Origin of the sequence: Curtobacterium sp. ODYSSEY 48 V2 (assembly GCF_023712625.1) — a bacterium.
GTDB lineage: Bacteria > Actinomycetota > Actinomycetes > Actinomycetales > Microbacteriaceae > Curtobacterium.
This window is the reverse complement of the sequence record NZ_JAMAXX010000002.1, coordinates 229343-454591: the sequence shown is the minus strand read 5'-3', so window position 1 is coordinate 454591 and position 225249 is coordinate 229343. Positions and strand designations below refer to the sequence as shown.

The following is a 225249-nucleotide window of genomic DNA, read 5'->3' as shown; positions in this document are numbered from 1 at the left end:
AAGAACACGAGCGCCGGCCGGTCGGTGTCGCCGACCTCGGGGAGTTCGTTGAACAGGTCGGCGAGCAGCCACATCAGGAACGTCGAGAACACCTCGGGCCGGTCCTGCACGCCCGGCACCTCGAGCAGGCTCACGATCCCGCGGCCGTCCGGGGCGGTGCGCAGGAACGCACGGGTGTCGATCTCGGGTGCTCCGAAGAAGCGGTCCGCACCCTGGTCGGCGAAGGTCACCAGCTCGCGCAGGATCACACCGGCGGTCTGCTTCGACAACCCGCCGAGCTCCGCGAGCTCCACCTTGCCCTGGTCGCTCACCAGGTAGGTCAGCACGGCGCGCAGGTCCGACAGGTCGACGAGCGGCAGTCCGGCGCGTTCGGCGTGGTGGAACACCAACCCGAGCGAGGACTCCTGCGTCGCGTTGAGGCCGAGCACCTTGGCCAGCAGGAGCGGGCCGAACCCGGAGACGGTCGCCCGGATCGGCACACCGGTGCCCTGCCCGCCGAGGGAGTAGAACTCCACCGCACTCGCGACGCCGCGCCAGTCCTGACCGATCGCCTCGGTGCGGGCGAGGAGCTTCTCGTCCGGCTGCCCGGCCACGGCGAGTCCGGACAGGTCGCCCTTGACGTCGGCCGCGAACACCGGGACGCCGTTCGCGGCGACCTGCTCCGCGAGCAACTGGAGCGTGCGGGTCTTGCCCGTGCCGGTGGCACCGGCCACGAGGCCGTGCCGGTTGAGCATGCCGAGCGGGATCCGGACCTGGACGTCGGGCAGCGGGCGGCCGTTGACGAGGGCACCGAGCTCCAGGGCGGTGCCCTCGACGGCGTACCCGGTGCGGATCGCGTCGACGGCCTCCGGCCCGAGGGGGCCGGACTGCGGTGCGCTCGGCGGTGTGGTCGACGCGATCGTCGCCTCCGGCGTGGTGGTCGCGTCGAGCGGCGCGCGGCCCGGAGGCTCGGTGGCTGTCCCCGGTGTCGTCCCGCCTGCGGCCGTGCTCGCGTCGGGCGCCCCGGTCGCCTCCGGTGCCGCGCTCGCGTCGGCCGCCCGGCTGAGCGCCGCCGCGAGCTCCTCGGCCCGCCGAGCCGCCTCGTCCGCAAGCCGACGTGCCTCCTCGGCCGCCGCCTGCGCCGCTGCTGCCGCTGCCCGTGCCTGCTCCACCGCGTCGGTCATGTCCGCAGCATACGGACGCGTCGACCCTCCGGTCCGCTCGTGGGCCGACGTCCGGCTGTGCGACGCGTCAGTGCGAGAGCGCCGGCACCGTCCGCGGCCGGACGACCACCCAGAGGACGATGACGGCGACCGCCGCCGTGCAGGCCATCACGCTCGCCATGGGCGTTGCCGCGGTGATGCCGAGCCACCCGACGATCGGCGAGACGAGCCCGGCGACCCCGAAGTTCAGTGCGCCGAGGAGCGACGCGGCGGTGCCGGCCTCCTTCCCGTGCGCGGCGAGACCGATCACCTGGACGAGCGGGAACGTGAACCCGCAGGCCGCGATGAAGAACCACAGCGGCACGAGGACCCCGACCAGACCCGCACCGAGCTGGTCGAGCACGACGATCGCGACGGCGGACACGAACAGCGTCGCCGTCGAGCAGGCGAGGATCCACTGCGGGCCGACCCGCTGCGCCAGGCGCGAGGACACCTGCACGCCGACGACGACGCCGATCGAGTTCACGGCGAAGAGCAGGCCGTACTGCTGCGCGTCGAGGCCGTAGACCGTCTGGAACAGGAACGGCGACGCCGACAGGTACGAGAAGAGCCCGCTGAAGACCATCGCCCCGATGAGCGCGACGCCGACGAAGATCCGGTCGGAGAGCAGGGCCTTGTATCGCTGCCCGATCGTCGAGTGGCCGGCCTCCTTCCGCCGAGCCGGCGGCAGGGTCTCGACGATGAGCAGGGACGACGCGATGACGACGGCCGCGCCGTAGCACGCGAGGAACACGAAGACGCCGCGCCAGCTGACGAACTGCAGCATCTGCGAGCCGATCAGCGGCGCGAGGATCGGTGCGAGGCCGTTCACCATCGCCAGGCGCGAGAGCATCCGGACGAGGGGCTTGCCGCCGAACAGGTCGCGCACGGTGGCCATCGCGACGACACCGCCGGCCGCGGCCCCCATGCCCTGCAGGACGCGGAAGAGCGCGAGCACCTCGACGTTCGGCGCGAGCGCTGCGCCGACCGACGCCGCGACGTGCACCGAGGTGGCGATGATGAGCGGCAGACGCCGGCCGACCTTGTCGCTCCAGGGCCCGACGAGCAGCTGCCCGACCGCGAACCCGAGCGTGGTCGCGGTGAGCGTGAGCTGCACCGCACCCTCGCTGATGCCGAACTCGCGCTCGAGCGACGGGAACGCCGGCAGGTACAGGTCGATGGTGAACGGCCCGAGCGCGGTGAGCGCGCCGAGCACGAAGACGTAGACGAGGCGCTGCCGCCGGGTGAGCGAGTCACCGGGGTGCAGCACGACGCGGAGCGAGCCGGTGGTGGCGGGCGCGGTCACGAGCGGTCCTTCACAGGGGGTCGGGTGCAGGAGAGACGGGATCGGGGCGGTCGCCGTCGACGTGGTGGACGTCAGGGCCGACCGAGCAGGACCGGGGCGGGTCGACTCGAATCGATTCGGCCCCGGAACCATCCTACGGGCTGCGTGAGCGCTCTCGCGACGCCCCGACCGCAACGCGCCCGTCACACTGCGCTCCTCATCCAGTCCGCGCGGTCGCCGTGCGGTAACGTCGGACTGCTCGACAGCCGCCTCGTGCGGACGGAACGAAGAGGGGGTGGTGTCGTGGTCGACGCCCGGATCGTGCACACCACGGCAGCACTGCGCGAGGCGGTCCTCCGACTCGCAGCCGACCGCCCGGTCTCCGCCATCACGGTCGCCGACGTCACGCGCGCAGCCGGCATCAACCGCGCCACGTTCTACTCGCACGCCGTCTCCCCCGGATCGCTCCTGGCCGACGTGCTGACGCCCGAGCTCGACCGCATCCGCGAGGAGGACGTCGAGGCCCGCCGGGCCGCCTCTGCCCGCGGGGCCGGCGAGGACGAGCTCGCCGCCATCACGCGCCGGGGCATCGACGCCGTCGTCGAGCACGTCGTGGCCCACCGCGACATCTACGCCCGCGGGTTGCCGGACACCGAGGACGCCTCCCTCCACCGCCTGCTCGTCCAGCACTTCACGGTGTCGAGCGCGCAGCACATCCGCGAGCTCGACCCCGCGTCACGCCCGCCCCTGCTCGACGACGTCGCAGCCGGGTTCGTGGCGCAGGGCTTCGTCGGCGCGATCGAGGCGTGGCTGGCCGGACCCCGACGCTCCCGGAGGTCCCTGGTCGAGACGATCACCCTGTCGTTCCCGGCCTGGTGGCACTGAGCCGAGCCGGCACGCGGCCCCGATCCAGGCCCCGGCCCCGCGCCCGGTCGCACTGATCGCGACGGTTCGCCGGCCCGGGTCCCGACGTCAGTCCCCGGCGCCGCTGCGCCCGCGGCGGTCCCCCGTGTCCGGCTGCTCGCCGCGCTGCAGCGACCGGACGACCTCGACCGCCGCCCGGGCGGTCGTCCCGGCATCCGCTGCCGCCGGCACGCGGTGGTCGGCGGAGACACCGTCACCGCCGGTCCCGCTCGCCGGGACCGACGCGCCGACCGACACCACGACCACACCGGCGTCGTGCGCCGTCTGCACCGCCTCCGCGAGCGCGTCGGCGTCCACGGCGTGCACGAGCAGCGCCTTCGCTCCACCGCGGACGAGCGCGTCGACGGCACGGGCCTGCTCGGCCGCGGCACCGGAGGACGGCACCACCCGGACGTCCGGCGAGAACCCGGCACGGTCGAGCCCGCGCTCGAGGTCCGCGGCGAGCGTGTCGTCCCCGGGCGCGAGCACCGCGCCGACCACGGCGTCGTCGGCGAACCCGCCGTCGGAGCTGGTGAGGTCGGTGCTGCGGACCGGGGTCGGCGCAGCGGTCGTCGGCCCCTGGCACCCGGTCAGGGCGAGGGACGCCGCCACGAGGACGGCGACGACGACGGTGCGCACCCGGTGACCTCCGCTCGATCCGGTGCCCCACGCTACCGCGGGGCGGGTCACTCGGCGCCGGGGGTGGGCGGTGCGGGCACGGGACCGAGGCGCCGGACCGCGACGATCCCGACGAGTGCGATCGCGGTCATCGCGACGAAGACGAGCGGGAACGACCAGTCGCCGTCGGCTCCCCCGCTGCCGACGAAGAGCAGGCCCGTGACGGCGAGGCCGACCACGCTGCCCGAGGCGTCGGCGATCGTCAGGGCCGAGCTCGCGAACCCGTCGTCGCCCTCGCCCGAGAAGCGGAGCGTCAGCATCGACAGCCGCGGGTACATCGCGCCCATGCCCGCGCCGCCGACGAACCACCCGGCCACGAGCAGCCACCACGGCAACCCCCACACCGCGACGGCGAGCGCGACGAGCAGGCTGACGAGGACGAGCGTGAGTCCGGCGCCGAAGGTCCGCGCCGCGGTGAGCCGCTGCTCCCCGAGCCGACCGTGCAGCCAGCTCGCCCCGGCCCAGCTCAGGGCGGCCACGGTGAGCGCGAGCCCCGCCGCCGAGGCGCTGAGGCCGTGCCGTGCCTGCAGCAGGAAGGGCACGTAGGCCTCGCTGCCGAAGAACGCCGCCGCGACCAGGCCGCGCAACAGCACCACGGACGGCAGGCCCGCGACCGCCCGGAAGGTCCCGGCCGGCAGGAGGGGCCGCAGCGCCGCCCAGGCGCCGACGACGCCGATGACGACGGCCACGACCCGTGCCCACGGACCGAGGTCCGGCGCGACGTTGAGCAGCAGGATCGCGAGCGCCGCCGCGACCGACCACGCGATGCGCCCCGCCTGCCACGGGGGTCGGCGCTCGACCGGCGGCGCGTGCAGGCGTGCCAGCGTCGGGACGAGGAGGGCGAACGCGACGACCGCGATGACGAGGGCGCCGGCGAAGACCCAGTGCCACCCCCACACCTCCGTCACGACCCCGGCGAGCGCCGGGCCGACGAGTGCCGGGACGACCCAGGCCGCGGCGAACCCGGCGAAGACCGGACCGTGCAGCTCGGCGGGGAAGATGCGGGCGACGAGCACGTAGAGCACGACGTCGATCGCACCGGCTCCGAAGCCCTCGACCAGGCGACCGGCCAGGAAGACCTCCATCGTCGGCGCGGTCATCACGACGGCCGTCCCGACGGCGAAGAAGAGCGCCGACACCCAGGCGACGACGCGGCCGCCCGAGCGGTCCGTCCAGGTCCCCGCGAGCACCATCCCGGGCACGCCGGCGGCGAGCGGGGCCGCGAACGCGAGCGCGTAGAGCGTCTGCCCGTCGAGGTCGCGGCTGATCTCCGGCATCACCGTCGTCATCGCGAGGTTCTGGAACGCGGCCACCCCGACGATGGCGACCATCCCCAGGGTCGCGAGCGCGTAGCGCCCGCTGAGGATCCCCGACCTCGTCGCCACACTGCTCACCGGGCCAGCCTAGGGGCGCGCACCGACGATCCGTCACGTCTGCGTCAGCAGGCCGCGGTCACCCGGCCGCGGTCACCGGGACAGTGCCTGCAGCACGTCCGCGACCAGGTCGCCCTGGTCCTCGATGCCGACCGACAGGCGGACGACGTTCTCCGGGACGGCGAGCTCGGTGCCCTTGACCGACGCGTGCGTCATCTCGCTCGGGTACCCGATGAGCGACTCGACGCCGCCCAGGGACTCCGCGAGCGTGAAGACCTCGGTGGACTCGACGAAGCGCTTCGCCGCCTCGGGTCCGCCGGACAGGGCGACCGAGAGCATGCCGCCGAAGCCGCGCATCTGCTTCGCGGCGACCTCGTGTCCGGGGTGGTCGGCGAGACCGGGGTAGTACACCCGCTCGACGCCGGGCGCCGAGACGAGCGCCTCCGCCACGGCCTGCGCGTTCGACGAGTGCCGCTCCATCCGGACCGGCAGCGTCTTGATCCCCCGGGTCGTCAGGAAGGCGTCGAACGGCGACGCGATCGCGCCCGCGCCGAACTGCAGGAAACCGACCTGGTCCGCGAACTCGCGGTCCCGCAGGACGACCGCGCCGCCGACGACGTCGGAGTGCCCGCCGAGGTACTTCGTGGTCGAGTACGACACGGCGTCGGCGCCGAGCGACAGCGGCTGCTGCAGGTACGGCGACGCGAACGTGTTGTCGACGACGACCAGGGCGCCTGCGGCGTGACCGACCTCGGAGAGGAGCGCGATGTCCGCGATCTTCATGAGCGGGTTCGTCGGGGTCTCCACCCACAGCACCGTCTTCGCCGGGGCGCCCTCGAGCGCTGCACGGACCCGGTCGACGTCGCTCATGTCGACGACCACGAGCTCCACGCCCCACGGCACGTGCAGGCGGTTCACCAGACGGTGCGTCCCGCCGTACACGTCGTTGCCCATCACGACGCGGGCGCCGGGCTCGAGGTACGCGCGGAGCAGGGCGTCCTCGGCCGCCAGGCCCGATGCGAACGAGTACGCCGCGACGCCGCCGTCGAGGTCGGCGAGCAGGGTCTGCAGCGCGTCGCGCGTGGGGTTGCCGCCTCGGGAGTACTCGTAGCCGTTCCGCATGTTCCCGACGCCGTCCTGCACGTAGGTGCTCGTGACGTGGATGGGCGGGATGACGGCACCGGTCGTGGCGTCGGGGTCCTGGCCGGCGTGGACGGCGCGGGTGGCGAACTCGGTCATGCGCTGGGGTTCCTCGTGGGGTCGGGGTGGGGTCGGTGCGGGCGAGCGCTCGCTGTCGGTGCGGGCGGGCGCTCGGTGTCGGTGCGGGCGGGCGCTCGGTGTCGGTGCGGGCGGGCGCTCGGTGTGGGCGAGCGCCCGGTGTCACTCGGAGAGCGACGTGAGCAGGTCGTGCCGGGTCAGGACGGTGACGGGCTTGCCGTCGTCGACGACGAGCAGCGCGTCGACCGTCTCGAGCGCCCGGCGGGCTGCGGACAGCGATTCACCGATGCCGATGAGGGGCAGTGGGTCACCGACGAAGCCGCTCACGGCGTCGGTCATCGCGGCGGTGCCCGTGAAGACCTGCTCGAGCAGGTCCTTCTCGGCGACCGCACCGACGACCTCGCCGATCACGACGGGCGGTTCGGCGCTCAGCACGGGCATCTGCGAGACGCCGTACGTGGACATGATCTCCACCACGTCGCGCACGGTGTCGGACGGGTGTGCGTGCACGAGGTCGGGCAGTCGGCCGTCCTTGCCGGCGACGACGGAGCCGACCGTGCGGGCGTCGTCGGTCTCGGCGAAGCCGTAGGAGCGCATCCACCGGTCGTTGAAGATCTTGCCGAGGTAGCCACGGCCGCCGTCGGGCAGCAGCACCACGACCACGTCGTCCTCGGTCAGGTCGCGTGCGGCCCGCAGCGCCGCGACGACGGCCATGCCGCTCGACCCGCCGACGAGCAGCCCTTCCTCGCGCGCCAGCCGTCGGGTCATCGCGAAGGACTCGGCGTCGGTGACGGCGAGGATCTCGTCGGGGACGCCGGCGTCGTACGCGCCGGGCCAGAAGTCCTCGCCGACGCCCTCGACCAGGTACGGCCGACCGGTGCCGCCCGAGTAGACGGAGCCCTCGGGGTCGGCGCCGACGATCCGGACGCGTCCGTCGGAGGCCTCCTTCAGGAAGCGGCCGGTGCCCGAGATGGTGCCACCGGTGCCGACGCCGGCGACGAAGTGCGTGAGCCGACCGTCGGTGTCGCGCCAGATCTCCGGACCGGTCGTCTCGTAGTGGCTCCGGGGACCGTTCGGGTTCGCGTACTGGTTCGGCTTGTAGGCGCCGGGGATCTCTCGCACCAGGCGGTCGGACACCGAGTAGTAGGACTCGGGGTGCTCCGGCGGGACCGCCGTCGGCGTCACGACGATCTCGGCGCCGTAGGCCGTGAGCACGTTGCGCTTGTCCTCGCCGACCTTGTCCGGCAGCACGAAGACACAGCGGTACCCGCGCTGCTGGGCGACGAGCGCGAGGCCGACACCGGTGTTGCCGGAGGTCGGCTCGACGATGGTGCCGCCGGGTCCCAGCTCGCCGGACGCCTCGGCCGCGTCGATGATCCGCGTGGCGATGCGGTCCTTCGACGAGCCGCCCGGGTTGAGGTACTCCACCTTCACCAGGACGGTCGCCCGGATCCCCTCGGTGACACGGTTCAGTCGGACGAGCGGGGTGTCACCGACCAGGTCGACGACGGAGTTCGCGTAACGCACGCGGCCGAGTCTAGGTGGCCGGCTCGGCCGTCGGCTGGGTTGCGACGAACGATGTCGACGTCTGGTCCTGCTGGTGGAACAGCGAGGCGTAGACACCGCCGCGCGCGAGCAGTTCGTCGTGGTCGCCCCGCTCGACGATCCGCCCGTGGTCGAGCACGAAGATGACGTCGGCCTCGCGGATCGTGGACAACCGGTGCGCGATGGCGATGGTGGTGCGCCCGGCTGCCGCGGTGTCGAGCGCGGTCTGCACGACGTGCTCGGAGATCGAGTCGAGCGCGCTCGTGGCCTCGTCGAGCACCAGGACGGGTGGGTCCTTCAGCAGCACGCGGGCGATGGCGATGCGCTGCTTCTCGCCGCCGGACAGTCGGTAGCCCCGCTCCCCCACGACGGTGTCGTACCCGTCCGGGAACGAGGCGATGGTCTCGTGGATGTTCGCCGCGCGTGCGGCGCGCTCGAGCTCCTCGTCGGTCGCGTCCGGCTTCGCGTACCGCAGGTTGTCGCCGATGGAGGCGTGGAACAGGTACGTCTCCTGGCTCACGATGCCGACGTGGCGCATCAGGTCCTCGTGCTCCAGGTCGCGCACGTCGGCTCCGGCGAAGCGCACGGTGCCCGAGGACGCCTCGTACAGGCGCGGCACCAGGTACGAGATGGTCGTCTTCCCCGCACCCGACGGCCCGACGAACGCGGCGAACTGCCCGGGCTCGAGCTCGAACGAGACCCCGCGGAGCGTCGGCTTGTCCGGTTCGCCGTCCGGGTAGGTGAAGGAGACGTCCTCGAACGCGACGTGCCCCACGCGCGACGCGTCGACACGCTGCGCGTCGGGGGCGTCGGTGATCGCCGGGCGCAGGTCGAAGTACTCGAAGATCCGCGCGAACAGCGCGCCGGACGTCTGCAGGTCGAGCACGACGCGGAGCAGTCCGACGGTCGGGAAGAGCAGGCGCGACTGCACCGTGGTGAACGCGACGATCGTGCCGGCCGTGATCGGGACGTCGCCGACGATCAGGAGGGCCGCGACCACGTAGATGACCGCGGGGATGATCGACAGGAAGACCTGGACGATGGCGAAGAACCACTGCCCGGACATCTGCTGCCGGACCTGCAGCTGGATCTGGTTGCGGTTCTCGTCCCCGTAGCGCCGGGTCTCGCTGCGCTGCTGGGTGAAGCTCTTGGCGAGCAGGATGCCGGAGACGCTCAGGGCCTCCTGGGTGATCGCGGTCATGTCCGACAGCGACTCCTGCGTCTGCGCGGCGATCCGGGCGCGGACCTGGCCGACCCGGCGCTGGGCGATGACGAGCAGCGGCAGGAGCACGACCGCCACCAGGGTCATCTGCCAGCTGAGCAGCAGCATCGCCACGACCGCCGCGATGACCGTGACGGTGTTGCCGAGCACCGACGAGATCGTGTTGTTGAGCACGCTCGCGACGCCGCCGACGTCGTTCTGCAGGCGCGACTGGATCACGCCCGTCTTCGTCCTCGTGAAGAACGCGAGCTCCATCCGCTGCAGGTGCGCGAACAACCGCATGCGCATGGCGCCCATGACCTCGTTGCCCACCGTCGCCGTCAGGTACGTCTGCCAGATCCCGACGCCGGCGCTCGCGATCCAGAGCGCGATCATCGCGCCGACGAGCTCGAGGAGCACGGGCAGGTCCGGGCGACCCGAGGGCGGGAAGAGCCCCCGGTCGAACGCCTGCTGGGTGAGGAGCGGCGGGATCACCGAGAGTGCCGCACCGACGAGCACGAGCACGACGGTCACCACGATCGCGCGGCGGTGCGGCACGAACAGCCCCGCGATGCGCCGGAGCAGGTGCGGGATCCGTGGCGCCTCGGCGTTGGCGGCCCGCTGCGCGGCGGCGTCGCCGCTCGAGATCCGCCCGCCACCGCGGGGCCCACCCCCGCGCATCCCGTGGCCCATGCTCATGGCACCAACGTATCCCCGGCGGCGGACACGGGCGGCGGGCTCCGCCGTGGGCGTATTTGACCCCGTTCAGGGGCCGTGCGACCATCGTCCGTCCCCTTCCCCGCGCCGATCACGAGGTCCCATGACGTCCGCGCCCTCCCGCCCCACGTCCCTCCGTCACCAGCTCGCTCGCCGGAAGCCGATCGAGCAGCTGCAGGCCGAGGCCGCGGCGGGCGTCGACGGCGAGCCGCTCCGCCGCTCGCTCGGCGTCTGGCACCTGACGATGATCAGCGTCGGGGCGACGCTCGGCACCGGCATCCTCGTCGTGCTCGGGACGGCCGTGCCGCTCGCCGGTCCGGCCGTCTGGATCTCGTTCGTGCTCGCGGGCGTGGCCGCACTGCTCTCCGCGCTGTCGTACGCCGAGATGGCCGGCGCCGTGCCGACCTCGGGGTCGAGCTACTCGTACACCTACGCCACGATGGGCGAGGGCATCGCCTGGGTCTGCGGCTGGTGCCTCGTGCTCGAGTACGCGGTCTCGGTCGCCGCGGTCGCGGTCGGCGCCAGCGAGTACGTCGACGAGACCCTGCGCGTCTTCGGGCTGCACCTGCCGGCCGCGATCGCCGCTCCCCCCGGCGACGGTGGTGTGGTGAACCTGCCGGCGGCGGTGCTCGTCCTCCTCGCGATGGCCGTGCTGCTGCCCGGTGCCCGCGAGAGCGCCTGGGTGAACACGCTCATGGTCGTGGTGAAGATCGCCCTGCTCGTGTTCTTCGTGGTCGTCGCGTTCACGGCCTTCTCGTCCCAGAACTTCGCGCCCCTCGCGCCGATGGGGGCCGCCGGTGTGACCGCCGCCGCGTCGCGGTTGTTCTTCTCCTACATCGGCTTCGACGCCGCATCGACCGCCGGCGAGGAGGCGAAGGACCCCCGCCGCGACCTGCCCCGCGCGATCATCGGGTCCATCGTGATCGTCACGACGCTGTACATCCTGGTCGCGATCGCCGCGATCGGTGCCCGCCCGTGGACGTCGTTCTCGTCCGACGAGGCCTCGCTCGTCCGCATCGTGGTCGACGTCACCGGGCAGCCGGTCGTCGCGCTCGTCTTCTCGATCGGTGCGGTGATCGCCATCGCGAGCGTGGTGCTCACGGTGCTCTACGGCCAGACCCGCATCCTGCTGACCATGGCGCGCGACGGCATGGTACCGCCGGTGTTCGGTCGGGTCTCGCCCCGGACGGGCACCCCCGTGCCGAACACGCTCATCGTGGGTGTGGTCGTCGCCGTCGGCGCAGCGCTCGTCCCCCTCGGCGAGCTGGCCGACGCGACGAGCATCGGCACCCTGGTGGCCTTCGCCCTCGTCAACGTCTCCGTGATCGTGCTCCGACGCACCCGCCCGGAGCTCGAGCGGTCGTACCGGGTCCCGCTGTTCCCGGTCGTCCCGGTCCTCGGCACGCTCTGCTGCGTGCTCCTCGCGGTCTTCCTCGGCGCCGGCACCTGGATCGCGTTCGGCCTGTGGATGCTCGCCGGCGCGGTGCTCTACCTGGCCTACGGCCGCAGCCGCAGCACCCTGCGCTGACGCGCCCGCGCCCGGCCGCGCCGCGCCGCGCCTGCGACCGCGCCCGCGCCCCGAGACTCGGCCCCGCGGACACTTTCGCACCCGATCACCCACGAACGTGTCCGCAGGAGCGAGTCTCCCGCTCCATCCACACGTCCCCACGAACACAGCAGGACCCACAGATCGCCTCCCGAGCCGCTTGTTCCGCAGTGGGAGCCCGACAGTGGAGGTGTGCGACACCACCGAGAACGACCCACCCTGCTGCGCGCCGACGGTGACGACTCACGCGCGCGGACCCTCCGCCGGCAGCACCGCGCTGGCCTCCTCGTCCGGCTCCGCGCCGGCACGTACCTGCCTCGCACGTCCTGGGTCGAGCTCGATGAAGCCGACCGGCACCTCGTCCGCATCTGGGCGGTCGCGCCGGCCGTACCCACCGGAGCTGCGTTCTCGCACGTGTCCGCCGCACTCGTGCACGGCTGGCCCCTGGTCGGCCCGGCACCCGAGCGCGTCCACGTGACGGTACCGGGGGCCGAGCGCACCCTCCACCGCGCCGGCCTCGTCCTGCACGCGTCCGGTGGCACGCGGGTGCGCCTGGCCCCGGCTCGCCTCGACGGCGTCCCGGTCACGGACCTGGTGACCACGGCATCGACGGTCGCGACCTCGCTGCCCGTGCACGTGGCTGCCGTGGCGATCGACGGGGCGGTGCGCGCCGGTACGCTGAGGCCGTCCGAGCTCGCCACGGCGCTCCCGCCCGGCCCTGCGCGTGGATCTCGACGAGCGCAGACCGTGCTGCGGGCGCTCGACGCTCGGCACGAGACCGCCGGTGAGTCCTACACGGCCGTCCGGCTGGTCGAGAGCGGCATCGACCGGGTGGTACCGCAGCACGAGTTCCGCCACGACCACGTCGTCGACCGCGTCGACTTCTGGCTCCCGGACAGCGGGACGGTCATCGAGTTCGACGGGAAGGTCAAGTACACCGACCCGACGATGCTCGCGGGCCGAGACCCGGGTGAGGTCGCCTGGGCGGAGAAGCGCCGGGAGGACCGACTCCGGCAGCGGAGCGAGGTGCGGACCGTCATCCGCGTGACGTGGTGGCACCTGGAACGACTGGATCGTTTCCAGGGCCTCCTCCGGGCGCACGGGCTGGTGCTGTGAGACGAGACTCAGCCCCGCGGACAACTTCGCGGCAGGTGAACCACGAATGCGTCCGCGAGGCCGAGTCTCGCGAAGCGGACCGCCCGCCGGACCGCCCGCCCGACCGCCGGCAGCGCGCCCCGCGCACGACGAAGGCCGCCGCCCCGAGGGGCAGCGGCCTTCGCGAAGAGCAGTACGCAGTACTTACGCGAGCTCGATCGTGGCGCCGGCGGCCTCGAGGGCCTCCTTCGCCTTGTCGGCCGTCTCCTTGTTGACACCCTCGAGGATCTTGGCGTCGGCGGTCTCGACGAGCGCCTTGGCCTCGCCCAGGCCGAGCGACGTGAGGCCACGGACCTCCTTGATGACCTGGATCTTCTTGTCACCGGCCGACTTGAGCACGACGTCGAACTCGGTCTTCTCCTCGACCTCCTCGGCGGGGGCAGCAGCGCCACCGGCCGCGGCGACCGCGACGGGGGCAGCAGCGGTGACCTCGAAGACCTCCTCGAACTTCTTCACGAAGTCCGAGAGCTCGATGAGCGTGAGCTCCTTGAAGGCCTCGATGAGCTCGTCCTGCGAAAGCTTCGCCATGATTTTCTCCTACTACTAGCTAGTACGTGTGGTTGATGAACGCGTGCCTGGTCAGGCCGCGGACTCCTGCTTCTCGCGAAGGGCGTCCACGGTGCGGACGGCCTGCGAGAGGGGTGCCTGGAACAGGTACGCAGCACCGAACAGCGAGGCCTTGAAGGCGCCGGCGAGCTTGCCGAGCAGCACTTCGCGGGACTCGAGGTCAGCGAGCTTGTCCACCTCGGTCGCGGTGAGCGGGTTACCGTCGAAGTAACCGCCCTTGACCACGAGCTGAGGGTTCGCCTTGGCGAATGCACGCAGCGACTTCGCGACGGCGACGGTGTCACCGTGGACGAAGGCGAGAGCGGACGGACCGGCGAGCTCGTCGTCGAACGAGGTGATGCCGGAGTTGTTCGCCGCGATCTTGGTCAGCGTGTTCTTCACCACGGCGTACGTGGCGTGCTCACGGATCGAGTTGCGGAGCTCCTTGAGCTGCGCCACCGTGAGACCGCGGTACTCGGTGAGCAGAACGGCGTTCGAGCTCTGGAATGCTTCCGTGAGCTCGGCGACCGCAGCTTCCTTGTTCGCCATGGTTCTCCTTGGGGTTCTTGCCGGCTAGCCCCTGGTCACCACACGAAAAAAGCTCCGGCGCAGAGGCTCGGAGCTGCTCCCCCGCGAACGGGAGGAGTGGATCTGAACACCTGCGCTGGCTGCCCCACGAGTGAGGACCTTCGGTCTGTGCGCGAGCGCACAGACGACCGGCGGTCTTTGGCTTCGACGAAGGTACCACAGGATCCGACGGTGACCAAGCGCCGGACGGGAGGCGCGGGGCGGCGCCGCCACGTTCCTCCAGACCGTCAGGCGGTCGGCGTCACCGTGCCGGACGCGACCGCCGGCCGCGTGGCCGGCAGGTGCACCGTGAACACCGTGTCGCCGGGTCGGCTCGTGACCGCCACGCTGCCGCCGTGCGCCTGCACGACCGCGTCGACGATGGCCAGGCCGAGGCCCGTCGACCCGGCGCTCCGCGACCGTGAGCTGTCGGCCCGGGCGAACCGTTCGAAGAGCTTCGGCAGGAACTCCGGGTCGATGCCCTGCCCGTCGTCGCGCACGGTCAGGTCGACGCCGTCGGCGCCGGGTGCGATACCGACCGTGATGCGGGTGCCCTCCGGGGTGTGCGTCCGGGCGTTCGTGACGAGGTTCACGACCACCTGGTGGAGTCGGGCGGCGTCACCGGGCACGACCACGGGTTCGTCCGGCACGTCCACCGCGATGACGTGGTCCGGCGACGCGGCGTGGGCGTCGTTGACCGCGTCGAGCACCAGACCGGTCAGGTCGACGTCGGCGAACTGGACCTCGCGGCCCTCGTCGAGGCGGGCGAGCAGGAGCAGGTCCTCGACCATGCTCGTCATGCGCTCCGACTCCGACTCGATCCGGCTCATGGCGTACACGACGTCCGGCGGCAGGTCCGCGCCCATCCGTCGGGTCAGCTCGGCGTACCCGCGGACCGACGCGAGCGGGGTGCGGAGCTCGTGCGAGGCGTCGGCGACGAACTGCCGGACCTTCTGCTCCGAGCGCTCCCGGGCCTGCATGGCGCCCGCGATGTGTCCGAGCATGCGGTTGAAGGCGGTCCCGACCCGGCCGACCTCCGTCCGTGGGTCGGTGTCGGGGACGCGGACGCCGTCGAGTGCATCGCTCCGTTCGAGCGGCATCCGGGCGACGGACGACGCGGTCTCGGCCACGCGCTCGAGCGGGCGGAGGGAGCGGCGCACCACGACCGCGGCGACCCCGGTCGCTGCGAGCAAGGCGAGGGCGGTGACCACGAGCACCACGCCGAAGAGCTTCCAGACGCTCTCGTACACGGGCGCCATCGGCAGGCCGACGACGAGGACCGCGGACCCGAGCGACACCGCGGTGACCCGGTAGCGGCCGAGGTCGGTGCCCAGGTCGACGGTCTGGGCCGAGCCGTCGACGGTGACGTCCCCGAGCGGCCGCACGGCGGAGGACGCCAGCCGGTCGACGTCGCCGGCGTTGTCGAGCACGCTGCCGACGACGGCGTTGCCGTTCAGGAAGTAGGCCGTCAACGTGCCGGCCGACTGCCCGCTCGGTCGACCGATCTCGAGCCCGGGGCCGCCCGGTCCCTGCTGCTCGACCGACCGCTGGGCGCGCGTCGTCGCGAACGAGAGCTGCTCGTCGATCGCCGCACGCTGGATCGAGAACAGCGCGATGATGCTGCCCGCCCCGATCACCGTGCTGAGCGCGACGACGATGGCGACGATGCTCAGGACGAGCCGTCGTCGGAGCGTCACGAGGTCGGCTTGATGACGTACCCGACGCCGCGCACCGTGTGGATCATCGGGGTCTCGCCGGCGTCGATCTTCTTGCGCAGGTAGGAGATGTAGATCTCCACGACGGAGCTCTTGCCGCCGAAGTCGTACGACCACACCCGGTCCAGGATCTGCGCCTTGGAGAGCACCCGCCGGGGGTTGCGCATGAGGAAGCGGAGCAGCTCGAACTCGGTCGCCGTGAGCTCGATGGACCGACCGGCGCGGGACACCTCGTACGACTCCTCGTCGAGCACCAGGTCGCCGACGACGATGCGGGAGTCACCGGCCTCCGACACCGAGATCTGCGAGCGACGGATGAGCCCACGGAGGCGCGCCACGACCTCCTCGAGGGAGAACGGCTTGGTCACGTAGTCGTCGCCGCCGGCGGTCAACCCGGTGACCCGGTCCTCCACGGAGTCCTTCGCGGTGAGGAACAGCACCGGGGTGTCGTCGTTGTTCTGCCGGAGCCGACCGAGCACCTGCAACCCGTCGAGGTCGGGCATCATCACGTCGAGCACCATCGCGTCGGGCTGCCACTCACGGGCGGTGGCGAGGGCCTGCTGACCGCCGTTCGCGCTCCTGACGTCCCAGCCCTCGTAGCGCAGCGCCATCGACAGCAGGTCGGTGAGGCTGGCCTCGTCGTCCACGACGAGGACGCGCAACGGCGTGCCGTCGGCGCGGGTGAGGCGGGGGGCTGCTGCGGGCTGGGAGATCGTCACGTCATCGAGGATCGGTGTGGTTCCTATGAGCCGTCTGTGGCCCAGCCCTCCTCGTCCTGTGGATCGTCCCACCGGTCCCGAGGCTCGTCGACGCTTCCCGAGCAGCCGCCCGGGCGGTCGCCCGTAGCGTCGGCACCATGCTGCGATCCCCGGCCTGGCCCCCGTCCGTGACGGACGTCGACACCGCGGACGTCGAGGCGGCGGCCGGGAGGACCGGCTCGTCCCCGCAGGACCGGCTCGCCTTCGCACGGTGGGTGGCCGACACCGCTCCGCCCCTGTCCGCAGGATCCGCCGGCGGCGCGTTCGCGGCCCTCGCCGCGGTCGCCGCCGCCGACGTCGCGCTCGCCCGCACCGTCGAACCGCACCTCGACGCGCTCGGCATCCTCGCCCAGGCCGGTTCGGCCGCCCCGGAGGGCTCGACCTGGGGCGTCTTCGCGGCCGAGGCGCCGGGGACGACGCTCACCGCGACCCCTGACCCCGCCGCCGGTCCCGACGCCGTCCGACTCGACGGGACGAAGCCCTGGTGCTCGCTCGCGTCGACGCTCTCGCACGCGCTCGTCACCGCGCACGTCGGTGACGACCGGCAGCTGTTCGCGGTCGACCTGCGACAGGACGGTGTCACGGCGCACGACGAGGCCTGGGTCGCGCGCGGGATGCCCGACGTCCCGAGCGGCCCGGTCGACTGCACCGGCGTCCGGGCGACCGCGGTCGGCGCACCCGGCTGGTACCTCACCCGCCCGGGCTTCGCCTGGGGCGGCATCGGCGTCGCGGCCTGCTGGTGGGGCGGAGCCGTCGGGCTCGCCCGGCTGCTGCGGTCCGCGGCGGCGGCCCGACCCGACGCCGAACTGCTCCGGGCAGCGCTCGGCGCGACAGTCCTCGACCTCGCCGATGCCGAGGACGCCCTGGCGACCGCCGCCGCCCGGATCGACGCGGCCGGGTCGGACGACGACACCGACTGGTCGCTCGTGGCGCAGGTCACGCGGTCGCGGGTCCGTCGCGCGGTCGACGCCGTGTCGCAGCGCGTCGTCGCGACGCTCGGCCCCGCCCCGCTGACGAGTGACCCCGCGGTCGCCGCACGGGTCGCCGACCTCGGGCTCTACGTGCTGCAGGACCACGGGGAGCGCGACCTCGCCCGGGTCGGACGCATCGTCACCGAACGCGGCGGTGTCGCGTGGTGAGCTTCGACCACCGCGAACCCGGGACCGATCCCGCGGCGTGGACGGCGTTCCTCCGCTCGGTGCCCGCGGTGCCGGTCGACCTGCACGGTGTCGGCTCGGTGGTCGTCGTCGCGCCGCACCCCGACGACGAGACCCTCGGCGCCGGTGGCCTGATCGCGACGGCCGCGGACGCCGGCATCCCCGTCCACGTGCTGCTCGTCACCCGCGGCGAGCGCTCGCACCCGGACTCCCCCACGGTGACACCCGCCGAGCTCGCGCCCCGTCGCGCCGCCGAGTTCCGGGCCGCGCTGCGCGTGCTGCACCCGACGGCCGGCGCGACCGAGCTCGACGTGCCCGACGGCGCGGTGCGGGAACACGTCGACGTGCTGCGCGCCGCACTCGAGCACCGTCTCGCCGGGGCGCCGCGTCCGACGCTCGTCGTCGCGCCCTGGCGCGGGGACGGACACCGCGACCACCGGATCGCCGGCGAGGTCGCGGAGCAGGTGGTCGACGCGACGCCGGGCACCGACCTGCTCGCGTACCCGGTGTGGGCCTGGCACTGGGACGACCCGGCTGCTCCGACCGCACCCTGGGACCGGGCCCGCACGCTCACCCTCGACGCGGACGTCCGTGACCGGAAGGCCCGGGCGCTGGCCGCCTACCCGTCGCAGACGCTGCCGTTGTCGGCAGCACCCGGGGACGAGGCGATCGTCGACGACCGTCACGCGGCGCACCACCTGCGGGTCGAGGAGTGGCTGTTCGCGCCGGTGCGGTCGCGCTCCGGGGACTCCTTCGACGCGCACTACGCGCGGAAGCCCGAGGGGTGGGACTTCGACGGCTCCTGGTACGAGCAACGGAAGCGCGCCGTCACCCTGGCCGCACTCCCCCGCCCCCGCTTCCGGTCGGCGCTCGAGCTCGGCTGCGCGACCGGCGTGCTCACCGCGGCCCTCACCGAGCGCGCGGACGCGGTCCTCGGCACGGACGTCGCTGCCGCCGCGATCGAGCGGGCGGAGCGACGGGCACCGGGCGCCCGGTTCGAGACCGCCGCGTTCCCCGCCGAGTGGCCGGACGGCCGGTGGGACCTGGTGGTGCTCTCGGAGGTCGGCTACTACCTGTCGCCGGACGACCTCGACCGCACCGTCGACCGGGTGCTCGAGACGCTCGACGACGACGGCGTGCTCGTCGCCTGCCACTGGCGCCACCCGGACGACGACGCGGTGACCGACGGCGACACGGTGGACGCGCGGCTGGCCGCCCGCTGGCCGCGGCCCGCACTCGTCCGGCACGTCGAGGAGGACTTCGTGCTCAGTGTGCTGCCGGGACCCGCCGTCGCCTCGGTCGCCCGGGCCGAGGGGCTCGTCCGGTGAGCGCCACCCGCATCGACGTCGTCGTCCCGGTGCACGACGAGGAGACCTCCGTCCGCGCCGCCCTCGACGCACTGGCGACCGCCGTCACGTCACTCCACGACGCGCACCCGTCGACCCGGGCCGCCGTGACGCTCGTCCTCGACGGCTGCACGGACGGTACGGCCGGCATCGTCGGGACGGCGCGGCAGGCGGACCCCGTGTGGCGGACGGGTCGCCTGTACGTCAGGACCTCGTCGCGCGTCGGCGTGGGTCGCGCGCGGGCACTCGGCACCGCGCACGCGAGGACCCTCGCCCGGGCGACCCCGCCCGGCCGGCACTGGTTCGCGCACACCGACGCCGACTCGCGCGTCCACCCGGACTGGCTCGTGCAGCAGGTGGACGCCCTGCTCGCCGGAGCGCACCTGCTCGTCGGCGCGGTCGTCCCCGACCCGGACGACCTCGACCCCGCGGTGCTCGACCGCTGGCGGGCGGCACACCCGCCCGGGGCGACCCTCGGGCACGTGCACGGCGCGAACCTCGGCGTGCGGGCGGACGCCGACACCGCGTTGGGCGGCTTCGACCCCGTGCCCGAGCACGAGGACGTCCGACTGGTGGACCGGGCACGGGCACTCGGGCTCGACGTCCGGGCGACGACCGAGCTCCCGGTGGTCACGAGCGGACGCTTCGCCGGCCGGACCCCCGGTGGGTACGCGGAGCACCTCCGTCGCACCTACGGCGACGCCGGCTGACCCGCCCCTCCGGCCCCCGCCCGCCCCTTCCGCGGAACGCAACGTCGGCGGCTGCCCGCACGGCGACACCGCTGCGAGCAGTCGCCGACGTTGCGTCGTGCGGTGCGGGTCTGCGCGGACACTCCCGCGGAGCGGCCCGACGCGCTCAGGTGACGGGGTAGTCGCAGTACGCGAACCAGCGCGAGTCGGGCGACCACGGCGGCACGTTGACGGTCCCCTGGCCGCCGTCGAGCGCGACGAGGGTCTCGGGCACGACGGCGATCCGCGCGCCCCGGGCCAGGACCCCGGGCAGCAGCCGCAGCTCGACCCGGTGGTCGGCGGGGTGCCCCTGCACGCCGGGGCCGTACGACAGGTAGAGCATGTGCGCGCCGTCCGGGGACAGGTGCGGGAACCAGTTCACGCGGTCGTCGGCGGTGATCTGCACGGGACCGCCCACACCGGGGTCGTCCGCAGCGCCGTCGCCCGCAGCGCCGTCGGACTCGAGCCGGAGCGACGCGAGCTGCGCGGTGCCCGGTGTGAAGCGCTCGGTGTTGAACAGGACGGTGGCGCCGTCCGGCGTGATCGCGCACCCGTCGTCCGGGTGGGGGTCCCGCGTGAGGAAGGTCGTGTCGCCGGACGCTGCGTCGACGAGGGCGACGTCGGTCGTCCAGACCCCCTCCGGCGTGCGCTCCCCCACGATCGCCGCGAGGGTCGAACCGTCGGGCGCGATGCCGTGCAGGTAGTACTTCCGGACCACCGGCAGCACCGCGGCGGTGTCGGTGATGCGGACCGCCGACCCGCCCTCGGGCAACGGGACCCGGTACAGCTCGCCGTCGCGGGCGCTCACCACCACGGAGTCGCCGCCGGGGTCGAGCACGTGGTCGTTGTTGATCTCGTCGACGCCCGGCATCGGCACGCGGACGAGAGCGGTCTCGTCGAGCACCGTGTCGCTGCCCGTCGCCGGCGGGGTCAGGAGCCAGAGGTCCCCGTCCCCGTTCAGCACGAGCGTGCCGTCGTCGCGCACGTTCGGCGCCTCGGCGAGCACCCGGTCCGACGAGAACACGAGCCTCGACGTCCGGGTCTCGACGTCGTACACGTGCACCCGGCTGCTCTGCCCCGGCAGCAGCTGCCGTCCTCGCGTCCCCGTCATCTGTCCATCCTGTCGCATCGGACCACGCACCGACGAGACTCGGCCCGGCGGACAGTTCCACGGGCGAAGTCCCGCGAAACTGTCCGCCGAGCCGAGTCTCGGGTAGGCCGGCCGGGCCCGCCAGCCGAGCCCGGCCGGGCCGGCCGGGAGCGCCTACTTCACCGCACCCGCGGTCAGACCGGCCACGAACTGGCGCTGCACGATGAGGAACGCCACCACGACCGGGATCGAGACGACGAGCGACGCCGCCATGATCTGGTTCCAGTACACGTTCGTCTGCGTGGAGTACTGCTGCAGACCGTTCGCGAGCAGCTGCCCGTCGCCGTTCGTCATCACCGAGGCGAAGAGGACCTCGCCCCACGCGGTCATGAACGAGTAGATGCCGACCGCGACGAGACCGGGTCGCGCCGAGGGCAGGATGACCCGGAACAGCGCGCCCATCGGGCCGGAGCCGTCGACCATCGCGGCCTCGTCGAGCTCCCGCGGGATCGTCTCGAAGTACCCGGACAGCATCCAGATCGAGAACGGCAGCGTGAACGTCAGGTAGGTGATGATCAGGCCGAGCCACGACCCGACGAGCTGGATGCCGAGCGCGTTGCCGAGGTTCGTGAAGATGAGGAACAGCGGCAGCAGGAACAGCACGCCCGGGAACATCTGGGTGGAGAGCACCGCGGTGGTGAAGGTGCTCTTGCCCTTGAAGTTCCAGCGCGAGACACCGTACGCGGCGAACGTGGCGATGATCAGCGAGAACAGCGTCGCGATCGTGCAGACCACGAGCGAGTTCACGAAGTACTTCGCCAGCGGCACCGTCGACCACATGTCGATGAACGGCTGGAGGGTGATGTTGGTCGGGATCCACGTGAAGTTGTCCTGCACGTCGCCGAGCGGCTTCATCGCCGTGGTGATCATCACGTAGAGCGGGACGACCGTGAACAACGTCAACAGGACGATCGTGACGACCTTGAAGGACTTGGCGCCCATTGTTTCACGCACGGACGGACCTCCGGTTGGTCACGGCCAGGTAGATGCCCGTGACGATGAGCAGGAAGATGAGGAGCAGCACGCTCATCGCGGCGCCGGAACCGAAGTTCCAGGTGATGAACGACGCGTTGTAGATGTGGAAGCTGAGCAGGTCGGCGGCCGGCGGCTGCGCGGTCGAGCCGAACAGCACGTAGGGCGTGTTGAAGTCGTTGAACGTCCAGAGGAACATCACGAGCACGAGCGTCACGTTGACCGGGCGGACCATCGGCAGCGTGATGGAGCGCCACTGGCGGAAGGGCTTCGCACCGTCCACCGACGCGGCCTCGTACACGTCGTTCGGCACCGACTGCAGGCCCGCCATGAGCATGAGGAACGCGAACGGCCAGGTCTTCCAGATCGCGACGACGACGACCGAGACGAACGCGTTCGAGCCGATCAGCCAGAACGGTCCCTGCCCACCGAAGAGTCCGAGCTGGTCGACGAGGACGTGGTTCACGGCACCCGAGTCCCGCTGGAACATGAACTTCCAGGTGATGATGCCGGCGTACATCGGCAGCGCGTACGGCACGAGGAAGAGCGTGCGGAAGAGCCCGCGGCCCTTGAAGGGCTTCTGCAGCGCGACCGCCGCAGCCATGCCGAAGGTCCACGCCAGCGCGACGACGATGACCGTGTAGCCGCAGGTGATGAGGAACGAGTTGAGGACGCCCTTGCCGATGGCCTGGTCGAAGTCGATGGCGACCGAGTAGTTCCGCAGTCCGGCGAAGGGCGCGGCTCCCCAGTTCGCGATGAAGTACTTGGTGAGCTGGACGAACGAGATCCAGATGCCGGTGAGCATCGGCACGATGTGGATGAGCAGCTCGAAGAGGACCGCCGGCGCGACGAGCGCGTACGGCAGCCAGTGGCGCTTCGGCTTCCGACCCGGCTGCGGCCCCGACAGGGTCGGTGCCTTCGTGTGGGTCAGGTCGATGCGCTCGGAGTCGGGCAGGACCGAGGTGGTCATGGGTGGGGGCCTTCCGGCAGGAGGGGGATCGGTGCTTCGCGCGGGTCCGTGGCAGCGGACGGGAGGCGCGGCGTGCGTGAGCCGATGCGCTCACCCCCGGCACGGGGCCGGGTGTGGAGGGGCGAGGCCCGGGGCGCGTCCTGCGGACGCACCCCGGGCCTCCCGGCCGACTAGCCGACCGACTGCGAGACCTGGTCCTGCGCGGTCTGCAGGGCCGTCTTGATGTCGCTGTCGGACACCGTGCCGCCTGTGGCGATCTTGGCGAACATGTCGTTCATCGCCTTGCCGACCGTCGACTCGAACTGGTCCTCGGCGGGCACCAGCGGGAGCGGCTTCGCCTTGTTGTTGTAGATGTCGAGGAACGTCTTCGTCTGCTCGTCGGAGACCGAGTCGGCAGCCGAGGCGAGCACCGGCAGGGCCGAGTACGGCTTGTCGAGCGTCGTCTGGGTGTCCTCGCTCGTCATGTACTTGACGAACTTCAGCGCACCGTCCTTGTTCTTCGTGTTCTTGAAGACCGACAGGTTGATGCCGGCGGGGAAGGAGGCGATGTCCTTCGCACCCTCGGGTGCCGGGAAGGGCACCACGCCGAAGTCGTCGGCGGACATGCCGTTCGACGTGATCGTGGCGTTGGCGTTGTTCTGCGTCAGCATCATCGCGGCCTTCTTGTTCGCGAAGTCCGACACCGCCTGCGTGCCGTTGTCGTACTGCGCGTTCGAGGTGTTGACCGCCTTGTCGGACTGCATCAGGTCGAGGTAGCGCTTGATGCCGTCGACGTTCGCCTTCTGGGTGAAGGTCGGGTTGCCGTCCTCGTCGAACCACTCGCCGCCGTTCTGCGCCGAGTTGATGAAGGCGAAGTGCGCGTTCTCGGTGTACGAGCCACCGGCGATGGTGAAGCCGTACTTGCCGTCGGTGGTGAGCTTCTTCGCGTCGGCGGTCAGCTCCTCCCACGTGGTGGGTGCCTCGAGGCCGGCGTCCTTGAACATCTGCTTGTTGTAGTACAGGCCGTAGGCGAGGCCGTAGAGCGGGACGCTCGTGACGGTCTTGCCCGGAGCACCACCGGTGGACAGCGCGACCTTGCCGAACTTGTCGGCACCGCCGATCGCCTCCATCTCCGAGTCACCGAACTCCTGGAAGGCGCCGGTGGCCTGGAGCGACGTCGCCCAGGTGTTGCCGATGTTGACCACGTCCGGGCCCTGGCCCGAGGTGACGGCGGTGGTGATCTTCGTCTGCAGGTCGTTCCAGCCGATGACCTGGAGGTCCACCTTGATCCCGGTCTCCTTGGTGAACTTCTCGAGGACGGGGGTGAGCACCTCCTTGTCGTTCTGCAGGGACGTGCCCTGGTTGGACGCCCAGTACGTGAGCGTCTTCGAGTCGCCGGAGGAACCGGACGACCCGGAGGAGCAGGCCGCCAGGCCGGTCACGGTGAGTGCCGCGGCCGCGGTGATGGCCAGTGCGCGGATGGCAGTGCGCATGACTCTCTACTTTCTCGTCGTTGAGATGGTGCGAAGGGGTGTACGTGTCGGGTGCTGCTGTGTGCGTGCCGGTCGACGTCGCCGTCACCGGCGTGCGGGGTCGTCCCGATGCCCTGCCCGGGTGTGCCGTCGTCCGCGGACGGACGCCGGCGCGTCCGGTCAGGACAGGGTCGACTCCGCGGGGTCCCAGCCCTCGGGGAGGGTCGGGGAGGGTGCGACGGTGCTCTCCACGAGCACCGTCTCACCACGTTCTGCCGCCTCGGCGATGGAGACCATCACGTCGAGGACGTGGAAGGCGAGGTCGCCGGGGACCCGGTTCTCCTCACCCGCACGGAGGGAGCGGGCCAGGTCGACCACGCCCGTCCCCCGCGAGTAGGTGGACCCGACGGCGGGGATCGTCTCGGGCTCGTCGGCGCCGAGCACGTACAGCTCGGTGTCGCCGTCGAAGTCGTTCGGGTCCGGGAACACGACGGTCCCCGTCTCCCCCGCGATCTCGACGAAGCCGGTGCGGCCACGGTCGGACTCGAACGAGAACACGCTCTGCGCGCTCCCGCCGTCCTCGAACTGGATCAGCGCCGAGTGGTTCGTCGGCACGTCGACGGGGAACTCCGTCCCGGCCTTCGGACCCGAGCCGATCGTGCGGGTGGCACGGGACTTCGAGGCGGTGGCGGTGACCTTCGCGACGGGTCCGAACGCCTGCACCAGGGTGGTGATGTAGTACGGGCCGATGTCGAACAGCGGGCCGGCGCCGTCCGCGAACAGGAACTCGGGGCTCGGGTGCCACGACTCCGGGCCGGGGCTCTGGAAGAGCGTCAGACCGTTCAGCGGCGTGCCGATCCGACCGTCGCGGATCGTCCGGAGGGCGGTCTGCAGTCCGGCGCCGAGGAACGTGTCCGGCGCGACGCTGACGGTCCTGCCGGCAGCGCGCGCCGCGTCCCGGAGCTCGGCCGCGCTGGAACGGTCGAGCGCGTAGGGCTTCTCGCCCCAGACGTGCTTGCCCGCGGCGAGGGCGCGGAGGGCGACCTCGACGTGCGCGGCCGGGATGGTCAGGTTCACGACGATCTCGACGTCGTCGTCGGCGAGGAGCTCCTCCACCGATCCCGATCCGGCGACGCCCCACTTCTCGGCCTGGGCGGCGGCACGTGCCTCGTCGATGTCGGCGATGAACCGGACCTCGACGTCGGGGAAGACCGTGAGGTTCGACAGGTACTGGTCGGAGATGACCCCGGCCCCGATGACGCCGACCCCGACCGGGCCGGTGCGGCGCGCGGCGTCGTCGGACTGCTGCGCGCCCGCCGCGGTCGTCGTGTCGGTCATGCGCGGACCCCCTGCAGGAACGTGTACGAGTCGGCGACGGCCTGGAACACGTCGCCCTCGTGGCCGTCGAGCTCGACGACGTGCTGGGCGTCCGGCGCCGCGGCGACGATGTCGCGGATCGGCATGACGCCGTTGCCCACCGCGACCTGCTTCTCGTCGTCGTGCGAGCCGTCGCCGTCCTTGACGTGCAGGAACTGCACCTTGTCGCCGTACTTGCCGAGGATCGCGACCGGGTCGTCGCCACCGACCGTCACCCAGTAGGTGTCGAGCTCGAGGACGACGTCGTCGGACAGCGCGTCGGCGAAGACCTCGTAGGCGCTCACGCCGTCGATGCGGTTCGAGAACTCGAACGCGTGGTTGTGGTAGCCGAGCACGAGTCCGTGGTCGGCGGCGCGGGGAGCCAGTGCGCTGAGTTCGCGGGCGACGGCCTCGACGTCCTCGCGGGTCGTCCAGCGGGCCTCGTCGATGTGCGGGTCGATGAGCGTCCCCAGCCCGACGGTGACGCTGGCGTGGAGGATGCGCTCGAGGTCCTGCTCCCCGGCGTCCAGCAGACGGGCGTGGCCGCTCGGTGCCTGCAGGCCAGCGGCCGCCAGGGCGTCGCGCAGTTCCTCGGCGCGGTCGACGAAGTCGAAGGCCTCGACGTTCGTGTAACCGATGGACGCGATGCGCTGGAGCGTGCCCGGCAGGTCCGCCGAGAGGGCGTCCCGCACCGTGTAGAGCTGGACCGACAGGGGTTGTGTCACCAGGGGTTCTCCTCGTCGAGATGGTGGATCGTCAGTGATCGAGCGTCACACTATGGCCGCTTCTGTCGGCGGTCAAGCAGAAGTTGCGAAGTCCTCGACAGTCTTCGTTGCGTGGCGCGTTCGATGTGTGCTTCACTCCCGACATGATCGACTTCACCCGGACGGCAGCGTCGCCGCCGGTCGGAGCGAGCGAACTCTTCCAGATCCTCCGCGACGGTGTGCCGCGGACCCGGGCGGAGCTCGCCGCCCTGACGGGACTCGCACGCTCGACGATCGCCGTGCGCCTGGACGCCCTCGTCGAGGTGGGGCTCGTGGGCCCCGTGGAGACCGCCGCGTCGACCGGCGGCCGTCCCCCCGCCCAGGTCGCCCTCGTCCCGCGCGCACGCCTCGTCGTGGCCGCCGACCTCGGTGCCTCGCACGGGCGGGTCGCCGTGACCGACCTCGTCGGGGCCCCGCTGGCGACGCGAGAGGCCGCGATCGACATCGCCGCCGGCCCGGTCCCCACCCTCACGTGGCTGGTCGAGACCGTCGACGAACTGCTCGACGAGGTCGGTCGGCGGCGCGACGACGTCGTCGCGATCGGCATCGGCGTCCCCGGCCCGGTCGAGTTCTCCACCGGGCGCCCGGCGAACCCGCCGATCATGCCGGGCTGGGACGGCTTCGACGTCCCCGGCTGGTTGCGCGGCCACGTCGCCGCGCACGTGCTGGTCGACAACGACGTGAACATCGCCGCGCTCGGCGAACGGGCGTACGGCTGGCCGGACCTGGACCACCTGTTGTTCGTGAAGGTCGCGACCGGCATCGGCTCGGGCATCGTCTCCGACGGGCAGCTCCGCCGGGGCGCGCAGGGCACCGCGGGCGACATCGGTCACGTGCGCGTGTCCCGCGCGGGCGACGTGCCGTGCCACTGCGGCAACACCGGCTGCCTCGAGGCCGTCGCCTCCGGCCCGGCCATCGCCCGCGCCCTGCGGGCGAAGGGCCACGACGTGCACACCAGCGGCGACGTCATCGACCTGGTGAACCGGTCGGAACTCGACGCGATCGGGGCCGTCCGACAGGCCGGCCGGGACATCGGCGAGGTCCTCGCGACCTGTGTCTCGCTCGTCAACCCGTCCGTGATCACGCTCGGCGGCTCCATCACCCGTGCCGGGGAGCACCTGCTCGCCGGTGTCCGCGAGGTCGTCTACGCCCGCTCGATGCCCCTCGCCACCGAGCACCTCGTGATCGCGCAGTCCCGTGCGGGCTCCGTCGCCGCACTGCAGGGCGCAGCCGTGCTCGCCCTCGACTACGCGCTCTCCCCCGCCGGCGTCGACGAGCTCGTCGCCCCCGCCGAGGGCCGTCAGCTCGTCTCCTGAGGGCGGACCGCCGCGCGCGTCGGTTCGCGCCGTGTCGGCCCGCGGGGTGACAATCGTCCGGTGACGATCGTGCAGCCCACCCTGTGGGGCGACCTGGACCCCGGTCTGGAGGCCCTCCCCGCCTCCGCCGCGCCGGCCACGTCCGCCGTGCGGTCGGCTGCACGCGACGCTGCTCCCGTCGGTCGTCCTGCCGCGGGCCCGCGGTCCACGCCCGGTGGCCACGACGCGTTCACCGCGCTCCGCGGGCACACCGAGCGGATCGTCGCGCACTCGTCCGACCGGGTGGCGTGGCTCCGCGCCCGCGCGATGGGCATCACCGCGACCGACGTCGCACGGCTCGCGTCGCTGCGCGCGGTCGAGACCGTCGTCGCCGAGAAGCGGTACGGCTCCCGGTTCTCGGGCAACGCCTGGACCGAGCACGGCAAGGACCGTGAGCCCGTGATCGCCGCCTGGGTCGCGGCCACGCACGGCATCGAGCCGTCGGCCCACCTCTTCCACGCGAGCACGAACCGCGCGCACCTGGCGACCCCCGACGGCGTCGGCCACGACGCGTCGGACCGACTCGTGCTCGCCGAGATCAAGACCACGGGCAAGGGCTGGCGGAGCATCCCCCGGCACTACCTGCGCCAGGTCTGGTGGCAGCAGTACGTCCTGGGGGCCGACCGCACCCTGTTCGTGTGGGAGCGCCACGACGACTTCGTGCCCGTCGCCGACGAACCCGAGTGCCGGTGGGTCGACCGCGACGACGACCAGATCCGCGGGCTCGTCCAGCTCGCGGACCTCGTGCTCGACAAGCTCCGGACGTTCCGGGTCTAGACCCGCAGCAGACGCAGCCGGCTCATCCCCACCACGAGGATCCCCATGAGCCCGATGAACACCGCGACGCCGAGGCAGTACAGCGCCACGACGCCGTAGCCCTGCGCAGGGTCCAGGAACGGGTACGGGACCCACCCGTCGGTCGCGCCGCGGACGAGCACCACGACGAGCCAGACCGCCGGGTAGACCAGGAACCACCAGACGTGCCGGAGGAGCAGCCGCGCCCGGTCGGAGAACACCAGCCAGTCGAGCACGGCGTACAGCGGGATCACCTTGTGCAGCACGTCGTTCGACCACGGCACCGTGTTCGACACCGAGGCCCCGACGAGCAGCGTGTTGTAGACGACGCCCGTCGTGGCGATGTACACCGTCGCCGCACCCCGGAACCCGGTGAGCAGCAGGTTGCTGCGCTGCCGTCGCGCTGCTGCCACGAGGGTCAGCGCGAAAGCCACCGCGACGATGAGGTTCGACTGGATCGTGAAGTAGCCGAAGAAGTTCCAGAACAGGTAGTCCGGCGTCCGGGAGGTCACGAGCCACTGCGCGACGACCGCGGCGACGACCGCGATCACGGCGACGAGCCGGAGGGAGTTCACGAGGGTCCGCACGAGGCCACGGTATCCGGTCGGACCCCCGGGAACGCAGGAGGACCCGCACCGATCGGTGCGGGTCCTCCTGAGCTGATCAGTCGATCAGATGGCGTTGACGTCGAGCGGGATGCCCGGTCCGAACGTCGTCGAGACGGCGCCCTTCATGATGTAGCGGCCCTTCGACGCGGACGGCTTGAGGCGGACGATCTCCTCGAGCGCGGCCGAGATGTTCTCGTCGAGCTGCTCCGGCGTGAACGAGGCCTTGCCGACGACGAAGTGCACGTTGGCGTGCTTGTCGACGCGGAACTCGATCTTGCCGCCCTTGATGTCGTTGACGGCCTGCGCCACGTTCGGGGTCACGGTGCCGGTCTTCGGGTTGGGCATGAGGCCACGCGGGCCGAGCACCTTGCCGAGACGACCGACCTTGCCCATGAGCTCCGGCGTCGCGACGGCGGAGTCGAACGCGGTGTAGCCCTCGGCCACCTTCGCGATGAGCTCGTCGCCACCGACCTCGTCGGCACCGGCGGCGATGGCGGCCTCGGCCGCAGCGCCCACGGCGAAGACGATGACGCGGGCGGTCTTGCCCGTGCCGTGCGGCAGGATGACCGTGCCGCGGACCATCTGGTCGGCCTTGCGCGGGTCGACGCCGAGCTTCAGCGCGACCTCGACCGTGGAGTCGGTCTTCGCCGAGCCGGTCTCCTTCGCGAGGGCGACTGCCTCGGTCGGGGTGTAGAACTTGTCGGCCTCGATCTTCGCGGCCGCGGCCTGGTAGGCCTTGGACTTCTTCGCCATGGTGTTCTCCTCAGGAGCTACGTGGTTGACGAGCCGGCGAGGCTCTCCCACGGAAAGGGGTCGGGGTGTGTGGGGCGCTGAGGCTTACGCCTCGACCGTGATGCCCATCGAACGAGCGGTGCCGGCGATGATCTTCGCGGCCTGCTCGATGTCGTTGGCGTTCAGGTCGGCCTGCTTGGTCTCGGCGATCTGACGGACCTGGTCCATCGAGATCTTCGCGACCTTGACCGTGTGCGGGGTCGAGGACCCCTTCTGCACACCCGCGGCCTTCTTGATCAGCTCTGCGGCCGGCGGGGTCTTGAGGACGAACGTGAACGAACGGTCCTCGTAGACGGTGATCTCGACCGGCACGACGTTCCCGCGCTGCGACTCGGTCGCGGCGTTGTACGCCTTGCAGAACTCCATGATGTTCACGCCGTGCTGACCGAGCGCAGGACCGATCGGCGGGGCCGGGTTGGCGGCGCCCGCGTTGATCTGCAGCTTGATGAGGCCCGTGACCTTCTTCTTCGGTGCCATGTTGTGCTTCCTCCTGGAATCGAACGCACGGGGATCCGTGCACTCTCCCGCTGGCCCGGCGGATCCGGACCGCGGTGAAGCCCCGCATGCCACAGCACGCGGGGCCAAACCTCAGTAGCGTACTACAGCTTGGTGACCTGGTCGAAGCTGAGCTCGACCGGGGTCTCGCGCTCGAACAGCGAGACGAGGACGGTGAGCTTGCCGCTCTCCGGCTTGATCTCGGAGATCGAACCCGGCAGGCCCGCGAACGAGCCTTCCTTGATGGTGATCGTCTCGCCGATCTCGAAGTCGACCTCGGCCTGCGGCTGCGCCTGTGCGGCACCGCCGGACTTCGCGCCGCCCTTGGTCGGTGCGGCCTCGGCGACCTGCACGAGCGACTTCAGCATGCCGAACGCCTCGTCGAAGCGGAGCGGCGTCGGGTTGTGGGCGTTGCCGACGAAGCCGGTGACACCGGGGGTGTGGCGGACGACCGACCACGAGTCCTCGTTGAGGTCCATGCGGACGAGCACGTACGAGGGGATCCGGACGCGGGTGACCAGCTTGCGCTGCCCGTTCTTGATCTCGACGACGTCCTCCATCGGGACCTCGACCTGGTAGATCGAGTCCTCCATCGACATCGAGATCATGCGGTTCTCGATGTTCGACTTCACGCGGCGCTCGAAGCCCGCGTAGGAGTGGATGACGTACCACTTGCCCGGCTTCATCCGCAGTTCGGCCTTGAAGGCGTCGTACGGGTCGACCTCGGCGGGCTCGTCGTCGACCTCGTCGGCGTCGAGGGCCTCGTCCGCGGCGAGCGTCTCGTTCGCCTCGGCTGCGGAGGCGTCCTCGAGCTCGGTCTCCTCCTCGTCCTCGACCGCCTCGACGGCGGCCTCGGCCTCGTCGGCGGAGTCGATGTCGAGCGCGTCGTCGACGACGGCGTCCGCCTCGGGGTCGCGGGACTCGGCCAGCGCCGTGAGCGCCTCGTCGATGGAGGTGTCCACCGTGCCGTCGTCCGGCTCGTCGCTCGTCCCGAGGGACTCGGCGTCCTCGTCCTCGACGGAGATCGCACGCTCCTCGGCGGACTCGACCGAACGGCCCTCGGCGGTCTCGACGTCGCCTTCCTGGTTCTCCTCGACCTCGGAGGACTGCTCGGCAGCCGTGGCGAGGTCGATGTCGTCGCGGGAGTAGTCAGACACTGCGGTTCTTTCCGTTCGGTGGTGCGGATCGGGTGAGTGGCCGGAGCGGTTCGCGTCCGTCGCCGTCTCGGGCGACCGTACTCCTGTCGGGGTCCGGCCAGGTGAACGGACGCAGCAGGCCAGCCGTCAGGCCGGTCGGCGACGGGTCAGGCCGTGGGACCGTTGCCGAAGACGTAACCGACGCCGAGACCGAAGACGAAGTCGAGGATCGACACCAGGATCATCATCACGACGACGAAGACGAGCACGACGCCGGTGTAGCTGAAGAGCTCCTTGCGGGTCGGCGTGACGACCTTGCGGAGTTCGCCGATGACCTGGCGGATGAAGAGGACGACGGCAGCGATCGGGCCACCACGCTGAGCACGGTCGGCCTTGGCCTTCGCGACGACGTCGTCCGCCGTCGTCTCCATGTCCTTGCTCGCCACCTTCACACCTTCCAGACTTGCAGGGCGGACAGGACTCGAACCTGCAACCTGCGGTTTTGGAGACCGCTGCTCTACCAATTGAGCCACCGCCCTGTAGGGGTCGGAACCCCCTGGGGCACGTCCCGTCACCGTTCCGTGCGCCGGTGGTCGAGTGTACGGGAGTCCGTCACACGCTGTCCACTCGGCCGCTCCCTCCGGCGTGCCGCGCCGGTAGGCTGGCGGCCGTGAGCACCGCAGCCCCCGGCCCCGAGTCCACCGCCCCCGAGACCGCGACGGACTCCGTCGCCGCGACCTCCGACCGTCCGCGCATCGCGTCGCGCATCGCCGCGATCGCCGAGTCCGCGACGCTCAAGGTCGATGCGAAGGCCAAGGCGCTCAAGGCCGCCGGTCGTCCGGTGATCTCGTTCGCGGCGGGCGAGCCGGACTTCGCGACGCCGCAGCACGTGGTCGACGCCGCCGTCCTGGCCGTCCAGGACCCCGCGAACCACCGCTACACGCCGGCGACGGGCCTGCCCGAGCTCAAGCGGGCGATCGCCGAGAAGACCGCTCGCGAGTCCGGCGTCACCGTCGACCCGTCGCAGGTCATCGTCACCAACGGCGGGAAGCAGGCCGTCTACCAGGCGTTCCAGACCATCGTGGACGAGGGCGACGAGGTCCTGCTGCCCGCTCCCTACTGGACCACCTACCCCGAGGCGATCCGCCTGGCCGGCGGCGTCCCGGTCGAGGTCTTCGCGGGCAGCGACCAGGACTACCTCGTCACGGTCGAGCAGCTCGAGGCAGCGCGCACGCCGAGGACCAAGGCGCTGCTGTTCTGCTCGCCGTCGAACCCCACCGGCTCGGTGTACTCGGCCGAGCAGACGAAGGCCATCGGCGAGTGGGCGCTCGAGCACGGCATCTGGGTGGTCAGCGACGAGATCTACCAGGACCTGGTCTACGACGACGTCGCCTTCACGGGCATCCTCGACGCGGTGCCGGCCCTCGCCGACACCACGATCCTCGTCAACGGCGTCGCGAAGACGTACGCCATGACCGGGTGGCGCGTCGGGTGGTCCATCGGCCCGGCCGACGCCGTGAAGGCCGCGTCCAACCTGCAGTCGCACCTGTCGTCGAACGTGGCGAACGTGTCGCAGCGTGCCGCGATCGCAGCCCTCACCGGCCCGCAGGAGCCCGTCGCGGCGATGCGCGAGGCGTTCGACCGCCGCCGTCGCGCCATCGTCGAGGGGCTCAACGCGATCCCGGGCTTCGTCACCCCGACCCCGAAGGGCGCCTTCTACGTCTACCCCGACGTCACGGCGCTCCTCGGCCGCGAGTGGGCGGGGTCGACCCCGACGACCACGCTCGAGCTCGCGGACCTGATCCTCGAGCACGCCGAGGTCGCGGTCGTCCCGGGCGAGGCCTTCGGTCCCTCCGGCTACATCCGGATGTCCTACGCGCTCGGCGACGACGACATCGCCGAGGGCGTCCGGCGGCTGGCGGCGTTCTTCTCCGCGTAGCCCCCTCCGCAGCACGCAACGTGGGCGGTTCCGCGCAGCGCTTGACCGCTGCGCGGAGCCGCCCACGTTGCGTCTCGCGAGACTGCGACGGCCGGGAGGCGCGGCGACCGTCCGGTGGTCAGCTCGCGCCGAGCAGGTCCCCCACCACGACCGGCTCCGGGACCAGCGAGACGCCGAAGCGGTTCAGGACGGTCACCTGGACGTACCGCGCGAGCTCGGCGACCTGGGCTGCGGTGGCACCCCCACGGTTGGTCAGCGCCAGGGTGTGCTTCGACGAGATCGCGGCGTGCGACCCGGGGACCGTGTACCCGCGGTGCACCCCCGCGTGCTCGATGAGCCACGCGGCGCTGAGCTTCACGTCGTCGCCGGCCGGCCAACGAGGGGCCTCCGGCGGCAGCGTCTCGGCGAACCCGGCCGACACGATCGGGTTCGTGAAGAACGAGCCGGCGCTCCACGTGTCCGGGTCGGCGTCGTCGAGCACCATCCCCTTGGACGACCGCAGGCGCAGCACCGTCGTCCGGATGGTCATCGGGTCCACCGGGGTGCCGAGCTCGACGCCGAGCGAGCCGGCCAGCTGGGCGTAGCGGACGGGCACGCCCTCGACCACGGTGGCGCCGAGCCGGAACTCGACCGTCAGCACCACGCCTCGTCGCCCGTGCTTGAGCGTCGAGGTGCGGTAGCCGAGCGCCAGCTCGGCCGCGTCCACCCACGCGCGTTCCCCCGTCGACGCGTCGAGGAACTCGATGCGGGAGAGCACGTCGGAGAGCTCGACCCCGTAGGCGCCGATGTTCTGCACGGGGGCGGCACCGACCGTGCCCGGGATGCCGCTGAGGGCCTCCAGGCCGGTCCAACCGTTCTCGACGGTCGTCGCGACGAACCGGTCCCACGGTTCACCGGCCGCGACGCGGACGGTGACGCCGTCCTCGTCGGGCTCGGCGTCGACACCGCGCGTCCGGACGAGCACGACGGTGCCGGCGAAGCCGTCGTCGGCGACGAGCAGGTTGCTGCCGCCACCGACGACGAGCCACTCGTCGTCCTGCCACGCGGTGTGCGCGTGCGCGACGAGCTCGTCGGTCGTGTCCGCGACCAGGAGCGTCGCCGCAGGACCTCCGACGCGGAACGTGGTGAGGTCGGCCAGTCGCGTCGACACGGTCAGCGGAACACCACCGTGACCTGCGCCTTGCCGAGCACGGTCTGCCCGGCGGCGGTCACGGTGAGGTCGATGCGCTGCGGACGCCCCTGGTCGTCGACGGTGCCGACCTTCGCGACGACGCCGACGGTCGCGCCCTGCTCGGGGTCGACGACGACGGGGCGGGTGAAGCGGACGCCGTAGCGCTGGACCCAGCCGCGGTCGCCGAGCCACTCGGCGACGGGCTGGACGGCGAGCCCCATCGTCAGCATGCCGTGCGCGAGCACGCCGGGGAGCCCGACGGAGGCGGCGACGTCGTCGCGGTAGTGGATCGGGTTGAAGTCGCCCGAGGCACCGGCGTAGCGGACGAGCGCGTCGCGGGTGAGGTGGACCTCGCGCTCGGCGACGACGGTTCCGACCTCGAGCGCGGTGGCGGGTGCGGTGGTCATGCGTCGTCTCCTCGGACCACGAGGGTGGAGGTCGCGGTGACGACGTGCTCCCCCGAGGCGTCCTGCATCGTGCTCTCGGCGGTCACCATGGCGTTGCCGCCGAGGGTCTTCACGCTGGTGACGGTGAGCGTGGCGGTCAGCTCGTCGCCCGCGACGATCGGCCGGTCGTAGGTGAAGGACTGCTCACCGTGCACGACACGGGAGAAGTCGATGCCGGCGTCCGGCTCGGCCAGGAGCTGGGCGAGCGTCGCCTCCTGCACGACGACGGCGAAGGTCGGCGGGGCGACCACGTCGGTGTAGCCGGCGGCGCGGGCGGCGTCGGGCTCGTGGTGGATCGGGTTCGTCGCGAACACGGCACGCGAGAACTCGCGCACCTTCTCACGACCGACCAGGTAGGGCTGGGCCGGCGGGAACGTCCTGCCGACGAGCTCGGGGTTCACTGACACGCGTGGGAGTCTACCGAGCACGCTCGACACACGCCCTCTCCCTGAGCATGCATCGGCTATGCTCGCCGCACGGTGTCCGGGGGGACGCCGGGTACGACTCCGGGGACGGGGAGGGACTCATGGAGCACACGACGCAGTACGCGGTCCACACGGGCGACCGGTGCACCGCCATGGAGGTCGCCGGCGCGGCACTCCGACAGACCGGGCACCGGGTCGAGTCGACCGGGGGCACGATCACCGCGACGATCGGCAACCGGCTGCTGACGATCCTGCTCGGCGCCCTCGTGCACCCGGCGCGGGAGTTCCGGCGGTACGAGCTCTCGACGACCGTCACGGGGACGTCGACCACGATCACGCTCCGGCACGCCCAGCACGCCACGGCGGTGTCCGGGGGCGGCATCGGCGCGGGGCGTCGGCGGAGCGCCCGGCAGCAGGTGGAGGCGACGCTCGAACGGGCCCTCCGGGCGGCGGGTGTGCTGACCACTCCCCCGCGTTGAGGCGCGACCGCGGAGCGTCACAGCGCGGCAGGGGCGGGCACACCCGGCGAGAACGGGCGCGCCTGATGAGGACAGTCGTACCTGGCGAGAACAGTCGTACCTGGCGAGAACGGGCGTACCTGGTCTGCCAGGAACCCTCGGCATGCTCGATCCCACTCGGTACAGCGCCCGCGATGGGAAGGATCGGGCGGAACGACGGGCCTCGGATCAGACCGATGACGCCCCGAGCCGACGTGCCTCGAGACCGACGCAGCCCGGGAACGACGCGCCCCGGGAACGACGAAAGCCCGGCGATCTGGCCGCCGGGCCTGTGGTAGCGAGGACGGGACTTGAACCCGTGACCCCACGATTATGAGTCGTGTGCTCTAACCAACTGAGCTACCCCGCCGGAGATCCGGAGCGACAACAGCTCCGGGTCGGAGCCCCGAGTCAGGATTGAACTGACGACCCCTTCCTTACCATGGAAGTGCTCTACCACTGAGCTATCGGGGCGAGTGCCGCTCGGCGGCACCAGACGAGCGTAGCAGACGTGCGACGGTGGTCGGGAACCGGACGTGTCGCCCGGGCGTGCCGCCGCTCCTCCGCTAGTTCGCGTTGGCGCGGAGCCAGGTCAGCGGGTCCACCGGGACGCCACCGACGTGGATCTCCAGGTGCAGGTGCGGACCGGTCGAGTTGCCGGTCGACCCGACCTCGCCGAGTTCGTCGCCGACGGCGACCTCCTGCCCGGTGACGACCTTGAACGTGCCGTCCTTCATGTGGCCGTACACGCTGACGAACTGCTTGCCGTCGACGTCGTGCTGCACCCACACGTCGTTGCCGAAGCCGCCGTCGTGCGCCTGCACCTTGATGACCGTGCCCGCGGCGACGGAGCGGATCGGGGTCCCCTCGCCCGGGGCGAAGTCGACGCCCATGTGGTTCGTCGAGCAGAACGAGCAGCCCTCGACCTGACGACCGCCGAAGCCCGACGTGATCGGCACCCCGGTCAGGAACGGCCACTGGATCGAGCCGTTCGGGTCGTTCGAGAAGGACGACGCGTCGACGTTCTTGTACTGCGTGGCGGACGTCACCGAGTACTGGTCGCGGGTGGTCTCGGCCTCCACGGCACCGTTGCCCACGCTGAGGGACTGTGCTCCGCCGGTGGCGCGAGCCGCGGTGGTGTCCGCCGGCGGCACCCAGAGCGCCTGCGCCGGCAGCGACGTCGACACGACCAGCCCGGCGGCGAACAGCAGTGCGCCGACGGCGGTGACCCGCGAGGCGTTCCGGCGGAAGGCGTCACCGCGCGTGCTGCCCGTGGACACCGACGACGCCGAGGCGCTGCTGATGTGTCGGGTCGCACGGTCGACGCGGACGGCCGCGGCGGTGCGCCGTGCACGGCCGCGGCCGGCCTCCGGAGCCTTGCCGCCGGACGTCGGGGCGGTCGCGGGACGTCGCGCTCCCGACGGACGGACCGCATCGACGACCGGGGTCGGGGCGCGCGAGGCGTCCGCCGCCGGCGCGACGTCGGGCGAGACCGGCGCGGGCGGCGTGACCGCTCCGGCGGACGGTGCCGGCCGGACCGGTGAGGCCGGCGCGAGGTCGATCGGTGAGACCGGGGCTGCGGGCGTCGTCGGGGCGACGAGCTCGTCGAACGACGGCACGTCGACCGGGGACTGCGGAGCCGCTGCGGAGCGCGGGGTGCTGGTCGCAGCCGCTCGACGCTCGGCCTCGATGCGTGCGCGTCGCGTCAGGTGCACGACCGGCTCGGTCTCGGTGCGGGTGGGCGTCTGCGCAGTCGTGGAGGCGTGGGGCATGTGTTCGAGGCTGATCCTGATCGGGGCACGGGGCGCTCGTGTGTAACGAGCAGATAACGGGACTGGAGCACGCTAGCAGGGGCCGTCGCGCACCGCCAGTCGTCTGCACGACCGTGCACCGTCCGCGAGCGGTGCCCCACCGGACCCTGCCGGCGCCCGGCGAGTGCGCCTCCGGGCCGTCAGTCGGCGAGCACCTCGGACTCGAGCCGACGGACCAGGGACTCCAGCTGGTCGGCGACGGCGGGGGCCGCGAACAGGAAGGAGCGCGTGCCGCCGGCCTCCCAGATCCGGACGCTCGCTCCGGCCTCGGCGGCGACGAGCGACCCCGCCGCCATGTCCCACGGGTTGATGCCGCGCTCGTAGTACGCGTCGACGGTGCCGGCCCCGACCGCGCAGCAGTCGAGCGACGCCGCTCCCGCGCGACGGACGTCCCGCACCTCGCCGATCAGGCCGGCCAGCACCGCGACCTGCTCACGCCGACGGTCGGCGGTGTAGCCGAAGCCCGTCGCGACGAGCGTCTCCGCGAGGGACGACGGGGTCGACACGCGGAGCGGGACGCCGTCGCGTGTCGCGCCCTCGCCGGACACCGCCCGGAACACGGTGCCGGTCGCCGGCGCCACGACGATCCCCGCGAGCGCCTCCCACTGCGTCGGGTCCGCGCTCCCCCGCACGACGCCGATGCTCACCCCGTACTGCTCACTGCCGTAGAGGTAGTTGACCGTGCCGTCGATCGGGTCGACCACCCAGGTGATCCCCGTGGACCCGGCACCGGAGCCGGACTCCTCGCCGTGGAAGGCGTCGTCGGGACGCGCCTCGGCGATCCGCGTGCGGACGAGGTCCTCGACCTCCCGGTCGGCAGCCGTGACGACGTCGACGATGCTCGACTTCCGGTCGGCGACCTCGACCCCCTCCGCTCGTCGGCGGGCCGCGAGCGCTGCTGCCTCACGGGCGATCGACTCGGCGAGGTCGGCGAACTGGGCGGGAGCGAGGCTGTCGGGCATGGCACCAGCCTGCCGGATCACGCCCCGGAAGGACGCCAGGCCGGGAACGGCAACAGCCCCGTCCGGATCGGACGGGGCTGTTCGCTGTGGCAAGTGAGGGATTCGAACCCCCGAAGGCTACGCCGGCTGATTTACAGTCAGATCCCTTTGGCCGCTTGGGTAACTTGCCGTGTGCGCACCCGACCGGTGTGGTCACCAACCGAAGGCGCGCTGAAGAGCATACCGGACGTCGGAGGGTGCTCGTGACCACCGAACCGGGATCCCGTCGCGCCGTTAGGCTGTCCCGCATGGCAGACAGTTCCTTCGACGTGGTCAGCAAGGTCGACAAGATGGAGGCGGAGAACGCCCTCAACCAGGCCGCCAAGGAGATCGAGCAGCGGTACGACTTCAAGGGCGCCGACGCCTCGATCGCGTTCAGCGGCGAGGACGTCCTCATCAAGGCGAACTCCGAGGAGCGCGCCAAGGCCGTCCTCGACGTGCTGCAGACCAAGGCGATCAAGCGGAACATCTCGTTGAAGAGCCTGGACGCCGGAGACCCCTACCCCTCGGGCAAGGAGTACCGCATCGAGGTGAAGTTCAAGAACGGCATCGAGCAGGACGTCGCCAAGAAGATCGGCGCGTTCCTCCGCGCGAACGCCCCGAAGAGCGTCAAGAGCCAGATCCAGGGCGACGAGCTCCGCGTCTCCTCCAAGAGCCGCGACGACCTGCAGAACACGATCCAGCTCCTCAAGGGTGAAGAGTTCGACGTGCCGCTGCAGTTCATCAACTTCCGCTAGCGCCGCGCCCGTGGAGCACTGGCTCGGCGTCGCGGTCACCGTCCTCCTGGTCCTGCTGGACCTGGCGATCCGCGTCTTCTCGATCATCTACGTCCCCTACAACCGGAAGCCGCAGACCGCGACGGCCTGGTTGCTCGCGATCTTCCTGATCCCCTACATCGGGTTCATCGTCTTCATGGTCATCGGGTCGACGAAGCTGCCGAAGGCACGGCGCGAGAAGCAGACCGAGATCAACGCGTACATCCTCGAGCAGACCGAGGGCATCGAGCGTGTGCGCCGCGACCACCCGTGGCCGCTGTGGCTCGAGTCCGTGACGAAGCTGAACCGCGAGCTGGGCGCCATGCCCCTGGTCGGCGGCAACTCCGCCGAGCTCTACCCCGACTCGTACGAGTCGGTGCAGGAGATGACGCGGGCGATCGACCAGTCCCGGCGCTTCGTGCACGTCGAGTTCTACATCGCGACGATCGACGACACCACCCGGCCGTACTTCGAGGCGCTGGCCCGTGCCCAGGCACGCGGTGTCACCGTGCGGTTCCTGCTCGACCACTGGGCGAGCCGCGGGTACCCGGGCTACAAGGACACGCTCGCGTTCCTCGACCGGGCGAACATCGAGTGGCACCTCATGCTGCCGCTGCAGCCGCTGCAGGGGAAGTTCCAGCGGCCCGACCTGCGCAACCACCGGAAGATCATGGTCATCGACGGCTCGGTGGCCTTCACGGGCTCGCAGAACCTCATCGACCCGTCGTACGACCTGCAGTCGCACATCGAGAAGGGCATGGTCTACAAGGACCTGTTCGCCCGGTTCGAGGGTCCCGTCGTCGCGGGACTCAACGCCCTGTTCGTGACGGACTGGTACAGCGAGACCGACGAGCTCCTGCTCCGCGAGAGCGACCCCGTCCAGCGCGCCGACCGCGGCGACGCGCTCGACTGCCAGGTCGTACCGTCCGGGCCCGGCTTCGACGGTGAGAACAACCTGCGCCTGTTCAACGCGCTGCTGTACTCCGCACAGGAGAAGGTGTCCATCACCTCGCCCTACTTCGTCCCCGACGACTCGATGCTCTACGCGATCACCACGACCGCCCAGCGCGGGGTCGAGGTCGAGCTCTTCGTCGGCGAGATGGGTGACCACGCGATGACGTGGCACGCACAGCGCTCCTACTACGAGGAGCTCCTGCGCGCCGGTGTCCGGATCTGGCTCTACCGGGCGCCGACGATCCTGCACGCGAAGCACTTCACCATCGACGACGACGTCTCCGTCATCGGGTCGAGCAACATGGACATGCGGTCGTTCAGCCTCAACCTCGAGGTCTCGGTGATGGTGCGCGGCAGCCGGTTCGTCGATGCGCTCCGCGATGTGCAGGCCGCGTACAAGGACGCGTCGTTCGAGCTCACCCTGGACGCGTGGCTCGAGCGCCCGCGCCGGTCCCAGGTCCTCGACAACGTCGCGCGGCTCACCGCCGCCCTGCAGTAGGGACCCACGGCCGGGAGGATCGGCGACCGCCCGCCTCCCCGGTCAGGGCGCTGCCGGCACCAGACGGGTGAGGCGAGCGACCACGCGCTCGAGCGGTCCACTCCCGAGGAACGTGCGCCACAGCATCGCGAACAGCACCGAGCCGATCGCGAACCCCGCCCACACCGTGCCCGACTCCGGGTACTCCGGCAGCAGCGCGATCACGACGAGGTGCCCGGCGTAGACCGTCAGCGGCATCGACCCCACCGCGGCGAGCGGGAACGCGATCCGCGAGACCGTCCGGCCGCGGCCATCGAACACCAGGGTGCACAGGGCGAGCACCGCCACCGCGACCCCGGCGGTCCCGACGACGTCGACGACCGACGACGAGTGGTCGCGCGGGGACAGCAGCAGCTGCGCGAGCGCCACGGCTCCCCCGCTGCCGTCCGGCGCCCACGGGACCCCGGGGAACGCCTCGACCCCGGCGTCGACCGGGACCGGCGCCAGGACGTTGCCGACCACGTAGGCCGCGACGGCGACCAGCAGCCCGGACGCGAGGAGCGCGACGTGCGCACGCCGCGCCTCCGGTCCGACCCTGGCGACCGCGAGACCGACCAGGACGTACGCCAGGAAGGTGACCACCGGGTAGACCAGCCCGAGTTGCACCTCCCACATGCCGGCGCCGGCGTAGAACGGTGCCGACGCGAGCGCGACCACGGGCGACAGCAGCGCGCACACCGCCGCGGCGACGAGCAACCAGCCCGGTCGCCACCGGAGCGCCGGCAGCACCAGCAGGAAGAGCGCGCCGTACGTGGGCAGGATGACGTAGACGGGTGTGCCGAGCGCCATCAGCAGGAGCCCGACCGCGACCACCGCCACGGCCCGGATCGCCAGCCGTGCCCGGATCCGCCCGATGGCCGGTGGTCCTGGCGGATCCGTCCGTCCGCTCGTCAGACCGATCGAGACGCCCGCGAGCACCGCGAACAGGGTGGAGGGCCGTCCGTGCGCCACGGCGGACCACGTGCCGGGGTCACCCCAGTCCACGGCCTCGGCGATGCCGCCGACGTGGGCCGCCATCATGCCGAGGAGCGCGAGCGCCCGCGCCACGTCGACGCCCTGCAGACGACCGGGCGCGACGAGCACGCCCCGCATCGCGGCGGGCGGTGCGGGGCGTGACGCGGTCATCGTGCTGCGGTCAGCTCGTGGGCGAGGGCGTGCGTCGGAGCGAGACGTCGACCATCTCGTCGCGCGGGACGACCTTGATGCGCTCGCGACCCTCCGCGGCGCCCAGGGCCTGCTCGTGCTCGTCGAGGGCGTGCCAGCCGTCGAGGTCGGTGTAGTCCACGCCGCGCTCGCGGAGCAGTGCCGGGACCGCCTCGGGCGACGGGTCGGCCGGCGTCCACCACGAGGCCTGGTCGTTGACGATGTGCTGGACGGTCTCCATCGCGTCGGACTTGGTGTGCCCGATCAGGCCGACCGGGCCTCGCTTGATCCACCCGGTCGCGTAGACGCCCGGGAGCGGCGAGCCGTCCTCGTCGAGCACCTGGCCCTCGCGGTTCGGGATGACGCCGGTCTTCTCGTCGAAGGGCACACCGGGCAGCGGGGAGCCGAAGTAGCCCACCGCTCGGTACACGGCCTGCACGGGGAGCTCGCGGACCTCGCCGGTGCCCTCGACGCCGCCCTCGCCGTTCGGCCGGGTGCGCTCGTACCGCAGTGCCGTGACGTGGCCGTCCTCGCCGACGATCTCGACGGGCTTCGCCCAGAAGTGCAGGTGGAGCCGGCGACTGGCCTGCCCGACCTCACGCGTGCGCCACTGCTCCAGGACACGGTTCATCACCATGACCTGCTTGTTGGTCTGGATCGCGGTGAGCGATGCCTCGTCGTGGTCGAAGTCCTCGTCGTACACGACCATGTCGACGTCGCGGAGCTCACCGAGCTCGCGGAGCTCCAGCGGCGTGAACTTCACCTGCGCCGGACCGCGTCGTCCGAACACGTGCACGTCGGTGACCGGGCTCGCCTGCAGCCCCTCGTACACGTTCGCCGGGATCTCGGTGGGCAGCAGGTCGTCGGCGTGCTTCGCGAGGATGCGGGACACGTCGAGCGCGACGTTGCCGTTGCCGATCACCGCGACGCTCGACGCCGTGAGCGGCCACGTGCGCGGCACGTCCGGGTGCCCGTCGAACCAGCTGACGAAGTCCGCGGCACCGTGGGAGCCGTCGAGGTCGACCCCGGGGACGTCGAGCTCGGCGTCCTTGATCGCGCCGGTCGAGAACAGCACGGCGTTGTAGTGCTGCTTGAGGTCGTCGAGGGTGATGTCCTCCCCGAAGCGCACGTTGCCGAAGAGTCGGACGACTCCGCGGTCGAGGACGTCCCGCAGGGCGTTGACGATGCCCTTGATGCGCGGGTGGTCCGGTGCGACGCCGTAGCGGACCAGGCCGTAGGGCGCGGGGAGCTGCTCGAAGAGGTCGATCGACACGTCGGTGCCGTGCGCCTCGCGCAGCAGGATGTCCGCGGCGTAGATGCCGGCGGGACCGGCGCCGACGATGGCGATTCGCAGGGTGGGCACTGATGTCTCCAGTTCGTTCGGGCGGGTGCTCCCGATGGGCCTCGGTGGGCCCTCGTGTCAGCGGCTGCGTTCGACGACGGACTCGGCGAAGCGGGTCAGCGCGCGCTTCACGGTGCCGTCGGGCAGCGGTTCCAGGGCCTCGACCGCCTCCTCCGCCCAACGGACGGCGACGGCGCGGGTGACGGTGGTGGCTTCGTGCTCGCGCAGCGCGGCGACGGCCGACCGGTACGGCGCGGAGTCCACGGCGTCGTCGGGGGCGTCCTTCACGTCGTGCTCGATCCGGGCGAGCAGGTCGGCCGCGCCGTCGTCGGCGGCGGCCAGGCGACGCAGCTGCAGCAGCGGCAGGGTGTCCACGCCGGCGCGCAGGTCGTTGCCGGCGATCTTGCCGGTGCGGTCCTTCGCCGGGGCGAGGTCGATGACGTCGTCGACGAGCTGGAAGGCGACGCCGACCTTCTCGCCGAAGGTCCCGACGGCGTGCAGGTAGGCGCGGTCGGCTCCGGAGAACATCACGCCGGCGCGGGCCGCCGTGGCGATCAGCGAGCCCGTCTTGTCGCTGAGCACCTGGATGTAGTGCTCGACCGGGTCGTCCCCGGGCTGCGGGCCCGTCGTCTCGTGCAGCTGCCCCATGCAGAGGCGCTGGAAGGTCTCCGCCTGCATCCGGATGCCCTCGGTCCCGAGGTCGGCGGTGATCAGGCTGGCACGTGCGAAGAGCAGGTCGCCGGTCAGGATCGCGACGTTGTTGCCGTAGGTCACGTGCGCCGCCGGGACCCCCCGGCGGACCGGGGCCTCGTCCATGACGTCGTCGTGGTACAGCGACGCCAGGTGGGTGGTCTCGATGCTCACCGCGGCCTTGACCACCGCGTCGGTCACCCCGTTGCCCAGCTGCGCGATGAGCAGCGTCAGCGTCGGCCGGATGCGCTTGCCGCCCGCCGAGAGCAGGTAGCGGCTCGTGGTGTCCGCCAGGGTGTCGGTCGAGCGCATGGCCTCCTCGAGGCCCTGCTCGACGAGCTCGAGCCCGTCGTCGACCGCGCTGATGAAGCGGCGCTCGGACGGGGTCGCGAACAACCGCTCGCCGATGCCCAGCGAGGCGCGGAGGCTCGGTGCGCGGCGTGCGACCGGGACGCTCGGGTTCAAGTGCTGCTCCGTGTTCGGGGTCGGGTGACCGGTCAGGCGTCGCCGGGTTCGACGCTCGGCTGCTCGCCGGTGTGCTGGTGCTCGCGACGGGCCTTCGCCCGGCGGGCGACGGACTCGCGGACCGTGCCCGCGACGGGCTTGCGGCCGCGGTGCAGCGCCACGATGCCCGCGGTCAGGTTGCGGTGGGCGACCATCGTGAAGCCGACGCCGCGCAGCCACTGGCTGAGGACCTGCTGGTCGGGCCACGCCTCGATCGACTCGGCCAGGTAGCGGTAGGCCGCCGGGTTGCTGCTCGACAGCCGCGCGATGCCCGGGAGCACGCGCTTGAGGTACGCGCCGTAGCCGAAGCGCAGGAGCGCCACGGGCGGCGTGGAGAACTCGCAGATGACCAGTCGGCCCCCGGGCTTGAGCACCCGGAGCATCTCGGTGATCGCCTGCATCGGGTCGTTGACGTTGCGCAGGCCGAAGGAGATCGTCACCGCGTCGAACGAGTCGTCGTCGAACGGCAGGTGCTCCGCGTCACCCTCGACGAACGTGATCTCCGGGTGCCGCTCGCGCCCGACCGCGATCATGCCCGCCGACAGGTCGAGCGCCGTGACGTCGGCGCCCTTCTTCGCGAACGCCGCTGCGCTCGTGCCCGTCCCGGCCGCGATGTCGAGCACCCGCTCGCCCGGCTGGGGGTCGACCGCACGGACCGTCGCGACGCGCCACAGCGGGGCGTTGCCCGCCGAGAGGATGTCGTTCGTGAGGTCGTACTTCGCGGCGACGTCGTCGAACATGGCCGCCACCTCGTCCGGCCGCTTGCTCAGGTCCGCTCTGCTCACCGCACCATCCTAGAGGTCGCGGCCCCGGGCTGCCCGGACGCCCGGCCGGGGTCCGGCGGGTCGCTGCGCGCGTACGATCGGTCCGTGACCCGAACCACCACGGCGGCCCCCTCGCTCACGGTCTCGACCCGGATACTCGACGACCCGGGGGACGTCCTGCGCCACACCCTGCGGGACGCGCCGCTGGCGTTCGTCCGGAGCGGTGACGGCATCGTCGGGATCGGCGAAGCGCTCCGGTTCACGTTCTCCGGAGCCGACCGCATGCGGCAGGCGTCGGCGGTGTGGCGTGACCTGGTGCAGGGCGCCACGGTGGACGACCCCGTGCAGCTGCGCGGCACCGGGCTGGTCGCGTTCGGGTCCTTCGCGTTCGCCGACGACTCCGCCGAGCAGAGCGTGCTCGTCGTGCCGCGCGTGGTGATCGGCAAGCGCCGCGGCAAGGCCTGGCTCACCGCCGTCGACACGACACCGGACCCGCAGCCCCTCGCGTTCTCGCGGACCTCGGTGCCGGTGCCGGCCGTCGGCGGGCACGTCTCGGTCGCCTTCGGCCCCGGCCGGGTCGACGAGGACGCCTACGCCGCGTCCGTCGCGGACGCCGTCCGTCGGATCACCGCAGGCGAGGCCGAGAAGGTCGTCCTGGCGCGCGACCTGGTCGGCACGCTGCCCGCCGGTGCCGACCGACGGGCGGTCCTGCTCGACCTGGCGGCGGCCTACCCGCAGTGCGTCACCTTCGCCGTCGACGGACTCGTCGGAGCGACCCCGGAGACCCTCGCCCGGACCGACGGTGAGGAGCTGTCGGCGCGGGTGCTCGCCGGGAGCGCCGCGCGCGGCGACGACCCGGTGTCCGACCGGGCCGCGGCCGAGGCCCTGGCGTCGAGCGCGAAGGACGTCGAGGAGCACGGCTTCGCGATCACCAGCCTGCTGCAGGCGCTCCGGACCGTCGCCACCGACGTCCGCGCGGACCCCGAGCCGTTCCGGCTCCAGCTGCCGAACCTGTGGCACCTGGCCACCGACGTCCGCGCGACCCTGCCGGTCGGCACCACCTCGCTCGACGTCGCCGACGCCCTGCACCCGACCGCGGCCGTGGCGGGCACCCCCACCGACGTCGCCGTCCGACTGGTCGCCGAGCTCGAGGGCGTCGACCGCGGTCGCTACGCGGGGCCGGTCGGCTGGCTCGGCGCGAACGGCGACGGCGAGTGGATGCTCGCGCTGCGCAGCGCCCGGATCGACGACGACGGGACCGTGCGCGCGTGGGCCGGCGCGGGGATCGTCGCGGGGTCGGACCCGGCGCGCGAGGTCGCCGAGACCGCCCTGAAGTTCCGTCCGATCCGCGACGCGCTCGCCTGACCCCCGACTCCTGAGCCCTGGCCTTCGGTCCCTGGCCCCCGTGGTCAGTCGGTCAGCGGCACCTCGACCACCAGGCGCTGGGCCGGATCGGTGAGTGCACCCTCGAGGTCGCCCCACGTCCCGGCCCGTCGGTAGGACCAGCCGAGACCGGTCACGACACGCTCGACGTCGACGTGCTGCGGCGTCGTCATCATGCGGCGCATGTCCTGCTCCGGGGTGGTCGCGGCGACCTCCAGCCCGCGGAAGATCGCACCGCCACCGTCGTTGCCGACGACGACCTGGACGCGGTGCGTCGGCTCCTCGGTCCCGGTGACGAACGCCCCGAGGTCGTGCAGGAAGGTCAGGTCGCCGACGAGCACCCGCGTGGTGCCGACGGAGTCGGGCGTCCGTTCGAGCGCGGCCGCGATGCCGAGTGCGGTCGAGACCGTCCCGTCGATGCCGGCGAGACCGCGGTTGGCGTGCACCCGGACCTTCTTGCCCGGGACGTGCGCGTCGGCGACACGGATGAGCTGCGAGGCACCGAGGACGAGCCGGTCGTGCGGCCAGGTGGCGCCCCAGACGGCGTCGACCAGCATGGTGCGGTCGACGGGCCTGCGACGCAGGGCGACCTCGTCGCGCAGGTACCGGTTGCGCTCGGCGCGGTCCCCCGAGCGCTTCGCGTCGAGGTCCGGACCGGCGTCACCGTCCCCGAGGAGCGCGCGACTGGTCGTCACCCACCGCCCGACCCACGCGCGGTGTCCCGGGGTCGTGCGGCCCGTCACGCGCACGTCGGACACGAAGGTGGTCGCGGCGTCCGGCCGGGAGGCACGGGCCGGGTCGAACGGGTCGGCCCCGGGCCCGCGGACCACGATCGTCTCGACGTCGGCCCGCTGCAGCAGGGCCGGGACCTCGCGACTGAGCGTCGGGTGTCCGAGGACGACCGCGCGACGGACCGCTCCGCCGAGCTCGGGGTCGCGCAGCAGCTCGCGGTAGGCGACGACCAGGTTGCGCCCGAACCGCGCGCCGCTCGACACCTCGGCCAGCAGCGGCGCACCGAGCTCCCAGGCGATCCGTTCGGCGTCCTCGCCGGCGTCGTGTCCGGCGATGACGACCGTCGCGGGTTCGTCGTCCGGCGCGAGTTCGACGACCGGCAGTCCGGCGTGCACCCGACGACGGGCGTGGTCGGTGTCGACCTCGTCGTGCGGCACGGCGGCGACGTCCTCGGCACGCAGACCGGCGGAGAGCGGTTCGCGGAACGCGACGTTCAGCTGGACGGGACCGGGCTGCCCGGTGTGCCCGGCGGCGACGGCGACGGCCTCCCGGGCGAGCGTCCGGACGGCGTCCGCGTCGACGACGCCGTCCGCGGTGGGCGCCTGCACGTCGCGCACGAAGGACACGGCAGGGCCGAACATCCCCGGCTGGACCGTGGTCTGGTTGCTGCCGATGCCCCGCAGCTCGTCCGGCCGGTCGGCGGAGAGGACGACCATCGGGACGCCGGAGTGGTGCGCCTCGAGCACGGCCGGGTGCAGGTTGGCGACGGCGGTGCCCGAGGTCGTGACGACCGCGGCCGGACGGCCGGACTCGACGGCGAGCCCGAGGGCGAAGAACCCGGCGGTCCGCTCGTCGAGCCGGACGTGCACCGTCGTGCCGCCCGCGCGCTCGAGCGCGACCGCCGCGAGGGCGAGCGCCTGCGACCGGGAGCCCGGGCTGACGACGACGTCGGTCACCCCGGCACGGGCGAGTTCCCGCAGGAGTGCCAGGGCGAAGTCGGTGGCAGCGCTGCCGGACCCCGCGGACCCGTCAGCGATCGGCGGGGCGGTCGTCGTCTCGTTCGTCGCGGTCGCGTCGTTCATCGCGGAACTGGTCCTCGAGGTCTCGGAGGGTTTCGTCGTCCTGGTCCGTTCCGGTGCGGAGTGTCCCGGGGCCGCGCGGGCCGCCGAGGAAGTCGGGGTCGTCTTCGGGTCCACGGTACCTGGGCGTCGGCCCCGGGGTGGCGGGCGCCCGGCCGAGCACGAACCACAGCAGGCCACCGAGCACCGGGAGGACGAGCACGAGGAGGATCCACCACCCGCGCCGCAGGGAGCGGATGCGCTGCCGCGGCATGGTCGCGCAGTCGATGACCGCGTAGACCGTGAAGGCCACGGCGGCGACGGCGATGATCAACCACAGACGGACCATGCGACGACTCTAGGCAGCGCGCCTGGGACCGGGCTGCCCGTCAGCCGGTGCACGAACGACGCCACGTAGGATCATCGGGTGAAAGCGTGGCTCGTCTACACCCTTGCCCGACTCGGCATCTTCGCCGCGGCGCTGGCGGTCCTGTTCGTCATCGGCCTGCGGTGGTACTGGGCGGCGATCGGCGCCGCGCTGATCGGCCTGCTCGTGTCGTACATCGCGCTGCCCGGGCTCCGCGGTCGGGTGACCTCGGACATCGCCGCTCGCCGGGGTCGACCGGAGCGGGACGCCGACTCGGACTTCGAGGACGACTTCGTCGACGCCGCCGACACCGACGCGGCCGACACCGGTGCGCCCGCCGCCGACCGAGCGGTCTCGGACGCCGACCGGCACCGCGCGCGTCGCGAGCACGACGAGGACTAGTCCCGGTCCTCGTCGTTCGGGCGGGCGTTCGAGCGACCGAGGTCGAGCGGCGGCTCGACCTCGGTCCCCGCGTCCGACGCTGCTACGGCAGGAGGACCAGGGTCAGGCCGAGCACCACGCCGTAGGCGAGCGACGCGAACGACGACAGCTGCAGCGCCGTGATGAGCTCGCGGGGCTTGCGGGACGAGACGCCGATCGCGAGCGCGGGGAGCGCGAGCAGGAGCGAGAAGTACGCGAAGCCGGTGCGGAAGTACAGCAGCACGAACCAGAGCAGCACCACGTACGGCAGCATCAGGAACAGGCCGAACAGGACCCGTGCGACGGGGCGGCCGACGACGACGGCGAGCGTGCGCTTGCCGGCCTGTCGGTCCTCGTCCACGTCGCGGATGTTGTTGACCATGAGCACGGCGCAGGCGAAGAACCCGGCGGCGACCGCAGCCGCCCAGCCGCTCGTGGTGACCGCCTGGATCTGCACGTACTGGGTGCCGAGCACGGCGACCAACCCGAAGAACACGAAGACGAAGACCTCGCCGAGGGCGTTGTAGCCGTAGGGCTTCTTCCCGCCCGTGTAGTACCAGGCCGCGACGATCGCCGCCGCCCCGACGAGGAGCAGCCACCACGTGCCGGTGAGCAGCACGATCACCAGTCCGGCGACCGCCGCCAGTCCGAAGAACGTGAGCGCGACCGTGAGCACGGTGCGCGGCTTCGCCAGCCCCGCACCCGTGAGCCGGGCCGGGCCGACGCGGAACTCGTCGGTGCCCCGGACGCCGTCCGAGTAGTCGTTGCTGTAGTTCACGCCGATCTGCAGGAACAGCGCGACCGCGAGCGCGAGCAGGGCGACCGTCAGGTGGTGGTCGCGGCCGAGGTACGAACCGAAGTCGCCCGGTTCACCGGAGTCGACGAACGCGACGCCGGTGCCGAGCACGACCGGCACGACACCGAGCGTGAGGGTCCGGAGCCGGGCGCCGCCGATCCAGTCGCTCGCGGTCGCCCGCTGCTTCGTGCGCTGCGGTGCCGCGGCCTTCGCCGGGTTGCCGCTGCGGCCCTTGACCGGGGTCCTGTTCTTCGTACGTGCCACGGCCGACCATCGTATCCGTGACCGCTAGGGGGTCGGTGCGCCCCCGCGGTCCGCGAGTGCCCGGACGGCCCGGCGGTCGGGCTTGCCGGACGCGAGCATCGGCACCGCGTCGACGACCAGGACCTCCGCGGGACGGGCCGCACGGCCCAGGGTCTCCGCGACGTGGGCACGGACCTCGTCGAGGTCGAGCGGACGTTCCGTGACGACGACGGGCACCTCGCCCCACTCCCCGGACGCGCGCCGCGTGACGACCGCGGCGTCCTGGCCCGCGAGCTCGCGCACGCGCCGTTCCACCGCCCCGAGCGGGACCTTCTCGCCACCGGACACGATGACGTCGTCGAGCCGCCCGAGCACCCGCAGCCGTCCGTCGTCGTCGGCGGTCGCAGCGTCGCCGGTCCGGTACCAGCGGTGGCCGTCGCGCTCGGCGAAGGTCCGGGCCGTGCGCTCGGGGTCGTCGAGGTACCCCTCGGCGAGCATCGGGCCGGCCAGTTCGAGGGCGCCGTCGACGAGTTCCGCGCGGACCGTCCCGAACGGCGTGCCGTCGTACACGCAGCCACCGCTCGTCTCGCTCGCGCCGTACGTCGTGACGACCCGGACACCGGCGTCGAGGGCACGCTGCCGGAGCGGTGCGGGCGTGGCCTGGCCCCCGACGAGCACGGCGGCGAAGCGGGTCGCGGCGGCGGTGGCGCGGGGGTCGTCGAGCACGCGGGCGAGCTGCACCGGGACGAGCGAGGTGTAGCGCCGCGGCGCCGCGGGACCGACGTCGAGCCGGTCCACCGCGTCGGCGAACGCCCGGCCGTCGAAGTGTCCCGGCGGGACGACGACGGGCGTCGTGCCCGCCGTGACCGATCGGGTCAGCACGTTGAGCCCGGCGATGTAGTGCGTCGGCAGCGCGAGCAGCCACCGGCCGGGCCCGCCGAGCGTCGCGTCGGCGGACGCGGCGCCCGCGAGCAGCGCCTCCGACGACAGTGCCACGCGCTTGCCGGTCCCGGTGGAACCGCTCGTCTCGACCACCAGGGCGACCCGGCGGGCGACGTGCGACGGCGGGCGCGTGGGCAGCGCCGGGCCGTCCTCGGCGACGGGGAGCAGCGCGGGTCCGCCGGCGAGGGCAGCCTCCAGGCCGCGCAGCACCGCCGACGGGTCGGACGCGCCGACGGCGACCAGCGCGCGGTTCACCGGTGGGCCCGCGGGGTCAGTAGTGCCACGGGAAGGACGTCCACTCCGGCGGGCGCTTCTCGAGGAAGGCATCGCGGCCCTCGACCGCCTCGTCGGAGGCGTAGGCGAGGCGCGTCGCCTCGCCCGCGAAGACCTGCTGGCCGACCATGCCGTCGTCCACGGCGTTGAACGCGTACTTGAGCATGCGGATGGCGGTCGGGGACTTGCCGAGGATCGTCTCGCCCCACCGGATCGCCTCGCGTTCGAGGTCCTCGTGCCGTACCACCCTGTTCACCGCGCCCATCTCGTACGCGCGCTGCGCCGAGTACTCCTCCGCGAGGAAGAAGACCTCGCGCGCGAGCTTCTGGCCGATCTGGCGGGCGTAGTAGGCGCTGCCGTACCCGCCGTCGAAGGACCCCACGTCGGCGTCGGTCTGCTTGAACCGGCCGTGCTCCGCGCTCGCGATCGTCAGGTCCGCGACGGCGTGCAGCGAGTGCCCGCCGCCGGCGGCCCACCCGGGCACGACGGCGATGACGACCTTCGGCATCATGCGGATGAGGCGCTGGACCTCGAGGATGTGGAGCCGCCCCATCGACGCCTGGGCGGCAGCGGGGTCGACGCCCTCCGGCGGGGCGCCCTCGTCGCCGACGTACTGGTAGCCGCTGCGGCCGCGGATGCGCTGGTCACCGCCGGAGCAGAAGGCCCAGCCCCCGTCCTTCGGGCTCGGGCCGTTGCCCGTGAGCAGGACGACACCGACGCGGGGGTCCTGTCGCGCGTCGTCGAGGGCGCGGTACAGCTCGTCGACGGTGCGGGGGCGGAAGGCGTTGCGGACCTCGGGCCGGTCGAACGCGACGCGGACGATGCCCTGCGAGACGTGCTTGTGGTACGTGATGTCGGTGAAGTGCTCAGCGACCGGAGCGGCGGTCCAGACGTCGGGGTCGAACAGGTCGGAGACGGGAGCAGCCATGTGCCCACCGTATCGCCGGCGGCCGGCGCCGGCCCGCGCCCGAGGCGGGCCGTGGAGCCGTCCCGTCCCGCGCTAGGTGCCCGAGAGGGCCTCGGGCACGAGGACGACGAGCAGCACGATGAGGATGACCGGGTTCGCGAAGAAGGCGAGCACGACCCCGATCGCGCCGTACCAACGGCCGAACGACCCGACCGCGGCGATGAAACCGAGCACCGCAGCGATGAGGGTGAGGAAGACCACCACGAAGCAGATGCCGAACGCGAAGGTGGTGTCGCCGCCCATGAAGACCGCGAACGCACTCGCGTCGACCGCGGCGGAGACGACGGCGAGCCCGAGGGCGATCTTGCCGACGATCGGGTTCCGACGCCGCCGGGCGGACCGTTCGAGGGCCCGGGCGTCGACGGTGTTCCGCTGCATCAGCCGCTCGAAGTCGCCGGTGTCACCGGACCGGCTCCCGGCGCTCGCTGTCGGCCGTGTCGTCCCGGGGGCGGCGGCGCGCTGCGGCGCCGCCGGTCGCGCGGCACCGGAGCGCTGCACTGCCGAGCGCTGGGCTGCGGCACGCTGGGCCGCCGCGCGCTGGGCCGCGGTCGGCTGCGCGGCCGCACGCTGCGCTGCTGCACGCTGCGCGGCTGCGCGCTGCTGCGGATCCGACGCCACCGGCCCTCCCTCTCTCGGTCCCCTCACGGACGCGCCACGGTGGTCCGTGGCGACGCCGGCGCTGGGCCGACCGGTGCATGCTAGTGCCCGGCCCTGGCGGTCGGCTCCGAGGAACCGGCGGGAGCGCTGGACGCGCGACCACCCCCTGCGGCCCACCGCGTCCGGGCACCGCACCTGCCCGTGCGCGAGGATGGGGTGTGCTCCCCGACCTCGCCGACCTGACCGCCGACGCCCACGTCGTCGCACTCCCGATGCGCGTCCGCTTCCGCGGCATCACCGTCCGCGAGGCCCTGGTGCTCCGCGGACCCACCGGGTGGACCGAGTTCTCGCCCTTCGTCGAGTACGACGACCGGGAGGCGACCGCGTGGCTCCGGAGCACGATCGACTTCGGGTGGACCGAGCACGACCCCGCCGCCGACGCCGTGCCCGTCAACGCCACGGTGCCCGCCGTCGGACCGGACGCGGTCGCCGACCTCCTGGCCCGCTACCCCGGCTGCACGACCGCGAAGGTCAAGGTCGCCGAGCCCGGCACGAGCACCGACGACGACGTCGCCCGCGTCGCCGAGGTCCGTCGGGTGATGGGGCCGGGAGCGGCCGTCCGGGTGGACGCCAACGGGCTCTGGTCCGTCGACCAGGCCGTCGAGGCCCTCGAACGACTCGCGCCGTACGGACTCCAGTACGCCGAACAGCCGTGCCGGTCGGTGCCGGAACTCGCCGAGCTCCGACGCCGGATCGCGGGACTCGACGTGCCCGTGGCCGCGGACGAGAGCGTGCGCCGGGCCTCGGACCCGCTCGCCGTCGCCCGTGCGGGGGCGGCGGACGTGCTCGTCGTGAAGGCCCAGCCCCTCGGCGGGGTCACCGCGGCACGGGCGATCGTGGCCGAGGCGGGGCTGCCGTGCGTCGTGTCGAGTGCGCTCGACACGTCCGTGGGGCTCGGGACCGGGGCGTTCCTCGCGGCGGCGGCGATGAGCCCCGGCTACGCCGCCGGGCTCGGGACGGCGGCCATGTTCGAGACGGACGTCACCGACACGCCACTGCTGCCGGTCGACGGTCGGGTGCCGGTCCGCCGTGCGGAGGTGTCGCGGGAGCTGCTGGAGCGGAACGCGGCATCGCCGGAGCGGACGGCGTGGTGGCTCGCGCGGCTGGAGCGCGTCCACGCCCTGCTCGCCGCCGCGTAGACCGGGCTGCCGCGGGCGACGACGAGGGAGCAACCGACCGAACGGTGTCCGGGCGGCGACGAGCGCGCAGGACGTGCCGCTCACGTCCGCCGGACGGGCGAGACTCGTCGGCCTCGACCGCCGAGCGTGACAGATCGTGCCCGCTCTCGCGAGGCAGGAACGCCCGGACACGACGGACGGGAGGCGCGGTGCCCGATGGCACCGCGCCTCCCGTCCGTCCCGGGGTCGCCGCCGCAGCGACGCCCGGTCGGCCTCACAGGCCGGAGTAGCTGTGCAGGCCCTTGAAGAAGACGTTGACGACCGAGAAGTTGAACATCACCGCGGCGAACCCGATGAGCGCCAGCCACGACGACCGCGCACCGCGCCACCCGCGGGTCGCACGCGCGTGGATGTACCCGGCGTAGACCACCCAGATGATGAAGGTCCAGACCTCCTTGGTGTCCCACCCCCAGTACCGGCCCCAGGCGCGCTCGGCCCAGACCGCACCCGCGATGAGCGTGAAGGTCCACAGCACGAAGCCGACGAGCAGCACGCGGTAGGTCAGGACCTCGAGCCGTTCGGCGTCGGGGAGCGTCTCCATGAAGCGGAGCTGCTTCGACGCGGGACGACCCTGGCGGTACGTCTGCACGAGCTGCGCCACGGCGAGCCCGGCGCCGAGGGCGAAGAAGCCCGTCCCGGCGATCGCGACGAAGACGTGGATGACCAACCAGTACGACTGCAGCGCGGGCTGGAGCGGCACGACGGGCACCCAGTAGTTCACGGTCGCGATGCCGAGCAGGATGATCGTCAGACCGGTGATGAACACACCGAGGAACTTCAGGTTCTGCCAGAGCTGCACGAGCAGGAAGATCAGCGTGATGAGCGCCGTGCCCGTGAGCGAGAACTCGAACATGTTGCCCCACGGGACACGGTCGGCCGCGATGCCGCGCAGGACCGTGGCACCGACGTGCAGCACGAGCGCGAGGATCGTCATCGCCATGCCGACCCGCTCGAACTTCGTCCCGCCGCCGCCGGGGCGACCCCGGTCGGCCTCGACCTTCTCGAGCACGACCGTCCCGCCCTGCACCGTCGCGACGGTGCGCGCGGCGGGCGCTGCCGGCGCAGCAGCCGAGGCGGACGCCACCTGACCCGATCGCTTCGCCATGTCGAGCGCGAACGAGATGAACGCGATGACGTAGACCGCCATCGCGGAGTACGTCAGGACGACCGAGTAGGTCGCGAGGTTGGTCGTCATGTCCGGGTTCACGCAGGGATCCTAACTCCGAGGTCCGACAGGTGCCTCTTGGCGATGTCGTCGACGGCGCGCTCGAGGTTGGGGTCCTCGCCGCGCGCCAGACCGGCGTACTCGAGGTCGTACTCGCCGTGCTCGGCTCCCCGGCGCGGGACCGCCTTCACCCACACGCGGCGGCGGGGCACGAACAGCGAGGTGAGCAGGCCGAGCACCGCGAGCACCGCGAACCCGGCGACGAACGCCTGCGAGGGGTCGTGGTGCACGTCGAGCGAGACGTAGCGCTTCACGCCGTCGAAGGTGATCGAGCCGGTACCGTCCGGCAGGGTCTTCGTCTGACCGGGCTTCAGCTCGATGCTCGGGGTCGTCGACTGCCGCCCGGCGATCTGCTCGAGACCGCTGGTGTCGAGCGAGTACACGCTCTGCGGGACGCCGCTGTCGAGACCGAGGTCGCCGCGGTACACCTGCAGGGTCAGGAGCGGGTTCTGCGCGTCCGGGTAGGCACTGGCGAACGCGCCGGTCGACAGCTTCGACGCCGTCGGGTAGAAGAACCCGACGAGCCCGAGCTGCGACGGCGAGGCGTCGGGCACCTTGATGACGCCGGTGGACGTGTAGTTCGCGTCCTCGGGCAGGAACGGCACGACGTCCTGGAACGCCACGTTCCCCTTACCGTCGCGGATCGTGACCTGCATCGCGTAGCCGTTGCCGAGCAGGTAGACGTTCGTGCCACCGACCGACAGCGGGTCGTTCACGCCGATGCGACCGGTCTTCGGCTCCTGGCCCTTCTCGCGGCTCGTCACCGTCGCCGAGTAGTCCAGTGCCTGGCCGAGGGCGTCGAGGTTCTTCTCCTCGTACGTCGTGGTGAACTTGTCGAGCGTCAGGTTGTAGCCCTGCAGGTCGGTCTGCCGGAACCAGCGGCCGGGGTTGAACGAGTCGTAGGAGCCGAGGACGTTCGAGAACGTCTGCCCCTCGACCAGGAGCCGCTGCCCGGTGTAGCTGAAGCCACCGCCGAGGCCGACCGCCACGAGCACGCCGACGAGCGCCGCGTGGAAGACGAGGTTGCCGGTCTCGCGCAGGTACCCGCGCTCCGCGCTCACGGAGTCGCCGAACCGCTCGACCCGGTAGCCGGACCGCTTGAGCAGTGCCGCCGCGCGGGTCACGGCGTCGTCGACGGACGGGAGGCTCGTGGTCGCGTCCGCCTCGACCGGGACGGACCGGTAGCCGGCGAGTCGGCCGAGACGCACCGGCGTCCTCGGCGGTCGCGTCCGGAGCGCCTGCCAGTGGTGCTTCGTGCGCGGGACGATGCATCCGATGAGCGAGACGAACAGCAGCAGGTAGATCGCCGAGAACCACACCGAGGTGTAGGTGTCGAAGACCTGCAGTGTGTCGAGCACGGGGAAGAGCTGCGGGTGGTCCGCCTTGTACTGCACGACGCCGTTCGGGTCGGCGGTGCGCTGCGGCACGAGGGATCCCGGGATCGCCGCGAGCGCCAGGAGCATGAGCAGGAAGAGCGCCGTGCGCATGCTCGTCAGCTGCCGCCAGAAGAAGCGGACGTAGCCGACGAACCCGAGCTTCGGCTGCGTCGGGCCGTCGTCCGCTCCGGGGGCCGGTGCGGCACTGTCGACGTGGTCGGACGGCCGCATCGGGTCGGCGCCCGCGGACACGTCGTCCGCGGACCCCGGTCCGCTACCCGACCGCTCGGGGGTGGTGTCGCGCTCAGACCGCGGGGACAAAGCTCTGGATCACCGCCCCGAGGCTCGACATGACGGCCGACCAGATGCCGGTGACCATGAGCAGACCGATGACGATCAGGATCGCTCCTCCGATGATGTTGACGGTGCGCATGTGACGCTTCACGATGCGGATCGCGCCGGTCGCCCACCCGGCGCCGAGCGCGACGAGGACGAACGGGATGCCGAGCCCGAGGCAGTACGCGACGCCGAGCCACATGCCCTGCCACGCGCTGCCGGACTGCACGCTGAGCAGGTTGATCGCTGCGAGCGTCGGCCCGAGGCACGGGGTCCAGCCGAGGCCGAACACGATGCCGAGCAGCGGTGCCCCGACCAGGCCCGTCGCGGGGGTCCACGACGGCTTGATCGTGCGCTGCAGGAAGGTGAAGCGACCGATGAACACCAGGCCCATCGCGATCACGACGACACCGAGGACCTGCGTGATGAGGTCACGCCACCGGACGAGCCAGAACCCGAGCGCACCGAAGACCGTCGTGTAGGCGACGAACACCGCGGTGAACCCGAGCACGAAGAGCACGACGCCGAGCACGACCCGACCGCGGCGCTGCCCACCCTCGGCGATCCCGCCGACGTACCCGAGGTAGCCCGGTACGAGCGGGAGCACGCACGGGGAGAGGAACGACACGAGCCCGGCCAGTGCTGCCACGGGCAACGCGACCAGCATCTGGCCGCTCAGGATCGCGTCCGCGAAGGGGTTGCCGGGCACGGGTCAGGACGCCTTGCCGTCGAGCTCGTCGCTGACCAGGGTCTGCAGGATGCTCTTGCCGTCGATCGCGCCGAGGACGCGGGCGGCGACGCGGCCCTGCTTGTCGAGGACGATCGTGGCGGGCACGGCGTTCGGAGCGATCTGCCCGGACAGCGCGAGCTGCACGGTGCCGTCGCGGGCGTCGAGGACGGTCGGGTAGTCGACGCCGAAGGTGCGCTCGAACGCCGCCGCCGTGCCCTCCTCGTCACGCACGTTGACGCCCACGAAGACCACGTCGTCGTCGGCGTACTGGTCGTGCACCTGGTTGAGGTACTTCGCCTCGGCCCGGCACGGCGGGCAGCCGGCGTACCAGAAGTTGAGCACGACGACCTTGCCGCGGAGCTCCTCCGCCGACACGGTGTCGCCGTCGGTGTCCTTCGTCGTGAAGTCGACCGGGGCGCTCCGCTCGTCCGTCGCGACCTCGGTCACCGCACCGGTGCCGGAGATGTAGTTCTGGGTGGTGCCGCTGCCGTACTGGCGGGACAGGTCGTCGTTCGACGACGAGCACCCGGCGAGCGCCAGGGCTGCGATCACCGCCGAGGCCGCGACGGCGGCGATCCGGCTGCGTGCGGACATCAGACTGCTCCTTCGTCGACCGCGGACGCACGCAGGGACTGCGCGGGGTCCGCGTACCCGACCTCGGTGAAGCGACCGGACGAGGTGGCGGGCACACGCTCGAGGGTCGTGATGCTGGACAGGTCGCACCGACGCTTGCGCGGGTCGTGCCAGAGCGGCTCCCCCGCGAGCTTGCGGTGCACGGTCCAGATGGGGAGCTGGTGGCTGACGAGGACGACGTCGCCGCCGTCGACGCTCTCCCAGGCGGAGGCGACCGCGGCGAGCATGCGGTTCGCGATGGACTCGTAGGCCTCGCCCCAGCTCGGCCGGAACGGGTTCGCGATCCAGGGCCACTCCGCAGGGCGTCCGATGGAGCGCTTCGTGAAGCCGGGGCGCCGGCCCTCGTAGCGGTTCGTGGGCTCGATCAGGCGCTCGTCGAGCGAGACCTCGAGCCCGTAGGCGGCGGCCCAGGGCGCCGCGGACTCCTGCGTGCGCTGCAACGGCGACGCGACGATCCGTCGGACGTCGACCCCGGCGTCGTGCCAGGCGGTCGCCGACGCACCGGCCATCCGGGCGCCGAGTTCGCTGAGCCCGAAGCCGGGCAACCGGCCGTAGAGCACGCGCCCCGGGTTGTGGACCTCGCCGTGCCGGACGAGGTGGATCCGTGTCGCGGGCATGGGTTCCAGTCTAGGTCGCTCCACCGTCATCACCCGCCCCACAGCGGATTCACCGGATGTGCGACCGTTCAGCCCCTGCGACCGTTCGGCTCCGCCCGGTCGCTGCCGTCAGCCCAGCCGTCCGGTCAGTCGGCCGTGCAGTGCCACCGACCCGGTGTTCAGGTTCACGACCTCGACGGTCGAGCCGTGCCGCGCGTACCGCTGCTCCACGCCGTCGAGTGCCGCGACGGTGCTGGCGTCGAACACGTGCGCGCCCGACATGTCCACGATCACCCGCTCCGGGTCCTCGGCGTAGGAGAACCGCGTCACCAGGTCGTTGGACGACGCGAAGAACAGGGCACCGTGCACGCGGTACCGCACGGTGCGCTCGTCGACCGGCTCGCGCACCACGGACACGACGTGCGCCGCGCGACGGGCGAAGACGAGGGCCGCGACGACCACGCCCACCAGCACACCCGTCGCGAGGTTCTGGGTGACGACGACCACCACGACGGTCACGACCATGACCGCCGTCTCGCCGAGCGGCATCCGCCCGAGCGTGCGGGGCCGGACGCTGTGCCAGTCGAAGGTCGCGACGCAGACCATGAGCATCACGGCCGTCAGGGCCGCCATCGGGATCTGCGCGACGAGGTCGTGCAGCACGATGGTCAGGACGAGCACCGCCGCGCCCGCCGTGAAGGTCGACACCCGGGTCCGGGCGCCGGCGGTCTTCACGTTGATCACGGTCTGGCCGATCATCGCGCAGCCACCCGTGCCGCCGAAGAACGCCGAGGCGATGTTGGCGATGCCCTGGCCCCACGACTCGCGCCAGCCGCTGGACCGGGTCTCGGTCAGGGAGTCGACGAGCTGCGCGGTCAGGAGCGTCTCGATGAGGCCGACGATCGCGACCCCGAACGCGTACGGCGCGATGATCTGCAGGGTCTCGAGCGACAGCGGGACCGTGATGCCGCCGAACCCGGGCAGCGCGGTCGGCAGGGAGCCCTCGTCGCCGACCGTCGGCACCGCGACCCCGAACACGATCGTGATCGCCGTGACCACGACGACCGCGATCAACGGCGCGGGGACGGCCTTGGTCAGGAAGGGGAACGCGACGATGATGCCGATGCCGAGCGCCGTCAGCGGCCAGACCACGAACGGGACGTCGTCGCCGAGGAGGTTGGGCAACTGCGCCGTGAAGATCAGGATCGCCAGCGCGTTGACGAAGGCCACGTTGACGCTGCGCGGGATGAAGCGCATCAGTCGGGCCACCCCGAGGAAGCCGAGCACCAGCTGGACCACACCGCCGAGCACCACCGCGGGGACGAGGTAGGCGACGCCGTGGTCGCGCACGAGCGGAGCGATCACGAGCGCGACCGATCCGGCGGCGGCCGAGATCATCGCGGGTCGCCCGCCGACGATCGAGATGACCACCGCGATGACGACGCTCGAGAAGAGGCCGACGGCCGGGTCGACCCCGGCGACGACCGAGAAGGAGATGGCTTCGGGGATGAGGGCGAGCGCCGTGACCACGCCGGCCAGGACCTCACGGGTGAGGAGCCGGGGCGACCGGAGCGCGGTGAGGACGGTGGGTGCCGCGGGGGCGAGCGGTGCGAGGGACATCGCCAGCGACCATACCCTGACGTGAGGGGAGGGTTGCGCCGGGCAGACGTGCACTCCGAGCGATCTCGCGCGGCGGTCTGCCACCATGGCTCCCGTGCACGCGATCGACTCCCCCGCCCCGACGCCGGGCGACACCATGCACATCGGTGAGCTCGCCGAGCGCGCCGGGATGTCCCTGCGGACGATCCGGCACTACGACGAGGTCGGGCTGCTCGTGCCGAGCGGACGGACCACCGGAGGGTTCCGGGTCTACACGGCGCAGGACCTCGAGCGACTGCTCGTCATCCGTCGGATGAAGCCGCTCGGGTTCTCGCTGGACGAGATGGCGGAGCTCCTGCGCGTCGTCGACGCCCTCGCCGACGCCGGACCCGAGGACCAGCCGGCACTCGCCGCCCGCCTCGACGCGTCGCTCGAGGACGCCCGCGCCCGGCACGCGAAGCTCGTCGAACGGGCCGGCATGGCCGAGGAGTTCATCGGCACGCTCAGCACGCTGCGCGCCACGCTCCCCTGAGCCCCGGACGACACCCGGCAAGCCGGAGACACCGCTCGGTCACCGGTCGACCTGCAGCTCACCGGACTCGATGAGCCGCGCCCGCTCCCGTTGTGCCGCCCGGAGTTCATCGCGCCACCGGAGCAGGTCGTCGTGGACCCGGATGATCCGTCGTGCCTCCCAGGGTCGGAAGCGGTACTGCCGTCGGATCAACTGCCGCCACTCGTCACGATCGCGTTCGATGAGCGCGACCACCGGGTCTTCCACTGCCATCTGCGTTCCCTTCCGTGATGAGGTCGAGCACGATCTTGCCGATCGCGGCGTCATCGGCGCGAAGGATCTGCATTCTGGACATCGCCCGAGCGCTGAACCGACCGACCTCGGCCCGTCCGACGTCGCCGTCGCACACCTGGTCGACCGTCCACACGAACCGCGCCCAGGCCCGGTCGCGTTCCTCGCGCCCGACGTCCCGCCGCCACCGCACCAGCGCCCAGACGCCTCCCACGGCCGCGCCGACCAACGTCAGCACCGACCCGACCGCAGCCGCGACCACCGCCGCCACCGCGACGGGCGGCCAGGCCGCGAGCCCCGCTCCCGTTGCCGTCATCCGGGATCCCCTCTCGACTCGCGACCCGACCACACGGACGACGCTACGGACGTGCCGGGGCCGAACCACGCCTCCCGGCCGACGCTGTGGAGAGAACGGACCGGGACCCCACCTGTGGAGGAGGCCGTAGACTCGACGACCGTGATCGAACGCACCCGCATCGCCGACCTCGCCGCCCTCCCCGACGGCCCCGTTGCCGTCGCCGGCTGGGTGGAGACCGTCCGCGACCAGAAGAAGGTCCAGTTCGTCGTCCTCCGCGACGAGACCGGCGCCGCGCAGCTGGTGAACCCCGCCACGCGCGAGGCCGAGGACGGCGACGACGACGCCCAGGCCCGGCTCACCGTCACGAACGAGATCTCCGGGCTCGCGCACGGCACCTTCGTGCACGTCCGCGGCACCCTGAAGCACGACGAGCGCGTGAAGCTCGGCGGGCTCGAGGTCAAGGTCGGCTCGCTCGAGGTGGTCAGCGCCGCGAAGCCGGAGACGCCCATCGCGGACGACTCCTCGCTCGACAAGCGTCTCGACTGGCGCTTCCTCGACCTGCGCAACCGCAAGCAGAACCTGATCTTCCGCATCCAGACGACGCTGGAGCACGCGTTCCGCACGTACTGGGTCGAGCGTGACTACATCGAGATCCACACCCCGAAGCTGATGGCGTCGGCGTCCGAGTCGCGCGCCGAGCTCTTCCAGCTCGAGTACTTCGAGACCACCGCCTACCTGGCGCAGTCCCCGCAGAACTTCAAGCAGATGGCGCAGCCCGCCGGCTTCGGCGCGGTGTTCGAGATCGCGGACGCGTTCCGCGCGGACCCGTCCTTCACGAGCCGTCACGCCACCGAGTTCACGAGCGTCGACGCCGAGATCTCGTGGGTCGAGTCGCACGCCGACGTCATGGCGATGCACGAGGAGCTCCTCGTCGCCGGCTTCACCGCCGTCAAGGACAAGTACGGCAAGGAGATCGAGGAGGTCTTCGGCTTCGAGTTCGTCGTCCCGACCGCTCCGTTCCCCCGCGTCACCCTGGCCGAGGCCCGGAAGATCGTCGCCGACAGCGGACACGACGTCGTGCGGGCGGACGGCGACCTGGACCCCGAGGGCGAGCGTCGCGTCAGCGCCTGGGCGAAGGAGACGCACGGCTCGGAGTTCGTGTTCGTCACGGACTACGACGCCTCGATCCGCCCGTACTACCACATGCGTCACGCCGACGACCCGACGCTCACGAACAGCTACGACCTGCTGTTCAACGGCGCCGAGATCTCCACGGGTGCCCAGCGTGAGCACCGCGTCGACGTGCTCGAGGCGCAGGCCGTCGAGAAGGGCCTCGACCCCGAGGAGCTCGGCTGGTACCTCGACTTCTTCCGCTACGGCGTCCCGCCGCACGGCGGCTTCGGCATGGGCCTCGCCCGCGTGCTCATGCTCGCCCTGCACGAGCCGTCCATCCGCGAGGTCACCTACCTGTTCCGCGGACCGACGCGCCTGACCCCGTAGTCACCACCGACGACGACGGCCACCCTCCGACAGGAGGGTGGCCGTCGTCACGTGCGGGCCGGGAGGCGCGGGTCAGCTCTCCCAGTCGATGGCCGCCCGCCCCGTGACGAGCTCGCGGATCTCCGCTGCCGCCGCCTGGTGGTCAGGGTGGAACTGGTACTCGTCGAGACCGGCCAGGTCGTCGAACGTCGCCACGACGGCCAGGTCCTGGTTCTTCCCCGGGTAGGCCACGTTGTCGACGACCTCGAGCGACCGTATCGAGCCGATCGTGCCGACGAGCCCGGTCAGGAGCTCGCGGACGTGCTCGATCGTCGCGGTGCGGTCGAGGTCCTCGCGGACGGTCCAGGAGACGACGTGGTGGATCATGCGCTGGCCTCGGCCTTCTCTGCCTTCTCGAGGGCACCGTGCAGCCGGTCGGCGTCCACGTGCCAGTTGCTGTGGACCCGGCCGTCGACGAGGACGACCGGGATGTCCTCGGCGTACTCCTCGCGCAGCGCGTCGTCGTCGAGGATCGACCGCTCCTCGAGGGTGACACCGGGGTGGGCGGCCACGACCTGCTCCACGACCGGACGGGCGTCGTCGCAGAGGTGGCAGCCGGGCTTCGTCAGGAACGTCACGGCGGGCATGTCCCCCACGATAACGCGCCCGGGAACACGAAAGCCCCGGCGGACCGGGGCTTCGGGTGCAAGTACTGGACTTACTTCTTGTTGCGACGCTGGTGACGCGTCTTGCGAAGGAGCTTGCGGTGCTTCTTCTTCGCCATGCGCTTGCGACGCTTCTTGATGACAGAACCCATAGTGGACCTCGCTCGGAACGATGCAGATGTGTGGACACCGGGCCCGAAGAGACCGCGGAAAATCAACCCGGCCGAGTCTAGCGGAGCGCAGCGGTCCTGTCGAACGGGCGCGCGCCGGGCCGACCTCAGCCGACGTCGGCGATGCCGCCGCGCAGGAGTTCGGCGACCGCCGACTCCGGGACGCGGAAGGACCGGCCGAACCGGATCGCGGGGAGCTCCCCCGCGTGCACCATGCGGTACACCGTCATCTTCGAGACGCGCATCATCTCGGCCACCTCAGCGACGGTGAGGAAGCGCACGTCGTCGAAACTGCCGGTCATGGTCCGCCTTCGGGTTCCCGCGGATCGCGCGGGGTCGGTGTGACCAGTGTGGTCAAGGGCGAGTGTAGGGGCGCGTGGGACCACGTGTCCAGGAGACTCCGAGCGGACGCTCGACCGTGCTGCGCGAGGGGTCTCCCACCGGTCGGTCAGTCGTCCTCACCGCGGCGCGTGAAGCGCTTCCGGCTGCGATCGACGACACGCTCCCAGCCCTGCTGCGCACCCGAGAACGCGGCGGTCGCGCGGTGCGAGGCCTCCGCCATGACGCGTCCCAGCTCGGTGCCGACCTCGACGGTGGACCGAGCTGCGGTGCCGGTCCGGCGGAACGAGACCGGCTGCCCGTCGAGGGTCCACGAGGTCGTCGCCGGGGTACCGTCCGCGTCGACCGCTCCCGTGAAGGGGACGACCCACTCCTCGAGCCGGACGAGCGGCTCCGGGTCGAGCCGGTAGAAGCGGTGCTGGCCCTCCTCGCGGCTGGACACGAGACCGTGGTCGCGCAGCACGCGGAGGTGCTTCGACACGGTCGGCTGGCTGACGCCGATCTTCTCGACGAGCTGCCCGACGCTGAGTTCGCCGCCGGTGGCGTCCGAGCCGTACGCCGTCAGCAGCGCCCCGAGCAGCTCGCGCCGGGTCGGGTCCGCCACGACGGTGAAGATGTCGGCCATGCGGCAAGGCTAGCCGGACCCGTACGCATGTACCATGACCGCTGACCTGCCCACGGCTCCGGAGGCACAGGATGCTCGACCGCACCGAGCCGCTCAACCGGCACACGCCGACGAGCGGGGTGAGACGGCGTCTCGACGGTGCCCTCGGCGTCCTCCGGTCGTCGCCGTCGCGGCTCGCGATCCTGGTGTTCGTCGCGCTGATCCTCATCTTCACGACCCTGTTCATGACGCCCTGGGCGGCTGCGGACCGGACCCCGACGCACTTCGCGGACGCGCTGTTCACGGCGGCGTCGGTCGTCTGCGTGACCGGGCTGGCGACGGTCGACATGGCCACGCACTGGTCGGTCTTCGGCAAGGTGCTCATCGTCGTCGGGACCCAGATCGGCGCCGTCGGCGTCCTCACCTTCGCCTCGATCCTCGGCCTGGTCGTGACACGGCGGCTGGGGCTCCGTGCCAAGCTCATCGCCGCCGGCGACTCGAACCCGCTCCGCACGCACTCCGGCGCCGTCCCCGAGGGGCAGGCCGTGCGGCTCGGGGAGGTCGGCACGCTCCTGCTCACCGTGGCGGTGAGCACCCTGACGATCGAGATCGCGATCGGCGTGCTCCTGCTGCCGTCCACGCTCGCCGCCGGCTACCCGTTCTGGACCGCCGTCGGGGACGCCTTCTACTACTCGGCGATGGCCTTCACGAACACGGGCTTCTCGCCGAACGCCGAGGGGCTCACCCCCTTCGCGAACGACTACTGGTTCCTGTCGCTCCTCATGGTCGCGGTCGTGGCGGGCTCGATCGGGTTCCCGGTGATCCGGGCCGTCACCAAGCAGTTCCGCACCCCGCGGCGGTGGCCCATCCACGTGAAGCTCACGCTGGCCACCAGCGCGGTGCTGCTCGTCCTCGGCGCGGTCGTCTACACGGCGCTCGAGGCCTCGAACCCCCGCACGCTCGGGGACGCCGGCGCCGGACACACCGCGTTCCAGGCGCTGTTCTTCTCGACGATGACGCGGTCCGGCGGCTTCGCCACGATCGACGTCGAGCAGATGCACGGCGCCAGCCTGCTCGTCACCGACATGCTCATGTTCATCGGTGGCGGTTCGGCGTCGACCGCCGGCGGCATCAAGGTGACGACGCTGGCGGTGCTCTTCCTGGCCGCGGTCGCCGAGGCCCGCGGGCGCCAGGGCATGGAGGCGTTCGGGCGCCGCATCCCCGGTGACGTCCTGCGCGTCGCCGTCGCGGTCGTGCTCTGGGGGGCGACGATCGTCGCCGTCATGACCGTGGTCCTGCTGCAGATCACCGGCGACTCGCTCGACCGCGTGCTCTTCGAGGTCATCTCCGCCTTCGCGACCTGCGGCCTGAGCTCCGGCATCTCCGCCGAGCTCCCGGAGGCGGGCAAGTACGTCCTCGCCGCCACGATGTTCCTGGGCCGGGTCGGTACAGTGACCATCGCCGCCGCGCTGGCCGCAAGCCAGAGCCGGCAGTTGTTCCGCCGCCCCGAGGAGAGGCCGATCGTTGGCTGACCGCCGTCCCCGCGCCGACCGTCGCGCACCCCACCCCGTCACCGGGGCCGTCAGCCACGACGCCCCCGTGCTCGTCCTCGGCCTCGGCCGCTTCGGCGCCGCCACCGCCGGTCAGCTCGAGCGCCAGCACCGCGAGGTCCTGGTCGTCGACACCGACGCCGGCCTCGTCCAGAAGTGGTCGGACCGCGTCACCCACGCCGTGCAGGCGGACGCGACGGACATCGACGCCCTGCGGCAGATCGGCGCGCAGGACTTCGCGATCGCGGTCGTGGCCGTCGGTTCGCACCTCGAGTCGAGCGTGCTCATCACCTCGAACCTCGTCGACCTCGGCATCCCGCAGATCTGGGCGAAGGCCGTCAGCCGCTCGCACGGCACGATCCTGTCCCGCATCGGGGCGAACCACGTCGTGTACCCGGAGCGCGAGGCCGGCGAACGGACCGCGCACCTGGTGTCCGGTCGGATGCTCGACTTCATCGAGTTCGACGACGACTTCGCGGTCGTCAAGATGTTCCCGCCGCGCGCCGTGCGCGGCAAGGACCTCGCCACGACCGTCATCCGGACCCGGCACGGCCTCACCGTGCTCGGCATCAAGTCGCCGGGCAGGGCGTTCGTGCCGGCAACCCCGGACAGCGTCATCGGCGAGGACGACGTCATCATCGTCTCGGGGACCGAGACCGACCTGGAGCGCTTCGCCGCGCTCGAGTAGCGACCCGACGTCGGACGGGAGGCCCGTGGCGGACACGGCCACGGGCCTCCCGTCCGTCCCGTGGTCACGCCGGACGGACCGACCGGCGCCCGCGGTCAGGACGCGGCGATCTCCTCGGCCCGGGCGATCGCGGCGCGCGACGCGCGGGTGAAGGTGCCGGCGAGGTCGGCCTCCTGCAGGACGGCGACCGCGCGCTCGGTGGTGCCCTTCGGACTGGTGACGGCGCGGCGCAGGTCGGCGGGCTCCCGCCCGGACGCGGCGAGGAGTTCGACGGCTCCCCGCACGGTCCCCTGCACCATCGTCGCGGCCTGCTCCGGGGTGAACCCGAGCGCCTCGGCGGCCTGCTGCCACTGCTCGACGAGCAGGAACACGTACGCGGGCCCCGATCCGGAGACGGCGGACAGGGCGTCGAGCTGCGACTCCGGCACCTCGATGACCTGTCCGGACGCGGCGAACACGCTCGAGGCGATCCCGACCGCGTCGTCGTCGGCCGTGGACCCGGCGCTGATACCGGTGACACCGTGGCCGACGCCGATCGGGGTGTTCGGCAGCGCCCGGACCACACGGACGCCCGCCGGGACACGCGCCTCCATCGAGGCGAGCGTGGTGCCGACCGCGACGCTCACGACCACCGCACCGGGGTGGAGCGACGCGGCGACCTCGTCGAGGACCTCGCCGATCATGTGGGGCTTGACCCCGAGGACGACGAGCCCGGCCCCGCGGACGGCCTGCCGGTTCGCGTCCGGGTCGGTCTCCGTCGCCGACGCCTCGAGCCCACGCTCGCGCCATGCCGCCGCCGACGCTCCGGACCGGGTGGTGAGCGTCACGGTCGCGGGGTCGAGGCCGGCGGCGAGCAGTCCCTCGAGGACGCTGCCGGACATGGAGCCGACGCCGAGCATGGCGGTGCGGGGCAGTTCGATCGTCATGGTCCCGACCCTACCCAGCGCCCACGCCTAGGATCGGTCCGTCAGGGGGCCGCCTGCGGAGCGGGCCCGGTGCACGGCAGGGAGAAGGGACACCCGTGAGCGCTTCGGGAGGCACGAGGGCGATCGTCGCCGCACTCGCCGCGAACGTCGGCATCGCGATCGTGAAGTTCGTCGCGGCCGCGATCAGCGGGTCCGCCGCGATGCTCGCCGAGGGCGTGCACTCCCTCGCCGACTCCGCGAACCAGCTCCTGCTCCTGCTCGGCGGCCGCCGTGCCCGCCGCGCAGCCGACCAGGAGCACCCGTTCGGCCACGGCCGCGAACGGTACGTGTACGCGTTCGTCGTCTCGATCATCCTGTTCACCATCGGCGGCGTGTTCTCGTTGTACGAGGGCATCGAGAAGCTCGCCGACCCGCACCCGATCACGAACTGGTGGCTCCCCGTCGCCGTGCTCGTCGTCGCGATCGGCCTCGAGGGCTTCTCGCTCCGCACCGCCCTGCGCGAGGCCCGTCCGCACAAGGGCTCGCAGTCGTGGGTGCAGTTCGTGCGTCGGGCGAAGGCCCCGGAGCTCCCCGTGGTCATGCTGGAGGACACCGCGGCGCTGACCGGTCTCGTGTTCGCACTGCTCGGCGTCGGGCTCACCGTGCTCACCGGCAACGGGGTGTTCGACGCGATCGGCACGATCCTCATCGCCCTGCTCCTCATCGCGGTCGCCGTCGTGCTCGGCATCGAGACGAAGAGCCTGCTCGTCGGCGAGGGCGCGAGCGTCGCCGACGTGGAGCGCATCAGGGCCGCCGTGCTCGACGGTCCCGAGGTCGAGTCGATCGTGCACCTCAAGACGCTGTACCTCGGGCCGGACGAGCTCATGGTCGGCATGAAGGTCGCGGTCGACGGGGACCGCCGGCTCGGGGACGTGGCCGCGGGCATCGACACCGTCGAGCAGCGCATCCGCGCCGCGGTGCCGGTCGCCCGCGTGATCTACGTCGAGCCGGACGTCCTCCGGACCGGACCGCGGCCGCCCACCGAAGCGATCGTCATCCGCGCCGCCGACTGAGCGCAGGCCCGTCGAGCCAGGCCTGTCCGGACAGAGCCGTCCGGGCAGGGCCGTCAGGGCAGAGCCGTCAGCGGCGATCGCGGAAGAACGCGTCGAGCAGGTCGGCACAGGCCTGCTCACGCACGCCCGCGACGACCTCGGCACGGTGCGGCAGACGCCGGTCCCGCGCGATGTCGTAGACGCTGCCGCTCGCCCCGGCCTTCGGGTCCCAGGCCCCGAACACGATCCGCGGCACCCGTGCGGCGAGTGCGGCTCCCGCGCACATCGGGCACGGCTCGAGCGTGACGACCAGGGTGTGCTCGGCGAGGTGCCAGTCCCCCGTCGCCTCGGCCGCCGCCCGCAGCGCGAGCACCTCGGCGTGGGCGGTCGGGTCCTGCCGGGCCTCGCGTTCGTTCCGGCCGACCGCGACGACCTCGCCCGCAGCGTCGAGGACGACGGCACCGACCGGCACGTCCCCGGTCGACAGGCAGGCACGCGCCTCGTCGAGCGCTCGGTCCATCGCCGCGGTGAACGGTCGTCCGGCTGGGTGCTCCACGCGTCGATCCTGCCCCATCGGCACGGTACGCTCGACACCATGCGAGTCCACGTCGCCGACCACCCGCTCATCACCCACAAGCTCTCGGTGCTCCGCGACCGGACCACACCCTCCCCGACCTTCCGTGCGTTGACGGAGGAGCTCGTGACGCTGCTCGCCTACGAGGCCACGCGCAGCGTCCGGGTCACCGCCACGCCGATCGACACCCCCGTCGCGCACACGATGGGTGTCGCGATCGCGAAGCCCCGTCCGCTCGTCGTGCCGATCCTGCGCGCCGGGCTCGGCATGCTCGAGGGCATGGTCAAGCTCGTCCCCACCGCCGAGGTCGGCTTCCTCGGCATGGCCCGCAACGAGGACACGCTCGAGCCGCAGACCTACGCGGAGCGCCTGCCCGACGACCTGTCCGGTCGGCAGTGCTTCGTGCTCGACCCGATGCTCGCGACCGGTGGCACGCTGGCCGCCGCCATCGACTTCCTCTTCGACCGCGGCGCGGAGGAGGTCACGTGCGTCTGCATCCTCGGCGCACCCGAGGGCCTTGCCGCCGTCGAGCAGGCCGTCGGTGACCGCAACGTGAGCATCGTCCTCGGCGCCCTCGACGAGAAGCTCGACGAGAACGGCTACATCGTCCCGGGTCTCGGCGACGCGGGCGACCGCCTGTACGGCCTGGCCGAGTAGCACCCGCTCCCCCGACGCCCCCGTCGACCCGGCTCCGGCCGTGTCGACGGGGGCGTCTCGCGTCTTCGGCGCTCGCGCGGGACGGTGTCGTCGTCGCGAGACGCCGCCGACTCGACGAGACACCGCCGCTTCCGGGTGCGTCTCGCGCGAAGGGCGGCGTCTCGCGCGAGAAGCGGCGTCTCGCGCGCAGACCGCGTGACGCGCACCGCGCCCCGCCCACGCGACGGCGGACGGGAGGCCCGTGGCGGGCCGGCAGCGCGCCTCCCGTCCGGCAGCGGGGTCCGCCCGACCACCGGCTGTCCGCTCTCGTCACCGTCCGTGCGGACGGTTGACAGCGCCTTGGTATACCGCGGATACTCGTCCCATGACTGCAACCGTGTCCTCCCGAGTCCTCTCCGAGGCCCTGGGGAACGCCGGCACCATGATGCCGGCGTCGGCGGTCATGCGTTGTCGAATGTGTGCCTGATCGGTACCCGTTCCAGCCGGATCCCCCGCGACACCACCCCGGTCGCGCGCGTGTGATCCCCGGGTGACAGCACCTCGACGACGCCCCCACACCGCGTCCCGTCGGAGCGCAGACCACCCGTACCTCCCGGGAGGCCCCGGTCCACCGCAGGACCGCTGGGCGACACGGCGATCAGCCGTACCCGGACCGACGCACTCGACACCGCACGGTGCACCGCACCGCAGCCCCGCCCGGAGAACCGCCATGTCGCTCACGATCCCCCAGCCCCGCACCACCCTCCGTCCCGCCACCACGGTGCCGACCGACCTCGGCACGGTCACGCCGATCCGTCCGCGTCGCACGCCCGTCGCCCCGCCGGTACCGAGCGGGATCCCGACCAGCCCGGTCGTCGCTCCGCAGCGGAACCGGGCGCTCCCCGAGGGCACCGAGGCGCGTGGCTTCGCGCTCTACGTCGGCATCGACGAGGCCGCGGCCGCTGCCGCCGGGACGAGCCTCGCGGCCGTGGTCGAGCAGCTCAAGGCCCTCACCGCCCAGCTCGTCCCGTCGTCGGAGACCTACGCCGCCGTCGCCGTCGCCGCCGAGGGGTCCGGGGGCCGCGACGTGGACGTGGTCCGTCTCGCGCTGCAGGACCGCTCCGCCGTGGCCGCCCGCAAGCAGGCCGAGAAGCCCGAGCCCGAGGAGACCGGAGTCGTCATCGACATCTCCCGGAAGCGCGTGACGCTCGACGGCGAAGCCGCTCCCCTGACCTACAAGGAGTTCGAGCTCCTGCAGTTCCTCGTGCTGCGCGAGGGCCAGACCGTCGACCGTGCCGCGATCATCGAGGGCCTGTGGTCCGACGACGAGGACGAGACCCCGAACGAGCGCACCATCGACGTGCACGTGCGTCGGCTGCGCTCGAAGCTCGGTGCGTTCGAGGAGATCGTGCGGACCGTGCGCGGCGTCGGCTACCGCTTCGACCGGCACGCCGACGTCGCGGTGCGCTACGCCTCGACGCCGTCGCCCGACCTCTTCTGATCTGCTCCGACGACGTTCGGCGAACTCGCAGCGAACGGAGCCCGGACACGCTGGCGCGCCGTTACCTCGCCGTTATACAGTCGGAGTCGCAGGCAGTGTTTGCTGTGGCACCGCCTGCGGAATGTGATTGCAGGACACTCTTGGTGCAAGGGAGAGGGCCGGTCGCTCAGAAGGCGACCGGCCCTCGTCACGTCCCGGCCCTCGTCACGTCCCGGCCCGGGCCGCTGTCCCCCGCGACCCGACCGGTGTCACACGCCCCTCGGTAGTGTGGACCGACCGTACGACCGGAGGGACGACGACCGTGGACGACGTACGCCGCAGCGACAAGGCGACCGCCGTCGCGGCCTGGGAAGCCCTGTTCCGGGCACAGGTGACCGTGATGCGCGCACTCAACACCGACTTCCCGGGCGGTGAGATCTCCTTCAACGAGTACGACGTCTGCTTCAACCTGTCGACGCAGCCCGGACGACGCTGCCGGATGCGCGACCTGACCGGTCACCTGCTCCTGACACAGCCGAGCGTGAGCCGCCTCGTCGACCGCCTCGCCTCGCGCGGCATCGTCGAGAAGCAACCCGACCCGTCGGACGCGCGCGGCGTGATCGTCGCCCTCACGGCACACGGCTTCGACGTCTACCGCTCGGTGGCGGTGCAGCACGCGCAGACCATCGCCGACCAGGTCGGAGCCGGACTCGACGACGACGAACTCCGCACCCTCACGGAGCTGTGCACGAAGCTGCGCACCGCAGCCGGCGGTACCGGCCCCCGTCCCCGTCCGGCCGAGGCGGTGTCCGCGTGAGCGGCGCGGTCGTCTGGCTGCGCGAGGACCTGCGGCTCGGCGACAACCCGGCGCTCCGTGCCGCGATCGACCACGGCGGCCCGGTCACCGTCGTGGTCGTGCTCGACGAGGAGTCCGCGGGCATCCGTCCCGTCGGCGCCGCGAGCCGCTGGTGGCTCCACCACTCCCTCGCCGCCCTCGACGCCGAACTGCGGTCCCGGCACTCGCGGCTCGTCCTGCGCCGTGGCAGTGCCGCGCGGGTGGTCCCCGAGGTGGTCGCGCAGGCCGGGGCGGACGCCGTCTACTGGAACCGTCGGTACGGCAGGGTCGAGCGCGATCTCGATGCGGGGATCAAGAGCGCCCTGACGGACGACGGCACGGAGGCCCACAGCTTCGCGGCGAACCTGCTCTGGGAGCCGTGGACGGTGCTCACCGGTCAGGGCGAGCCGTTCAAGGTGTTCACCCCGTTCTGGCGAGCGGCACAGGCCATGCCCGAACCGCGGCACCCGCTGCCGAAGCCGCGCGACCTGCCCGCTCCCGCGGACGTGGACTCCGACGACCTCGACGACTGGGCCCTGCTGCCGACGGAGCCGGACTGGGCCGGCGGCCTCCGCGACGCGTGGGAGCCCGGCGAGGCGGGGGCGCACCGCAAGCTCGAGCAGTTCGTGCACGACGCGCTCGAGGACTACGACCAGCGTGACGAGCCCGCGATGGCGGCGACCAGCGACCTGTCGCCGCACCTGCGCTGGGGCGAGGTCAGCCCGTACCAGGTGTGGCACCGCCTGCACGGCGAGCTCGAGCCCGAGCAGCGCCGCCAGGCCCCGGCGTTCCTCCGCCAGCTCGCGTGGCGGGAGTTCAACTGGAACGAGTACTTCCACTGCGACGACATCGCGACCGTGAACGTCCGCCGCGAGTTCGACGCGTTCCCGTGGCGTGACGTCGACGACGACGAGCTCGACCGCTGGCGGCACGGGCGGACGGGCTTCGACCTCGTCGACGCCGGCATGCGGGAGCTCTGGCACTCGGGGGCGATGCACAACCGCGTCCGGCTGGCCGCGGCGAGCTTCCTCGTGAAGAACCTGCTCGTCGACTGGCGCATCGGCGAGCAGTGGTTCTGGGACACCCTGGTCGACGCCGACCCGGCGAACAACGCGGGCAACTGGCAGTGGGTCGCGGGCTCGGGCTTCGACGCCGCGCCGTACTTCCGCGTGTTCAACCCCGACCGGCAGATGGAACGCTTCGACCCGCACAAGGAGTACGTGCGGCGCTGGGTCCCCGCGGACGAGGAACGCCCCGAGCCGATGGTGGACCTCAAGGCCTCCCGGCAACGTGCACTGGACGCCTACGACCAGATGCGTCGCGCATGACGGTCCCGCGCGACGTGCTCGCCGAGGTCGACGCCCTGTTCGCCGCGCGGGTCGCCGACCGGGTCGCGCCGAGCAGCGTCTGGGGCGTGTTCGACCGGGAGGGCCTGGTCGCGTCCGGAGGACACGGTGACCGAGGCGACGGGAGCGCGCCCGACGCCGACACCGTCTACCGGATCGCGTCGTGCACCAAGAGCGTGACCGCGGCGACGCTGCTCACCCTGGTCGCCGAGGGGTCCGTCGCCCTCGACGACCCGATCACCACCGCCGTACCCGCGTTCGCCGAGGTCGCCCTCCCGTCGCCGGACGCCCCGGTGCCGACGCTCCGGATGCTCCTGACGATGTCCGGCGGACTGCCGACCGACGACCCGTGGGCGGACCGGCAGGAGTCGATCGACGACGACGCCCTCGATGCCGTCCTCCGGGCAGGGCTGCTGTTCGACTCCGTCCCGGGCACCCGCTTCGCGTACTCGAACACCGGTTACGCCCTGCTCGGGCGCGCGATCGCCCGAGCAGCCGGCACGCCGTACGTCCGGGCGGCGACGGACCGCGTGCTCCGGCCGCTCGGACTGACCGACACCGTGTTCAGCGCCCCCGAGGCGCGCGGTTTCGTCGTCGTCGGCCAGCGCGACGACGACGGGTCGTGGACCCCGCAGCCGATGACCGGGCCGGGCGCGTTCTCGCCCATCGGCGGACTCTTCTCGACCGTCCGCGACCTGGCGCGGTGGGCCCGGTACCTCGCGTCGGCGTCCACCGCTGCGCCGGAGGACGGGCCGGTCTCCCCCGCGGACCGTCGCGCGATGCAGCAGGCGATGCGGATCGTGCCGTCCTCGGTGGTGCCCGCGGCGAAGCGACCGACGGCGTACGGGTTCGGACTGTTCGTGGAGCAGGACGACCGCGCGGGTGAGATCGTGTCGCACTCCGGCGGCTACCCCGGCTTCTCCGCGCACGTCCGGTGGTCGGTGGAGCACGGCCTCGGTGTGGTCGCGTTCGAGAACGCCACGCAGGCGAAGGTCTCGGCGCCGGCCGAGCGGGCGCTCGACCTGCTGCTCGCCGAGACGCTCGACGCCCGTGCGGCGGCGGCGGCGGCCTCCACCACCACGAGCGGATCAGCAGACGCGCCGGGCATCCGTCGGACCACGGAGGCCACGCACACCGCGCGTCAGGCCGTCACCACGCTGCTGCGGGCATGGGCGGACCCGGCCGTCGACGACGACAGCGCGGCAGACCTCGGCGCCGCCGTCTGCACGCCGAACGTCCCCCTCGACCGCCCGTGGACCGCTCGACGGCGCGCCCTGCTCGAGTCCGCGCACGCCGTCGGTGCAGACCTCGCCGCCGCACCGGTCGACGAGCAGTCCTCGGTGCCGTCGCACCTGCGCTGGTGGCTGCCCGGCAGCGCCGGCCGTCTGCGGATCGAGATCCGGCTCGCCCCCCTCGCGGCGGGTCGAGTGCAGAGCCTGACGGTGACGCCGGAGCGTGCCGAGCACTGAACCACGCGGACCGGCCGGTGATCGGCTAACATTTCAGGTGATCGTGTGCGCACGGTCGCCGACCGATCACTCGACCTCGCGGGAGACGCCATGCCCAGGAGACCCGACCCGACCCTGAAGCCCGCGATCGTCGCGAAGGTCGCCCGGCACCTGCAGGACACCAAGCTCGAGGACGCCTCCGTCCGCAGCCTCGGCCGGGTGCTCGGCACGAGCGCGTACCCGATCGTGTACCACTTCGGTTCGCGGGAGTCCCTGATCGACGCCGTGGTCGACCACCTGTCCGTCGACCAGGACCGGGCGCTCGACCCCGCCGCCGAGCCGTGCGCGCTCACCGACCACCTGCTCGCCGTCTTCGGCGGGCTCGACACCCCGGAGCGGCGACTCGCAGCCCGTCTGACGTTCGAGCTCGGCTGCGTCGAGGGCCTCGACGGCCGTGACCGCCAGCAGCGACTCCACCGACGACGGGTCGACGAGCTCGCGGCCTGGTGCCGTGCGCACGGCCGGTGCGGCACGGACGCCGAGCGGACTGCCCGGGCGGTGGTCGCTGCGGCACGCGGTGCCCAGTGGAGCGCACTCGTCGACCCCGACCGCTCGGACGTGGACGGGGCGCTGCGGGCGATCGCCGAGGAGCTCGCGTCGTCCGTCCGCCTGGCGGCCGCCTGACGGCCACACGGCACGACGGACGAACCGGCACCGTCGGATCGAGCGGCACCGTCGGACGGACCGGCACCGTCGGACCGACCGGCGCCGACGGACCGACCGGCACCGTCGGACGGATCGGCACCGACAGACGGACGGGAGGCGCGGTGCCAGCCGGCACCGCGCCTCCCGTCCGTCAGCCGGTCAGCACGTGACCGGCAGCCGCGTCACAGGGTGATGAACGACTGCGACTTGGCGTTCGCGAAGCGGGCCGCGACGTTCTCCCAGTCGACGATGTTCCACACGGCCTTGACGTAGTCGGCCTTGACGTTGAGGTAGTCGAGGTAGAAGGCGTGCTCCCACATGTCGAGCATGAAGATCGGCACGACGCCCAGCGGCACGTTGGCCTGCTGGTCGAAGAGCTGGAAGGTCACGAGCTTCTGACCGACCTGGTCCCACGCGAGCACCGACCAGCCGGAGCCCTGGATGCCGTTGGCGACGGCGGCGAACTGCGCCTGGAACTGCTCGAACGAGCCGAAGAACTCGTCGATGGCGGCGGCGAGCTCGCCCTCCGGGACCTTCGTGTCGGGGCCGAGGTTGGTCCAGAAGATCGAGTGGTTGACGTGGCCGCCGAGGTGGAACGCGAGGTCCTTCTCGAGCTTGTTGATCGCACCGAAGTTGCCGGACTCGCGCGCCTCGCCGAGCTGCTGCAGCGCGGTGTTCGCACCGGTCACGTAGGCCTGGTGGTGCTTGTCGTGGTGCAGCTGCATGATCTTGCCGCTGATGTGCGGCTCGAGGGCGGCGTAGTCGTACGGCAGCTCGGGCAGGGTGTACTCGGCCATTCGAGGTCCTTTCGATCTGGGGTTGGTGGAGCGGGCTCCGCGGCTCAGGAGAGCCGGGAACGTTCGGAGAGGGAGTGGAACTCCCGGTTGTGGTAGACGAGCGGCTCACCGTGCGCCTGACCCACCACGATGTCGAGCACCTCGGCGACGACGACGGTGGACGAGCCGATCTCGGTCGTCGATCGCGGTCGGCACCGCAGCGCCGTCGCGGCGGCGGGCAGGTACCGGTCCCCGGTCGGCAACGTGCCCCACATCGGGTCGTCCGCTGCGGGGCTGCCGGTCGCGGCGAACCGCTTGGCGAGGCCCACGCTGAGCGAGTCCACGAGGTGCACGACGAAGACGTCCGCGCCGAGCACGACGCCGGCCGAGCCGGACTTGGTCGACAGCGAGAAGACGAGCACGGGTGGGTCGACCGCGACGCTCGCGACGCTGGAGGCGGTCAGGCCCGTGGGACCGTCCGGCCCCTCGGCGGTGATGACCGCGACACCGGCGGGGTGTCCGCGGAAGGCGGCCTTGTACGCGTCGGCGGTCGTGGCCGGGGCTTCGTCGGGCATGGCAGTCGTGGTGTTCCTCCGGGTGGGATCGGCCGCGGCTGCGCGGCCACCTCCCAACGTAGGACCTCGACCGGGGTTCCGGTCAACGATTCCCAGCTTCGTCCGATCCCGGGCGCGCCGGACGACCCGGCTCAGTCGCGCTTGAGCATGACCACGGAGGCCGCCGCGGCGACGAGCATGAGCACCGCCGCCACGGCGCCGGTGATCGTCACACCGGAGTCGAACGCCGCACGAGCGCTCTCGAGCAACGCCTGACCGGCCGAGCCTCCGAGGTCGGCGGCGGCCGACACGGCACCGCCGAGGGTCTCCTGCGCCGCCGTCCGCGCCGAGCCGGCGAGGGCGTCCGGCACCACCACGTGCGACCGGTACGCGGTCGCGAGGATCGTCCCGAGCACCGCCGTGCCGAGCACCGCGCCGATCTCGTACGCGGTCTCGGACACCGCCGACGCGGCACCGGCCTTGTCCGCGGGGGCCGTCGAGATGATGAGGTCGTTCGTGACCGTCTCGGACGCCCCGATGCCGATGCCGAGCAGCACGAAGGCGAACGCCAGCGCGACGATCGACGCGTGGTGTCCGAGGACCGACACCATCGCGTACGCGGCGGCCGAGAACGTCAGGGAGACGGCCACGACCCAGCGGGGGGCCACCCGCGCGACGATCGGCACGACGACGAGTCCGGCGACGATGGTGAGCACCGAACCGGGCACGAGCACCAGACCGGACGCGAAGGGGTCGAGCCCGGCGACGAGCTGCAGGTGCTGCGCGATGAAGAACAGGAAGCCGGTGAGCGAGAACATCGCGGCCATGTTCATGAGCACGCTGCCCGTGAACGCGGTGCTGCGGAACAACCGCAGGTCGAGCATGGGCGCGCGGGAGCGGAGCTGGCGGCGGACGAAGGCGATCCCGCAGAGCACGCCGACGGCGAGCAGCGCGATCGCGAACCCGCGCTCCTCGGGGTGCACGACCGACTTGATCGCCCAGGCGGTGGGGGCGAGGGCGCCGAGCGACAGGAGCATGCTCGGGACGTCGACGGGGCCGGGCTGCGGGTCGCGCGACTCCGGCACGGTGAACGGCACCGCGACGAGCATGACGACGAGGATCGGCACCGCGACCAGGAACACCGCACCCCAGTGGAAGTGCGCGAGCAGGACGCCGCCGACGAGCGGACCGAGTGCGTTGCCGGCCGCGAACATCGTCGACCAGACGGCGAGCGCCATCCGCCGTTCCCCGGCGTCGACGAAGACGTTGCGGATGATGGAGAGCGTCGCCGGCATGAGCATCGCACCGAAGACCCCCATGACGGCGCGGGCTGCGACGAGCATCCAGGCCTCGGTCGCGAAGGCCGCCGCGACGGACAGCAGTGCGAACCCGGTCGCGCCGATCACGAGGATCCGGCGTCGCCCGATGCGGTCGCCGATGCTGCCCATCACGACGAGCAGGCCGGCGAGCACGAGGGGGTAGGCGTCGACGATCCAGAGCTGGGTCGTCGCGCTCGGGTCGAGGGCGCGCGCGATGGTCGGCAGCGCGAAGCTCAGCACGGTGTTGTCGACGGAGATGAGCAGCACCGGCAGCATCAGGACGGCGAGCGCCGCGAACCGTCGGGCGCGGCTGCCGGTGACGGCGGTGGCGACGGGGCTGGTGAGCAGAGTGGACACGGTGACTCCCTGGGGAACGAGCCGGACCAGGTCGACGGCGGACACTTTCGGTGGGGCAGACGAGACGGGACGCGGAAGTGGTCACGCGCCCCGTCAGGACTCCATGAGTGTACCGTCTGGACGGTTGTGGTTGCAAGTGCAACCAACGGGCGGACGGGAGGCCCGTGGCCGGACCGCCACGAGCCTCCCGTCCGCCTTCCGCTCCCGTCGGCGGCCGTGGGCACTCAGGCGGACTCGCGCACCAGCAACCGGTGGCGAACGGTGCGCTGCACCGCCGCGCCGGAGCGCGGCAGGTCACCGGCGAGCATGCCGATGGCGAGGTCGAGGGCCTCGCGCGCGACCGCGTCGAGGTCGACCGCGAGCGTCGTGAGGGTCGGCGCGACGAGCGTGCCGATCGCCAGGCCGTCGACCCCGACCACCCGCACGTCGCCCGGCACGTCCACCCCGGCCCGGCGGCAGGCACCCAGGACCCCGAGCGCCATGAGGTCGTTGAAGGCCAGCACCGCGTCGACGCGACGGAAGCGCTCGAGCGCCCTGGTCGTCATCGCCGCGCCCAGCTCCGAGGTCGGGGCGTCGGCGATCGCGATCTCGGGCACGTACCCACGGCGCCGGAGGGCGTCCAGCATGAGCCGACCGCGACCGCTCGGACGGCCGGTGTCCGACGCATCGACGATCACCGGGTGCCGGACCCCCGTGTGCACGAGGTGGTCGGCGAGGTCCTCGACCGCCTCGGCGGGGTCGATGCGGACGGCACCGCGGAGGACCTCGCCGGCAGGGTCGAGCTCCACCACGGGGACGGTGCCCAGGCGCTCGATGAGCTCGGGCGCCCGGGCACCGAGGTAGCCGAGCACCACGTCCGTCTGGACCCCGAGCGCCTGGACCGCGCGGTCCGAGTCGCCCGCGAGCCCCGCGTCGGCCAGCATGACGTCCCACCCACGACCCGCCGCGAGCCGGAGCACCGCCGCCGCGAGCTCCGGCGAGTACGGGTTCCGCAGGTCGTCGACGACGAGACCGAGCTGCCGGTCGCCACCCGTGACGAGCCCACGGCCGAAGCGCGACGGGCGGTAGTCGAGCGCCGCCGCCGCCGCGAGCACGCGCTCCTTCGTCGCCGGGCTGATGCCGTACAGGCCGTTCACCGCGCGGGTGACCGTCTGGCGCGAGACCCCGGCCGCGGCCGCGACGTCGTGGATCGTGGCGCGCGCCGGGGTCCGGCCGACGGTGCGGCTCAGGCGCGCAGGTCCAGCCACGCGACCTGCTCCGCGCTGAGCTCGACCGACAGCCCCGTCATCGACGAGCGGGCCTCGGCGATCGTGCGCGGCCCGAACAGCGGGAACGTCGGGAACGGCTGGTGCAGTACGTACGCCAGGGCGATCGCCGTCGCCGGCACGCCGTACTGCTCGCCGAGCTCACGGGCGCGACGGAGCCGCTCGAAGTTGTCGTCCGAGTAGTAGCAGCGCACGAGCTCGGCGTCGCTCGTGTCGTCCGGGGCGGCGCGGCCGGTGAAGAACCCGCGGGCCTGCGACGACCACGGCAGCAGCGGCACCTGGCGCTCCTCGAGCCAGCGCTTCGACGCCGGGTCCGTGGCGTGCTCGCAGCCGTCCCACGGCACGTCGTACGCCTCGGCCAGGCCGAAGTGGTTGCTGAGGACCTCGAAGCCGTGCTTCCCGTTCGCCGCCGCGTAGGCGTTCGCCTCGTCGAAGCGCGCCGGCGTCCAGTTCGATCCGCCGAAGACGCGGATCCGGCCGGCGCGACGGTGCTCGTCGAGGACGTCGACGAACTCCCCCACCGGCACGTCCGGGTTGTCGCGGTGCATCATGTAGATGTCCGCGTGGTCGGTGCCCTGACGCTCCAGGCTCTCCAGCAGCTGCCGGGTCAACGACTCCGGGTCGCAGTACGGCGTGTGCGCACCCTTCGTGATGACCACGACGTCGTCGCGGATGCCGCGGTTCTGGATCCACTGGCCGAGTCGTCCCTCGAGCACCCCGCCGCCGTAGACGTAGCCGGTGTCGAAGACGTTGCCGCCCTGCTCGACGAACATGTCGAAGATCGCGCTCGCGTGGGCGAGGTCGGGCTGGTTGTCGACACCCATCACCAGGCGGGACATGCGCTTGCCGACGCCGGGGACCTCGCCGTAGCGCATCGGGGCGTCGTCGCGGACGCGCAGCGGACGGCCGCTCACCGTCGGGACGTCGGCGGTCTCGGCCTCGAACGGGTAGCGCAGGCCGATCGCGGCGCGCCAGCGGTCGAGCGTGCGGGCGGTGGCGAGGCTCTCGTCCAGGGTCATCTGCGCCGCCTCGACCGCGCCTGACGCCAGCGCCGCCGTGGTCGCGTCGGCCTCGAGCGCGTAGGGCTGCGCACCGGCGAAGGACAGCGTGCGGGGCTCCTCGTCGACCGTGTGGACGGTGATCGTCGGGTCGGCGGAGAGCGTCCACGGGTCGGTCAGCACGATGCGGCCGCGCGAGCCGTGCACCGTGACGGCGTTCTCGTCCTGCACGCGGACGCCGGTGCGGACGCTGGCGGTGGTGCCGTCGCGGTAGGTCAGGTGCGCGACCGTCCACTCGTCGACGCCGGTCGGCCCGAGGGTGCCGGTGGCGGTCAGCTCGACGGGCTCGGCGACAGCGACGCCCGTGGCGGCCTGCACGACTGCGGCGGCCATGGTCACCGGGTACCCGCCGACGTCGAGGATCCCGCCGCCGGCCGTGGCGACGTCGAACAGCCGACCGGTGCGCTCCTCACTGCGGAACGCGAAGGACGCGTCGACGTGCACGACGTCACCCACGACGCCCTCGCGCACGAGGTCGAGCAGTGCGGCGGTCTGCGGGTGGAAGCGGTACATGTACGCCTCGACCAGCGGCAGCCCGGCCTGGCGGGCGGCGTCGGCCAGGGCCATCGCCGTGCCGTGGTTCGGGGCGAGGGGCTTCTCGCAGAGCACGGCCTTGCCGGCGTCGAGGGCGCGGAGCACCAGGTCGGCGTGGCCGGTGTGCACGGTCGAGACGTACACCGCGTCCACGGCGGTGTCGGCGAGCACGGCGTCGTACTCCCCCGCTCGGACGTCGGTGAAGCCGTGGTCGGCCGCCTCGTCCGCGAACGCCTGCGCCCGGTCGGTCGAGGAGCTGCCGGCGGCCACGAGGGTACCGGTGCTCGCAGGCAGCTGGGAGAGGAAGCGGCGGGCGATGCCACCCGGACCGAGGACGGCCCAGCCCGCTCTGGTCGGGGCCGGGGTCGCCGAGCCGTCCGTCCCGGGGCCGTCGGCGGGCGTGCTGGAGGGGGTCGCGGTCTGCGCTGACATGCGGATCCTGTTCGTGTCGTGAACCTTCACGGTCACGGCGACGCTAGCCGCGCAGATGCTGCGGGACAACCCGTTCGTGAACGTTCACGGAACCCGGCGGTCGTCACGGTCCGGACGGTTCCCTAGACTCGTCCGCATGGCAAGTGCCCGAGACCGTGTCCTGGACAGCTTCGTCGCCATCGTGTGCGAGGAGGGCGAGCGTCCGGCGACCCTCGACGCCGTCGCCGCGCGGGCCGGTGTCTCGAAGGGCGGGCTGCTCTACCACTTCGGGTCGAAGGCAGCGCTGGTCGAGGGGCTGTGCGAGCGCCTGTCCGACCTGTCCGCCATCGACGTCGACCGCATGCGCGACGCCGAGGACGGCGCTGCGCGGTACTTCGTGCGCAACTGCCTCTTCGTGGGCAGCGAGCTCGACCTCGCCCTGCTCGCGGCCAGCCGGCTGCAGCAGGCCGGGTACGAGGAGGCCGGGCGCACCCTCGACGAGACCGAGAACGCATGGCTGGAGACCCTGGTCGACGCCCTTGGGGACGTCCCCACGGCGCAGGCGGTCAAGTTGCTCGGCGACGGGCTCTACCACCAGGCGTCCCTCGGCGCCGCGATCGCGACCGACGTCCGCCCGAACCGCGGCACCGTCGACATGGACGCCCTGCTCGCGGTCGTCGACCGGCTCATCGCGACCCGGCCCGCAGCCTGACGTCGGCGTCTCCCGGACGTCCGTGAACCGGTCCGCTCCTTCCTGGGGATAGACTGGTCCCGATCCACCCGCTCGAACCGGAGGTACCACCGTGGGCCGCGTCATCGCCGCTTTCTTCTCGATCCTGCTGCTGCTGGTGTCGATGTACCTGTTCGGGTTCGCGTTCCAGGTGCAGTCGGGGCAGGCCTTCGTCTTCATGGGCGGCCTCGTCCTCATGAGCCTCTCGTTCTTCCTGCCGATCCACGTCTTCGGCAAGAAGTAACCACAGCCGTACCGCGACGGCCCCGCACCTCTCCGGAGGGTGCGGGGCCGTCGTCGTCCGTGCGGGGTGCCACCGTCACGGTGTCTCCGTCGAACTGTGTCGAACCACGAATCCGACATCGAACCACGCGCCTCGGCTGGTTCGATGTCGGATCCGTGGTTCGTCGCGGGTCAGGCCATCTGGCGCAGGCTCCGCAACGAGAGGGCCGTGGCGATCGCCGCGTGCGCGGCCTCGGCGCCCTTGTCCTCCTTCGACCCGGGCAGACCGGCGCGGTCCATGCCCTGCTGCTCGTCGTCCAGCGTCAGCACGCCGAAGCCGACGGGCTTGCCGGTCTGCAGCGCGACGCTCGTCAGACCGTCCGTCGCCGCACTCGACACGTACTCGAAGTGCGGGGTGCCCCCGCGGATGATCACCCCGAGGGCGACGACCGCGTCGAACCCGCTCTCGAGCGCCGCCTTCGCGACGACCGGCAGCTCGAAGCTCCCCGGCACCGGGACGACCTGTGCGGTCGCGCCGAGGCGCTGCACCTCCCGCTGGGCTCCGGCGAGGAGGCCCCCGGCGATCGTCTCGTGCCACTGCCCGGTCACGATCGCCACCCGGACGCCCGTCCCGTCGACGTGGTCGCGCTCCGCCGCTCCTGCTCCGCTCATCGTGTCGTTCCCTCCTGGGGTGCGGACTCCGCCGCCGCCCGGTCTGCCGCCTCGAGCCACTCGACGAGTGCGGCGATGGTGATGACGGGCACGCCCTCGCGCGCCCCGAGTTCGACGAGGCCCGGCAGACGCATCATCTCGCCGTCCTCGCCGACGATCTCGCAGATCGCCGCCGCGGGCCGGAGCCCGGCTGCGGTGACCAGTTCGATCGCGGCTTCGGTGTGCCCGGCGCGTTCGCGGACGCCGCCGGGTCGGGCCCGCAGCGGGACGACGTGTCCCGGGCGGTGCAGGTCGTCCCGGACCGAGGTCGGGTCGGCGAGCACCCGCAGCGTCCGTGCCCGGTCGTGCGCGCTGATGCCGGTCGTCACACCGACCGCAGCGTCGACCGTCACCGTGTACGCGGTGCCGCGGACGTCCTCGTTGTGCGCGACCATCGGGGGCAGGTCGAGCGCATCGGCGATCTCGGCGCTGACCGGGGCGCAGATGAACCCCGACGAGTGCGCGACCGTCCACGCGATCCACTCCGGCGAGGCCGTCTCGGCGGCGAGGATCACGTCGCCCTCGTTCTCACGGTGCTCGTCGTCGGCCACGATCACCGGACGCCCGGCGGCGATCGCCGCGACCGCGTCGGCGATGCTCGACAGGTGCGGCCCGACCGCCTGCTCGGCGTGCGGGGCGTCGAGGGCGCTCACCGTGCCTCCGGGACGAGAGCCGTGGCGGCGTCGAGCCGGAGCATGCGGCGGACGTGTCGCGCGAGGACGTCGGTCTCGATGTTGACCCGGTCGCCGGGCACCCGGGTACCGAGCGTCGTGGCCTCGAGTGTCTCCGGGATGAGGCTGACCTCGAACCAGGCATCGGTCGGCGGGACGTCCTCGGCGGAGACGGCGCTGACCGTGAGCGAGACGCCGTCGATCGCGACCGACCCCTTGTCGACGACGAGCGGGCTGAGGTCGGGGGCGAGCGAGAACCGGACGCGCCGCCAGCCGTCACCGTCGGCGGTCTCGAGCACCGTGGCGGTGCCGTCGACGTGCCCCTGGACGATGTGGCCGCCCAGTCGGTCGCCGACCGAGGCCGCTCGCTCCAGGTTGAGTCGATCACCCACGTCGAGCGCGCCGTGCGCGCTCATGTCGAGCGTCTGCTTCATGACGAAGGCGGTGAAGGTCTCGTCCGTCTGCTCGACCACGGTCAGGCAGACGCCGCTCGTGGCGATGGAGTCGCCGTGCCGCGCGTCGGCGACGACCTTCGGGCCGCGGACGGTGAGCGCGACGGAGTCGCCGTGCTGCTCGACGGCGGTGACGGTGCCGAGTTCCTCGATGATGCCGGTGAACACTGGTGTCCTCTCAACGGGACTCCGGGGGTGCTCGACGATCGTCGGCATGGACGGACGGGTCGTGGCACCCCGGGTACGAGGGCACGTCCTGTCCGCCAGCGCTTCCTCCCGTCCGGACTCTCACCGTCGGTCCCGGAGTTCCGCCGGGTCAACATCGGCGGGGTTCGCACCCTGCGTCAGCTCGTGGACTGTCACCACCGGTTCGGAATTGCACCGACCCCGGAGCGCTTGCGTGACTGAAATGATACCCCACACACGGGGCGCCCGTCCGGGGCCGTTGCCCCGTGTGACGTGGAGACGCCCGCCGGGCACGGGACGGACGGGACGCGCGGGGCGGCGCCGCCACGGGCCTCCCGTCCGTCCCGTGGTGCGTGCGGGACGCCGGCGTCGGTCCGGCACGGCCGGACCGGTCTCAGCTCCGACCGCGGACCAGCGCCACCGCCTGCCGCAGGGACAGGTCCGGCAGGTAGGCCCGCACGACGGCGACACCGATCGCCGGGAGCGCCACCGGGTCCGGGTAGGCGAGCACCAGCGGGTGCAGCCCCGGCCCGAACTTCGCCTTGAAGCGCAGCAGCGAGCGGAACCCGTAGACCGGTTCGAGCACGCCGCCCACCAGGTCGAGCAGGTCCTGCACGCCCTCGCCCGCGGGGGCACCCTCGGCGGACTGCGCGAGCGGTGCGGCGGACAGGCTGAGCCGCTCGACGCCGTCCTCGCGCATCCGCTGCGCCGCACTCGCGACGAGGAACTCCATCACTCCGTTCGGGGCCGCGCCCGTGCGCCGCATCACGTCGAGCGTCCACCCCACGACCCTGCCGGCCCGGTGGCTCGGCAGCCAGCTCGTGACGGCGAGGACGGTGCCCTCGGGGTCGAGCGCGACGAGCGTGCGCACCGCCGGGTCCCGCATCTCGTCGACGCCACCGAGCGTGAAGCCCATCTCGGGCAGCTCGCGCTCCGAGACCCACTCCTCGGAGATCGCCTCGATCTGCCGGACCGTCGCCGGGGGCAGGTCCTGCCACGAGGACCACAGGGCGGTGATGCCCTCGCGGTCCGCCTTGTTCACGGCGGTGCGGACGTCCTGCTTCTTCTTGCCGCTCGTGGTCCACGTGCGAGGGTCGAAGTCCGCGTCCTCCGCGACCGGCAGCGTCTCCCACCCCTGCGCGGTGAGGGTCCCGGCGGCCTCGGTGCCGATGCCGTAGAAGACGGCGGTCCAGCCGTTGTCGTCACACCACCGCGCGAACGCGACCATCGCCGCGTCGCGGGCGTCCGGCCACCCGAAGGGACCGCCGACCGTCACCGCGACCCGCCCGTTGCGGCGGAACGCGACACCGGCGCGGCCGTCCTCGCTGAACCAGTACGCGTTGCCCTGCCAGGTGGTCATCCACCCGAAGGTGTCGCCGCCGGCGGCCTCGAGCAGCGTGCGGGCGCGGAGTCGGCTCTCGCGGAGTCCGTCGACGTCGGCGTCCGGCTCGACGGCGCCCGTGGGACGGACGGCGGCACCGGCCACGACCAGCCAGAGCACCGGGCCAGCGGCGCCGAGCACGAAGCGCAGCGCCGGGTCGAGGGACGCCAGCCGGTCCCAGAACACCACGGGCGACAGCGGGCCGAGCGCTGCGACGACGAGCCGCAACGGGTCCGCGACCGTCTCGCGCGTGGACGCCGCGGTGACGAGCACGACGGTCGTCACCACGCCGAGTGCGACGAGGACGACCACGGCGAAGGTCACGACGCGTCGCCGTGCGGGCAGCACCGTGAACGAACGGCGGAGCAGCACGAGCACGAGCGCGGTGGCGAGCGGCACGACGACGGAGGCGGTCACCGAGACGGTTACCACGAACCGGTTCTCGGCCCCGTGCAGCTCCGCCGCCCCGGCGGGCAGGAGCCCGTAGGTCACGGCGGCAGCGACGGCGAGCACGACGTCGACGACCACGGCGAGCCAGACCGCGAAGCGACTCCCCCGGAACAGCCCGAGGCCGGCGACGAGGAGCACGAGGAGCGGTGCGACCGCGAGGACGAGCGTCCACGGGTCGGTGGCCCGGTACGCCAGCAGCCCCCGCAGGCACTCGCCCGACGCGCTGTCCGCGTGGCAGCCGTGGACGGGGGTGACCGGCCCGGTGCCGACGACGGCCGCGAGCGGGGCCAGGAGCCCGACGCGGGCACGGGAGAGGAGCGCGATGACCGGACCCACGGCCGACACGAGGACCACGGTGCCGAGCAGGACCCGGGTCTCGCGGTGCGAGCTCCTGGTCCAGCCGATCCGGGCGGGGCCCCGGCGGAGCAGGTCGCCGAGCAGCCACCCGGCCGCCGCCGCGAGCGATGCGTAGAGGTCCGAGGCGTGTCCGGCGTACAGCAGCAGCGCGGCGACGACGGCGACGACGTTGACCCGGATCCGTCGGCGCCACAGCGGACCGGCGAACGCGCTCGCGGTGACGATCGTCCCGACGATGGCCGTCCACGGGTCGAAGCTCGTCGCGCGTCCGAGCAGCAGCGCGCCGGCCGCGCGGCCGTCCTGGTCGACGAGGGCCGTGAGGGCGCCGAGCCCCGTGCCGACGACGGTGGTCACGACGAACGCGAGGGCCGTCCGCCTGCTGCCCATCAGTCGCTCCGACGCCCCGACGAGCGCCACCACACCAACGAGGGTGAGGGCGAGCGCCAGCGCCCCGGTGGTGACGGCGAAGACCCGGAAGGGTCCGAAGTGCACGGTGTCCAGGGAGCCGGTGTGCCCGACGACGCGGACGACGAGGCCCGCGATCGAGGTGAGGAGCACGAGGACGACGACGACCGCCGTGACCGGGTGCCGCCGGGTCGACCTGACGATCCGCGACCCGAGGGCGGCCGCTCCTGACGTGGTCCTGCTCACAGCGCACCGTCCTCCTGCGGGAGACCGAGGTGTGCCAGGACGACCGGCAGTCCGTGGGCCAGCACGTACCGCACGGTGTTCCAGTCGTGCGCCGAACCCGGCGACACGATGACCTGCGTCTGCATGCCCGCACGGACCGCTGCGGTGTGCAGGGTCTCGGTCGACGCCCGGTAGGGGGCGTCGTCCTGACCGTAGCCGAAGACGGTGAGGTGGTCGTGGTACGGCCCGTGCGCCGCCATGATCGCGACGGGCGCCGCGGCACGGTAGGCGGCAGCCGAACCACCGAACGCCAGCGCGGTGCTCCGCTGCGCGTCGCCGGTCACCGGGGCGAGCTCGCTCGAGATCGCCAGGGCCGCACCGAAGACGTCGGGGTGCTCGGTGGAGAACTGCATCGTGCACGTCGCGCCCTGCGAGAACCCGAGGATGCCCCAGGCTCCTGCTCCGCTGGCGACCGGCAGGTGCCGCTCGATCCAGTGCACCGTGTCGGTCATCACGTAGGTGGCGCTCCTGCCGAGGCGCCGGGAGTCCACGCACATCGGGTTCCGGTTCGGCGCCGCGAGCTGGTCCGGCGACACGACGATCGGGGCGAGGCCGTGGTGTGCGGCGGCGTAGCGGTCGAGGAAGCTGCCGAGGTCGCCGGTCTGGAACATGTCGGCCGGTTGCCCGGGCTGCCCGGAGAGCGCGACGAGGACGGGCAGCCGCGGCGGGTGGGCCACCTGTGCGGCCGGCGGGAGCCAGACCACCGCCTTGCGCGCCCGGAAGTGCGACACCGTCCCCGGGATCGTCACGCTGATGGTCTCGCCCTTCGACGGCATGCCCGCCGGCGCGTGCCAGTCCGCCGCGTCGACCTCGAGGTGCGACCCCGGGTCCGACAGCGGCGGCAGGTCCCGGCTCCGGTAGGGGTTGGTCGCGACGGCCTGCTCGATGTTCTTGTAGAACCCGAAGTCCACGTTGACACCGAGGCCCGCCGACAGCACGAGCGCACCGGCAGCGGCGACGGCGAGGACCCGTGCGAGCCACCCGCCTTGCACCGCCACGACGAGCAGGAGCGCCACACCCGCGAACGCGAACGCCACCCACATCCGGGTGACCGGGGTGAACTGCACGCCGAAGTCGTCCTGCACGTCGCCGGTCCACCACACGGCGACGAGGCCGATCGCCGCTCCGACCGCCGCTCCCCCGACCCGGACCGCGGCACGACGCAGCCGGTGCCGCTCGTGCACCGGACCGACCAGGACCCACCCGGCGAGGAGGGCTGCGAGGACGTACACCGGGACGAGCAGGCGGCTGCCGGTGATCGGGACGCGGAGGAGTTCGTGGAGCACGGGTTCATCGTGGCCCCGCACCGCTGCCGCACAGCCTCGGAAGCGCTTCCACTGCGCACAGGTTGGGCACTGATCGCTCCCAGGGATGCTCCAGGCGCTCCACAGCGGCATCCGGCTCGCGGACACAGGTCGGAGGGGCGCCGCGGACGACGCCCCTCCGACTCCCTGGTGTCAGGCGGTGCGCCTGCGGAGCACGAGCACGCTGGCTCCGAGGAGCAGGAGCAGGAACGCGATGCCCGCCGGGACCGTCTGCGAGCCGGCTCCGGTGTACGCGAGCTCCGGCTGCGCCGCCGGCGCAGCAGCGGCGGTCGTCCCCGTCGAGGACGCCACGGTCGACCGGGAGGCGCTGGTCGCCGTGACCGCGCCGGCCGCGGTGACCTCCGTGCTCGCGACCGGGACGGTGGTCGCCTCCGGCACCGAGGTGCCGGGGGTCGTCCCGCCCGTCGTGTCACCGGGCGTCACGCCCGGGTCCGTACCGGGGTCGGTCCCCGGGTCCGTACCGGGGTCAGTGCCCGGGTCCGTACCGGAGTCAGTACCCGGGTCCGTACCGGGGTCCGTACCGGGGTCAGTACCGGGGTCGGTGCCCGGGTCCGTACCGGGGTCGGTGCCCGGGTCGGTACCCGGGGTCGTGCCCGGGGTCGTGGTGCTGGTGCCGTCACCGACGATGCCGATGCCGTTCCCGCCGACGGTGATCGGCACACTGATCACGGGGATCACCTGCGTCCCGCCGAGCAGACCACCGTCGCCGGAGGTCGTGCCACCCGCGGCCGGGGTCGATCCCGATCCCGAGCCGGTGCCGGTCGTGCCGGTGCCGGTGCTGGTGCCGTCACCGACGACGCCGATGCCGTTCCCACCGACGGTCACCGGGATCGCGACCACCGGGGCGACCTGCGTCCCGGAGCCCACGCCGTCGTCACCCGACGTCGTGCCACCCACGACCGGGGTCGAACCCGAACCCCCGCCGGTGCCGGTCGTGCCGGTGCCGGTGCTGGTGCCGTCTCCGACGACGCCGATGCCGTTCCCGCCGATCGTGATCGGCAGGTCGACGATCGGTGACACCTGCGTGCCACCGAGCACAGCGTCGTCACCGGACGTCGTGCCACCCGCGGTCGGGGTCGAACCCGAACCCGAACCCGAACCCGGGGCAGCGGTCGGCGCCGTCCCCGTCGCGGAGCCGTCACCGAGCACCCCGATGCCGTTGCCGCCGACGGTCACGGGGACGGACACGACCGGGGCGACCTGCGTCCCGGACGCGATGCCGTCCGAACCGGACGTCACCGGCTCGGCTGCCGGTTCCGGGACCGCCGGGCTGCTCGTCGCCGCGGCCGGAGCGGACGCCGGAGCGGCTTCCGCGTCACCCACGACACCGACGGCGTTGCCGGTGACCGACACCGGAGCGGTGACGTCACCGACGACCTGCGTCCCCGACGCGACAGCGTCCGAGCCGGTCGTCGTCGGAGCAGGAGCAGGAGCCGGGGCGGGCGCGGGAGCCGAAGCGGGCGCCGGAGCGGTCGCCACGGCGTCGCCCGCCACGGCGACCGCGTTGCCGGTCGCCTGCACCGGTGCCGTCACGACGGGCGCGACCTGGGTGCCGGACGCGATGCCGTCGTCACCCGAGGTGCCCGGCGCAGGGGCAGGGGCAGGAGCCGGAGCCGGAGCAGCCGGAGCGGGAGCCGGAGCCGAGCCGGTCGTGGACACGGCGTCGCCGAGCACCCCGAGGGCGTTCCCGGAGACGGACACCGGGGCACTGATCGACGGTGCCACCTGGGTGCCGGACAGGAGGCCGTCGTCACCGGAGGTCGTGGCGGCGTTCGCCACCGCGGTCCCCCCGAGCGTCAGGCCGCCGACGAAGAGGGTGAACCAGAGCCCTCTCGAGACGTACTTGTTCATGGTCGTTCGTTCCTCACTGATCGAGATCTGTCCTCCGACCGCGATCGCGGTCGGGTGGTGCATGCCTGCCGTGCTGGACAGGCGCACCGATCTCAGTCAGGAGCGACGTCGTGGTCGCCGACGACGGACGCGGGGACCACGTCGTCGGCGAGGCTGCCGCGTGACCCCACAACGAGGGAGAACCGGACACCGGAGGTGCCGTCGAGCCCGACGGGCGCGGCGCCCGCGGAGCCGGAGGTGGCACCGCCCGCGGCACCGGAGACGCCCGGGCCGGACGGGAGGCCGTCGTGGCCGTGGCCGTCCGCCGGGACGAGCAGCGCCGCCCCGCCGACGGTCGCCGCGGCCGGCACCGGAGCGGCCGGGGCGGCAGCACCGACGACGGTGGCGACCGCCACGTGCTCGATGGCCGGAGCGACGTCGCGTGCGACGTCACCCGGTACTGCCGGGACACCGGCCACCGTCAGTGGGCCGCTGGCGCCGTCCACGGCGACGGCGGAGGCCGGGGTGGGCGCGTCGTGCCGGACGCGCACCGGCTGCTCGTCCGTGCCGCCCACCGCGGTCGGCGCGGTCCCGGGGACGGGCGCCGTGCCTCCCGGCAGGAGGGGCGGCAGCGGGGCCGGCGAGACGGGGAGCGGCAGGACCGGCGTCACCGGGAGCGGCAGGACCGGGAGCGCGTCCTCGACGGGCGGGAGGACCTGCTCGACCGTGCCGGGCAGCGATCCGACGGTCGTCCCGACACCGTCGACCACGTCGTCGAGCGCTCCGGTGACCGGCGCGGTGACGGTGCCGACGGTGTCGTCACCGAGCAGGTCGCGGGTCACCGGGAGGGCGCCGACCACGCTGTCGACCGTGTCGACGACGCCCGTGACGGGCCGTGCTCCCGTGACCGTCTGCACCGTCTCGGTGACGGGGCGGAGGGCGCCGGTGAGGGTGTCGGTGAGCGGCCGGGAGGCACTGCTCGCCACGTCCTCACCACCGGCGGTCGTCGGCGTGGCCGGGATCGCGGCGGTGCCGGTCGGCGGAGTCGGCGACGCCTGCGGCGTGGACGGGGCCTGCTGGGCCGCCGGCGTCTGCTGTGCGGTCGTCGTCTGCTGGGCCGCCGGCGTCTGCGGGCTGGTCGCTGGGACGGCCGGTGCGGCGTGCTGCACGACCGGCGGTGCCGGCGGTGCGGGACGCGCCGGGGCGGGAGCCGCGGCGGCAGGAGCCGGAGCGGCAGCGACGGGAGCCGGAGCAGCGGGGGCGGGAGCCGGAGCCGCTGGCACCGGGGCAGCGGCGGGCAGTGCGACGGCCTGCCGCACGGGGGCGACCGCACTGTCGACGGCCTGCGTCGCTCCCTGCACGGTGTCGCCGACGTCCTGGACCAGCCCGCTGACCAGCCCGCGCTGCTGCGGAGCCCCCTCGGCTGCTGCGGCCGGACGGGCACCGAGGAGCAGCGAGAGCAGCACGAGCGCAGCGGCGACCCCGACGCCCACGAGGGCGGTCCGGAGCAGCGCGCGCCAGGGGTCGCGCAACGGCTGGTCCATGCGCTCACCTCCTGATCTCGGCTGCGCACGTAGAGTGGTTGACCGGCACTGTACGCCGATCGATCCCGGACCGGAACCGGTCACGGAAGAAATTCTCAGGAAAGGCCGCACGTGGTCTCGATCTTCTCCGCCCCGACGCGCAACCTCGACATCGTGACGCTGCACGAGATCCTGCGGCTCCGACAGGACGTGTTCGTCGTCGAGCAGGAGTGCGCCTACCCGGACATCGACGGCCGCGACCTCGAGCCGGGCACGGTGCAGTTCTGGGCAGGACAGGGCTCGGTGGACGCCACGCTCCGGCTGCTCCGCGAGGACGACGGCACCGAGCGCATCGGCCGCGTCGCCACCGCCCGGCACGCGCGGTCGCAGGGGCTCGGGGCGCAGCTCATGGAGGCGGCGATCGCCGAGTCCCGCTCGTCGTCGATCGCGATCAACGCGCAGGCGCACCTCGAGCAGTGGTACGGCCGGTTCGGTTTCGTGCGGTCCGGCGACGACTTCCTCGAGGACGCCATCCCGCACGTCCCGATGATGCGCACCCGCTGAGCGCACTGTCGTCCGCGTCCCGGGTCGGTGCGAGGTCGTCGGCCCGGGTCAGGCGCGCCAGCGGCGGAGCTCGTCGAACGACCGCCCCTGGTGCGCGCGGTCCGCGACGAGCCGCTCGAACACGATGTTCGTCTGCGTCGTCGCGACGGCGGGGTCCCCGCTCAGCTCGTCGGCGACGAAGTCCCGCAGCTGCTCCGTCGACGTGCAGGCGATGTGCACGAGGAAGTCCTTGTCGCCGGCGAGGAACGCCACGTCCTGCACGACGGGCACCCGGAGCAGGCGCTTCGCGAAGTCGCGCAGTTCGTGCCGGGCCGCGGCGTGCACCCGGACGGACACCATCGCCTCGATCGCGAACCCGAGCTTCGCGACGTCGACGTCGGCCCGGTAGCCGCGGATCACCCCGGCGTCCTCGAGCGCGCGCACCCGCGTCAGGCACGTGGACGGCGCGACCCCGACCGCGGCCGCCAGCCGGTTGTTCGGCATCCGGGCGTCGCCGGCGAGGGTCCAGAGGATGCGCTCGTCGACCTCGTCGAGGCGCGGTGCGGGATCGGGGCGACGGACGGTTCGGTCGGACACGCCCCGACGTTACCGCTGGTCGACCCCCGCGCTACATCGCCAGCGTCATCCCGACCACGGCGACCGTCATCGCGAAGACCTCACCGCTGCGGACGGCTCGACGGTCCTCGCGCGCCCACTCGTACCGGAGCAGCCACCCGCTGAACGCGCAGTAGCCGATCACACCGGCTCCGAGGACCGCGGAGAGCGCGATCCCGTGTCCGGCGTGCCCGTCGGACAGCCCGGTCGCGTGCCCCATCAGGAGCATGCCGGCCATCACGACCGACGACAGTGCCCGGTGCACGTCCATCGGCTCCGCCCGACGCCCGTCCGGCCGACGGCGCCGCAGCACGGGCAGCGGCGCGAGGAGCAGCAGCGTCGCCGCGGCCAGCAACGTCCACGAGGCGCCCGCCTGCACGACGGGGAGCACCATCGCCACGAGCATCACCGCGGCGGGGACGATCACACCCGGTCGGGGCCGGTAGCGGTCCCCCACGATGCAGCAGACCGATGCGAACTGCGGCACGACGAGCATCGCGTCGGCGACGGTCTCGTGCACGGCGGTCACGGCGAGCGGCGTCCGGGTCGGTCCGGTCGGTCAGTCCTGGGCGCGCGCAGCGGCCTTGTCGGCACGCTCCTGCTTCACGCGGGCGTTCTCGGCGTGCACCTCGGCCTGCGTCGCACGCTCACGCACGAGCCACTCGGGCATCTCCTGCAGGAGGGCCTTGACCTCGGCGGTGGTCAGGGGCTCCTCGACCCCGGCACGCACCAGGCCGGAGATCGACACGCCGAGCTTCTGCGCGACGACCGGACGCGGGTGCGGCCCTTCGCGACGGAGTTCCTCGAGCCACGCCGGCGGCTGCGTGCGGAGCTCGTCGAAGGCGGTCCGGGTGACCGGCTCCGCGCGGAACGACTCCGGGGCTGCCGCCAGCAGGATGCCGAGCTTCTTCGCAGCCGTCTCGGGCTTCATCGTCTGTTCCTGCGCCATGCGTACCAGGGTACGGCCCCTACACTCGGTTGCATGACCGCGGCCCTCACCATCGCCTTCGTCCCGGGGGTCTCCCCCGCGAAGTGGGTCCGGGTCTGGCGGGAACGCTTCCCGGACGCCGAGCTCGGCCTGCTGCCGATCGGACCGACCGAGGTCGACGACGCGCTCACCGGCGAGGCCGACATGGCCTTCGCCCGGATGCCCGTCGGCGCCCACCTCAACGCCATCCCGCTCTGGACCGAGACGGCCGTCGTCGCGATGCCGAAGGACGCGTCCCTCGCCTCCTCCGACGTGGTGACCGAGGCCGACCTGGCCGACGTGCACGTCGTCGACGCCGGGCCCGTGCCGGAGGACGTGTCCGCCGCCCTCGACCTGGTCGAGGCGAACGTCGGAGTCGTCGTGCTCCCCCAGTCCCTCTTCCGCGCGTCCAGCCGCAAGGACCTGGTGGCGAAGCCCCTCGACGGCGCAGCGGGCACCCGGATCGCCCTCGTCTGGCGCGACGCGGACGCCTCCGACACCACCGAGGAGTTCATCGGTGTCGTGCGCGGTCGCACCGCCAACAGCTCGCGGAACGCCGCCGACCGACCGGGAGGCACGACGAACGCCGACGACGCCGGCTCGCGCGGCACGCGGGACGGCTCCGGAGCCGGTCGCGGCAGCACCGCCCGCGCCGGTGGTGGCAAGGCCACCGCGAAGCAGGCCGCCGGCGGCAAGGCGGGCGGCAAGGGCGCGCGCAAGCCGCGCGGGACCGGACGACCGGGCACCCAGCGACTCGGCAACGGCAAGCCGAAACGCGGGTCCAAGGGCAACCGGTGACGGACACGCGGCTCGTCCCGATGCCGGCCACGCGCCTCCCGGCCTGGCTGGACCGCACGATGGCGGAGTACGTCGGATCGCGCATGCGGGCCGGTGAGACCCGCGAGCAGGCCGAGGCGAACAAGCAGCGTTCGCTCGACCAGTGGTTCCCGGACGGGGCACCCCTGCCCGACCACTTCGTCTGGGACCTGGTCGACGACGCGGACGCCGTCGTGGGGTACCTCTGGATCGGACCGTTCTCGTCGGGCAGCACCGAGTGGTGGGTGTTCGACGTCGAGGTCGACGAGCCGTTCCGTCGCCGCGGTCACGCCCGACGGGCGCTGGAGGCCGGGCAGCGGGTCGCCCGTGAGCACGGCGCCACGAGCATCGGGCTCAACGTGTTCGGGTACAACACGGGCGCGCAGGACCTGTACGCCGCGCTCGGCTACCGCGTCACCGCGACGCAGATGCAGCTCCCGCTCGACTGATCGCGGCCTGTCAGGCCCAGACGCCGGACGTGCCGCGTCGGTGACTGCCGACCAGGTGCGTGTCGACGATGCCGAGTGCCTCCATCAGGGCGTGCATCGTCGTGGGCCCGACGAACGCGAACCCGCGCTTCCGCAGGGCCGTCGACAGCGCCACGGACGCCTCGCTCGTCGTCGGGACCTCGGCGATCGTCCGCGGCGCCGGTGTCGCGTCCGGCCGGAAGGACCACACGAGGTCGGCGAGCCCACCGTCGGCGCGCAGGGCGATCGTCGCGTTCGCGTTCGTGATCGTCGCGCGGATCTTCGCCCGGTTCCGGACGATGCCGGCGTCCGCAATCAGGCGCTCGACGTCGTCGTCCCCGAAGACCGCGACCACGTCCGGGTCGAAGTCCGCGAAGGCCGCGCGGAACGCGGGGCGCTTGGACAGGATCGTGCGCCAGGACAGCCCGGACTGGAACGCCTCGAGCGACAACCGCTCGAACACCCCGCGCTCGTCGCGGACCGGCATGCCCCACTCGGTGTCGTAGTACTCGCGGAGCATCGGGTCGGTCGCGGCCCAGACCGGGCGCGCGAGGCCGTCCTCTCCGGTCACCAGGCCGTCGGGGATCATCGTCGGGTCGTCGCTCACGCGTCCATCCTGGCCGACCGCACCGACGACCCCGGGGTCACCGGTCGGTGCCGTCGCCCGTCATCGCGGCCTGGTCCATCCAGACGTACTCCCACCGGTGGCCGTCCGGGTCGGTGAAGCTGCGCTGGTACATGAAGCCGAGGTCGGTCTCCGGGCGGTCCTCGTTCCCGCCGCTCATGACGGCGGCGTCGACGATGCGGTGCACCTCGTCCTTCGAGGCTGCGCTCAGCGAGTTGATCACCTCGACCGTCCCGGGGGCGGCGATCGTCCCGTCGGTGAACTCCTGGAACTTCGCATGCGTGAGGAGCATCACGTACACGGTGCTGCTCACGACGATGCACGCGGCGGTCTCGTCGGTGAACTCCGGGTTCACCGTGTAGCCGAGCGCCTCGTAGAAGCCGACTGCCCGGTCCAGGTCGGTGACCGGCAGGTTGATGAACACCATCTGCTCCACGGTGGTTCCCTTCGTCGAGCACCAACCTGGCGCAGCCGCCCGTCGAGCGCAACCGTTCCTCTCTGCAACCGACTGGTACGTCATACTCTGGTCACATGGAGCGGGCCTACGTCGACGAGTCAGAGCCCGGCGGTGGGCTCGATCACACCAGCTACGTCCTCGCGGCGGTGGTGGTCGTTCAATGCCGAGCCGAGACTGCGCGTGCGGCGGTCCGGTCAGCCAAGCCCTCCCGCATGCGGAAGCTGCACTGGTACGAGGCGCTCCGGACACAGCGCATCTCCTGGCTGGACCTGCTCGCCGTCGCGGCAGCGGTCTTGGTCGTTCGCTACGACGGTGCCCCTGCGCGAGCGGAGCGGCGACGTCGGTCGTGCTTGGAGCGCCTCGTGTGGGAGCTCGAGGTCCGCGGGGTGCAGCACGTCGTGCTCGAGTCGCGAGGAGCCTCCTGTGATGCTGCCGATCGGTCGATGTTCGATGCGCTCCGTCGACGAGGCGTCGGTCGATCGGTCCGGTACGAGCACGTCCGAGGGACGGACGAGCCCCTTGTCGCCCTCGCAGACCTGGCCTGCGGCGCGTACGCGTCCGGGATGCACGAGGAGATCGGCGCAGAGATCGTCGTCGTGCGCTGAAGCAACTCGTCGTGCGATGGAGCGAACCGACGTGTCGTGACACCGGGGCCCCGAGGCCCGGACAGCGCGAAGCCCCGGGCCCGCGCTGGCTGCAGGCGTATCCGGGGCTCACTTCCGGTCGAGCAACACGCGACCGACATGTCAATGCTAGGAACGATGACCGACGCCGTCAACCGCCCCGTGCCTCCTGGCCGCCCGGTGTTTCCCAGAACGCTCGAAGCGCGAAGCGAGAACGGGCGTACCAGGTCGGATCGACCGACCAGGTACGCCCGTTCGTGCCGGGTACGCCCGTTCGTGTCAGGCGGGCCGTGCAGCCGCGCGCAGCGGGGTCAGACCCGCTCGCGCCCCTCGCCTGCGGCGCGCTGGTCGGCCTCGGCCTCGGCCTGCCCGACGATGTCCTCGGCAGGCACCGGGTTCAGCCGGTCCCACAGGAAGAAGAGCAGCCCGCCGACGAGCAGCGACAGCCCGACCCACAGGTTGATGTGGATGCCGCCGGTCTTCTCGGGGTCGGTGTCCCAGTGGACGATGCCGACGATGGTGGTGATCACGCCGTAGAGCACGAACAGGCCGCCGAGGATGCGGCGCAGGTCGAGTCGGCGGGTGGAGCGGACGAGCGCCGCCTGCTCCTCGGTGAGCTTCGTGGTGTCCTCACGCATGGGAGTACTCCTTCGGGTCCGGGCCTAGAGGAACGGCAGGTAGAGGGCGACGCACAGCACGAGCGCGACGGTGCCGAGCAGCGCGGGCGAGCGGTACCAGGCGGTGTCCGTCGCGACGGCACCGGCGGTCATGTCGATCTTGCCGACGCCGTACACCAGGCCGCCGAGCTCCGACACGTCCTTCGGCTTCGTGGCGAGCGAGACGAGCACGCCGACGACGAGCACCGTGACGAACGAGATGATCGCGCCGTACATCGTCTCCGCCGTCGCCGTCGAGAACAGCGACGGGTCCACGAGGTACGCGATCCAGGTGATCGTCGGCGTCACGATGCCGAGCACGTAGCCCCAGAGCGCGCCCTGGGTGGTCATCCGCTTCCACAGCAGTCCGAGGATGAAGACGCCGAAGAGCGGTGCGTTGAAGAACGAGAACAGCGTCTGCATGTAGGTCATGATGTTGCCGGCCTGCGCGGCGAGGAACGCCGTGCCGATGCCGACGACCACGCCGACGACCGTGACCCAGCGACCGGTCTTCAGGTAGTGCAGGTCGGGCATGTTCGGCTTGATGTACCGCTGCCAGATGTCGTACGTGAAGACGGTGTTGAAGGACGAGACGTTCGCCGCCATGCCCGCCATGAACGAGGCGAGCAGACCCGTCACCGCGATGCCGAGCACGCCGGTCGGCAGGTACATCTGGATGAGCTTCGGGATCGCGTCGTTGTAGGTCAGCTCCCCCGAGGCGAACTGGTTGCCCACGACGGCCGCGGCGATGAGCCCCGGCACGACGACGATGAACGGGATGAAGAGCTTCGGGATCGCCGCGATGAGCGGGGTCCGGCGGGCTGCCGACATGTTCTTCGCCGAGAACGCGCGCTGCACCTCGGTGAAGTTCGTCGTCCAGTAGCCGAAGGAGAGCACGAAGCCGAGGCCGAGCACGATGGCGAGCCAGTTCGCCCCGATCGGGTTCGTGACGTCGCCGATGCCGGTACCCGTCCAGGCCTGCAGGTGCTGCACGCCCTGGGTCTGCTTGATGGCCTCGGTGAGACCGCCCCACCCGCCGACACGGTGCAGGCCGACGATCGTCAGCGGCACGAGGCCCGCGATGATCACGAAGAACTGCATGACCTCGTTGTAGATCGCGCTGCTCAGGCCACCGAGGGTGATGTAGGCGAGCACGAACGCGGCGGACACCAGGATCGCGAGCCACTCCGGCCAACCGAGCATCGCCTCGATGACGATCGCCATGGCGTAGAGGTTGATGCCGGCGATGAGCACGTTCGACACCGCGAACGCGATCGAGTTCACCAGGTGCGGCGCCTTGCCGAAGCGGCGGAGCATGAACTCCGGCACCGACCGGACCTTGGACCCGTAGTAGAAGGGCATCATCACGAGCCCGAGGAACACCATCGCGGGCACGGCACCGATGAGGTAGTAGTGCAGCGTCGCCATGCCGATCTGCGCGCCGTTCGCGGCCATGCCGAGGATCTCGGTCGCGCCGAGGTTCGCGGACACGAACGCCAGGCCCGTGATCCAGGCCGGCATCGAGCGGCCGGACAGGAAGAAGTCCATGCTCGTCCGCACCTGCTTGCGGGCGGTGAACCCGATGCCGATGACCACCGCGAAGTACACGATGATCATCAAGTAGTCGACCCAGCCCAGTTCGAGCCGGATCCCGTTGGTCGCCGCAGCGAGAACCATGCGATCTCCACATCAGTGTGTTGCAGTCGGCAACTGCGCCGACCCGAGCGGGAACGTTACACCGCGATGTGACCGTTCACACAGCTCGCGCATCCGTCGCCGTCGCCGCAGCCCCGCCGCTCGGTAGGCTCTCCCCATGAGCGACCCGGTCACCGACACCACGACACGCCCCCGGCGGATCCTCGTCCTGAACGGGCCGAACCTCGACATCCTCGGGCGTCGCGACCCGGCACAGTACGGCACCGTGACGCTCGCCGAGCTCGAGGCGATCGTGCACACCGAGGCGGCGGTCCACGAGCTCGAGGCGGATTTCCGGCAGACCAACCGCGAGGGCGAGCTCGTCGAGTGGCTGCACGAGGCGCTGGACGACTTCGTCGCGGTGGTCATCAACCCCGCCGCCTACGCGCACACCTCGGTCGCGCTGCACGACGCGGTCGAGGCACTGAGCGTCCCGGTCGTCGAGGTGCACCTCTCGAACACGTGGAAGCGCGAGCCGTTCCGGCACGTCGACCACGTCGCGACGGCGGCGACCGCGGTCATCGCCGGTGCGGGCGCCGACGGCTACCGCCTGGCGGTCGCCCACGTCGCGTCGCTGGTGGCCGACCCGACCGACTGACGGCCTGGAGGCGCGGCACCCGCCCGCCACGCGCCTCCCGTCCGCCCCGCGTCCAGACGTCCCGTCCGTCCCGTCCGTCCCGTCCCGTCCCGTCCCGGTGAGGTTCCGAGCGGGCGATGTACGTCACGGTCGCGCTCGACCGTGACGTACGTCGCCCCCTCGGCGGACGACGCGCGGCGTGTCGTGCCCGCTCGGCGGCGCGACCGGCGGCGCGTCGTGCGACCGCGAGCGGCGGGCGGGCGGCGGCTAGAAGTCGGCGGGACGGCGGACGTCGTCGGCGCCGACGGCGGCGAACCCTCCGCGGACGATCGGCAGCGCGCGCCGGACCGCCTGGTCGATGCGCAGCTCGAGGTCGACGCTGGCGATGTCGTACCCGCCCTCGCGCTTGGTGAAGTCGCGCTCGTTCCCGAACACGCCGAGCGGCAGGGTCGTCGACTGGAAGAAGCCGAACAGCGGGCGCATCTGGTGCTCGACGAGCAGTGCGTGCCGGTCACTGCCGCCCGTGGCGGTCAGGAGCACCGGGGTGTCGACGAGGTCGTACTGCCCCACCCAGTCGAAGAAGAGCTTGAAGGCACCGGAGTAGGCGGCCCGGAACGCCGGGCTGCCGACGACGAGCACGTCCGCTGCCTCGACGGTCTCGAGCGCTCGCCGGGTGCGGTCCGACATCGCCTCGCGGGAGGGCGCGGCACCGAGGTCCGCGAGCAGAGGTCCGATCTCGACCTGTGCGGTCCGGGCGTCCGGCAGGTCCTCCGCCATGCGCGCCACGGTCGCCCCGACCAGGGTCGAGGTGCGCGAGGGGTCCGATGGGCTGCCGCTGACGCCGACGACGAGTGCTCCGTCCATGCGGTCGATGCTCACACGTCGTCCGAGGGCCCGTCCGGGTGTGACGACTTGTGTCGCCCACCAGCACGCGCGGGTACCGTCCGGGTGATGCAGACGTTCCTGCCGTACGCCGACTTCCGCGCCTCGGCCGAGGTCCTCGACGACAAGCGACTCGGCAAGCAGCGCGTCGAGACCCTGCAGGTGATGCGGGCGTTGACCCTGCCGGACTACGGCTGGCAGCACCACCCCGTCGTCGCCATGTGGCGCGGGTACCGCCCGGCGCTGATGGCCTACCAGGACGCGACGTGCCGGGTGTGGCTCGAGCGCGGGCACGCCGACACCTGCCTGGAGAAGACCCTGGCCGACCTCGGGCTGGTCCCCGAGGACTTGGTCGCGTACGAGCGCGGCGACTTCGCGGTGCCCGCGTGGAACACCGACCCGGCGGTGCACGCCTCGCACCGGTCGAAGCTCGTGCAGAAGGCGCCGGAGCACTACCGACCGTTGTTCCCCGACGTGCCCGACGACCTGGACTACGTCTGGCCGGGCGTCCCCGAGCCGCCGGCACGCTGACACGCTGACACGCTCACCCCCGGGCACGACGACCGGGCGGCCGCCGCTCGACGGTGGGACGGCAGCTGCGCGGCCGTTCGACGCCACCGCGACCCGTCGTGGACTGACAGGGGGTACGGCGCCGGTCAGGGTCCGGCGCCGCGTCCACGACGGGCGCGGCGGCCGCTCGGGCACGACGACAGGGGATGTCGTGTCCGGCGCCGGACGCGGTCAGGGGTGCTGCGTCCGGTCATGAGCACCGCGGGCCCCGGGGGGGGGGGGGGGGGGACGGGACCGCGCGGTGCTGGCCTCGGGTGGTGGGTTCCTCAGAGGTGTTCGGTGTCTCCTCGGTACCGGTCCGTCTCGCTGGGGGCGGGCATGGCCCGACGGAGTGGCGCGGTGCCGACCGTCGGGAGCAGGGCACTCACGACGGTGGCGAGTGCCCCCACGGTCGCGATGGCGCCGAGCGGGGCGGTGCCGAGGTCGTGCTGCGCGGCGAGTGCGATGGCGACCACGGTCGCGGGTGCCGGCAGGAGCTGGACCGCACGGAAGGGGACCTCCTGTCGGTCCCGGGTGGTGATCGCGTTCGCCATGGCCCCATCGTGACGGACGATCGCTGTCCGCAGAAGGGGGGACATCACCCCCAACTATGGAGTAGAACGTCTAGTACACTCAGCTCAGGCGCCGAACCGCGGCGACCGACTCGGCGACCGCCCGCACCACGACGGCCACGTCCTCGTCCGTGAGCCCGTCGTCGAACGTCAGTCGCAGGGCCGTGCGCGCGGTGTCCTCCGACAGTCCGAGGGCGGTGAGGACGTGTGAGGCCTCGGTGCTCCCCGCGGCACAGGCGCTCCCGGAGGAGGTCACGACGTCGCGCTCCTCGAGTTCGAGCAGCACGGTCTCGCCGTTGACCGCCGGCGGACCACCCGGCACCGCCGGGAAGCAGAACGACGCGTGCCCCGGGAGCCGACCCGCCCCGCCCAGCGCCGACCCGACCGGCGCCGCCCCGGTCAGCACGGCACCGGGCACCGACGCCAGCACGCCCTCGACCACGGCGTCCCGGGTCACGGTCGCACGGGCGGCAGCGGCGCCCCGGGCCCCCTCGACGAGCGACACCGCGGTGGCGAGGGCGACCGCTCCGGCGACGTCCTCGGTCCCCGACCGTCTCCCCCGCTCCTGTCCCCCGCCGTGCAGCAGCGGCTCGAGCGGTACCCCACCCCGGACCGCGAGTGCGCCGGTGCCCTTCGGTGCGCCGAGCTTGTGCCCGGAGAACGACAGCGCGTCGACGCCGAGCCGGTCGAGCCCGAGGGGCAGCCACGGAGCGCTCTGCACGGCGTCGGTGTGGAACCGGGCGCCGACGCGGTGCGCGACCGCCGCGAGGGCCGGGAGGTCCTGCACGGTGCCGACCTCGTTGTCGGCGTGTGCCACCGAGACGAGCGTGGTGTCCGGACGGACGACCCGCGCGAGCGCCTCGGGCGTCACGGTCCCGTCGCGTTCGACCGGCACGAGCGTGACGGTGAACCCGTGGTGGCGCTCCAGGTACCGGCAGCTCTCGAGCACCGCCTCGTGCTCGATCGCGCTCGTGACGACGTGCCGGCCGCGGGGTGCCGCGAGCGCGATGCCCTTGACCGCGGTGTTCGCACCCTCGGTGCCGCCGGTGGTGAGGACGACCTCGCCCGGACGGCACCCGAGGAACCGGGCGATCGTCGCCCGGGCGTCGGCGAGTCCCCGGGCGGCCGCCTCGCCCACCCCGTGCGTGGACGACGGGTTGCCGAAGACGCCGGTGAGGTACGGCCACATCGCCTCGAGCACCTCGCGGCGGACCGGGGTGGTCGCGGCGCGATCGAGGTAGAACACCGGGTCAGCCGCCGGTCACGTCGACGTCGAGCCCGAGGTCGAGCGCCCGCGCCGAGTGGGTGAGTGCGCCGACGGAGACGACGTCGACCCCGGTGCGCGCGATGGCGCCCACCGTGTCGAGCGCGACCCCGCCGGAGGCCTCGACGAGCGCACGGCCCGCGACCAGCCGCACGCCCTCGACGAGCTGCTCCGGCGTGAAGTTGTCGAGCATGATCGTGTCGACACCGGCCGCGACCACGGGTTCGACCTGGTCGAGCCGGTCGACCTCGACCTCCAGGTGGACCGTGTGCCCGAGCCGACCACGGGCTCCGCGGACGGCGTCGCCGATCGCGGTGCCGCCGGCGAGCAGCACGGCCAGGTGGTTGTCCTTGGCGAGGACGGCGTCGGACAGCGAGTTCCGGTGGTTGTGGCCACCGCCGCAGCGCACGGCGTACCGCTCGACGGCCCGGAGGCCCGGAGTGGTCTTGCGGGTGTCGACGATCCGTGCGCCCGTCCCCGAGACGGCCGCGACGTACCGCGCGGTGACGGTCGCGATGCCGGACATCCGCTGCACCAGGTTGAGCCCGACCCGCTCGGCGCGCAGGACCGAGCGCGCAGGGCCGTGCACCGTGGCGAGGACCTGTCCGGCGTCGAAGGGCTCGCCGTCGGCCACGTGCAGCTCCGTGCGCACCGTGGGGTCGACGGCGTGCATCACGGCGGCGAACACCGCGCCGCCAGACAGCACGCCGGGTTCGCGGGCGGCCAGGGTCGCGGTCGCGCGGGCGTCGACGGGGATGAGCGTCTCGCTCGTGACGTCACCCCACGGAGCGTCCTCCTCGAGCGCCGTCTCGATCACGCGACGCAGGGCGTGCGGCGGGATCGTCCCGGGGTCGGCTGCGGTGGTGGTGGTCATGCGGGGACTCCCTGCTGGACGGGCGCGGTGCTGCTGGACTGCGCGGTGCTGCTGGACTGCGCTGTGCTGCTGGACTGGACGGAGGCCGGGGCGCTGCCGCGCCGGACGGCGCGGACCCACCCGGTCGACACCGGCGCGGAGGGATCGGTCTCCGGGTGGTCGGTGCGCGCGTGCGACCCGCGCGACTCGGTCCGGGAAGCCGCCGCGAGCGCGGTGACCCGCGCCAGGTCGAGCAGGGCGCGGTCCTCGTGGTCCCGCACGGTGCGCGCCACCGGCGACCGGAGCGCAGCGAGCGCGCGACGTGCGGCGGCGAGTCCGTCCGCGTCCCGGAGCAGGCCGACCCGCTCCGTCATCTCGGTCTGGACCGCCTGCCGGAGGTCGGTGGCACGGTCCGGGTGGGCGGCGCCTCCAGGCCGTCCGCTGCGGTCCGTCCCGTGCGGCGTCGATCCCGGCACCCCTCCGTCCGGCCGGGAGGCACGGTGCGGCTCCGCCTCCGTGCCCACCTGGTCGTCGGGGACGGTGCGCACGGGCAGGGCCGCGTCGCCGCGCAGGCGCAGCTGCGCGGGTCGTGGGGCACCGATCGCGTCGGCGGTCCGCACGCCGAAGACGAGCCCCTCGAGCAGGGAGTTCGACGCGAGTCGGTTCGCGCCGTGGACGCCGGTGCAGGCGGCCTCGCCGACGGCGAGCAGTCCGGGGAGGCTGGTGCGCCCCTCGCTGTCGGTGGCGATCCCGCCCATCGCGTAGTGCGCCGCCGGGGCGACCGGCACGCCCTCCCGCGTCCAGTCGAAGCCGGCCGCGCGGGTCGCGCGGGTGAGGCCGGGGAAGCGTGCGACGAGCCGGTCCGCGCCGAGCCCCGTGGCGTCGAGGAGCACGGGGGCGCCGCCCTGGTCGCGGACGGCGGCTGCGATGCCGCGGGCGACCACGTCGCGCGGCGCCAGCTCGGCGTCCGGGTGCACGGCGCTCATGAAGCGTCGTCCGGCGGCGTCGCGCAGGACGGCACCCTCGCCGCGGACCGCCTCGGAGAGGAGCCCACCGTCGGGCACGGCCAGCCGGGTCGGGTGGAACTGGACGAACTCCAGGTCAGCGAGGACGGCCCCCGCCCGCCAGGCCGCTGCGACGCCGTCGCCGGTCGCGACCAGCGGGTTGGTCGTCTCGCGGTACAGGTGGCCGGCGCCCCCGGAGGCGAGCACGACCGTGTCCGCCTCGATGCGTCGGGGCTCGCCGAGCAGGTCGAGCACGTCCACACCGACCACCGCTCCGTCCCGGACGACCAGGTCGGTGAGGCAGGTGCGCTCCAGGACCGTGACGTGCTGCCGGTGCAGGGCGGCGACGAGCGTGCGCTCGACCGCGGCGCCCGTGGCGTCGCCGTCGGCGTGCAGGACGCGCCAGCGACCGTGCGCGGCCTCGCGCCCGCGTGCCAGGTCGTCGCCGTGGCGGTCGAGGGACGCGGGGTCCGACGTCCGGTCGAACGGGACGCCCAGCGCGAGCAGGTCCCGCACCCGGGCGGGCCCTTCGGCGCAGAGCAGCGCGACGGCGCGCGCATCGGCCCCACCGACGGCCGCGACGTGGGTGTCGTGCTCGTGCAGCGCGACGGCGTCGTCGGCGCCGAGCGCGACGGCGATCCCGCCCTGGGCAGCGGCGGTGGCGCCGTCGGCGAGCCCGCCCTTCGTCACCAGGGTGACGTCGTGGCGGGCGCTGGCGCGGATCGCGGCGGTGAGCCCGGCGATGCCGGACCCGACGATGACGACGTGCACGGTGCGGTCCCCGGTGTCCTCGCGCGGGGCCGTCAGCCGCGGGGCTTCGCGGCGAGCATGCGCTCGAGCGCGACCCGGGCGTCGGCCTGCACGTCGGCGGGCACCGTGATCTCGTTGAGGACCTCGCCGCGGACGAGTGCCTCGAGCACCCAGGCGAGGTAGCCCGGGTGGATCCGGTACATCGTCGAGCAGGGGCAGACGACGGGGTCGAGGCAGGTGATCCGGTGCTGCGGGTACTCGGCCGCGAGCCGGTTCACCATGTTGATCTCGGTCCCGATCGCGAACGAGGTCGGTGCGGTGGCGGCGGCGACGGTCCGGTGGATGAGGTCGGTGCTGCCCGCAGCGTCCGCGGCGTCCACGACGGCCATCGGGCACTCGGGGTGCACGATGACCTGCACACCGGGGTCCTCCCGGCGGGCCTGGTCGATCTGCTCGACCGTGAACCGGCGGTGCACCGAGCAGAACCCGTGCCAGAGGACCACCTGCGCGTCGAGCAGGGTCTGTGCGTCGTTGCCGCCGAGCGCCTTCCGCGGGTTCCACATGGGCATGCGGTCGGTGCTGATCCCCATGGCCTTCGCGGTGTTCCGACCGAGGTGCTGGTCGGGGAAGAACAGCACGCGCTGCCCCCGCTCGAACGCCCACTCGAGCACGGTCGCCGCGTTCGACGACGTGCAGACGATCCCACCGTTCCGGCCGCAGAAGGCCTTGAGGTCGGCGGCGGAGTTCATGTACGTGACGGGGATCACCGGCACGCGCCCGTCGGCGTCGGGCTCGGTGCCGTACACAGCGGCGAGCTCGGCCCAGGCCGCCTCGACGCTGTCGATGTCGGCCATGTCCGCCATCGAGCACCCGGCGGCGAGGTTCGGCAGGACCACACGCTGGTCGTCACGGGCGAGGATGTCCGCCGTCTCCGCCATGAAGTGGACGCCGCAGAACACGATGGCCTCGGCGTCGGGCCGGGTCAGGGCGGCGTTCGCGAGCTGGAACGAGTCGCCGAGGAAGTCCGCGTGCCGGACGACCTCGTCGCGCTGGTAGAAGTGGCCGAGCACGACGACCCGGTCCCCCAGCGTCGCCTTCGCCCGCTCGATGCGCTCGTGGAGTTCCGCGTCGCTCGCGGTCCGGTACTCGTCGGGGAGCTGCCCCTGCCGCGGTGCGGAGGTCGGGATGACGTCGGACATCGACGAGCCGGGGCCGTAGCCCGGGCGGCTGTCGAAGTCCCAGGTCGGCGCGGCGAGGTCGGGGGTGCAGGTGCTGCCGTCGGCCTTGCCGTTGGAGATGAGCTCGATCGTGGTGGCGATGGACACTGTGGTTCCTATCGGTTCTGCGGGTGGTGCTGCCGGGGGTGGGCGGGCTGCAGCGGGCCGTTGTCCGCGTAGGCCAGGTCGGGGTTCGAGCGGTACAGCCGAGCCGGGCGGTGCCGGTCACCGCTCGTGGTCTCGTCCGTCGCGATGACGGCGTCGGACTGCGCGACCTGTCGACGGAAGTTCGCGGGGTCGAGCGTCCGCCCGAGCACGGCCTCGTACACCCCGCGCAGCTCGGCGAGGGTGAACCGGTCACCGAGGAACGCCTGCGCGATCCGCGAGTACGACACCTTGTTGCGGAGCCGCCAGAGGGCGTAGGCGACGATGTGGTCGTGGTCGAACGCGAGTGCGGGGTGCTCGTCGGCCAGGAACCAGCGGACGTTCCAGTCGTCGGGGACGGACTCGGCCTCGTCGGGGTGGACGAGCGCCCAGTAGACGATCGACACCACGCGGCTCGGCGAACGGTCGACGTCGCCGAACGCGTACAGCTGCTCGAGGTACCGCGGCTGCACGTTCGTCGTCTCGCGCAGGCGCGCCGCGGCGGAGTCCTCGAGCCCCTCGTCCGGTCCGACCCAGCCACCGGGCAGCGCCCACGACCCCTCGAACGGATCGGCGACGCGGCGCACGAGCGGCATCCACAGCGCCGGGGCACCGGTGTCGGGGTGCGGGCGCAGGGCGACGATCACGGTGGAGACCGCGACGCGGATGCTGGTGGGAGGTGATTGTGTCATGATGACTCGAAGTGTTCGGGTTGCAATGACACTATCAGGCGGTTCACGGAACCGGAACAGCGCCGTAACGTGCAGGGTCCCAGACGTGCCTACATTGGCGCCATGACGACGGTGACGAGGGTGCACGCCGTGGTGTCCGGCTCGGTGCAGGGGGTCGGCTTCCGGTACTGGACCGCACGCAAGGCAGACGGGCTCGAACTCGACGGGTACGCCAGGAACCTGTTCGACGGGACCGTCGAGGTCGAGGCCGAGGGGCCGTCCGAGGCGGTCGAGGCCCTCATGGCGTTCCTCCGCACCGGTCCGCCGACCGCCACGGTCACCGACGTCGCCCGACGCAGCGTGGTCCCGCACGGCGACGGCGACGGGTTCGCGATCCTGCGCTGACCGCGCTCGGGGTGGACCTGTTCACGAGGACGACACACGGAAGCGGAATACTCGGATCCGTTCAGGCGGTTGCCCTGTCTGCGCGGTCCGCGCGCCCTCGTCCTCTCCGCCGTACTCCACCGTCACTCCCCAGGAGCCCCGCATGACCCAGGCCGTCGATTCCGCCCCGCGCACCGGGAGCGTCTCGCAGCCCTCCGCCGGCGAGACCAGACTCGTGATCGGGCTGCTGCTCGTCTCCGCGTTCGTCGTCATCCTCAACGAGACGATCATGGGTGTCGCTCTCCCCCGGCTCATGGAGGACCTCGACATCTCGGCGGCCACCGGGCAGTGGCTCACCACGGGCTTCCTGCTCACCATGGCCGTGGTGATCCCGATCACCGGGTTCCTGCTCCAGCGCTTCAGCACGCGCCAGGTCTTCATCGCGGCGATGGCGCTGTTCAGCCTCGGTACGCTCGTCGCCCTCGCGGCACCCGGCTTCCCCGTGCTGCTCGTCGGCCGCATCGTGCAGGCCAGCGGTACCGCGATCATGATGCCGCTGCTCATGACGACCGTCCTCAACCTGGTCGAGCCCGCGCACCGCGGCCGCATCATGGGCAACATCTCGATCGTCATCTCGGTGGCGCCCGCCGTCGGCCCGACCATCTCGGGCCTGATCCTCAACGCGTTCTCGTGGCGCTGGCTCTTCGGGTTCGTGCTGCCGATCGCCGTCGCCGCGCTCGTGCTCGGCGTGCTCAAGGTCCGCAACGTGACCACGCCCCGCCGCGCGCCGCTCGACGTCCTGTCGGTCGTGGTCTCCGCCGTGGCGTTCGGCGGGATCGTCTTCGGGCTGTCCAGCTTCGGCGAGGCCGGGTCGACCGGGCCGCTCGTCCCCGTCCTCGCCCTGGTCGTCGGTTTCGCGGCACTGGCGTTCTTCGTCGTCCGGCAGACCCGCCTGCAGCGCACCGACAGCGCCCTGCTCGATCTCCGGACCTTCCGCACGAAGGGCTTCACGGTCCCGATCGTCGCGATGGGCATCAGCTTCATGGCGATGTTCGGCACGCTGATCCTGCTGCCGATCTACCTCGAGCGCGTCCTCGGGCTCGAGGTGCTGACCGTCGGGCTCCTGCTCCTGCCCGGCGGCCTGATCATGGGGCTGCTCTCGCCCCTCGTCGGCCGCATCTACGACCGCCGCGGCCCCCGCGTGCTCCTCGTGCCCGGGTCGATCATCATCAGTGCCGTGCTCTGGGCGCTCTCCACGGTCGGGGTCGACACCAGCGTGTGGTTCGTCCTCGGCGCCCACGTCGTGCTGAGCATCGGCCTCGCGCTCACCTTCACCCCGCTCTTCACCGCCGCGCTCGGTGGCCTGCCGCCGAAGCTGTACTCGCACGGCAGCGCGGTGCTCGGGACGACGCAGCAGCTCGCAGGTGCCGCGGGGACAGCGCTCTTCGTCACGCTCCTGACGATCGGTGCGGCCTCGGCGGGAGCCGACGCGGACGCCGCCGGGGTCGCCGCCGCGACCGCCTCGGGCGTGCAGACCGCGTTCCTGGTGGGCGGCGTCATCTCCCTCGTCGGCATCCTCACCTCGGCGTTCGTCCGCCGCCCGGCGACGCCCGAGGGCGCACCCGCCGGCGCCCCCGCGATGCACTGACCCGGAACACCACCGGACCGGGCCGGCGGTCCCCGGTGCCACGTGGACGACGGCGTGGCATCGTGGGCGGCATGCGGTCGACGGCGCGCGAGGTCAACTGGTCCGGTACGGTCACCTACTCGGCCGAACGGGTCGAACGGCCGCGCACCCTCGAGGAGGCCGCCGAGGTCGTCGCCCGGTCGCAGCGGGTGCACGGGCTCGGCACCCGCCACTCGTTCAACGACGTGGCAGACGCCCACGGGGTGCTGCTCGACCTGACGGGGCTCCCCACGGACCTCGTCGTCGACGCCGCCGCCGGCACGGCCTCGATGGGTGCCGGTACCAGATACGGGGTGGTGGCGCCGGAACTCGACGCCGCGGGGGTCGCCCTGCACAACACCGGCTCACTGCCGCACATCTCGATCGGCGGCGCGATCGCCACCGGGACGCACGGGTCGGGCACGACGCTCGGGTCGCTGAGCACCGCCGTCCGGTCGTTCGAGCTCCTCGGACCGGACGGTGCCGTGCGGACGGTCCGTCGCGGCGAGGACGACTTCGACGGGGCCGTGCTGCACCTCGGGCTGCTCGGCATCGTGACGCGCGTCGAGGTGGACGTCGAACCGTCCTACCGGATGCGCCAGGACGCGTACGGGCCCGTCCCGTGGGACCGGTTCGTCGCGCACGTCGCCGACGTGCACGCCGCGGCCTACTCGGTGTGCTCCTACACGGTGTTCGGGGACGAGGTCGGCGAGGTGCTGCTGAAGTCCCGCGTGCCGGACGGCGCCGACGACGTCGACGTCCCGGAGGCCCTGCTCGGCGCACCGCGGCTGCCGGGACGCCCGGCCGACGGTCACGTCACCGCTCGCGACGGCACCGTGGGCCCGTGGTGGGACCGGCTGCCGCACTTCCCGATCGACGCGGTGCCGAGCGTCGGGTCCGAGGTGCAGAGCGAGCACTTCGTCCCGCTGCGGCACGCTGCCGCCGCACTGGAGGCCCTCCGCGGGCTCGCCGACCGGATCCAGCCACACCTGCACGTCTGCGAGCTCCGCACGATGGCCGCCGACCCGTCCTGGCTCAGCCCGACGCAGGGCGAGGACGTCCTCTGCATCGCGTTCACCTGGCGGAAGCACCCCGAGGCGGTCGCGGCGCTGCTGCCGGACCTCGAAGCACGGCTCGCGCCGTTCGACGGCCGGCCGCACTGGGGCAAGACGAGCTCGCTCGACGCCGACGCGGTCGAGGCCCTCTGGCCGCGCCTGCCGGACTTCCGCAGGCTGGTGGCGGCGGCCGATCCGGAGCGGCGGTTCGCGTCCGTGTTCGGTGAGCGGGTGCTGCGGACCTGAGCCGCGCCTCCCGACCGGGTCCACCCCTCACGCGACAGGGGTGACCGTCTTCGTCTCGCCGTCCCAGTGGCGGACCCCGCCGACGGTCAGGGTCTCCGGCAGCGGGGTCGCCCGGAGCGCCGCGACCGCGGCGGGCAGGTCCTCGTCGCGCACCCGACGGGCGAAGGTGACGTGCGGCGACCAGCCGCCGGGCAGCGAGGTCTCCACGGCGTCGGGTGCCCGCCGGTGCACCGCCGCGTGGAAGGCCGCGAGGACCGGGTCCACGACGACGGCACGGACGAGCACGGACCGCCCGGCGCCGGCGGGGAACAGCAGGAGGCCACCGAGCCGGAGCGTCGTCGGCACCGCGGCGTCGAACCCCTCCGGGACCGGCAGCGCGTCGCCGGCCGCGAGGGTGATGTGCGGGTCGTTCGTCCCCGACCGGCCGAGGCTCGGCAGGTCGGCTGCCGTCAGGGCGTCCCACGCGGCGCGCACGGCGGCGTCGGAGTCGGGGTCGAGGACGAGTTCGAGGCTGCGCACGCTCCGAGTCAACCAAGCCCCGCAGCGCCCGGTGCTCGCCGTGCGGCACCTGTGGAGAACGGCACGGATGTAACACGGCGGAACGGATCGTGCGTGTCGCGCCGCGGGCAGCCACACTCGGAACCTGGCCGCGGCATCCCGCGGCTCCCCACGCACCGCCCGTGCACGCCGCCGTCCGGGCTCGCCCCGCCCGGCCCCGCCCCACCCGTCCGGGCACGTCCCCCACGAGGAGCACCCATGTCCGCAGCACCCGTCCTGCCTCAGAAGCCGAAGGGCAGGCGCCCCGTCGGCTGGATCATCGCCGCCGCCGTCGTCGTGGTCGCGATCGTCGTCGCCGTCGTCGTGGCGGCCGTCCGCTCGGGCGGTTCCGGTGGTACCGCGGCCGGCAGCGGCACGCAGGAGACCGTGACGATCGGCGTCGCCGACAAGTCGCTCGGCTACTGGAGCACGTACACGAAGCTCGCGAAGGACGAGCTCGGCGTGACGGTGGAGCTCACCAACTTCTCGGACTACTCGCTGCCGAACCCCGCGCTCAAGGACGGCCAGCTGGACATCAACCAGTTCCAGCACATCCAGTACCTGGCGGACTACAACGTCACCTCGGACGACGACCTGCAGCCGATCGGCTCCACCGCCGTGTACCCGCTGCCGCTGTACGCCACGCAGTACTCGAAGCCGAGCGAGCTGCCCGAGGGTGCGAAGGTCGCGATCCCGAACGACTCGATCAACCAGGCGCGCGCGCTCCTCATCCTGCAGTCCGCGAAGCTCCTCGAGCTCGAGGACGGCGGCTCGGCCTTCTCGACCACGACCGACATCGAGTCGTCGAAGGTCGACGTCCAGCCCCTCGACGCCTCGCAGACCGCGAACGCGCTCCAGCAGGGCTCCGTCGCCGCCGCGGTCGTGAACAACAACTTCGCCACCGCCGCGAAGCTCCCGACCAGCGACATCGTCTTCCAGGACGACCCGGCCAGTGCGAGCGCCGCCCCGTACGTGAACGTCTTCGCGGTGCGCGACGCCGACAAGGACAACAAGACCTACCTCGACCTGGCGAAGCTGTTCCAGGACCCGGCAGTGCAGAAGGCCTTCGCCAAGGACCTGCCCGAGGCCGTCGCCCGCGACGAGAGCGCCACGAAGCTCCAGGCCGAGCTCGCGACGGTCGAGCAGGACGCGAAGGCGGCCAAGCAGTAGTGCCCGCCCTCGTCGAACTCCGCGGCGTCTCGAAGCACTACCGCCGCGCCGACACCGGCGAGACCGTGGTGGCCGTCGAGGACGTCTCCCTGGACGTGCACCAGGGAGAGGTCCTCGGCGTCATCGGGTACTCCGGTGCCGGCAAGTCCACCCTCGTCCGCCTCGTGAACGCCCTCGAGCTCCCCTCGTCCGGCACGGTCACCGTCGGCGGCAGGGAACTCACCGCGATCCCGGAGAAGGAACGCCGCCTGGCCCGCCGGAAGATCGGCATGATCTTCCAGCAGTTCAACCTGTTCCGCTCGCGGACCATCGCCGGCAACGTCGCGTACCCGCTCAAGGTCGCGGGTGTCGCGAAGGCCGAGCGGGACCGCCGTGTGGCCGAACTCCTCGACTTCGTCGGGCTGCTCGAGCGCGCGCACGCGTACCCCGAGCAGCTGTCCGGCGGGCAGAAGCAGCGCGTCGGCATCGCCCGCGCGCTCGCCTCGAACCCCGAGCTGCTCCTCGCCGACGAGGCCACGAGCGCCCTCGACCCGGACACCACCTCCGAGGTGCTCGCGCTCCTCCGTCGCGTGAACCGCGAGCTCGGTGTCACCATCGTCGTCATCACGCACGAGATGGACGCGGTCCGCCGGATCGCCGACCGGGTCGCCGTGATGGAGAACGGCCGCGTGGTCGAGGTCGGCGACGTCTACGACGTGTTCGCCTCGCCGCAGACCGGTGCGGCGCAGCGCTTCGTGCGCACCGCCCTGCACGACCGCCCCTCGGCGGAGCAGCTGGCGCGGCTGCGGGAACACCACCGCGGCCGCCTGGTCACGGTGCAGATCACCGACGAGGTCGGCCTGCAGAACCGGATCGACGCGGCCTTCCGCACCGCCGGGGTGTCGGCCGAGCTCGTGTTCGGCGGCGTCGGCGAGATCCGCGAACGCCGCATCGGGTCGCTGACCTACGAGTTGACCGCGGACGACCCCGCCGCCGTCGACCGCGCGATCGGGGCACTGCGCGACGGACACGTCACCGTCGACGAGGAGGTCGCAGCATGAACGGCAACGGCTTCCAGAGCGTGATCGACACGTCCGACGTGTTCCTCGCCGCGATCCGCGACACCCTCGTGATGACGCTGGTCTCCCTCGTCTTCGCGGGCGTGATCGGCCTCGCGCTCGGACTGGTCCTCTACGCCACCCGTCCGGGCAACCTGCTCGGCAACCGGGCGGTGTACACGGTCGTCAACGTGCTCGTGAACATCGTGCGCCCGATCCCGTTCGTGATCTTCCTGGCCGCGATCGCACCGCTGTCGCGCGTCGCCGTGCAGACCACGATCGGCGTCCCCGCGGTGACGTTCGCGATCTCGCTCGCGGCGTCCTTCGCGGTGTCCCGGATCGTCGAGCAGAACCTGCTCGCCGTCGACCCGGGCGTGGTCGAGGCCGCACGGGCATCCGGCGCGCACCCCGTGTCGATCCTGCTGACGGTGCTCATCCCCGAGGGCGTCGGACCGCTCATCCTCGGCTACACGTTCATCTTCGTGGGCATCGTCGACATGACGGCGCAGGGAGCCCTGATCGGTGGCGGCGGCCTGGGCGAGTACGCGATCGTGTACGGCTCGCAGCGGTACGACTGGTGGATCGTCTACGTGTCCGTGGCGGCGATCGTGGTGATCGTCCAGCTCGGGCAGTTCATCGGCAACCGGCTCGCGCGGGCGACGCTGCGTCGCTGAGGTGCGAACCGGTCGCCCCGGCGACCGACGACGGACGGGAGGCACGGTGCCAGCTGGCACCGTGCCTCCCGTCCGTCGTGCAGTACCGTCCCGCCGCGGGTGGGGTCGAGCGGGCACGATCCGTCACGCCCGGCGCTGCTGGCAGCCGAACGTGCCCGCTCGACGGACGGACACGGCATGTCACGCCCGTTCGGCGGGACGGTGCCGGAACGCGGGCGAGGGACAGCGAGCACCCGGCCGTGGCGGCCTCAGGCGGCGGGGGTTTCCGGCACCTCGACGGCGGCGGTCGCGACGCCGGGGTGCTCGTAGTGCGCGCGGACCAGGATCGGCCGGTGGTCGGAGATGCCCGCGGGCAGGGTCTCGACGCCGGCGATGTGCAGCCCGACACTCGTCGCGAAGTCGAAGTGGCCGGTGAACTTGCGGTAGCGCAGGTAGGTCGGCTGGTCGGACAGCGACAGCGCGAAGCCGTGCTCCTCGATCTTCCGGCGCAGGTTCGTCTGGAACCACGGGTAGTTGAAGTCGCCGACCATGATCGCCGGAGCCTCGTCGGACAGCTCACGGACGAACTGGTGGGCCGCCTCGATCTGCTTGCGTCGCAGGGAGTTCGTGGCCGTCAGCGGCGAGGCGTGGAACGAGGCCACGATGACCTCCGTCTCGGCCTCGGTGTCGCGGAGCCGCATCGCGATGAGCCGTTCGTGCGCGGGGGCGAGCACCCGGTCGTGCAGCGACTTCTGCAGCGAGTGGATGCTGAAGTCCTGCACCTCGAAGCGGTCGTCGCGCTTGTAGATCGCGAGACCGAGTCGGTTGGCCTTCGTGGAGGCGGCGAGCGACAGCCCGGCGACCTCCGGCGCGAGGTCGTTGCTGTCGCACTCCTGCACGCAGATCACGTCCGCCTGCGACGCTTCCGCCAGGGCGGCGAGCTCGCTGTTGGCGGTGTGCTCGCGGAGGTTGTAGCTGACGACGCGCAGCTCGGTCGGCTGCACGGCGGTGTCGTCGGCGATCGTCCCCTGCTGCTGTGGCCCGGCCATGCTGCCTTCCGTCCTGGGTGTCTCGGTCACCCTGCCGCGGCAACCGTACTCGGCTGTCGCGGGCAGTTGCTGTGACCGTAGCGCACCCGGGGTCCCGATCGTGTGACCGTGTCGCGAACGGACAGCGGACAGCCGACAACCCCGCCGGACAGCGGACGGATGACGGCCCCGCCGGACAGCGGGACGGCGTCCGTCAGCGCGCCGCGGCCCGCACCCGTCGCGCCGGTCGCACCGTGTCCCCCGCGGTCCGGCTCATCAGGACACCCTCGACACAGGCCACCACGAGGAGCACGGCGATCACCCAGAAGGCCACGTCGTAGGGCCCGGTCCCGCCGAGCCCGGCCGCAGCCCGGATGGCCACGGCGGCGACGGCGACCCCGAAGCCCGCTGCGACCTGCTGCAGCGTCGACGAGAGCGTGTTCGCCGGCGTCATGTCCGCCTGCTCGACGTCGGCGAAGGCGATCGTGTTGTACGCCGTGAAGCCGACCGACCGCGCGGCGCCGCTCACCACGAGCAGCACGGCGAGCAGCCAGAACGGGGTGTCCTCGGTCAGGAACACCATCGCGACGACGCTCAGTGCTGCGATCGCGCTCGACACGACGATCACCGGCCGGTAGCCGAACCAGCGGAGGAACGGCGTGGTCATCGGCTTGATCCCGAGGTTGCCGACGAAGACCCACAGCACCGCGGACCCGGCGAGCACCGCGCTCCAGCCCCAGGCGTCCTGGAAGAGCAGCGGCAGCACGAACGGCACGGCCGACACGGCGAGCCGGAACAGGCTGCCCCCGGCGTGCGAGACGCGGAAGGTCTCGAGCCGGAACGACCCGAGGCCCATGATCGGGTGCGGGGCCCGACGGAAGTGCCGCACGGCGAGCCAGCAGCAGACGCCCCCGACCACGCCCGACACGACGACCGCGACCAGGGGGATCTCGTCGAGTGCGAGCAGGGACGCCATCACCACGAGCGAGCCGAGTCCGAGGCAGGCGAGCAGCGACCCACGCCAGTCGAACGGGACGCGTTCCGGAGCGCGCTCCTGCGGCACGAGGACCAGTGCGGCGACGAAGGCGATCACCCCGAGCGGGATGTTGACGAGGAAGATCCAGTGCCAGCTGAGGGTGTCGACGAGCACGCCGCCGACGAACGGGGCGATGATCGGTGCCGCGAGTGCGGGCCAGGTGAGGATCGCGATGGCGGTGACGAGCTGTTCGCGTCCGGCACTCCGCAGGACGACGAGCCGTCCGACGGGCACCATGAGTGCTCCGCCGAGCCCCTGCAGGATCCGCCAGAGCGTCAGCTCGACGAGCCCCTCCGACGCCGCGCACAGAGCGGAGGCCACCGTGAAGAGCGCGATCGCGCCGGCGAAGACCGTGCGGGAGCCGACCCGGTCGGTGAGCCAGCCGCTGACCGGGATGAACACCGCGAGCGTGACGAGGTAGGCGGTGATCGCGACACCGATCGCGGCGGAGTCGACGCCGAGGTCGCGGCCCATCGCCGGGGCTGCGGTCGCGAGGATCGTGCCGTCCAGGAGCTCCATGAAGAAGGTGCCCGCGACGAGCACGGCCACCGCCGTGCTCCCCCGTCGTCGTGTCGTCGTCATCGTCGTCATCACGTCGAATGCTATGCCCGCTCGGTTTCTGCCCGACGCAGCCGGCAGGCGCCGGGGCGTACCACCGTTCTGCAGCGCAGAATGGGCGGGACGAGGACGTTGCCCGGTGGACCCGGCACCGGGAGCGTTGCCCCAGGAGCACACCGCACGACGCAGGAGGACCGATGACGACCACCCCCGCAGCAGCAGGGCACCCCGTCCGCCCGCCCGGCACCGTCACGACGAAGGGCGCAGCCGACCCCGCCGCCCCCGTCCTCGGCCGGCACGTCCTCGACCACGCGCACCTCCCGGTGATGACGCTCCGCGAGTCCGCTCTCGCCCACAACACCGCCGTCATGCAGTCGTACGTCGACCGCCACGGGCTGCTGCTCGCCCCGCACATGAAGACGCACATGGCCCCGGCCCTCGCCGACCGCCAGGTCCGTGCCGGCGCCTGGGGCGTCACGGTCGCCTCCGTCCAGCAGGCCATGGTCGCGTGGGCACACGGCGTGCACCGGATCCTCGTCGCCAACGAGGTCCTCGACCCCGCCGGCCTCGCCTGGCTCGCCTCCCGCCGGAGCGTCGACCCCGACGCCGACGTGCTCTGCAACGTCGACTCCGTCGCCGGGGTCACCGCGGCGGCGAGCGCCGCCCGCTCCGTCGACGGCACCGTCCACGTGCTGGTCGAGGTCGGGTTCCCCGGCGGCCGGACGGGCGTGCGCTCGGCCGAGCAGGCGCGCGAGGTCGCCGTCGCGGCGCACGACGCGGGTCTCGTCCTCCGCGGGGTGACCGGGTACGAGGGGGGCCTGCCCGACGTCGACACCGCACGCGCCTGGGTCGCCGAGGTCCTCGCGATCGCCAGCGACGTGCGTCGTCTCGTCGCCGGCCGCACCCTGCTCAGCATGGGCGGCAGCGCCTGGTTCGACGGGGTGGTCGACGCCGTGCAGGGCCGCCCGGACGACGTCGACGTGCTCCTGCGCTCGGGCGCCTACCTCACGCACGACGACGGCTTCTACGCCGAGCGCACGCCGTTCGGCCGCCGCCCGGAGGAGGGCTCGCTCCGCCCGGCGATCGAGGTGTGGGGCCGCGTCACGTCCTGCCCGGAGCCGGGCCGCGCGCTGGTCGCGGTCGGCAAGCGCGACGTCTCGTTCGACGAGGGCCTGCCGGTGGTGCGCGGCGTCCGGCCGGGAGGCGCGGCACACGACCCGCAGGTCGTCCCACCACCCGGGGCGGTCACCGTCACCCGCCTCGACGACCAGCACTGCTACCTCGCCCTGGCCGACGGGGCGCCCGGGCTGACGCCCGGCGACGTCGTCGTGCTCGGGGTCTCCCACCCGTGCACGGTCTTCGACAAGTGGCGGCAGGTGCAGGTGCTCGCGGACGACGACACCGTCACCGAGACGATCGCGACGTGGTTCTGATGCCCGACGACGAGCAGTCGCCGCCGTCGCCCGTGCCCGCGCGCAACGCCGCACTGTCGCTCCGCCGGGGCCTGACGGTCCTCGACCACGTGGCCGACCGCACCCGGAACGGCGCCGCCTCGGTGTCGCTCGGCGAGCTCGCGACGACCCTCGGCACCGCGAAGTCGACCGTGCTGCGCCTGACCGCGCCGATGGTCGAGACCGACCTGCTCCGCCGCACCCCGGACGCCGGCTTCACCCTCGGGCTCGGCGCACTGCTGCTCGGCCAGAGCTACCTCGAGGGCATCGACCTGCGCGCCGCAGCGGCGCCGTTCATGCGGCGCACCGCGGAGTCGACCGGCCTGACCTGTCACCTGGTGGTGCCGGACGGCACGGACATCGTCTACGTCGACAAGGTCGAGACCCGCGGAACGGTCCGGATGGGGTCACGCATCGGCCACCGCCTGCCGATGCGGAACACCGCCTCCGGCAAGGCGATCGTGGCGTTCGGCGACCCCGGGCTCCTCGGCGCGGTGCTCGCCGTGCCCGCGACCGCGATGACCGACCAGTCGATCACCGACGACGGACGCTGGCGGCAGGAGGTCGACCGCACCCGGGCGCGCGGGTACGGGATCGACGACCGCGAGAACGAGCCGGGCATCCGCTGCGTGGCCGCGCCCGTGCTCGACCACGCGAACCAGGTCGTCGGCGCGATGAGCATCTCGGGGCTGGCGTCCCGCTTCCCGGCGGCGGCGGTCCGCGAGCTCGGCGACGGTGTCGTGCGGACCGCGCTCGAGATCTCGGTCGCGCTCGGGTCCTCGTCGGCACAGCTCGCCCTGCGTCGCACGGCACCGGGTGGGGTGACCCGGTGAGCGCGGGCACGGGGGTCCTCACCCTCGGCGAGACGATGCTCCTGCTGGCCGGCCCCGGTGTCGGCGAGGTGTGCGACCTCGACCACATGCGCGTCGACACCGGCGGGGCGGAGAGCAACGTCGCGATCGGGCTGGTCCGTGCGGGTGTCCCGGCCACCTGGGTCGGACGCGTGGGGGCGGACCCCGCCGGTGACCGGGTCCTGCGGGACGTCGGGCAGGCCGGGGTCGAGGTCGCCGCGGTCGTCGACCCGGACCGTTCGACCGGGCTCATGATGAAGGAACGACTGCGGGACGGCCGGACCCGCGTGACCTACCACCGTCGACACTCCGCGGGCTCGGCGCTCGCACCGGAGGACGTCCCCGCCGGGCTCGTCGAGCGGTCGGCGCTCGTCCACGTCAGCGGCATCACGCTCGCGCTCTCGGAGTCCGCCCGGCGGACCGTCACCACGGTGCTCGACCGCGCCGAGGCCGCCGGGGTCCCGGTGTCCTTCGACGTGAACCACCGGCAGAAGCTGCTCGACGCCGCGGTCGCCCGGGAGCACTACCGCGCCGTCGCCGCCCGTGCCGCGGTGGTCTTCGCCGGCGACGACGAGGCCCGCATCCTGCTCGGTGACCCGGACGGTGCCGGAGACGACGGGGCGAGCCCGCCGCAGTCCGACGAGGACCTCGCCCGTGGGCTCGCCGACCTGGCCCGTGGTCGTGCCGTGGTGAAGCTCGGCTCCCGCGGCGCCGTCTCGGTCGTGGACGGGCGGACGACCCGCCGCGCGGCGACACCGGTGCGCGTCGTCGACCCGGTCGGCGCCGGGGACGCGTTCGTGGCGGCCTGGCTCGCGGCGACGCTCACGGGGGCCGACGCGGACACCGCGCTCGACCGGGCCGCCGACGCCGGAGCGCTCGCCTGCACCGTCCCGGGCGACTGGCGGTTGCCCGGCCCCGGCGCGAGCACCGACACGCTCACCGCCGACGCGTCGGACCCGTCAGACCCGTCGGACCCGTCAGACCCGTCGGACCCGTCAGACCCGTCCGGCCCCCGAGCAGCCGCGATCGACACCGCGGTGCACGACCGCGTCGACCGCTGACCGCGACCACCACCCGTCCGGCACGAACCCGCCCGACCGATCCGAGGAGCCACACCGTGAGCACCCACCACACGTCCACCGGCGACAGCCCGTCGGTGCCGCACCACGGCACCCGGCACGGCGCGGGTCCGGCCGTCGCGATCCTCCGCGGCGGCACGGGCGAGCACGTCGAGGCGGTCGTCGACACCCTGGTGGGCGCCGGCGTCCGCGCGGTCGAGCTCACCACGAACACCCCGCGCTGGCGCGAGGGCACCGCCTGGACCGCGCGACGGTTCGGCGACGGCGTCTCCGTCGGGGTGGGCACGGTCCTCGACCCGGAACAGGTCGACGACGCCGCCGACCTGGGGGCGTCCTTCGTCGTCAGCCCGCACCTCGACCCCGCGATCGGCGAGCGTGCCCACGAGCGGGGCCTCGGCTGGTACCCGGGGGCAGCGACGCCGACCGAGATCGTGCGGGCGTGGCGGCTCGGCGCCCGGGCGGTGAAGGTGTTCCCGGCGGCACAGCTCGGCGGCCCCGCGTACCTGCGGCAGGTGCTCGCCCCGCTCGACTTCGTCGACGTGGTCCCGACCGGCGGCATCGGGATCGACGATGCTGCCGACTACCTGGCAGCCGGTGCGGTGGCGGTCGGACTCGGCTCCCCCCTGGTCGGTGACGCCCTGGGCACCGGGGACACGGTCGCGCTGCGGTCCCGCGCGGAGCGGCTCGTCGCGGGGCTCGCCCGGTGACCACCACCGCGGAGACCGGTGCGCCGCTCGTGCTCCGCGGCGGGTCCGTCGTCGACCGGGACGGCCCCACCCGCGCGGACGTGCTCGTGGAACGCGGTCGGATCGCGGCGGTCGGTGCGACGCTCCCCGTGCCGGACGACGCCGGCACGATCGACTGCGGTGGCCGCACGGTCCTCCCCGGGGCCGTCGACGCGCACTCGCACGCCGGGTCCCGGGTCTTCGACGAGGACGTCCAGCTCGCGCTGCTCCGTCAGGGCGTCACGTCCATCGTCACCGGCCAGGACGGCGTCGGCCCGGCCCCCGGCGACGGCAGGTGGGCGGGCCGGTACTTCGCGGCGATCGACGGCCCGCACCCCCGGTACCGCGGCGGCAGCACCGCCGGCCTGCTGGCGACGTACGACGGCACCACGCCGCTGAACGTCGCGACCCTGGTGCCCGCCGGGACGATCCGGCACGAGGTGCTGGGCGACGAGGACCGACCCGCGACCGCCGAGGAGACCACGGCGATGCGCGCGCTCGTCCGCCGCGGGCTCGCCGAGGGAGCGCTCGGGCTCGCCACCGGGCTCGACTACGTGCCGGGGCTGTACGCCGACACCGCCGAGCTCGCGGCGCTCTGCGCGGAGGTCGCCGCCGTCGACGGCGTCTACGTGTCGCACGTCCGCGGCGGGTACGAGGCAAACCTCCGCGTCGGGCTCGAGGAGGTCGCCGAGATCGTCCGGTCGAGCGGGGTCCGTGCGCACGTGTCGCACCTGCACGCTCCGGTCGACACGGCCCTCGGCGTGCTCGAGGACCTGGCGGCCGCGGGGGTACGACTGACCTTCGACGCGTACCCGTACTCCCGCGGGTGCACGATCCTGTCGATGCTGCTGCTCCCCGCCGCGCTCGCGCGCCCCGGCACCGACGACCTCGCCCGCGCGGTCGCCGACGACGCCGGACGCCGCCGGGTCCGCACCGCCGTGCTCGACCGGGTCACCGCGCGCCCGGACCTCGGACCGGGCTGGGCGGACCAGGTCACGCTCTCCCACGTGCCCTCACCGGCGCACCACGACCTGCAGGGCCGCACCCTGACCGACGCCGCCGCGGTGCGACGCACCGAACCCGTGGACCTGGCGATCGACCTGCTCGTCGCCTCCGACCTGCAGGTGACCGCGATCATGCGCGTCCCGCACCCGCGCTCCCCCGCCGACCTCGCGCCGCTCGTCCGGCACCCCGGGCACACCGCAGGGTCGGACGGCATCCACGTCGGCACGCACCCGCACCCGCGGGCCACCGGCACCGTGGCGCGGTACCTCGGCGACTTCGTGCGTGCCGGGCTGCTGTCGTGGCCGGACGCCCAGCGGCACCTGTCGACCACCGCCGTCGAGCACCTGCGGCTGGGCGACCGCGGGGTCGTGCGTGCGGGGGCGGTCGCCGACCTCGCGGTGGTCGACCCCGAGCGGGTGGCGGCGCGGTCGACCTACGACGACCCGACGGCCACGGCTGTGGGGACGGACGACGTCCTGGTGGCGGGCGTGCCGGTGCTCGCTGCCGGACGTCTGACGGGCACCACCCCGGGCGCCGGGATCCGGCGTGCGGGCGCGACGGCACCGAGGGGCACCGGAGGTCGGTGAGGTTCCGCTCAGGGAGCGGGACGGCGGGTGACGATCAGGAGGCGCTGGGCAGCACCGCGACGACGTCGATCTCCACGAGGATCCCGGCCAGGTGCGACTGCACGGTCGTGCGGACCGGGTACGGCTCCGAGAAGTGCTTCGCGTACTCCTCGTTGAAGGCGGCGAAGTCCCGGTCCGAGTGCTCGAGGTGGACGGTCGACTTCACGACGTCGTCGAGGGTCGCGCCGTGCTCGGCGAGGACGGCGGCGACGTTGGCCAGCACCTGGGCGGTCTGTCCGGCGACGTCGTCGGCCATCGCCCCCGTCGCCGGGTCCTGCGGCCCGAAGCCCGCGGTGTACAGGAACCCGCCGGCCACGATGCCCTGGCTGTACGGGCCGGCGGGTGCCGGGGCGTTCGCGGTGACGATGGCGGTCTTCGGCACGGGGACTCCTCTGGTCGTCGGACGCGGTCCGTCCGGGTGGGCCTCCAGGCTAGGGCCGGCCCCACTGCGCGGACCGACCACCCGCCGGAGCCGTTGCGGTGTGCAGAACGCGGGACGGGCCTCCCGGCCGACCACCGACGACCGGTCCGTCCGCGACCGGCCACCGGCGTGCCGGAGGGTGCCAGGCGACGGTCGGTACGCTCGGTCCGTGCCCACCGAGAGCCCTGCGCCCGCCGGAGCGGGCCGGTGAGCCGCACCGACGGCGCCGTCACCGGGACGCTCGCGAACGGTCGACGTCGCATCGTCGACCTGGCGACGAGCCTGCCTGTCTGGGCCGCGGTGCTGCTGGTGTGGGGCGGCGGCCGTCTCGTCTCCACGGTCTGGCTGGCGCTCGCCTACCCGCTGATGGCCCGGCAGATGCCGGACAACGCCATCTGGGGCAACGAGCACGGGTTCGGGTCGTTCCTCACCGCGTGGGACGGCCAGTACTACGAGCAGATCTCGGTGCACGGCTACCCGACGACGTTGCCGCTCGATGCCGCCGGGCACGTCGCCCAGAACGCGTGGGCCTTCCTCCCGGCGTTCCCCTTCGCCATCCGGATGCTGACGGCCTCGACCGGGGTGCCGTTCGCCGTGGGGGCGCCCCTCGTCGCGCTGGCCGCCGGGCTCGTGGCGACGTTCCTGCTGCACCGGCTGGTGAGCGACCGTGCCGGCAACGCCGCGGGCATGTGGGCGGTCTTCTTCTTCACGTGCGGTCCGCTGTCGTTCCTGCTGCAGGTCGGCTACGCGGAGAGCACGTTCCTGGCACTGACGTTCGGCGCCCTGCTGGCGCTCGAACGACGGCGCTACGGCCTGCTGACGGTGCTCGGCGTGGTCGCGGCGTTCACCCGTCCCGGGGCGCTCGCGCTGCCGCTCCTGCTCGGGGTCGTCGCGCTCGTCCGCTGGGTGCGTGCACGACGAGCCGCCGCGGGCGCCGGTGTGCGGTCCCTCGAGGCCTTCCCGGTGGCGGAACGCGTCCGGGTCGTGGCCGCCGGCGTGGTGATGGCTGCGGCGGGTCTGGCGTGGCCGGTCATCGCGGCGCACGTCACCGGGCGGTCGGACGCCTACCTGGAGACCGAGATGTCCTGGTGGGTGAACTTCATCGGGCGGGTCGACTTCACGCCGATGACGCCCTGGTTCCTGATCGCCGGGCGGTGGCTCGGGGTCGGTGGGGTCCTGATCGTGGTCGTCCTGCTCGTGGCGTACCCCGTCTGGCTGCTGCGGCGCTCGACCCGGGCGCTCGGCTCGACGACCGTGCTGTACTCGGCCGCCTACGCGCTCTACATCTTCGCGGTGTCCCTGCCGATGGCGTCCACCCCGCGGCTCCTCATGCCGCTCGCGCCGTTGTTCGGCTCCCCCGAGCTCGTCGCCCGGCCCTGGATGCGCTGGACGTTCGTGAGCTGTGCGCTCCTCGGGCAGCCGGTGCTCGTCGCGGTGCTCTGGCTGCTCGGCCCGCCCTGACCCCAGCGGTACGCTCGACGGAAGGCTCGCGGCACGCTCGCGAAACGCAACGTCGGCGGTTCCTCGCAGGGCTGTACCGCTGCGAGGGACCGCCGACGTTGCGTGGTGCGGAAGGGGGACGGGCTAGAGCTCGACGGTGCCGTGGTGGCCGGTGTCGGGCTGGCTCTGCTTGCCGATCGCGGCCTTCAGGGTCTGCACGAGGCTGCCGACCGGGCCGGTGTCCTGCGTCCAGTACTCGACCGAGTCGCCCTCGACGGTGAGGAGTCGGATGGTCGGGTCCTCTCGGCCGTCCGGGAACCACGCCTCGGCGAACGGGGACCACAGCTCGTCGATGACGGACTCGTCGCGGGTGACCGTCGCCGTGCCCGCGATCGACAGGTACCCGCCCTGCGACTCGATGGCGACGTTGACGTGCGGGTTGCGCGCGATGTCCTCCACCTTCTCGCTGCCGTCCTGCACCAGGAAGCGGAGGGTCCCGTTGAACGCCTTGTCCTGCACGGCCAGCGGACGGGCGTGCAGCTGGCCGTCGTCGCTGACGGTGGTGAGCAGGGCGGTTCGAGCGCCGTGGACGATGTCCGAGATGGCTGCGCGGTGGTCTGCCTGCGTGTCGGTCATGATGCTCCTGTTCGTCGTGCGCCCCGTTGTGCTCGACGTCCGGCCGGGCACTGCCCGGGCGCGTTCCGTTCCCGCCAGTGTGCCCCTCGTCGCTGGGACCTGCCCGCCCGGGTTCCGGCCCCCGCACGAGTGGCTGCGGCGCGGACGCGTGCCGCGCGGGACCGGGCGTGCAGGGCGGGAACGGGCGCACCTGGCCGTCCGAGAACAGGAGGTACGCCCGGAACGATCAGGTATCGCGGTCGACGTGGGAAGGAACGGGTACGAACGGGCACCCACAGGCTCCGACCCAGCGACCCCGCACCGCACCGTCCGCGGGGCCGAGGGCGACGCGTCAGACGGCGGGCTCGCGGATCGTCGTCTCGACGTCGACGACCTGCGGGACGCGCGGCATCGAGGCGAAGCCGAACGCCACGGGCGGGTCGAGCGGGGCCAGGGACCCGAGCGGTTCCCCCGCCCAGGACCCCGAGACGCCGGTCACGTCGTGCGCGCCGGTCACGCCGTAGTACTCGCGGCGGCCACCTCCTGCGGTCCCGGCCGTGCCCGCGCCGGGAGCGACCAGTCGTGCGACCGGGTCGATCACGCTGAGCCACCGCGGATCACGCGCGATCGGCTTCGGCACGATGCGGAGCACCCGCCCGAGCGGTGAGATGGATCCGACGTCGATCGAGGCGCGGAGCGGGCCGGCGTCGAGCTCGAGACCACGAGCGGTGCGGCGGGCGTCGATGTCGACCACCGACACCGTGTCGAAGCGGTAGGTCCCGGAGACGTACGCGGCGACGATCTCGTCCGGCGCGAGGAGCACGCTCGACCCGTCCGGCTGCTCCACGAAGACGTCCGTGAAGGCTCCGAACGGCGACCGGTCCCACATGCCGACGACGAACCGCACGCCGGACGTCGTGCCGACGCCCATGATGCGACCACGGAACCGACGCTCGACGATGTTGGGGCGGGGCGACATGCGGTGGACGGTACCCGGCGCTGCCGTGAGTCGGCGTGGCGGCGGTGGGGCGCGCCTCCCGGCTGACGGGACGCTGCCGGACCCGGCACAACGGGAAGCACCCCGCGCCACGGAATCCCGTGGTGCGGGGTGCTTCTCGTTGTGCACGGGCAAGCCGCACCGGCCCGCCCCGAGCCGCACCGAGCCGCACCGAGCAGCACCGAGCCGCCCCGGCCCGCCGGCCCGCCCCGAGGAGGCGTCCGCCTACGGCACCGGCACCGGCTCGGCGAGCAGCTCGCGCACCCGCGGTGCGACCCGCGTGCCGTAGAGCTCGATCGACCGCATCATGTCCTCGTGCGGCAGGCGACCCGTCGCGTACCGCATGTCGAAGCGCGAGACGCCGAGGATCCGCATGTTCCGGGCGATCTTCCGCGCCACCGTCTCCGGCGACCCGACGTACAGCGACCCGCCGGCGGACAGTCCCGCCTGGTACTGCGCGGCGTCGAGGGGCGGCCAGCCGCGCTCGCGGCCCAGCCGGTCGGTGACGGCCTTGTGGTACGGCCAGTAGCGCTCGGCTGCCTCGGCGTCGGTCTCGGCGACGAAGCCCGGCGAGTGCATCGCGATGGGCTGCTGCGGGAGCTCGAGCTGCGTGAGCGCCTGGCGGTACAGCCGCGAGAACGGGGCGAACTGCGCCGGCTGCCCGCCGATGATCGCGAGGAACAGCGGCAGGCCGTAGGACGCCGCACGGATGACGGACTGCGGCGAGCCGCCGACGCCGATCCAGGTCGGGATCGGGCCGTGCTCGAGCTTGGGGAAGACGTCCTGGTCGACGAGCGCCGCGCGCTTCGTGCCGGACCACGTCACCGCGTCCCCACCGCGCAGGGCGTTCCAGAGCTGCAGCTTCTCCTCGAACAGGACCTCGTAGTCGGCCAGGTCGTAGCCGAACAGCGGGAAGGACTCCGTGAACGACCCGCGGCCGAGGATCACCTCGGCGCGCCCGTCCGACAGGGCGTCCACGGTGGCGAAGCGCTCGTACACGCGCACCGGGTCGTCCGAGGACAGGACGGTGACGGCGGAGCCCATGCGGATCGACGAGGTGCGGGCGGCGATGGCGGCGAGGACGACCTCGGGGGCGCTGACCACGAAGTCCTCGCGGTGGTGCTCCCCGACGCCGATGAAGTCGATCCCGACCTGGTCCGCGAGGACGGCCTGGTCGACGACGTCGCGGATGCTCTGCGCGTCCGAGCGGAGCGACCCGTCAGCACGCTCGGTGACGTCACCGAAGGTGTCGAGGCCGAGCTGGACCGGCCCGATGCGCTCGGGTGCGGGCGGCGGGACGTCCGACGGGCGGTCGGTGCCGAATGCGTTGCTCATGTGCGCCTCCTGATCGATGCGTTTGCATGAACTGTAGCACCGCGGGAGCCGGACGTACAGCCCCGACGGCGAGCGCCCGGCGGGTCACCAGACCGCCGGCGTACCGTGCCGCGCATGGCGAACATCCCCGACCAGACCGGCCGTCGCATCGTCGTGACCGGCGCGAACAGCGGCACGGGCAAGGAGACCGCGAAGCGGCTCGCCGGTGCCGGCGCGAGCGTCGTGCTCGCCGTCCGCACCACCGCGAAGGGCGAGGACGCCGCGACCGAGATCCGCCGGGAGCACCCGGGCGCCGACCTCGAGGTCCGGGAACTCGACCTCGCCGACCTCGGCAGCGTCCGCCGGTTCGCTGCGGGGATCGCCGACGACGGTCGCCCCCTGCACGTGCTGGTGAACAACGCCGGCGTGATGGCCCCGCCCGAGCGCTTCGAGACCGCGGACGGCTTCGAGCTGCAGTTCGGCACGAACTTCCTGGGACACCTGGCGCTCACGAACCTGCTGCTGCCGACGTTGCTCGGCACGGCCGCGGGCAGCGACGACGCCCGGCCCCCGCGCGTCGCGACGATGTCGAGCCTCGCCGCCATCCCCGGCAGCATCCGCTTCACCGACCCGCAGTGGGAGCGCGGCTACAACGGCTGGCGGGCCTACTCGCAGTCCAAGCTGGCCGACCTGCTCCTCGCGCTGCACCTGCACCGGCTGTCCGTCGAGCGGGACTGGCCACTCGTCAGCACGGCGGCCCACCCCGGCTACACGCGCACGAACCTGCAGTCCACCGGCCGCTCGCTCGGCCGGTCGCGTCCGGTCCGCGCGAGCGACCGCGCGCTCCCCTTCACGCAGGCGGTGGAGCAGGGCGCGGAGCCGCTCCTGTACGCCGCCGTCGGTCCGGCCGCGGTCGGCGGGGCCTACTACGGGCCGTCCGGGTTCGGGGGGCTGACCGGACCGACCACGACGGTCTCGGTACCGCGCTCGGCGCGCAGTGCGGACCTCGCCCGGTCGCTCTGGGCGGTCGCCGAGGACCTCACCGACACGCACGCGCCCGCCTGACCGCTGGCTCGGCACCCGCACCGGCCGGGAGGCACGACCCGACCGCGCCCCGTCGGCGTCAGAACCGCAGGTGGTCGCGTGCGAACGCGTCGATCACCCCCGCCTCGAGGGCACGCTGTCCGCGGGCGGTCGGGTGCACGTCGTCGGACTGCATCCACTCCGGGTGGCCGGACAGCGGCTGCCCGACGTCGACGTAGGTGCCGCCGTCGCGCCGGGTCGCCCGCTGCAGGGCGTGCGAGATCGTCGCCAGCTGCGCCGGCGGGGCCTGCTCGTTCCACACGGCGCTCAGCCCCACCACCCGGGCTCCGGGCAGGTCGCGGTGGACGAGGGCCACGAGCTGGTCGGTGGCGCTCGTCACCTGTGCGTCGTCCTCGCCCAGGTCGTTCGAGCTCGCCTGCACGAAGACGACCCGGGGGCGAAGGTCGACCGCACGCTTGACGAGCCCCGGGTAGGCACTGGCGCACGCGTCCGGGTCCCCCGTGGCGACGACGCCGGCCCCGTCGCAGGACAGGTTCGTCAGCTGCCACCGTTCGGTCCGGGCGAGGAGCGCGGGCCAGGCCTGCTCCGGCGTCAGGCCGTGGCCGCCGCTCACCGAGTCGCCGATGACGACGATCCGCTCCCCCGGGGCGTGGTCCCAGGCGCGGCCGGTCGGGCTCGGCGAGGAGGCCGCGGCCACCGAGGAGTCCTCGCTGCAGCCGACGAGGGCGAGCGCGGTGAGGGCGGCGAGCGTCGTCGCGAGGACGGCTCGACCGCGGGGACGGCGCCGCGGAGCAGGGTCACCGATGCCCGCGACGGTGCGCGGGGACGGCCGTGTGGTCGGGGTCACGACGGGGACCGTACGCCGCCGGACCACGGCGGGACCGGCCGGTGCGCTGCTGCTCCTCACAGCATCGGGGACGTCCGGGCGGGACGATCACGCCCGGTGCAGCTCCACCGAGCCGTCGAGGCGTCCCGGGTGGGCGAGCCGCGCGTGCTGCAGCACCGTCCGACCGGGCCCGACCGCGGCGGCGACGACGGACAGCGTCGCGACGTGGCCGTCCGGCTCGACCGCGTCGCGCAGGATCGCGTCCGGGTGGTCCGGGGGCAGGGCCGCGGAGTCGGCGAGCACGCCGAACCAGCCGCTCCAGCCGTCGCCCGCGTCGTCGCCGAGGTCGGCGGTGCGGAGTTCGTCGAACGGGCCGAGCGCCGGCGGTCCGGCCGGCGCCGGGGCCGCGCGGAAGGCCTCGAGCCACCGGCCGACCCGCGGCGCGGCGGGGTCGTCCGGGGCTCCGTGGGTCACCATGTGCACGCCGGGCTCGAGCAGGGTCGTCCGCACCGCCCTGCCGTCCCAGGTGTCGACGGCGGCGCCCTCGGCCGTGGCCCGTACCAGGTTGAACGCACGCGTGGTCGGGAGCGAGCCGCCCGCGCCCGGCGCCGCGCCGGTCAGCGCGTCGAGCGGCAGCACGCCGCGGGTGGTCCAGGTGCCGTCGTCGCTCGGCACCGGTTCGACACGGTTCAGCACGACGGCGAGCCCCGCGGCGTCGGACGCGGCGAGCCACGCTCCGCCGGCCGACCGGTCGCGCACACCCCGGACGGCGGGGTCGAGCTCGGGCCACCAGGCGGCGGGCGGGTCCCAGGGACGGTCGGGCGACTCGTCACGGAGCGCCAGCACGGTGACGGGCCACGCGGCGCCGGGGTCGACGCGGACGACGACGGTGCACATGGGCTCGATCCTCGCACGGCCGTCCGGGTAGCGTGACCGACGTGGATGCTGCAGCAGGTCGCCGTCTGTCCGTCGTCGTCGGGATCACCGGGGGCATCGCCGCCTACAAGGCCGTGGGGGTCGTCCGCGACCTCGTCAAGCGCGGCCACGACGTGCACGTCGTCCCGACCGAGGGTGCACTCCGCTTCGTCGGACTGCCGACGCTCGAGGCGCTGAGCCGGAACCCGGTCACGACGAGCGTCTGGGACGACGTGGCCGAGGTGCGGCACGTGGCGCTCGGACGCCGGGCGGACCTGGTCGTCGTCGCGCCCGCGACCGCCGACTCCCTGGCGCGGATGGCCCACGGACTCGCTGGGGACCTGCTCGGGACGACGCTGCTCGCGACCGAGGCGCCCGTGGTCGTCGCCCCCGCGATGCACCCGCAGATGTGGGAGCACCCCGCGACCCGGGCGAACGTCCGGACCCTGCGCGACCGCGGGGTGCACTTCGTCGGGCCGGTGGTCGGCGCGCTGACGGGTGACGACGCCGGGATCGGCCGGATGGCGGAACCCGAGGACATCGCGGCCGCGGCGCTGGCGGTGCTCGACCGACCGACCGAAGCGGGCCGACGGGACCAGGGCGGGGCGGGCCTCCCGGCCGGTGCCGCAGCGGGGTCGGGGACGGGGGCGCGAGGTGACCAGGGTGACCTCGCCGGGGTGCGTGTCGTCGTGAGCGCCGGAGGGACGCGCGAGCCGTTCGACCCGGTGCGCTTCGTCGGCAACCGGTCGAGCGGTCGTCAGGGCGTGGCGATCGCCGCGGACGCCGTCCGACGCGGCGCGACCGTGACGCTCGTCGCCGCGAACGTGGACGCCGGGCTCACCGCGGAGCTCGGTGCGACCGTGGTGCCCGTCGGGTCCGCCCAGGAACTCGCCGACGCGGTGCACGCCGCGGCGGTCGACGCCGACGTGGTGGTGATGACCGCCGCGGTCGCGGACTACCGACCGGCCGAGGTCCGCCCCGACAAGCTGAAGAAGGACGATCAGGGCGACACCATGACCCTCGAGCTCGTCCGCAACCCCGACGTGCTGGCCGACCTCGTCCGAGCACGCCGCACGGGTCAGGTCATCGTCGGGTTCGCGGCGGAGACCGAGCCCGACAGAGAGGCCCGGATCGCCCTCGGACGCGCCAAGATCGCCCGGAAGCCGGCCGACCTGCTCGTCGTGAACCACGTCGGGTGGGACGCGGGCTTCGAACGCGAGGAGAACGCGATCGAGGTGCTCGTGCCCGGCGGCGACGTCGTCCGGGAGACCTCCGGCAGCAAGGCGGACGTCGCCACTGCGGTGCTCGACCTCGTCGCGACCGCCCTGACCTGAGCGACGCCCGACACCCGCTCGGGCGAGGGCGTGCACGATGGGCGCATGCGACGACGCGAGCGCGCCCGACGTGCCACCCGGACCGCCACCATGCTCGCCGTGCTCCTCGGCGGAGCCGGCGTCACCCACTTCCTGCGCCCGCGGGGCTACGACCGGATCGTGCCGGAGGGCCTCCCCTCGCGCCTGACCACGGTCGCCTCCGGCGTGGCCGAGCTCGGCATCGCCGCCGGACTCGCCGTGCCGGCCACGCGTCGCGCGTCCGGCTGGGCGGCAGCGGCACTGTTCCTGGCGGTCTTCCCCGCGAACGTCAAGATGGCCGCCGACCTCCTCGACAGCCCACGCGCGGGGCGCGCCGCACGGCTGGTCGGCGTCGCGCGGCTCCCCCTGCAGGCGCCGCTCGTGGCCTGGGCCGTGCGCGTCGGACGACACGCGCCACGACGGTGACCGACGCGGTCCGACAGCGGGCGGCGGTCCCGCTCGTGCACCGGCCCGTCGCCGTGCACGCGTGGGAGGACATCGTGTTCGCGCACTGGCGGCGGGACCCGGCCTCGCTCGCCCGGCTCGTGCCACGCGGCACCCGGCCCGACGTGGTCGACGGCAGCGCGTGGGTGGGTCTGACCGCCTACGTGTTCCGCGAGACGGCCCTCCCGCCGCTCCCGCCCTCACGACGACTCGGTTCGATGACCGAGGTCACGATCGAGATCCCGACCGTCGACACCAGGGGTCGCCACGGCATCGTCTACCGCACCGTCGACACCGGCCACGTCCCCGCCATCGTCGCCGCGAACACGCTGCTCGGCGTGCCGTACACGTTCTCCCACGTCCGGGCGACGCGTCGCGGGGACACCCTCGACCACCGGTCGGTCCGGCACCCGGCCCGGGCGACGCACCCGGTCCGCTGGGCGCGGGCGCTCGTGCACGCGGGGAACGCACGCCCGCCGCGACCCCGCCCGCGGCACGACGTCCTCGTCCGGGTCACCGCGGGCGACGTCGTGGACACGCCGCTCGCCGCCGCGCTCACCACGCGCGCCGGCATCCACGCGCGGCACCTGGCGCAGACGCTCTTCTGGCAGCGGCAGCACGCGCCGCTGACCGTCCGCAGCGCCCGGCTCGAGCGGCTCGAGGGCGACCTACCGGACGCCGTCGGGCTGCCCGGGCTCCTCGACCGCGACCCCGACTCACTGCTCGTCGTGGACGCGACGACCGTGCGCTACGCGTGGGGCGAGGTGGTCCGGTGAGCGACGACCCGTTCGACCTCGACCGGTTCGTGCGTGCGCAGGAGGGCGTCCACGAGCAGGCACTCGCGGAGCTGGCGGCCGGCCGGAAGCGGTCGCACTGGATGTGGTTCGTGTTCCCGCAGCTCGCCGGCCTCGGGCGCAGTGCGACGGCGCAGCGGTACGCGATCGAGGGGCTCGCCGAGGCGCGGGCGTTCCTGGCACACCCCGTGCTCGGTCCGCGCCTGCTCGAGGCTGCCCGCACCGTCGTCGACGCACCGGCCCGGAGCGCGGACGACCTGTTCGGTGGGATCGACGCGCTGAAGGCGCGGTCGTCGGCGACCCTGTTCGCCAGGGCCGCCGAGGACCCGGCTCCGTTCCGTGCCCTGCTGGACCGGTGGTTCGACGGGACCGAGGACCCGGTGACGGTCCGGCTGCTCGACGCCACCTGAGGCACGGCGGCCGACGGACGACCGTTCACATATCAGGTACGGTGATCAGGCGTCGACACCGACCGGTCCGGCGCTCCCGACCGTCCACCGAGAACGAGGACACCCGCATGCCGGTCCCCAGCAGCGCCCCCACCGAGCACCAGCTGCTCCGCGACACCGTCCGCCACAAGATCCACGCCGCGATCATGGACGGCACGCTCGAGCCCGGTGAACGCCTCAACGACGACGAGCTCATCGCCTGGCTCGGCGTCTCCCGCACCCCGATCCGCGAGGCCCTCAGCCAGCTCGCCCGCGCCGGTCTCATCGAGATGGCACCGAACCGGTACACCCGGGTCACCACCCCGAAGGCCGAGGAGGTCGTCGAGGCGATGCAGACCCTCGGCGTGCTGTTCGGCGGGGTCGTCCGGCTGGCCGTCCCCCGGCTCACCGCACCGACGCGGAAGAAGATCCTGGCGCAGCTCGACCGCACGATCACCGAGCTCGACGCGCACGACGTCCCCGCCGTCAACCACGACGCGCTCTCGGTCTTCGGGCTGTACGTCGACGCCTGCGGCAACGAGAACCTGCAGCGGGTGTGCCGCGACACGACCGACGGTCTCGCGTTCCGCCTGCGCCTGCCGAACCTCGACGAGCTCATCGACTGGGACCAGCTGACCGCGGACTTCCGCCGGCTGCGCGACGCGACCGAGAGCGGTGACAACATCGCCGCCGAGCTCGCGACCGAGGCGATCCACCTGCTCCCGGGCGAGAAGCGGCACCGCTCCAGCTGAGCGCACCTGTCACGTCGTACAGGAACGCCCGTCCCGGACCTCGGGACGGGCGTTCCTGCACCCGGCGTCAGCACCCCGCACGGCACTCGGTCACACGCCCGTGGGGACCGGTAGCATCGCTCCGACCCGCTCGAACAGCCTCGACCCGACGACCCGGGAGCACCGCATGAGCCACCGCCAGCCGGACCGCACCGAGATCGCCGCGCGCCTCGCCGCCGCCGTCGGACGCATCAACCGCCGTGCGCGCACCGACTCGGCCGCGCTGGGCTACGGGCTCGTCTCCGCACTCGCGACGATCCAGGCCGAGGGACCCCTGCGCCCCGGCGACCTGTCGCGGATCGAGGTCGTCACGAAGCCCACGATGACGCGCATCCTCACCGAGCTCGAGCAGCGCGGCTTCATCGAACGCGAGGCCGACCCGCGGGACGGCCGGGCGTTCATGGTGTCGGCCACCCCCGCTGGCATCGCTGCCGTCGAACGGGCCCGCTCCGACCGCACCGGCATCGTCGCCGGGCTCATCGCGGACCTGCCCGACGACGACGTCGACTCCATCGCCGCCGCCCTCGCCGCCCTCGAACGGATCGGCCAGGGCGAGCGCTCCCAGGAAGCACACACCTCCGGGCGCTGATCCGGCGGCGTCAGCACCGTTACCGAACCGTTACCAAGGGGTGGACGGACGGTTCTGCCAGGGCTTCCGGACGGGCTGTCCAGACTGACACGTCATCGTGACGGCTTCGCCCGAGCAGGCGGCCACCCGGTCGCCCAGCGGCGGACGGACGGGCCCCACACCACCGTCCGGTCCTCCCCCGGCTCGCGGCTCCCCCACGACGGCCGTCCCGACGGTCGTGCACGCTCCCCCACACCCGCGTGCCCGATCCGGCGTGCCCGGGAGTCGCCCTCCAGCCGGCCGACCACCGGAACCGATGACGCGAACCACCCCCGAAGCCCCCTTCACCGCGACCACCCGACGCCAGGCGCTCGACTCCCCGAGCCGCCGTGTCCGCCGTGCGCTCCGCAGTCGCTCCGCCCTCGTCGTCGGGGGCGTTGCCGCCGTCGCCCTCGTCGGCGGACTCGCCACCGTCGGCACACAGCCGGCCATCGGCGAGGCCATCGGCGTCCCCTCCGCGAGCGCCTCGGCCACCCCCGCGCTGCACGGCGCGGACCTCGACCGCGCCCAGGCCGCCGCGACCATCGCGACCGCCCGCACGGTGCTCGCCGACGCGAACGACAAGACCGACACGCGCGCCCTCGAACGCCAGGTCGCAGCCCTGTCGGACTACCGCGGCATGTCCGGCTCCGCGATCACCACCCGCATCGCCTCGACCGTCGACGCCACGACGCAGGTCGCCGACGAGAGCGCGTCCCAGGACAGGGCGGACGCCGACGCGGCGGCAGCGGCAGCAGCGCAGGCGAAGGCCGACGCCGAGGCGAAGGCCGCAGCCGAGCGTGCGGCAGCGGAGGCCGCGGCAGCAGCCGAGCGCCTCGCCGCTGCGAACACCGTCGCCGGCGCCAAGGCCACGGCGTCCTCGATGGCGTCGTCGCAGTACGGCTGGGGCTCCGCGCAGTTCCAGTGCCTCGACAACCTGTGGACCAAGGAGTCCGGCTGGAACTACCGGGCCGTCAACCCGAACGGTGGCGCGACGGGCATCCCGCAGGCGCTCCCCGGCTCGAAGATGGCCACGGTCGCGGCCGACTGGCAGACCAACGCCACCACCCAGATCACCTGGGGGCTGCGGTACATCAGCGCGGCCTACGGCACGCCCTGTGCCGCGTGGGCCCACTCGCAGGCGAACAACTTCTACTGAGCCGCGAGCGGGTGACGGGCGTCACCGGATGACGGACGGGAGGCACGGTGCCGGCGGGCGCCGTGCCTCCCGTCCGTCCCGTGGTCCGTCGTCGTCGCCCTGCCGCCGTGCGAGCGAGCCCGTCCGGTCAGCCGACGCGCGCGATGCGCACGTCCACGCGGCCGAGCGCGAGCCCGCGCTCGCCCGCGACGCGGAGCGCGGCGTCGTGCGCCGCACGCGCCGCAGCCCGCGCGGGGGTCGATCCGTCGGTGCCGATGACGACGCGGAGGACGTCGTCGTCGAGCACCACCCGGGACACCGGCGCACGCGAGGCGAGCCGCCGGGCGGACTCGACCGCGCTGCCGAGGGTCGGCCGCGCGCGGTACAGGTCGGCGACGCCGGGCGCCGCGAGGACCGCGGCCTCGATCGCCGCGGCCGTCTCGTCGTCGATGCTCATGCGCGGCCCTCCTCGTCGGTGGCTCCGGATGCAGCCTGGCCCCCGTCGTGCGCGGGCGGGAGCGGGGGCAGGAGGTCCCGGACGTGCACGTCGACCGCCTCGACACGGAGGTCGGTCTGCTCGGCGAGGATCTCGGCGACGGCCTGGCGGACGTGCTCGGCGGTGGCGTGGATCGGTGCCCCCGACCGGATCGCCAGCTCGACCAGGACCCGGACGGGTGCATCGAGCAGCGTGACGTCGCCCTGCAGCGCGCAGCGGGCGATCACGACACCGGGGACGACGTCCCCGGCGGTCCGGACCAGGGACCGGATGGCTCCCTCGGTCATCACGGGACGCTCGGTCGGGACGGACGGGCGCAGCGGGACGTCGCGACCGGCGCGGGCCTCGAGCGAGATGTTCGCCAGGACACCGCCGATCCACGACTCGTCCGCGGGTGCCTCCTGCTCAGCGGCGGTGTCGAGCGAGCCGAGGGACGACTGTCGGAGCCGGACGAGTGCGGCGAGCGCGTTCTGGCACGCCGCGGAGTCGTCGATGCTCGGGTCGGCCGGTTGCATCCCGGCGTCCAGGTAGTCCGCGAGCTCGTCGATGGTGTGGCCGTCGAGGTCCTCGGGTTCGAGCGCGTCGAGCGGTACTTCGTCGGGGCGCGTGCGGTCGGGTCCGGTCATCGCCATGCCTCCATGAGACGGATCATGTTCTTCCTCGCACGCGAGAGCAGGCCGCGCACGGTCGACACCGGCAGGTCGAGCTCCTCGGCGATGTCCTCGTAGCGGTACTCGAGCATCTCCTTCATCACCCAGCACCGTCGCTGCGCCTCGGGGAGCTCGGCGAGGGCGGTCTCGACCGCCTCCTCGCGGGACCGGGCCTCGGCGACCCGCTCGGGAGCGTCGTCCCGCGGTGCCGCGACCTCGAGCTCGGTGACGTCGAGGTGCTCGCGCCGCGCCCGGATGCGGTCGATGCACTTGCGACTGAGGATCCGCATGAGCCACGACTTGACCTTGGCGCCGTCGTCGAGCGCGTCGAGCCGGTTCCACGCGGTGATGAAGGTCTCCTGCACGACGTCGTCGAGCTCGTCGGTCGATCCGAGGGTCCGCCGGGCGTAGGCCCGGAGCAGGGGTGTGTACCGCCGGATCAGGACCTCGAACGCCCGGACGTCGCCGTCGGACGAGCGGCCCGCGAGGACGGCGTCGTCGAGGTCGGCGAGGGGCTGGTACGGCACACCACCCTTCTACCGGTCAGTGGTGGAGGAAGTCTGGGCGGGTGGCCGCGCACGACGGTGGGCTCGGCTCCGTGACCCCGGTGCGCCAGGATGTGGGCATGAGCCACGTCACCGCCGTCTGCCGCGTCGACCAGCTGCTCCGCGACTCCGGCACGATCGGCATCACCGCCATCGACAAGCGCCCGGTCGTGGGGCCCGTCCGTGTCCGCCCGCTCGGGCTCCACGCCGACGTGCAGGCGGACCGCAAGCACCACGGCGGCGAGGACCAGGCGGTGTACGCCTACGCCGACGAGGACGCCGCGTACTTCGCCGAGGCCCTGGGGCGCGACGTCCCACCCGGGCTGTTCGGCGAGAATCTCCGCACGAGCGGGGTCGACGTCACGGGTGCCGTCACGGGCGAGCGGTGGCGCATCGGCGAGACGCTCGAACTCGAGGTGACCATCCCACGGGTGCCGTGCGGGACCTTCGCCCGCCGGATGGGGATCCCCGGCTGGGTGAAGCGGTTCGCCGCGGAGAACCGGCCGGGTGCCTACCTCCGGGTCCTGCACAGCGGACCGGTGGCAGCCGGCGACCCGGTGGTCGTCACACACCGCCCGGAGCACGGCGTCACGATCGGCGAGATCTCGGCCGGCCCGTCACCCGAGCGGGCCCGCGCGGTGCTGGACTCCGGCGACCGACTCGCCCCGACGGTCGTCCGTGACCTCGCGAAGGTCCTCGCGCGCGGCCGGGTCTGACCCTTCCGCCCGACGGCCCGCTGCCGGGTCGAGGGGGCGCCGGTTCCGCGGGAGACCGGCGACGACCAGGTCGTACGAGTTCGCCACGAGGTCCTCGACCATGGTCTCGTCGAGACCGTCCCCCGGTGACAGCGTGATCCAGTGACGCTTGTCCATGTGCCACCCCGGGCTGATCTCGGCGTGGTCTCGGACGAGTGCCGCCCCGTGCGGCGGCGCGCACTTCAGGTTGACGATGGGCACCCCGCGCAACGTCGTGGCGAGCACGAACATCCGGCCGACCACCTTGTGGACGACGGACTGCTCGCCGAAGGGCTGCGTCTCCTCGACCGCGGGCAGGGCCAGTGCCGTCCGGAAGGTCACCTCGTGCAGTGCTGCGCCGTCCATCGCACCAGCATGCCGCACACGCCTCGTTCGGGGGGATCAAGGAATGAGTGCTGCTCGGGTACGCTCGGTCCGCCGTGCACCCGACGCGGCGGCCGCGCGAGCGGTCACGACCCGTCCCAGGGGAAGAACCCGTGCGCATCATCCACAGCCTCGGCGTCGCCGCCGTCACCACCGCTCTCGCCGCGTCCGTCGTGCTCGGCGGCGCGACCACCGCCTCCGCCGCGCCGAAGACCTACGCGAACTGCACCGCCGTCCACAAGGTGTACTCCGGTGGCATCGCGAAGAAGTCGGTGACGAAGAACCGGGTGACCTCCGGCGGGAAGACCACCTACCGCGCACTCAAGGGCACCGTCAAGAAGGACGACGCGCTCTACGAGGCCAACAAGAAGATGGACCGCGACGGCGACGGGATCGCCTGCGAGAAGAGCTGACGTCCGCCGGACCGAGCGTTCGGCCAGGCGGGCGAACCGCTCGGTCGACCGGGGCGCTCGATCGCCCGGCGCTCGCGGCCGCCCGCGGCCGCCCGCGGTCAGAGCGTCGGGACGCCCTCGTGCCCCGACCTCGGCCGGGCCGTACCGGCGACGCCGGTGACGACGGAGCCCGCGGGGACGTCCTTCGTCACGACCGTGTTCGCGCCGACCACGGAGTCCGCGCCGATCGTGATCGCGCCGATCAGCGACGACCCGGCACCGAGCACCACGCGGTCACCCACGGTCGGGTGCCGCCGCCGCCCCGGACCGTGCTCGCCCCCGCGCCCGCCGAGCGTGACGCCGTGGAACACCAGCACGTCGTCACCGATGACCGCCGTCTCCCCGATCACGACGCCGAGGCCGTGGTCGATGAAGAAGCGCCGGCCGATGCGGGCGCCGGGGTGGATCTCGATGCCCGTGATCGATCGAGCGACCTGCGCGACCACCCGGGCCGCGAACCGGGATCCAGGGAGACCACGCGCGAGCCACAACCGGTGCGTGAACCGGTAGGTCCAGATCGCGTGCAGCCCCGAGTAGACCACCGCGTTCTCCAGGTCACCCCGGGCAGCGGGGTCACCGCGGCGTGCCGCAGCGAGATCCTCGCGGACCCGCCACAGCACGCCGCGTCGGACGGCACGCGTCACGCAGTGAGTCCCTCGAACAGCGGCGTGGACAGGTAGCGCTCGCCGGTGTCGCACACGATCGCGACCACGCGCTTGCCGGCGTTCTCCGGACGGGCGGCGATCTCGACGGCGGCGTGGATGATCGCGCCCGACGAGATGCCGGCCAGGATGCCCTCCTCGGTCCCGAGCGCGCGGGCGAGCCGGAGTGCGTCGTCGAGCTCGACGTCGAACACCTCGTCGATGACCTCACGGTCGAGGACCTCGGGGACGAAGTTGGCGCCGATCCCCTGGATCTTGTGCGGCCCCGCCTTGCCCTCGGTCAGCAGCGGGGAGTCCTTCGGCTCGACGGCGACGATCTGCACGCCCGGCACGCGCTCCTTGAGCACCTGACCGACACCCGTGATCGTCCCGCCGGTCCCGACACCGGCGACGAAGACGTCGACGTGGCCCTCGGTGTCGCGGAGGATCTCCTCCGCCGTGGTCCTGCGGTGGATCGCGGCGTTCGCGGCCGTCTCGAACTGGTGGGCCAGGATCGCGCCGGGGGTCTCGTCGACGATCTGGCCTGCGCGCGCCACGGCGCCCTTCATGCCCTCGGAACCCGGGGTCAGGACGATCTCGGCGCCGAAGGCACGGATCAGGGCACGCCGCTCGACGCTCATCGTCTCGGGCATCGTGATGACGACGCGGTAGCCGCGGGCGGCGCCGACCAGCGCCAGGGCGATGCCGGTGTTGCCGGACGAGCCCTCGACGACGGTGCCGCCGGGGCGCAGCTCGCCGGACTCCTCGGCCGCGTCGATGATCGCGACACCGAGGCGGTCCTTGACGCTCGAGCCCGGGTTGTAGAACTCGAGCTTCGCGAGGACCTCGGCGCCGTCGGCCTTCGGCAGGCGGTTGAGCCGGACGAGCGGGGTGTTGCCGAACGCCTGCGAGATGTTGTCGTAGATGGTGCCGGTCATCCGTTGTCGTCCTCCGGGTCGAGTTCTCACGCCGTCGGTGGCGGCGCTGCGGTCCGCTCGCGATCCTAGCGACGGCGCCCGGTGTTCCCCTGTCGATGACGCCCCTTGACACGGCGGGCGCACACCGCGTCTCCCGGCCGCCCCTGCCCCACCGCGCTCGCGCCCGCGCGGCTCAGCGCAGCGCGCTCCGCGCGAACCGCTCGTCCGTCGCCTCGAGGACCCGCAGCACGTTCCCCCCGGCGAGCGCCCGCAGGTCGTCGTCACCCCAGCCGCGTCGCCGCAGCTCCTCCGCGAGCACCGGGTACCGCGACACGTCCCGCAGGTCCGGCGGCAGCACGGGCGTGCCGTCGTAGTCGCCACCGAGGCCCAGGTGGGCCGCGCCCGTGACCTCACGGGCGTGGTCGACGTGGTCGGCGACGTCCGCCACCGTGACGAGCGGCGGTTCCCCCTCGGACCCCGCTTCCTCCCAGTCGGCCCACGCGCGGGAGACGAACTTCGGCACGAAGGTGATCATCACGACGCCCCCGTTGTCGGCGAGCCGGGCGAGCACGTCGTCGGGCACGTTCCGCGGGTGGTCGTCGACGGCGACGGTGGACGAGTGGCTGAAGACGACCGGCTGCGTCGCGACGTCGAGGGTGTCGCGCATCGTCGCCGGCGCGGTGTGCGACAGGTCGACGAGCATGCCGATCCGCTCCATCTCGGCGACGACCTCGCGTCCGCGGTCGGTCAGGCCGCCGTGTGCCCGGGCACCGGTGGCCGAGTCGGCCCAGGTCGTGTCGTCGTTGTGCGTCAGCGTCATGTAGCGGACGCCGAGCCGGGCGAAGGACCGGAGCACCGCGAGGTCGTCGCCGATGGAGTGCCCGCCCTCGGCGCCGAGCAGCGACGCGATCCGTCCGGCGTCGACGGCAGTGCGCAGTTCGGCAGCGGTGCGGACGAAGGTCAGGTCGTCGGGGTACCGCGCGATGATCCGGTGCGCGGTGTCGATCTGCTGCAGGGTGGTGCGCACCGGGTCCGGGTCGTCCGACGGCACGAACACCGACCAGAACTGGCCCACGACCCCGCCGGCCCGGAGCTTCGGCAGGTCGGTGTGCAGCGTGGCCTGTCCGCGGTCGATGCCCTCGACGCCGGAGTGGTGCGACTCGCGGCGCTCCCACGGGAGGTCGTTGTGTCCGTCGATGACCGGGAAGGCGAGGGTGTCGAACGTCATGTCGCCGACGCTACCGCGTGGTCGCGCCGTCGCTAGGCTCGCGGTGTGCTCCCCGTGACGCTCCGGACCGACCGGCTCGTGCTCTCCGCGCCGGGTCCCGCCGATGCGGAGGCCGTCATCGCGTACGCGAACGACCCGGACGTCATCGCGTTCACCCCGGTCCCCGTGCCGTACGGGCACGCCGAGGCCCGTCAGTGGCTCGACCTGGTCGAGGTCGGGTGGCGTGACGACACCCGGTACGACTTCGGGATCCGCCGTGCGGAGGACCCTCGGCTGCTCGGTACCGTCGGCGTCTTCGGCTTCGTGGACGGCGCCGGCGAGATCGGCTGGGCGCTGCACCCCGACGGCCGCGGGCAGGGCCTGATGGCCGAGGCCGCCGATCGTGTGCTGGCGTGGGCGTTCGCCGCACCGCCGGACGGGCTCGGCCTGGTGCGGGTGCAGTGGCGCGCACTCGGGACGAACGCCGCGTCGTCCGCGACGGCCCGGCGGATCGGCATGCGCTTCGAGGGTCGGTCCCGATCGGCCGTCGTGCACCGGGGCGCCCGCCACGACCAGCTGCTCGCCGCGGTGCTGCGCGACGACGACCGCACGGTGCCGCAGGTCTGGCCGGACGCGTGACCGTCGCCTTCCGGGTGGTCACCGAGATCGCCGCTCCGGTGGAGCGCGTCTTCGCGCTGTCGCTCGACATCGGCGCGCACGAACGCTCGATGGCCGACACCGACGAACGCGCCGTGGCCGGGACGACGTCCGGCACGATCGGGCTCGGCGAGAGCGTCACGTGGCGCGCGCGGCACTTCGGGATCGTCTGGTCGATGACGAGCAGGGTCACCGTCATGGAGGCTCCGGGTCGCTTCGTCGACGAGCAGGTGCGTGGTCCGTTCGCCCGGTTCCGGCACGAGCACGGGTTCGAGCCGTCGGCCGACGGGACGCGGATGGTCGACGAGGTCGTCTTCCGGGCGCCCCTCGGCCCGCTCGGCTGGCTGGCCGAGCGGGTAGCGCTCGCCCGCTACCTGCCGCGATTGATCGCCGCGCGCGGCGCATCGCTACGCGACGAGCTCGAGCGGGACGGGGACGGTCAGCGGGGGGCGAGCTCCCCGAGCGCGTCGTAGGCCGCCGCCACGGCGTCGACCCGGGCACGCCCTGCCGGCCCGGAAGCCTCGTACACGTCGTTCGCGATCGCCGCGACGACCGCGAAGAGCGCCGCCATCGAGTCGAACGCCGACGGCGAGTCCACCGGGCAGAGCACCGCGGTCGCCGCGGGCGCCGCGATCACGGCTGCGGTCGGGTCGCCGAGCACGACCACGTCGGCGCCGGTCGCGACGCAGTGCCGCACGAGCCGTTCGGCACCCGCCGCGTGCCGCCTGACCGTGACGAGCACGACGAGGTCGCGGCGGTCGAGGTCGGCGACCTCTTCGCCCAGGCGCTGCCCCGGTGCCGGACCGATCCGGACGTCCGGTCGCACCTGGGCCAGCTGCGACCGGAGCTGCATGGCGACGGGGTGCGCGCCGCGTTCCCCGAAGACGAGCACCCGCCGGGCACGGACGATCCGGCGGGCGAGCCGGACGCGGTCGGCCCGGGCGAGCGAGGCGAACGCGGCGTCGAGGTTGCGTGCCTCGACGGCCCGCTGGTCGACGTGCGCCGCGTCCTCGGCAGCCCACGGCAGGCCGCTCCCCCGCGCGGACATGAGCTCCTGGCGGACCTCGGCGGCGTCCTGGAACCCCAGGGACCGGACGAGCCGCGAGACGGTGGCCTTCGACGTGCCCGACTCGGCCGCGAGCTCGGCGGAGGTGCCGACGAGCAGCAGCTCCGGATCGTGCCGGACCATCGCGGCGACCCGGCGTTCCGCGGGCGACAGGCGGTCCCAGACCGCGTCCACCCGGGCACGGACGTCGGGCGCGGCGCTCACCGGATCTCCGCACGGTCGTCGGCGATGCGCTCGACGGCGACGGCCAGCGCGTCGAGGCCGAGCGCGACGTCGTCCTCGGAGACGAACTCGTCCGGGTGGTGGCTGATGCCGTCGGGGTTGCGCAGGAACAGCATCGCGACGTCGGTGACCAGCCCGAGGGACATCGCGTCGTGCCCGGCGCGCGAGAAGAGCTCCGCTGGTGTGGCCTCCCCGGTCGCGGCGATCCCCGCACGGACGGCGTCCATCAACACCGGGGCACAGAACACCGCCGGGGCACGGTGCACCTCGGTCGGCGACACGGTCACGCCACGACGGGCTCCGATCTCGTCGAAGACCGCCGTGATCGACTCCCAGACGCGGTCACGTCCCTCGTCGAACTCCCCCCGCAGGTCGACGCTGAACCGGGCCAGGCCGGGGACGACGTTGACCGCCCCGGGCTCGACGGACATCGTGCCGACGGTGCCGACGTGCTGCTCGGCGCGACAGATCCGCTCGACGGCGAGCGCCGCCTCGGCCGCGGCGAGCAGCGCGTCGTGACGCCGCTCGTACGGGGTGCCGCCGGCGTGCCGTGCCTCGCCGACGGCCTCGACGGTGAACCGCCGGGCGCTCGCGATGCTCGTGACGACACCGAGCGCCTGCCCCGCCTGCTCGAGGTGGGGGCCCTGCTCGATGTGCGCCTCGAGGTAGCCGACGAGCCGCTCCGGGGGCAGTGCCGCCTCGCCGACGCGTTCCGGATCGAGCCCGAAGTCGGTGAAGGCCCGGCGGAGCGTGACACCGTCGCCGTCCTCGAGGTCCCACCACGCGTCGTCCCAGACCCCCGCCACGGCCGACGAGCCCAACAGTGCCTTGCCGAAGCGCGTCCCTTCCTCGTCGGAGAACGCGATCACCTGCAGCGCGAAGGGCAGCGGGCCGGAGGCCGTGAGCCGCGCCACCGTGCGGATCGCCATGAGCACGCCGACCACTCCGTCGTACCGGCCGGCGTCCACCACGGTGTCGAGGTGTGAGCCGAGCAGCAGCACGGGTGCGTCCGGCGTCGCACCGTCGACGATGCCGTGCAGGTTGCCCGCGGCGTCCTGCCAGGTGCGGAGTCCGGCGTCGCGCATCCACTCCGCGACCACGGCGTTCACCCGGGCGTGCTCCGGCGACAGGTAGACGCGGGTGGTGCGTCCGTCGTCCTGCGAGATCCCGGCGAGCGCGTCGCACCACCGGACGATCGTCGCGGCGTCGGCGATCGCCCGGGCGCTCGCGGTCGCCGCCGCGGGGGCCTCGGCCGTCGCGGGTCCGGTCGTCGTCGTCACAGGGCTGCCCCGACCGGCGCGACGCGGCCGGCGTGGACGTCGAGCGCGGCGTCGACCCCGGCGCCCTGCGGAACGGCGTGCCCGGCCCGGCGCAGGCAGTGTTCGAGGGCGGCCAGCGTGCGCACGACGGTGTCCTTGCGGGCGTTGTAGCCCATCGTGCCGATGCGCCAGACCCGTCCGTGCAGCGGCCCGAACGAGGTCCCGATCTCGATGCCGTGGTCCTCGAGCATCGCGCCGCGGACCTCGTCACCCACGACGCCGTCCGGGATCTCGACGGCGACCACGTTGTGCATCTTGTGCGCGACGTCACCGAACACCTGCAGTCCGAGCGCCTCGACCCCGGCGAGCATCGCCCGACCGGCGATCGCGTGGCGCTCGACCACGGCGTCCCGCCCCTCCTCGAGCAGGATGCGGGCGCACTCGTTCGCGGCGTAGAGCATCGACGCGGCCTCGGTGTGGTGGTTGAGGCGCCGCGGACCCCAGTAGTCGAGGATCATCGCGAGGTCGAGGTAGTTCGAGCGGATCGGGTCGTCGGACACGACGTCGTCGGCCTCGCGGATGCCGGCCTCGATGCTGCGGCGACCGTCGAGCACGGCCACGGCACGCGGCGACAGGGTGATCGGTGCACTGCCGGAGGGGCCGCCCAGGCACTTCTGCAGGCCGGCGCTCACGACGTCGATGCCCCAAGCGTCGGTCTCGAGCGGGTTGCCGCCGATGCTCGCCGTCGCGTCGGTGTAGAGGAGGGCGCCGTGCCGGTCGCAGATCGCCCCGAGCTCGTCGAGCGGCTGGTTCATCGTCGTCGAGGTGTCGCCCTGCACGATCGCCAGGACCTTCGGTCGGACCCGGCGCACCGCGTCCTCGATCACGGACGGCGGGAAGACCTGCCCCCACGCGGTCTCGATGGTGTGCACCTCGGCACCGGCACGGGTCGCGATCTCGGCGAGCAGGTGCCCGAAGCGTCCGAAGACCGGCACGAGCACCCGGTCCCCCGGGGCGAGCAGTGACACCAGGGCCGCTTCGATGCCGGCGCGGGACGTGCCGTCGACGAGCACGGTGGCGTCGTTCCGTGTCCCGAAGACCTGGCGGTAGAGCTCCTGCGTCGCGGTCATCGTCGTCGTCATCCACGGGTCGTACTGCCCGACGAGCGGGGTCGACAGCGCGCGGAGCACGCGGGGGTCGGCGTCGATCGGCCCCGGTCCCATCAGGAGTCGGGCGGGTGGGTTGACTGGCTGCGTCATGATGCCTCCGTTCCGGGAACGAGCGTAGCGAAACGTCCGTTTCGTGCGTGTTGCGGCGCCGCGGGGCGGTCGAGCAGGACCCCCTCGACGGCGGTGACCCCGTGGCCGGCCGTCGCCACGAGCCGCCCGCGGAGCCAGGTCTCGGTGACGACCCCGAGCGTGTGCAGGCCGGCGTACGCGGACACCGGGTTGCGGTGGGCCAGGGCCGACACCTCGACGACGCCCTCGGCCGCCGGGTCGAGGACGGCGAGGTGCGCGACCGCACCCGGCGCGATCCGACCGCGGTCGTGGAAGCCGACGACCGCCGCGGGGCCGGTCGTGAACCAGGGCAGGACGGCCTCGAGCGGGAGCCCCCGGCGCACGGCCTCGGTCCAGACCGCCCGGAAGCCCACCTGGAGTCCGGCGATGCCGCCCCACGCCGACCCCCAGTCGTCGGTCTTCAGGTCGGCTGTGGACGGCGAGTGGTCCGACACGACGCAGTCGATCGTGCCGTCGAGCAGCCCCGCCCAGAGCGCGTCGCGGTTCGCGTCGTCGCGGATCGGCGGGCAGCACTTGAACTCGGTCGCGCCGTCCGGGATCGACCCGGCCTCGAACGCCAGGTAGTGCGGACATGTCTCGACGGTCACCCGGACCCCGTCGGCCTTCGCGGCGCGGATCATCGGGAGGACCCCGGCGTCGGACAGGTGCAGCACGTGCACGCGAGCACCCGTCGACCGCGCGCCGTCGAGGACCCGCGCGACGGCGGACTGCTCGGCACGGCCCGGACGGGTGGCGAGGAAGTCGGCGTACCGTCCGCCGAGCGTCTCGTGCGGCACGAGGTGGTCCGGGTCCTCGGCGTGCACGATGAGCAGGGCGTCGAGCTCGGCGACCTCCTCGATCGCCGCTCGGAGCTGTACCGGGTCGAGGTGCGGGAACTCGTCCACGCCGCTCGGCGCGGTGAAGCACTTGAAGCCGAAGACCCCGGCGTCGTGCAGCGGACCGCGCTCCCCCGCGTTGGCCGGGACCGCACCGCCCCAGAACCCGACGTCCACCGCGACCCGGCCCGCGGCGCTCGCCCGCTTCGCCGCAAGAGCGTCGACGTCGACCGTTGCCGGGATCGAGTTCAGCGGCATGTCGACGATCGTGGTCACGCCGCCGAGGGCCGCCGCTCGCGTGGCCGAGGCGAAGCCCTCCCACTCGGTGCGACCGGGTTCGTTGACGTGCACGTGCGTGTCGACGAGCCCGGGCAGGAGCACGTGCTCGTCGGGCACGGTGCGGTCGAGCGGAGCCACGACCGGCGCACCGAACGGCAGGACCGCGTCGACCAGGCCGTCGCGGACCACGACCGCGGCCGGGCGGAGGACGCCGTCGACCCACGCCCGCCGAGCGCGGAGCACCAGGTCGGCGCCCACCGCGGCGCTCATGCCGAGGCCCCCGCGAGCACGATCGGCGCGGAGACGTCGGACGTCTGCAGCGTGAAGCCGGACAGCAGCCCGGTCACCGGCTTCGGTGGCGGAGGCGCGTACTCGCCGGTCTTGCCCGTGCGCAGCCCGAGCCGGACGAGCGACTCCGCGAGCACCGTCGCCGCAGCCACTCCGTCGACCACCGGCGCACCGATCTCGCGCGAGACCTCGGCACAGAACGCGGCCATGCCCGCGCAGCCGAGCACCACCGCATCGGCGCCGCCGGCGAGCACGTCGCGGCACTCCTCGACGACGAGCTCCCGGGCGCCCGACGTCGGATCGTCGAGCTGCAGCACCGGCACCTCGCACGCACGGACCTCGGTCACCCGGGACGCGAACCCGTAGCGCTCCGCGAGCTCCCACGCCCGTCCGGTCGTGCGCGCCAGCGTCGTGACGACCCCGAACCGGCGCCCCAGCATCGCAGCGGCGTGGAAGCCGGCCTCGGCGATCCCGAGCACCGGCCCGACGGCCAGCTCGCGCGCGGCGTCGAGACCCGGGTCGCCGAAGCACGCGACGACGTACGCGTCGACACCCTCCTGCTCGCCGAGCGCGATCTGCTCCAGGAGCCCGGGGACCGCCAGGGCCTCCTCGTAGTGACTCTCGATCGAGGCGGGTCCGGTGGTGGGCGTCACCGCCTCGACGACGGTGCCGGGTCCGGCGACCGCGGCCGCGGCGCGGCCGATCGAGGCCGTCATCGACGGGGTGGTGTTGGGGTTGACGACGCGGATGCGCAAGCGGGGCCTCTCAGGCGGGGGTGGGGACGAGGAGGAGGTGGTGGACCCGGGCGGCGACGGTCCGGCCGGGAGGCGTGTCGCGCCTCCCGGCCGGGGTCGGTGCAGGGGTGTGGCGGACGGTCAGTCGCGTCCTGCAGCCGCGCCGTCGTCGACCGTCGGGTCCTCCGATGCCAGCACCGGCATCCGCGGCGACCGACGCTCGAGCGCCCAGAAGACGACCAGCCCGAGCCCGCAGCCGATGAACCAGCTGTAGTTGCTCAACCACGGCAGGACACCCGTCGCGGGCGGCAGCACCGCGCTGGCGACCGACACCGCGCCGGCGAGCAGCAGGGTCCACATCGCGTTCGGGTTCCAGCCCGCGCGGTACCAGTACCGGGCGGTGGGCTCCTTCGTGTACATGTCGTCGACCGCCACCCGCTGCTTCGCGACCAGGTAGTAGCCGGCGATCAGGATCCCGAACAGCGGGCCGATCAGCGCGCCGAGGATGCCGAGCGTGTAGAGGATCGCCTGGTCGTTGCCGTACCAGTTCCACGGCGTCAGCAGCACGGAGCCGACCGCGGCGATCATGCCGCCCGTCCGCCAGCTGATCCTCCGCGGGGCGACGTTCGAGAAGTCGAACGCGGGGCTGATGAAGTTCGCGACGATGTTGATGCCGACCGTCGCGGTGACGAACGTCAGGCCGCCGAGCAGGATCGCGAACGGTGCGTCGATCGCCTGGACCGTCTCGATCGGGTCGGTGATGAGCTTGCCGAACACCGGGACCGTCGCGCTCGCGCAGAGCACGGTGAGCACCGAGAAGAACAGGAAGTTGATCGGCAGGCCCCAGAGGTTGCCGCGCTTGACGGCTCGGAACGAGCGACCGTAGCGCGAGAAGTCACCGAAGTTCAGCATCGGGCCGGAGAAGTAGCTGACGACGATCGCCACGGCCGAGAGCATGACCGGGATCGAGGCACCGAACGACATCGGCGCGCCGGTGTGCAGCGTCAGCGAGATGTTGCCGATGCCGGCCCGGGCGACGAGGTAGACGGCGAGCGCGATCATCACGACGTAGACGGCCGGACCGGCGAAGTCGATGAAGCGGCGGATCGCCTCCATGCCCATCGAGAAGAGCGCGGCCTGCGCGACCCAGAGGATGCCGTACGAGATCCAGCCCAGCGCGGAGAGCCCGAGGAACGAGTGGTCGAGCAGCGCCGCTGAGCCCGGGAGGAACTTCAGGAACACGATGTTGAGCGACTGCGCGGCGAGGAAGGTCTGCACGCCGTACCAGGCCGTCGCGATCAGGCCGCGGATGACGGCGGGGACGTTCGCCCCGATGACGCCGAACACCGCGCGGTTGATGACCGGGTACGGCACCCCGGTGCGCTGGGACGGCTTCGCGACGAGGTTCGCGAACACCTGCACGATGAGGATGCCGACGACCAGGGCGACGAGCACCTGCCAGCTCGCGATGCCGAGCGCGAAGAGCGACCCGGCGGTGACGTACCCGCCGACCGAGTGCACGTCGGACATCCAGAAGGCGAAGATGTTGTAGCTCGTCCATCGCTGCTCGCGCAGCGGGGCGAGGTCCTCGTTGGTGAGCGCCGGGTCGTACCCGGGCTTGACGATGCCGGCGCCGGCGGCTGCCGACGACGTCGTCCGGGGGGCGTGGGGCGCGGCGACCGGGGTCGCGATCTCTGTGACCAAGGCGTCCTCCGTGGGAGTGTGCGGCGGGGGTCCCCGCTCGAGGACGACGCTACGAAGGCACTTCGCGTCGCCCGTTTCCCTCGTGTAACGGTCGTGTGACACGGACAGCCCGCTGGAACGCTCGTTCCGGGCGGCGGCTGCGGGATGCCGCAGGGAACGCCGCAGGTCCTGCCCCAAGCCCGTCCAGGCCGCCCGACCGGCTCCATCATCGAGGGATGACCACGGGCATCCGGATCGACCACGTCGGCGTCACCGTGCCGGACGTGGAGGCCGCCACGGCGTTCTTCGCGAACGCCTTCGACGCCGTCGTGCTGTACGACGTGCGCCGGACCACCGACGAGCCGAACGGCACACCGGAGGCCCACCGCTACCTCGGCATCCCGTCGTCGATGGCGCAGGGCGCGATCCGCATGCTCGCGCTGCCCGAGGGACCCGGACTCGAGCTCTTCGAGTACCGCGGGCCCGACCAGCGCGCCGCCGCGCACCCGTCGGACCTCGGGTGGCAGCACCTGGCGCTGTACGTCGACGACCTCGACGCAGCCCTCGCCCGCGCGGAGTCCGCCGGTGCCGTCCGCAACTCGGACCCGCGGCCGCTGCGCGGCGAGGAGGCCGGGGAGGGCAACCGGTTCGTCTACACGCGCACCCCGTGGGGGTCGACGCTCGAGATGGTCACCTACCCGACGCCGCAGCCGTACCTGCTGCACGCGCCGCGGGCGAAGTGGGCGCCGTGGCCGGACGTCGCCCAGCTCCGGCAACTGGACCGGGCCTGACCGCATCCGGCTCGTGACCGGTCTGGAGGCACGGCTCGCGGCCGCCCCGCCGGTCACGGCGGGCGCCGGGTCGCGTCCACGTCGAGAGGCGGACGGGTCAGCGGGACGGCTCGACGAGCAGGTCGGCAGCGTCGCGGGGCGCGAAGCGCTGCGCGAAGTCCCGGTCGTTCGGGATCCAGACGTCGCGCCAGAGCGCGTCGTGACTGCGGCCGAGTGCCCGGTCGCGGGCCGTACCGCGGCGAGCTGCGGTGTCGAGGTCGACGTCGCACCAGACGGTCGCGTCGATCGCGGGCAACGCCTCGGGGTGGAAGAGTCCGATGAGGTCCAGGACGAGGATCCTCGCCTGCGGGAGCGGTTCCTCGGGACCGAGGGCCCGCCGTGCCCAGTCGTACCGCTGGAAGTGCCCGGGCCGTCCTCCTCGGAACGGTTCCAGTACCGTCGAGACCAGGCGGTCGCGCTCCACTCCGTCCCAGTCCGAGGAACGGCGGTGCGATCGAGCGGGGTCCAGGAAGTCGTTGCCGCGGAGCCGCACGGCATCGGGCAGTGCTGCGACGAGGCCGCGTGCGAGCGTCGACTTGCCGGAGCCGCAGAAGCCGGAGATGCCGACGACCAGCGGGTGCCCCACGACCCGCGATCGCTCGGCGATGTGCTCGAGGACGGTGTCCTGGTCCATCCGGCGAGTGTACGAGGAGCGGTCACTCCCGACGTCGACCCGGTGCGCCTCCACTCACCGACCGGGACGGAACTGCACCTGGTCGGAGGTCGATGACGAGCAGCGCAGTGGCGGTGGGCATGCCCGATCCTCTCACCGGGCGGTTCCGGGAGGGACCGGCTACCGGGAGTCCTCGGACGTCGTCGCGCGGAGGCGGTCGTCGACCTCGCGAGCTTCGGCGGACGACCCGAACGCGAGGGTGACCTCACCGCCGGTGAGGGGTTCCATGACCTGGGGCGCCGAGATCACCCTGCCGTCGAGGAGGATCGCCATGCGCTCGTCGATCGTCTCGCGGGTGGCCGAGGCCAGGACATCGCTGTCGGTCCTGTCCAACTGCAACACGATCGACCCGCCCGCGCCTTCGCCGTCGGAGAGGTGCGCGGAGGTCGGCGTGATCGACCCGAGCGACTTCGCCAACCGGTAGGTGGTCGCGCCGTCCTGGTCACACGCCGACGCTGCGACGTCAGTGGTGACCGGCGGCGCAGTGCACGCCTCCTCGACCTCCGACACGACGGCTCGGAGCTGCAGCGACTTCATCGCCGGACCGTCAGCAGGCGGCGCCTGGGTCGCGCAACCGGTGAGGACCGCGACCAGGCCAGCGGCGGCCGCGAGGCGGGTGAACCGTGGACCCTTCATCGCACCAGGGTAGGACTCGACGGGAACGCACGACAGTCCCCCGTCCTCCGGCTGCCCCGTAGTGTCGTGCTGATGTCAGACATTCCGTACGGCGAAGTCCCCGCCCTGCCCGTTGCATCCGTCTTCGGCATCATCGTCTTCGTCGTGCACCTGGTGTTCCTGCTCCGGTCCGGACGGTTCACCTGGCAGCGCGCGACCGTCGCTGGGGTGATCGCTGTCTACGCCGCGGGCATCCTCGCGAACACCGTCTTCCCCGTGTTCCTCGATCCACTCCCCGACGCTGAGCCGTGGACGCCAGCGCTGGCGCTGATCCCGTTCTCCGACTACGAAGCTGCGGACGCGGTGACCAACGTGGTCGTGTTCGCCCCGCTGGGCGTCCTGATCCCGCTCCTGATGCGCCGCCCGTCCTGGTGGAAGGTCCTCCTCGCCGCCGCGGCGGTGAGCCTGGCGATCGAACTGCTGCAGCTTGCTGCGCAGCGGCTCTTCTCCGGTGGCCACGTCGCCGACGTCAACGACTTCATCTGGAACACCGTCGGTGGGGTCCTCGGCTACGCGGTCTTCGTCCTGGCGTCACGGACGCCGGGCCTGTCCCGTCTCCTCGACGTCTTCCGCTGGCACCCGGCACCGAGGGAAGAACACGTCGCCTGAGATCGTACGATGCGGCATGGTTGCTGCTGTGGAACCGTGGACCTGGGCGACGACCTACAAGCTCGTCCTGACGAGCTACATCTGGCTCGCTGGAGCTGTCGCTCCGACCGGTGCGGTCATCACCTGCATCGTCATCGCCATCCGGGGCGGTGTCTCGCTCGACGGAGCCGCCAGCGCCCTCCTGTTCGTCGTCGTCTTCATCGTCGTCTTCGCCGTGATCGCCGCCGTCGGCGCTGCCGTGGCGCTGCCGTTCACCCAGCTCCTCGGCCGCGCGCTCCGACGCACTCGGAGCCGTGCCGTCCGTGTGAGCGCACATGCCGTCCTCGGCGGAACACTCGCCGCGATCGGCATGCAGGTGCTCCTGCTGGCCTTCGAGGACGACCACCTCACTTGGCAGTACCCACTGGCCGTCTCGGTCCCCGCAGGGATCGCGGCTGCCATCGGCCGCTGGCGACTCGACGAAGCGGAACGCCGCCGGTCGTTGCTGTCCGAGTAGCCGATCGGGTACCGAGTCCCGCGTCAGCGCTCGTCGCTTGCTGGTGGTCGCTCCCGCCAGAGGACCTCGTCGTCGCAACGGGTGCTCGTCGGGTGCATCCCGATCCGCAGGGCGACACGTGCTGAGGCTCCGTGCTCCGGGTGGATCCGCGCCCTGAGCTCCCGCACGTCGACCGAGCGCAGCCACGTCGCTGCGCGCTCCGCGGATTCGGTCGCGAACCCGTGCCCTTGCCCGCTCGGCGTGACGAGCCAGGCGAGGTCAGCCGTCGTGACCTGGGCGGTCCGGTGCAGGGTCGCCTGCACGAACCCGATCGGCGCGCGGCCCTGGCGGGGGCGGATGATCCAGTTCAGCCACCCTGCGGTGCCGTCCTGGGACCGACCCCGGACCTGACGGGTGTAGCGCGCACGGAGTTCCTCCAGGCTCGGCGGTCCGCCGCCGGTGAAGTGGTACAGCTCCACCGGCGCGAGCACGTCCACCATCACGTCGGCGTGTTCGACGGTCAGGGGTTCGAGGCAGAGACGGTCTGCGCTGAGCGGGACGGCGCGCGGCCACGGCATGCTCGCATCCTTCCAGCTGTTCAGTCGGTCACCGGACGTCCGCCGAGACCAGCAGTCACGGGCCGGAGGCGTTTCCCAGCACCGAGCGTCACCTCCTGCTGCACGGAGGTGCGCACCGTGACGGCGGTGTCCGCGACGTGACGCGTGCTGGTCGGGAACCACGCGCGGCCGGGGGTGACCAGGATGAGGAGACCGTCGACGTCTCCGACGGCAGCGAACTCGCTGGTGGGCTCGTTCCCGTAGGGCTGGAGGTCTGCTGCTCGCAGGGTCGCGACCGCGGCGAGGACGTCCGGGACTGCCACGCCGATCTCGCTCACGCAGACGAGATCGGCAGCGGCGAAGGAATCCACCTCTCGGGGAGGCAGGGCTCGACGTTCGATGAGTTCCAGTACCTGGTCATCAGGGCCGTCGAAGTACATCGACCGCGAGTCCCACGACGGGGGTCCTCCGAACTCCGTCCGATCGTCGACCGACAGGAGCAGCACGCGCTGTCCGAGCCACCGGCGGGCCAGGTCGAACGACCCGGTCGGGATGGTGAACGCGAGGTGGTGCGCGCCCTCGAAGTCGCTCTCCACGAAGCGCAGCCGGCTCAGGCCGATGGCCACGGTCACGCTCGGACCGTCCCGCTCGACCTCACACCCGAGTCGGTCGAAGAACCCGGCAACGACCGACGCGGACCGTGTGGGCAACAGGGCTTCTTCGATCTGCATGCGTCCACCTCACACCCGTGGCCCTGGACCATCGATCACCGGACGCGCACCATGAGCTCGGACGGGTCAGCCGACGGTGCGAAGCCGAACTGCGCGGAGAGACCGTGTGCATCTCGGTCGACGGGAGCGTGCGCTCCAGGCCGGGCGGTCCGAGGTCCTCGACCACGGCAGCGAGGAGCATCCCGCCCTCTCCTCGACCACGTACTCCCGGTGCGACGAAGGTCGTCGTTCCGTGCCCCTCGGCTCCGGTTGCTCGCACGTCGTGATCGCGACGACAGTGCCCGTGGGCCGAGCTGTCCGGTGGAGCGCGATACTGATCGGATGACAGCACCACTCGTCTCGGACGTCGCTCACGCCGGGCTCACCGTGGACGACCTCGACGACGCGCTGGCGCTGTGGTGCTCCGGTCTCGGCTTCGCGCTCGGACGGACCTTCACGCTCGACACGCGGACCACGACTGCGACCACCGGTGTCCAGGGATCCACCATCCGTGCAGCCACGGTCACGCTCGGGGACCAACGGATCGAACTGCTGCAGTACGACCCTCCCCGCTCGGGTCGAGCATCCGACTCCCCCGCGCACACCGGCACGGTCCACATCGCGCTGACCGTCTCGGACCTCGACCGCGTGCTCGACCTCTGCGCAGCACACGGCTGGCGGCCCGTCGGGGAACCGCACGAGATGACCAGTGGCGCCCGGACCGGCACACGGATCATCTACCTCGAGGGGGCGCTCGGCGGCTTCCTCGAACTGATCGCCCCACCGCAGCTTCCCTGACGCCACGAGCGGGGACGGTTTCGGATCGCTCCCCGGAGCGCATCGCCCTGACGCGAGTGGTCGATGATCGCGATCGCAGACTCGACCGTGCCCGTCCGGTCAGAGCGCGTGCGTCCCGAGCAGCGCCCCGGCCACGTAGGTCGCCGCGAGCGCGAGCGCCCCGCCGACGACCACCCGCAGCGCCGCGCGACCCCGACGGGCACCGCCGAGCACCGCACCGGTCGTGCCGGTCAGGGCGAGCGCGACGAGCGACGCGGTCACGGTGACCGGCACGCGGAGGGGTTCCGGCGCGAGCAGCATCGCGAGGAACGGCAGCAGTGCGCCGACCGTGAAGGTCGCCGCCGACACCCAGGCGGCACGCCAGGGGCTGACGATCTCGTCCTCGGCGTCGTGCAGGGCCGCTTCCGCGCGGCGACGACGGACCTCTGGCCGCGTCAGCTCCCGCGCGACGGCATCCGCGACGTCCCCCTCGACCCCGAGCGACCGGTAGTGCGCCGCGAGCGCCGGGGCGTCCTCGGCGTCGGCCTCGAGCTTCGCCTGCTCGGCGGCCTGCCCGGTGCGCTGCGCGTCGCGGGCACCGCTCACCGAGATGTACTCGCCGAGGGCCATCGAGATCGCCCCGCCGACGAGCGCCGCGGTGCCGGCGGCGACGATCGGTCCCGTGCCCGCGCCGGCTCCGGCGACCCCGACGAGCACGGCCGCGACGGACACGATGCCGTCGTTCGCGCCGAGCAGCCCGGCCCGGAGCCAGTTGAGCCGCGCGGCGCTGGTGGCGTCGTCGTGCTCGGAGGTGGGGAGCGAGAGGTCCGAAGCGGTCGACATGACGGCCATCGAACCACTCCCGAGCGGTTCGCGCCAGCAAGGTGAGGCAAGCCTGATCAGGGCTTTCGTGGTGAGGTGAGCCTCACCTCACCGAACGGAGGCCGCCTGCCAGACCCGGGTCGGACGGCCGTTCAGCGCGTGCGGGAACGGGTCACCGACCGGTCGGAAGCCCGCGCTCGTGTAGAGCGCGAGGGCGGGTGCGTTGTCGTCCAGCGCGTGCAGCTCGCACCGGTCGTGCCCGGCGGCTGCGGCGGCGTCCACCGCGGCGGTGAGCAGTCGACGGCCGAGTCCGTGCCCCTGTGCCGCCGGCGCGACCGCGAGGAGGCTGAGGTACGCGCCGTCGCTCGGCGCGCCGCCGGTGCCGGGTGCGGTGACGAGGGCGAACCCGAGCGGGGCGCCGCCGTCGTCGGCGACCACCAGGGCCACCCGCTCTGCGGCGAACTTCTCGTGCGCACGTGCGCGCACGGCGTCGGAGGCCGGCACCCCGTCCCGGTCCGCGACGGCGGCGACCCAGAGCGCGATGCACGCGGCCGCGGTCGCTTCGTCGTCCGCGGTGCGCACGACGAAGGACGACCCGATCACCCGACCACCATACGTCGCACGCCCCGACGGGCGGTCAGGTCGGAGCCCGCCGCGCGATCGGTCAGACGGTCGCCCGCGAGCCGACCCGGTACCGGGCGCCGCGGTGCTCCTCCGGCAGCCGGTCGCCGCGGCCGTGCAGCTTGTGACGGAGCGACCCCTCGACGTACTCGTCCGGGTAGGCACCGCGCGCGCGGAGCTCGGGCACGACGAACTCGATGACGTCCTCCCACGTGCCGGGGGTCACCGCGTACGCCAGGTTGAACCCGTCCACGTCGGTCTGCTCCTGGATGTCGATCAGCTGCTGGGCGATCGTCGCCCCGGAACCGACGGCCACCGGACCGAGGCCGCCGATCGCCGTGTGCTCCGCGATGTCCCGGACCGTCCAGTTCGACCCGTCCTCCCCCGTCGCCGCGGACAGGTTCGCCGCCGCCGACTGGATCGCGTTCGACTCGATGTTGCCGAGCGGCTCGTCCAGGTCGTACTGCGACAGGTCGACGCCCATCCAGCCGGAGTTGAGCACGAGCGCGCCCTCGGCCGACGCGTACGACCGGTAGTCGCGGTACTTGGCCTGGGCTGCCTCGTCGGTCTCGTCGGTGATGACGGTGAGCAGCGTGTAGACGCGGGCGGCGTAGCGGTCGCGACCAGCGGCCTCCAGGGCGTCACGGATCCTGCCGACGGTCGCGGCGAGCTGCGGGATGGTCGGCGCGCCGACGAAGACCGCCTCGGCGTTCTCGGCGGCGAAGCGGATGCCGCGGGGCGAGGCGCCCGCCTGGTAGACCACGGGGCTCCGCTGGACCGAGGGCTCGGTCAGGTGGATGCCGGGGACGTCGAAGTGCGTGCCGTGGTGCTCGATCGGGTGCACCTTCGACGGGTCGGTGAAGACACCGGTCTCGCGGTCCTCGACGACGGCGTCGTCCTCCCACGAGCCCTCCCACAGCTTGTAGAGCACCTCGAGGTACTCGTCGGCGACGTCGTAGCGGTCGTCGTGGGAGAGCTGGTCGGTCTGCCCCATGTTGCGCGCGGCGCTCGGCAGGTACCCGGTGACGACGTTCCAGCCGATGCGGCCCTTCGTCAGGTGGTCGAGCGTCGAGATGCGCCGGGCGAACGGGTACGGGTGCTCGTAGGCGGTGCCCGCGGTGATGCCGAAGCCGAGGTGCTCCGTCACGGCGGCCATCGCGGAGACGAGCAGGATCGGGTCGTTCACCGGCACCTGCGAACCGGTGCGGAGCGCGGCCTCGTTCGTCCCGCCGTACACGTCGTAGGTGCCGAGGACGTCGGCGATGAAGATGCCGTCGAAGCGCCCGCGCTCGAGCAGCTGCGCCAGGTCCGTCCAGTACGACAGGTCGTTGTAGTGCCGCGAACGGTCGCGGGGGTGGCGCCACAGCCCCGAGGACTGGTGCGCGACGCAGTTCATGTCGAACGCGTTGAAACGGATCTGCCGGGTCTCGTTCGTCGAGGTCACGCGGCGAAGCTACGTCCAGCAGCCCGACGCGTCACGTGAGGTGACGCCGTGTGACGCCCGCCCGACGCACGGCGCCTCGGACCTGAGTCGATCTCGCGTGGCAGCATGGCGGCGTGCCCGTCGTCGAGTCCCGCTGCGTCGTCCCCGTCCCCGTCGCGGTCGCCTTCGCCGTGTCGCAGGTGCAGGGACCGGTCCGGAAGCGCTGGGACCCCTTCATCCGTCGACAGCACCTCATCGGCGCCGACGCGCCGGCGAAGGGCGTCCGGACCTTCACGGTGCAGCGCTCGGGCCTGCGGATGGAGAGCGAGTACGTCTCGTACAACCCGCCCTCGAACGTCGGCATGAAGATGACGAAGGGCTCGTGGTTCTTCGAGAAGATGGGCGGTGGGTGGCGCTTCACGCCGGTGGAGGGCGAGCCGGGCCGCACGCTGGCGGTGTGGCGCTACAACTTCACGTGCCGACCCGCCTGGCTCGCACCGCTGGCCGAGCGCATCGGCGCGTTCGTCCTGCAACGCGACATCGACCGACGGATCGCCGGGTTCGCCCGGGGGTGCAGCGACCCGGTCGTGCTCGCACACGTCGGTGCCGCTCCTGGGAGCTGACCGGACCGGTTCAGACCGCGGTGGCCTCGCGGACGGCAGCCTCGGCAGCCACCCAGGCGAGCATCCCGCACTTCACCCGCATGACGAACTTCGAGACGCCGTGGAAGGCGACGAGGTCCTCGAGGACGTCCTCGTCGGGCTCCCCGGCCCCGCGCGACCGCATCATCGTGCGGAAGGACTCGGTGAGCTCGAGCAGCTCCGGGACGGTCCGGCCGACGGCCATGTCGGTCAGCACCGACGCCGAGGCCATCGAGATCGAGCACCCGTCGCCCTGCCAGCCGATGGCCGCGATGCGGTCCGACCCGGGCTCGAGCCGCACGCTGACGGTGATCTCGTCGCCGCAGGTGGGGTTCCGTTCGAAGTGCGACGCGTCGGCGCCGTCGAGCACGCCGTCGCCGTGCCGCGCCTTCGCGTGGTCGAGGATGACCTGCTGGTAGAGGGAGTCGAGGCCGTTCACGAGGCCGCTCCGAAGTACCCGCGGACCTCGCCGACGGCGGTCAGGAAGCGATCGACGTCCTGCTCGGTCGTGTACACGTAGGTGCTCGCCCGGCTGGTCGCGACGAGTCCGAGCCGACGGTGCAGCGGCTGGGCACAGTGGTGCCCGGACCGGACCGCGATGCCCTGCGCGTCGAGGTACTGCGAGACGTCGTGGGCGTGCACCCCGTCGACGTCGAAGGACACGAGTCCGGAGCGCGGCACCCCGGCGGGCGGGCCGACGACGCGGATGCCCGGCACCGCCGCCAGACCGTCGAGCATCCGGCGGGCGAGGTGCTCCTCGTGGGCGCGGACGCGTTCCATGCCGATGGCCTGCAAATAGCGGACCGCCTCGGCGAGTGCGACGGCCTGGGACACCGGCTGCGTCCCGGCCTCGAAGCGCTCGGGCGCCGGCATGTACTCCGACGACTCCATCGTCACGGTCGTGATCATCGATCCACCGGTGCGGAACGGCGGCAGGGCGTCGAGGAGTTCCCCGCGACCCCACAGGACGCCGATGCCGTTCGGCCCGAGCATCTTGTGCCCGGAGAACGCGGCGAAGTCGACGCCGAGCTCCTGCACGTCGAGGGGCCGGTGCGGCGCGGACTGGCACGCGTCGAGGACGACGAGGGCGCCGTGCGCGCGGGCCGCTGCCACCACCGCGGCGACGGGCGCGACCATGCCGGTGACGTTCGAGACGTGCGCGAACGCCACGATCCTCGTGTGCTCGGTGATCCGGGAGACCGCGTCCTCGGCGGTCCAGGTGCCGTCGTCGGCCACCGGGACCCAGCGCAGGGTCGCACCGGTGAGCGCGGCGAGCTCCTGCCACGGCACGAGGTTCGCGTGGTGCTCGGCCTCGGTGACCAGGACCTCGTCGCCGGGACCGATGCGGAAGCGCTCCGCCGCCGCTCCCCCGCGTCCGCGGCTGGCGTTGGCGATGCCGTACGCCACGAGGTTCAGCGCGTCGGTGGCGTTCGCCGTCCAGACGACCTCGGACGGCGACGACGCCCCGACGAAGCCGGCGACCGTGGCCCGTGCGTCCTCGTAGGCGTCGGTGCTCAGGGCCGCGAGCGTGTGCGCACCGCGGTGGACGGCCGCGTTGTCGTGCTCCAGGAACCGTCGCTCGGCGTCGAGCACCTGCCGCGGCCGCTCGGCCGTCGCGCCGGAGTCGAGGTACGCGAGCGGCTGCCCGTTCACCTCCTGCTGGAGGATCGGGAAGTCCCGCTTGATCGCGGCGACCTCGGACTCGGTCAGCGGCTGGTTCGGGGCGAGCACGGTCACGCGGTCAATCGTGGTCGGTCCCGCCCCGTGCGTCCAATCGCCTGCAGCGGACAAGGAGCCGGAACGGCGGCGGGACGCAGGCAGGCCGGCCGCTACTCGTTGCCGATGCGCTTGTCGGCCTGCTCGCGTGCGGCGTCGATCTTGTCGTCGTACTTGCCGCCCGTGGCCTTCTTCACCGCGTCGGCCACACCGCCCAGGACCTTGTCGCTGACGTCCTCGGCCTTCTCGCTCTTCAGGGCGTCCTGGACCTTGCCGTCCTTCAGGAGCTCCTGTGCCTTCTTCGTGATGTCGTCGAACCCCGCCATGGACGGCTCCTCACCTCGTGCGGGGCCCGTCGCCCCGACCTGCCGCCGATGGTAGGCGCGGCCCCGGCGCCTGTCCGGGTGTGCCGGCCCGGTGTCGCGGCTCCGGCGCCTGTCCGGTGTCGCGGCCGGCCCGACCCGGTCCGGACGGACGGCTCAGACCATCTGCGCGCTGCGTCGCCGCGCGAGCAGGTAGGAGACCGCGACCGAGCCCGTGATCGCCAGGAGCGACGGGATGAGGATGTCCGTGCCCTCCTGCGTGAACTCGACGACGAGCACGAGCGCGGTGAACGGCGCCCGCATCGTGGTCGCCAGCAAGGCCGCCGCTCCGACGAACGCGAACGCCGCCAGGCTCGACCCGTCAGCGGGCCAGAGCAGCACCCACAGGCCGCCGAGCGCGGCGCCCACCGCGGAGCCGATGGCGATCGAGGGCGTCAGCGTGCCACCGACCGCACCGGCTCCGATGGTCGCCGAGGTCGTGATCGTGCGGATGATGCCGAGGAGGAGCAGGAACACGATCGGCGACAGCCCGGCGAACGTCGGCGCCTCGGTCGTGGCGTTCATCGCGACGAGGCCGAGCGCGCGCCCGTTGCCGAGGATCTCCGGGAACGGCACGGCGATGAGCCCGACCATCGCGAAGACGACGGGCAGCACGACGAGCAGGTGCCACCCCTTCGGCGCCATGCCCTGCAGCCGGTTCGTGAGCTTCACGAAGCCGACGCCCGCGAACCCGAGCAGCGGCCCGACGACGACCGCCCAGACCAGCAGCGACGGCGACAGGTGCATCGCGGGCACGTCGTAGAGCACCTCGTCCGGGATCACGAGCCGTGCGGTGAACGCGGCGATCGCACTCGTCGCGAAGGCCGGCAGTGCGGTCGCGAACGTGAGTTCACCGAGCAGCACCTCGACCGCGAAGAGCGCGCCTCCGAGCGGCACGTCGTACACCGCCGCCAGGCCGGCAGCAGCACCGCAGGCGACGAGGATGCGCGTCTCGCGCCCCGTCAGGCCGGCACGAGCGGTGACGAGCTGGGACAGCCAGGCACCGATCTCGCGGGGCGCGACCTCCTTGCCGATGGAGGCGCCGAGCCCGACGGCCAGGATCTGCACCGCGGCGTTCGCGACCGTGGCGAGCGCCGGCATCCGCTTGCCGTCGACCGCGCCGGTCACCGACACCACGGGCTTCGCCCACCGCCGGAGCGCCCACCACGCGACGCCCGTGAGCACGCCGGCCGCGGCGAGCGCGAGGAAGCGGTTGAGCCCGGAGGGCGCATCGGCCGCCTCGCGGTGCCCGCCGAACGGGTACCCGAAGGCGACGAACTGGATGGCCTGCAGGGCGAGCCACACCGAGATGCCCGCGACGCCGCCGGCGATGCCGACGAGCCCGGTGATCACGGCGAGCTTGAGGGCCCAGACCGGCGTGGTCGTGCGTGTCGCGTTCCCGGTCTGCGGCATGACCGGAAGCCTAGCGGCGATCGGGACCGGCCCACGGACGGCCGACGGCACCCGTGGACGGACGGGAGGCCCGTGGCGGGGCCGCCACGGGCCTCCCGTCCGGCTGCTGGTCGCGTCGCGGTCAGACGGCCGTCACGCGGAAGGGGACCACCTGGTCGGCCGGCAGGAGCGGGGGCTGGAGGCCGACCTGCTCGAGCACGCGGCCGCTGAAGACGCGGTCGCCGGCCCACCAGTCGGGCGCCCGGACCTCGTGGTCCTCGCCGACCAGGACCGGGTCGACGCGGTACCGCGTGTCCGGGTCGAGGTCACGGAGGACCACGCGCCCGATGCCCGACACCTCGGACCGGCCCGTGCTCGCGACGAAGAACACGGCCTGGCGGCGGTCCTCGGCGACCACGCCGTAGACCAGGCGCGTGGGGTCGACCTCGTCGACGCGGACGAGCAGGCCGCCGTGCAGGAGTGCGCGCCACTCCTTGTGTAGCGCGATCCACGACGCGAGGGTGCGCTCCTCGTCCGCGGTGGCCTGCGCGAGGTCCCACTCGATGCCGAAGTGCCCGATCAGCGCGGTGCCCGCACGGAAGGACACGTCGTGGAAGCGGCCCGTCGTGTGGTTCACCCCGCTGGCGACGTGCGCGCCGAGGAGCTCCGGCGGCAGCAGCTGCTGCGTCCAGCGGTGCATCTGCTGACGCTCGAAGGGGTCGATGTCGTCGGACACCCACACGCGGTCGGTGTGCTCGATCACCGCGAGGTCGACACGCGCACCGCCGGACGAGCACGACTCGATCTCGAGCCCCGGGAAGCGTTCCTTGAGCGTCGCCATCAGGCGGTAGGTGGCGAGGGTCTGCTCGTGCACGGCTGCCCCGCCGCCCGGGTGCCCGGCCTCGACCAGGTCGCGGTTGTGGTCCCACTTGACGTAGTCGACGCCGTACTCGCCGATGATCGCGGTCATCCGCTCGAGCACGTACGCGTACGCGTCCGGGATCGCGAGGTTGAGCACCTGCTGGTCGCGCGAGCGGACGGGCAACCGGCCGTCCGCCTGCATGATCCACTCCGGGTGCGCCCGGGCGAGGTCGCTGTCCTCGTTCACCATCTCGGGCTCGAACCACAGCCCGAACTCCATGCCGAGGGCACGGACACGGTCGACGATCGGACCGAGGCCGTCCGGCCAGACGTCCTCGTCGACGTACCAGTCACCGAGACCGGCGTGGTCGTCACGGCGACCGCGGAACCAGCCGTCGTCGAGCACGTACCGCTCGACGCCGAGCCGGGCGGCCCGCTCGGCGAGGTCGGTGAGGCGGGCGAGGTCGTGGTCGAAGTAGACCGCCTCCCAGACGTTGATCGTCACCGGCCGCGGGGTCGACGGGTGCTGCGGGCGGCTGCGGAGCCAGTGGTGGAACCGGCGGGCCTGGTCGTCGAGGCCGTCACCCCACGCGCCGTACACCCAGGGGCCCTCGTAGGTCTCGCCGGTGTCCAACCGGACCTCGCCGGGGAGCAGGAGCTCGCCGCCACCGGCCACCTGGCGCCCGGTCGCGAGCCGCTCGGCGAAGTGACGGTGGTTCCCGCTCCACGCGGTGTGCACGCCCCAGACCTCACCGCGGGCGAACCCGAACCCGGGCTCCCCCACGCTGAGCACGGTCGCGGCGTCCGCTCCGGTGCGACCCTTGCGGCTGTCGCGCTCGTGCGTGCCGACGACGAGCTCGCGACGCTGCGGGGTGCGCTCCTTGCCCCAGCGGCCGGCGAAGTCGAGGACCTCGCGGGCGCGGGAGGGCACGGGCAGCGCCACGGTCAGGTCGTCCACCGTGTAGGTGCCGACGGCGGTGTTCGTGACGGCGGCGCGGGCGCGCACCAGGCCGGACACGAGCAGCTCGAGCGTCACGCGGACGGCGAGGCCCGCGGTGGTGTCCTCGGCCTCGGCGGTCACGTGGGTGTCGTCGACGTCGATCGCCGTGACGGTGAAGGCCGGTGACCAGTCGCGACCACCACGGTGGCCGGAGAGCCCGGGGCGACCGGTCCACCCGCGGTGGGGCTCCGGCAGCAGTGCGAGGCGGACGGGCACGTCGGCCTCGTTGTTCGCGACCGGGGCCACGTCGGCGTCCGCGAGGGCGACGAGCTCGTCGTGGGCGAGCGGCCCGAGGGCAGCGCCCCAGTGCACGACGGCGGGCAGCGCGCCGTCGCGGCAGTCGAGCACGACGGACACCCCACCGGCGGTCAGGTGGACGAGGTCGTTCGTGGTGGTGGGCATCGTTGCTCCGGTCGGCGTCGTCGACGCCTGTGCGTCGTGGGCACGACGAGCCTGGCTGGCGCGGCGCGTGCTGCGCAACACGACGCGCGAGGGTCCGCGGAACCGGCGGGGCCGGGCCGTCCGGGACGGTGGGTCGTCAGAACCAGCGCTTCACCTTGAAGACGACGAACAGGATCGCGGCGAAGGCGACCATCGCGACGATCGACAGCGGGTACCCCCACGTCCACGACAGTTCGGGCATGTGCGTGAAGTTCATCCCGTAGATCGCCGCGATGAGCGTCGGCGCGAACAGGATCGCCGCCCAGCCCGAGATGCGCTTCGTGTCGTCGTTCTGCTTCTGCGCGGCGAGGGTCGAGTCGACCGTCAGCGCGTTCTGCAGCAGCTGTCGGAAGGTGTCGAGTCGCTCGACCGTGCGGATGACGTGGTCCAGGACGTCGCGGAAACGGCGCTGCAGCTCCACCGGCAGGTGGTACTTCTCCGCGCCGCGGTGCAGGTTCTCGATGATGCCGATGAGCGGACGGGCCGCGCGTTGGAAGTCGACGACCTCGCCGAACAGCTCGTAGATGCGCCTCGACACCCCCGCCACCCCGGAGAACAGCTGGTCCTCGATCTGGTTGATGTCCTCCTCCAGGCCGTCGATCACCGGCGCGTAGCCGTCGACGATCGAGTCCATGAGCGCCCAGAGCTGCGCCTGCGGTCCCGCCGTCACGAGGGCCGGCTTGCCGCTGAGCCGTCGGAGCGCGTGCGGGACGGCCTGCGCGCCACGTGGGTCCGCCGGGACGACCGCCAGGAAGAAGTCCTGCCCGACGAAGGCGTGCACCTCGCCGAACTCCACCTCCTCCGGGCCGTCGTGGTAGACCGCCGGCTTCAGCACCGTGAAGAGCGTCGAGCCGTAGCGTTCGAGCTTCGGGCGCTGGTGCCCCTCGGCGGCGTCCTCGACCGCGAGCTCGTGCAGCCCGAGGGCGACCGCGACGTCCCCGAGCTCCTCGGCGTCGGGGCGGTGCAGCACGATGCACGCGCTGGCGCCCTGCTCGCCGATCATCCGGAAGGTGTCGTCGAGCGACGGGCAGGCGATCGGGGCGATGCGGTCGACGTAGACGGTGTTGAGCTCGACGGTCACGATGCCACCGTACGCACCGCCCGTCGGCCCGTCCCCCGGCCACCTGGACGTCGGCTGCGTCCGACGCGACGGCACGGGCCTACCGTACGGGTCATCAGCATGCTGACGAACGGAGCGGACATGAAGAAGATCTGGAAGCGCATCGCGGTCGCCGTGAGCGCTGTGGTGGCAGTGGTCGGCGCCTTCGTCGGCTCGGGCGCAGCGGGCGGGACCCCCATCGCCGAAGCGGCCGGCGGTGCACTCTCGGCGTCGTCGACCGCGATCGCACCGGCCGGCCCCGCGTTCTCGATCTGGAGCGTCGTCTACGTCGGGTTGATCGCCTACACGGTGCGGCAGTTCTTCCGCACCGCCGACGACGAGCGCCACGAACGCCTGTTCGTCCCCGCGGTGCTGTCCCTGCTGCTCAACGCCGCGTGGATCCTGTCCGTGCAGTTCGGGTTCCTGTGGGCGAGCGAGCCGATCATCGTCGCGCTGCTCGGCGTCCTGGTCTGGGCGTTCGCGGTGCTGCGGCGGACGCGTCCCTCGGGCGCCGTCGAGGCGATCGTGACCGACGGGACGTTCGGGCTCTACCTCGGGTGGGTCTGCGTCGCGACCGCGGCCAACACCGCTGCGGTGCTGACGGCCGCGGGCTTCCGGGGGTTCGGACTCGGGCAGGACGCCTGGGGCGTGCTCGTCGCCGCGGTCGCCGGGCTCGTCGGGGTGCTCCTGGCGATCTGGGGCGGCGGACGACTCGCACCGACCGCGGCGCTGTCCTGGGGTCTCGCGTGGGTCGCGGTCGGGCGGCTCGACGGGCCGCTCGTGTCCGTGCCGACGGCGATCACGGCCGTCGTGGCGATCGCCGTTGCGGTCGTGGTCACCCTCGTGGTGCGCGCCCGGGTCGGCTGGGCCGCGCGCTCGCGCGGGGCGCGCGGCGCGGCCGGCGCCGCGGCCGCGGCCCGCGCGGCGTAGCCGCGGCGCCCGCGCGCCCGCGCGGCGCAGCCGCGAGACTCGGCTGGGCGGACACTTTCGTAGCGTTCCAGCCGCGAAAGTGTCCGCCAGGCCGAGTCTCGCTGCCTCGGCCGCAGCGGCGCGGCGGCGCAGCGGCGCGCCGGCGCGTCAGCGCGCGGCGGCCGCCAAGCCGTGCGCGGCCGCGACGGCCTCGTTCACGACCTGGCCGGCGTGCACGTTCACACCCTTCGCGAGGGCCGGGTCGATCTCGGTGGCCCGCTCCCACCCCTGGTCGGCGATCGCGAGGGCGTAGGGCAGCGTCGCGTTCGTCAACGAGATCGTGCTGGTGCGCGGGACGGCACCCGGCATGTTCGCGACGCAGTAGTACACGGCGTCGTGCACGTGGAAGGTCGGGTCGTCGTGCGTGGTCGGCCGCGAGCCCTCGAAGCAGCCGCCCTGGTCGATCGCGATGTCGACGAGCACCGACCCCTGCCGCATGTCCGCGACCATGGCGTCGGTCACGAGCTTGGGCGCCGAGGCACCGGGGATGAGCACCGACCCCACGACGAGGTCCGCCTCGCGCAGCGCATCGGCGATCGCGTGCGACGACGACCGCAGCGTCGTGATCCGACCGTCGAACCGGGCGTCCAGCGCACGCAGCCGCGGCAGGCTGATGTCGAACACCGTGACCTCGGCGCCGAGCCCGAGGGCCATGGTCGCGGCGTGCTCCCCCGCGACCCCGCCGCCGATGACGACGACTCGGCCGCGCGGCGTCCCGGGGACCCCGCCGAGGAGCAGCCCGCGGCCGCCCTTCGTGCGCATGAGCTGGTCGGCGCCGACCTGCACGGAGAGTCGCCCGGCGATCTCGGACATCGGCGAGAGCAGCGGCAGCGACCGGTCCGGCAGCTGCACGGTCTCGTAGGCGATCGCGGTCGCACCAGAGGCGACGAGCGCGTCGGTGAGCGGCCGGTCGGCAGCCAGGTGCAGGTAGGTGAAGAGCACCTGTCCCGGACGGATCGACTGGTACTCGGAGGCGACGGGCTCCTTCACCTTGAGGACGAGCTCCGCCTGCTCCCAGACCTCGGCGGCCGTGCCGACGACGGTGGCTCCCGCAGCCCGGTACTCGTCGTCCGAGAAGGACGATCCGGCTCCGGCGCCGGCCTGCACGAGCACGCGGTGACCGTGCAGCGCGAGCTCACCCACACCCGCCGGCGTGGCCGCGACGCGGTACTCGTTGTTCTTGACTTCGGTGGGGACGCCGATCAGCATCACGGACTCCTTCGTGGGCGGTGCAGGAGACTTCCACGATGCGCCGGAGTTCGTTTCGGATGGGTTTCCGCCGAACATCTGCACGGTCTCCGCCGATACGGTCGCACGAGATTCGGCTCGGCCCGCGCACGCCCCGGGTGGTCAGTGCGCGCGGAGCGACTCGCTCGGCAGCTCGCCGAAGCGGGCGCGGTAGGTCGCCGAGAACCGGCCGAGGTGCCCGAACCCCCAGGCGCGAGCGATGTCCGCCACGCTGGTGTCGTCGCGGTCACCGCGGAGCAGGTCCCCCCGGGCGCCGTCGAGCCGCACGCTGCGCAGCAGGTCACCCGGCGTCTGGTCGAGGTGCCGCCGGAGCGACTGCTGGAGCCCACGCGGACTGAGCCCGGCCGCCGCAGCGATCTCGGCGGTCCCGATGGCGTCCCGCGCGTGGGCGTGCACGTACTCGAGCGCCAGCCGCAGTCGGGCGTGCTCCGGACCGTTGCCGGTGACCGTCGACTGCCAGCGCTCGCGGTGCGGGAAGGCGTCGACCGCCGCGGTCACGAAGGCGTCGACGATGCTGCGCCGTGCCGCCGGGCTGAGGTCGTTGTCGCTGTGCAACCAGGTCGACGAGTGCGCGCGCACGACCGACTGCCAGGTGCGCACGCCGTCGGCGGTCGGACGGTGCATCGCGTCGAACGTGAAGTCGGCATCGCCCACGAGCGACCTGACGTGCGCCTTGTCGAGCTGCACCAGGTTCAGCCCGATGTCGCGGTGGTGCAGTTCGTACGCATCAGGCAGGACCACGGGCACGCCGGGCTCGAGGTCGATGCTCCGGCCGCCGAAGGTGAGGGTACTGGACCCGGACCGCAACCACGCGACGAGGACCTGGTCGTCCACGACGCTCTCGGTCCGGAGGTCGACGAGGAACCGGGCCGTCCGCAGGGACAGCAGCCCGTCGCTCACCCCCGCGAAGTCCCACTGTGGGCGCTGTCGGGTCCGTCGGACCCGGGGCGCCCGGAAGTCGTAGTCGCCGGTGAAGAACGACAGGGCTTCATCCACGTCGGTGCCGGCGATGCGGCGGAAGGAGCGGCCGTCCGTCGCGGTCGCAGGTGCCGCCAGGACGGCGCCGTCGGACTCCACCTGGCCGGGGTTCTCGTGGGAAGGCACCATGCACCAGAACCTACGGGGCACCACCGACAAAGTAGGTCGGCACCTGACCCAGGCGGAGCGGTCAGGGCTGCAGGATCGCCTGCCCGACGCTCTCGTCCAGGATGAGGTCGGTGACCAGCCCGGCCGCGAGCGCACCCTTGAGCGACGCCGCCTTCGAGCGCCCGGCGACCACGCAGACCCGGCGCGGCGCCCGCTTGATCGTGTCGAGGTCCGGCGCACCGGCCCGGGCGTTCACGCCGATGTCCTTCCACGAACCGTCGGCGCGGTAGAACACGGTCGAGACATCCCCGACGACGCCGGCCTCGGTGAGCTCGTCGCGGTCGGACGGGTCGAGGTACCCGCCCGAGTACACGTGCGACGGCACCGGCGCCTGCGGGGCACCGACGCCGAACACGACGAGGTCCATCCGCTCGTGCAGGTCGAGGACGCGGCGGATCGAGCGCTCGCGGAACAGCGCCTCCTTCGTCGCCGGGTCGTCGAAGAACGCCGGCACCGGGAACTGCTGCACGAACGCGCCGTACGCCTCGCCGAACCGGCGCAGGATCTCCGACGCGTAGACGATGCCCGTGGTGCGGGTGTTCGCGGCGCCGTTGATCTGCACCACGGTGGACCCGTGCGTCGTCTTCGGTACGAGGTAGCGGCTCACCGCGCTGACGGTCGATCCCCACGAGATGCCGATCACCATGTTCGACTCGACGTACTGCGTCAGGATGCGCGCCGCGGACAGCGCCACCCGCTCCAGCCGGTCCACGTCGCTCGTGTGGTCCGGCACCGGCACGACGTGCGCGTGGACGCCGAACCGCGCGCGGATGTTGCGACTGAGCGCGGCGGCCTGGTCGAGGGGCGAGCGGATCTGGATGTCCACCAGCCCGGTGTCCCTGGCGTACTTCAGGAGGCGCGACACGGACGAGCGCGAGGTCCCCAGCTCGTCGGCGATGGCGTCCATCGTCAGGTCCTGCAGGTAGTACAGGTGCGCGGCGCGCAGCGCCTGCTGCGTTCGCATCGGCTGCGCTGCGTCACTCACGGAACCGAGCATGCACGGACGTGCAGGGCCTCTGCAACCCCTGTCGCGCCTCCCGGCCGTCGCCCCCGCACCCGCAGCGGCGTCGCGAGCCGGCCTGCCGACCCGATCGACACGTGTGCTGCACGTTCGTGCACGCAAGTTGCCCGCCTTCCCACACAGGCGCACCATCGGAGGAGTCCCACGGAACCGACCAAGGAAGCGACGCACCATGTCGAAGAAGACGCAGCCCCGGAAGACGGTCAGCGCGCTCACCGAGCGCCCGAACGCACAGGTCCTCATCGTCGGTGGCGGCATCAACGGCATCGCCACCTTCCGCGACCTCGCCCTGCAGGGGGTCGACGTCGTGCTCGTCGAGCGCGGCGACTACGCCGGCGGGGCCTCGGCCGCGTCGAGCCACATGATCCACGGTGGCATCCGGTACCTCGAGAACGGCGAGTTCCGTCTCGTGCGCGAGAGCGTCCAGGAGCGCAACGGCCTGATCCGCATCGCGCCGCACTACGTGAAGCCGCTGCAGACCACGATGCCGATCTTCTCGACGTTCTCCGGCATCATGAACGCTCCGCTGCGCATGCTCACCCACAAGCAGCGCTCGACCAAGGAGCGCGGTGCCGCGCTCATCAAGATCGGCATGACGATCTACGACTCCTTCTCGCGTGACGGCGGCTCGGTGCCGAAGCACCGCTTCCTCACCAAGAAGGCCGCGCTCGCCGACATGCCGGCACTCAACAAGGACCTCAAGTACACGGGTACCTACTACGACGCCTCGGTGCACGAGCCGGAGCGCCTTGCGCTCGACGTGCTCAAGGACGGCCTCGCCGCCGCGCAGGGCACCGGCAGCGCCGCGACCGCTCGCGCCGTCAACTACGTCGAGGCAGCCGGCACCCGTGACGGCGGCGTCGTCCTGCGCGACCGCGAGACCGGTGAGGACTTCGTGTTCACCGCCGACGTCGTCGTGAACGCGTCCGGCCCCTGGACCGACCTGACGAACCAGGCCTTCGGCGGCGAGACGAAGTTCATGGGCGGGACGAAGGGCTCCCACATCGTCGTCAAGAACGACGAGTTGCTCGAGGCGACCAAGGGCCGCGAGCTGTTCTTCGAGAACAACGACGGCCGCATCGTCCTCATCTACCCGCTCAAGGGCCGGGTGCTCATCGGGACGACGGACATCGACGCGGACCCGTCGAAGCCGGTGACCACGACCGAGGAGGAGATCGACTACTTCTTCGGCCTGGTGAAGCACGTCTTCCCGCAGATCGAGGTCACCCGCGACCACATCGTCTACAGCTACTCGGGCATCCGCCCGCTCCCCCGCCACGAGGACACCGCCCCCGGCTTCGTGTCCCGCGACTACCGGATCGTCGACACCCCGATCGCCGGCCTCCCCGACACGACGGTGCTGAGCCTGGTCGGTGGCAAGTGGACCACGTTCCGCGCCCTGGCCGCGCACCTGTCGAGCGACGTCACCACGAAGCTCGGCACCGCCCGGAAGGTCGACACGACCGGCATGGCGATCGGCGGCGGCAAGGACTTCCCGACGACCGACGCGCAGCGGGCGCTGTGGATCAAGTCGCACCGTGACGGCCTCGACGAGTCCGTCGTCGAGGGGCTGCTCGAGCGCTACGGCACCCGTGCGGCCGAGGTCGTGGACGTCCTCACCGACGGCCCGGTCGTGCCCCTCGAGTCCGACCCGTCGCTCACGCGGGCCGAGGTCGCGTACTTCGCGCAGCACGAGCAGGCGGTCCACCTGGTCGACGTGGTGCTCCGGCGCACGAACCTCGCCTTCGTCGGCGGCGTCACCATCGACCTGCTCGACGAGCTGGCGGACGTGCTCGCCGACACCCTGGGCTGGGACACCGAGGAGCGCGCGGACGAGGTCCAGCGCACGCTCGACGTCCTGCGCGAGTCGCACGGCGTGATCGTGCCGCTGCACACGACGGCGCAGCCCGCGTAGTCCACGCGAGCGCAGACGGACGGGAGGCGCGGTGCCGGCTGGCACCGCGCCTCCCGTCCGTCGCGTGGTCACGCACTCGCGCACCGCTCGGATCACCAGACGCCGCCGTCCCGCCGAGACGCCGCCGGATCGGGCGGCGTCTCGCTCGACTGCGGGCGTCTTGAGTCGACGCCGGCGTCTCGGGCGCGGCTCGGCCGTCAGAACGCGTCGCCGGTGGGGTCCTGCGCCGTCCGGTCGATGAGGTCCTCGCCACCGACTGGCTCGCCCTCCCAGTCGACCAGGCGCCAGCCGTCCTCGAAGGACCCCTCGACCTCGACGATCCCGGTGTTCTCGAGGTGCCGCTTCGTGCCGAACTCGTCCGGGGTGTTCTGCGCGACCGCGCTGGCCCAGGTGCGGATCGCCGCGCCGTGGCTGAACGCAGCCGCGACCTCGACCCCGGTCGCGAGGATCTGCCGCACGGCGTCGTCGTAGCGCGCGAAGAAGTCATCGCCGCTCTCGGCACCGGGCATCCGGCCCGCGCGGTCCCCCGCCGACCAGCCGTGCACGGTCGAGATGTAGAGCTGCACCGAGGTCCGGTCGTGCTTGCCCTGCAGGTCGCCCGCCTCGATCTCACGGAGCCCCGGCAGCACGACGGGTTCGAGCCCGAGCGCGGCAGCGAGGGGCGCGGCGGTGTGCTGCGTCCGGACCATGGACGAGACGAAGAGCCGCTCGATCCCGCGGTCGGCCAGGGCCGCGGGCAGCGCGTCCGCCTGCTGCTGCCCGAGCTCGGTGAGCCCGGGCCCGGGCACCTCGGCGTCGAGGACACCGTTCACGTTCGCGGGGGTCTGGCCGTGCCGGATGAGCAGGAGTCGCATGACCCCACCCTACGGACGGCCGGTGACCTACCCCTGGCGGGCCTTCCAGCGCGGGTCGCGCTTGTTGATGACGTACACGCGACCGCGGCGACGCACGATCTGCGAGCCGGGGATCTTCTTGAGCGCCTTGAGCGAGTTGCGGACCTTCACGGGGTCTCCTTCCTGCACCGGCTCCTTGTTGAGAACGGTTGTCATGTAGGGTACTCGACATGCGCCCCGCAGCAACCACCCTCGTCACCGCCCTGCACGATGCCGACGCCGTCCGTGTCGCCGGCAGGATCAGCAGCGGCCACCGCATGCACGTCGCCGGCAACGCCCTCGCCGCGGCTCGGGGCATCGCCGCGCGGCGCGACCAGCTCGACCGCGTGTGCGGACCCGACGCCGACCACGACCTCGTCGTGACGCTGGCGCCCGAGGTCGACGTCCGCGCGGTCGGCATGATGCTCGCGAACGCCGCGCGCTCGGAGACCGGGGACGACCGGATCCTGCGCCACGTGGTCGCCGTGCTCCGCGCGGACGACGTGGCCCACCTGCTCTGGTCCGACGTGGACGACGCCTTCGTCGCGGCCGAGCGGGTGGTCTCCGTCGTCGAGTACGCCACGGTGATCGCGCTCGACCGGGTCGAGCCGCTGTCCGGGCGACGACGTCGCGCCCTCGTGTCCCTCCTCCACCGCATGGCACCGCACGCGGTGATCGTCGCCGCGCCCGCCGTGCGCAGCGCCCTCGACCTGCCGGCGTCCAACGGCGGCGCGGCACGGCTGCTGGCCTCGGGGGCCGGGTGGATGCGCGCCCTGTCGTCCGACTCCGGCCGGACCGACACCGGGCGCGGTCCGCGGGACGACCTGGTGACCGTGCGGTACCGGGAGCCCCTGCCGTTCCACCCGGGGCGGCTCGCCGACGTCATCGCCGACGACCTCGCGGCGGGGGCGAACGGCCGGGTGCTGCGCTCGAAGGGCTTCTTCCGACTGGCGTCCCGGCCGGACCACGTCGGCTCGTGGTCGAGCTTCGGCGCGATGCTGGCGCTCGACCCGACCGCGAACCCGTCGTGGGACGAGGACGCACCGGTCGGTCAGGCGATCTGGTTCGTCGGCGAGCGCCTCGACGTGCACGCCGTCGAACGCGCGCTGGACGGTGCGCTCCTCACCCCGGCGGAACTGCTCGCCGGGCCCGACGTGTGGCGTCGGTGGCCGGACCCGTTCCCGGTGTGGCCGGCGCTCGACCCGCCGCACGAGCACCGGCACGACTGAGCACCGCGGACGGCCGCCGGCGCGGGCACCGGCGGCGGCACCGACGGCGGGGCACTGCTCGCCAGGGACGTGGGAACGCCCGGAGACGCGGGTGACGCGCGAACCGCGACGTTGCACGCGTCGATCGACACGTGCAACGTCGCGAACCTGGCACCTGGAACCGCGCGTCGGGCGCCGCGCGCCGCCCCGGGCCCCGGTCACCCGGCGCCGGTCAGCCGCACACCGTCAGCGCTCGGCGGCTGCTTCCGCCCGGTCCTGCGCCGCGAACGGCAGGTCCCCCAGGTCGAGGTTCGGGTTCGTGTCCTGCGTGAGCACGAGCTCGCGGGCCTCGTCCTCGGACTCCACCGCGGGCATCGACCCCGGCAACGGGCGCTGCGACGACTCCCGCATGCAGAACACACCGACCGCTCCGACGACGCTCATCGCGACGAGGAAGTACGCGGGCGCCAGCTGGTCCCCCGTGGCCGTCAGGAGCGCCTGCACGATGAGCGGCGTCGTCCCGCCGAACACCGCGATGGCGATGTTGTAGGCGAAGCCCATGCCGCCGTACCGCGTCGACGTCGGGAAGAGCGCCGGCAGCGACGCTGCCTGGTTCGACACCCACAGCGCGGTCATCAGCGCCAGCAGCCCGAGCCCGGCGAGGGTCGACCACTGCGCGCCGTGCCCGATGAGCAGGAAGGCGGGGACGGCGAGCACGACGGTCGTCCCGGCGCCGATCCACATCACGGTGCGGCGACCGATCCGGTCGGACAGCCGTCCGGCGACCGGCAGCATCACGGCGAGCAGCACGAGCACGGGGATGGTGAGCAGCGTGCCGTCGATCGCGGAGTAGCCGAGCGAGTCGGTGAGGTACGTCGGCATGTACGAGGTCAGCGCGTAGCCGACCGTGTTCGATGCGCCGACGAGCATGATCGCGATGACGATGGGGCGCCAGTGGTCGCGCACCATGACGAGCACGTTCGCCGGTCGGCCGCCCGCTGCGGCCTCGCGGTCCGACGCGGCGGCCTCCTGCGCGGCCTGGGTCGCCTGGAACACCGGCGACTCCTCGATGCGCAGGCGGAACCAGATCGCGACGACGCCGATCACGCCGGCGAGCAGGAACGGCAGGCGCCAGCCCCAGGCGGTCATCGTCTCCTCGCCCAGCGTCACCTGCAGCACGGTCACCACGGTCGCACCGAGCGCGAAGCCCATGTAGCTGCCGAAGTCGAGGATGCTCGCGAAGAAGCCGCGCCGACGGTCCGGGGCGTACTCGGTCACGAACGTGGTGGCCCCGGCGTACTCACCACCGGTCGAGAACCCCTGCGCGAGCTTCAGCACGACGAGCACCACCGGAGCGACCGCACCGATGGTCGACCACGCCGGCAGGACCCCGATGAGGAAGGTCGACGACGCCATCAGGATCAGCGTCGTGGCGAGCACCTTCTGACGTCCGAGCCGGTCCCCCAGCCGCCCGAACACGATCCCGCCGAGGGGCCGCGCGACGTAGGTCGCCGCGAACACCCCGAGACTGAACAGGATCTGCACCGACGGTTCGGCCGTGGGCAGGAACACCCGGCCCATCGTGACCGCCAGGTAGCCGTAGACCCCGACGTCGTACCACTCCATCGTGTTGCCGACGACCATGCCGCTGACGGCCCGGCGCATCATGCTCCGGTCGACCACCGTGACGTCGCTGACGCGCAGACGTCGGGGTGGTCGGGTGCTGGTACTGCTGGGGTCGGAACCCATTCGCGATCTCCTCGTGGTGGGGCGGGCCGGTCGGTACCGGCCCGGGACAGCCAGCAACGCTAGGGAGCACGAGGCCGGGCACTGCCACGGGATTCACAGGGAACGGCGTGTCACCCGGACGGGGGTCCCGCCCGATCCGCATGCCCGTGCCGATGGGGCGCGAGGTCACGAGCCGGTAACGTCTGCCCCATGGCGATCCGACCGGACACGAAGAACTGGACCTGGGTGATCGGCGCGGCGTGCCCCGAGTGCGGCTTCGACGGCGCAGCCCTCGCCTTCCGCGACGTCCCTGCCGTGATCACGGAGAACACGGCGGCCTGGCCGGAGCAGCTCGCCCGTCCGGACGTCCGGCAGCGCCCGGACGACCACACGTGGTCGCCGCTCGAGTACGGCGCACACGTCCGCGACGTCCACCGGAAGATGACCGAACGCCTCCGCCTCGTGCTCTCCGAGGACGGCCCGGCCTTCGCGAACTGGGACCAGGACGCCACCGCCGTCGAGGAGCGGTACGGCGAGCAGGACCCGGCGGTCGTCTCCCGCGACCTGACCGAGGCGGCTCGCGACGCCGCGGCCGCGTTCGCCGCGGTACCGGACGACGCCCTCGGGCGGACGGGCCGGCGGTCGGACGGCAGCGTCTTCACGGTCGCGACCCTCGCGACCTACTACGCGCACGACCCGGTGCACCACCTGTGGGACGTCCGCAGGACCGCCCGCACGACCGACTGACGGTCGGGACACGGGACGGACGGGAGGCGCGGCACCGGCCCGCACCGCGCCTCCCGTCCGTCGACGGTGCCGTCCCGACGGCGGGCGGCACGCGCACGGGCGACGCGGCCGAGGGTGCCGCTGTGCGCGGCCGGGTCAGGCGAGCGCGTCGAGCAGGGCGCGCGCGGTCGCGGCGTCGCTCACCAGCTCGTTGACCATGCCGGCGCGGACCGCGCCGACGATGCTCGGCACCTTCGCCGCCCCCACGGCCACACCGACCGCGTGCGGGACGCCGGCCAGGACGTCGCGCGAGGTCCGGACCATGCGCTCGCTGCCGGGGAACTCGATCGGCGAGCCGTCCGCGGCGAAGAAGTTGAGGCAGACGTCACCGGCGGCCTGGTCGAACACGGCGTCCTCGACCGGGATCCCCCGTGCCAGCGCGTCGCGGGTCGGGGTCGGTGCGCCGACGCCGAGGATCGCACCCTTGGCCCGCCCCCACAGCCCGACCACGTGCTGGAAGGCGGGGTCCTCGTCGAGGGTGGCGCGCATCGCGGCGGACGGCAGGGCCTGCGCGAAGAGGAACGCCGGGATCGCACCGGAGTGCTCGGCAGCGGTCCGCGTGATCTCGTTCGTCTGGAACCAGGGCATCGGGTCCGCCTGGCCGCCCACCGTCGGGACGATCTGGACCCCGGCCAGCGGCGGCATCCCGGCGTGTGCGACGTCGTACACGGTGCGACCGGAGGACATCAGCACGGCGTCGCCGGGCGTGAGCCCCATGCCCTCGACCGCGGTCGCGATGGGGGCGGCCAGGTCGGCGCCGAGCGTCGCCTGGTGCGTCACGGCGGCCAGGTGCACGGCTCGGAGTCCGAGCACGACCTGCAGGCGCTCGGCCAGTGCGACGGTCTCGTCCTGGAAGGGGTCCACGACGTCGATCCGGACGAGTCCGGCGCGGCGGGCCTCGGCGACGAGACGGCTGACCGTGGGACGGGAGACCCCCAGGCGCGACGCGATCTCGACCTGGGTGGCGTCCTCGAGGTAGTACATCCGCGCCGCCTGGTACACGGTGTCGAGCGGGAAGCGGGCCCGGGCCCCCTCGGCGCCGGTGGTGCTCTCGGAGGACATGCTGCGGACCCTTCGGATCGGTCGGACACTCGGATCGTAGTCCGACCGGGGGTCACCGGATCGTGAACCCGCCGTCCACGCGCAGGTCGGCGCCGTTCACCATCGCGGCACCGTCGCTCGCCAGGAACAGCACCGCGGCGGCGATCTCGGCGGGGGTGGCGAAGCGACCGGTCGGGATCTCGTCCTGGTGGCGGAGCCCCGCCTCGTTCGCCCAGGCCGCCCGGCCGAGGTCGGTGAGCACGACGGTCGGCGAGACGGTGTTGACCGTGACCCCGCGTCCGCCCCACTCGAGTGCGAGCACCCGGGTCAGCCCGAGGACGCCGGCCTTCGACGCGCAGTACGCCGCGTGCCGGTCGAGGCCGACGTGTGCCGCCTGCGATGCGATGTTCACGATCCGACCGCTGCCCGCCGCGAGCATGTGCCGCCCGACCGCCTGCGCCAGCCGGAAGGTCCCGGTCAGGTTGACGTCGAGCGTGCGCGCCCACGCGCCGCCGTCCAGGTCCTCCGCTGCGTCGAGCGCGACGATGCCGGCGCAGTTCACCAGCACCTCGATCGACCCGGCGGCGTCGACGACCTGCTGGACCGCCGCCGAGACGGAGGCGTCGTCCGTGACGTCGCAGGCGAGCCCGAGGTGCGCACCGGTGGGGACGTCGGGCAGCCCGGCGGCTGCAGCGGCCGAGGCGTCCGTCCGGACGTCGACGATCGCGACCCGGGCCCCGCGCGACGCGAAGGCGTGGGCGATCGCGTTGCCGATGCCGGACGCCCCACCCGTGACGACCGCCGTGCGGCCCGTCAGGTCGTTCGTCAGGTCGACGGCGTCGGGGCCCGGTCGGAGTGCGGCGGCGAGGTCGGTCTCGGTGGCGGTGGTCATGGTCGCTCCCTTGCGATGCGCGGTCGTGGTGTCGGAACGATAGCAGAAATTGTGTTCTGGACATCTGTTCCCGACCGTGTACAGTCGTCGCCGAACCATCGGAACGGGCACACCGCCCGGCTGACCAACGGAGGACCAGCTCATGTCGACGACGACGACCGAGACCCCGGCGCAGGGCGACGCGCACCGCGAGATCCCGACCACGATGCGTGCCGTGGTGGTCCACGGTCCGGGCGACTACCGACTCGAGGAGCGTCCGGTCCCGCAGCCCGGACCCGGTGAGCTCCTGCTCCGCACCGACGCCGTCGGCATCTGCGCGAGCGACCTGAAGTGCTACCACGGCGCGGCGAAGTTCTGGGGCGACGAGAACCGCCCGGCATGGGCGGAAGCCGACCGGATCCCCGGCCACGAGTTCGTCGGGACGATCGTCGCCGGCGCCGACGACGCGCTCGCGAAGCGCGGTGTGGCACTCGGCGACCGCATCGCCTGCGAGCAGATCGTGCCGTGCTGGGAGTGCCGCTACTGCCTCGAGGGCGCCTACTGGATGTGCAACGTCCACGACATGTTCGGCTTCAAGGGCTTCGACGGCGCGATGGCCGAGTACGTGCTCGTGCCGAGCGGGGCTCTGACGCACCCGGTGGACCGCGCGCTGCCGGGCCAGGTCGCTGCCTTCGCGGAGCCCCTCTCCTGCGCCTTCCACGCCGTCGAGCGCGGCGACATCCGGTTCGGCGACACGGTCGTCATCGCCGGCGCCGGTCCGATCGGTCTCTCCGCGATCGCCGGCGCCCGCCAGAAGAACCCGCTGCGGATCATCGCGCTCGACGTCGTCGACGAGAAGCTCGCGCTCGCCCGCAAGGTCGGTGCCGACCTGACGATCAACATCGCGCACGAGGACGCCGTCGCCCGGGTGAAGGAGCTCACCGACGGCTACGGTGCCGACGTCTACATCGAGGCCACCGGCCACCCGTCCGCGGTACCGCAGGGCCTGAACCTGCTCCGCAAGCTCGGCACGTTCGTCGAGTACTCGGTCTTCAAGGACGCCGTCTCCGTCGACTGGTCGATCATCTCCGACGACAAGGAGCTCGACGTCCGCGGGGCACACCTCGGTCCGCACACCTGGCCGGCGGCGATCAAGCTGCTCGAGTCCGGCACGCTGCCGATGGACGAGATCTGCACGCACCAGTTCCCGCTCGAGGACTTCCAGCAGGCACTGGACCTGGTCGGCGACTCCGCCGGTGCGTCCGTCAAGGTGTCCATCATCCCGTCGCTGTCCGCACCGACCACGTCCGCGCCGACCACGTCCGCCGCGCGGGCCTGACACCCGAGGAGTCCCCGCGATGTCGACGACGACCGCGCGCACCACCGCCTCCACGCCCCCCGCCGGCCGGTCCGAGGGCCGGCTGGACCGGATGGGGATCCCCCGTCCGCTCGCCCTCGGCTTCGTCGCCGTGCTGGTCTTCATGACCGGCAACGGCGTCGAGTCGAACTTCATCACCCCGCACATGGTCGCGGTGCTCGGCAGCCCCGAGGCCACCGTGGCGACGATCGTGACGTTCTACAGCCTCGCCGCCCTGATCGGCAGCTACGTCTCCGGCGCCCTGTCCGACCTGGTCGGTCCGCGCCGGGTGATGATCCTCGGCTTCGCCGTCTGGGTCGTCTTCGAGGTGCTGTTCCTGCTGGCCCTGGAGGTGCAGAGCGTGCCGTTCGCCGCCGTCGCGTACGCCCTGCGCGGCTTCGGCTACCCGCTGTTCGCGTTCGCCTTCCTGGTGTGGGTGAACATCACGACGCCGGTGGAGCGCAACGGCTCGGCCGTCGGCTGGTTCTACGTCGCCTTCACCGGTGGGCTGCCGACCCTCGGCTCGCTGTTCGCCATCGGGGCGATCCCGGTGTTCGGCGGCGGCACGGTCGGCGAGGCGGGCGCGATGGTCGCATCGATCGGCCTCGTGGTCGTGGGCTTCCTGATCATGCTGTTCGGCGTCCGCCTGCCCAACGGCTTCACGCGGATCGCACCCGCCGGTGAGAGCGCCTGGCGCGTGATGACGAGCGGGATCCGCCTCACCGCCACCCGGCCGAAGATCCTGATGGGCTTCCTCGTCCGCCTCATCAACACCGCGCCCGAGTTCGGCATGTTCGTCGTGCTGCCCGCGATCATCGCGAACGACCGCGGGTGGGGCCAGAGCCGCTGGCTGCTCATGACCGTCTGCGTCTACGCGACGAACATCCTGGTCAACGCCCTGTTCGGATGGGTCGGCGACCGGATCGGTTGGCAGCGCACGGTGAAGTGGTTCGGCATCGTGGGCTCGGCGACCGGGCTCGTCGCCTGGTGGTACGTGCCGCAGCTCGTGCCCGCGGGCTCCGACTGGGGCTACGTGCTCTCGGTCGTCGCCGGCTGCGTGTTCGGCTGCCTGCTCGCCGGCTTCGTCCCGATGGGCGCGATCATGCCCGCGCTCGCCCCGGAGCACAAGGGTGCCGCGATGGCGATGTACACCACCGCTGCCGGTGGCGCGGCGTTCCTCGGCACCGGCGTCGTCGCCGCGGTCTTCGCGCTCGGCGGCGGCGGCCAGGCGGTGACCTGGACCTTCGTCGGCCTCTACGCCTGCGCCTTCGTGATGATCCACTTCCTCGACGTGCCCCAGGGACGCCCGCACCGCGGCACCCGCTGAGGCCCGCCGAGCCGATCCCGGGCGGCGGTGGCCGTCCCGCCGCCGCCCGGTCCCCGACCCGTCCCCTCCGACCCGACCGACGCACCCGGTCGTCCGACCCGATCCTGACCCCATCCACCGGACCCCGGTCCACCGCACGACAGGAACGCACGCCATGACCACGATCCACGACGACCCCGAGGACTTCGCCGACGACCAGCTGGCCGGCTGGCTCGCCCTGTACGCCGACCGGGTACGCGGCGTGCACGGCGGGGTGGTCGCCCTCCCGACCGAGGGCGCCGACCGGCAGGTCGCCGTCGTGGTCGGCGGCGGATCCGGGCACTACCCCGCGTTCTGCGGCGTCGTCGGCCCCGGCTTCGCCACCGGCGCCGTCGTCGGCAACGTCTTCACCTCGCCGTCCGCGGCCCAGGTGTACTCGGTGGCCAAGGCCGCCGACCAGGGCCGCGGCGTCGTGCTGTCGTTCGGCAACTACGCCGGTGACACGATGAACTTCGGCCTCGCCGCCGAGCGCCTGCGCGCCGAGGGCATCGACACGCGCATCGTCGTGGTCACCGACGACGTCGCGAGCGCCGACGAGGTCGCGCAGCGGCGGGGCATCGCCGGCGACTTCTCGGTGTTCAAGGCGATGGGTGCCGCCGCGGCGGCGGGACTCGACCTGGACGAGGTGGAGCGCGTCGGCACCGCGGCGAACGCCGCCACCAGGACGATCGGAGTCGCGTTCTCGGGCTGCACCATGCCCGGCGCCACCGAACCGCTCTTCTCCGTCCCGGACGGACACCTCGGCCTCGGCCTCGGCATCCACGGTGAGCCGGGCATCCGGGACGTCCCGGTGCTGCCCGCGCGGGAGCTCGCCGCACTGCTCGTCGAGCGGCTGGTCGCAGAACGCCCCGAGGGCGCCGGGCCGCGGGTCGCACCGATCCTCAACGGCCTGGGCGACACCAAGTACGAGGAGCTCTTCCTGCTCTGGGGCCGCGTGCTGCCGCTCCTCGAGGACGCCGGGCTCGAGGTCGTCGAGCCCGAGGTCGGCGAGCTCGTCACCAGCCTCGACATGGGCGGCTGCTCGCTCACGCTGCAGTTCCTCGACGACGAGCTCGAACAGTACTGGCGCGCGGACGCCTACACGCCGGCGTACCGCAAGGTCGCCGCTCCGGTCGCGGCGCTCGTGCCGGCCGACGCGGTGGCCGAGGCCGAGGCGGAGGCGACCGTCGTGCCGGACGCGACCGAGGCCTCCCGGCGGGCAGCCGAGACCGCCCGCACAGCCGTGGTGGCGATGGACGCGCTGCTCCGCGAGCACGAGGAGACCCTCGGGCGCATCGACGCGGTCGCCGGCGACGGCGACCACGGGCGCGGCATGGTGAAGGGTGTCTCGGCGGCCCGCCGGTCGGTCGAGCAGACCGACCCCGCCGCGGGTGTCGCCTTCGTGCTCGGTCGGGCGGGCGATGCCTGGGCGGCGTCCGCCGGCGGGACGTCCGGTGTGCTCTGGGGCGCGGCCCTCGAGTCCTTCGGTCGTGCGCTCGGCGACGACCGGGGGACGTACGGTCCGGCCGACGTCGTGGCTGCCGCGCAGGCGTTCGCGGACTCGATCGTCCACCTGGGCGGCGCGGCCCGCGGCGACAAGACGCTGCTCGACGCACTGCTGCCCTTCGTCGACCAGCTGCGGTCCTCGGTCGACGACGGCGCCGACCTGCCGGCGGCCTGGCGGACGGCAGCGCGGGTCGCCGTCGAGCAGGCGGAGGCCACGGCGGACCTGCGGCCGAAGGTCGGGCGGGCCCGACCCCTGGCCGAGAAGAGCGTGGGGACGCCCGATGCGGGCGCCACCTCGATGGGGATGGTCCTCACACGGATCGGCGAGGTGCTCGCCGACCGCGCACGACGCGAAGGAGTGGACGCATGACGCTACGACTGGTGGTGGGCTCGGACGACGCGGGCTTCGACTACAAGGAGGTCATCAAGCGGGACCTCGAGGCCGACGACCGCGTGGCCAGCGTGGTCGACGTGGGCGTGGACGCGGAGGGCCACACGGCGTACCCGCACGTCGCCGTCGACGCCGCCCGGATGATCGCGGACGGCGAGGCCGACCGGGCGATCCTGGTCTGCGGCACCGGGCTCGGCGTCGCGATCAGCGCGAACAAGGTGCCCGGCATCCGGGCCGTCACGGCGCACGACTCGTTCAGCGTCGAGCGGTCGGTGCTGTCGAACGACGCCCAGGTGCTCTGCATGGGCCAGCGCGTGATCGGTGTCGAGGTCGCCCGGCGGATGGCGAAGGAGTGGCTCGGGTACACGTTCGACCCGTCGAGCGCGAGCGCGGAGAAGGTCGCCGCGATCTGCGGCTACGACGGCTCAGCGCCCGTCGGCACCGACGCCGGAGGCGCAGCCGGCACCGACGCCGGAGGCGCAGCCGGCACCGACGCCGGAGGCGCAGCCGGCACCGACGCCGGGGTCACCGCCACCGCGTGACCTGACGCCGGTCGCCCCCTCGGGACCGCCAGCGCACCCGCCGGACCGGCCGGTGCGGTGGCGGTCCCGTCGTCGCGCTGGCGGCGCGCCAACCGGTGCACGACCGGCACGGTCGCCTCGTAGAGCTCCCGGTAGTCCCGGTACCCGAGGTCGTACCGCTCGGAGGCCGCCGGGTCCGGCTCGATGACGACCGCCGGCGGGTTCCAGGCGCGGATGTCGACGCGGTCCGCGCCGTCGACGAGCAGCGCGGCCAGGTACGCCGTGCCGAAGCACGCCCCCGTGGTGACGGACGGGATGGTCTGCGGGAGCCCCGTGACGTCCGACACGATCTCCGGCCACAGTCGTCCGAGCACCCCGCCGCCGGCGCCGACGAGTTCGTGCACGTCGATGCCGGCCCCGCCCAGCACCTCGAGGTTGTGGCGGACCGCGTAGGCCGTCCCCTCGAGCGTCGCGCGGTAGAGGTCACCACGCGTGTGCCGGACCGTCAGCCCGGCGACCACTCCGCGGGCGTCCGGGTCCGCGATCGGGGTCCGCTCCCCGGCGAAGTAGGGCAGGACGAGCAGTCCCCCGGCGCCCGGACCGGCGGCCCGCGCCTCGGCGAGGAGTGCTGCGCGGTCGCCGTCGACGAGCCGCCGGAGCCAGTCGGTGACGGCGCCGGAGGTCGCGGTGCCCCCCGCGACGCAGGGCTGCCCAGGGCGGGTCCCGACCGTGGTCCACAGACCCGGGACCGACGTCGGTCGGTCGGTGGGCGCGATGAGGAACATCGTCGAGCCGTACTGCAGGAACACCCGCCCCGGCGCGGGGACGCCGGAGCTGACCCCCTCGGCCCACGCGTCGATGGTCCCCGCGATCACCGGGATCCCGGCCGGGAGGCCCGTGGCTGCGGCCGCGGCGGCCGTCACGTCACCGGCCCGCTCGCCGGGCCAGAGCAGCCGCGGCATCCGCAGACCGGGCGCGAGCCGCGCGCACCAGTCGTCGATCCAGCGCTCGGCGTGGACGTCGTACAGCGGGGTCGTCTGGCTGGCCGAGTGGTGGTCGAGGACGTACTCGCCGGTGAGCTGCTCGACGATCCGCGACGAGGGCATCGTGAACCGTCCGGCACGACGCCACGTGTCGGGTTCGTTCCGGGCGAGCCACGCGAGCTTCACCCCGGCGGCCTGTGTGCTGAGCCTGCTGCCGCACCGGGCACGGACGGCGTCGTCACCGCCGAGCTCCGCCGCGACCTCGTCGAGCATGTCCGCCGTGCGGGTGTCGACCCCGTAGAGGATCGCGGGCCGCAGCGGCCGTCCGTCCTGGTCCGACAGCAGGACGCACGGACCGATGCCGCTGACCCCGACCGCCTCGACCCGCGCGTGCGGGACCCGCGCGAGCAGCTCGGTCGTCAGGTCCACGAACTCGGCCCACCAGGCGTCGCCGTCCATCTCGACCCGCCCCTCGACGGGGCGGTCGACGCTGTGCTCCCGGCAGCCCTCGGCGAGCACCCTGCCGTCGAACCCGGCCAGCAGCGCCTTCGTGCTCGAGGTACCGATGTCCAGTCCGAGGACCGCGCGCATGCCGTCTCCTTCGCCGCCGTGTCGTCCCGTCGCCGGGCGGACCGATCCTACGAGTGCCGGGCACCGGGACGACAGCCGCGGACGCCCAGCCGACTGTCGGCAGCCCGACGTACGGTGCTCGCGACCCACCGCTCCACCGAAGGGGACACGATGCAGAAGTCAGCCTGGCTGCCCGCCGCGATCGCGCCGGTCGTCGTCGCCGGCGTCATCGCCGCGCCGGTGATCGCGAACGCCGCTGCCGAACCGGTGGCGGGCTCGGACCCCACCGCGGCCGAGGTCCTCGCGAGCATCGCGGGGTCCCGGGACGCCCAGTACTCCGGCACGCTCGCGCAGACGAGCGACCTCGGGCTGCCGGAGCTCCCCTCGGGCAGCGGCGGCTCCTCGCTCGAGGGCGACGCGTCCGACGTGCTCGGACTGCTCACCGCCGCGCACACCGCGCGGGTGTACGTCGGTGGCGAGGACGAACAGCGCTTCCAGCTGACCCAGCAGCTCGCGGAACAGGACGTGGTCCGGAACGGGTCCGACGTGTGGACCTGGGACTCGAAGGAGCGCACTGCGGTGCACCTGACGCTCCCCGCGGACGCCGACGCCCCCACCGCCGGCGCGACCACGCCGGCGCAGGCGGCCGAGCGTGCGGTCGACGCGATCACCCCGAGCACCCGGGTGTCCGACCCGACGACGGTCCGCGTCGCCGGACACGACGCATGGCAGGTCACCCTGACGCCGAGGTCCGACGACACCCTGGTCGGTTCGGTCCGGCTCGCCGTCGACCAGCAGACCGGGCTGCCCCTGCGCGTCACCGTGACCGCAGCCGGGCAGCAGGACCCGGCGTTCCAGGTCGGGTTCACGAGCCTCGACTACGGCGCGCCCGACGCTCGACTGTTCGACTTCACCCCGCCGTCCGGCGCCGAGGTCACGACGAAGGACCTCTCGGACGCCCACCGGCACGGGCAGGGCGGTCGGGCGCACGGCGACGACCGGAGCGGCGTCGGACCGACGGTGACCGGCTCCGGGTGGGACAGCGTCGTGGAGCTGCCCGCCGGCGACACCGCCGGACCGGGTCGGGACTCCGACGCCTCGGCGCTCCTCGACCAGGTGACGAAGCCCGTCGACGGCGGCCGCGCACTGCAGACGTCGCTCGTGTCGGTCTACCTGGCGGACGACGGCCGGGTGTTCGCCGGCGCCGTCCCGGTGTCCGCGCTGGTCACCGCCGCCAAGTGACGACAGCCCCGCAGCCGGACCGGGCAGCGACGGAGCCCGGCCGGTCCGTTCCCGACCTCGCGATCCGGACGCAGTCGCTCGTCAAGGTGTTCCGCCGGCAGCGCGCCGTGGACGGCATCGACCTGGCCGTCCCGCGCGGATCGGTCTTCGGGTTCCTCGGACCCAACGGCTCCGGCAAGACCACCACCATCCGGATGCTCCTCGGCCTGTCGGCGGCGACGAGCGGCACGATCGAGGTGCTCGGTCGTGCGGTACCGGGCGCGTTGCAGGAGGTCCTCCCCCGCGTCGGCGCGCTGGTCGAGGGTCCGGCCGCCTACCCGTACCTGTCCGGTCGGGCGAACCTGCAGCGGTTCGACGCGGCGGACCCGACCTCCGACCCGCGCACCCGCCACGACCGTGTCGCGACGGCGCTCGACCGCGTCGGGCTCGGCCACGCCGCCGACAAGAAGGCACACGCCTACTCGCTCGGCATGAAGCAACGCCTCGGCCTGGCGGGCGCACTGCTCGCGCCGCGTGACCTCCTCGTGCTCGACGAGCCGACGAACGGCCTCGACCCGCAGGGGACCCGCGAGGTCCGCAACCTCATCCGCTCGCTGGCCGACGACGGCACCACGGTCTTCGTGTCGAGCCACCTGCTCGCCGAGATCGAGCAGGTCTGCACGCACGCCGCGGTGATGCGGAGCGGGCGCCTCGTGGCGCAGGGGTCCCTCGACGAGCTCCGGGCGACGGGCGGACGGACCCTGACCGTCCGGACCCCCGACGTGGGCGAGGCCTCGGCGGTGCTCGTGCGGTTGGGGCTCTCCCCGCGTCGGGACACCGGTGCGGACGTCCTGGTCGCCGACCTGCCCGACGACGTCCTGCCCGAGACCGTCACGGCCGACCTCGTCCGTGCCGACGTCCGGGTCCGGGGCGTCGCGGTGGGCGGCGGCACCCTCGAGGACCTGTTCGTCGCGCTCACCGGAGAGGGGTTCGATGTCGCAGCCTGAGCCCGTCCGCCGTCCCGTCCGCCCCTTCGCCCTGCTCGGGTCGGAGCTCGCGCTGCTGTTCCGGCGCCGCCGGACCTGGGCGATGCTCGGTGCCCTCGCCCTGGTCCCGGTGCTCATCGCGATCGCGGTGCGCCTGACCACCGACGGTGACTCCGGTGGTCCCGCGTTCCTCGGGGACATCACGAACAACGGCCTCTTCGTCGCGTTCACCGCGCTCACCGTGTCGATCCCGCTGTTCCTGCCCCTGACCGTGGGGGTCGTGTCGGGGGACACGGTCGCGGGCGAGGCGTCGCACGGCACGATCCGCTACCTGCTGGTGGCCCCGACCGGCCGCCTGCGGTTCATCCTGGTCAAGTACGCCGCCACGGTCGCGTTCTGCCTGGCCGCGACGCTCCTCGTCGTGCTCGTCGGCGCGGCGATCGGCGCACTGCTCTTCCCGATCGGCCCGGTGACCCTGCTGTCGGGGACGCAGGTCGGCGGCTGGTCGTACGCCGGCCGCGCACTGCTCCTCGCGCTGTACGTGGCCCTGTCGATGCTCGGGCTGGCCGCGATCGGGCTCTTCGCCTCGACGCTGACGACGGTGCCGGTCGGGGCGATGGCCGCGACGGTCGTGCTCGCCGGGGTGTCGCAGGTGCTCGACCAGCTCCCGCAGCTCGACTGGCTGCACCCGTTCCTGTTCTCGCACCTGTGGCTCGGCTTCGGCGACCTGCTCCGCGACCCGATCGCGTTCGACTCCTTCGGGGCGAACGCGCTGCTGCAGCTCGGCTGGGTGGCCGTGTTCGGGGCGCTGGCGTACGGACGGTTCGCGACGAAGGACGTCCTCAGCTAGCCGACGCACGCTCTCCCGCGCACGCATCGGGCCCGGCCTCCTGCCGGAGACCGGGCCCGATCGTCGCGCGTGTGGTTCAGGCCTCCGGGCTCGCCGACCCGCCGGCCATCGTCTCGGTGTCCGCGCCTCGTGCATCGGCGTAGCGGTCGCGCAGGTCACGCGCCTTCTCCGAGCGGTACCAGTCGAGTCGCGCACCGGTCTCCACCGTCTGCATGCCGATCACGACCTTGCCGCGGGAGCGCATCTCGGCCAGGTCCTCGTAGGCGTCGACGATGTACTCGAACGGGTAGAAGCCCGAGATGAGCACCTGCACGCGGCGGTCCTGCACGGCCTTGCCGAGCAGGGTGAGCAGGTCACGGGCCTCCTCGTCGTCGGCCGGTGCCCGCAGGAACCGGATCTCGACGTCGCGGCGGTGCTCGGAGGTCACCAGCCGCTCCGACGGCACGCCGAGCCGCGATGCGAGGTCCGCTGCACCGCCACCGCCGTGGTTGTCGATGAACGCGGTGATCGGCCGGCCGGCCGCCATCTGCCGGATGCGGTCCTCCTCGCCTTCGCCGTACGCGACCGGCAGCGTACCGATCTGCCGCAGGTAGTCGTGGTTCCGCGGGCTGCCGAGGGCGATGACGGTCGCGCCGGCATCGTGCGCCAGCTGGCACTCGATGTGCCCGACACCGCCGGCAGCGGCGGAGATCACGACGGTGTCGTCGGGCCCGAGACGGAGTCCGCGGACGATCGTCGCGGCGGTGGCGCCGGCCAGGTAGAGGCCGCCGGCGACCTCCCACCCGACGTGCTCGGGCTTCTTCACGACCGCACCGCGGGGCACGCGGATCCAGGTGGCGTGGGCACCGCCCTCGGGCGCGTGGCCCATCACCTCGTCGCCGACCTTGAGGTCACGGACCTCGGCGCCGCGGGCCCGGACGATGCCGGCGAAGTCGACGCCCTGGTGGGCAGGGAACTCGAGGTCGATGTGGTCGCGCAGCTTCCCCTCGCGGAGGAACCGCTCGACGTGGTTCAGGCCGGCGGCGACGACCTCGACGACGACGTCGCCGGGTCCGGGCTCGGGACGTTCCTGCGGGACGAGGTCGACGACGTCGAACCCGCCGTACCGGTCGTACTGCACTGCACTACCGATGCGCATGGGGGACTCCTTCCGTGGGCATGGCTCCGGTGTACTCGCGACGCCGGAACGGTGTCCGTGAGCGAGGGGTACCAGGCGCCGTCAGCGCGCGGCGGGCCCCGCCTGCTCCGCGATCCGTGCCACCGTCTCGGCGTCGAGCGCGAAGGCGAGCACGTCGCGGTCCGGGTCGGGGACGCGGACCGGTGTCGACCAGACGGAGCCGTCGGTGGCGACGTCGACGACCAGTGCGCCGTGGGCGACGTGGGCGGACTCCTCGGCGTACGGTCCGACGACGTCCGTGTCGTTCGCGACCCCGGGCGCGACGAGCACCGGGACGCCGGCGAGCGACCCGGCGCTGTGGTGGTGCTGGTGCCCGCCGAGCACCACCCGGACGTCCGAGCCGTCGAGGAGCTCGGCGAGGTCCTCGGGGTCCTGCAGGCGGAGGGCCTCGTGCAGCAAGGTCGGCGAGGGCACCGGCGGGTGGTGGAGCACGACGACCGTGCCGTGCGGGACGGGCTCGCCGGTGAGCGCCGCGCGGAGTCGCTCGAGCGCGGTGTCGCTGAGCGCGCCGTAGCCGGCACCGGGGACGCTCGTGTCGACCGTCACCACGCGGAAGCCGGCGACGACCGACTGCCCGGAGACCGGCACGGACGGCGGGACGTACTCCATCGTGTGCGCGAGCGGCGTGCCGCCCTCCCCGAGGACGTGGCCGTTCGCGAGGACCTGGCGGAAGCCCTCGCGGAGGTCGTGGTTGCCGGGGACCAGGACGAGTGCGGCGCCGTGCCGCTGCGCCCAGGCGCCGATCCGCTCGCGAGCGGTGCGGTAGGACGCGGGACTCCCGTCCTCGGACACGTCCCCCGAGACCACGACCAGGCCGACGCCCGGGACCCCGTCGACGTGCGCGAGCACCGCGTCCAACGCCGCCGTCGTGTCGACCGACCCCTGGTGCAGGGCACCGTCACCGGTCAGGTGCGTGTCGGAGAGGTGGAGGATGCGGAGGGTCCCGGCTGCTGGCGGCTGCATGGGCCTCACCGTAGCGACGCCGGTGATCGACGGACTGGACGGCGGGTCGGTGTTGCCTGGTGATCGACGGACCGGACGGCGGGTTAGCGTTGCCCGGTGACCGACGCTCCGATCGACCTGCGCTCCGACACCGTGACCCGCCCGACGCCTGCGATGCGCCGAGCGATGGCCGACGCCGAGGTCGGTGACGACGTCTTCGGCGAGGACCCGGAGACGAACGCCCTCGAGCGCGAGGTCGCCGACCTGCTCGGCCACGAAGCCGGGCTCTTCACCCCGACCGGCTCGATGGCGAACCAGCTCGGGCTGCGGCTGCACGTCGCGCCGGGCGAGGAACTCCTGGCGGACGTCCGGGCCCACGTCGTCCGCGCCGAACTCGGTGCCGCGGCGGTGTTCTCCGGCATCACGACGCGCACGTGGCCCTCGGAGCGCGGACGCCTCGTCGCGGCGGCGGTCGCGGAGGTGGCTGAGCCGAACGCCGGCGCCTACAGCGTGTCCACGACGGCGATCGCGATCGAGAACACGCACAACTTCGGTGGCGGGACCGTGCAGCCCGTCGACGAGGTGCACGCCGTGCAGGCGTTCGCGCGGGAGCACGGCATCGCGGTGCACCTCGACGGTGCCCGGTTGTGGAACGCCCACGTCGCGTCGGGGATCGCGCTGCGCGACCTCGCCGCGGGGTTCGACACCGTGTCGGTCTGCCTGTCGAAGGGGCTCGGCGCGCCGGTCGGCTCGGTGCTCGTCGGCTCCCGGGAGCACGTCGCCGCGGCCCGCACCTGGCGGAAGCGCTACGGCGGGGGCATGCGGCAGACGGGCTTCCTGGCCGCGGCGGGCCGGTACGCGCTCCGGCACCACGTCGACCGTCTCGCCGAGGACCACACCAACGCCCGGGTGCTCGCGTCCGCGCTCGACGTCGACCCCGCGACCGTCGACACGAACATCGTCTTCGCCGAGGTGACCGATCCGGCAGCCTTCGTGGCCGCGGCCGCCGAGCGGGACGTGCGGGTGATGCAGCTCGGCCCGAGGCACGTCCGGCTCGTGACGCACCTCGACGTCAGCGCCGAGCAGGCCGCCCGTGCCGCCGAGGTCCTGGCGGCGCTCCTCCGCTGAGGGGCCGCGAGCGGCCGCCGGGCGCTCGCGTCCCGCGCCCGGTCAGTCGCACATCCAGCGCGAGCCGAAGGCGTCGTGGACCCGACGCAACGCGTCCGGGGTCCCCCACTCCTGGACATCGACGCAACCAGGACCGGCCTGCGCCGCGACGACGCCGAACCGCCCGACACCGCTGTACGCGTACCGGACGCCCGACGCGGCAGCCTGCGAACCGGTGCCGAGCGATCCCCCCGGCAACTGCAGCTGGCCTCCGTCGGGGAAGACGAGCACCTGACCGGTCGGCTCGCACGCTGGCGGGTCGTCGGACGCCAGGGCGGAGACCGAGACGGGTGCTGCGCCGTTGCACACCGGGAGCGGGGCCGCGTCGCTGCCCGTCAGGGTGAGGACACCCTCCTCCGGACCGACGGCGACGCACCCGGTGCACAACACCGCGAGCAAACCGAGGACCGTGGGAACGAGGACGGGTCGGATCGTCACGGGCCCAGTCTGCCGCGGACCGAGCCGCGGTGTCACTGATCGGCCCAGGGGGGGGTCGGCGGTCGGTCGGTCGGTCGGGTTCAGCGGTACACGTCACGGCGGTGGCCGATGACCAGCACGAGGACCACCAGACGATCGTCGACGATCTCGTAGACGATCCGGTGGTCGCCCACACGGACCCGGAACTCGCCCGGCCGGCCGACCAGCGCGGTCGACCCTGGCGGACGCGGCGTCGTGCGGAGCAGGACCAGGGCGGCGAGCAACCGCCGCTGCACGACCCGGTCGAGCTTCGTCAGCGCCTTCGCGGCACGCTTGGTCAGCTCGACCCGGTACTCGACGGGCGAGGCTTCACCCAAGCGTGATGCCCAGCTCGCGGGCGACCTGCTCGAGGGGCAGCGTCTCCGGGTCCTCCGCGAGTTCCCGCCGAGCGCGATCGACAGCGGCCCGGTCCATCGCGTCCTCGAGCGCCTGCAGTGCCCGGCGAGCCAGTTCCGCCTCGAGCACGACGACCTGCTCGCGGCCGCGGACCGTGATGGCGACCGGTTCGCGGTGCGCATGGTCGATGAGGTCGGACCATCGCTGGCGTGCTTCACTCGCGGGCAGGTTGTACATGTACCGATCGTACGACTCGTACGTCCGGTCGGGAAGGGCTCGGTGGCAGCGGATCGGCGGTCAGGTCGCGACGGCGGGGGTCTCGGCGGGCAGCGGGAAGGCCAGCGGATCGGCGTGCACGAGGTCGAGCGCACGCGCGACGGCGCCGAGGACCACGACGTCGCCGCCGAGCCGCGACGGCACGACCTCGGGCGTCGGGTCGTACTCCCAGGCAGCCAGGTGCTCGCGCGCCCGCTCGATCACGGGAGCGGCGGCGTCGGCGATCGCTCCGGCGACGACCACGCGGTCGATGTCGAGCAGGCTCGCGAGCAGGACGCAGACCCGGGCGAGGCGGTCCCCCAGGCGGTCGACGACCTCGAGCGCCACCGGGTCGAGCAGCGCGGCGGCGGCGAACACCGCCTCGGCGCCCGGCTCCTCGACGCCGCCGAGCAGGGAAGCCGGACCGATGCGCCCGTCGGCCCGCGCCGCGCGGACGAGCTCGCGGGCGGTGCGTCCGATGCCGTTCGACGAGGCCACCCCGTCGACCAGGTCGAGCACCCGGAGCTCACCGGCACCGCCCCGGGCACCGCGGAGCAGCACGCCGTCGACGACCAGGCCGGCGCCGAACCGCTCGCCCGAGAGCAGCGCCGCGAACGAGGCGTCCCCCGAGGAGGGCCGTTCGGCCAGCGCGGCGGCGTTCGCGTCGTTCTCGACCACGACGACACCGTGGGGCACGACGTCCGAGAAGCCCGGGTTCATGCTGTCCCAGAAGCCGCCGTCGCGGGGTGACGCACCGAGCGCGTCGACCGGAGCCGGGATGCCGACGACCGTCACGAGCACGCGGGCGGCGTCCACGTCGGCCGCGGTGAGTGCCGCCGCGACGGTGTCGGTCGTCACACTGAGCCGGACGGGCACCTCGAGCCCGGACTCGCCGAGCGCCCCCTCGGTGCGGGCGAGGACGGCGCCGCGCAGGTCGGCGACGAGCGCGGTGACGCGGTGCTGCCCCGCGTCGACGCCGACGACGACCCCGGCGTCCGCGACGAGTTCCCAGCGCCGGGCGGGCCGGCCCTTCCGGTACTCCCCTGCCGTGCGGGCGTCGTCGAGGTCGCGGAGCCAACCGAGCCGGACGAGCTCCGCGCACGCGGCGAGGACGGTCGAGCGGGTCAGCCCCGTGGCGTCGATCGCCTCGGTCGCCGTGAAGGCACCGGACGACGGCTCGAGGGCGTACGCCAGGACCGTCTCGGCGCTGGTCGCGCGGGGGGTCACACGGCGTTGTGGCATGCGCCGACCCTACCGCGACGCGACTTGCTTGCGCGATTAGATTTTCTGAGTACATTTAGTCGCGCGAGCCGACACCGACGCCGGCACGCGAGTCGGAACGGCAGGGACGCCGGGTCCGGACGGACGGAGACGACGTGCAAGCACACGCCACCACCAGGAGCACGGCCGGGGTCACCCGCCGCGGGTTCCTGCTCGGTGCGGGCGGCATCGGCGCGGGCCTGGCACTCGCCGGGTGCGCCCCGCTCGGAGGATCGAGCAGCCGACCCGAGACGATCACCTTCTACGTGTCGAAGCCCGAGGTCATCGGGTACTTCGACGACGTCATCGCGAAGTTCCACGACAGCCAGTCGACGATCCGCGTGGTCCGCGACTCGACGTCGAACATGTCCGCGAACTTCGTCCGGAACCGACCGCCGGACCTCGGGTGCCTGAACTACAACTACGCGATGGTGTCGTTCGTCGAGCACGGGGCCCTGACCGACCTGTCCGACCTGCCCGAGAAGGACACGATCAACCCCGACCTCTGGCCCCTGATGCGCCAGACCGCCGACTACCCGGGCCGGACGAGCGTCCTGCCCTACTCGGTGACCGCCGCGTCGGTGATCTACGACAAGCAGCTGTTCGCGCAGCAGGGTCTCGAGGTGCCGACGACCTGGAGCGCGTTCACCGACGTGTGCGAGCGTCTCGTGAAGGCCGGGATCACCCCGATGTACGGCACGTACAAGGACAACTGGACGATCGCCCAGGGCATGTTCGACTACTCGGTGGGCGGCATGCTCGACGTGCCGTCGACCTTCGCGGCGCTCGACCGCGAGGGCACCTCGGTCGGCAGGGGGTCGGCGGTGTCGTTCGAGAAGGACTTCGCCGCTCCCGTCGGCCGCATGGTGGACCTGCTGCAGTGGCACCAGCAGGGCGCCGCCAGCCGGGGCTACGGCGACGGCAACCTCGCGTTCGCGCAGGGGAAGGCGGCGATGTACCTGCAGGGCCCCTGGGCGCTCGGCGAGATCGCGAAGACGAACCCCGACATGGACCTCGGCACCTTCCCGTTCCCGGCGACCGACGACCCCGCCGACAACAAGGTGCGCGTCAACGTCGACCTCGGGCTCTGGATCCCCGAGGCCTCACGGAAGCAGGAGGCCGCCCGCGAGTTCCTGTCCTTCCTGATGAGCCCGGAGATCAGCGACCGGTACAACGCCGACAACAACGGCTTCGGCGTGCGGAAGGACTCTCCTCCGGTCTCGAACCCCGCGCTCCGCGGCATGCAGGACTCGTACGACCAGGCCGCGTTCTACCTCGGCGCCTCGCAGCTCATCCCCGCCGAGATCCCGGTGGCGAACTACCTGCAGTCCATCGCCTTCGGCGGTGCGCCCGACCCGCAACTCCGCACCCTCGACGGCGACTGGGCGCGGCTCGCGCTCCGGTCGGCCGCGTAGGGAGACGACCTTGGCCACCACGACCACCGAATCGATCACGACGGCGGACCGCCGCCGCCGGGGCGGAGCCGCACCGCGCCTCCAGGCCGGCGTCCGCGGACGCGCCAAGCGCGTCGATCCGCTCTTCCTCCTGTTCCTCGTCCCCACGCTCGTGCTCTTCACCCTCGCCATCACGCTCCCCGCAGCGATGGGCATCGTGCTGAGCTTCACGAACTCCGTCGGCTTCGGCGAGTTCCGGTTCACCGGCCTGACGAACTACGTCGCGGTGTTCTCCGACCCCGCGATCCTGCAGGCGTACCTGTTCACCATCGGGTTCTCGCTCGTCACCGTGCTCCTGGTGAACGCCGTGGCGTTCCTGCTCGCGATCGCGCTGACGTCGAAGATCCGCGGCAAGATCGCGCTCCGCGGCGTCTTCGTCCTGCCGATGGTGATCTCCGGCATCGTCATCGCCTACGTGTTCTCGTTCCTCTTCGCGAACAGCCTGCCGGCGCTCGCGACCACGCTCGGCATCGCCCCGCTCGAGCAGAGCATCCTGGCGAACCCCGACCTGGCGTGGGTCGCGATCGTCGTCGTGACCGCCTGGCAGGCGATCCCGTCGACGCTCCTCATCTACATCGCCGGCGTCCTGTCGATCCCCGGCGAGGTGTACGAGGCCGCGGCGCTCGACGGTGCCAGCGCCTGGCGGCAGCTGGTCTCGATCACCGCACCCCTGACGGCGGGCTACATCCTCATCAACCTCGTGATCGGGTTCAAGAACTTCCTGAACTCGTACGACATCGTCGTCGGCCTGACCGACGGCGGCCCGGGCACCTCGACCACGACGGTCGCGATGTCGATCTTCAAGGGCTTCAGCGGCGGCGACTACGCGTACCAGATGGCGAACGCGACGATCTTCTTCGTGATCGCCGTCGTCATCGCCGTGATCCAGCTGCGGGCGACCCGCGGGAAGGCAGCGCTCTGATGACCATGCAAGCACCCCTCCGTCCGGGCACGACGGCGACCGGCAGCATCCGGTCGGTCGACGCCGACCGCACCGCCGGACGCCGCGGTGAACGGTTCAACTGGCCGGTCACGATCGTCCTCGCGCTGTGCACCCTGTCCGTCCTCGTCCCGCTCTACGTCACCGTGACGATGGCGTTCAAGACCACGACGCAGGCCGTGGACGGCAACGCGTTCTCGCTGCCGGCGCCGTTCAGCGTCGACGGCTTCGTGCAGGCCTGGGAGCTCACGGACTTCCCGCGGGCGTTCGGCGTCTCGGTGCTCATCGCGGCGATCACCGTCGTCGGGACGATCCTGCTCGCGTCGTTCACGGCGTACGCCATCGCCCGGAACTGGGAGCGCCGCTTCTTCCGCTGGTCGTTCTTCTACCTGCTCGCCGCGATGTTCCTGCCGTTCCCGGTGCTCGCACTGTCGCAGGTGAAGCTCACGGGCCTCGCCGGGCTGGACAACCCGTTCGGCGTCGCGATCCTGCACGTCATGTTCCAGCTGTCGTTCAGCGTGCTGCTCTTCACCGCGTTCCTGCGCTCGATCCCGGCCGAGCTGGAGGAGAGTGCCCGCATCGACGGTGCGAGCACGGGGCAGGTGTTCTGGCGACTGGTGTTCCCGCTCCTCGCGCCGATGAGCGCCACCGTCGGCATCTTCGCGTTCCTGGCGTCCTGGAACGACTTCGTGATGCCGTCGCTGATCACCTCGGACCCGGCGCTGCAGACCCTGCCGGTGCTGCAGCAGATGTTCCAGACGCAGTTCAGCAACAACTACAACGTGTCGTTCGCCTCGTACCTGATGGCGATGGCCCCGGCGATCATCGTCTACCTCGTCACCCAGCGATGGGTGATGGCCGGCGTGACCCAGGGCGCGATCAAGTGACCCCGCCGTCGCAGTCCGCGACCGCGGACACGAACGCAGCTGCAACGACCACGACCACCACCCGCACGAACAACGAAAGGCCCGACGTGACCGACACGCTCGTCCAGCCCGCAGCCGCCATCGACGCCGAGACCTGGTGGCGCCAGGCGAGCGTCTACCAGGTGTACCCCCGCTCGTTCGCCGACGCGGACGGCGACGGCATCGGCGACCTCCGCGGGGTGACCTCGCGGGTGCCGTACCTGGCCTCCCTCGGCATCGAGGCCGTCTGGCTCAGCCCGTTCTACCCGTCCGCACTGGCCGACGGCGGCTACGACGTCGACGACTACCGCGAGGTCGACCCGCGTCTGGGCACCCTCGCCGACTTCGACGAGATGGTCGATGCCCTGCACGGCGCCGGCATCCGGGTCATCGTCGACATCGTGCCGAACCACACGAGCGACCGGCACGAGTGGTTCCGCGAGGCGCTGGCGTCGCCGAAGGGCAGCCCGGCCCGGGACCGCTACGTGTTCCGCGACGGCACCGGTCCCGACGGGTCCGAGGCGCCGGCCGACTGGGTGTCGATCTTCGGCGGCCCGGCCTGGACCGCCGTGGGCGACGGCCAGTGGTACCTGCACAACTTCGCGACGGAGCAGCCCGACCTGAACTGGGCGAACCGCGAGGTGCGCGACGACTTCCTGCACACGCTGCGCTTCTGGTCGGACCGTGGTGTCGACGGCTTCCGCATCGACGTGGCGCACGGCCTGGCGAAGGACCTGCCCGCGGGCGAGCTGCCCACGTGGGCCGAGGTGCTCGCCGCCCCGAAGGACGGCTCGCACATCCTGTGGGACCGCGACGACGTGCACGAGATCTACGCCGAGTGGCGCACGGTGTTCGACGAGTACACCCCGGCACGGACCGCCGTCGCCGAGGCCTGGGTCGCAGCCGACCGCCGTGCCCGGTACGCCAGCGCCGAGGGACTCGGGCAGGCGTTCAACTTCGACCTGCTCGAGGCGGACTTCGACGCACAGCAGTTCCGCACGATCATCGAGTTCAACCTCGGGCTCGCCGAGCAGTCCGGCTCGTCGACGACGTGGGTGTTCTCGAACCACGACGTCGTCCGGCACGCCACCCGCTACGCACTGCCCGCCCGCAACGGCGACGAGCAGAAGCAGGGGTCCGCGTGGCTGCTCGCGGGCGGTGACCAGGCGGCGCTCGACCGATCGCTCGGACTCCGTCGGGCCCAGGCGGCGACGCTCCTCGAGCTCGCACTGCCCGGCTCCGCGTACCTGTACCAGGGCGAGGAACTCGGCCTGCACGAGGTCGGCGACATCCCCGACGCCGAGCGCCAGGACCCGGCGTTCTTCCGGAACCCGGGCGTCGACGTGGGCCGTGACGGCTGCCGCGTGCCGATCCCGTGGACGCGGCAGGGTTCGTCGTTCGGGTTCGGCGACGGCGGCTCGCACCTGCCGCAGCCGGCGTGGTTCGCGCAGGTCTCGGTCGAGGCGGAAGACGCCGACCCCGACTCGACGCTGAACCTGTACCGGAAGGCCCTGGGCCTGCGCGGCCAGCTGCAGTCCGAGGAGCACCTCGAGTGGCTCGAGACCGGTCGCGACGACGTGCTCGCGTTCCGCCGGCCGAACGGCTGGACGAGCGTGACGGTGTTCGGCGACGAGCCGTACGCACTCCCCGCCGGCGAGCTACTGCTCGCCTCCGCGCCGGTGGCAGACGGCGCACTGTCGGGTGTGGGGACCGCCTGGTTGCGTTCCTGACGGAACCCGGTGGCGGACGGGAGGCGCGGTGCAGGCAGGCACCGCGCCTCCCGTCCGTCGTGTGGTCACCTCGGTCGTCGCCCACCGGGCAGGACCGGGCGTACCAGGTGGGAACGGGCGTACCGGGTCGAACCGTTCGACCAGGTACGCCCGTTCTCGCTTCCCACCGCACGTGCGATGGGAAGGAACGGGCGGCGGAACTCGCGGCGGCCGCCGGTAGGGTCGGCAGCATGAGCGGCGCGAGCATCAGCGTGCGGGACCTCGTCATGCGCTTCGGGGACCGGGACGTCGTCGACGGGCTGTCGTTCGACGTGGCCCCCGGCGAGACCTTCGGGCTGCTCGGCAGCAACGGATCGGGCAAGACCACCACGATCCGGGCGCTGCTCGGCATCACGACGCCGACCTCCGGCACCCTGCTCGTCGACGGCGCACCGTACCGACCCGCGACCGGCGGCATCGGGTACCTGCCCGAGGAGCGCGGGCTGTACCGCAAGGAGTCCGTGCTCGACGTCATGACCTACTTCGGCACGCTGCGGGGCCTCCGCCGCACCGAGGCCGCGGCGTGGAGCACCGAGTACCTCGAGCGCGTCGGGCTCGCCGACCGCGCGAAGCTCCGTGTCGACAAGCTTTCCGGCGGGCAGCAGCAGAAGGTGCAGCTCGGCATCACGATCATGGACCGACCGCGCCTGCTCATCCTCGACGAACCGACGAAGGGGCTCGACCCGGTCAACCGTCGGCTGCTCCTCGACCTGGTCGACGAGCGGAAGGCGGACGGCGCGACCGTGGTCCTCGTCACGCACCACATGGACGAGGTCGAGCGCCTCTGCGACCGCATCCTGCTGCTCAAGGACGGCCGGGCAGCCGCGTACGGCAGCATCCCCGACGTGCAGGACGCCTTCGGCGGCGCCGTCGCCCGGGTGCAGCTCACCGGCACGGTCCCCCGTTCTCCCCTGTACCGCCTCGCCCGGCACGAGGGTCACGTCGCCCACCTGGTGCCCACCGAGGCAGCCGCGGTGGACGGGTCGGACATCCTCGCCGCGCTCGTCGGCGCAGGTGTGCACGTGACCGCGTTCGAGATGCGCCGCATCCCGCTCGACGAGATCTTCGTCCAGGTCTACGGCCACGACGCCGGGGCCGACCAGGCCCCGGCCGGCCGGGCGTCGACGCAGCACACCACCGCGAGCGGGGCGGCGGCGTGAGTCGGCTCGGGACGGTCGTGCGCTTCGAGTTCGTCCGCGCCGTCAAGAAGCCCGCGTTCTGGATCGGCACCCTCGCGCTCCCGATCGTCGTCGTCCTGGTCTCGGTGCTCGTCGGCGTCGGACAGGCGGCCGGCTCCGACTCGATCTCGTCGAGCGCCTCGGCGGCGAAGACCTCGTTCCGGTACGTCGACCACTCGGGCCTGGTGTCGGCGCGGGTCGCGGCCGAGTGGGGCGGGTCGCCGTCCGACGACCCGGCCGCCGACCGCGCGGCCGTCCGGGCGGGCACGCTCGAGCTCTTCGTCGAGTACCCGGAGAAGCCGTCGGCGCAGGCGATCCGGCTGGATGCCGCCGACCGCGGACTGTTCGAGAACGGTGGCTACTCCTCGCTCGCCGAGCGGGTGCTGGAACGCAGCGTCGCGGCCTCGGTCGGTGACGACGAGGCCGTCGCGCTCCTCCGCGCCCCGCCGTCGACCGACCTGACCACGTACGCCGACGGCCGCGTCGCACCGGGCTGGCTGTCGATCGTCCCGCCGCTGCTCTACGCCCTCGCGTTCTTCGGCATCGTGATCCTGCTCGCGACCCGCATGGTGACGGTGGTCGTCGAGGAGAAGGAGAACCGCATCTCCGAGATGATCCTGACCGCGGTGACGGCCGGTGACCTGATCCGGGGCAAGGTCCTCGCCATGTTGCTCGTCGGGCTCGTGCAGGTCGGGGTCGTCGTGCTGCCGGGGCTCGCGGTCGCCCTGGTCGCACTGCCCCTCGTCGCGTCGCGGCTCGGCGGCCTGACGGTGGACCCGTGGCGGATGGTCGTCGGTGCGCTGCTGCTCGTCGGCGGGGTGCTGCTCGCCTGCGGGCTCTTCGTCGCCGTCGGCGCTGCGGTGCCCTCGATCAAGGACGCCTCGACGCTGCAGTCCGCCGCGATCTTCGCCCTGATCATCCCGCTCTACGCGGCGTTCTTCGTGATGACGACGCCGTCGTCGCCGGTGGCGGCGTTCTTCACGTACTTCCCCACCTTCACGCCGATCACCGCCATGGTCCGGAACGCCGTCGGATCGCTGTCCGTCGTCGAGTCCGTCGTCTGCATCGTCGAGGTGTTCGCCGTGGCCGCGGTGCTGCTCTGGTTCGCCGAGTACCTGTTCCGCCACTCGGTGGCGCAGTACGGGTCGAAGGTCACGGTGCGGCAGATCGCCGGCTGGCGCCGGGGCCGAGCCCGGGCACGCTGACGCGGTCCGACGGACGCGGGTCGTCGACGGGCCGACGGGTGTCGACGGCGGCACCGCTCGTGGGTCAGCCGCGGACGAGCGCCTCGTCCACGTCCCAGGCCACGGCTTCGGGCTCACGCCAGCCGTGCCGGAGCGTGTGCACGGCACGGTCGTACTCGACCAGGACGTCGAGGTACGGCCGGACGAGCATCTGCAGCTGGAGTCCCTCGTAGACCGCGAGCAACTGGGTCGCGGCCTGGTGGGCGGGGATGCCGATGGTCTCCAGACCGGCGTCGACGTCGCGCTGCAGCCCGACGGTGAGCTCCTCGACGTACTCCTCGAAGCGCTTGCGGAAGAAGCCGGCGAAGTCCCGTTCGGACGCGGCGAGGGTCACGACGCCCGCGAGCACCCGGACGAGACCGGGGTCGGCGACGTCCTCGGCCAGGGTCATCCGCACGTGCTCGAGCGTGCACCGCGGCACCGACGACCGGCGGGATCCGCGGAGCTGCAGCCAGCGGTCGTAGACCACCAGGAGCAGTCCGTCCCAGGTCGGGAAGAGCCGGTCGACGACCGTGCGGTCCACGCCGCAGGTCTCGGCGACCGTACCGGCGTCGACCTCGTGGAACGGGTGCAGCCGGTAGGCCCGGATCGCCCCGCGCACGATCCGCTCGGCCAGCGACGCGTCGCCCTCGACGGACCCGCCGTGCATGTCTGCCATCCCGACAGTCCACCGCACCCGGCCCCGGCGTGTCTCCACCCAGTGCGGGGGTCAGGCAACACCTGTCGAGCGCGTCAGCCCACCGTCACCGGCGCCGCCGACGGCTTGCGCCCCTGCTGTACCCAGACGAAGAACCCGGTCAGGGTGAAGGCGCCGTAGAAGACGTACATCAGCCCGGACGCGTAGTAGCCGGCCGAGAAGAGCAGCGGCACCCCGACCAGGTCGACCGCGACCCAGATCAGCCAGAACTCGACCCAGCCCTTCGCCATGCCGTACGTCGCCAGCACGGACCCGACGAAGATCCAGGCGTCGCTCCAGACCGGCTCGTACGAGCCGAGGGCCCGGAACACGGGTGTCAGGACGGCGGTGCCGCCCACCAGCGCCAGCACCAGCAGCCCCCGGGTCGACCAGGAGGCCCACCGCGGCTCGACGACGGTCGTCGCCTCGTCCGCGCGGTGCGTCCACCGGTACCACCCGTAGACGCTGACGACGATGAACATGACCTGTCGGCCGGCCTGGCCGAGCAGGTTCACCGGGTTCGGAGTGTCGAAGAGCGCACCCATGAACACCGTGAAGAGCAGGGCGTTCCCGAGGATCCCCACCGGCCACGCCCAGACCCTGCGACGCATCCCGCCGAGCGCACTGAGCAGCCCGAACACGTTGCCGATCACCTCGCGCCAGAGCACGGTCTGGTCGCCGATGACGAGCTGCGCGTCGAACAACCACCGCACGATGCCCATGGGCCCTCCTCGTTCCGAGACCGTGCAACCGTACGGGCAGCGGGCGCATTCCTCCGGCCGCGCGACCCCGTGTGACGTGCCGGTCTAGGCTCGGGCAGCGTGACGGACGGGCTCGTGGAGGACGCGGTGCGGCGAGCGCAGACCCTGCTCGACCACGCGGCCGCGCGCCTGCGGGCAGCCGGCGTCCGCGACGAGGCCCTCGGCGAGTACGTCGAGCCCCGCGCGGTCCTCGGGATCCGTCGGGAGCCGACGATCCGCTCGCTCGGCCGGGTCTGGCGCGTCGGAGCCCTGCTGCTCGGATCGTCCTCCGAGACCGCCGGCGGGGTCTGGGCGACCGGGCAGATCACCCGCGTGACCGACCCCGGACGCCAGCAGTTCGTCTCGGTCTCCGCCGAGGTGCGCCGCGCCTACCGGGCGGCCGCGGCGAAGGGGCACTTCGCCGCGGGCGACACGGTCAACCACGGCGCGGTGCCGATCCCGCTCGACGACTCGCTCGTCGGGGCCGACGGTGTGCTCGCCGTGGTCGACGGCGAACCGGTCGTCCGCTGGTCCCCCACCTCCGGGACCGCCGTGCCGCTCGAGGACTACCTGCGGGACCGGGTCGCGCTGCTCGTGGACCCGCCGATCGGCGCGACCGACTGAGCTGCGTCCGACGCGGGTCGGAGGGTCAGGCTCCTCCGGAGTCGGACTCCCGACGCCCCGCCGCCACGCGGTCGAGCCACTCCGCCAGGACAGCGCGCTCGGCTGCCGTCAGTCGGTCGAGTTCCTCGACGCCGGCGCGCAGGGTCGACGCCGCGGTGCGGAGCGCCCGGTCGGGACCGGCGACGACGTCGCGCTCGGGGACGACGACCTGCGCCTCGACCGCGGCCCAGACCGTCTCGGCCAGGGCAGGGTCGCGTCGGCCCTCCGGTTCCCCCAGGATCGCGAGCACGGCACCGGTACCGGCCGCGTGCACCAGCCGGACCGCCTCCGACGCCCCGACGAGGAGACGTCCGGCCACCGCGACCCGTCGCAACCGTTCCTCGAGCACACGCAGCCCGGCCGCCACGGCGGGTGACCCTCGCCCGCGACGCGGGTCGCTCATGATGACGAACAGGTCGGGGTTGGCGAGCCCGAAGGCGATGGTCGCGTCCCATCCCGCGCGGAGCGCCTCGACCGGGTCCGTCCCGTCCGCTCCGGCGGCGTCGACCATCGCGGCCTTCTCGGCGCTGAACACCGTCATGACGTGCTCGGCGACCGCGTCGAGCAGTCCGTCCTTGTCCCCGAAGAGCCGGTAGATCGTGGGCGCCTGCACTCCTGCCCGTGCGGCGACCGCTCGCGTCGTCACCGCGTCGACACCGCCGTCGTGGAGGAGCTCCGCAGCGCCGACCACGATGCGCTCGCGGACGTCGCGACGGGAGTCGATCGCCGGTGCGGTACTGGTCACGGATCAACGCTAACAGGTGCTTGCTTCCACCGAAAACCAGCGCTACGGTTCTCGTGTTTCCACCGCTAACACGAACGAGGCCACCATGATCACGATCACCGGAGCGACCGGCGCACTCAACGGCGCCACCGCCGACCACCTCCTCGACCACCTCCCGGCATCCCGGCTCACGGTGGTGACACGGGACCCCGCACGCACCGCGCGGTTCGCCGAGCGCGGCGTGACGGTGCGTCACGGCGACTACGACGACCCGGCGGGCCTGGTCGAGGCCTTCGCCGGCTCGGACCGCCTGCTGCTCGTCTCGTCGAACGACCCGGGAGGGGACACCGTCCGGCAGCACCGGAACGCCGTGCAGGCCGCGGCGAGCGCCGGCGTCGGACACGTCTTCTACACGAGCCACCAGGGCGCGGGAGCGGCGTCCCCGTTCGTGCCGGCACAGCACCACGCCGCCACCGAGGACCTGCTCGCCGAGTCGGGCCTCCGGTGGACCTCGCTCCGGAACGGCTTCTACGCCCACAGCCTGCAGTGGCTGCTGGGGCCGTGGCCGGAGACGGGGACGGTCGCCCTGCCGGCAGACGGACCGGTGTCCTGGACCGCCCGTGAGGACGCAGCCGAGGCGGCCGCCGCCCTGCTGCTGCAGGAGACGCCGGCCGAGGGACCGGTGACCGTCACCGCGACCGCGGCACCGACCTTCGGGGAGCTCACGGACCGGCTGGCCGAGCGCGTCGGTCGCGACGTCGGCTTCCGGCTCGTCGACGCGGAACAGTGGGTCGGCGGCGCCGTCGCGGCGGGGCAGGACGAACGCATGGTCCGGTTCCTGCTCGGCATGTACGAGGCAGCGGCCGGAGGGTGGTTCGCGGGGACGGACCCGACGCTCCGGACGCTGCTCGGCCGCGAGCCGAGGTCTGCGGACGACGCACTCGACGCCGTCGTCGCCGGCACGCGCTGAGCGGACGCCGTCGTGCCGGTCGGCCTGCCGCGAGCGCGACGCCCCGGCCGACCGGCCGACCGGCATCAGTGGCGCGACCGCGCGGTGAGCCACTCGTCGAAGGACGGTCCGACCACCTCCGTACCCACGTCCGGCAGGAGCGCACCGTCGCGGAACGCGCGCCCCAGCCGACCGGGGATGCGGAGCGGCAGCGCACGGATGCCGGGAGCGGGCAGCGACTCCGTCATCGCCAGCAGTGTCGTCCGCCGCGGCCCGGCGACCTCGACGCGTCGCTCCCTGCGCTCACCCGAGACGACCTCCGCCACGACGGCGGCCACCGCGGTCAGCGCCACGGGAGCGATCGTCATCGCCGGGACCAGCGCGACGCGACCGACACCGAAACGCTCGGCGTTCTGCTCCGCGAACTCGTGCCACTGCGTCGAGCGCACCACCGACAGTTCGGCACCGGTCGTCGCGGCGGCCCGTTCCTGCGCTGCCTTGCCGGCGAAGTAGCCGTACCCCTGCACCTCCGGACGCTCGCACCCGAGGACCGAGAGCAGGACGTGCCGCGCCCCGACCGCTGCGGCAGCCGAACCGACCGCGGTGGTCGACCGGACGAAGAAGTCGGTGGCTCGTCGGCGGCTCGTCGTGAAGCGACCGGTGGCCTCGACCACCACGTCGGCACCCCGGAGCACAGCCGCGACGTCGTCGCGCAGGACGTCGAACCCCGTCCGCCGCGACGACACCTGCACCGCCCAGCCCCGCGCGGCGATCGCCGCTCCGATCGCTCGACCCGATGTTCCCCCGCCGACGACGACTGCGCGCACGACACCCTCCCGATCGATCCTCTACAGATGTAGAGAACAGTACGATGTCCTGGCCGAGAGGGGAAGCCATTGGGACGACGCGACGACCTCGCCGACGCGGCGGTCCGCCTCGTGGCGCGCGGCGGCGCGCGGTCGCTCACCCACCGCGGCGTCGACACCGAGGCAGGGGTCCCGCCCGGGTCGACGACGTACTACGCGTCGACCCGGCACGCACTGCTCGCGCTGGTGGCGGCGCGGATCACCGAGCAGCTGGCGTCCGACGTCGCCGGACTCCAGCTGCCGGAGGACCCGGACGACGCCTCGGTCGTCGCGGTCGCCACCGGGTTCCTCGACGCACTCGCTGCTCGCGGCGATGCACAGGCCGCCCGGCTCGCGCTCCTCGTCGAACTGCGCGACGATCCCGGACTGCGTGCTCCCCTGACCGGCGCCGACCCGGTGCGTGACGACCTCGTCCGAGCGGCACGGACCCTGCTCGACGGCATCGGCGTCGTGGACCCGGACGGCTCAGCACGGGACCTCGTCGGGATCGTCGACGCCCTGCTGCTCTACCGGGTCGGCGCGGTCGCCGCCGTCGATCCGCACGCGGTGCTCACGGCCTACGTCGCCGGGCTCCCGCGGAGGTGAACCCCGCGGTGGTCAGGCGCCGAGCCCGTCGACCACCGCAGCACGGGCCATCGCGTCGACACCGTCGCCGAGCGCTCCCCTGCTCACCGACCAGAGGGCGGACTCGACCAGCCGCGCCGTGCACCAGGCGGCGATGCGGTCCGGGGACTGGCCGGTCGTGTCCGACAGCACGGCGACCCGGTGCCGGACGGCGCGCAGGGGGTCGCCCGTGCGGAAGGGGTCGCCGACCTGCACGAGCACCGGGCTCAGGTCGTAGGCCGGATCGCCGACCATCGGCTTCGGGTCGATGACGAGCCACGGCTCCCGGACCGCCGCGAGCACGTTGCCGGGGTTCGCGTCCCCGTGCACGACCACCGACCGTGGGGCGTCGCGGGGCAGGGTGCGGAGCAGGTCGGTGCCGCGGCGCACGAGTCCGGGGTCGAAGGGTGGCGCGAGCTCGAGCATCCGGGCTTCGGCGAGCGCCGCCCACTCCGCGGCGACGTCGGCGACGGACTCGAACGGGTGGTCGTCCGGGATCCCGGTCGCCCAGAGCCGCGTGAGCAGACCACCCGCGGTGCGCAGGCGCTCCTCGGCCGGCACGTCGTCACGCTGCACGAGGCGGGTGCCGGGCTCGCAGCGCTCGAGCAGCAGCACGAAGGGGTCGTCCGGGTCCACGGCGAGCAGGCGGACCGCCCCGGCGCCGTCCCACCACCCGAGCGCTGCTGCCTCGTGCTCGGCCTCGCGGTGCGGCAGGGACAGCTTGAGGACGGCATCGCCGCCGTCGGGCAGCCGCACTCGGACGACGTGCGAGACGCTGCCGCCCGCGTACGGCTCGCCGGGGCGCAGGTCCCAGCGCTCGACCGCGCGGGCGAGCAGACGCGGGACGGACGCACGCCAGTCCTGCTCGGTCGGCCACATGCTCGGAGCGTACCGAGCGCCGGGACGGGGGTGGCGGGGCGGGGGCGATCCGGGCCTCCAGTCCGACCCGTGCAGGGGGCGTCGCCGACGCCGGTCGTCGGCGGCCCTCGGTCGCACGACGTGCCGTCGGCGGCCGTTCCGGTCGCACGACGTGCCGCGCCCGCCGAACACGAGCGGCACGTCGTGCGACCGGAACGCGGCCGCCGGGCCAGCCCTGGCCGCCGACGCCGACGTCGGGGCACACGCGCCGTCAGCCGGGCGTCACACGCCGCCGGTAGCGTCCGGGCATGGCACCCGACCACGGCAGCACCGACGCCGGCAGCACCGACCGCACCCGGCTCGTCCTCCCGGGGCAGTACGGACCGCTGTTCGACGACGGCGGCCCCGCGCTGGTGGTCGAGGCGCGCGAGTTCTTCACCGCCCGACCGATGCACCGGGCGAAGGCACACCTCTGGTTGAGCGCCCTCCGCCACCGGGTGCGGGAGCTCGGCGACCGGGCCGAGCACGTGCAGGTCGAGGGTCTCAAGGACGCCCTGGTCGGCCGGGACGACCTCGACGTGGTCGACCCGCCCTCCCGCACCCTGCGCGCGCAGGTCCGACACTGGGGCCGTGGCACCGAGATCCGGCCGAGCCGCGGCTTCATCACCGACGAGGCCGAGTTCGCCGAGTGGGCCGCCGAGCGCACCGGACGCTTCCGGATGGAGACCCACTACGAGCGGGTCCGCCGCCGCGAGGGCTGGCTCATGCACGCGGACGAGCCGATCGGCGGGAGGTTCAGCCTGGACGACCAGAACCGGGAACCACCGCCCAGGGGAGCGACCACGCTCGGGCTGCCCGATCCGTGGTGGCCGACCGAGGACGAGATCGACGACGAAGTCCGCCACGACCTCGACCGCTGGGAACGCGACGGCCTCGTCCGCTTCGTCGGCAGGGACGACACCCGCCGCTTCGCCGTGACCGCCGACGAGGCCCGGCAGGCCCTCGACGACTTCGTGCAGGTCCGGCTCGGGGACTTCGGGCCGTTCGAGGACGCCACGCTGACGAACGACTGGACCATGGCGCACTCGCTGCTCAGCGTGCCGATGAACCTCGGCGTGCTCGACCCGTTCGAGGTCGTCGAGGCAGCCCTCACCGCGCACCGCGACCACGACGCCCCGCTCGCGAGCGTCGAGGGCTTCGTCCGCCAGGTCGCGGGCTGGCGCGACTACGTCTGGCACCTCTACTGGTGGTTCGGCGACGACTACGGCGCCGAGGAGAACGCCCTCGGCGCACACGAGCGGCTCCCCCGCTGGTGGCAGGAGCTCGACGCGTCCGAGATCGACGCGGTCTGCCTGTCCACCGCGATGGAGGGTCTGCACGACCACGGCTGGCTGCACCACGTCCAACGGCTCATGGTGCTCGGCAACTGGGCCCTGCAGCGGGGCTACGACCCGGTCCACCTGACGGAGTGGTTCACCGACGTGTTCGTCGACGGCACCGACTGGGTGATGCCCGCGAACATCATCGGGATGTCGCAGCACGCAGACGGCGGGATGGTCGCGACGAAGCCGTACGCCTCCGGTGGCCGCTACATCGACCGGATGTCGGACCACTGCGGCGGGTGCCGCTACGACCCGACCAAGCGGCTCGGCGAGGACGCGTGTCCCTTCACCGCCGGCTACTGGGCGTTCCTGTCGCGCACCGAGCCCGCGCTGCGGGAGAACAACCGGATGGCGCGGCCACTGCAGCAGATGCGGAAGCTGGCGGACCTCGACGAGGTGGTGGACCAGGAGGCGCGGCGCGGCACGCCCTGACCGGCCCCGCGTCCCGTCGTGACCAGGCGTGGGGGGGGGGGGCCCGGGGGGGGCCCCCCCCCCCCCCCCCGCCGACGCCGGTCACCACCGCGCACGCAACGCGTGCGCCCGTGGAGCAGCAGACGTCGGGTCACCCCCGTCCACTCGACGGTTGCTGCTCCACCGCGCGAGGGAGGCGCCCGCGTGGAGCGCACCGGTAGGGTCGGCTCGTGGCCAGCAACGACGCATTCGACGACCGCTACGACCTGCGCGAGTTCGCGCCGACGACCGACGCCGAGGGGGCGCCGACGCCGGAGACCGAGGCGTGGATGCGCGCCGTCGGGTTCGGGTTCCACGAAGCCCACCCCGACGCCGAGGGTGCCGCGCGGATGGCGTCGCACTTCCTGGAGGACCAGGAGACGTTCCTCGGCGTGTACCTGCGCGACCCGTTCCCGGGCTCGGTCGACGAGACGTGGCCGGCCGGGACCTTCACCTGGTTCCGCAAGCGCCTGACGTGGGCCGAGGGCGCCGCGATCGACACGCAGGCGATCTCGGCCGTGACGGTCCGACCGACCGAGCGTCGGCGCGGGATCCTCCGCCGCATGATGACGCACGCGCTCGAGCGCGGCGTCGCCGAGGGCTACGCCGTCGCGTCCCTCACCGCGTCCGAGGGCACCATCTACCGCCGCTTCGGCTTCGGCTGCGCGATCCGTGAGCGGGCGGTGACCGTCCGCCGCGAGCGGGCACTGCCGCTGCTCGCGCCGACCACCGGCACCGTCGCGGTCGTCACGCCGGAGTGGCTCGCCGAGGGCACCGGGCGCGCCGTGTTCGACCGGTTCGACGCACGCACCCCGGGCTCGATGGTCCGGAACGCCGGCACGTGGCCGATCGTGTTCGGGCTCCGCGACGGCGAGGGCCAGCCCGCGAAGGACGTCCGCGCCGCGGTGCACCGCCCCGACGACTCCGACGAGGTCGACGGCTACGTGACCTGGCGCGTGAAGGAGGGCAAGGGCGACACCGTCCTCGAGATCGTCGACCTGGTCTACGCGAACGATGCCGCGTACCTGTCGCTCTGGGAGTTCCTGCTCTCGATCGACCTGAACGACGTGGTGCAGTACAGCCGCTCGCGGCTCGACGACCCGATCGTCGCGGCCCTCGGCGACAACCGCGCCTACGACGTCGAGCACGAGGAGGACCACGTCTGGCTCCGGGTGCTCGACGTGCCGGCGGTGCTCAGCAGCCGGCCGTACGCGGTCGACGGTTCGGTGACGCTCGCCGTGTCCGACGCGATGGGGTTCGCGTCGGGCACCTACCGGCTCGACGTCACCGACGGGCAGGGCACGGTGACGCGCCTGTCCGACGGCGCCGACGGCGAGGCCGACCTGCGGCTCGACGTGGCGGACCTCGGCGCGGTGCTCATCGGCTCGGTGTCCCCGGTCACCCTCGCCGCGGCCGGACTCGTGCGTGCGGCGGACCCGACGGCGCCCGCGCTGCTCCGGGCGATGCTCACGCCGGCCCGCACGCCGCACGGGATCACGTACTTCTAGGCGTGCGCCGGGCGCGCCGCCCGCTGCACCACGACCAACCGGAAGCACCTCGCGCCACGGAACCCCATGGCGCGAGGTGCTTCCGGTTGTGCAGCAGCACGCCGCACCACCAAGCGCGCCGACACATGGCGAGCCGACGTTGCGCGTCGCGGGCCCGGGCTGCCGGCCGAGCGGGGACCGGCACCTACGCCCGGCGACGCACCCGTGGGTCGACGAACGCGTAGACGACGTCCACGATCACGTTCGCGGTGACGATGAGCAGCGCCGAGAACACCGTGAAGCCGACGACCACCTGCAGGTCGAGGGTGTGCACCGCATCGATGAGCAGCGCTCCGAGGCCCTGCATCGAGAACACCTTCTCGGTGATGACCGCGCCGCCGAGCAGCGACCCGAGGTCGAGCCCGAACAGCGTCACAACGGGCAGGATCGCGGTCCGGAGTCCGTGCCGCACGACGACCTGCCGCTCCCGCAGGCCCTTCGCACGCGCGGTCCGGACGAAGTCCTGCGACATCGACTCGAGCATCTCGCCGCGGGTCAGCCGCGCGTATATTGCCGCGCTGATGAAGGCGAGCACGCACCACGGCAGCACCAGGTGCGTCACCCACCCGACCGGGTCCTCGACGAACGGCACGTACCCGCTCGTGGGCAGCCAGCCGAGGGTGAACCCGAACAGCAGGATCGCGAGCAGCCCGATCAGGTACGCGGGCGAGGACACCCCGGCGACGGCGACCGTCATGACGGCGCGGTCGGCCAGCGTCCCCCGCTTGAGCGCGGACACCGTGCCGCCCGCCACACCGGCGACGAGCCACAGCACGGCGGCCCCGACGGCGATCGACGCGGTCACGGGCAGGCGCGACGCGATGAGGTTCGTGACGCTGTCGTGCAGCTGGAACGAGTACCCGAAGCACGGTGCCGCGCACGTGATCGTGGAGGCTCCGGAACCGAAGGTGCGGCCGGCGAAGATGCCGGCAAGGTACGCCCCGAACTGCGCGAACCACGGCTTGTCGGTGCCGAGGAACGCCTGCACGTCAGCGAGCCGCTCGGGCGTGCAGGGCTTGTCGCAGATCGCCCGGGCCGGGTTCGTGGGCAGCAGCATGAACAGCGCGTAGGTGATCGCCGCGACGACGAACAGCACGACGACGGCGCCGAGGATCCGGACGGCCAGGAAGCGGACGGTGCTCATCGGTCGCCCCCGCGCGGGTCGAGGGCGTCGCGCAGGGCGTCACCGAGCACGTTGAAGGCCAGGGTGATGAGGAACAGTGCGGCTCCGGGGAAGACGAGGTACATCGGATCGGTCTGCACCCAGCCGATCGCGTCGCCGATGCTGCGGCCCCACGACGGCGTCGGCGGGTTCACCCCGACGGCCAGGAAGGACAGCGCGGCCTCGGCGCCGATCATCGACGGGATCGAGATGGTCGCGTAGACGGTGATCGTCGCGGCGAGGTTCGGCAGGAGCTGCTTTCGGATGACGTGCCAGCGCCCCGCACCCATCGCGGTCGAGGCGACGACGTAGTTCCGGCTCACGAGCGAGAGCGTCTGCCCGCGCACGACGCGGGCGACGGAGGGCCACCCGAAGAACCCGATCACGAGCACGACGAGCAGCGGCTTCGGGAACGAGGTCGGCACGACCGCGGTGAGCGCGATCATGAAGACCAGGGACGGGAACCCGAAGATCACGTCGACCACGCGCGACAGCACCCGGTCGTACCAGCCGCCGAGGAACCCGGTGGTGACACCGACGAGCACCCCGATCACGATCGACATCGCGGTCGCGGCGAGCCCGATGCCGAGCGAGGTCCGTGCGCCGTAGGTCACGATGGCGAACAGGTCCCGCCCGGTCAGCGGCTCGACGCCGAACCAGTGCTCGCCGCTCACGCCGCCGGCAGCACCGCGGGGAGCCCCGAAGTCGTTCAGTGCGTCGACGTCGTAGCTGTACGGGTTCCGCCCGGTGGCGGCGGCGATGAGCGGTGCGGCGATCGCCACGACGATGAACACCGCGATGACGATCGCGGCGGCCACGGCCCAGCGGTCCTGACGGACCCGGCGCACCACGGCGCGGAACCCGGTGGTCCGACCGGCCGACGCGGAGACGGGCCGGTCGACGACGTTCGCGGTCACGAGACCACTCCTTCCCAGGCGCGCCAGGCCTCGCGGCGGGCGGCCTGTCGCGCGGGATCGGCGACCGGGGCCGCCGCGAGCAGCATGCGCGTGTAGTCCTGCTGCGGGTGGTCGAGCACGGCGGAGGTCGCGCCGCGCTCGACGATGCGGCCGTCGTGCAGCACGACGACGTCGTCGGCGAGCTGACGCACGACGGCCAGGTCGTGGCTGATGAGCAGCATGCCGAAGCCGAACTCGTCCTGCAGGTCTGCGAGCAGGTCGAGCACGGCGGCCTGCACGGTGACGTCGAGGGCGCTGGTCGGCTCGTCGGCGATCACCAGGGCCGGTCGGAGCGCCAGTGCCCGGGCGACGGCGACGCGCTGCCGCTGGCCGCCCGACAGCTGGTGCGGGAACCGTTCGGTCCACGACGGGTCGAGCTGCACCGCGGACAGGAGCTCGCGGGCGCGGTCGGCGCGCGAGGCCGGTGTGCCCTCGCCGTGCACGAGCAGCGGTTCGGCGATGCTCCAGCCGATGGTCTGTCGCGGGTTCAGCGACGACGCCGGGTCCTGGAAGACGATGCCCACGCGGCTGCGGAGCTCGCGCAGGCGCTTCCCGCGTGCGGTGCGCAGGTCGTTGCCGTCGACCTCGACCGAGCCGTCCACGACGGGGACGAGTCCGGCGAGCGCGCGGCCGATGGTCGACTTGCCGGACCCCGACTCCCCCACCAGGCCGAGCGTCCGGCCGGCCGTGAGTTCGAGGTCGATCCCGTGCACCGTGGGGTCGCCGCGGCGTGCGTAGCGCACGGCGACGTCGCGCAGGCGCGCGACCGCGGGTGATGGCCGGGAGGCACGAGACCCGGCCCCCGACCCGGCCGCGGCCGACGGTGCGGACGCGGGGTGTGCCTCCAGGGCGGGGACCGCGGCGAGGAGCTCGCGCGTGTAGTCGGCCCCCGGGTGCGCGAAGACGTGGGCGACCGCTCCGTGCTCGACGGGGTCACCGCGGCGCATCACCAGCACCTCGTCGGCGACGTCCGCGACCACACCCATGTCGTGGGTGATGAGCAGGACGGCGAGGTCGCGTTCGCGACCGAGCCGACGCAGCAGGTCGAGGATCCCGGCCTGGACCGTCACGTCGAGTGCGGTCGTCGGCTCGTCGGCGAACAACGCGACGGGGTCTCCCGCGAGCGCCATCGCGATCATCGCCCGCTGGAGCTGCCCGCCGGACAGCTCGTGCGGGTAGGCCTTCCGGATCCGGGCCGGGTCCGGCAGCCCGGCAGCCCGGAGCAGCTCGTCGACGCGGGCGGAGACGCCCGCCCGGTCCAGGTCGGTCGGGTGCGCCCGCACGGCCTCGGCGATCTGCGTGCCGATCGCCAGCACGGGGGTGAACGAGTTCATCGGTTCCTGGAACACGACCCCGATGCCCGCACCACGGACGGCGCGCAGCTCGTCCACGGAGGCGCCGATGAGCTCGGTCCCGCGGAACCGGGCGCTGCCCGACACACGGGCGGAGGGTGGCAGGAGTCCGAGCACGCTCATCGCGCTGACGGACTTGCCCGAACCGGACTCGCCGACGAGCGCGAGCACCCGGCCGGGCGTCAGGGTGAAGGAGACGTCACGGACGACGGGCTCCGCGTCGCCGAACGCGACGCGGAGCCCCTCGACCTCGAGCAGCGGTGCACTCACTGCGAGAGCGAGACCTTGAGGTAGTTCGGGTAGGCCGGGAAGTCCGCGATGCGGAAGTTCTCGACGTTCGACCCGGCCAGGAAGGACTGCTTCGCGTAGATCAGCGGGACGACGGGGGCGTCCTCCATGATCCGCCGGTCCGCCTGCGCCCACAGCTCCTGCGCCTCGGACTGGTCGACCGTGCCGGTCGCCTTCGCGATGAGGGCGTCGACCTCGGGGTTGCTGTACTTCGAGACGTTGTACCCGCCCCCACCGATCTCCGACGAGTCGTAGAGCGGCTGGATGTTGGCGTTCGCGCTCGGGAAGTCCGGCTGCCAGCTCGACAGCGAGAGGTCGAAGTCGGTGCCGTTCGTCGTCGCCTGGGTGAACGAGTCGTAGTCGAGCGGCTTGAGCGTGACCGTGATGCCGGCGCGCTTCAGGCCCGCCTGCAGGGCCTGCGCCTGGGACAGGTAGGTCGGGTCGTTCTGCGTCACCAGCGTGAGCTTCAGGTCCTCGGCACCGGCGTCCTGCAGCAGCGCCTTCGCCTTGTCGACGTCGCCCGTCGCGCCGGTCTCGTACAGGTCGTAGTCCTGGCGTCCGGCGATGCCCGGCGTCACGAGCGTCGACGCGTACTCGCCGGCGAGCGCGCCGCCGGCGGCGATGCGGAACGACTTGCGGTCGACGGCGTACTGCAGCGCCTGGCGGACCTTCAGGTCCTTGAGCGCCCCGCGCTGCGTGTTGATCGCCATGTAGGTGATCGGGCCGGCCTTGCTCGTCGCGAGGCGGTCCTGCGCAGCGGGGTTGGCGCGCACCTGGTTGAGCTCGGCGGCACCGAGGAACTGCGCACCGAACGCGTTCTTCGCGTCACCGTTGTCGGCGATCAGGCTCTGCGTCGTGGTCGACGCGTCCTGGCTCTCCTTGAAGACGATCTTCGACGGACCGGCTGTGCGGATCGCGTCGGTCTTCGCGCTCCACTCCTTGTTCCGGACGAGCGTCACCTGCGAGCCCTGCGTGTTCGACTCGATCTGGTACGGGCCGCTCGACACGGGCTTCGCGTCGTACGCGCCGGTGTCCTTGCCCTCGCCCTCGGGCACGGGCGCGAACGCCGGCATCGACGCGAGCCACGGCCAGTCGCCGTACGGGGCGTCGAGCGTGAAGACGATGGTCTTGTCGTCGGGGGTCTCGATGCTGTCGAGCGTCTTCCCCTCGAACGGGCCCTGGTAGTCGGAGCCGCCGACCAGCAGGGACTTGTGGTAGCTCAGGCCGCCGGTGAGGTTCGGCGCGAAGGACCGCTCGATCCCCCACTTGATGTCCTTCGTGGTGATCGGCGTGCCGTCCTGGAACTTCAGGCCGTCCTTGAGCGTGTAGGTCCAGGTCCTGCCGCCGTTGCTCGACTCACCCGTGGTGGTCGCCAGGTCGGGGACGACCTTCGCGGTCTTCCCGGGCTGGACGTCCCACGTGGTCAGGCGGCGGGCGACCAGGCCCATCGAGGTGATGCCGAGGCTCTGGCTCGTCGCCGGGTCCCAGTGCAGCGCGGTCTGCGCGGTGAGGATGTCGAGCGTGCCGCCCTTGCTCGTGCCGGTGGACGCGTCGTCCGACGCGCCGCCACCCGAGCAGCCGGTCAGCACGAGGGCTGCGGCGGCGGCGACGGCCGCGGTGATCGTCAAGCGCTTGGGGCGGTGCATGGTGTGCTGCTCCTCGTGGGGGGGGTGGGGGTGTCGAGCGCCGCCGACCGGGGGTCCGGTCTGCTGCGGCCAACGTCGTCGTGGTGGACGGGGTGTCCGTCCCGGTTCGGGTGGCCGGGCGGTCCATGGTGGCACCGGTCGGTGCGCGGACCCGAACGCTCGCGTGGTCCGGACGACATGCAACGCAACATTGCACGACGCAACAGCACAACGCCTGCGGCTCGAGCGTATTCCCGCGGCGCGCGAGGCGTCCGGTCACGCCCGACGGACGGCGACGACGGACACCGGTCGGGAGGCGCGGCGCGGCCCCGTCAGGCCGCGACCGTCGTCCTCACGGCGCGTCCGGCGATCGCTCCGACCCCGAGCGCCGAACCGAGGAACACGACGGCGAGGATCGCCCAGCCGGCGGTCCCGAGGTCGACGGCGGTGAGGGTCACCACGGTGGGCGCGATCATCGCAGCGACCGCGTACCCGGTGCCGTACACGCCCTGGTACGCACCGATCCGGTCCGCCGGTGCGAGCTCGAAGCTCAGCGCCCACCCCGCCGCACTCGACGTGATCTCCGCGAGCGAGTGCGCGACGGCCGCGAGGACGAGCACGGCGGTCGCAGTCGCAGCCGGCACCCAGTCGTCCCCGCGGACCCACCCGGCGGCGGCCCACAGGCCGCACGCCACCGCCATGACCCACCCCGCGTGCCGCATCACCCGGGCCGCTCCCGCGACGGTGTCCGTCCCGCGGCTCAGCCGGACCTGCAGCAGGACGACGATCACGGTGTTCACGAGCAGCAGCGGCGAGACGAGCACGTCCGGGGCGACGGTGTGCTGCACGATCCAGATCGGCACCCCGACCTCGAACAGGCCGAACTGCATGCCGAACAGTCCCGTCAGGGCGGTGACGGCGAGGAAGCGCACGTCGCGGTAAGGGCTCCGGCCGGCGGGTTCCCGGCGCACGATCGTGCCGGTGTCCGTGCGGTCCGCGGGAGCCGCGTCGACGCGCGCCGCCGACAGACCCGCGACGAGGACCGCCGACGCCAGGAACAGCGCGCCGGAGAGCGCCATCGTCACGCGGTAGGCCTCGCCGGTGCCGATCGCGAGCGGGACCGCGGCGAGCGCGGTGCCCACGCCGATGCCGACGTTCGTGACCGTGCGCATGGTCGCCCGGACGCGGACCCGCTCGGTGCCCGGGAACGCCCGGCCGACCGCAGCGCTCCGGACGGCGCTGCCGCCCTGCTGCGCGAGGGTCACGACGGACGCCGTCGCGACGAGCGTCGGCAGGTCGTGGACGAGCACGTAGCTGATGAGCGCGAGCCCCTGCACCAGGTGCAGCCACACGAGCATCCGTCGCGCGCTGAACCGGTCCGCGAGGTGCCCGAACACGAGCGACGCGGCGACGCCGACCGCGCCGGCGACCGTGAGGCCGAGACCGACCGCGACGGCCGGGAGCCCGACGATCGTGATGAGGTACAGCGAGGTGAGCGTGAAGAAGGCACCGCGCCCGAGGGTGTCCACCAACGTGACCGTGAGCAGGCGTCGGAGCGTCGGGTCCTGTCGGACCAGGGTGCGGATCGGGACCGGTTGCGCCGTGGTGCTCACGGTCCTGTTCTCGCAGCAGCGCGGTGCCGACCTGAACAGATGTAGCGTCAGGCTTCATGATCCGCTACCGACTCGAGCCCTCCGACGTCTCGGCGGTGCGGTTCGGCATCTCGCCGCTGTCGGAGCTCGGCCTCGGGCTGCGCGCCTTCCGAGCACCGGAGCGGTACCCCTTGCAGCGGCCGTGGCTCGAGCGCATCGCCGGCGTGCTGCCCGTCCTCGACCGCCCCGTCCTCGCCGGCCTGGTCGACGAGCGCCGGTGGGTCGCGGACTTCGTCAACCCCCGTCCGGAGTCCCCGCTGGGGTCGTTCGACGACGAGCTCCGTGCCCTCGGCCGGATCTCCCCCTCCCGGCTCCGGACCGACCTCGAGCGGGTGCACGGCACCGTGCCGGACGTGTTCGTCGGGCGTCACGAGGACGTCGTCGACCGGCTCGTCCGGGCGCTCGCCACCACGTGGGAGCTCTGCTTCGCACCGTACTGGCCGCGGATGCGCCGCGTGCTGCAGGCCGACGTGACGCACCGCGGCCGGATCGCCGCGCACGAGGGCGTCGGTGCGGTGCTCGGCGGGCTGTCCGAGTCGGTGCGCTTCGACGGCCGACACGTCGACGTCCGGTTGAGCAGCCCGATCGCGCGCGACCGCCCGGTACAGGGCGAGGGACTGACGCTCGTCCCGTCGGTGTTCGTCGTCCGCGCGTCGACGCCGATCGACGACGACATGCCCCCGACCGTCATGTACCCGGCGCGGGGGCAGGGCGCGATGTGGTCGACCGCGTCGCACCCCGACGCCGGTGCCGTCCGCGACCTGCTCGGGGGCACGCGGGCCGCGCTCCTCGACGCGCTCGGCGAGCCTGCGTCGTCGACCGACCTCGCGATGCGGTTCGGCGTCTCCACCTCGGCCGTCAACCAGCACCTGCGGGTGATGGAACGGGGCGGGCTGCTCAACCGGACGCGGTACGGCCGCGCGGTGCTGTACTACCGCAGCACCGTCGGCGACGCGCTCGTCCGACGGGAGTGAGCACGTCGCCGCCGGGCGTGTCAGCGATCGAACAGCCCACCGAGGAAGTCGTTGCCCAGGTTCGACGCCTGCTCCCCCAGACCGGACGCCTGCTCACCGAGGCCGGACGCCTGCTCGCCCAGTCCGCCCAGGAACTGCTCGCCCTCGGCCGCGAAGCCCTCGACGCCGCCGCCCAGGTCCGCGAGACCGAGGTCGCCCATGCCCGAGGCGATGCCCTCGAAGTCGACACCGAGGTCGGCCGCGCCGGCCAGCACGGGTGCCGCCGCTGCGCTCACCACCGCTCCTCCGGCGACCGCCACCGCGAGACCACCGAGCGCCACCGCACCGGCACCGACGGCAGCACCGCCGGCGAAGGCGCCACCCCTGCCGCTGCCCGGTCGCCCGGAGCCGCCGAGCACGCGGCGGATGAGCCCGGGTCGGGACATCTCGCCGCGGGTCATCGCCCGCGCCATGCCGCCGGACGAGTCGTCCCGCAGGTGCTCGTGCGGCGGGAGCTCCGAGTTCAGCCGGTCCCGCACCTGCTGCCGCTGAGCCGGGGTGAGCCGTGCGAAGGCGTCGTGGTGCACCTGCTCGATCTGGTCCGGGCTCGCCGTCCGCAGCAGGTAGTCGTACTTCGCCAGGGCGATCTTGTCCGCGTCGGCGTACCCGCCGTGCGCCTGCGGCTGCTCCGGGTGCTGCTCGGTCCGACCGTACTGCTGCTGCGGCTGCCCGTACTGCTGCTGTCCCGGCTGCTGCTGTCCCGGCTGCTGCTGTCCCGGCTGCGGCTGTCGCGACCGGTCGTCGCCCGTCAGCTTGTCCGCAGCAGTCCGGACGATGTCACGCCAGTCGGTCCCGCCCCCGGTGCCGTGCGGGTTCTGCTGGTGGCCGGCTGCGGCGTTCCCCTGCGCGCGCTGCTTCTGCATCTGCTTGTCGATGACCTTCGAGGCCATGCCGAGGATCCGGTTGAGGTTCGCCATGCCCCAACCTTTGTGATCACACATGTGAGCACTCAGCGACCGAGCAGTGCGCTGACCCCCGATCAGGTCCGAGAGCGCTGGGAGCGACGGAGCGGTCGGCGCGCAGCCTGCGGCGCGCGGTGCAAGCGACCCCGATCCGGTGGTACATCACCGGACGGTTCGGTAGGGTGTCCTCGGCCGTGCACCCGCCGGAGCGCGGCCAGGTGAACGTGCGAGGCCCGGATCTGCAGGAACAGATCCGGGCCTCAGTTCGCCTTCCGAGTGGAAAGCCAGGGATGCAAACCCATCCCCGAGCTCAGCGCTCGGACCGATGGTAGCCGAGCCCGCTCGGCTTCGCATCCCTGGCTCGAAGCTCTTCGTGTCCGCCGGCGACGACACCAGGAGGTCCTCGATGTCGCGAGACGACGACGGCCGGAACAGGCGTCACGCGCTCTGGCTGGGGATCGCGAGCTTGCTCGTGAACACCACCAGACTGCTGGTCGACCTGCTCCGCAAGGGCTGAGGATGCGGGTGCCCCTCGCCGCCACCAGCGGCGAGGGGCACCCCGTCGGTCAGGACCGCAGGCGCGTCAGGACGGCAGGCGCGTCAGGACAGCAGGCGCGTCAGGACAGCAGGCGCGCCAGGAACGCGTTGCGGAACCGCCCGGTCGGGTCGAGGTCCCGCGCGAGCGCCGCGAAGTCGTCGAGGCGCGGGTACGCCTCGCGCAGGCGTTCGACGCTCGCGGCGGAGACCTTCCCCCAGTGCGGGCGGGGATCGAAGGGCGCGAGGACCTCCTCGATCCGCTCGACCGCGGCAGCCACGGCCTCGGCGTCCCGTCGGAAGGTGAAGTGCAGCCCGACCGACTGCCGTCCCGACGAGGGCGCCAGCCATGCCGTGTCGGCGGCGATCGTCCGGACCTCGGCCGCGATGAGCAGCGGCGCGAAGAGCGGCTCGAGCGGGCGCAGCGCATCGAGCGCGGCGACGGCGTGCTCTGCGGGGACCAGGTACTCCGCCTGGATCTCGGCACCGGTGGACGGCTCGAAGGTCGACCGGAAGTGCGGCAGCCGCTCGGCCCACGGCCCGGGGACCCCGCCCTGCTCGGTGACGCTCGCGGCGTCGTTCTCCCCCGGGTGCACGGGCCCGTCCGCCCGACGGGCACCGAGCGCGACGAGGTCGACCGACGGTGCAGGTTCGTCGACGCGGTGCTTCGTCCAGACCTGTCGGGCACCGCGGTCGTCGAACGAGGTGAACAACGACACCGAGTACGCGTCCGACACCACCCGGTCGAAGTGCTCGAGGACGGCATCCCACGGCAGGTCGAGGTGCACGGTCGTGGCCAGCTGGAACGTCGGCTCGATCGCGAGCTCGACCGCGGTGACGACGCCGAGCGCACCGAGTGCCACCCGGTGCGCGTCGAGGGCGCCGTCCGGCGACGACGCGTCGACCCGGACGACGTCGCCGGTGGCCCGGACGACCTCGAGCGCGACCACCGCCTGCGCGAGCGACGGGTTGCGGACGCCGGAGCCGTGCGTGCCGGTGGCGACCGCGCCGGCGACCGAGATGTGCGGCAGGGAGGCGAGGTTCGCGAGGGCCCAGCCACGAGCCTCCAGGCCGGCCGCCACCTGTGCGTGCGTCATGCCGGCGGCGACCCGCACCACGCGCCGGTCGGCGTCGACCTCGAGCACCGGCGGGAGGCCGGCGAGCGTGACCTGGACGGCGTCGGTGTCGGCGATCTCGTTGAACGAGTGCGTCGAGCCGAGCGCCGTCAGGCGCGGCGTGGCCGCGACGAGCTGCCGGAGCGCCGCCAGCGAGGTGGGGCGCTCGAGCGCGGAGGCGCGGTAGGTGACGTTCCCCGCCCAGTTGGTGCGCGTCGTCGCGGCCACGGTCACGGTCCTAGAACCCGCGGTCGAGACGGTGCCACGCCTGCTGCAGGCGGAGCTCGTCGCGGAACCCGCGAGCCGTGGTGTGCTCGTCGATGACCAGGAACTCGGTGCCGACCATGGTCGCGAGGTCCTCGACGACCTGCAGGCCGACGGCCGTCGTCATGACGGTGTGGTGCGCGGCGCCGGCGGTGAGCCAGGCCTCCGCGGCGACCGGGAACGACGGACGCGGCTCCCAGACGGCACGGCCGACCGGCAGGTTCGGCAGCGCCTCGGTCGGCGGGACGACGTCGACGACGTTCGCGGTGAGGCGGAAGCCGTCGCGCGTGTCGGACAGGGCGACCACGACGGCTTCGCCGGCGTCCGCGGTGAAGACCAGGCGCACCGGGTCGTCCTTGCCACCGATGCCGAGCGGGTGGATCTCGAGCGTCGGCGTCGCGGTGGTGAGCGTCGGCGAGACCTCGAGCATGTGCGCGCCGAGGATCTTCTCGGCACCCGGGGTGAGGTCGTACGTGTAGTCCTCCATGAGGGAGGCCCCACCGGGCAGGCCCGCACCGGCGACGTTCATCGCGCGGACGAGGACGGCGGTCTTCCAGTCGCCCTCGGCGCCGAAGCCGTAGCCGTCGGCCATGAGCCGCTGCACCGCGAGGCCGGGCAGCTGCTTGAGCGTGCCGAGGTCCTCGAAGTTCGTCGTGAACGCGGCGGAGCCGTTCTGCTCCAGGAGTGCACGGAGGCCGAGCTCGATCGCGGCGCCGTCGCGGAGCGCCTGGTGACGGTCACCGCCGTCGCGCCGCAGCGAAGCGTCGACGTCGTAGTCGCGCTCGTAGACGGCGACGAGCTCGTCGACCGCTGCCGTGTCCGCCTCGGCCTCGGCCACCGCTGCGGCCAGCTCGTTCACGGCCCAGGTGTTCACCTGCACGCCGAGCTCGATCTCCGCCTCGGTCTTGTCGCCCTCGGTGACGGCGACGTACCGCATGTTGTCGCCGAAGCGCGTCAGCTTCAGCTCGCGGACGGCCGCCGCACCGGCCGCGGCGCGCGTCCAGTTCTCCACCCGCGAGACCACGCGCGGGTCGGACACGTGCCCGACGGCGGTCGCGTGCCGGACGCCGAGGCGGGCCAGCGCGTAGCCGAACTCGCGGTCGCCGTGCGCGGCCTGGTTGAGGTTCATGAAGTCGAAGTCGATGTCGCCCCACGGCAGCGCGACGTTCGCCTGGGTGTGCAGGTGCAGCAGCGGCTTCGTGAGCGCCTGCAGGCCACCGATCCACATCTTGGCCGGGCTGAACGTGTGCATCCACGTCGTCACACCGATGACCTTGTCGTCGGCGCTCGCCTCGATGAGCGCGCGACGGATGCCGTCGGCGTCCTTGAGCACCGGCTTCCACACGAGCTTCACGGGCAGTGCACCCGCGAGCTCCGCGTGCACGGCCTTGCTCTGCTCCTCGACCTGGCGCAGGGTCTCCTCGCCGTACAGGCCCTGCGACCCGGTGAGGAACCAGACCTCGTAGCTGTCGAGGGTGGCCTGGGGGTTCACCTGCGTCATCGCATGGCTCCTTCGGGGTTCTGTCCGTAGACGTTCTGGTAGCGATCGAAGAGTCGATCGATGTCGTCGGGGGCGATCGGCACGAGCTCCCCGCCCTGCTTCGCGATGTGCACGGTGCGCGCGACGTCCTCGCACATCACCGCGGCCTTCACGGCGTCCTTGGCGTCCTTGCCGATCGTGAAGACGCCGTGGTTCTGCATGAGCACGGCGCGGCTCCGGTGACCGGCGAGGGTGTCGACGATGCCGCGGCCGATGGAGTCGTCGC

Annotated in this window: 226 protein-coding genes, 4 tRNA genes, 2 pseudogenes and 1 riboswitch (2 of these 233 only partly in view); of the genes and pseudogenes, 87 read left to right on the top strand and 145 right to left on the bottom strand. The window is 72.7% G+C overall.

Going from position 1 to position 225249, the window contains the following annotated elements:
* Window positions 1-1163, bottom strand: partial view of a helicase HerA-like domain-containing protein gene (locus M3666_RS04885; RefSeq protein WP_251154628.1) — the 5' portion only. It extends 829 nt beyond the left edge of the window; the window shows 1163 of its 1992 coding nt (coding positions 1-1163); it begins with the start codon at window positions 1161-1163; its stop codon lies beyond the left edge, outside the window.
* Between the two features lie 67 nt (window positions 1164-1230).
* Window positions 1231-2487: a multidrug effflux MFS transporter gene (locus M3666_RS04880; RefSeq protein WP_251154627.1), complete on the bottom strand. Its 1257-nt coding sequence runs from the start codon at window positions 2485-2487 to the stop codon at window positions 1231-1233.
* 282 nt (window positions 2488-2769) lie between these two features.
* Between M3666_RS04880 and M3666_RS04875 the strand changes: the two genes are divergently transcribed.
* Window positions 2770-3351, top strand: a complete 582-nt coding sequence (locus M3666_RS04875) for a TetR/AcrR family transcriptional regulator (protein ID WP_251154626.1) — start codon at window positions 2770-2772, stop codon at window positions 3349-3351.
* 87 nt (window positions 3352-3438) lie between these two features.
* On the opposite strand, the gene M3666_RS04870 is transcribed toward M3666_RS04875, so the two are convergent.
* The 5 genes from M3666_RS04870 to M3666_RS04850 all read right to left on the bottom strand — a co-directional run bounded on the left by M3666_RS04870 (window position 3439) and on the right by M3666_RS04850 (window position 10077).
* Window positions 3439-4008: a substrate-binding domain-containing protein gene (locus M3666_RS04870; RefSeq protein ID WP_251154625.1), complete on the bottom strand. Its 570-nt coding sequence runs from the start codon at window positions 4006-4008 to the stop codon at window positions 3439-3441.
* Between the two features lie 47 nt (window positions 4009-4055).
* Entirely contained in the window at window positions 4056-5441 is a 1386-nt protein-coding gene (locus M3666_RS04865; RefSeq protein ID WP_251154624.1) for an MFS transporter, read from the bottom strand.
* Between the two features lie 72 nt (window positions 5442-5513).
* Complete coding sequence (locus tag M3666_RS04860; RefSeq protein WP_066655198.1) at window positions 5514-6659, bottom strand: cystathionine gamma-synthase; 1146 nt, start codon at window positions 6657-6659, stop codon at window positions 5514-5516.
* Between the two features lie 141 nt (window positions 6660-6800).
* The gene (locus M3666_RS04855) at window positions 6801-8165 is read right to left on the bottom strand and encodes a cystathionine beta-synthase (protein ID WP_066655200.1); all 1365 of its coding nucleotides are present in this window, start codon (window positions 8163-8165) and stop codon (window positions 6801-6803) included.
* 10 nt (window positions 8166-8175) lie between these two features.
* Window positions 8176-10077: an ABC transporter ATP-binding protein gene (locus tag M3666_RS04850; RefSeq protein WP_066658440.1), complete on the bottom strand. Its 1902-nt coding sequence runs from the start codon at window positions 10075-10077 to the stop codon at window positions 8176-8178.
* Between the two features lie 127 nt (window positions 10078-10204).
* On the opposite strand from M3666_RS04850, the gene M3666_RS04845 reads away from it, so the two are divergent.
* Window positions 10205-11629, top strand: a complete 1425-nt coding sequence (locus tag M3666_RS04845) for an APC family permease (protein ID WP_251154623.1) — start codon at window positions 10205-10207, stop codon at window positions 11627-11629.
* 210 nt (window positions 11630-11839) lie between these two features.
* Window positions 11840-12763, top strand: a complete 924-nt coding sequence (locus M3666_RS04840; protein WP_251154622.1) for a hypothetical protein — start codon at window positions 11840-11842, stop codon at window positions 12761-12763.
* 183 nt (window positions 12764-12946) lie between these two features.
* Here the strand turns inward: M3666_RS04840 and rplL are convergent, their stop codons facing one another.
* The 4 genes from rplL to M3666_RS04820 all read right to left on the bottom strand — a co-directional run bounded on the left by rplL (window position 12947) and on the right by M3666_RS04820 (window position 16349).
* The gene (gene rplL, locus M3666_RS04835) at window positions 12947-13330 is read right to left on the bottom strand and encodes a 50S ribosomal protein L7/L12 (protein WP_066655204.1); all 384 of its coding nucleotides are present in this window, start codon (window positions 13328-13330) and stop codon (window positions 12947-12949) included.
* Between the two features lie 51 nt (window positions 13331-13381).
* Entirely contained in the window at window positions 13382-13897 is a 516-nt protein-coding gene (gene rplJ / locus M3666_RS04830; RefSeq protein WP_058727460.1) for a 50S ribosomal protein L10, read from the bottom strand.
* Between the two features lie 266 nt (window positions 13898-14163).
* Window positions 14164-15612 carry a cell wall metabolism sensor histidine kinase WalK gene (locus M3666_RS04825; protein ID WP_209685066.1) on the bottom strand — a complete coding sequence of 483 codons (1449 nt, stop codon included), beginning with the start codon at window positions 15610-15612 and terminating at the stop codon, window positions 14164-14166.
* Window positions 15609-16349, bottom strand: coding sequence for a response regulator transcription factor (locus tag M3666_RS04820; protein WP_308301826.1), 741 nt, complete (start codon window positions 16347-16349; stop codon window positions 15609-15611). The genes M3666_RS04825 and M3666_RS04820 overlap by 4 nt, the downstream gene beginning before the upstream one ends.
* Before the next feature lie 137 nt (window positions 16350-16486).
* Between M3666_RS04820 and M3666_RS04815 the strand changes: the two genes are divergently transcribed.
* Genes M3666_RS04815 through M3666_RS04805 form a run of 3 tightly spaced genes read left to right on the top strand, consistent with a single transcriptional unit; the run spans window position 16487 to window position 19601 of the window.
* On the top strand, window positions 16487-17527 hold the full coding sequence (locus M3666_RS04815) for an acyl-CoA dehydrogenase (RefSeq protein WP_251154621.1): 1041 nt from the start codon (window positions 16487-16489) through the stop codon (window positions 17525-17527).
* Window positions 17524-18873: a bifunctional PIG-L family deacetylase/class I SAM-dependent methyltransferase gene (locus tag M3666_RS04810; RefSeq protein WP_235426347.1), complete on the top strand. Its 1350-nt coding sequence runs from the start codon at window positions 17524-17526 to the stop codon at window positions 18871-18873. Before M3666_RS04815 ends, M3666_RS04810 begins: the two co-directional genes overlap by 4 nt.
* A complete protein-coding gene (locus M3666_RS04805) occupies window positions 18870-19601 on the top strand; it encodes a glycosyltransferase family 2 protein (protein WP_066655212.1) in 732 nt (243 codons plus the stop codon). Before M3666_RS04810 ends, M3666_RS04805 begins: the two co-directional genes overlap by 4 nt.
* Before the next feature lie 145 nt (window positions 19602-19746).
* Here the strand turns inward: M3666_RS04805 and M3666_RS04800 are convergent, their stop codons facing one another.
* The 6 genes from M3666_RS04800 to M3666_RS04775 form a co-directional block, all read right to left on the bottom strand.
* On the bottom strand, window positions 19747-20730 hold the full coding sequence (locus M3666_RS04800; RefSeq protein ID WP_251154620.1) for a biopolymer transporter Tol: 984 nt from the start codon (window positions 20728-20730) through the stop codon (window positions 19747-19749).
* 153 nt (window positions 20731-20883) lie between these two features.
* Window positions 20884-21711, bottom strand: coding sequence for a carbohydrate ABC transporter permease (locus M3666_RS04795; protein WP_235426348.1), 828 nt, complete (start codon window positions 21709-21711; stop codon window positions 20884-20886).
* A 4-nt stretch (window positions 21712-21715) separates the two neighbouring features.
* Entirely contained in the window at window positions 21716-22711 is a 996-nt protein-coding gene (locus tag M3666_RS04790) for a carbohydrate ABC transporter permease (protein WP_200884102.1), read from the bottom strand.
* 170 nt (window positions 22712-22881) lie between these two features.
* Complete coding sequence (locus tag M3666_RS04785) at window positions 22882-24183, bottom strand: sugar ABC transporter substrate-binding protein (protein ID WP_066655227.1); 1302 nt, start codon at window positions 24181-24183, stop codon at window positions 22882-22884.
* A gap of 159 nt (window positions 24184-24342) precedes the next feature.
* Window positions 24343-25500, bottom strand: coding sequence for a Gfo/Idh/MocA family protein (locus M3666_RS04780; RefSeq protein ID WP_066655228.1), 1158 nt, complete (start codon window positions 25498-25500; stop codon window positions 24343-24345).
* The gene (locus M3666_RS04775; RefSeq protein ID WP_251154619.1) at window positions 25497-26243 is read right to left on the bottom strand and encodes a sugar phosphate isomerase/epimerase; all 747 of its coding nucleotides are present in this window, start codon (window positions 26241-26243) and stop codon (window positions 25497-25499) included. The genes M3666_RS04780 and M3666_RS04775 overlap by 4 nt, the downstream gene beginning before the upstream one ends.
* Before the next feature lie 143 nt (window positions 26244-26386).
* Between M3666_RS04775 and M3666_RS04770 the strand changes: the two genes are divergently transcribed.
* On the top strand, window positions 26387-27598 hold the full coding sequence (locus tag M3666_RS04770) for an ROK family transcriptional regulator (RefSeq protein WP_251154618.1): 1212 nt from the start codon (window positions 26387-26389) through the stop codon (window positions 27596-27598).
* A gap of 60 nt (window positions 27599-27658) precedes the next feature.
* Complete coding sequence (locus tag M3666_RS04765; protein ID WP_308301825.1) at window positions 27659-28414, top strand: YqaJ viral recombinase family protein; 756 nt, start codon at window positions 27659-27661, stop codon at window positions 28412-28414.
* Here M3666_RS04765 and M3666_RS04760 read toward each other — a convergent pair.
* The 6 genes from M3666_RS04760 to M3666_RS04735 form a co-directional block, all read right to left on the bottom strand.
* Window positions 28411-29019: a Pr6Pr family membrane protein gene (locus M3666_RS04760; RefSeq protein WP_251154617.1), complete on the bottom strand. Its 609-nt coding sequence runs from the start codon at window positions 29017-29019 to the stop codon at window positions 28411-28413. The genes M3666_RS04765 and M3666_RS04760 overlap by 4 nt on opposite strands.
* 84 nt (window positions 29020-29103) lie before the next feature.
* Window positions 29104-29793: a 50S ribosomal protein L1 gene (gene rplA / locus M3666_RS04755; RefSeq protein ID WP_066655236.1), complete on the bottom strand. Its 690-nt coding sequence runs from the start codon at window positions 29791-29793 to the stop codon at window positions 29104-29106.
* Between the two features lie 84 nt (window positions 29794-29877).
* Window positions 29878-30309, bottom strand: a complete 432-nt coding sequence (rplK, locus tag M3666_RS04750) for a 50S ribosomal protein L11 (RefSeq protein WP_017888638.1) — start codon at window positions 30307-30309, stop codon at window positions 29878-29880.
* A 122-nt stretch (window positions 30310-30431) separates the two neighbouring features.
* A complete protein-coding gene (gene nusG, locus M3666_RS04745) occupies window positions 30432-31484 on the bottom strand; it encodes a transcription termination/antitermination protein NusG (RefSeq protein WP_209685055.1) in 1053 nt (350 codons plus the stop codon).
* A 146-nt stretch (window positions 31485-31630) separates the two neighbouring features.
* Window positions 31631-31909 carry a preprotein translocase subunit SecE gene (gene secE, locus M3666_RS04740; protein WP_066658449.1) on the bottom strand — a complete coding sequence of 93 codons (279 nt, stop codon included), beginning with the start codon at window positions 31907-31909 and terminating at the stop codon, window positions 31631-31633.
* A 20-nt stretch (window positions 31910-31929) separates the two neighbouring features.
* Window positions 31930-32002, bottom strand: a tRNA-Trp gene (locus M3666_RS04735).
* A gap of 215 nt (window positions 32003-32217) precedes the next feature.
* On the opposite strand from M3666_RS04735, the gene M3666_RS04730 reads away from it, so the two are divergent.
* On the top strand, window positions 32218-33402 hold the full coding sequence (locus tag M3666_RS04730) for a pyridoxal phosphate-dependent aminotransferase (protein ID WP_066658451.1): 1185 nt from the start codon (window positions 32218-32220) through the stop codon (window positions 33400-33402).
* A 118-nt stretch (window positions 33403-33520) separates the two neighbouring features.
* Here M3666_RS04730 and M3666_RS04725 read toward each other — a convergent pair whose 3' ends face one another.
* From M3666_RS04725 to M3666_RS04715, 3 genes are read right to left on the bottom strand one after another with little or no spacing between them, the layout of a single operon-like run.
* Window positions 33521-34558 carry a UDP-N-acetylmuramate dehydrogenase gene (locus tag M3666_RS04725; protein ID WP_066658454.1) on the bottom strand — a complete coding sequence of 346 codons (1038 nt, stop codon included), beginning with the start codon at window positions 34556-34558 and terminating at the stop codon, window positions 33521-33523.
* Window positions 34555-34980: a MaoC/PaaZ C-terminal domain-containing protein gene (locus M3666_RS04720; RefSeq protein ID WP_066655238.1), complete on the bottom strand. Its 426-nt coding sequence runs from the start codon at window positions 34978-34980 to the stop codon at window positions 34555-34557. The genes M3666_RS04725 and M3666_RS04720 overlap by 4 nt, the downstream gene beginning before the upstream one ends.
* Window positions 34977-35426, bottom strand: coding sequence for a MaoC family dehydratase N-terminal domain-containing protein (locus M3666_RS04715; RefSeq protein WP_081984962.1), 450 nt, complete (start codon window positions 35424-35426; stop codon window positions 34977-34979). The genes M3666_RS04720 and M3666_RS04715 overlap by 4 nt, the downstream gene beginning before the upstream one ends.
* Before the next feature lie 119 nt (window positions 35427-35545).
* Here M3666_RS04715 and M3666_RS04710 point away from each other — a divergent pair, with 119 nt between their 5' ends.
* Window positions 35546-35923, top strand: a complete 378-nt coding sequence (locus tag M3666_RS04710) for a hypothetical protein (protein WP_251154616.1) — start codon at window positions 35546-35548, stop codon at window positions 35921-35923.
* A 311-nt stretch (window positions 35924-36234) separates the two neighbouring features.
* On the opposite strand, the gene M3666_RS04705 is transcribed toward M3666_RS04710, so the two are convergent.
* The 5 genes from M3666_RS04705 to M3666_RS04685 all read right to left on the bottom strand — a co-directional run bounded on the left by M3666_RS04705 (window position 36235) and on the right by M3666_RS04685 (window position 38883).
* Window positions 36235-36311: transfer RNA gene (locus M3666_RS04705), tRNA-Met, on the bottom strand.
* 32 nt (window positions 36312-36343) lie between these two features.
* Window positions 36344-36415: transfer RNA gene (locus M3666_RS04700), tRNA-Thr, on the bottom strand.
* Window positions 36416-36507: 92 nt separating this feature from the next.
* Complete coding sequence (locus tag M3666_RS04695) at window positions 36508-37713, bottom strand: peptidoglycan DD-metalloendopeptidase family protein (RefSeq protein WP_251154615.1); 1206 nt, start codon at window positions 37711-37713, stop codon at window positions 36508-36510.
* A 179-nt stretch (window positions 37714-37892) separates the two neighbouring features.
* Window positions 37893-38714 carry an inositol monophosphatase family protein gene (locus tag M3666_RS04690; protein ID WP_066655248.1) on the bottom strand — a complete coding sequence of 274 codons (822 nt, stop codon included), beginning with the start codon at window positions 38712-38714 and terminating at the stop codon, window positions 37893-37895.
* A gap of 87 nt (window positions 38715-38801) precedes the next feature.
* Window positions 38802-38883, bottom strand: a tRNA-Tyr gene (locus M3666_RS04685).
* A gap of 118 nt (window positions 38884-39001) precedes the next feature.
* On the opposite strand from M3666_RS04685, the gene M3666_RS04680 reads away from it, so the two are divergent.
* Entirely contained in the window at window positions 39002-39490 is a 489-nt protein-coding gene (locus tag M3666_RS04680) for a YajQ family cyclic di-GMP-binding protein (protein ID WP_066655250.1), read from the top strand.
* A 10-nt stretch (window positions 39491-39500) separates the two neighbouring features.
* Entirely contained in the window at window positions 39501-40961 is a 1461-nt protein-coding gene (cls, locus tag M3666_RS04675) for a cardiolipin synthase (protein WP_209685048.1), read from the top strand.
* A 42-nt stretch (window positions 40962-41003) separates the two neighbouring features.
* On the opposite strand, the gene M3666_RS04670 is transcribed toward cls, so the two are convergent.
* The 4 genes from M3666_RS04670 to M3666_RS04655 are packed head-to-tail and all read right to left on the bottom strand — an operon-like array spanning window position 41004 to window position 45464.
* Complete coding sequence (locus tag M3666_RS04670; protein ID WP_209685047.1) at window positions 41004-42125, bottom strand: heparan-alpha-glucosaminide N-acetyltransferase domain-containing protein; 1122 nt, start codon at window positions 42123-42125, stop codon at window positions 41004-41006.
* A gap of 10 nt (window positions 42126-42135) precedes the next feature.
* Window positions 42136-43506: an FAD-dependent oxidoreductase gene (locus tag M3666_RS04665; protein WP_066655254.1), complete on the bottom strand. Its 1371-nt coding sequence runs from the start codon at window positions 43504-43506 to the stop codon at window positions 42136-42138.
* 57 nt (window positions 43507-43563) lie between these two features.
* Complete coding sequence (locus M3666_RS04660) at window positions 43564-44640, bottom strand: polyprenyl synthetase family protein (protein ID WP_251154614.1); 1077 nt, start codon at window positions 44638-44640, stop codon at window positions 43564-43566.
* Between the two features lie 32 nt (window positions 44641-44672).
* On the bottom strand, window positions 44673-45464 hold the full coding sequence (locus M3666_RS04655) for a demethylmenaquinone methyltransferase (protein ID WP_066655267.1): 792 nt from the start codon (window positions 45462-45464) through the stop codon (window positions 44673-44675).
* A gap of 84 nt (window positions 45465-45548) precedes the next feature.
* Here M3666_RS04655 and M3666_RS04650 point away from each other — a divergent pair, with 84 nt between their 5' ends.
* Complete coding sequence (locus tag M3666_RS04650) at window positions 45549-46808, top strand: isochorismate synthase (RefSeq protein WP_251154613.1); 1260 nt, start codon at window positions 45549-45551, stop codon at window positions 46806-46808.
* A 44-nt stretch (window positions 46809-46852) separates the two neighbouring features.
* Here M3666_RS04650 and menD read toward each other — a convergent pair whose 3' ends face one another.
* Both menD and M3666_RS04640 read right to left on the bottom strand, forming a co-directional pair.
* Window positions 46853-48640 (bottom strand): 2-succinyl-5-enolpyruvyl-6-hydroxy-3-cyclohexene-1-carboxylic-acid synthase, encoded by a 1788-nt coding sequence (gene menD / locus M3666_RS04645; protein WP_251154612.1) that lies wholly within the window; start codon window positions 48638-48640, stop codon window positions 46853-46855.
* Window positions 48588-48965 (bottom strand): PLDc N-terminal domain-containing protein, encoded by a 378-nt coding sequence (locus M3666_RS04640; protein ID WP_251154611.1) that lies wholly within the window; start codon window positions 48963-48965, stop codon window positions 48588-48590. The genes menD and M3666_RS04640 overlap by 53 nt, the downstream gene beginning before the upstream one ends.
* 78 nt (window positions 48966-49043) lie before the next feature.
* Here M3666_RS04640 and M3666_RS04635 point away from each other — a divergent pair, with 78 nt between their 5' ends.
* The gene (locus tag M3666_RS04635; RefSeq protein WP_066655275.1) at window positions 49044-49385 is read left to right on the top strand and encodes a DUF4229 domain-containing protein; all 342 of its coding nucleotides are present in this window, start codon (window positions 49044-49046) and stop codon (window positions 49383-49385) included.
* Window positions 49386-49467: 82 nt separating this feature from the next.
* Here M3666_RS04635 and M3666_RS04630 read toward each other — a convergent pair whose 3' ends face one another.
* The 4 genes from M3666_RS04630 to M3666_RS04615 all read right to left on the bottom strand — a co-directional run bounded on the left by M3666_RS04630 (window position 49468) and on the right by M3666_RS04615 (window position 53242).
* Entirely contained in the window at window positions 49468-50463 is a 996-nt protein-coding gene (locus M3666_RS04630; protein ID WP_251154610.1) for a 1,4-dihydroxy-2-naphthoate polyprenyltransferase, read from the bottom strand.
* Between the two features lie 24 nt (window positions 50464-50487).
* Window positions 50488-51639: an AMP-binding protein gene (locus tag M3666_RS04625; protein ID WP_251154609.1), complete on the bottom strand. Its 1152-nt coding sequence runs from the start codon at window positions 51637-51639 to the stop codon at window positions 50488-50490.
* A 16-nt stretch (window positions 51640-51655) separates the two neighbouring features.
* Window positions 51656-52585, bottom strand: a complete 930-nt coding sequence (locus tag M3666_RS04620; RefSeq protein ID WP_066655279.1) for a 1,4-dihydroxy-2-naphthoyl-CoA synthase — start codon at window positions 52583-52585, stop codon at window positions 51656-51658.
* A gap of 72 nt (window positions 52586-52657) precedes the next feature.
* Window positions 52658-53242, bottom strand: coding sequence for a hypothetical protein (locus M3666_RS04615; RefSeq protein ID WP_066655281.1), 585 nt, complete (start codon window positions 53240-53242; stop codon window positions 52658-52660).
* Between the two features lie 197 nt (window positions 53243-53439).
* Here M3666_RS04615 and M3666_RS04610 point away from each other — a divergent pair, with 197 nt between their 5' ends.
* Window positions 53440-54420, top strand: coding sequence for an o-succinylbenzoate synthase (locus M3666_RS04610; RefSeq protein WP_066655283.1), 981 nt, complete (start codon window positions 53440-53442; stop codon window positions 54418-54420).
* A gap of 253 nt (window positions 54421-54673) precedes the next feature.
* Here M3666_RS04610 and ccsB read toward each other — a convergent pair whose 3' ends face one another.
* From ccsB to M3666_RS04580, 6 genes are all read right to left on the bottom strand, one after another.
* The gene (gene ccsB / locus M3666_RS04605; protein WP_209685265.1) at window positions 54674-55654 is read right to left on the bottom strand and encodes a c-type cytochrome biogenesis protein CcsB; all 981 of its coding nucleotides are present in this window, start codon (window positions 55652-55654) and stop codon (window positions 54674-54676) included.
* A gap of 8 nt (window positions 55655-55662) precedes the next feature.
* Window positions 55663-57291 carry a cytochrome c biogenesis protein ResB gene (locus M3666_RS04600; protein ID WP_251154660.1) on the bottom strand — a complete coding sequence of 543 codons (1629 nt, stop codon included), beginning with the start codon at window positions 57289-57291 and terminating at the stop codon, window positions 55663-55665.
* Between the two features lie 73 nt (window positions 57292-57364).
* The gene (locus tag M3666_RS04595; protein WP_209685262.1) at window positions 57365-58063 is read right to left on the bottom strand and encodes a cytochrome c biogenesis CcdA family protein; all 699 of its coding nucleotides are present in this window, start codon (window positions 58061-58063) and stop codon (window positions 57365-57367) included.
* A gap of 45 nt (window positions 58064-58108) precedes the next feature.
* Complete coding sequence (locus tag M3666_RS04590; RefSeq protein ID WP_066655286.1) at window positions 58109-58720, bottom strand: TlpA disulfide reductase family protein; 612 nt, start codon at window positions 58718-58720, stop codon at window positions 58109-58111.
* Window positions 58720-59376 (bottom strand): histidine phosphatase family protein, encoded by a 657-nt coding sequence (locus M3666_RS04585; RefSeq protein WP_251154608.1) that lies wholly within the window; start codon window positions 59374-59376, stop codon window positions 58720-58722. The genes M3666_RS04590 and M3666_RS04585 overlap by 1 nt, the downstream gene beginning before the upstream one ends.
* A 108-nt stretch (window positions 59377-59484) precedes the next feature.
* Window positions 59485-60975, bottom strand: coding sequence for a SulP family inorganic anion transporter (locus M3666_RS04580; protein ID WP_066655289.1), 1491 nt, complete (start codon window positions 60973-60975; stop codon window positions 59485-59487).
* Between the two features lie 136 nt (window positions 60976-61111).
* On the opposite strand from M3666_RS04580, the gene M3666_RS04575 reads away from it, so the two are divergent.
* A complete protein-coding gene (locus M3666_RS04575; protein ID WP_235426653.1) occupies window positions 61112-61486 on the top strand; it encodes a MerR family transcriptional regulator in 375 nt (124 codons plus the stop codon).
* Between the two features lie 39 nt (window positions 61487-61525).
* Here the strand turns inward: M3666_RS04575 and M3666_RS04570 are convergent, their stop codons facing one another.
* Window positions 61526-61738 carry a hypothetical protein gene (locus M3666_RS04570; protein ID WP_251154607.1) on the bottom strand — a complete coding sequence of 71 codons (213 nt, stop codon included), beginning with the start codon at window positions 61736-61738 and terminating at the stop codon, window positions 61526-61528.
* 475 nt (window positions 61739-62213) lie between these two features.
* Here M3666_RS04570 and aspS point away from each other — a divergent pair, with 475 nt between their 5' ends.
* Window positions 62214-63554, top strand: coding sequence for an aspartate--tRNA(Asn) ligase (gene aspS, locus M3666_RS04565; protein WP_251154606.1), 1341 nt, complete (start codon window positions 62214-62216; stop codon window positions 63552-63554).
* A 72-nt stretch (window positions 63555-63626) separates the two neighbouring features.
* On the opposite strand, the gene M3666_RS04560 is transcribed toward aspS, so the two are convergent.
* The 5 genes from M3666_RS04560 to M3666_RS04540 form a co-directional block, all read right to left on the bottom strand.
* Complete coding sequence (locus M3666_RS04560) at window positions 63627-63920, bottom strand: Dabb family protein (protein WP_066655295.1); 294 nt, start codon at window positions 63918-63920, stop codon at window positions 63627-63629.
* On the bottom strand, window positions 63917-64180 hold the full coding sequence (locus M3666_RS04555; protein WP_066655297.1) for a glutaredoxin family protein: 264 nt from the start codon (window positions 64178-64180) through the stop codon (window positions 63917-63919). Before M3666_RS04555 ends, M3666_RS04560 begins: the two co-directional genes overlap by 4 nt.
* A gap of 71 nt (window positions 64181-64251) precedes the next feature.
* Complete coding sequence (locus tag M3666_RS04550) at window positions 64252-64350, bottom strand: 30S ribosomal protein bS22 (RefSeq protein ID WP_003792170.1); 99 nt, start codon at window positions 64348-64350, stop codon at window positions 64252-64254.
* A gap of 125 nt (window positions 64351-64475) precedes the next feature.
* Entirely contained in the window at window positions 64476-64670 is a 195-nt protein-coding gene (locus M3666_RS04545) for a helix-turn-helix domain-containing protein (protein WP_058729786.1), read from the bottom strand.
* Between the two features lie 146 nt (window positions 64671-64816).
* On the bottom strand, window positions 64817-65332 hold the full coding sequence (locus M3666_RS04540; protein ID WP_066655298.1) for a helix-turn-helix transcriptional regulator: 516 nt from the start codon (window positions 65330-65332) through the stop codon (window positions 64817-64819).
* 71 nt (window positions 65333-65403) lie between these two features.
* Between M3666_RS04540 and M3666_RS04535 the strand changes: the two genes are divergently transcribed.
* Window positions 65404-66843: a TrkH family potassium uptake protein gene (locus M3666_RS04535; RefSeq protein ID WP_066655299.1), complete on the top strand. Its 1440-nt coding sequence runs from the start codon at window positions 65404-65406 to the stop codon at window positions 66841-66843.
* 67 nt (window positions 66844-66910) lie between these two features.
* Window positions 66911-67549 carry a TrkA family potassium uptake protein gene (locus tag M3666_RS04530; protein WP_066655303.1) on the top strand — a complete coding sequence of 213 codons (639 nt, stop codon included), beginning with the start codon at window positions 66911-66913 and terminating at the stop codon, window positions 67547-67549.
* A 95-nt stretch (window positions 67550-67644) separates the two neighbouring features.
* Here M3666_RS04530 and proC read toward each other — a convergent pair whose 3' ends face one another.
* Window positions 67645-68475, bottom strand: a complete 831-nt coding sequence (proC, locus tag M3666_RS04525) for a pyrroline-5-carboxylate reductase (RefSeq protein WP_251154605.1) — start codon at window positions 68473-68475, stop codon at window positions 67645-67647.
* Between the two features lie 95 nt (window positions 68476-68570).
* Between proC and M3666_RS04520 the strand changes: the two genes are divergently transcribed.
* Window positions 68571-69527, top strand: a complete 957-nt coding sequence (locus M3666_RS04520) for a cation diffusion facilitator family transporter (protein ID WP_251154604.1) — start codon at window positions 68571-68573, stop codon at window positions 69525-69527.
* 67 nt (window positions 69528-69594) lie between these two features.
* Here the strand turns inward: M3666_RS04520 and M3666_RS04515 are convergent, their stop codons facing one another.
* Window positions 69595-70026: a nucleoside deaminase gene (locus M3666_RS04515; RefSeq protein ID WP_251154659.1), complete on the bottom strand. Its 432-nt coding sequence runs from the start codon at window positions 70024-70026 to the stop codon at window positions 69595-69597.
* A gap of 75 nt (window positions 70027-70101) precedes the next feature.
* On the opposite strand from M3666_RS04515, the gene upp reads away from it, so the two are divergent.
* From upp to M3666_RS04485, 6 genes are all read left to right on the top strand, one after another.
* A complete protein-coding gene (gene upp, locus M3666_RS04510; protein WP_066655308.1) occupies window positions 70102-70737 on the top strand; it encodes a uracil phosphoribosyltransferase in 636 nt (211 codons plus the stop codon).
* A gap of 709 nt (window positions 70738-71446) precedes the next feature.
* Window positions 71447-72217, top strand: coding sequence for a winged helix-turn-helix domain-containing protein (locus M3666_RS04505; RefSeq protein WP_251154603.1), 771 nt, complete (start codon window positions 71447-71449; stop codon window positions 72215-72217).
* A gap of 301 nt (window positions 72218-72518) precedes the next feature.
* Window positions 72519-73013, top strand: a complete 495-nt coding sequence (locus tag M3666_RS04500; protein ID WP_251154602.1) for a MarR family winged helix-turn-helix transcriptional regulator — start codon at window positions 72519-72521, stop codon at window positions 73011-73013.
* Window positions 73010-74359 (top strand): deoxyribodipyrimidine photo-lyase, encoded by a 1350-nt coding sequence (locus M3666_RS04495; protein ID WP_251154601.1) that lies wholly within the window; start codon window positions 73010-73012, stop codon window positions 74357-74359. The genes M3666_RS04500 and M3666_RS04495 overlap by 4 nt, the downstream gene beginning before the upstream one ends.
* Window positions 74356-75846 carry a serine hydrolase gene (locus M3666_RS04490; protein ID WP_251154600.1) on the top strand — a complete coding sequence of 497 codons (1491 nt, stop codon included), beginning with the start codon at window positions 74356-74358 and terminating at the stop codon, window positions 75844-75846. The genes M3666_RS04495 and M3666_RS04490 overlap by 4 nt, the downstream gene beginning before the upstream one ends.
* Window positions 75847-75936: 90 nt before the next feature.
* Window positions 75937-76509, top strand: coding sequence for a TetR/AcrR family transcriptional regulator (locus tag M3666_RS04485; protein ID WP_144411343.1), 573 nt, complete (start codon window positions 75937-75939; stop codon window positions 76507-76509).
* A 203-nt stretch (window positions 76510-76712) separates the two neighbouring features.
* Here the strand turns inward: M3666_RS04485 and M3666_RS04480 are convergent, their stop codons facing one another.
* The 5 genes from M3666_RS04480 to M3666_RS04460 form a co-directional block, all read right to left on the bottom strand.
* Window positions 76713-77327, bottom strand: coding sequence for a superoxide dismutase (locus M3666_RS04480; RefSeq protein ID WP_251154599.1), 615 nt, complete (start codon window positions 77325-77327; stop codon window positions 76713-76715).
* A gap of 44 nt (window positions 77328-77371) precedes the next feature.
* Window positions 77372-77881, bottom strand: coding sequence for a flavin reductase family protein (locus tag M3666_RS04475; RefSeq protein WP_066655321.1), 510 nt, complete (start codon window positions 77879-77881; stop codon window positions 77372-77374).
* Window positions 77882-78012: 131 nt separating this feature from the next.
* On the bottom strand, window positions 78013-79536 hold the full coding sequence (locus M3666_RS04470; protein WP_066658484.1) for an MFS transporter: 1524 nt from the start codon (window positions 79534-79536) through the stop codon (window positions 78013-78015).
* A 224-nt stretch (window positions 79537-79760) separates the two neighbouring features.
* On the bottom strand, window positions 79761-80783 hold the full coding sequence (locus M3666_RS04465; protein WP_251154598.1) for a LacI family DNA-binding transcriptional regulator: 1023 nt from the start codon (window positions 80781-80783) through the stop codon (window positions 79761-79763).
* Window positions 80762-82825 (bottom strand): aldo/keto reductase, encoded by a 2064-nt coding sequence (locus M3666_RS04460; protein ID WP_251154597.1) that lies wholly within the window; start codon window positions 82823-82825, stop codon window positions 80762-80764. The genes M3666_RS04465 and M3666_RS04460 overlap by 22 nt, the downstream gene beginning before the upstream one ends.
* A 136-nt stretch (window positions 82826-82961) precedes the next feature.
* Here M3666_RS04460 and M3666_RS04455 point away from each other — a divergent pair, with 136 nt between their 5' ends.
* Together M3666_RS04455 and M3666_RS04450 are read left to right on the top strand one after the other, a co-directional pair.
* The gene (locus tag M3666_RS04455; protein WP_066655324.1) at window positions 82962-83516 is read left to right on the top strand and encodes a TetR/AcrR family transcriptional regulator; all 555 of its coding nucleotides are present in this window, start codon (window positions 82962-82964) and stop codon (window positions 83514-83516) included.
* Window positions 83517-83607: 91 nt separating this feature from the next.
* Complete coding sequence (locus M3666_RS04450) at window positions 83608-83778, top strand: hypothetical protein (protein ID WP_153257430.1); 171 nt, start codon at window positions 83608-83610, stop codon at window positions 83776-83778.
* Between the two features lie 170 nt (window positions 83779-83948).
* On the opposite strand, the gene ribH is transcribed toward M3666_RS04450, so the two are convergent.
* From ribH to M3666_RS04415, 7 genes and pseudogenes are all read right to left on the bottom strand, one after another.
* Complete coding sequence (gene ribH, locus M3666_RS04445) at window positions 83949-84428, bottom strand: 6,7-dimethyl-8-ribityllumazine synthase (RefSeq protein WP_251154596.1); 480 nt, start codon at window positions 84426-84428, stop codon at window positions 83949-83951.
* Between the two features lie 20 nt (window positions 84429-84448).
* Window positions 84449-85072 (bottom strand): annotated as a pseudogene (ribB, locus tag M3666_RS04440) (3,4-dihydroxy-2-butanone-4-phosphate synthase); the annotation flags it as partial.
* 44 nt (window positions 85073-85116) lie between these two features.
* On the bottom strand, window positions 85117-85758 hold the full coding sequence (locus M3666_RS04435) for a riboflavin synthase (RefSeq protein ID WP_209685029.1): 642 nt from the start codon (window positions 85756-85758) through the stop codon (window positions 85117-85119).
* Between the two features lie 96 nt (window positions 85759-85854).
* Window positions 85855-85988: riboswitch (FMN riboswitch) on the bottom strand.
* Window positions 85989-86170: 182 nt separating this feature from the next.
* Window positions 86171-88615: a DUF2156 domain-containing protein gene (locus tag M3666_RS04430; RefSeq protein WP_251154595.1), complete on the bottom strand. Its 2445-nt coding sequence runs from the start codon at window positions 88613-88615 to the stop codon at window positions 86171-86173.
* Window positions 88612-89940 (bottom strand): esterase family protein, encoded by a 1329-nt coding sequence (locus M3666_RS04425; RefSeq protein ID WP_251154594.1) that lies wholly within the window; start codon window positions 89938-89940, stop codon window positions 88612-88614. Before M3666_RS04425 ends, M3666_RS04430 begins: the two co-directional genes overlap by 4 nt.
* Before the next feature lie 171 nt (window positions 89941-90111).
* Window positions 90112-91893, bottom strand: coding sequence for a hypothetical protein (locus M3666_RS04420; protein ID WP_251154593.1), 1782 nt, complete (start codon window positions 91891-91893; stop codon window positions 90112-90114).
* A gap of 29 nt (window positions 91894-91922) precedes the next feature.
* Window positions 91923-93353, bottom strand: coding sequence for a hypothetical protein (locus M3666_RS04415; protein WP_251154592.1), 1431 nt, complete (start codon window positions 93351-93353; stop codon window positions 91923-91925).
* A 111-nt stretch (window positions 93354-93464) separates the two neighbouring features.
* Between M3666_RS04415 and M3666_RS04410 the strand changes: the two genes are divergently transcribed.
* Window positions 93465-93896: a GNAT family N-acetyltransferase gene (locus M3666_RS04410; protein WP_209685025.1), complete on the top strand. Its 432-nt coding sequence runs from the start codon at window positions 93465-93467 to the stop codon at window positions 93894-93896.
* Window positions 93897-93944: 48 nt separating this feature from the next.
* Here the strand turns inward: M3666_RS04410 and M3666_RS17010 are convergent, their stop codons facing one another.
* From M3666_RS17010 to M3666_RS04395, 3 genes are read right to left on the bottom strand one after another with little or no spacing between them, the layout of a single operon-like run.
* Entirely contained in the window at window positions 93945-94472 is a 528-nt protein-coding gene (locus M3666_RS17010) for an Lrp/AsnC family transcriptional regulator (protein WP_066655337.1), read from the bottom strand.
* Between the two features lie 31 nt (window positions 94473-94503).
* A complete protein-coding gene (locus tag M3666_RS04400) occupies window positions 94504-95019 on the bottom strand; it encodes a hypothetical protein (RefSeq protein ID WP_066655339.1) in 516 nt (171 codons plus the stop codon).
* 30 nt (window positions 95020-95049) lie between these two features.
* Complete coding sequence (locus M3666_RS04395; RefSeq protein ID WP_066655342.1) at window positions 95050-95439, bottom strand: DUF5997 family protein; 390 nt, start codon at window positions 95437-95439, stop codon at window positions 95050-95052.
* Between the two features lie 33 nt (window positions 95440-95472).
* Between M3666_RS04395 and M3666_RS04390 the strand changes: the two genes are divergently transcribed.
* Together M3666_RS04390 and M3666_RS04385 are read left to right on the top strand one after the other, a co-directional pair.
* On the top strand, window positions 95473-96255 hold the full coding sequence (locus M3666_RS04390) for a LysR family transcriptional regulator substrate-binding protein (RefSeq protein WP_251154591.1): 783 nt from the start codon (window positions 95473-95475) through the stop codon (window positions 96253-96255).
* Window positions 96252-96722: an N-acetyltransferase gene (locus tag M3666_RS04385; RefSeq protein WP_066655347.1), complete on the top strand. Its 471-nt coding sequence runs from the start codon at window positions 96252-96254 to the stop codon at window positions 96720-96722. The genes M3666_RS04390 and M3666_RS04385 overlap by 4 nt, the downstream gene beginning before the upstream one ends.
* Window positions 96723-96732: 10 nt before the next feature.
* Here the strand turns inward: M3666_RS04385 and M3666_RS04380 are convergent, their stop codons facing one another.
* Window positions 96733-97329 (bottom strand): DNA-3-methyladenine glycosylase I, encoded by a 597-nt coding sequence (locus M3666_RS04380; protein WP_251154658.1) that lies wholly within the window; start codon window positions 97327-97329, stop codon window positions 96733-96735.
* 55 nt (window positions 97330-97384) lie between these two features.
* Window positions 97385-97792, bottom strand: coding sequence for a VOC family protein (locus tag M3666_RS04375; protein WP_245172227.1), 408 nt, complete (start codon window positions 97790-97792; stop codon window positions 97385-97387).
* A gap of 104 nt (window positions 97793-97896) precedes the next feature.
* Here M3666_RS04375 and M3666_RS04370 point away from each other — a divergent pair, with 104 nt between their 5' ends.
* Window positions 97897-98427 carry a DUF3800 domain-containing protein gene (locus M3666_RS04370; RefSeq protein ID WP_251159600.1) on the top strand — a complete coding sequence of 177 codons (531 nt, stop codon included), beginning with the start codon at window positions 97897-97899 and terminating at the stop codon, window positions 98425-98427.
* A gap of 329 nt (window positions 98428-98756) precedes the next feature.
* Here M3666_RS04370 and M3666_RS04365 read toward each other — a convergent pair whose 3' ends face one another.
* Window positions 98757-99083 (bottom strand): hypothetical protein, encoded by a 327-nt coding sequence (locus M3666_RS04365; protein WP_194074877.1) that lies wholly within the window; start codon window positions 99081-99083, stop codon window positions 98757-98759.
* 24 nt (window positions 99084-99107) lie between these two features.
* Window positions 99108-100778, bottom strand: coding sequence for a sodium:solute symporter family protein (locus M3666_RS04360; protein WP_251154589.1), 1671 nt, complete (start codon window positions 100776-100778; stop codon window positions 99108-99110).
* 136 nt (window positions 100779-100914) lie between these two features.
* On the opposite strand from M3666_RS04360, the gene aroQ reads away from it, so the two are divergent.
* A complete protein-coding gene (gene aroQ / locus M3666_RS04355) occupies window positions 100915-101394 on the top strand; it encodes a type II 3-dehydroquinate dehydratase (RefSeq protein ID WP_251154588.1) in 480 nt (159 codons plus the stop codon).
* 246 nt (window positions 101395-101640) lie between these two features.
* On the opposite strand, the gene M3666_RS04350 is transcribed toward aroQ, so the two are convergent.
* Complete coding sequence (locus M3666_RS04350) at window positions 101641-102237, bottom strand: NAD(P)H-dependent oxidoreductase (RefSeq protein WP_209685020.1); 597 nt, start codon at window positions 102235-102237, stop codon at window positions 101641-101643.
* Between the two features lie 87 nt (window positions 102238-102324).
* Between M3666_RS04350 and M3666_RS04345 the strand changes: the two genes are divergently transcribed.
* Window positions 102325-102786, top strand: a complete 462-nt coding sequence (locus M3666_RS04345; protein ID WP_209685019.1) for an MSMEG_6728 family protein — start codon at window positions 102325-102327, stop codon at window positions 102784-102786.
* Between the two features lie 305 nt (window positions 102787-103091).
* Here the strand turns inward: M3666_RS04345 and M3666_RS04340 are convergent, their stop codons facing one another.
* From M3666_RS04340 to M3666_RS04315, 6 genes are all read right to left on the bottom strand, one after another.
* Complete coding sequence (locus M3666_RS04340; protein ID WP_251154587.1) at window positions 103092-103358, bottom strand: hypothetical protein; 267 nt, start codon at window positions 103356-103358, stop codon at window positions 103092-103094.
* 79 nt (window positions 103359-103437) lie between these two features.
* Complete coding sequence (locus M3666_RS04335; RefSeq protein ID WP_066655362.1) at window positions 103438-104622, bottom strand: cysteine desulfurase family protein; 1185 nt, start codon at window positions 104620-104622, stop codon at window positions 103438-103440.
* A gap of 4 nt (window positions 104623-104626) precedes the next feature.
* Window positions 104627-105514: a carboxylating nicotinate-nucleotide diphosphorylase gene (gene nadC, locus M3666_RS04330; protein ID WP_251154586.1), complete on the bottom strand. Its 888-nt coding sequence runs from the start codon at window positions 105512-105514 to the stop codon at window positions 104627-104629.
* Complete coding sequence (locus M3666_RS04325; RefSeq protein ID WP_251154585.1) at window positions 105511-107268, bottom strand: FAD-binding protein; 1758 nt, start codon at window positions 107266-107268, stop codon at window positions 105511-105513. The genes nadC and M3666_RS04325 overlap by 4 nt, the downstream gene beginning before the upstream one ends.
* 32 nt (window positions 107269-107300) lie before the next feature.
* Window positions 107301-108572 carry a quinolinate synthase NadA gene (gene nadA, locus M3666_RS04320; protein WP_251154584.1) on the bottom strand — a complete coding sequence of 424 codons (1272 nt, stop codon included), beginning with the start codon at window positions 108570-108572 and terminating at the stop codon, window positions 107301-107303.
* Window positions 108573-108580: 8 nt separating this feature from the next.
* A complete protein-coding gene (locus M3666_RS04315; protein ID WP_209685015.1) occupies window positions 108581-109300 on the bottom strand; it encodes an NUDIX domain-containing protein in 720 nt (239 codons plus the stop codon).
* Between the two features lie 102 nt (window positions 109301-109402).
* Between M3666_RS04315 and M3666_RS04310 the strand changes: the two genes are divergently transcribed.
* From M3666_RS04310 to M3666_RS04300, 3 genes are all read left to right on the top strand, one after another.
* On the top strand, window positions 109403-109684 hold the full coding sequence (locus M3666_RS04310) for an acylphosphatase (protein WP_066655367.1): 282 nt from the start codon (window positions 109403-109405) through the stop codon (window positions 109682-109684).
* A 142-nt stretch (window positions 109685-109826) separates the two neighbouring features.
* A complete protein-coding gene (locus M3666_RS04305; protein ID WP_066655368.1) occupies window positions 109827-111311 on the top strand; it encodes an MDR family MFS transporter in 1485 nt (494 codons plus the stop codon).
* 71 nt (window positions 111312-111382) lie between these two features.
* Window positions 111383-112630 carry a D-arabinono-1,4-lactone oxidase gene (locus tag M3666_RS04300; RefSeq protein WP_251154583.1) on the top strand — a complete coding sequence of 416 codons (1248 nt, stop codon included), beginning with the start codon at window positions 111383-111385 and terminating at the stop codon, window positions 112628-112630.
* A gap of 27 nt (window positions 112631-112657) precedes the next feature.
* On the opposite strand, the gene M3666_RS04295 is transcribed toward M3666_RS04300, so the two are convergent.
* Window positions 112658-113149 (bottom strand): 2'-5' RNA ligase family protein, encoded by a 492-nt coding sequence (locus M3666_RS04295; protein WP_251154582.1) that lies wholly within the window; start codon window positions 113147-113149, stop codon window positions 112658-112660.
* 237 nt (window positions 113150-113386) lie between these two features.
* Here M3666_RS04295 and M3666_RS04290 point away from each other — a divergent pair, with 237 nt between their 5' ends.
* From M3666_RS04290 to M3666_RS04280, 3 genes are read left to right on the top strand one after another with little or no spacing between them, the layout of a single operon-like run.
* On the top strand, window positions 113387-114337 hold the full coding sequence (locus tag M3666_RS04290) for a MetQ/NlpA family ABC transporter substrate-binding protein (protein WP_251154581.1): 951 nt from the start codon (window positions 113387-113389) through the stop codon (window positions 114335-114337).
* Window positions 114337-115377, top strand: coding sequence for a methionine ABC transporter ATP-binding protein (locus M3666_RS04285; RefSeq protein WP_209685010.1), 1041 nt, complete (start codon window positions 114337-114339; stop codon window positions 115375-115377). Before M3666_RS04290 ends, M3666_RS04285 begins: the two co-directional genes overlap by 1 nt.
* Entirely contained in the window at window positions 115374-116048 is a 675-nt protein-coding gene (locus tag M3666_RS04280) for a methionine ABC transporter permease (RefSeq protein ID WP_066655373.1), read from the top strand. The genes M3666_RS04285 and M3666_RS04280 overlap by 4 nt, the downstream gene beginning before the upstream one ends.
* A gap of 248 nt (window positions 116049-116296) precedes the next feature.
* Here M3666_RS04280 and M3666_RS04275 read toward each other — a convergent pair whose 3' ends face one another.
* Both M3666_RS04275 and M3666_RS04270 read right to left on the bottom strand, forming a co-directional pair.
* A complete protein-coding gene (locus tag M3666_RS04275) occupies window positions 116297-117076 on the bottom strand; it encodes an endonuclease/exonuclease/phosphatase family protein (protein WP_251154580.1) in 780 nt (259 codons plus the stop codon).
* Window positions 117077-117269: 193 nt separating this feature from the next.
* The gene (locus tag M3666_RS04270; RefSeq protein ID WP_251154579.1) at window positions 117270-118682 is read right to left on the bottom strand and encodes an MFS transporter; all 1413 of its coding nucleotides are present in this window, start codon (window positions 118680-118682) and stop codon (window positions 117270-117272) included.
* A gap of 164 nt (window positions 118683-118846) precedes the next feature.
* Between M3666_RS04270 and M3666_RS04265 the strand changes: the two genes are divergently transcribed.
* Genes M3666_RS04265 through M3666_RS04245 form a run of 5 tightly spaced genes read left to right on the top strand, consistent with a single transcriptional unit; the run spans window position 118847 to window position 124347 of the window.
* Window positions 118847-120082: an alanine racemase gene (locus M3666_RS04265; protein WP_251154578.1), complete on the top strand. Its 1236-nt coding sequence runs from the start codon at window positions 118847-118849 to the stop codon at window positions 120080-120082.
* The gene (locus tag M3666_RS04260; RefSeq protein WP_066655376.1) at window positions 120082-120933 is read left to right on the top strand and encodes an IclR family transcriptional regulator; all 852 of its coding nucleotides are present in this window, start codon (window positions 120082-120084) and stop codon (window positions 120931-120933) included. Before M3666_RS04265 ends, M3666_RS04260 begins: the two co-directional genes overlap by 1 nt.
* The gene (locus M3666_RS04255) at window positions 120930-122012 is read left to right on the top strand and encodes a sugar kinase (protein ID WP_251154577.1); all 1083 of its coding nucleotides are present in this window, start codon (window positions 120930-120932) and stop codon (window positions 122010-122012) included. The genes M3666_RS04260 and M3666_RS04255 overlap by 4 nt, the downstream gene beginning before the upstream one ends.
* Before the next feature lie 56 nt (window positions 122013-122068).
* Window positions 122069-122737 carry a bifunctional 4-hydroxy-2-oxoglutarate aldolase/2-dehydro-3-deoxy-phosphogluconate aldolase gene (locus M3666_RS04250; RefSeq protein ID WP_200884104.1) on the top strand — a complete coding sequence of 223 codons (669 nt, stop codon included), beginning with the start codon at window positions 122069-122071 and terminating at the stop codon, window positions 122735-122737.
* The gene (locus M3666_RS04245) at window positions 122734-124347 is read left to right on the top strand and encodes an amidohydrolase family protein (protein ID WP_251154576.1); all 1614 of its coding nucleotides are present in this window, start codon (window positions 122734-122736) and stop codon (window positions 124345-124347) included. Before M3666_RS04250 ends, M3666_RS04245 begins: the two co-directional genes overlap by 4 nt.
* Window positions 124348-124381: 34 nt before the next feature.
* Here M3666_RS04245 and M3666_RS04240 read toward each other — a convergent pair whose 3' ends face one another.
* On the bottom strand, window positions 124382-124768 hold the full coding sequence (locus tag M3666_RS04240) for a RidA family protein (protein WP_066655379.1): 387 nt from the start codon (window positions 124766-124768) through the stop codon (window positions 124382-124384).
* Window positions 124769-125014: 246 nt separating this feature from the next.
* On the opposite strand from M3666_RS04240, the gene M3666_RS04235 reads away from it, so the two are divergent.
* Entirely contained in the window at window positions 125015-126268 is a 1254-nt protein-coding gene (locus tag M3666_RS04235) for a hypothetical protein (protein WP_251154575.1), read from the top strand.
* A gap of 123 nt (window positions 126269-126391) precedes the next feature.
* Here the strand turns inward: M3666_RS04235 and M3666_RS04230 are convergent, their stop codons facing one another.
* The 3 genes from M3666_RS04230 to M3666_RS04220 form a co-directional block, all read right to left on the bottom strand.
* The gene (locus M3666_RS04230) at window positions 126392-126883 is read right to left on the bottom strand and encodes a pyridoxamine 5'-phosphate oxidase family protein (RefSeq protein WP_066655386.1); all 492 of its coding nucleotides are present in this window, start codon (window positions 126881-126883) and stop codon (window positions 126392-126394) included.
* Window positions 126884-127214: 331 nt separating this feature from the next.
* Window positions 127215-127841 carry a hypothetical protein gene (locus M3666_RS04225; protein WP_209685001.1) on the bottom strand — a complete coding sequence of 209 codons (627 nt, stop codon included), beginning with the start codon at window positions 127839-127841 and terminating at the stop codon, window positions 127215-127217.
* 243 nt (window positions 127842-128084) lie between these two features.
* Window positions 128085-129194: an LLM class flavin-dependent oxidoreductase gene (locus M3666_RS04220; RefSeq protein WP_235426353.1), complete on the bottom strand. Its 1110-nt coding sequence runs from the start codon at window positions 129192-129194 to the stop codon at window positions 128085-128087.
* A gap of 114 nt (window positions 129195-129308) precedes the next feature.
* On the opposite strand from M3666_RS04220, the gene M3666_RS04215 reads away from it, so the two are divergent.
* Window positions 129309-130238, top strand: a complete 930-nt coding sequence (locus M3666_RS04215) for an SDR family oxidoreductase (protein WP_251154574.1) — start codon at window positions 129309-129311, stop codon at window positions 130236-130238.
* Window positions 130239-130296: 58 nt separating this feature from the next.
* Here M3666_RS04215 and M3666_RS04210 read toward each other — a convergent pair whose 3' ends face one another.
* Together M3666_RS04210 and M3666_RS04205 are read right to left on the bottom strand one after the other, a co-directional pair.
* On the bottom strand, window positions 130297-131064 hold the full coding sequence (locus M3666_RS04210; RefSeq protein ID WP_209685000.1) for an SGNH/GDSL hydrolase family protein: 768 nt from the start codon (window positions 131062-131064) through the stop codon (window positions 130297-130299).
* Window positions 131065-131151: 87 nt separating this feature from the next.
* Window positions 131152-131940, bottom strand: a complete 789-nt coding sequence (locus M3666_RS04205; protein WP_251154573.1) for an NRDE family protein — start codon at window positions 131938-131940, stop codon at window positions 131152-131154.
* A gap of 65 nt (window positions 131941-132005) precedes the next feature.
* Between M3666_RS04205 and M3666_RS04200 the strand changes: the two genes are divergently transcribed.
* The 7 genes from M3666_RS04200 to M3666_RS04170 all read left to right on the top strand — a co-directional run bounded on the left by M3666_RS04200 (window position 132006) and on the right by M3666_RS04170 (window position 137533).
* Window positions 132006-133292: a phosphopantothenate--cysteine ligase family flavoprotein gene (locus M3666_RS04200; RefSeq protein WP_251154657.1), complete on the top strand. Its 1287-nt coding sequence runs from the start codon at window positions 132006-132008 to the stop codon at window positions 133290-133292.
* A gap of 45 nt (window positions 133293-133337) precedes the next feature.
* The gene (locus M3666_RS04195; RefSeq protein ID WP_251154572.1) at window positions 133338-133736 is read left to right on the top strand and encodes a hypothetical protein; all 399 of its coding nucleotides are present in this window, start codon (window positions 133338-133340) and stop codon (window positions 133734-133736) included.
* Entirely contained in the window at window positions 133733-134530 is a 798-nt protein-coding gene (locus M3666_RS04190; protein WP_251154571.1) for a DUF2071 domain-containing protein, read from the top strand. The genes M3666_RS04195 and M3666_RS04190 overlap by 4 nt, the downstream gene beginning before the upstream one ends.
* Window positions 134527-134958 (top strand): DUF1810 domain-containing protein, encoded by a 432-nt coding sequence (locus M3666_RS04185; RefSeq protein WP_066655400.1) that lies wholly within the window; start codon window positions 134527-134529, stop codon window positions 134956-134958. The genes M3666_RS04190 and M3666_RS04185 overlap by 4 nt, the downstream gene beginning before the upstream one ends.
* A gap of 107 nt (window positions 134959-135065) precedes the next feature.
* Complete coding sequence (locus M3666_RS04180) at window positions 135066-135728, top strand: GntR family transcriptional regulator (protein ID WP_081985319.1); 663 nt, start codon at window positions 135066-135068, stop codon at window positions 135726-135728.
* Between the two features lie 166 nt (window positions 135729-135894).
* Window positions 135895-136356, top strand: a complete 462-nt coding sequence (locus tag M3666_RS04175; protein WP_066658510.1) for a MarR family winged helix-turn-helix transcriptional regulator — start codon at window positions 135895-135897, stop codon at window positions 136354-136356.
* Window positions 136357-136651: 295 nt separating this feature from the next.
* Window positions 136652-137533, top strand: coding sequence for a phospholipase (locus tag M3666_RS04170; RefSeq protein WP_251154570.1), 882 nt, complete (start codon window positions 136652-136654; stop codon window positions 137531-137533).
* Between the two features lie 127 nt (window positions 137534-137660).
* On the opposite strand, the gene M3666_RS04165 is transcribed toward M3666_RS04170, so the two are convergent.
* The 3 genes from M3666_RS04165 to M3666_RS04155 are packed head-to-tail and all read right to left on the bottom strand — an operon-like array spanning window position 137661 to window position 139185.
* Window positions 137661-137969 (bottom strand): hypothetical protein, encoded by a 309-nt coding sequence (locus tag M3666_RS04165; protein ID WP_209684995.1) that lies wholly within the window; start codon window positions 137967-137969, stop codon window positions 137661-137663.
* A complete protein-coding gene (locus tag M3666_RS04160; RefSeq protein ID WP_251154569.1) occupies window positions 137966-138640 on the bottom strand; it encodes an Asp23/Gls24 family envelope stress response protein in 675 nt (224 codons plus the stop codon). Before M3666_RS04160 ends, M3666_RS04165 begins: the two co-directional genes overlap by 4 nt.
* Entirely contained in the window at window positions 138631-139185 is a 555-nt protein-coding gene (locus M3666_RS04155) for an RNA polymerase sigma factor (protein WP_066655417.1), read from the bottom strand. Before M3666_RS04155 ends, M3666_RS04160 begins: the two co-directional genes overlap by 10 nt.
* 98 nt (window positions 139186-139283) lie before the next feature.
* Here M3666_RS04155 and M3666_RS04150 point away from each other — a divergent pair, with 98 nt between their 5' ends.
* Window positions 139284-139919, top strand: coding sequence for an MOSC domain-containing protein (locus M3666_RS04150; RefSeq protein ID WP_251154568.1), 636 nt, complete (start codon window positions 139284-139286; stop codon window positions 139917-139919).
* On the opposite strand, the gene M3666_RS04145 is transcribed toward M3666_RS04150, so the two are convergent.
* Window positions 139821-140303: an MmcQ/YjbR family DNA-binding protein gene (locus tag M3666_RS04145; RefSeq protein WP_209684992.1), complete on the bottom strand. Its 483-nt coding sequence runs from the start codon at window positions 140301-140303 to the stop codon at window positions 139821-139823. The two genes, M3666_RS04150 and M3666_RS04145, sit on opposite strands and share 99 nt — an antisense overlap.
* 131 nt (window positions 140304-140434) lie before the next feature.
* Between M3666_RS04145 and M3666_RS04140 the strand changes: the two genes are divergently transcribed.
* Window positions 140435-140734: an excalibur calcium-binding domain-containing protein gene (locus M3666_RS04140; protein WP_251154567.1), complete on the top strand. Its 300-nt coding sequence runs from the start codon at window positions 140435-140437 to the stop codon at window positions 140732-140734.
* A gap of 98 nt (window positions 140735-140832) precedes the next feature.
* Here the strand turns inward: M3666_RS04140 and epsC are convergent, their stop codons facing one another.
* The 3 genes from epsC to M3666_RS04125 all read right to left on the bottom strand — a co-directional run bounded on the left by epsC (window position 140833) and on the right by M3666_RS04125 (window position 143559).
* Window positions 140833-141417: a serine O-acetyltransferase EpsC gene (gene epsC / locus M3666_RS04135; protein WP_235426355.1), complete on the bottom strand. Its 585-nt coding sequence runs from the start codon at window positions 141415-141417 to the stop codon at window positions 140833-140835.
* Window positions 141414-142352 (bottom strand): cysteine synthase A, encoded by a 939-nt coding sequence (cysK, locus tag M3666_RS04130; RefSeq protein ID WP_209684990.1) that lies wholly within the window; start codon window positions 142350-142352, stop codon window positions 141414-141416. The genes epsC and cysK overlap by 4 nt, the downstream gene beginning before the upstream one ends.
* 172 nt (window positions 142353-142524) lie before the next feature.
* Window positions 142525-143559 (bottom strand): dipeptidase, encoded by a 1035-nt coding sequence (locus M3666_RS04125; protein ID WP_251154566.1) that lies wholly within the window; start codon window positions 143557-143559, stop codon window positions 142525-142527.
* Window positions 143560-143604: 45 nt separating this feature from the next.
* Here M3666_RS04125 and M3666_RS04120 point away from each other — a divergent pair, with 45 nt between their 5' ends.
* Window positions 143605-144177 carry a GNAT family N-acetyltransferase gene (locus tag M3666_RS04120; protein ID WP_066655430.1) on the top strand — a complete coding sequence of 191 codons (573 nt, stop codon included), beginning with the start codon at window positions 143605-143607 and terminating at the stop codon, window positions 144175-144177.
* The gene (locus M3666_RS04115; RefSeq protein WP_251154565.1) at window positions 144174-144668 is read left to right on the top strand and encodes an SRPBCC family protein; all 495 of its coding nucleotides are present in this window, start codon (window positions 144174-144176) and stop codon (window positions 144666-144668) included. Before M3666_RS04120 ends, M3666_RS04115 begins: the two co-directional genes overlap by 4 nt.
* Here the strand turns inward: M3666_RS04115 and M3666_RS04110 are convergent.
* The 6 genes from M3666_RS04110 to M3666_RS04085 form a co-directional block, all read right to left on the bottom strand.
* The gene (locus tag M3666_RS04110; protein WP_066655435.1) at window positions 144635-145465 is read right to left on the bottom strand and encodes a MurR/RpiR family transcriptional regulator; all 831 of its coding nucleotides are present in this window, start codon (window positions 145463-145465) and stop codon (window positions 144635-144637) included. The two genes, M3666_RS04115 and M3666_RS04110, sit on opposite strands and share 34 nt — an antisense overlap.
* On the bottom strand, window positions 145462-146763 hold the full coding sequence (locus M3666_RS04105) for an allantoate amidohydrolase (protein ID WP_251154564.1): 1302 nt from the start codon (window positions 146761-146763) through the stop codon (window positions 145462-145464). The genes M3666_RS04110 and M3666_RS04105 overlap by 4 nt, the downstream gene beginning before the upstream one ends.
* On the bottom strand, window positions 146760-148001 hold the full coding sequence (locus M3666_RS04100; protein ID WP_251154563.1) for an alanine--glyoxylate aminotransferase family protein: 1242 nt from the start codon (window positions 147999-148001) through the stop codon (window positions 146760-146762). Before M3666_RS04100 ends, M3666_RS04105 begins: the two co-directional genes overlap by 4 nt.
* Window positions 147998-149404 carry an allantoinase AllB gene (gene allB / locus M3666_RS04095; RefSeq protein ID WP_251154562.1) on the bottom strand — a complete coding sequence of 469 codons (1407 nt, stop codon included), beginning with the start codon at window positions 149402-149404 and terminating at the stop codon, window positions 147998-148000. The genes M3666_RS04100 and allB overlap by 4 nt, the downstream gene beginning before the upstream one ends.
* Window positions 149401-150177, bottom strand: a complete 777-nt coding sequence (locus M3666_RS04090; RefSeq protein WP_251154561.1) for an aspartate/glutamate racemase family protein — start codon at window positions 150175-150177, stop codon at window positions 149401-149403. The genes allB and M3666_RS04090 overlap by 4 nt, the downstream gene beginning before the upstream one ends.
* A 120-nt stretch (window positions 150178-150297) precedes the next feature.
* A complete protein-coding gene (locus M3666_RS04085) occupies window positions 150298-151860 on the bottom strand; it encodes an NCS1 family nucleobase:cation symporter-1 (RefSeq protein WP_251154560.1) in 1563 nt (520 codons plus the stop codon).
* 215 nt (window positions 151861-152075) lie between these two features.
* Between M3666_RS04085 and M3666_RS04080 the strand changes: the two genes are divergently transcribed.
* The gene (locus M3666_RS04080) at window positions 152076-152630 is read left to right on the top strand and encodes a VOC family protein (RefSeq protein ID WP_066655448.1); all 555 of its coding nucleotides are present in this window, start codon (window positions 152076-152078) and stop codon (window positions 152628-152630) included.
* Between the two features lie 97 nt (window positions 152631-152727).
* Here M3666_RS04080 and M3666_RS04075 read toward each other — a convergent pair whose 3' ends face one another.
* Entirely contained in the window at window positions 152728-153303 is a 576-nt protein-coding gene (locus M3666_RS04075) for a uridine kinase (protein ID WP_251154559.1), read from the bottom strand.
* A gap of 159 nt (window positions 153304-153462) precedes the next feature.
* On the bottom strand, window positions 153463-153978 hold the full coding sequence (locus tag M3666_RS04070) for a hypothetical protein (protein ID WP_066655450.1): 516 nt from the start codon (window positions 153976-153978) through the stop codon (window positions 153463-153465).
* Between the two features lie 72 nt (window positions 153979-154050).
* Here M3666_RS04070 and M3666_RS04065 point away from each other — a divergent pair, with 72 nt between their 5' ends.
* Together M3666_RS04065 and M3666_RS04060 are read left to right on the top strand one after the other, a co-directional pair.
* Window positions 154051-154626 carry a VanZ family protein gene (locus M3666_RS04065; protein ID WP_066658524.1) on the top strand — a complete coding sequence of 192 codons (576 nt, stop codon included), beginning with the start codon at window positions 154051-154053 and terminating at the stop codon, window positions 154624-154626.
* 16 nt (window positions 154627-154642) lie between these two features.
* The gene (locus M3666_RS04060; protein ID WP_144411346.1) at window positions 154643-155122 is read left to right on the top strand and encodes a hypothetical protein; all 480 of its coding nucleotides are present in this window, start codon (window positions 154643-154645) and stop codon (window positions 155120-155122) included.
* 23 nt (window positions 155123-155145) lie between these two features.
* Here M3666_RS04060 and M3666_RS04055 read toward each other — a convergent pair whose 3' ends face one another.
* Together M3666_RS04055 and M3666_RS04050 are read right to left on the bottom strand one after the other, a co-directional pair.
* Window positions 155146-155679 (bottom strand): GNAT family N-acetyltransferase, encoded by a 534-nt coding sequence (locus M3666_RS04055; protein ID WP_066655455.1) that lies wholly within the window; start codon window positions 155677-155679, stop codon window positions 155146-155148.
* Window positions 155680-155699: 20 nt separating this feature from the next.
* Entirely contained in the window at window positions 155700-156290 is a 591-nt protein-coding gene (locus tag M3666_RS04050; protein WP_251154558.1) for a VOC family protein, read from the bottom strand.
* Between the two features lie 420 nt (window positions 156291-156710).
* Here M3666_RS04050 and M3666_RS04045 point away from each other — a divergent pair, with 420 nt between their 5' ends.
* The gene (locus tag M3666_RS04045) at window positions 156711-157166 is read left to right on the top strand and encodes a VOC family protein (protein WP_251154557.1); all 456 of its coding nucleotides are present in this window, start codon (window positions 156711-156713) and stop codon (window positions 157164-157166) included.
* A gap of 99 nt (window positions 157167-157265) precedes the next feature.
* On the opposite strand, the gene M3666_RS04040 is transcribed toward M3666_RS04045, so the two are convergent.
* From M3666_RS04040 to M3666_RS04030, 3 genes are all read right to left on the bottom strand, one after another.
* Window positions 157266-157988 carry a VIT1/CCC1 transporter family protein gene (locus M3666_RS04040; protein WP_066658527.1) on the bottom strand — a complete coding sequence of 241 codons (723 nt, stop codon included), beginning with the start codon at window positions 157986-157988 and terminating at the stop codon, window positions 157266-157268.
* An 87-nt stretch (window positions 157989-158075) separates the two neighbouring features.
* Complete coding sequence (locus M3666_RS04035) at window positions 158076-158570, bottom strand: GNAT family N-acetyltransferase (protein WP_066655463.1); 495 nt, start codon at window positions 158568-158570, stop codon at window positions 158076-158078.
* A 61-nt stretch (window positions 158571-158631) separates the two neighbouring features.
* Window positions 158632-160032 carry an LLM class flavin-dependent oxidoreductase gene (locus M3666_RS04030; protein WP_268746752.1) on the bottom strand — a complete coding sequence of 467 codons (1401 nt, stop codon included), beginning with the start codon at window positions 160030-160032 and terminating at the stop codon, window positions 158632-158634.
* Window positions 160033-160145: 113 nt separating this feature from the next.
* Between M3666_RS04030 and M3666_RS04025 the strand changes: the two genes are divergently transcribed.
* A complete protein-coding gene (locus M3666_RS04025; protein ID WP_066655465.1) occupies window positions 160146-160634 on the top strand; it encodes an SRPBCC family protein in 489 nt (162 codons plus the stop codon).
* 10 nt (window positions 160635-160644) lie between these two features.
* Here the strand turns inward: M3666_RS04025 and sufU are convergent, their stop codons facing one another.
* The 6 genes from sufU to M3666_RS03995 form a co-directional block, all read right to left on the bottom strand.
* Window positions 160645-161091 (bottom strand): Fe-S cluster assembly sulfur transfer protein SufU, encoded by a 447-nt coding sequence (gene sufU / locus M3666_RS04020; RefSeq protein ID WP_066655467.1) that lies wholly within the window; start codon window positions 161089-161091, stop codon window positions 160645-160647.
* On the bottom strand, window positions 161088-162383 hold the full coding sequence (locus M3666_RS04015) for an aminotransferase class V-fold PLP-dependent enzyme (RefSeq protein ID WP_066658533.1): 1296 nt from the start codon (window positions 162381-162383) through the stop codon (window positions 161088-161090). Before M3666_RS04015 ends, sufU begins: the two co-directional genes overlap by 4 nt.
* Window positions 162384-162481: 98 nt before the next feature.
* A complete protein-coding gene (locus tag M3666_RS04010) occupies window positions 162482-162694 on the bottom strand; it encodes an antitoxin (protein WP_066655469.1) in 213 nt (70 codons plus the stop codon).
* Between the two features lie 153 nt (window positions 162695-162847).
* Entirely contained in the window at window positions 162848-164143 is a 1296-nt protein-coding gene (locus tag M3666_RS04005) for a chloride channel protein (protein WP_066655471.1), read from the bottom strand.
* 121 nt (window positions 164144-164264) lie between these two features.
* Entirely contained in the window at window positions 164265-166385 is a 2121-nt protein-coding gene (locus tag M3666_RS04000) for an alpha-galactosidase (RefSeq protein WP_251154556.1), read from the bottom strand.
* Between the two features lie 136 nt (window positions 166386-166521).
* Window positions 166522-167505, bottom strand: coding sequence for a magnesium and cobalt transport protein CorA (locus tag M3666_RS03995; RefSeq protein ID WP_251154555.1), 984 nt, complete (start codon window positions 167503-167505; stop codon window positions 166522-166524).
* A gap of 99 nt (window positions 167506-167604) precedes the next feature.
* Here M3666_RS03995 and M3666_RS03990 point away from each other — a divergent pair, with 99 nt between their 5' ends.
* Window positions 167605-168453 (top strand): tryptophan-rich sensory protein, encoded by an 849-nt coding sequence (locus M3666_RS03990; RefSeq protein ID WP_251154554.1) that lies wholly within the window; start codon window positions 167605-167607, stop codon window positions 168451-168453.
* A 147-nt stretch (window positions 168454-168600) separates the two neighbouring features.
* On the opposite strand, the gene ald is transcribed toward M3666_RS03990, so the two are convergent.
* The 3 genes from ald to M3666_RS03975 all read right to left on the bottom strand — a co-directional run bounded on the left by ald (window position 168601) and on the right by M3666_RS03975 (window position 171850).
* Entirely contained in the window at window positions 168601-169701 is a 1101-nt protein-coding gene (gene ald, locus M3666_RS03985) for an alanine dehydrogenase (protein ID WP_251154553.1), read from the bottom strand.
* 141 nt (window positions 169702-169842) lie between these two features.
* The gene (locus tag M3666_RS03980) at window positions 169843-170847 is read right to left on the bottom strand and encodes an AraC family transcriptional regulator (protein ID WP_251154552.1); all 1005 of its coding nucleotides are present in this window, start codon (window positions 170845-170847) and stop codon (window positions 169843-169845) included.
* A gap of 61 nt (window positions 170848-170908) precedes the next feature.
* Window positions 170909-171850, bottom strand: coding sequence for a sugar-binding transcriptional regulator (locus tag M3666_RS03975; protein ID WP_251154656.1), 942 nt, complete (start codon window positions 171848-171850; stop codon window positions 170909-170911).
* A gap of 229 nt (window positions 171851-172079) precedes the next feature.
* On the opposite strand from M3666_RS03975, the gene M3666_RS03970 reads away from it, so the two are divergent.
* Entirely contained in the window at window positions 172080-173822 is a 1743-nt protein-coding gene (locus M3666_RS03970; RefSeq protein WP_251154551.1) for a glycerol-3-phosphate dehydrogenase/oxidase, read from the top strand.
* A 197-nt stretch (window positions 173823-174019) separates the two neighbouring features.
* Here M3666_RS03970 and M3666_RS03965 read toward each other — a convergent pair whose 3' ends face one another.
* Together M3666_RS03965 and ykgO are read right to left on the bottom strand one after the other, a co-directional pair.
* Complete coding sequence (locus tag M3666_RS03965) at window positions 174020-174676, bottom strand: histidine phosphatase family protein (RefSeq protein WP_066655482.1); 657 nt, start codon at window positions 174674-174676, stop codon at window positions 174020-174022.
* A 27-nt stretch (window positions 174677-174703) separates the two neighbouring features.
* On the bottom strand, window positions 174704-174826 hold the full coding sequence (gene ykgO / locus M3666_RS03960) for a type B 50S ribosomal protein L36 (protein ID WP_058743312.1): 123 nt from the start codon (window positions 174824-174826) through the stop codon (window positions 174704-174706).
* Window positions 174827-174885: 59 nt separating this feature from the next.
* Between ykgO and M3666_RS03955 the strand changes: the two genes are divergently transcribed.
* Window positions 174886-175923, top strand: a complete 1038-nt coding sequence (locus M3666_RS03955; RefSeq protein ID WP_251154550.1) for a GTP-binding protein — start codon at window positions 174886-174888, stop codon at window positions 175921-175923.
* Between the two features lie 225 nt (window positions 175924-176148).
* Here the strand turns inward: M3666_RS03955 and M3666_RS03950 are convergent, their stop codons facing one another.
* Window positions 176149-177651, bottom strand: a complete 1503-nt coding sequence (locus M3666_RS03950) for an MFS transporter (protein WP_209684966.1) — start codon at window positions 177649-177651, stop codon at window positions 176149-176151.
* A gap of 189 nt (window positions 177652-177840) precedes the next feature.
* Here M3666_RS03950 and M3666_RS03945 point away from each other — a divergent pair, with 189 nt between their 5' ends.
* Window positions 177841-178377 carry a DinB family protein gene (locus M3666_RS03945; protein WP_066655496.1) on the top strand — a complete coding sequence of 179 codons (537 nt, stop codon included), beginning with the start codon at window positions 177841-177843 and terminating at the stop codon, window positions 178375-178377.
* 135 nt (window positions 178378-178512) lie between these two features.
* Here the strand turns inward: M3666_RS03945 and M3666_RS03940 are convergent, their stop codons facing one another.
* Complete coding sequence (locus M3666_RS03940; protein WP_209684965.1) at window positions 178513-179478, bottom strand: sugar-binding transcriptional regulator; 966 nt, start codon at window positions 179476-179478, stop codon at window positions 178513-178515.
* Window positions 179479-179530: 52 nt separating this feature from the next.
* On the bottom strand, window positions 179531-180349 hold the full coding sequence (locus M3666_RS03935; protein ID WP_209684964.1) for a GolD/DthD family dehydrogenase: 819 nt from the start codon (window positions 180347-180349) through the stop codon (window positions 179531-179533).
* Between the two features lie 142 nt (window positions 180350-180491).
* On the opposite strand from M3666_RS03935, the gene M3666_RS03930 reads away from it, so the two are divergent.
* The 4 genes from M3666_RS03930 to M3666_RS03915 all read left to right on the top strand — a co-directional run bounded on the left by M3666_RS03930 (window position 180492) and on the right by M3666_RS03915 (window position 185469).
* On the top strand, window positions 180492-181667 hold the full coding sequence (locus M3666_RS03930; protein WP_209684963.1) for a zinc-binding dehydrogenase: 1176 nt from the start codon (window positions 180492-180494) through the stop codon (window positions 181665-181667).
* Between the two features lie 19 nt (window positions 181668-181686).
* Window positions 181687-183012, top strand: a complete 1326-nt coding sequence (locus M3666_RS03925; RefSeq protein WP_209684962.1) for an MFS transporter — start codon at window positions 181687-181689, stop codon at window positions 183010-183012.
* A 154-nt stretch (window positions 183013-183166) separates the two neighbouring features.
* Window positions 183167-184906, top strand: a complete 1740-nt coding sequence (locus tag M3666_RS03920; RefSeq protein ID WP_251154549.1) for a dihydroxyacetone kinase family protein — start codon at window positions 183167-183169, stop codon at window positions 184904-184906.
* Window positions 184903-185469 carry a ribose-5-phosphate isomerase gene (locus M3666_RS03915; protein WP_251154548.1) on the top strand — a complete coding sequence of 189 codons (567 nt, stop codon included), beginning with the start codon at window positions 184903-184905 and terminating at the stop codon, window positions 185467-185469. The genes M3666_RS03920 and M3666_RS03915 overlap by 4 nt, the downstream gene beginning before the upstream one ends.
* 254 nt (window positions 185470-185723) lie before the next feature.
* Here the strand turns inward: M3666_RS03915 and M3666_RS03910 are convergent.
* A pseudogene (locus M3666_RS03910) lies at window positions 185724-187022 on the bottom strand (FGGY family carbohydrate kinase); the annotation flags it as partial.
* Window positions 187023-187172: 150 nt separating this feature from the next.
* Here M3666_RS03910 and M3666_RS03905 point away from each other — a divergent pair.
* Genes M3666_RS03905 through M3666_RS03895 form a run of 3 tightly spaced genes read left to right on the top strand, consistent with a single transcriptional unit; the run spans window position 187173 to window position 190058 of the window.
* A complete protein-coding gene (locus tag M3666_RS03905; protein WP_081985322.1) occupies window positions 187173-188243 on the top strand; it encodes a sigma-E factor regulatory protein RseB domain-containing protein in 1071 nt (356 codons plus the stop codon).
* The gene (locus M3666_RS03900; protein WP_066655518.1) at window positions 188240-189229 is read left to right on the top strand and encodes an ABC transporter ATP-binding protein; all 990 of its coding nucleotides are present in this window, start codon (window positions 188240-188242) and stop codon (window positions 189227-189229) included. The genes M3666_RS03905 and M3666_RS03900 overlap by 4 nt, the downstream gene beginning before the upstream one ends.
* On the top strand, window positions 189216-190058 hold the full coding sequence (locus M3666_RS03895; protein ID WP_066655521.1) for an ABC transporter permease: 843 nt from the start codon (window positions 189216-189218) through the stop codon (window positions 190056-190058). The genes M3666_RS03900 and M3666_RS03895 overlap by 14 nt, the downstream gene beginning before the upstream one ends.
* Before the next feature lie 76 nt (window positions 190059-190134).
* On the opposite strand, the gene M3666_RS03890 is transcribed toward M3666_RS03895, so the two are convergent.
* Window positions 190135-191196: an NADP-dependent oxidoreductase gene (locus M3666_RS03890; protein WP_081984992.1), complete on the bottom strand. Its 1062-nt coding sequence runs from the start codon at window positions 191194-191196 to the stop codon at window positions 190135-190137.
* A gap of 81 nt (window positions 191197-191277) precedes the next feature.
* The gene (locus tag M3666_RS03885; RefSeq protein WP_066655527.1) at window positions 191278-192198 is read right to left on the bottom strand and encodes a metallophosphoesterase; all 921 of its coding nucleotides are present in this window, start codon (window positions 192196-192198) and stop codon (window positions 191278-191280) included.
* Window positions 192199-192294: 96 nt separating this feature from the next.
* On the opposite strand from M3666_RS03885, the gene M3666_RS03880 reads away from it, so the two are divergent.
* Complete coding sequence (locus M3666_RS03880) at window positions 192295-193305, top strand: low specificity L-threonine aldolase (RefSeq protein WP_081984994.1); 1011 nt, start codon at window positions 192295-192297, stop codon at window positions 193303-193305.
* A 42-nt stretch (window positions 193306-193347) separates the two neighbouring features.
* Here the strand turns inward: M3666_RS03880 and M3666_RS03875 are convergent, their stop codons facing one another.
* The 4 genes from M3666_RS03875 to M3666_RS03860 all read right to left on the bottom strand — a co-directional run bounded on the left by M3666_RS03875 (window position 193348) and on the right by M3666_RS03860 (window position 195654).
* The gene (locus tag M3666_RS03875) at window positions 193348-193782 is read right to left on the bottom strand and encodes a hypothetical protein (RefSeq protein WP_209684956.1); all 435 of its coding nucleotides are present in this window, start codon (window positions 193780-193782) and stop codon (window positions 193348-193350) included.
* An 80-nt stretch (window positions 193783-193862) separates the two neighbouring features.
* Window positions 193863-194138 (bottom strand): type II toxin-antitoxin system RelE/ParE family toxin, encoded by a 276-nt coding sequence (locus M3666_RS03870; RefSeq protein WP_066655542.1) that lies wholly within the window; start codon window positions 194136-194138, stop codon window positions 193863-193865.
* A complete protein-coding gene (locus M3666_RS03865; protein ID WP_066655545.1) occupies window positions 194131-194394 on the bottom strand; it encodes a type II toxin-antitoxin system prevent-host-death family antitoxin in 264 nt (87 codons plus the stop codon). The genes M3666_RS03870 and M3666_RS03865 overlap by 8 nt, the downstream gene beginning before the upstream one ends.
* Window positions 194395-194454: 60 nt before the next feature.
* Window positions 194455-195654: an ROK family protein gene (locus tag M3666_RS03860; protein ID WP_251154547.1), complete on the bottom strand. Its 1200-nt coding sequence runs from the start codon at window positions 195652-195654 to the stop codon at window positions 194455-194457.
* 134 nt (window positions 195655-195788) lie between these two features.
* Here M3666_RS03860 and M3666_RS03855 point away from each other — a divergent pair, with 134 nt between their 5' ends.
* From M3666_RS03855 to M3666_RS03830, 6 genes are all read left to right on the top strand, one after another.
* A complete protein-coding gene (locus tag M3666_RS03855) occupies window positions 195789-197087 on the top strand; it encodes an ABC transporter substrate-binding protein (RefSeq protein WP_066655551.1) in 1299 nt (432 codons plus the stop codon).
* Between the two features lie 10 nt (window positions 197088-197097).
* Window positions 197098-198048, top strand: a complete 951-nt coding sequence (locus tag M3666_RS03850; protein ID WP_066655553.1) for a carbohydrate ABC transporter permease — start codon at window positions 197098-197100, stop codon at window positions 198046-198048.
* Entirely contained in the window at window positions 198048-198953 is a 906-nt protein-coding gene (locus M3666_RS03845; protein WP_066655554.1) for a carbohydrate ABC transporter permease, read from the top strand. The genes M3666_RS03850 and M3666_RS03845 overlap by 1 nt, the downstream gene beginning before the upstream one ends.
* An 86-nt stretch (window positions 198954-199039) precedes the next feature.
* Complete coding sequence (locus M3666_RS03840; RefSeq protein WP_251154546.1) at window positions 199040-200701, top strand: glycoside hydrolase family 13 protein; 1662 nt, start codon at window positions 199040-199042, stop codon at window positions 200699-200701.
* Between the two features lie 230 nt (window positions 200702-200931).
* A complete protein-coding gene (locus M3666_RS03835) occupies window positions 200932-201900 on the top strand; it encodes an ABC transporter ATP-binding protein (protein ID WP_066655558.1) in 969 nt (322 codons plus the stop codon).
* Window positions 201897-203123: an ABC transporter permease gene (locus M3666_RS03830; RefSeq protein WP_066655562.1), complete on the top strand. Its 1227-nt coding sequence runs from the start codon at window positions 201897-201899 to the stop codon at window positions 203121-203123. Before M3666_RS03835 ends, M3666_RS03830 begins: the two co-directional genes overlap by 4 nt.
* A gap of 64 nt (window positions 203124-203187) precedes the next feature.
* Here the strand turns inward: M3666_RS03830 and M3666_RS03825 are convergent, their stop codons facing one another.
* A complete protein-coding gene (locus M3666_RS03825) occupies window positions 203188-203820 on the bottom strand; it encodes a TetR/AcrR family transcriptional regulator (RefSeq protein WP_066655565.1) in 633 nt (210 codons plus the stop codon).
* Window positions 203821-203894: 74 nt separating this feature from the next.
* The gene (gene pnuC, locus M3666_RS03820; protein ID WP_066655568.1) at window positions 203895-204560 is read right to left on the bottom strand and encodes a nicotinamide riboside transporter PnuC; all 666 of its coding nucleotides are present in this window, start codon (window positions 204558-204560) and stop codon (window positions 203895-203897) included.
* Window positions 204561-204659: 99 nt separating this feature from the next.
* Here pnuC and M3666_RS03815 point away from each other — a divergent pair, with 99 nt between their 5' ends.
* Entirely contained in the window at window positions 204660-205202 is a 543-nt protein-coding gene (locus M3666_RS03815; RefSeq protein ID WP_081985001.1) for a hypothetical protein, read from the top strand.
* A gap of 25 nt (window positions 205203-205227) precedes the next feature.
* Here the strand turns inward: M3666_RS03815 and M3666_RS03810 are convergent, their stop codons facing one another.
* Window positions 205228-205986, bottom strand: a complete 759-nt coding sequence (locus tag M3666_RS03810; RefSeq protein ID WP_066655576.1) for a TetR/AcrR family transcriptional regulator — start codon at window positions 205984-205986, stop codon at window positions 205228-205230.
* A gap of 85 nt (window positions 205987-206071) precedes the next feature.
* On the opposite strand from M3666_RS03810, the gene M3666_RS03805 reads away from it, so the two are divergent.
* On the top strand, window positions 206072-206935 hold the full coding sequence (locus M3666_RS03805) for an NAD(P)H-binding protein (RefSeq protein WP_066655578.1): 864 nt from the start codon (window positions 206072-206074) through the stop codon (window positions 206933-206935).
* Window positions 206936-207000: 65 nt separating this feature from the next.
* On the opposite strand, the gene M3666_RS03800 is transcribed toward M3666_RS03805, so the two are convergent.
* Window positions 207001-207741: a hypothetical protein gene (locus tag M3666_RS03800; RefSeq protein WP_200884106.1), complete on the bottom strand. Its 741-nt coding sequence runs from the start codon at window positions 207739-207741 to the stop codon at window positions 207001-207003.
* 69 nt (window positions 207742-207810) lie between these two features.
* Between M3666_RS03800 and M3666_RS03795 the strand changes: the two genes are divergently transcribed.
* On the top strand, window positions 207811-208365 hold the full coding sequence (locus M3666_RS03795) for a TetR/AcrR family transcriptional regulator (protein WP_251154545.1): 555 nt from the start codon (window positions 207811-207813) through the stop codon (window positions 208363-208365).
* Window positions 208366-208377: 12 nt separating this feature from the next.
* Here the strand turns inward: M3666_RS03795 and M3666_RS03790 are convergent, their stop codons facing one another.
* Window positions 208378-209262, bottom strand: coding sequence for an aminoglycoside phosphotransferase family protein (locus tag M3666_RS03790; protein ID WP_066655587.1), 885 nt, complete (start codon window positions 209260-209262; stop codon window positions 208378-208380).
* 287 nt (window positions 209263-209549) lie between these two features.
* On the opposite strand from M3666_RS03790, the gene M3666_RS03785 reads away from it, so the two are divergent.
* Window positions 209550-211055, top strand: coding sequence for a cryptochrome/photolyase family protein (locus M3666_RS03785; RefSeq protein WP_251154544.1), 1506 nt, complete (start codon window positions 209550-209552; stop codon window positions 211053-211055).
* Between the two features lie 209 nt (window positions 211056-211264).
* Window positions 211265-212581 carry a GNAT family N-acetyltransferase gene (locus M3666_RS03780; protein ID WP_066655609.1) on the top strand — a complete coding sequence of 439 codons (1317 nt, stop codon included), beginning with the start codon at window positions 211265-211267 and terminating at the stop codon, window positions 212579-212581.
* Between the two features lie 184 nt (window positions 212582-212765).
* Here the strand turns inward: M3666_RS03780 and M3666_RS03775 are convergent, their stop codons facing one another.
* The 5 genes from M3666_RS03775 to M3666_RS03755 all read right to left on the bottom strand — a co-directional run bounded on the left by M3666_RS03775 (window position 212766) and on the right by M3666_RS03755 (window position 219616).
* Complete coding sequence (locus M3666_RS03775) at window positions 212766-213764, bottom strand: ABC transporter permease (protein WP_066655611.1); 999 nt, start codon at window positions 213762-213764, stop codon at window positions 212766-212768.
* Window positions 213761-214699 carry an ABC transporter permease gene (locus tag M3666_RS03770; protein WP_209685715.1) on the bottom strand — a complete coding sequence of 313 codons (939 nt, stop codon included), beginning with the start codon at window positions 214697-214699 and terminating at the stop codon, window positions 213761-213763. The genes M3666_RS03775 and M3666_RS03770 overlap by 4 nt, the downstream gene beginning before the upstream one ends.
* Complete coding sequence (locus M3666_RS03765) at window positions 214696-216360, bottom strand: ABC transporter ATP-binding protein (RefSeq protein ID WP_209685713.1); 1665 nt, start codon at window positions 216358-216360, stop codon at window positions 214696-214698. Before M3666_RS03765 ends, M3666_RS03770 begins: the two co-directional genes overlap by 4 nt.
* Window positions 216357-218024 carry an ABC transporter substrate-binding protein gene (locus tag M3666_RS03760; protein WP_209685711.1) on the bottom strand — a complete coding sequence of 556 codons (1668 nt, stop codon included), beginning with the start codon at window positions 218022-218024 and terminating at the stop codon, window positions 216357-216359. Before M3666_RS03760 ends, M3666_RS03765 begins: the two co-directional genes overlap by 4 nt.
* 311 nt (window positions 218025-218335) lie before the next feature.
* Complete coding sequence (locus M3666_RS03755) at window positions 218336-219616, bottom strand: MFS transporter (protein ID WP_251154543.1); 1281 nt, start codon at window positions 219614-219616, stop codon at window positions 218336-218338.
* A 56-nt stretch (window positions 219617-219672) separates the two neighbouring features.
* Between M3666_RS03755 and M3666_RS03750 the strand changes: the two genes are divergently transcribed.
* On the top strand, window positions 219673-220629 hold the full coding sequence (locus M3666_RS03750) for a DUF5937 family protein (protein WP_251154542.1): 957 nt from the start codon (window positions 219673-219675) through the stop codon (window positions 220627-220629).
* A 20-nt stretch (window positions 220630-220649) separates the two neighbouring features.
* Here the strand turns inward: M3666_RS03750 and M3666_RS03745 are convergent, their stop codons facing one another.
* The 4 genes from M3666_RS03745 to M3666_RS03730 form a co-directional block, all read right to left on the bottom strand.
* The gene (locus tag M3666_RS03745) at window positions 220650-221585 is read right to left on the bottom strand and encodes a cation-transporting ATPase (protein WP_251154541.1); all 936 of its coding nucleotides are present in this window, start codon (window positions 221583-221585) and stop codon (window positions 220650-220652) included.
* Window positions 221586-222187: 602 nt separating this feature from the next.
* Window positions 222188-223447, bottom strand: a complete 1260-nt coding sequence (locus M3666_RS03740; protein WP_251154540.1) for a D-arabinono-1,4-lactone oxidase — start codon at window positions 223445-223447, stop codon at window positions 222188-222190.
* 10 nt (window positions 223448-223457) lie between these two features.
* Entirely contained in the window at window positions 223458-224984 is a 1527-nt protein-coding gene (araA, locus tag M3666_RS03735; protein ID WP_251154539.1) for an L-arabinose isomerase, read from the bottom strand.
* On the bottom strand, window positions 224981-225249 hold the end of the coding sequence (locus M3666_RS03730; RefSeq protein ID WP_066655643.1) for an L-ribulose-5-phosphate 4-epimerase. The gene runs 442 nt beyond the window's last position; 269 of the gene's 711 nt are visible here — the last part of the coding sequence; its start codon lies off the right edge, out of view; its stop codon occupies window positions 224981-224983. Before M3666_RS03730 ends, araA begins: the two co-directional genes overlap by 4 nt.

Excerpts from the sequence above, each read along its gene's own strand:
- M3666_RS04860 (WP_066655198.1), bottom strand. The coding sequence starts at position 6,659 with ATGACCGAGTTCGCCACCCGCGCCGTCCACGCCGGCCAGGACCCCGAC.
- M3666_RS04850 (WP_066658440.1), bottom strand. The coding sequence starts at position 10,077 with ATGGGCCACGGGATGCGCGGGGGTGGGCCCCGCGGTGGCGGGCGGATC.
- M3666_RS04845 (WP_251154623.1), top strand. The coding sequence starts at position 10,205 with ATGACGTCCGCGCCCTCCCGCCCCACGTCCCTCCGTCACCAGCTCGCT.
- rplL (WP_066655204.1), bottom strand. The coding sequence starts at position 13,330 with ATGGCGAAGCTTTCGCAGGACGAGCTCATCGAGGCCTTCAAGGAGCTC.
- rplJ (WP_058727460.1), bottom strand. The coding sequence starts at position 13,897 with ATGGCGAACAAGGAAGCTGCGGTCGCCGAGCTCACGGAAGCATTCCAG.
- M3666_RS04815 (WP_251154621.1), top strand. The coding sequence starts at position 16,487 with ATGCTGCGATCCCCGGCCTGGCCCCCGTCCGTGACGGACGTCGACACC.
- M3666_RS04800 (WP_251154620.1), bottom strand. The coding sequence starts at position 20,730 with ATGACGGGGACGCGAGGACGGCAGCTGCTGCCGGGGCAGAGCAGCCGG.
- M3666_RS04795 (WP_235426348.1), bottom strand. The coding sequence starts at position 21,711 with ATGGGCGCCAAGTCCTTCAAGGTCGTCACGATCGTCCTGTTGACGTTG.
- M3666_RS04790 (WP_200884102.1), bottom strand. The coding sequence starts at position 22,711 with ATGACCACCTCGGTCCTGCCCGACTCCGAGCGCATCGACCTGACCCAC.
- M3666_RS04785 (WP_066655227.1), bottom strand. The coding sequence starts at position 24,183 with ATGCGCACTGCCATCCGCGCACTGGCCATCACCGCGGCCGCGGCACTC.
- M3666_RS04780 (WP_066655228.1), bottom strand. The coding sequence starts at position 25,500 with ATGACCGACACGACGACCGCGGCGGGCGCGCAGCAGTCCGACGACGCC.
- M3666_RS04770 (WP_251154618.1), top strand. The coding sequence starts at position 26,387 with ATGATCGACTTCACCCGGACGGCAGCGTCGCCGCCGGTCGGAGCGAGC.
- rplA (WP_066655236.1), bottom strand. The coding sequence starts at position 29,793 with ATGGCGAAGAAGTCCAAGGCCTACCAGGCCGCGGCCGCGAAGATCGAG.
- rplK (WP_017888638.1), bottom strand. The coding sequence starts at position 30,309 with ATGGCACCGAAGAAGAAGGTCACGGGCCTCATCAAGCTGCAGATCAAC.
- M3666_RS04720 (WP_066655238.1), bottom strand. The coding sequence starts at position 34,980 with ATGACCACCGCACCCGCCACCGCGCTCGAGGTCGGAACCGTCGTCGCC.
- M3666_RS04710 (WP_251154616.1), top strand. The coding sequence starts at position 35,546 with ATGGAGCACACGACGCAGTACGCGGTCCACACGGGCGACCGGTGCACC.
- M3666_RS04695 (WP_251154615.1), bottom strand. The coding sequence starts at position 37,713 with ATGCCCCACGCCTCCACGACTGCGCAGACGCCCACCCGCACCGAGACC.
- M3666_RS04690 (WP_066655248.1), bottom strand. The coding sequence starts at position 38,714 with ATGCCCGACAGCCTCGCTCCCGCCCAGTTCGCCGACCTCGCCGAGTCG.
- M3666_RS04680 (WP_066655250.1), top strand. The coding sequence starts at position 39,002 with ATGGCAGACAGTTCCTTCGACGTGGTCAGCAAGGTCGACAAGATGGAG.
- M3666_RS04670 (WP_209685047.1), bottom strand. The coding sequence starts at position 42,125 with ATGACCGCGTCACGCCCCGCACCGCCCGCCGCGATGCGGGGCGTGCTC.
- menD (WP_251154612.1), bottom strand. The coding sequence starts at position 48,640 with ATGAACGACGCGACCGCGACGAACGAGACGACGACCGCCCCGCCGATC.
- M3666_RS04640 (WP_251154611.1), bottom strand. The coding sequence starts at position 48,965 with ATGGTCCGTCTGTGGTTGATCATCGCCGTCGCCGCCGTGGCCTTCACG.
- M3666_RS04620 (WP_066655279.1), bottom strand. The coding sequence starts at position 52,585 with ATGGCTGCTCCCGTCTCCGACCTGTTCGACCCCGACGTCTGGACCGCC.
- ccsB (WP_209685265.1), bottom strand. The coding sequence starts at position 55,654 with ATGACGACCAACCTCGCGACCTACTCGGTCGTCCTGACGTACTCCGCG.
- M3666_RS04600 (WP_251154660.1), bottom strand. The coding sequence starts at position 57,291 with ATGCGGCCGTCCGACCACGTCGACAGTGCCGCACCGGCCCCCGGAGCG.
- M3666_RS04595 (WP_209685262.1), bottom strand. The coding sequence starts at position 58,063 with ATGCTGGTCGCGTTGCCCGTGGCAGCACTGGCCGGGCTCGTGTCGTTC.
- M3666_RS04590 (WP_066655286.1), bottom strand. The coding sequence starts at position 58,720 with ATGTCCGCACGCAGCCGGATCGCCGCCGTCGCGGCCTCGGCGGTGATC.
- M3666_RS04585 (WP_251154608.1), bottom strand. The coding sequence starts at position 59,376 with ATGCCCGCGACACGGATCCACCTCGTCCGGCACGGCGAGGTCCACAAC.
- M3666_RS04580 (WP_066655289.1), bottom strand. The coding sequence starts at position 60,975 with ATGTCCCTCGCACCGCTCGCCCCCGCGGCACCCACCGTCCTCACCGCG.
- M3666_RS04575 (WP_235426653.1), top strand. The coding sequence starts at position 61,112 with ATGCACATCGGTGAGCTCGCCGAGCGCGCCGGGATGTCCCTGCGGACG.
- M3666_RS04570 (WP_251154607.1), bottom strand. The coding sequence starts at position 61,738 with ATGGCAGTGGAAGACCCGGTGGTCGCGCTCATCGAACGCGATCGTGAC.
- M3666_RS04560 (WP_066655295.1), bottom strand. The coding sequence starts at position 63,920 with ATGATCCACCACGTCGTCTCCTGGACCGTCCGCGAGGACCTCGACCGC.
- M3666_RS04555 (WP_066655297.1), bottom strand. The coding sequence starts at position 64,180 with ATGCCCGCCGTGACGTTCCTGACGAAGCCCGGCTGCCACCTCTGCGAC.
- M3666_RS04550 (WP_003792170.1), bottom strand. The coding sequence starts at position 64,350 with ATGGGTTCTGTCATCAAGAAGCGTCGCAAGCGCATGGCGAAGAAGAAG.
- M3666_RS04545 (WP_058729786.1), bottom strand. The coding sequence starts at position 64,670 with ATGACCGGCAGTTTCGACGACGTGCGCTTCCTCACCGTCGCTGAGGTG.
- M3666_RS04540 (WP_066655298.1), bottom strand. The coding sequence starts at position 65,332 with ATGGCCGACATCTTCACCGTCGTGGCGGACCCGACCCGGCGCGAGCTG.
- M3666_RS04535 (WP_066655299.1), top strand. The coding sequence starts at position 65,404 with ATGCTCGACCGCACCGAGCCGCTCAACCGGCACACGCCGACGAGCGGG.
- proC (WP_251154605.1), bottom strand. The coding sequence starts at position 68,475 with ATGACGATCGAACTGCCCCGCACCGCCATGCTCGGCGTCGGCTCCATG.
- M3666_RS04515 (WP_251154659.1), bottom strand. The coding sequence starts at position 70,026 with ATGGACCGAGCGCTCGACGAGGCGCGTGCCTGCCTGTCGACCGGGGAC.
- upp (WP_066655308.1), top strand. The coding sequence starts at position 70,102 with ATGCGAGTCCACGTCGCCGACCACCCGCTCATCACCCACAAGCTCTCG.
- M3666_RS04505 (WP_251154603.1), top strand. The coding sequence starts at position 71,447 with ATGTCGCTCACGATCCCCCAGCCCCGCACCACCCTCCGTCCCGCCACC.
- M3666_RS04490 (WP_251154600.1), top strand. The coding sequence starts at position 74,356 with ATGACGGTCCCGCGCGACGTGCTCGCCGAGGTCGACGCCCTGTTCGCC.
- M3666_RS04485 (WP_144411343.1), top strand. The coding sequence starts at position 75,937 with ATGCCCAGGAGACCCGACCCGACCCTGAAGCCCGCGATCGTCGCGAAG.
- M3666_RS04480 (WP_251154599.1), bottom strand. The coding sequence starts at position 77,327 with ATGGCCGAGTACACCCTGCCCGAGCTGCCGTACGACTACGCCGCCCTC.
- M3666_RS04475 (WP_066655321.1), bottom strand. The coding sequence starts at position 77,881 with ATGCCCGACGAAGCCCCGGCCACGACCGCCGACGCGTACAAGGCCGCC.
- M3666_RS04460 (WP_251154597.1), bottom strand. The coding sequence starts at position 82,825 with ATGTCAGCGCAGACCGCGACCCCCTCCAGCACGCCCGCCGACGGCCCC.
- M3666_RS04455 (WP_066655324.1), top strand. The coding sequence starts at position 82,962 with ATGGCAAGTGCCCGAGACCGTGTCCTGGACAGCTTCGTCGCCATCGTG.
- ribH (WP_251154596.1), bottom strand. The coding sequence starts at position 84,428 with ATGAGCGGAGCAGGAGCGGCGGAGCGCGACCACGTCGACGGGACGGGC.
- M3666_RS04420 (WP_251154593.1), bottom strand. The coding sequence starts at position 91,893 with ATGCACCACCCGACCGCGATCGCGGTCGGAGGACAGATCTCGATCAGT.
- M3666_RS04415 (WP_251154592.1), bottom strand. The coding sequence starts at position 93,353 with ATGGACCAGCCGTTGCGCGACCCCTGGCGCGCGCTGCTCCGGACCGCC.
- M3666_RS04395 (WP_066655342.1), bottom strand. The coding sequence starts at position 95,439 with ATGGCGCAGGAACAGACGATGAAGCCCGAGACGGCTGCGAAGAAGCTC.
- M3666_RS04390 (WP_251154591.1), top strand. The coding sequence starts at position 95,473 with ATGACCGCGGCCCTCACCATCGCCTTCGTCCCGGGGGTCTCCCCCGCG.
- M3666_RS04380 (WP_251154658.1), bottom strand. The coding sequence starts at position 97,329 with ATGATCCCCGACGGCCTGGTGACCGGAGAGGACGGCCTCGCGCGCCCG.
- M3666_RS04375 (WP_245172227.1), bottom strand. The coding sequence starts at position 97,792 with ATGGTGTTCATCAACCTGCCGGTCACCGACCTGGACCGGGCAGTCGGC.
- M3666_RS04370 (WP_251159600.1), top strand. The coding sequence starts at position 97,897 with ATGGAGCGGGCCTACGTCGACGAGTCAGAGCCCGGCGGTGGGCTCGAT.
- M3666_RS04365 (WP_194074877.1), bottom strand. The coding sequence starts at position 99,083 with ATGCGTGAGGACACCACGAAGCTCACCGAGGAGCAGGCGGCGCTCGTC.
- M3666_RS04360 (WP_251154589.1), bottom strand. The coding sequence starts at position 100,778 with ATGGTTCTCGCTGCGGCGACCAACGGGATCCGGCTCGAACTGGGCTGG.
- aroQ (WP_251154588.1), top strand. The coding sequence starts at position 100,915 with ATGAGCGACCCGGTCACCGACACCACGACACGCCCCCGGCGGATCCTC.
- M3666_RS04350 (WP_209685020.1), bottom strand. The coding sequence starts at position 102,237 with ATGGACGGAGCACTCGTCGTCGGCGTCAGCGGCAGCCCATCGGACCCC.
- M3666_RS04345 (WP_209685019.1), top strand. The coding sequence starts at position 102,325 with ATGCAGACGTTCCTGCCGTACGCCGACTTCCGCGCCTCGGCCGAGGTC.
- M3666_RS04340 (WP_251154587.1), bottom strand. The coding sequence starts at position 103,358 with ATGGCGAACGCGATCACCACCCGGGACCGACAGGAGGTCCCCTTCCGT.
- nadC (WP_251154586.1), bottom strand. The coding sequence starts at position 105,514 with ATGACCACCACCACCGCAGCCGACCCCGGGACGATCCCGCCGCACGCC.
- M3666_RS04315 (WP_209685015.1), bottom strand. The coding sequence starts at position 109,300 with ATGACACAATCACCTCCCACCAGCATCCGCGTCGCGGTCTCCACCGTG.
- M3666_RS04310 (WP_066655367.1), top strand. The coding sequence starts at position 109,403 with ATGACGACGGTGACGAGGGTGCACGCCGTGGTGTCCGGCTCGGTGCAG.
- M3666_RS04305 (WP_066655368.1), top strand. The coding sequence starts at position 109,827 with ATGACCCAGGCCGTCGATTCCGCCCCGCGCACCGGGAGCGTCTCGCAG.
- M3666_RS04300 (WP_251154583.1), top strand. The coding sequence starts at position 111,383 with ATGCGGTCGACGGCGCGCGAGGTCAACTGGTCCGGTACGGTCACCTAC.
- M3666_RS04290 (WP_251154581.1), top strand. The coding sequence starts at position 113,387 with ATGTCCGCAGCACCCGTCCTGCCTCAGAAGCCGAAGGGCAGGCGCCCC.
- M3666_RS04280 (WP_066655373.1), top strand. The coding sequence starts at position 115,374 with ATGAACGGCAACGGCTTCCAGAGCGTGATCGACACGTCCGACGTGTTC.
- M3666_RS04275 (WP_251154580.1), bottom strand. The coding sequence starts at position 117,076 with ATGGCCGGGCCACAGCAGCAGGGGACGATCGCCGACGACACCGCCGTG.
- M3666_RS04270 (WP_251154579.1), bottom strand. The coding sequence starts at position 118,682 with ATGACGACGATGACGACGACACGACGACGGGGGAGCACGGCGGTGGCC.
- M3666_RS04265 (WP_251154578.1), top strand. The coding sequence starts at position 118,847 with ATGACGACCACCCCCGCAGCAGCAGGGCACCCCGTCCGCCCGCCCGGC.
- M3666_RS04260 (WP_066655376.1), top strand. The coding sequence starts at position 120,082 with ATGCCCGACGACGAGCAGTCGCCGCCGTCGCCCGTGCCCGCGCGCAAC.
- M3666_RS04230 (WP_066655386.1), bottom strand. The coding sequence starts at position 126,883 with ATGACCGACACGCAGGCAGACCACCGCGCAGCCATCTCGGACATCGTC.
- M3666_RS04225 (WP_209685001.1), bottom strand. The coding sequence starts at position 127,841 with ATGTCGCCCCGCCCCAACATCGTCGAGCGTCGGTTCCGTGGTCGCATC.
- M3666_RS04220 (WP_235426353.1), bottom strand. The coding sequence starts at position 129,194 with ATGAGCAACGCATTCGGCACCGACCGCCCGTCGGACGTCCCGCCGCCC.
- M3666_RS04215 (WP_251154574.1), top strand. The coding sequence starts at position 129,309 with ATGGCGAACATCCCCGACCAGACCGGCCGTCGCATCGTCGTGACCGGC.
- M3666_RS04205 (WP_251154573.1), bottom strand. The coding sequence starts at position 131,940 with ATGTGCACCGTCGTCGTCCGCGTCGACCCCGGCGCCGCGTGGCCCGTC.
- M3666_RS04195 (WP_251154572.1), top strand. The coding sequence starts at position 133,338 with ATGCGACGACGCGAGCGCGCCCGACGTGCCACCCGGACCGCCACCATG.
- M3666_RS04180 (WP_081985319.1), top strand. The coding sequence starts at position 135,066 with ATGCCGGTCCCCAGCAGCGCCCCCACCGAGCACCAGCTGCTCCGCGAC.
- M3666_RS04175 (WP_066658510.1), top strand. The coding sequence starts at position 135,895 with ATGAGCCACCGCCAGCCGGACCGCACCGAGATCGCCGCGCGCCTCGCC.
- M3666_RS04170 (WP_251154570.1), top strand. The coding sequence starts at position 136,652 with ATGACGCGAACCACCCCCGAAGCCCCCTTCACCGCGACCACCCGACGC.
- M3666_RS04165 (WP_209684995.1), bottom strand. The coding sequence starts at position 137,969 with ATGAGCATCGACGACGAGACGGCCGCGGCGATCGAGGCCGCGGTCCTC.
- M3666_RS04160 (WP_251154569.1), bottom strand. The coding sequence starts at position 138,640 with ATGGCGATGACCGGACCCGACCGCACGCGCCCCGACGAAGTACCGCTC.
- M3666_RS04150 (WP_251154568.1), top strand. The coding sequence starts at position 139,284 with ATGAGCCACGTCACCGCCGTCTGCCGCGTCGACCAGCTGCTCCGCGAC.
- M3666_RS04145 (WP_209684992.1), bottom strand. The coding sequence starts at position 140,303 with ATGGACGGCGCAGCACTGCACGAGGTGACCTTCCGGACGGCACTGGCC.
- cysK (WP_209684990.1), bottom strand. The coding sequence starts at position 142,352 with ATGACCGGCACCATCTACGACAACATCTCGCAGGCGTTCGGCAACACC.
- M3666_RS04125 (WP_251154566.1), bottom strand. The coding sequence starts at position 143,559 with ATGACGTTCGACACCCTCGCCTTCCCGGTCATCGACGGACACAACGAC.
- M3666_RS04100 (WP_251154563.1), bottom strand. The coding sequence starts at position 148,001 with ATGACGCAGCCAGTCAACCCACCCGCCCGACTCCTGATGGGACCGGGG.
- allB (WP_251154562.1), bottom strand. The coding sequence starts at position 149,404 with ATGAGCGCCGCGGTGGGCGCCGACCTGGTGCTCCGCGCTCGGCGGGCG.
- M3666_RS04080 (WP_066655448.1), top strand. The coding sequence starts at position 152,076 with ATGACCACGGGCATCCGGATCGACCACGTCGGCGTCACCGTGCCGGAC.
- M3666_RS04075 (WP_251154559.1), bottom strand. The coding sequence starts at position 153,303 with ATGGACCAGGACACCGTCCTCGAGCACATCGCCGAGCGATCGCGGGTC.
- M3666_RS04070 (WP_066655450.1), bottom strand. The coding sequence starts at position 153,978 with ATGAAGGGTCCACGGTTCACCCGCCTCGCGGCCGCCGCTGGCCTGGTC.
- M3666_RS04065 (WP_066658524.1), top strand. The coding sequence starts at position 154,051 with ATGTCAGACATTCCGTACGGCGAAGTCCCCGCCCTGCCCGTTGCATCC.
- M3666_RS04060 (WP_144411346.1), top strand. The coding sequence starts at position 154,643 with ATGGTTGCTGCTGTGGAACCGTGGACCTGGGCGACGACCTACAAGCTC.
- M3666_RS04055 (WP_066655455.1), bottom strand. The coding sequence starts at position 155,679 with ATGCCGTGGCCGCGCGCCGTCCCGCTCAGCGCAGACCGTCTCTGCCTC.
- M3666_RS04045 (WP_251154557.1), top strand. The coding sequence starts at position 156,711 with ATGACAGCACCACTCGTCTCGGACGTCGCTCACGCCGGGCTCACCGTG.
- M3666_RS04040 (WP_066658527.1), bottom strand. The coding sequence starts at position 157,988 with ATGTCGACCGCTTCGGACCTCTCGCTCCCCACCTCCGAGCACGACGAC.
- M3666_RS04010 (WP_066655469.1), bottom strand. The coding sequence starts at position 162,694 with ATGGCGGGGTTCGACGACATCACGAAGAAGGCACAGGAGCTCCTGAAG.
- M3666_RS04005 (WP_066655471.1), bottom strand. The coding sequence starts at position 164,143 with ATGCCGCAGACCGGGAACGCGACACGCACGACCACGCCGGTCTGGGCC.
- M3666_RS04000 (WP_251154556.1), bottom strand. The coding sequence starts at position 166,385 with ATGCCCACCACCACGAACGACCTCGTCCACCTGACCGCCGGTGGGGTG.
- M3666_RS03990 (WP_251154554.1), top strand. The coding sequence starts at position 167,605 with ATGCTGACGAACGGAGCGGACATGAAGAAGATCTGGAAGCGCATCGCG.
- ald (WP_251154553.1), bottom strand. The coding sequence starts at position 169,701 with ATGCTGATCGGCGTCCCCACCGAAGTCAAGAACAACGAGTACCGCGTC.
- M3666_RS03980 (WP_251154552.1), bottom strand. The coding sequence starts at position 170,847 with ATGGTGCCTTCCCACGAGAACCCCGGCCAGGTGGAGTCCGACGGCGCC.
- M3666_RS03975 (WP_251154656.1), bottom strand. The coding sequence starts at position 171,850 with ATGCGAACGCAGCAGGCGCTGCGCGCCGCGCACCTGTACTACCTGCAG.
- M3666_RS03970 (WP_251154551.1), top strand. The coding sequence starts at position 172,080 with ATGTCGAAGAAGACGCAGCCCCGGAAGACGGTCAGCGCGCTCACCGAG.
- M3666_RS03965 (WP_066655482.1), bottom strand. The coding sequence starts at position 174,676 with ATGCGACTCCTGCTCATCCGGCACGGCCAGACCCCCGCGAACGTGAAC.
- M3666_RS03955 (WP_251154550.1), top strand. The coding sequence starts at position 174,886 with ATGCGCCCCGCAGCAACCACCCTCGTCACCGCCCTGCACGATGCCGAC.
- M3666_RS03950 (WP_209684966.1), bottom strand. The coding sequence starts at position 177,651 with ATGGGTTCCGACCCCAGCAGTACCAGCACCCGACCACCCCGACGTCTG.
- M3666_RS03945 (WP_066655496.1), top strand. The coding sequence starts at position 177,841 with ATGGCGATCCGACCGGACACGAAGAACTGGACCTGGGTGATCGGCGCG.
- M3666_RS03940 (WP_209684965.1), bottom strand. The coding sequence starts at position 179,478 with ATGTCCTCCGAGAGCACCACCGGCGCCGAGGGGGCCCGGGCCCGCTTC.
- M3666_RS03935 (WP_209684964.1), bottom strand. The coding sequence starts at position 180,349 with ATGACCACCGCCACCGAGACCGACCTCGCCGCCGCACTCCGACCGGGC.
- M3666_RS03930 (WP_209684963.1), top strand. The coding sequence starts at position 180,492 with ATGTCGACGACGACGACCGAGACCCCGGCGCAGGGCGACGCGCACCGC.
- M3666_RS03925 (WP_209684962.1), top strand. The coding sequence starts at position 181,687 with ATGTCGACGACGACCGCGCGCACCACCGCCTCCACGCCCCCCGCCGGC.
- M3666_RS03920 (WP_251154549.1), top strand. The coding sequence starts at position 183,167 with ATGACCACGATCCACGACGACCCCGAGGACTTCGCCGACGACCAGCTG.
- M3666_RS03915 (WP_251154548.1), top strand. The coding sequence starts at position 184,903 with ATGACGCTACGACTGGTGGTGGGCTCGGACGACGCGGGCTTCGACTAC.
- M3666_RS03905 (WP_081985322.1), top strand. The coding sequence starts at position 187,173 with ATGCAGAAGTCAGCCTGGCTGCCCGCCGCGATCGCGCCGGTCGTCGTC.
- M3666_RS03895 (WP_066655521.1), top strand. The coding sequence starts at position 189,216 with ATGTCGCAGCCTGAGCCCGTCCGCCGTCCCGTCCGCCCCTTCGCCCTG.
- M3666_RS03890 (WP_081984992.1), bottom strand. The coding sequence starts at position 191,196 with ATGCGCATCGGTAGTGCAGTGCAGTACGACCGGTACGGCGGGTTCGAC.
- M3666_RS03885 (WP_066655527.1), bottom strand. The coding sequence starts at position 192,198 with ATGCAGCCGCCAGCAGCCGGGACCCTCCGCATCCTCCACCTCTCCGAC.
- M3666_RS03865 (WP_066655545.1), bottom strand. The coding sequence starts at position 194,394 with ATGTACAACCTGCCCGCGAGTGAAGCACGCCAGCGATGGTCCGACCTC.
- M3666_RS03860 (WP_251154547.1), bottom strand. The coding sequence starts at position 195,654 with ATGCCACAACGCCGTGTGACCCCCCGCGCGACCAGCGCCGAGACGGTC.
- M3666_RS03845 (WP_066655554.1), top strand. The coding sequence starts at position 198,048 with ATGACCATGCAAGCACCCCTCCGTCCGGGCACGACGGCGACCGGCAGC.
- M3666_RS03835 (WP_066655558.1), top strand. The coding sequence starts at position 200,932 with ATGAGCGGCGCGAGCATCAGCGTGCGGGACCTCGTCATGCGCTTCGGG.
- M3666_RS03825 (WP_066655565.1), bottom strand. The coding sequence starts at position 203,820 with ATGGCAGACATGCACGGCGGGTCCGTCGAGGGCGACGCGTCGCTGGCC.
- pnuC (WP_066655568.1), bottom strand. The coding sequence starts at position 204,560 with ATGGGCATCGTGCGGTGGTTGTTCGACGCGCAGCTCGTCATCGGCGAC.
- M3666_RS03805 (WP_066655578.1), top strand. The coding sequence starts at position 206,072 with ATGATCACGATCACCGGAGCGACCGGCGCACTCAACGGCGCCACCGCC.
- M3666_RS03790 (WP_066655587.1), bottom strand. The coding sequence starts at position 209,262 with ATGTGGCCGACCGAGCAGGACTGGCGTGCGTCCGTCCCGCGTCTGCTC.
- M3666_RS03785 (WP_251154544.1), top strand. The coding sequence starts at position 209,550 with ATGGCACCCGACCACGGCAGCACCGACGCCGGCAGCACCGACCGCACC.
- M3666_RS03775 (WP_066655611.1), bottom strand. The coding sequence starts at position 213,764 with ATGAGCACCGTCCGCTTCCTGGCCGTCCGGATCCTCGGCGCCGTCGTC.
- M3666_RS03760 (WP_209685711.1), bottom strand. The coding sequence starts at position 218,024 with ATGCACCGCCCCAAGCGCTTGACGATCACCGCGGCCGTCGCCGCCGCC.
- M3666_RS03750 (WP_251154542.1), top strand. The coding sequence starts at position 219,673 with ATGATCCGCTACCGACTCGAGCCCTCCGACGTCTCGGCGGTGCGGTTC.
- M3666_RS03745 (WP_251154541.1), bottom strand. The coding sequence starts at position 221,585 with ATGGCGAACCTCAACCGGATCCTCGGCATGGCCTCGAAGGTCATCGAC.
- araA (WP_251154539.1), bottom strand. The coding sequence starts at position 224,984 with ATGACGCAGGTGAACCCCCAGGCCACCCTCGACAGCTACGAGGTCTGG.